Annotated in this window: 234 protein-coding genes, 2 tRNA genes and 5 pseudogenes (2 of these 241 cut by a window edge); 142 read left to right on the top strand and 99 right to left on the bottom strand. The window is 62.2% G+C overall.

Annotated features, from left to right (window positions below; all coding sequences use genetic code 11):
• The 16 genes from J0663_RS10695 to trmB form a co-directional block, all read left to right on the top strand.
• Positions 1-240, top strand: partial view of a VOC family protein gene (locus tag J0663_RS10695; RefSeq protein WP_207244350.1) — the 3' portion only. Its footprint begins 168 nt before the window's first position; 240 of the gene's 408 nt are visible here — the last part of the coding sequence; its start codon lies off the left edge, out of view; the stop codon is at positions 238-240.
• Positions 241-327: 87 nt separating this feature from the next.
• The gene (trpS, locus tag J0663_RS10690; protein WP_207244349.1) at positions 328-1,392 is read left to right on the top strand and encodes a tryptophan--tRNA ligase; all 1,065 of its coding nucleotides are present in this window, start codon (positions 328-330) and stop codon (positions 1,390-1,392) included.
• A 121-nt stretch (positions 1,393-1,513) separates the two neighbouring features.
• Positions 1,514-2,005: a universal stress protein gene (locus J0663_RS10685; RefSeq protein ID WP_207244348.1), complete on the top strand. Its 492-nt coding sequence runs from the start codon at positions 1,514-1,516 to the stop codon at positions 2,003-2,005.
• 109 nt (positions 2,006-2,114) lie between these two features.
• A complete protein-coding gene (locus J0663_RS10680; RefSeq protein WP_207244347.1) occupies positions 2,115-2,681 on the top strand; it encodes a NifU family protein in 567 nt (188 codons plus the stop codon).
• Between the two features lie 89 nt (positions 2,682-2,770).
• On the top strand, positions 2,771-3,433 hold the full coding sequence (gene tsaB / locus J0663_RS10675) for a tRNA (adenosine(37)-N6)-threonylcarbamoyltransferase complex dimerization subunit type 1 TsaB (RefSeq protein ID WP_207244346.1): 663 nt from the start codon (positions 2,771-2,773) through the stop codon (positions 3,431-3,433).
• Positions 3,434-3,435: 2 nt separating this feature from the next.
• A complete protein-coding gene (locus J0663_RS10670) occupies positions 3,436-3,930 on the top strand; it encodes a GNAT family N-acetyltransferase (RefSeq protein ID WP_207244345.1) in 495 nt (164 codons plus the stop codon).
• Positions 3,931-4,012: 82 nt separating this feature from the next.
• The gene (locus J0663_RS10665) at positions 4,013-4,441 is read left to right on the top strand and encodes a Fur family transcriptional regulator (RefSeq protein ID WP_207244344.1); all 429 of its coding nucleotides are present in this window, start codon (positions 4,013-4,015) and stop codon (positions 4,439-4,441) included.
• A gap of 27 nt (positions 4,442-4,468) precedes the next feature.
• Entirely contained in the window at positions 4,469-5,266 is a 798-nt protein-coding gene (olsA, locus tag J0663_RS10660) for a lyso-ornithine lipid O-acyltransferase (RefSeq protein WP_207244343.1), read from the top strand.
• A gap of 48 nt (positions 5,267-5,314) precedes the next feature.
• Positions 5,315-6,724 (top strand): tRNA (N6-isopentenyl adenosine(37)-C2)-methylthiotransferase MiaB, encoded by a 1,410-nt coding sequence (miaB, locus tag J0663_RS10655; RefSeq protein WP_207244342.1) that lies wholly within the window; start codon positions 5,315-5,317, stop codon positions 6,722-6,724.
• 18 nt (positions 6,725-6,742) lie between these two features.
• Complete coding sequence (locus tag J0663_RS10650; protein WP_207244341.1) at positions 6,743-7,795, top strand: PhoH family protein; 1,053 nt, start codon at positions 6,743-6,745, stop codon at positions 7,793-7,795.
• Positions 7,795-8,310 (top strand): rRNA maturation RNase YbeY, encoded by a 516-nt coding sequence (gene ybeY, locus J0663_RS10645; RefSeq protein WP_207244340.1) that lies wholly within the window; start codon positions 7,795-7,797, stop codon positions 8,308-8,310. Before J0663_RS10650 ends, ybeY begins: the two co-directional genes overlap by 1 nt.
• Positions 8,307-9,455: a hemolysin family protein gene (locus tag J0663_RS10640; RefSeq protein WP_207244339.1), complete on the top strand. Its 1,149-nt coding sequence runs from the start codon at positions 8,307-8,309 to the stop codon at positions 9,453-9,455. Before ybeY ends, J0663_RS10640 begins: the two co-directional genes overlap by 4 nt.
• A gap of 96 nt (positions 9,456-9,551) precedes the next feature.
• The gene (gene lnt, locus J0663_RS10635) at positions 9,552-11,144 is read left to right on the top strand and encodes an apolipoprotein N-acyltransferase (protein ID WP_207244338.1); all 1,593 of its coding nucleotides are present in this window, start codon (positions 9,552-9,554) and stop codon (positions 11,142-11,144) included.
• Positions 11,145-11,303: 159 nt separating this feature from the next.
• On the top strand, positions 11,304-11,723 hold the full coding sequence (locus tag J0663_RS10630) for a helix-turn-helix domain-containing protein (RefSeq protein ID WP_207244337.1): 420 nt from the start codon (positions 11,304-11,306) through the stop codon (positions 11,721-11,723).
• A gap of 178 nt (positions 11,724-11,901) precedes the next feature.
• On the top strand, positions 11,902-13,155 hold the full coding sequence (metK, locus tag J0663_RS10625; protein ID WP_207244336.1) for a methionine adenosyltransferase: 1,254 nt from the start codon (positions 11,902-11,904) through the stop codon (positions 13,153-13,155).
• Positions 13,152-13,853 carry a tRNA (guanine(46)-N(7))-methyltransferase TrmB gene (gene trmB / locus J0663_RS10620; RefSeq protein ID WP_207244335.1) on the top strand — a complete coding sequence of 234 codons (702 nt, stop codon included), beginning with the start codon at positions 13,152-13,154 and terminating at the stop codon, positions 13,851-13,853. The genes metK and trmB overlap by 4 nt, the downstream gene beginning before the upstream one ends.
• A 167-nt stretch (positions 13,854-14,020) precedes the next feature.
• On the opposite strand, the gene J0663_RS10615 is transcribed toward trmB, so the two are convergent.
• Together J0663_RS10615 and J0663_RS10610 are read right to left on the bottom strand one after the other, a co-directional pair.
• A complete protein-coding gene (locus tag J0663_RS10615) occupies positions 14,021-14,278 on the bottom strand; it encodes a BQ00720 family protein (protein WP_088684489.1) in 258 nt (85 codons plus the stop codon).
• Between the two features lie 47 nt (positions 14,279-14,325).
• Entirely contained in the window at positions 14,326-14,751 is a 426-nt protein-coding gene (locus J0663_RS10610; protein WP_008524633.1) for an Hsp20 family protein, read from the bottom strand.
• Positions 14,752-15,011: 260 nt separating this feature from the next.
• Between J0663_RS10610 and J0663_RS10605 the strand changes: the two genes are divergently transcribed.
• The gene (locus J0663_RS10605; RefSeq protein WP_207244334.1) at positions 15,012-15,956 is read left to right on the top strand and encodes a nucleoside hydrolase; all 945 of its coding nucleotides are present in this window, start codon (positions 15,012-15,014) and stop codon (positions 15,954-15,956) included.
• Between the two features lie 42 nt (positions 15,957-15,998).
• Here J0663_RS10605 and grpE read toward each other — a convergent pair whose 3' ends face one another.
• Together grpE and hrcA are read right to left on the bottom strand one after the other, a co-directional pair.
• Positions 15,999-16,634 carry a nucleotide exchange factor GrpE gene (gene grpE, locus J0663_RS10600; protein ID WP_207244333.1) on the bottom strand — a complete coding sequence of 212 codons (636 nt, stop codon included), beginning with the start codon at positions 16,632-16,634 and terminating at the stop codon, positions 15,999-16,001.
• Between the two features lie 112 nt (positions 16,635-16,746).
• Positions 16,747-17,835 (bottom strand): heat-inducible transcriptional repressor HrcA, encoded by a 1,089-nt coding sequence (gene hrcA, locus J0663_RS10595; RefSeq protein WP_207244332.1) that lies wholly within the window; start codon positions 17,833-17,835, stop codon positions 16,747-16,749.
• Between the two features lie 126 nt (positions 17,836-17,961).
• Between hrcA and rph the strand changes: the two genes are divergently transcribed.
• The 4 genes from rph to hemW are packed head-to-tail and all read left to right on the top strand — an operon-like array spanning position 17,962 to position 20,960.
• Entirely contained in the window at positions 17,962-18,681 is a 720-nt protein-coding gene (gene rph / locus J0663_RS10590; RefSeq protein WP_207244331.1) for a ribonuclease PH, read from the top strand.
• A complete protein-coding gene (locus tag J0663_RS10585; RefSeq protein WP_207244330.1) occupies positions 18,678-19,103 on the top strand; it encodes a VOC family protein in 426 nt (141 codons plus the stop codon). The genes rph and J0663_RS10585 overlap by 4 nt, the downstream gene beginning before the upstream one ends.
• Entirely contained in the window at positions 19,104-19,748 is a 645-nt protein-coding gene (rdgB, locus tag J0663_RS10580) for an RdgB/HAM1 family non-canonical purine NTP pyrophosphatase (protein ID WP_207244329.1), read from the top strand.
• A gap of 9 nt (positions 19,749-19,757) precedes the next feature.
• The gene (gene hemW / locus J0663_RS10575; protein WP_207244328.1) at positions 19,758-20,960 is read left to right on the top strand and encodes a radical SAM family heme chaperone HemW; all 1,203 of its coding nucleotides are present in this window, start codon (positions 19,758-19,760) and stop codon (positions 20,958-20,960) included.
• Positions 20,961-21,054: 94 nt separating this feature from the next.
• On the opposite strand, the gene J0663_RS10570 is transcribed toward hemW, so the two are convergent.
• The 5 genes from J0663_RS10570 to mutM form a co-directional block, all read right to left on the bottom strand.
• Positions 21,055-22,137 carry a saccharopine dehydrogenase family protein gene (locus J0663_RS10570; RefSeq protein WP_207244327.1) on the bottom strand — a complete coding sequence of 361 codons (1,083 nt, stop codon included), beginning with the start codon at positions 22,135-22,137 and terminating at the stop codon, positions 21,055-21,057.
• Positions 22,138-22,337: 200 nt separating this feature from the next.
• A complete protein-coding gene (gene dnaA / locus J0663_RS10565) occupies positions 22,338-23,888 on the bottom strand; it encodes a chromosomal replication initiator protein DnaA (RefSeq protein WP_207244477.1) in 1,551 nt (516 codons plus the stop codon).
• Positions 23,889-24,728: 840 nt separating this feature from the next.
• A complete protein-coding gene (gene rpsT / locus J0663_RS10560; RefSeq protein WP_037065626.1) occupies positions 24,729-25,007 on the bottom strand; it encodes a 30S ribosomal protein S20 in 279 nt (92 codons plus the stop codon).
• Between the two features lie 191 nt (positions 25,008-25,198).
• Positions 25,199-25,972: an enoyl-CoA hydratase gene (locus tag J0663_RS10555; RefSeq protein WP_207244326.1), complete on the bottom strand. Its 774-nt coding sequence runs from the start codon at positions 25,970-25,972 to the stop codon at positions 25,199-25,201.
• A 23-nt stretch (positions 25,973-25,995) separates the two neighbouring features.
• Positions 25,996-26,886, bottom strand: a complete 891-nt coding sequence (gene mutM / locus J0663_RS10550) for a bifunctional DNA-formamidopyrimidine glycosylase/DNA-(apurinic or apyrimidinic site) lyase (protein ID WP_207244325.1) — start codon at positions 26,884-26,886, stop codon at positions 25,996-25,998.
• Positions 26,887-27,033: 147 nt separating this feature from the next.
• Here mutM and ubiE point away from each other — a divergent pair, with 147 nt between their 5' ends.
• The 10 genes from ubiE to J0663_RS10500 all read left to right on the top strand — a co-directional run bounded on the left by ubiE (position 27,034) and on the right by J0663_RS10500 (position 37,752).
• Positions 27,034-27,810, top strand: a complete 777-nt coding sequence (gene ubiE / locus J0663_RS10545) for a bifunctional demethylmenaquinone methyltransferase/2-methoxy-6-polyprenyl-1,4-benzoquinol methylase UbiE (protein ID WP_207244324.1) — start codon at positions 27,034-27,036, stop codon at positions 27,808-27,810.
• A 71-nt stretch (positions 27,811-27,881) separates the two neighbouring features.
• Positions 27,882-29,456: a 2-polyprenylphenol 6-hydroxylase gene (gene ubiB, locus J0663_RS10540; RefSeq protein WP_207244323.1), complete on the top strand. Its 1,575-nt coding sequence runs from the start codon at positions 27,882-27,884 to the stop codon at positions 29,454-29,456.
• A gap of 89 nt (positions 29,457-29,545) precedes the next feature.
• Positions 29,546-31,123 carry an aromatic amino acid lyase gene (locus J0663_RS10535; RefSeq protein ID WP_207244322.1) on the top strand — a complete coding sequence of 526 codons (1,578 nt, stop codon included), beginning with the start codon at positions 29,546-29,548 and terminating at the stop codon, positions 31,121-31,123.
• A 109-nt stretch (positions 31,124-31,232) separates the two neighbouring features.
• Positions 31,233-32,612, top strand: coding sequence for a dihydroorotase (locus J0663_RS10530; RefSeq protein ID WP_207244321.1), 1,380 nt, complete (start codon positions 31,233-31,235; stop codon positions 32,610-32,612).
• Positions 32,609-33,889, top strand: coding sequence for a Zn-dependent hydrolase (locus J0663_RS10525; protein WP_207244320.1), 1,281 nt, complete (start codon positions 32,609-32,611; stop codon positions 33,887-33,889). Before J0663_RS10530 ends, J0663_RS10525 begins: the two co-directional genes overlap by 4 nt.
• Positions 33,870-34,967 (top strand): thiohydantoin desulfurase, encoded by a 1,098-nt coding sequence (locus J0663_RS10520; RefSeq protein ID WP_207244319.1) that lies wholly within the window; start codon positions 33,870-33,872, stop codon positions 34,965-34,967. Before J0663_RS10525 ends, J0663_RS10520 begins: the two co-directional genes overlap by 20 nt.
• 3 nt (positions 34,968-34,970) lie before the next feature.
• Positions 34,971-35,300: a TfoX/Sxy family protein gene (locus J0663_RS10515; protein WP_207244318.1), complete on the top strand. Its 330-nt coding sequence runs from the start codon at positions 34,971-34,973 to the stop codon at positions 35,298-35,300.
• 105 nt (positions 35,301-35,405) lie between these two features.
• On the top strand, positions 35,406-37,067 hold the full coding sequence (locus J0663_RS10510) for a thiourocanate hydratase (RefSeq protein ID WP_207244317.1): 1,662 nt from the start codon (positions 35,406-35,408) through the stop codon (positions 37,065-37,067).
• Positions 37,068-37,120: 53 nt separating this feature from the next.
• Positions 37,121-37,363, top strand: coding sequence for an antitoxin (locus J0663_RS10505; RefSeq protein ID WP_207244316.1), 243 nt, complete (start codon positions 37,121-37,123; stop codon positions 37,361-37,363).
• Positions 37,360-37,752 carry a type II toxin-antitoxin system VapC family toxin gene (locus J0663_RS10500; protein ID WP_207244315.1) on the top strand — a complete coding sequence of 131 codons (393 nt, stop codon included), beginning with the start codon at positions 37,360-37,362 and terminating at the stop codon, positions 37,750-37,752. The genes J0663_RS10505 and J0663_RS10500 overlap by 4 nt, the downstream gene beginning before the upstream one ends.
• 23 nt (positions 37,753-37,775) lie before the next feature.
• Here J0663_RS10500 and J0663_RS10495 read toward each other — a convergent pair whose 3' ends face one another.
• From J0663_RS10495 to J0663_RS10485, 3 genes are read right to left on the bottom strand one after another with little or no spacing between them, the layout of a single operon-like run.
• Positions 37,776-38,162, bottom strand: a complete 387-nt coding sequence (locus tag J0663_RS10495; protein WP_207244314.1) for a VOC family protein — start codon at positions 38,160-38,162, stop codon at positions 37,776-37,778.
• Entirely contained in the window at positions 38,159-39,403 is a 1,245-nt protein-coding gene (locus tag J0663_RS10490) for an MFS transporter (RefSeq protein WP_207244476.1), read from the bottom strand. Before J0663_RS10490 ends, J0663_RS10495 begins: the two co-directional genes overlap by 4 nt.
• 30 nt (positions 39,404-39,433) lie before the next feature.
• Positions 39,434-40,339, bottom strand: a complete 906-nt coding sequence (locus J0663_RS10485; protein WP_207244313.1) for a LysR family transcriptional regulator — start codon at positions 40,337-40,339, stop codon at positions 39,434-39,436.
• 122 nt (positions 40,340-40,461) lie between these two features.
• Here J0663_RS10485 and J0663_RS10480 point away from each other — a divergent pair, with 122 nt between their 5' ends.
• Positions 40,462-41,226: an SDR family oxidoreductase gene (locus tag J0663_RS10480; protein ID WP_207244312.1), complete on the top strand. Its 765-nt coding sequence runs from the start codon at positions 40,462-40,464 to the stop codon at positions 41,224-41,226.
• A gap of 248 nt (positions 41,227-41,474) precedes the next feature.
• A complete protein-coding gene (coaBC, locus tag J0663_RS10475; protein WP_207244311.1) occupies positions 41,475-42,680 on the top strand; it encodes a bifunctional phosphopantothenoylcysteine decarboxylase/phosphopantothenate--cysteine ligase CoaBC in 1,206 nt (401 codons plus the stop codon).
• Positions 42,681-42,728: 48 nt separating this feature from the next.
• On the opposite strand, the gene J0663_RS10470 is transcribed toward coaBC, so the two are convergent.
• A complete protein-coding gene (locus tag J0663_RS10470; protein WP_207244310.1) occupies positions 42,729-43,541 on the bottom strand; it encodes a class II glutamine amidotransferase in 813 nt (270 codons plus the stop codon).
• A 514-nt stretch (positions 43,542-44,055) separates the two neighbouring features.
• Between J0663_RS10470 and J0663_RS10465 the strand changes: the two genes are divergently transcribed.
• From J0663_RS10465 to J0663_RS10445, 5 genes are all read left to right on the top strand, one after another.
• Positions 44,056-44,733 (top strand): FadR/GntR family transcriptional regulator, encoded by a 678-nt coding sequence (locus J0663_RS10465; RefSeq protein WP_207244309.1) that lies wholly within the window; start codon positions 44,056-44,058, stop codon positions 44,731-44,733.
• Positions 44,730-46,019 carry a CynX/NimT family MFS transporter gene (locus J0663_RS10460; protein ID WP_207244308.1) on the top strand — a complete coding sequence of 430 codons (1,290 nt, stop codon included), beginning with the start codon at positions 44,730-44,732 and terminating at the stop codon, positions 46,017-46,019. The genes J0663_RS10465 and J0663_RS10460 overlap by 4 nt, the downstream gene beginning before the upstream one ends.
• Before the next feature lie 106 nt (positions 46,020-46,125).
• Positions 46,126-47,655, top strand: a complete 1,530-nt coding sequence (locus J0663_RS10455; RefSeq protein ID WP_207244307.1) for a S10 family peptidase — start codon at positions 46,126-46,128, stop codon at positions 47,653-47,655.
• Between the two features lie 10 nt (positions 47,656-47,665).
• Positions 47,666-48,091 carry a GFA family protein gene (locus J0663_RS10450; protein WP_207244306.1) on the top strand — a complete coding sequence of 142 codons (426 nt, stop codon included), beginning with the start codon at positions 47,666-47,668 and terminating at the stop codon, positions 48,089-48,091.
• A 78-nt stretch (positions 48,092-48,169) separates the two neighbouring features.
• Entirely contained in the window at positions 48,170-48,880 is a 711-nt protein-coding gene (locus tag J0663_RS10445; protein ID WP_207244305.1) for an SOS response-associated peptidase, read from the top strand.
• A gap of 289 nt (positions 48,881-49,169) precedes the next feature.
• Here J0663_RS10445 and J0663_RS10440 read toward each other — a convergent pair whose 3' ends face one another.
• From J0663_RS10440 to J0663_RS10425, 4 genes are all read right to left on the bottom strand, one after another.
• Positions 49,170-49,322, bottom strand: a complete 153-nt coding sequence (locus tag J0663_RS10440; protein ID WP_207244304.1) for a hypothetical protein — start codon at positions 49,320-49,322, stop codon at positions 49,170-49,172.
• A gap of 49 nt (positions 49,323-49,371) precedes the next feature.
• Positions 49,372-50,193: a DUF1236 domain-containing protein gene (locus tag J0663_RS10435; protein WP_207244303.1), complete on the bottom strand. Its 822-nt coding sequence runs from the start codon at positions 50,191-50,193 to the stop codon at positions 49,372-49,374.
• A 113-nt stretch (positions 50,194-50,306) separates the two neighbouring features.
• A complete protein-coding gene (locus tag J0663_RS10430) occupies positions 50,307-50,702 on the bottom strand; it encodes a DUF1236 domain-containing protein (protein ID WP_207244302.1) in 396 nt (131 codons plus the stop codon).
• Positions 50,703-50,829: 127 nt separating this feature from the next.
• A complete protein-coding gene (locus J0663_RS10425; protein ID WP_207244301.1) occupies positions 50,830-51,096 on the bottom strand; it encodes a BON domain-containing protein in 267 nt (88 codons plus the stop codon).
• 235 nt (positions 51,097-51,331) lie between these two features.
• On the opposite strand from J0663_RS10425, the gene J0663_RS10420 reads away from it, so the two are divergent.
• The gene (locus tag J0663_RS10420) at positions 51,332-51,613 is read left to right on the top strand and encodes a DUF982 domain-containing protein (RefSeq protein WP_207244475.1); all 282 of its coding nucleotides are present in this window, start codon (positions 51,332-51,334) and stop codon (positions 51,611-51,613) included.
• A gap of 99 nt (positions 51,614-51,712) precedes the next feature.
• Here the strand turns inward: J0663_RS10420 and J0663_RS10415 are convergent, their stop codons facing one another.
• A complete protein-coding gene (locus J0663_RS10415) occupies positions 51,713-52,000 on the bottom strand; it encodes a DUF1236 domain-containing protein (protein ID WP_207244300.1) in 288 nt (95 codons plus the stop codon).
• A gap of 101 nt (positions 52,001-52,101) precedes the next feature.
• Here J0663_RS10415 and J0663_RS10410 point away from each other — a divergent pair.
• Positions 52,102-52,311, top strand: a pseudogene (locus J0663_RS10410) (LysR substrate-binding domain-containing protein); the annotation flags it as partial.
• On the opposite strand, the gene J0663_RS10405 reads toward J0663_RS10410, so the two are convergent.
• Positions 52,312-53,895, bottom strand: coding sequence for a peptide chain release factor 3 (locus tag J0663_RS10405; protein ID WP_207244299.1), 1,584 nt, complete (start codon positions 53,893-53,895; stop codon positions 52,312-52,314).
• A 90-nt stretch (positions 53,896-53,985) separates the two neighbouring features.
• On the opposite strand from J0663_RS10405, the gene dut reads away from it, so the two are divergent.
• Entirely contained in the window at positions 53,986-54,456 is a 471-nt protein-coding gene (gene dut / locus J0663_RS10400) for a dUTP diphosphatase (RefSeq protein ID WP_207244298.1), read from the top strand.
• Positions 54,456-55,355, top strand: a complete 900-nt coding sequence (locus J0663_RS10395; protein ID WP_207244297.1) for a GNAT family N-acetyltransferase — start codon at positions 54,456-54,458, stop codon at positions 55,353-55,355. Before dut ends, J0663_RS10395 begins: the two co-directional genes overlap by 1 nt.
• A gap of 21 nt (positions 55,356-55,376) precedes the next feature.
• On the opposite strand, the gene J0663_RS10390 is transcribed toward J0663_RS10395, so the two are convergent.
• On the bottom strand, positions 55,377-55,841 hold the full coding sequence (locus J0663_RS10390; protein WP_207244296.1) for an Lrp/AsnC family transcriptional regulator: 465 nt from the start codon (positions 55,839-55,841) through the stop codon (positions 55,377-55,379).
• A gap of 111 nt (positions 55,842-55,952) precedes the next feature.
• On the opposite strand from J0663_RS10390, the gene J0663_RS10385 reads away from it, so the two are divergent.
• The 3 genes from J0663_RS10385 (at position 55,953) to cysK (ending at position 58,712) form a co-directional block, all read left to right on the top strand.
• Positions 55,953-56,855 (top strand): DMT family transporter, encoded by a 903-nt coding sequence (locus J0663_RS10385; RefSeq protein WP_207244295.1) that lies wholly within the window; start codon positions 55,953-55,955, stop codon positions 56,853-56,855.
• A gap of 132 nt (positions 56,856-56,987) precedes the next feature.
• Complete coding sequence (locus tag J0663_RS10380) at positions 56,988-57,605, top strand: LysE family translocator (protein ID WP_207244294.1); 618 nt, start codon at positions 56,988-56,990, stop codon at positions 57,603-57,605.
• Positions 57,606-57,749: 144 nt separating this feature from the next.
• Positions 57,750-58,712 (top strand): cysteine synthase A, encoded by a 963-nt coding sequence (cysK, locus tag J0663_RS10375; RefSeq protein ID WP_207244293.1) that lies wholly within the window; start codon positions 57,750-57,752, stop codon positions 58,710-58,712.
• A 122-nt stretch (positions 58,713-58,834) separates the two neighbouring features.
• On the opposite strand, the gene J0663_RS10370 is transcribed toward cysK, so the two are convergent.
• The 5 genes from J0663_RS10370 to rsmI form a co-directional block, all read right to left on the bottom strand.
• Positions 58,835-60,367 carry a YifB family Mg chelatase-like AAA ATPase gene (locus J0663_RS10370; protein ID WP_207244292.1) on the bottom strand — a complete coding sequence of 511 codons (1,533 nt, stop codon included), beginning with the start codon at positions 60,365-60,367 and terminating at the stop codon, positions 58,835-58,837.
• A gap of 154 nt (positions 60,368-60,521) precedes the next feature.
• A complete protein-coding gene (gshB, locus tag J0663_RS10365) occupies positions 60,522-61,469 on the bottom strand; it encodes a glutathione synthase (protein WP_207244291.1) in 948 nt (315 codons plus the stop codon).
• Between the two features lie 88 nt (positions 61,470-61,557).
• Entirely contained in the window at positions 61,558-62,061 is a 504-nt protein-coding gene (locus J0663_RS10360; protein WP_207244290.1) for a cupin domain-containing protein, read from the bottom strand.
• Positions 62,062-62,175: 114 nt separating this feature from the next.
• Entirely contained in the window at positions 62,176-62,544 is a 369-nt protein-coding gene (locus J0663_RS10355; protein ID WP_207244289.1) for a YraN family protein, read from the bottom strand.
• Entirely contained in the window at positions 62,534-63,451 is a 918-nt protein-coding gene (gene rsmI / locus J0663_RS10350; RefSeq protein ID WP_207244288.1) for a 16S rRNA (cytidine(1402)-2'-O)-methyltransferase, read from the bottom strand. Before rsmI ends, J0663_RS10355 begins: the two co-directional genes overlap by 11 nt.
• A gap of 258 nt (positions 63,452-63,709) precedes the next feature.
• On the opposite strand from rsmI, the gene dnaN reads away from it, so the two are divergent.
• From dnaN to J0663_RS10310, 8 genes are all read left to right on the top strand, one after another.
• Entirely contained in the window at positions 63,710-64,828 is a 1,119-nt protein-coding gene (gene dnaN, locus J0663_RS10345; protein WP_207244287.1) for a DNA polymerase III subunit beta, read from the top strand.
• A gap of 56 nt (positions 64,829-64,884) precedes the next feature.
• Positions 64,885-65,793, top strand: a complete 909-nt coding sequence (locus tag J0663_RS10340; RefSeq protein WP_207244286.1) for a DUF72 domain-containing protein — start codon at positions 64,885-64,887, stop codon at positions 65,791-65,793.
• Positions 65,794-65,888: 95 nt separating this feature from the next.
• Entirely contained in the window at positions 65,889-66,488 is a 600-nt protein-coding gene (gene pmtA / locus J0663_RS10335; RefSeq protein ID WP_207244285.1) for a phospholipid N-methyltransferase PmtA, read from the top strand.
• 1 nt (position 66,489) lies between these two features.
• Positions 66,490-67,071 carry a histidine phosphatase family protein gene (locus J0663_RS10330; protein WP_207244284.1) on the top strand — a complete coding sequence of 194 codons (582 nt, stop codon included), beginning with the start codon at positions 66,490-66,492 and terminating at the stop codon, positions 67,069-67,071.
• 6 nt (positions 67,072-67,077) lie between these two features.
• Entirely contained in the window at positions 67,078-67,785 is a 708-nt protein-coding gene (pyrF, locus tag J0663_RS10325) for an orotidine-5'-phosphate decarboxylase (RefSeq protein ID WP_207244283.1), read from the top strand.
• A 25-nt stretch (positions 67,786-67,810) separates the two neighbouring features.
• Entirely contained in the window at positions 67,811-68,098 is a 288-nt protein-coding gene (locus J0663_RS10320; protein WP_207244282.1) for a DUF1330 domain-containing protein, read from the top strand.
• A gap of 111 nt (positions 68,099-68,209) precedes the next feature.
• Positions 68,210-69,190 carry a complex I NDUFA9 subunit family protein gene (locus tag J0663_RS10315; RefSeq protein ID WP_207244281.1) on the top strand — a complete coding sequence of 327 codons (981 nt, stop codon included), beginning with the start codon at positions 68,210-68,212 and terminating at the stop codon, positions 69,188-69,190.
• A 282-nt stretch (positions 69,191-69,472) separates the two neighbouring features.
• A complete protein-coding gene (locus J0663_RS10310) occupies positions 69,473-69,625 on the top strand; it encodes a hypothetical protein (RefSeq protein WP_207244280.1) in 153 nt (50 codons plus the stop codon).
• Positions 69,626-69,821: 196 nt separating this feature from the next.
• Here the strand turns inward: J0663_RS10310 and J0663_RS10305 are convergent, their stop codons facing one another.
• Entirely contained in the window at positions 69,822-70,619 is a 798-nt protein-coding gene (locus J0663_RS10305; protein ID WP_207244279.1) for an undecaprenyl-diphosphate phosphatase, read from the bottom strand.
• Between the two features lie 229 nt (positions 70,620-70,848).
• On the opposite strand from J0663_RS10305, the gene J0663_RS10300 reads away from it, so the two are divergent.
• The 3 genes from J0663_RS10300 to J0663_RS10290 are packed head-to-tail and all read left to right on the top strand — an operon-like array spanning position 70,849 to position 73,574.
• Positions 70,849-71,541 (top strand): glutathione S-transferase family protein, encoded by a 693-nt coding sequence (locus J0663_RS10300; protein ID WP_207244278.1) that lies wholly within the window; start codon positions 70,849-70,851, stop codon positions 71,539-71,541.
• 12 nt (positions 71,542-71,553) lie between these two features.
• Positions 71,554-72,705: a tRNA epoxyqueuosine(34) reductase QueG gene (gene queG, locus J0663_RS10295; RefSeq protein ID WP_207244277.1), complete on the top strand. Its 1,152-nt coding sequence runs from the start codon at positions 71,554-71,556 to the stop codon at positions 72,703-72,705.
• Positions 72,705-73,574: an SDR family oxidoreductase gene (locus J0663_RS10290; protein ID WP_207244276.1), complete on the top strand. Its 870-nt coding sequence runs from the start codon at positions 72,705-72,707 to the stop codon at positions 73,572-73,574. The genes queG and J0663_RS10290 overlap by 1 nt, the downstream gene beginning before the upstream one ends.
• Before the next feature lie 175 nt (positions 73,575-73,749).
• Here J0663_RS10290 and J0663_RS31205 read toward each other — a convergent pair whose 3' ends face one another.
• Entirely contained in the window at positions 73,750-74,118 is a 369-nt protein-coding gene (locus J0663_RS31205) for a hypothetical protein (RefSeq protein WP_246590413.1), read from the bottom strand.
• Here J0663_RS31205 and J0663_RS10285 point away from each other — a divergent pair.
• The 6 genes from J0663_RS10285 (at position 74,030) to J0663_RS10260 (ending at position 81,016) form a co-directional block, all read left to right on the top strand.
• Positions 74,030-74,335, top strand: a complete 306-nt coding sequence (locus J0663_RS10285; RefSeq protein WP_244604868.1) for a septal ring lytic transglycosylase RlpA family protein — start codon at positions 74,030-74,032, stop codon at positions 74,333-74,335. The genes J0663_RS31205 and J0663_RS10285 overlap by 89 nt on opposite strands.
• 148 nt (positions 74,336-74,483) lie before the next feature.
• Positions 74,484-75,773, top strand: coding sequence for an RsmB/NOP family class I SAM-dependent RNA methyltransferase (locus J0663_RS10280; RefSeq protein WP_207244275.1), 1,290 nt, complete (start codon positions 74,484-74,486; stop codon positions 75,771-75,773).
• A 199-nt stretch (positions 75,774-75,972) separates the two neighbouring features.
• Entirely contained in the window at positions 75,973-77,250 is a 1,278-nt protein-coding gene (locus tag J0663_RS10275; protein WP_207244274.1) for an imelysin family protein, read from the top strand.
• A gap of 47 nt (positions 77,251-77,297) precedes the next feature.
• Positions 77,298-78,836, top strand: coding sequence for a di-heme oxidoreductase family protein (locus J0663_RS10270; RefSeq protein WP_207244273.1), 1,539 nt, complete (start codon positions 77,298-77,300; stop codon positions 78,834-78,836).
• Complete coding sequence (locus J0663_RS10265) at positions 78,836-79,936, top strand: imelysin family protein (protein WP_207244272.1); 1,101 nt, start codon at positions 78,836-78,838, stop codon at positions 79,934-79,936. The genes J0663_RS10270 and J0663_RS10265 overlap by 1 nt, the downstream gene beginning before the upstream one ends.
• A gap of 3 nt (positions 79,937-79,939) precedes the next feature.
• Positions 79,940-81,016, top strand: a complete 1,077-nt coding sequence (locus J0663_RS10260) for a DUF1513 domain-containing protein (RefSeq protein ID WP_207244271.1) — start codon at positions 79,940-79,942, stop codon at positions 81,014-81,016.
• 290 nt (positions 81,017-81,306) lie between these two features.
• Here the strand turns inward: J0663_RS10260 and J0663_RS10255 are convergent, their stop codons facing one another.
• Positions 81,307-82,383: a DUF2252 family protein gene (locus J0663_RS10255; protein WP_207244270.1), complete on the bottom strand. Its 1,077-nt coding sequence runs from the start codon at positions 82,381-82,383 to the stop codon at positions 81,307-81,309.
• 242 nt (positions 82,384-82,625) lie between these two features.
• Here J0663_RS10255 and J0663_RS10250 point away from each other — a divergent pair, with 242 nt between their 5' ends.
• From J0663_RS10250 to guaA, 3 genes are all read left to right on the top strand, one after another.
• Positions 82,626-83,075 (top strand): PaaI family thioesterase, encoded by a 450-nt coding sequence (locus tag J0663_RS10250; protein WP_085776653.1) that lies wholly within the window; start codon positions 82,626-82,628, stop codon positions 83,073-83,075.
• Positions 83,072-83,710, top strand: coding sequence for a 5'-methylthioadenosine/S-adenosylhomocysteine nucleosidase (locus J0663_RS10245; RefSeq protein ID WP_207244269.1), 639 nt, complete (start codon positions 83,072-83,074; stop codon positions 83,708-83,710). The genes J0663_RS10250 and J0663_RS10245 overlap by 4 nt, the downstream gene beginning before the upstream one ends.
• 113 nt (positions 83,711-83,823) lie before the next feature.
• On the top strand, positions 83,824-85,386 hold the full coding sequence (gene guaA / locus J0663_RS10240) for a glutamine-hydrolyzing GMP synthase (protein WP_207244268.1): 1,563 nt from the start codon (positions 83,824-83,826) through the stop codon (positions 85,384-85,386).
• 391 nt (positions 85,387-85,777) lie between these two features.
• On the opposite strand, the gene J0663_RS10235 is transcribed toward guaA, so the two are convergent.
• The 5 genes from J0663_RS10235 to J0663_RS10215 all read right to left on the bottom strand — a co-directional run bounded on the left by J0663_RS10235 (position 85,778) and on the right by J0663_RS10215 (position 89,944).
• Entirely contained in the window at positions 85,778-86,341 is a 564-nt protein-coding gene (locus J0663_RS10235; protein WP_207244267.1) for a VOC family protein, read from the bottom strand.
• 96 nt (positions 86,342-86,437) lie between these two features.
• A complete protein-coding gene (locus J0663_RS10230; RefSeq protein ID WP_207244266.1) occupies positions 86,438-87,286 on the bottom strand; it encodes an alpha/beta fold hydrolase in 849 nt (282 codons plus the stop codon).
• 46 nt (positions 87,287-87,332) lie between these two features.
• On the bottom strand, positions 87,333-88,157 hold the full coding sequence (locus J0663_RS10225; protein WP_207244265.1) for an oxidoreductase: 825 nt from the start codon (positions 88,155-88,157) through the stop codon (positions 87,333-87,335).
• The gene (locus J0663_RS10220) at positions 88,157-89,107 is read right to left on the bottom strand and encodes an NAD(P)-dependent oxidoreductase (RefSeq protein ID WP_343075799.1); all 951 of its coding nucleotides are present in this window, start codon (positions 89,105-89,107) and stop codon (positions 88,157-88,159) included. The genes J0663_RS10225 and J0663_RS10220 overlap by 1 nt, the downstream gene beginning before the upstream one ends.
• Positions 89,108-89,236: 129 nt before the next feature.
• On the bottom strand, positions 89,237-89,944 hold the full coding sequence (locus J0663_RS10215; protein ID WP_246590386.1) for an alpha/beta fold hydrolase: 708 nt from the start codon (positions 89,942-89,944) through the stop codon (positions 89,237-89,239).
• 182 nt (positions 89,945-90,126) lie between these two features.
• Here J0663_RS10215 and J0663_RS10210 point away from each other — a divergent pair, with 182 nt between their 5' ends.
• Together J0663_RS10210 and J0663_RS10205 are read left to right on the top strand one after the other, a co-directional pair.
• Positions 90,127-90,987 (top strand): LysR family transcriptional regulator, encoded by an 861-nt coding sequence (locus J0663_RS10210; protein ID WP_207244262.1) that lies wholly within the window; start codon positions 90,127-90,129, stop codon positions 90,985-90,987.
• A 264-nt stretch (positions 90,988-91,251) separates the two neighbouring features.
• Positions 91,252-91,782, top strand: coding sequence for a dihydrofolate reductase family protein (locus tag J0663_RS10205; RefSeq protein ID WP_207244261.1), 531 nt, complete (start codon positions 91,252-91,254; stop codon positions 91,780-91,782).
• Between the two features lie 125 nt (positions 91,783-91,907).
• Here the strand turns inward: J0663_RS10205 and J0663_RS31800 are convergent.
• The 3 genes and pseudogenes from J0663_RS31800 to J0663_RS10195 all read right to left on the bottom strand — a co-directional run.
• A pseudogene (locus J0663_RS31800) lies at positions 91,908-92,109 on the bottom strand (IS481 family transposase); the annotation flags it as partial.
• Between the two features lie 48 nt (positions 92,110-92,157).
• Positions 92,158-93,468 carry an ATP-binding protein gene (locus tag J0663_RS10200; protein ID WP_207244260.1) on the bottom strand — a complete coding sequence of 437 codons (1,311 nt, stop codon included), beginning with the start codon at positions 93,466-93,468 and terminating at the stop codon, positions 92,158-92,160.
• The gene (locus J0663_RS10195) at positions 93,461-94,237 is read right to left on the bottom strand and encodes a response regulator transcription factor (RefSeq protein WP_207244259.1); all 777 of its coding nucleotides are present in this window, start codon (positions 94,235-94,237) and stop codon (positions 93,461-93,463) included. Before J0663_RS10195 ends, J0663_RS10200 begins: the two co-directional genes overlap by 8 nt.
• A 197-nt stretch (positions 94,238-94,434) precedes the next feature.
• Here J0663_RS10195 and J0663_RS10190 point away from each other — a divergent pair, with 197 nt between their 5' ends.
• From J0663_RS10190 to J0663_RS10180, 3 genes are all read left to right on the top strand, one after another.
• Complete coding sequence (locus J0663_RS10190; protein WP_207244258.1) at positions 94,435-95,286, top strand: MipA/OmpV family protein; 852 nt, start codon at positions 94,435-94,437, stop codon at positions 95,284-95,286.
• Between the two features lie 199 nt (positions 95,287-95,485).
• The gene (locus tag J0663_RS10185; RefSeq protein ID WP_207244257.1) at positions 95,486-96,631 is read left to right on the top strand and encodes an efflux RND transporter periplasmic adaptor subunit; all 1,146 of its coding nucleotides are present in this window, start codon (positions 95,486-95,488) and stop codon (positions 96,629-96,631) included.
• A gap of 9 nt (positions 96,632-96,640) precedes the next feature.
• Positions 96,641-99,706, top strand: coding sequence for an efflux RND transporter permease subunit (locus J0663_RS10180; RefSeq protein WP_207244256.1), 3,066 nt, complete (start codon positions 96,641-96,643; stop codon positions 99,704-99,706).
• Between the two features lie 3 nt (positions 99,707-99,709).
• On the opposite strand, the gene J0663_RS10175 is transcribed toward J0663_RS10180, so the two are convergent.
• The gene (locus J0663_RS10175) at positions 99,710-100,255 is read right to left on the bottom strand and encodes a YbhB/YbcL family Raf kinase inhibitor-like protein (RefSeq protein ID WP_207244255.1); all 546 of its coding nucleotides are present in this window, start codon (positions 100,253-100,255) and stop codon (positions 99,710-99,712) included.
• A gap of 39 nt (positions 100,256-100,294) precedes the next feature.
• Positions 100,295-100,619: pseudogene (locus J0663_RS31200) on the bottom strand (helix-turn-helix transcriptional regulator); the annotation flags it as partial.
• 108 nt (positions 100,620-100,727) lie between these two features.
• On the opposite strand from J0663_RS31200, the gene J0663_RS10170 reads away from it, so the two are divergent.
• The gene (locus tag J0663_RS10170) at positions 100,728-101,003 is read left to right on the top strand and encodes an AbrB/MazE/SpoVT family DNA-binding domain-containing protein (RefSeq protein WP_207244254.1); all 276 of its coding nucleotides are present in this window, start codon (positions 100,728-100,730) and stop codon (positions 101,001-101,003) included.
• Positions 100,990-101,379, top strand: a complete 390-nt coding sequence (locus tag J0663_RS10165) for a type II toxin-antitoxin system VapC family toxin (protein WP_207244253.1) — start codon at positions 100,990-100,992, stop codon at positions 101,377-101,379. The genes J0663_RS10170 and J0663_RS10165 overlap by 14 nt, the downstream gene beginning before the upstream one ends.
• Positions 101,380-101,424: 45 nt before the next feature.
• On the opposite strand, the gene J0663_RS10160 is transcribed toward J0663_RS10165, so the two are convergent.
• On the bottom strand, positions 101,425-102,321 hold the full coding sequence (locus J0663_RS10160; protein ID WP_207244474.1) for a LysR family transcriptional regulator: 897 nt from the start codon (positions 102,319-102,321) through the stop codon (positions 101,425-101,427).
• A 42-nt stretch (positions 102,322-102,363) separates the two neighbouring features.
• Between J0663_RS10160 and J0663_RS10155 the strand changes: the two are divergent.
• From J0663_RS10155 to J0663_RS10145, 3 genes and pseudogenes are all read left to right on the top strand, one after another.
• A pseudogene (locus tag J0663_RS10155) lies at positions 102,364-102,791 on the top strand (Atu4866 domain-containing protein).
• 49 nt (positions 102,792-102,840) lie between these two features.
• Positions 102,841-103,692: an oxidoreductase gene (locus tag J0663_RS10150; RefSeq protein WP_375336996.1), complete on the top strand. Its 852-nt coding sequence runs from the start codon at positions 102,841-102,843 to the stop codon at positions 103,690-103,692.
• A gap of 57 nt (positions 103,693-103,749) precedes the next feature.
• A complete protein-coding gene (locus J0663_RS10145; RefSeq protein ID WP_207244251.1) occupies positions 103,750-104,484 on the top strand; it encodes an SDR family oxidoreductase in 735 nt (244 codons plus the stop codon).
• A 30-nt stretch (positions 104,485-104,514) separates the two neighbouring features.
• Here the strand turns inward: J0663_RS10145 and J0663_RS10140 are convergent, their stop codons facing one another.
• Positions 104,515-105,078 (bottom strand): methylated-DNA--[protein]-cysteine S-methyltransferase, encoded by a 564-nt coding sequence (locus J0663_RS10140; RefSeq protein ID WP_207244250.1) that lies wholly within the window; start codon positions 105,076-105,078, stop codon positions 104,515-104,517.
• 291 nt (positions 105,079-105,369) lie between these two features.
• On the opposite strand from J0663_RS10140, the gene J0663_RS10135 reads away from it, so the two are divergent.
• The 3 genes from J0663_RS10135 (at position 105,370) to ybaK (ending at position 107,353) form a co-directional block, all read left to right on the top strand.
• On the top strand, positions 105,370-106,431 hold the full coding sequence (locus J0663_RS10135) for a M14 family metallopeptidase (RefSeq protein WP_207244249.1): 1,062 nt from the start codon (positions 105,370-105,372) through the stop codon (positions 106,429-106,431).
• 90 nt (positions 106,432-106,521) lie between these two features.
• The gene (locus J0663_RS10130) at positions 106,522-106,872 is read left to right on the top strand and encodes an ArsC family reductase (protein ID WP_207244248.1); all 351 of its coding nucleotides are present in this window, start codon (positions 106,522-106,524) and stop codon (positions 106,870-106,872) included.
• Positions 106,873-106,879: 7 nt separating this feature from the next.
• Entirely contained in the window at positions 106,880-107,353 is a 474-nt protein-coding gene (ybaK, locus tag J0663_RS10125) for a Cys-tRNA(Pro) deacylase (protein WP_207244247.1), read from the top strand.
• Here ybaK and J0663_RS10120 read toward each other — a convergent pair whose 3' ends face one another.
• Positions 107,354-107,797, bottom strand: coding sequence for a MarR family winged helix-turn-helix transcriptional regulator (locus tag J0663_RS10120; protein WP_207244246.1), 444 nt, complete (start codon positions 107,795-107,797; stop codon positions 107,354-107,356). It abuts the gene before it with no gap.
• 100 nt (positions 107,798-107,897) lie between these two features.
• Here J0663_RS10120 and J0663_RS10115 point away from each other — a divergent pair, with 100 nt between their 5' ends.
• Both J0663_RS10115 and J0663_RS10110 read left to right on the top strand, forming a co-directional pair.
• Complete coding sequence (locus tag J0663_RS10115) at positions 107,898-108,581, top strand: glutathione S-transferase family protein (protein WP_207244245.1); 684 nt, start codon at positions 107,898-107,900, stop codon at positions 108,579-108,581.
• 231 nt (positions 108,582-108,812) lie between these two features.
• Positions 108,813-110,066 (top strand): aminopeptidase, encoded by a 1,254-nt coding sequence (locus tag J0663_RS10110; RefSeq protein WP_207244244.1) that lies wholly within the window; start codon positions 108,813-108,815, stop codon positions 110,064-110,066.
• Here J0663_RS10110 and J0663_RS10105 read toward each other — a convergent pair.
• Positions 110,014-110,937: an EamA family transporter gene (locus tag J0663_RS10105; RefSeq protein WP_207244243.1), complete on the bottom strand. Its 924-nt coding sequence runs from the start codon at positions 110,935-110,937 to the stop codon at positions 110,014-110,016. The genes J0663_RS10110 and J0663_RS10105 overlap by 53 nt on opposite strands.
• Positions 110,938-111,019: 82 nt before the next feature.
• On the opposite strand from J0663_RS10105, the gene J0663_RS10100 reads away from it, so the two are divergent.
• Positions 111,020-111,517, top strand: a complete 498-nt coding sequence (locus J0663_RS10100; protein WP_207244242.1) for a MarR family winged helix-turn-helix transcriptional regulator — start codon at positions 111,020-111,022, stop codon at positions 111,515-111,517.
• Here the strand turns inward: J0663_RS10100 and J0663_RS10095 are convergent, their stop codons facing one another.
• Together J0663_RS10095 and xseA are read right to left on the bottom strand one after the other, a co-directional pair.
• Entirely contained in the window at positions 111,518-112,108 is a 591-nt protein-coding gene (locus J0663_RS10095; RefSeq protein WP_207244241.1) for an NAD(P)H-dependent oxidoreductase, read from the bottom strand. It abuts the gene before it with no gap.
• A gap of 2 nt (positions 112,109-112,110) precedes the next feature.
• Complete coding sequence (xseA, locus tag J0663_RS10090) at positions 112,111-113,691, bottom strand: exodeoxyribonuclease VII large subunit (RefSeq protein ID WP_207244240.1); 1,581 nt, start codon at positions 113,689-113,691, stop codon at positions 112,111-112,113.
• Positions 113,692-114,029: 338 nt separating this feature from the next.
• On the opposite strand from xseA, the gene J0663_RS10085 reads away from it, so the two are divergent.
• Entirely contained in the window at positions 114,030-114,272 is a 243-nt protein-coding gene (locus J0663_RS10085; RefSeq protein ID WP_207244239.1) for a hypothetical protein, read from the top strand.
• A gap of 27 nt (positions 114,273-114,299) precedes the next feature.
• Here J0663_RS10085 and J0663_RS10080 read toward each other — a convergent pair whose 3' ends face one another.
• Positions 114,300-116,147, bottom strand: a complete 1,848-nt coding sequence (locus J0663_RS10080) for a hypothetical protein (RefSeq protein WP_207244238.1) — start codon at positions 116,145-116,147, stop codon at positions 114,300-114,302.
• A 159-nt stretch (positions 116,148-116,306) separates the two neighbouring features.
• Here J0663_RS10080 and J0663_RS10075 point away from each other — a divergent pair, with 159 nt between their 5' ends.
• Together J0663_RS10075 and J0663_RS10070 are read left to right on the top strand one after the other, a co-directional pair.
• Positions 116,307-117,314 (top strand): glycosyltransferase, encoded by a 1,008-nt coding sequence (locus J0663_RS10075; RefSeq protein WP_207244237.1) that lies wholly within the window; start codon positions 116,307-116,309, stop codon positions 117,312-117,314.
• A complete protein-coding gene (locus J0663_RS10070; RefSeq protein ID WP_207244236.1) occupies positions 117,311-117,688 on the top strand; it encodes a GtrA family protein in 378 nt (125 codons plus the stop codon). The genes J0663_RS10075 and J0663_RS10070 overlap by 4 nt, the downstream gene beginning before the upstream one ends.
• 102 nt (positions 117,689-117,790) lie before the next feature.
• Here J0663_RS10070 and J0663_RS10065 read toward each other — a convergent pair whose 3' ends face one another.
• Entirely contained in the window at positions 117,791-118,777 is a 987-nt protein-coding gene (locus tag J0663_RS10065) for a Gfo/Idh/MocA family protein (protein WP_207244235.1), read from the bottom strand.
• 188 nt (positions 118,778-118,965) lie between these two features.
• Between J0663_RS10065 and J0663_RS10060 the strand changes: the two genes are divergently transcribed.
• On the top strand, positions 118,966-119,913 hold the full coding sequence (locus J0663_RS10060) for an aldo/keto reductase (RefSeq protein WP_207244234.1): 948 nt from the start codon (positions 118,966-118,968) through the stop codon (positions 119,911-119,913).
• Between the two features lie 11 nt (positions 119,914-119,924).
• Entirely contained in the window at positions 119,925-120,368 is a 444-nt protein-coding gene (locus J0663_RS10055) for a GNAT family N-acetyltransferase (RefSeq protein WP_207244233.1), read from the top strand.
• Here the strand turns inward: J0663_RS10055 and J0663_RS10050 are convergent.
• The gene (locus J0663_RS10050; protein WP_207244473.1) at positions 120,358-120,993 is read right to left on the bottom strand and encodes a hypothetical protein; all 636 of its coding nucleotides are present in this window, start codon (positions 120,991-120,993) and stop codon (positions 120,358-120,360) included. The genes J0663_RS10055 and J0663_RS10050 overlap by 11 nt on opposite strands.
• Before the next feature lie 130 nt (positions 120,994-121,123).
• Between J0663_RS10050 and J0663_RS10045 the strand changes: the two genes are divergently transcribed.
• On the top strand, positions 121,124-121,621 hold the full coding sequence (locus J0663_RS10045) for a YciE/YciF ferroxidase family protein (RefSeq protein ID WP_207244232.1): 498 nt from the start codon (positions 121,124-121,126) through the stop codon (positions 121,619-121,621).
• Between the two features lie 56 nt (positions 121,622-121,677).
• Here the strand turns inward: J0663_RS10045 and J0663_RS10040 are convergent, their stop codons facing one another.
• Positions 121,678-122,565, bottom strand: a complete 888-nt coding sequence (locus tag J0663_RS10040; RefSeq protein ID WP_207244231.1) for a LysR family transcriptional regulator — start codon at positions 122,563-122,565, stop codon at positions 121,678-121,680.
• 126 nt (positions 122,566-122,691) lie between these two features.
• Between J0663_RS10040 and J0663_RS10035 the strand changes: the two genes are divergently transcribed.
• Positions 122,692-123,687, top strand: a complete 996-nt coding sequence (locus J0663_RS10035; RefSeq protein WP_207244230.1) for an aldo/keto reductase — start codon at positions 122,692-122,694, stop codon at positions 123,685-123,687.
• Between the two features lie 89 nt (positions 123,688-123,776).
• Positions 123,777-124,136 carry a nuclear transport factor 2 family protein gene (locus J0663_RS10030; protein WP_207244229.1) on the top strand — a complete coding sequence of 120 codons (360 nt, stop codon included), beginning with the start codon at positions 123,777-123,779 and terminating at the stop codon, positions 124,134-124,136.
• A gap of 54 nt (positions 124,137-124,190) precedes the next feature.
• Here J0663_RS10030 and pheT read toward each other — a convergent pair whose 3' ends face one another.
• The 5 genes from pheT to infC form a co-directional block, all read right to left on the bottom strand.
• A complete protein-coding gene (pheT, locus tag J0663_RS10025) occupies positions 124,191-126,614 on the bottom strand; it encodes a phenylalanine--tRNA ligase subunit beta (RefSeq protein WP_207244228.1) in 2,424 nt (807 codons plus the stop codon).
• A gap of 16 nt (positions 126,615-126,630) precedes the next feature.
• Positions 126,631-127,713, bottom strand: a complete 1,083-nt coding sequence (gene pheS, locus J0663_RS10020; protein ID WP_207244227.1) for a phenylalanine--tRNA ligase subunit alpha — start codon at positions 127,711-127,713, stop codon at positions 126,631-126,633.
• A gap of 148 nt (positions 127,714-127,861) precedes the next feature.
• Positions 127,862-128,266, bottom strand: a complete 405-nt coding sequence (gene rplT, locus J0663_RS10015) for a 50S ribosomal protein L20 (protein ID WP_097599537.1) — start codon at positions 128,264-128,266, stop codon at positions 127,862-127,864.
• Positions 128,267-128,305: 39 nt separating this feature from the next.
• Positions 128,306-128,509: a 50S ribosomal protein L35 gene (gene rpmI, locus J0663_RS10010; RefSeq protein ID WP_011423646.1), complete on the bottom strand. Its 204-nt coding sequence runs from the start codon at positions 128,507-128,509 to the stop codon at positions 128,306-128,308.
• Positions 128,510-128,861: 352 nt separating this feature from the next.
• Positions 128,862-129,398, bottom strand: a complete 537-nt coding sequence (infC, locus tag J0663_RS10005; RefSeq protein WP_077991295.1) for a translation initiation factor IF-3 — start codon at positions 129,396-129,398, stop codon at positions 128,862-128,864.
• 176 nt (positions 129,399-129,574) lie between these two features.
• Between infC and J0663_RS10000 the strand changes: the two genes are divergently transcribed.
• Together J0663_RS10000 and J0663_RS09995 are read left to right on the top strand one after the other, a co-directional pair.
• The gene (locus J0663_RS10000; protein ID WP_207244226.1) at positions 129,575-130,399 is read left to right on the top strand and encodes an alpha/beta hydrolase; all 825 of its coding nucleotides are present in this window, start codon (positions 129,575-129,577) and stop codon (positions 130,397-130,399) included.
• A 163-nt stretch (positions 130,400-130,562) separates the two neighbouring features.
• The gene (locus J0663_RS09995; RefSeq protein ID WP_207244225.1) at positions 130,563-131,162 is read left to right on the top strand and encodes a transglutaminase-like cysteine peptidase; all 600 of its coding nucleotides are present in this window, start codon (positions 130,563-130,565) and stop codon (positions 131,160-131,162) included.
• 272 nt (positions 131,163-131,434) lie between these two features.
• On the opposite strand, the gene mbfA is transcribed toward J0663_RS09995, so the two are convergent.
• Positions 131,435-132,418 carry an iron exporter MbfA gene (gene mbfA, locus J0663_RS09990; RefSeq protein ID WP_207244224.1) on the bottom strand — a complete coding sequence of 328 codons (984 nt, stop codon included), beginning with the start codon at positions 132,416-132,418 and terminating at the stop codon, positions 131,435-131,437.
• A 162-nt stretch (positions 132,419-132,580) separates the two neighbouring features.
• Here mbfA and J0663_RS09985 point away from each other — a divergent pair, with 162 nt between their 5' ends.
• Positions 132,581-133,048 carry a group III truncated hemoglobin gene (locus J0663_RS09985; RefSeq protein ID WP_207244223.1) on the top strand — a complete coding sequence of 156 codons (468 nt, stop codon included), beginning with the start codon at positions 132,581-132,583 and terminating at the stop codon, positions 133,046-133,048.
• Here the strand turns inward: J0663_RS09985 and J0663_RS09980 are convergent, their stop codons facing one another.
• From J0663_RS09980 to J0663_RS09970, 3 genes are all read right to left on the bottom strand, one after another.
• Positions 133,049-133,942 carry an EamA family transporter gene (locus J0663_RS09980; RefSeq protein WP_207244222.1) on the bottom strand — a complete coding sequence of 298 codons (894 nt, stop codon included), beginning with the start codon at positions 133,940-133,942 and terminating at the stop codon, positions 133,049-133,051.
• 91 nt (positions 133,943-134,033) lie between these two features.
• Positions 134,034-134,582: a recombination regulator RecX gene (gene recX / locus J0663_RS09975; protein ID WP_207244221.1), complete on the bottom strand. Its 549-nt coding sequence runs from the start codon at positions 134,580-134,582 to the stop codon at positions 134,034-134,036.
• A 9-nt stretch (positions 134,583-134,591) separates the two neighbouring features.
• Positions 134,592-135,617, bottom strand: coding sequence for a histone deacetylase family protein (locus tag J0663_RS09970; protein ID WP_207244220.1), 1,026 nt, complete (start codon positions 135,615-135,617; stop codon positions 134,592-134,594).
• 131 nt (positions 135,618-135,748) lie between these two features.
• On the opposite strand from J0663_RS09970, the gene J0663_RS09965 reads away from it, so the two are divergent.
• Positions 135,749-136,360, top strand: a complete 612-nt coding sequence (locus J0663_RS09965; RefSeq protein WP_207244219.1) for an HAD family hydrolase — start codon at positions 135,749-135,751, stop codon at positions 136,358-136,360.
• Between the two features lie 14 nt (positions 136,361-136,374).
• On the opposite strand, the gene J0663_RS09960 is transcribed toward J0663_RS09965, so the two are convergent.
• Positions 136,375-136,893 (bottom strand): GNAT family N-acetyltransferase, encoded by a 519-nt coding sequence (locus tag J0663_RS09960; RefSeq protein ID WP_207244218.1) that lies wholly within the window; start codon positions 136,891-136,893, stop codon positions 136,375-136,377.
• Between the two features lie 24 nt (positions 136,894-136,917).
• Positions 136,918-137,487, bottom strand: a complete 570-nt coding sequence (locus tag J0663_RS09955; protein ID WP_207244217.1) for a helix-turn-helix domain-containing protein — start codon at positions 137,485-137,487, stop codon at positions 136,918-136,920.
• Positions 137,488-137,624: 137 nt separating this feature from the next.
• Between J0663_RS09955 and tenA the strand changes: the two genes are divergently transcribed.
• The 4 genes from tenA (at position 137,625) to J0663_RS09935 (ending at position 140,820) form a co-directional block, all read left to right on the top strand.
• On the top strand, positions 137,625-138,323 hold the full coding sequence (tenA, locus tag J0663_RS09950; RefSeq protein WP_207244216.1) for a thiaminase II: 699 nt from the start codon (positions 137,625-137,627) through the stop codon (positions 138,321-138,323).
• 77 nt (positions 138,324-138,400) lie between these two features.
• Positions 138,401-140,233 (top strand): translation elongation factor 4, encoded by a 1,833-nt coding sequence (gene lepA / locus J0663_RS09945; protein WP_207244215.1) that lies wholly within the window; start codon positions 138,401-138,403, stop codon positions 140,231-140,233.
• A 57-nt stretch (positions 140,234-140,290) separates the two neighbouring features.
• Positions 140,291-140,521 (top strand): type II toxin-antitoxin system CcdA family antitoxin, encoded by a 231-nt coding sequence (locus tag J0663_RS09940; protein WP_207244214.1) that lies wholly within the window; start codon positions 140,291-140,293, stop codon positions 140,519-140,521.
• 47 nt (positions 140,522-140,568) lie between these two features.
• A complete protein-coding gene (locus J0663_RS09935) occupies positions 140,569-140,820 on the top strand; it encodes a CcdB family protein (protein ID WP_246590400.1) in 252 nt (83 codons plus the stop codon).
• Positions 140,821-140,822: 2 nt separating this feature from the next.
• Here J0663_RS09935 and J0663_RS09930 read toward each other — a convergent pair whose 3' ends face one another.
• Positions 140,823-141,275, bottom strand: coding sequence for a GFA family protein (locus tag J0663_RS09930; protein ID WP_207244213.1), 453 nt, complete (start codon positions 141,273-141,275; stop codon positions 140,823-140,825).
• Positions 141,276-141,367: 92 nt separating this feature from the next.
• Positions 141,368-142,759, bottom strand: a complete 1,392-nt coding sequence (locus J0663_RS09925; protein WP_246590385.1) for an MFS transporter — start codon at positions 142,757-142,759, stop codon at positions 141,368-141,370.
• Between the two features lie 156 nt (positions 142,760-142,915).
• Between J0663_RS09925 and J0663_RS09920 the strand changes: the two genes are divergently transcribed.
• Positions 142,916-143,344 (top strand): winged helix-turn-helix transcriptional regulator, encoded by a 429-nt coding sequence (locus J0663_RS09920; RefSeq protein ID WP_207244211.1) that lies wholly within the window; start codon positions 142,916-142,918, stop codon positions 143,342-143,344.
• Between the two features lie 46 nt (positions 143,345-143,390).
• On the opposite strand, the gene J0663_RS09915 is transcribed toward J0663_RS09920, so the two are convergent.
• Positions 143,391-143,939 (bottom strand): sugar O-acetyltransferase, encoded by a 549-nt coding sequence (locus tag J0663_RS09915; protein WP_207244210.1) that lies wholly within the window; start codon positions 143,937-143,939, stop codon positions 143,391-143,393.
• 10 nt (positions 143,940-143,949) lie between these two features.
• Positions 143,950-144,687 carry a type 1 glutamine amidotransferase gene (locus J0663_RS09910; RefSeq protein ID WP_207244209.1) on the bottom strand — a complete coding sequence of 246 codons (738 nt, stop codon included), beginning with the start codon at positions 144,685-144,687 and terminating at the stop codon, positions 143,950-143,952.
• Between the two features lie 220 nt (positions 144,688-144,907).
• On the opposite strand from J0663_RS09910, the gene J0663_RS09905 reads away from it, so the two are divergent.
• Positions 144,908-145,201: an Rdx family protein gene (locus tag J0663_RS09905; RefSeq protein ID WP_088390766.1), complete on the top strand. Its 294-nt coding sequence runs from the start codon at positions 144,908-144,910 to the stop codon at positions 145,199-145,201.
• A gap of 10 nt (positions 145,202-145,211) precedes the next feature.
• Here the strand turns inward: J0663_RS09905 and J0663_RS09900 are convergent, their stop codons facing one another.
• On the bottom strand, positions 145,212-145,622 hold the full coding sequence (locus J0663_RS09900; RefSeq protein WP_207244208.1) for a BA14K family protein: 411 nt from the start codon (positions 145,620-145,622) through the stop codon (positions 145,212-145,214).
• Between the two features lie 168 nt (positions 145,623-145,790).
• Here J0663_RS09900 and J0663_RS09895 point away from each other — a divergent pair.
• The 3 genes from J0663_RS09895 to J0663_RS09885 all read left to right on the top strand — a co-directional run bounded on the left by J0663_RS09895 (position 145,791) and on the right by J0663_RS09885 (position 147,424).
• Positions 145,791-145,875, top strand: a tRNA-Leu gene (locus J0663_RS09895).
• A 215-nt stretch (positions 145,876-146,090) separates the two neighbouring features.
• A protein-coding gene (locus tag J0663_RS09890) for an IS630 family transposase (RefSeq protein ID WP_207244207.1) occupies positions 146,091-147,033 on the top strand; the annotation gives its coding sequence in 2 pieces (ribosomal slippage) (positions 146,091-146,432 and positions 146,434-147,033; 942 coding nt in all).
• 49 nt (positions 147,034-147,082) lie between these two features.
• Positions 147,083-147,424 (top strand): hypothetical protein, encoded by a 342-nt coding sequence (locus tag J0663_RS09885; protein ID WP_207244206.1) that lies wholly within the window; start codon positions 147,083-147,085, stop codon positions 147,422-147,424.
• Positions 147,425-147,688: 264 nt separating this feature from the next.
• On the opposite strand, the gene J0663_RS09880 is transcribed toward J0663_RS09885, so the two are convergent.
• Positions 147,689-147,985, bottom strand: a complete 297-nt coding sequence (locus J0663_RS09880; RefSeq protein ID WP_207244205.1) for a DUF982 domain-containing protein — start codon at positions 147,983-147,985, stop codon at positions 147,689-147,691.
• A gap of 247 nt (positions 147,986-148,232) precedes the next feature.
• Here J0663_RS09880 and rfbF point away from each other — a divergent pair, with 247 nt between their 5' ends.
• The 8 genes from rfbF (at position 148,233) to J0663_RS09840 (ending at position 155,797) form a co-directional block, all read left to right on the top strand.
• Positions 148,233-149,006 (top strand): glucose-1-phosphate cytidylyltransferase, encoded by a 774-nt coding sequence (gene rfbF / locus J0663_RS09875; RefSeq protein ID WP_207244204.1) that lies wholly within the window; start codon positions 148,233-148,235, stop codon positions 149,004-149,006.
• A complete protein-coding gene (gene rfbG / locus J0663_RS09870) occupies positions 148,997-150,061 on the top strand; it encodes a CDP-glucose 4,6-dehydratase (protein WP_207244472.1) in 1,065 nt (354 codons plus the stop codon). Before rfbF ends, rfbG begins: the two co-directional genes overlap by 10 nt.
• The gene (locus J0663_RS09865) at positions 150,058-151,293 is read left to right on the top strand and encodes a class I SAM-dependent methyltransferase (protein WP_207244203.1); all 1,236 of its coding nucleotides are present in this window, start codon (positions 150,058-150,060) and stop codon (positions 151,291-151,293) included. The genes rfbG and J0663_RS09865 overlap by 4 nt, the downstream gene beginning before the upstream one ends.
• Positions 151,290-151,832 (top strand): dTDP-4-dehydrorhamnose 3,5-epimerase, encoded by a 543-nt coding sequence (gene rfbC, locus J0663_RS09860; RefSeq protein ID WP_207244202.1) that lies wholly within the window; start codon positions 151,290-151,292, stop codon positions 151,830-151,832. Before J0663_RS09865 ends, rfbC begins: the two co-directional genes overlap by 4 nt.
• Positions 151,829-153,067: a glycosyltransferase family 2 protein gene (locus J0663_RS09855; protein WP_207244201.1), complete on the top strand. Its 1,239-nt coding sequence runs from the start codon at positions 151,829-151,831 to the stop codon at positions 153,065-153,067. The genes rfbC and J0663_RS09855 overlap by 4 nt, the downstream gene beginning before the upstream one ends.
• Before the next feature lie 75 nt (positions 153,068-153,142).
• Positions 153,143-154,291: a DegT/DnrJ/EryC1/StrS family aminotransferase gene (locus J0663_RS09850; RefSeq protein WP_207244200.1), complete on the top strand. Its 1,149-nt coding sequence runs from the start codon at positions 153,143-153,145 to the stop codon at positions 154,289-154,291.
• A gap of 29 nt (positions 154,292-154,320) precedes the next feature.
• The gene (locus tag J0663_RS09845) at positions 154,321-155,079 is read left to right on the top strand and encodes a cephalosporin hydroxylase family protein (RefSeq protein ID WP_207244199.1); all 759 of its coding nucleotides are present in this window, start codon (positions 154,321-154,323) and stop codon (positions 155,077-155,079) included.
• Positions 155,080-155,101: 22 nt separating this feature from the next.
• Positions 155,102-155,797 carry a GNAT family N-acetyltransferase gene (locus tag J0663_RS09840; RefSeq protein ID WP_207244471.1) on the top strand — a complete coding sequence of 232 codons (696 nt, stop codon included), beginning with the start codon at positions 155,102-155,104 and terminating at the stop codon, positions 155,795-155,797.
• Here J0663_RS09840 and J0663_RS09835 read toward each other — a convergent pair.
• Positions 155,782-156,114 carry a hypothetical protein gene (locus J0663_RS09835; RefSeq protein ID WP_207244198.1) on the bottom strand — a complete coding sequence of 111 codons (333 nt, stop codon included), beginning with the start codon at positions 156,112-156,114 and terminating at the stop codon, positions 155,782-155,784. The genes J0663_RS09840 and J0663_RS09835 overlap by 16 nt on opposite strands.
• 60 nt (positions 156,115-156,174) lie before the next feature.
• Complete coding sequence (locus J0663_RS09830) at positions 156,175-157,782, bottom strand: GumC family protein (RefSeq protein ID WP_207244197.1); 1,608 nt, start codon at positions 157,780-157,782, stop codon at positions 156,175-156,177.
• A 135-nt stretch (positions 157,783-157,917) separates the two neighbouring features.
• On the opposite strand from J0663_RS09830, the gene J0663_RS09825 reads away from it, so the two are divergent.
• The 12 genes from J0663_RS09825 (at position 157,918) to J0663_RS09770 (ending at position 173,689) form a co-directional block, all read left to right on the top strand.
• Positions 157,918-158,967, top strand: a complete 1,050-nt coding sequence (locus tag J0663_RS09825; RefSeq protein WP_207244196.1) for a glycoside hydrolase family 5 protein — start codon at positions 157,918-157,920, stop codon at positions 158,965-158,967.
• A gap of 2 nt (positions 158,968-158,969) precedes the next feature.
• The gene (locus J0663_RS09820) at positions 158,970-160,250 is read left to right on the top strand and encodes a hypothetical protein (protein ID WP_207244195.1); all 1,281 of its coding nucleotides are present in this window, start codon (positions 158,970-158,972) and stop codon (positions 160,248-160,250) included.
• A gap of 53 nt (positions 160,251-160,303) precedes the next feature.
• Positions 160,304-161,320, top strand: coding sequence for an acyltransferase family protein (locus J0663_RS09815; RefSeq protein ID WP_207244194.1), 1,017 nt, complete (start codon positions 160,304-160,306; stop codon positions 161,318-161,320).
• 311 nt (positions 161,321-161,631) lie between these two features.
• Entirely contained in the window at positions 161,632-162,516 is an 885-nt protein-coding gene (gene purU / locus J0663_RS09810; protein WP_207244193.1) for a formyltetrahydrofolate deformylase, read from the top strand.
• Positions 162,517-162,624: 108 nt separating this feature from the next.
• The gene (locus tag J0663_RS09805) at positions 162,625-165,564 is read left to right on the top strand and encodes an aminotransferase (RefSeq protein WP_207244192.1); all 2,940 of its coding nucleotides are present in this window, start codon (positions 162,625-162,627) and stop codon (positions 165,562-165,564) included.
• Between the two features lie 519 nt (positions 165,565-166,083).
• Complete coding sequence (locus J0663_RS09800; RefSeq protein ID WP_064707634.1) at positions 166,084-166,278, top strand: hypothetical protein; 195 nt, start codon at positions 166,084-166,086, stop codon at positions 166,276-166,278.
• 128 nt (positions 166,279-166,406) lie between these two features.
• A complete protein-coding gene (locus J0663_RS09795; protein WP_207244191.1) occupies positions 166,407-167,402 on the top strand; it encodes a P1 family peptidase in 996 nt (331 codons plus the stop codon).
• 56 nt (positions 167,403-167,458) lie between these two features.
• A complete protein-coding gene (locus J0663_RS09790; RefSeq protein ID WP_207244190.1) occupies positions 167,459-168,379 on the top strand; it encodes a LysR family transcriptional regulator in 921 nt (306 codons plus the stop codon).
• Positions 168,380-168,528: 149 nt separating this feature from the next.
• The gene (locus J0663_RS09785) at positions 168,529-170,055 is read left to right on the top strand and encodes an ABC transporter substrate-binding protein (protein WP_207244189.1); all 1,527 of its coding nucleotides are present in this window, start codon (positions 168,529-168,531) and stop codon (positions 170,053-170,055) included.
• Positions 170,056-170,448: 393 nt separating this feature from the next.
• Positions 170,449-171,396 (top strand): ABC transporter permease, encoded by a 948-nt coding sequence (locus tag J0663_RS09780; protein ID WP_207244188.1) that lies wholly within the window; start codon positions 170,449-170,451, stop codon positions 171,394-171,396.
• Positions 171,397-171,398: 2 nt separating this feature from the next.
• Entirely contained in the window at positions 171,399-172,259 is an 861-nt protein-coding gene (locus tag J0663_RS09775; protein WP_207244187.1) for an ABC transporter permease, read from the top strand.
• Between the two features lie 35 nt (positions 172,260-172,294).
• Positions 172,295-173,689: an amidase gene (locus tag J0663_RS09770; protein WP_207244470.1), complete on the top strand. Its 1,395-nt coding sequence runs from the start codon at positions 172,295-172,297 to the stop codon at positions 173,687-173,689.
• Here J0663_RS09770 and J0663_RS09765 read toward each other — a convergent pair.
• From J0663_RS09765 to J0663_RS09755, 3 genes are all read right to left on the bottom strand, one after another.
• The gene (locus J0663_RS09765; protein ID WP_207244186.1) at positions 173,679-174,536 is read right to left on the bottom strand and encodes a C40 family peptidase; all 858 of its coding nucleotides are present in this window, start codon (positions 174,534-174,536) and stop codon (positions 173,679-173,681) included. The genes J0663_RS09770 and J0663_RS09765 overlap by 11 nt on opposite strands.
• Positions 174,537-174,547: 11 nt before the next feature.
• A complete protein-coding gene (locus tag J0663_RS09760; protein ID WP_207244185.1) occupies positions 174,548-174,898 on the bottom strand; it encodes a MarR family transcriptional regulator in 351 nt (116 codons plus the stop codon).
• 161 nt (positions 174,899-175,059) lie between these two features.
• A complete protein-coding gene (locus J0663_RS09755; protein ID WP_207244184.1) occupies positions 175,060-176,451 on the bottom strand; it encodes a leucyl aminopeptidase family protein in 1,392 nt (463 codons plus the stop codon).
• A gap of 142 nt (positions 176,452-176,593) precedes the next feature.
• Between J0663_RS09755 and J0663_RS09750 the strand changes: the two genes are divergently transcribed.
• Positions 176,594-177,433 carry a tetratricopeptide repeat protein gene (locus tag J0663_RS09750; RefSeq protein WP_207244183.1) on the top strand — a complete coding sequence of 280 codons (840 nt, stop codon included), beginning with the start codon at positions 176,594-176,596 and terminating at the stop codon, positions 177,431-177,433.
• 29 nt (positions 177,434-177,462) lie between these two features.
• Here J0663_RS09750 and J0663_RS09745 read toward each other — a convergent pair whose 3' ends face one another.
• From J0663_RS09745 to J0663_RS09700, 10 genes are all read right to left on the bottom strand, one after another.
• Positions 177,463-178,095: a LysE family translocator gene (locus J0663_RS09745; RefSeq protein WP_207244182.1), complete on the bottom strand. Its 633-nt coding sequence runs from the start codon at positions 178,093-178,095 to the stop codon at positions 177,463-177,465.
• Between the two features lie 66 nt (positions 178,096-178,161).
• Complete coding sequence (locus J0663_RS09740; protein ID WP_207244181.1) at positions 178,162-179,148, bottom strand: type II secretion system F family protein; 987 nt, start codon at positions 179,146-179,148, stop codon at positions 178,162-178,164.
• A 14-nt stretch (positions 179,149-179,162) separates the two neighbouring features.
• A complete protein-coding gene (locus J0663_RS09735) occupies positions 179,163-180,170 on the bottom strand; it encodes a type II secretion system F family protein (protein ID WP_207244180.1) in 1,008 nt (335 codons plus the stop codon).
• A 5-nt stretch (positions 180,171-180,175) separates the two neighbouring features.
• The gene (locus J0663_RS09730; protein ID WP_207244179.1) at positions 180,176-181,654 is read right to left on the bottom strand and encodes a TadA family conjugal transfer-associated ATPase; all 1,479 of its coding nucleotides are present in this window, start codon (positions 181,652-181,654) and stop codon (positions 180,176-180,178) included.
• Between the two features lie 32 nt (positions 181,655-181,686).
• Complete coding sequence (locus J0663_RS09725) at positions 181,687-182,964, bottom strand: CpaE/TadZ family protein (RefSeq protein WP_207244178.1); 1,278 nt, start codon at positions 182,962-182,964, stop codon at positions 181,687-181,689.
• 13 nt (positions 182,965-182,977) lie between these two features.
• Complete coding sequence (locus J0663_RS09720; RefSeq protein WP_207244177.1) at positions 182,978-183,730, bottom strand: CpaD family pilus assembly protein; 753 nt, start codon at positions 183,728-183,730, stop codon at positions 182,978-182,980.
• On the bottom strand, positions 183,727-185,226 hold the full coding sequence (locus J0663_RS09715) for a type II and III secretion system protein family protein (protein WP_207244176.1): 1,500 nt from the start codon (positions 185,224-185,226) through the stop codon (positions 183,727-183,729). Before J0663_RS09715 ends, J0663_RS09720 begins: the two co-directional genes overlap by 4 nt.
• Positions 185,227-185,237: 11 nt before the next feature.
• Positions 185,238-186,053: a Flp pilus assembly protein CpaB gene (gene cpaB, locus J0663_RS09710; RefSeq protein ID WP_207244175.1), complete on the bottom strand. Its 816-nt coding sequence runs from the start codon at positions 186,051-186,053 to the stop codon at positions 185,238-185,240.
• A gap of 111 nt (positions 186,054-186,164) precedes the next feature.
• Entirely contained in the window at positions 186,165-186,677 is a 513-nt protein-coding gene (locus J0663_RS09705) for an A24 family peptidase (RefSeq protein WP_207244174.1), read from the bottom strand.
• Positions 186,678-186,797: 120 nt separating this feature from the next.
• Complete coding sequence (locus tag J0663_RS09700; protein ID WP_207244173.1) at positions 186,798-186,986, bottom strand: Flp family type IVb pilin; 189 nt, start codon at positions 186,984-186,986, stop codon at positions 186,798-186,800.
• A gap of 380 nt (positions 186,987-187,366) precedes the next feature.
• Between J0663_RS09700 and J0663_RS09695 the strand changes: the two genes are divergently transcribed.
• The 7 genes from J0663_RS09695 (at position 187,367) to J0663_RS09665 (ending at position 192,854) form a co-directional block, all read left to right on the top strand.
• Positions 187,367-187,777, top strand: a complete 411-nt coding sequence (locus J0663_RS09695; RefSeq protein WP_207244172.1) for a pilus assembly protein N-terminal domain-containing protein — start codon at positions 187,367-187,369, stop codon at positions 187,775-187,777.
• A gap of 113 nt (positions 187,778-187,890) precedes the next feature.
• A complete protein-coding gene (locus J0663_RS09690) occupies positions 187,891-188,526 on the top strand; it encodes a TadE/TadG family type IV pilus assembly protein (RefSeq protein ID WP_207244171.1) in 636 nt (211 codons plus the stop codon).
• Complete coding sequence (locus J0663_RS09685) at positions 188,526-189,107, top strand: TadE/TadG family type IV pilus assembly protein (RefSeq protein WP_207244170.1); 582 nt, start codon at positions 188,526-188,528, stop codon at positions 189,105-189,107. Before J0663_RS09690 ends, J0663_RS09685 begins: the two co-directional genes overlap by 1 nt.
• Before the next feature lie 105 nt (positions 189,108-189,212).
• Entirely contained in the window at positions 189,213-190,433 is a 1,221-nt protein-coding gene (locus tag J0663_RS09680; RefSeq protein ID WP_207244169.1) for a phosphopentomutase, read from the top strand.
• A complete protein-coding gene (locus J0663_RS09675) occupies positions 190,430-191,398 on the top strand; it encodes an adenosine deaminase (RefSeq protein WP_207244168.1) in 969 nt (322 codons plus the stop codon). Before J0663_RS09680 ends, J0663_RS09675 begins: the two co-directional genes overlap by 4 nt.
• A 130-nt stretch (positions 191,399-191,528) precedes the next feature.
• Positions 191,529-192,158 (top strand): uracil phosphoribosyltransferase, encoded by a 630-nt coding sequence (gene upp / locus J0663_RS09670; protein ID WP_183837421.1) that lies wholly within the window; start codon positions 191,529-191,531, stop codon positions 192,156-192,158.
• Between the two features lie 126 nt (positions 192,159-192,284).
• Positions 192,285-192,854 carry a TIGR02281 family clan AA aspartic protease gene (locus J0663_RS09665; protein ID WP_207244167.1) on the top strand — a complete coding sequence of 190 codons (570 nt, stop codon included), beginning with the start codon at positions 192,285-192,287 and terminating at the stop codon, positions 192,852-192,854.
• Positions 192,855-192,860: 6 nt separating this feature from the next.
• Here the strand turns inward: J0663_RS09665 and deoA are convergent, their stop codons facing one another.
• The 9 genes from deoA to J0663_RS09620 form a co-directional block, all read right to left on the bottom strand.
• Complete coding sequence (gene deoA / locus J0663_RS09660) at positions 192,861-194,168, bottom strand: thymidine phosphorylase (RefSeq protein WP_207244166.1); 1,308 nt, start codon at positions 194,166-194,168, stop codon at positions 192,861-192,863.
• Between the two features lies 1 nt (position 194,169).
• A complete protein-coding gene (gene deoC, locus J0663_RS09655; protein WP_207244165.1) occupies positions 194,170-194,946 on the bottom strand; it encodes a deoxyribose-phosphate aldolase in 777 nt (258 codons plus the stop codon).
• A gap of 112 nt (positions 194,947-195,058) precedes the next feature.
• Positions 195,059-195,859, bottom strand: coding sequence for a purine-nucleoside phosphorylase (locus tag J0663_RS09650; RefSeq protein ID WP_207244164.1), 801 nt, complete (start codon positions 195,857-195,859; stop codon positions 195,059-195,061).
• The gene (locus J0663_RS09645) at positions 195,856-196,245 is read right to left on the bottom strand and encodes a cytidine deaminase (protein ID WP_097612408.1); all 390 of its coding nucleotides are present in this window, start codon (positions 196,243-196,245) and stop codon (positions 195,856-195,858) included. The genes J0663_RS09650 and J0663_RS09645 overlap by 4 nt, the downstream gene beginning before the upstream one ends.
• A gap of 1 nt (position 196,246) precedes the next feature.
• Positions 196,247-197,218 (bottom strand): ABC transporter permease, encoded by a 972-nt coding sequence (locus J0663_RS09640; RefSeq protein ID WP_207244163.1) that lies wholly within the window; start codon positions 197,216-197,218, stop codon positions 196,247-196,249.
• Positions 197,219-197,228: 10 nt separating this feature from the next.
• Positions 197,229-198,332, bottom strand: coding sequence for an ABC transporter permease (locus tag J0663_RS09635; protein ID WP_207244162.1), 1,104 nt, complete (start codon positions 198,330-198,332; stop codon positions 197,229-197,231).
• Positions 198,333-198,339: 7 nt separating this feature from the next.
• Positions 198,340-199,851 carry an ABC transporter ATP-binding protein gene (locus J0663_RS09630; protein ID WP_207244161.1) on the bottom strand — a complete coding sequence of 504 codons (1,512 nt, stop codon included), beginning with the start codon at positions 199,849-199,851 and terminating at the stop codon, positions 198,340-198,342.
• A gap of 83 nt (positions 199,852-199,934) precedes the next feature.
• The gene (locus J0663_RS09625) at positions 199,935-200,927 is read right to left on the bottom strand and encodes a BMP family lipoprotein (RefSeq protein WP_207244160.1); all 993 of its coding nucleotides are present in this window, start codon (positions 200,925-200,927) and stop codon (positions 199,935-199,937) included.
• Positions 200,928-201,244: 317 nt separating this feature from the next.
• Positions 201,245-201,562 (bottom strand): hypothetical protein, encoded by a 318-nt coding sequence (locus J0663_RS09620; protein ID WP_207244159.1) that lies wholly within the window; start codon positions 201,560-201,562, stop codon positions 201,245-201,247.
• 225 nt (positions 201,563-201,787) lie between these two features.
• On the opposite strand from J0663_RS09620, the gene J0663_RS09615 reads away from it, so the two are divergent.
• Positions 201,788-201,877: transfer RNA gene (locus J0663_RS09615), tRNA-Ser, on the top strand.
• A 39-nt stretch (positions 201,878-201,916) separates the two neighbouring features.
• Here the strand turns inward: J0663_RS09615 and J0663_RS09610 are convergent.
• Positions 201,917-202,206 (bottom strand): annotated as a pseudogene (locus tag J0663_RS09610) (type II toxin-antitoxin system RelE/ParE family toxin).
• 2 nt (positions 202,207-202,208) lie between these two features.
• Positions 202,209-202,460 (bottom strand): type II toxin-antitoxin system ParD family antitoxin, encoded by a 252-nt coding sequence (locus tag J0663_RS09605; RefSeq protein ID WP_207244158.1) that lies wholly within the window; start codon positions 202,458-202,460, stop codon positions 202,209-202,211.
• 199 nt (positions 202,461-202,659) lie between these two features.
• Between J0663_RS09605 and J0663_RS09600 the strand changes: the two genes are divergently transcribed.
• Both J0663_RS09600 and J0663_RS09595 read left to right on the top strand, forming a co-directional pair.
• The gene (locus tag J0663_RS09600) at positions 202,660-202,869 is read left to right on the top strand and encodes a KTSC domain-containing protein (protein ID WP_207244157.1); all 210 of its coding nucleotides are present in this window, start codon (positions 202,660-202,662) and stop codon (positions 202,867-202,869) included.
• 362 nt (positions 202,870-203,231) lie between these two features.
• Entirely contained in the window at positions 203,232-203,471 is a 240-nt protein-coding gene (locus J0663_RS09595; protein ID WP_207244469.1) for a CrpP-related protein, read from the top strand.
• On the opposite strand, the gene pncB is transcribed toward J0663_RS09595, so the two are convergent.
• The 7 genes from pncB to J0663_RS09560 form a co-directional block, all read right to left on the bottom strand.
• On the bottom strand, positions 203,453-204,757 hold the full coding sequence (pncB, locus tag J0663_RS09590; RefSeq protein WP_207244156.1) for a nicotinate phosphoribosyltransferase: 1,305 nt from the start codon (positions 204,755-204,757) through the stop codon (positions 203,453-203,455). The two genes, J0663_RS09595 and pncB, sit on opposite strands and share 19 nt — an antisense overlap.
• A gap of 186 nt (positions 204,758-204,943) precedes the next feature.
• On the bottom strand, positions 204,944-205,309 hold the full coding sequence (locus tag J0663_RS09585) for a hypothetical protein (RefSeq protein ID WP_207244155.1): 366 nt from the start codon (positions 205,307-205,309) through the stop codon (positions 204,944-204,946).
• 119 nt (positions 205,310-205,428) lie between these two features.
• Complete coding sequence (locus J0663_RS09580) at positions 205,429-206,388, bottom strand: 2-hydroxyacid dehydrogenase (protein ID WP_207244154.1); 960 nt, start codon at positions 206,386-206,388, stop codon at positions 205,429-205,431.
• A 9-nt stretch (positions 206,389-206,397) separates the two neighbouring features.
• A complete protein-coding gene (locus J0663_RS09575) occupies positions 206,398-208,035 on the bottom strand; it encodes an ABC transporter ATP-binding protein (protein ID WP_207244153.1) in 1,638 nt (545 codons plus the stop codon).
• Complete coding sequence (locus J0663_RS09570; RefSeq protein WP_207244152.1) at positions 208,032-209,180, bottom strand: ABC transporter permease; 1,149 nt, start codon at positions 209,178-209,180, stop codon at positions 208,032-208,034. Before J0663_RS09570 ends, J0663_RS09575 begins: the two co-directional genes overlap by 4 nt.
• Positions 209,180-210,268 (bottom strand): microcin C ABC transporter permease YejB, encoded by a 1,089-nt coding sequence (locus J0663_RS09565; protein ID WP_207244151.1) that lies wholly within the window; start codon positions 210,266-210,268, stop codon positions 209,180-209,182. Before J0663_RS09565 ends, J0663_RS09570 begins: the two co-directional genes overlap by 1 nt.
• A 150-nt stretch (positions 210,269-210,418) precedes the next feature.
• Positions 210,419-212,251 (bottom strand): extracellular solute-binding protein, encoded by a 1,833-nt coding sequence (locus J0663_RS09560; protein WP_207244150.1) that lies wholly within the window; start codon positions 212,249-212,251, stop codon positions 210,419-210,421.
• A 212-nt stretch (positions 212,252-212,463) separates the two neighbouring features.
• Here J0663_RS09560 and mepA point away from each other — a divergent pair, with 212 nt between their 5' ends.
• From mepA to J0663_RS09530, 6 genes are all read left to right on the top strand, one after another.
• The gene (mepA, locus tag J0663_RS09555; RefSeq protein WP_207244149.1) at positions 212,464-213,537 is read left to right on the top strand and encodes a penicillin-insensitive murein endopeptidase; all 1,074 of its coding nucleotides are present in this window, start codon (positions 212,464-212,466) and stop codon (positions 213,535-213,537) included.
• An 85-nt stretch (positions 213,538-213,622) separates the two neighbouring features.
• The gene (locus J0663_RS09550; protein ID WP_064707596.1) at positions 213,623-214,003 is read left to right on the top strand and encodes a methylglyoxal synthase; all 381 of its coding nucleotides are present in this window, start codon (positions 213,623-213,625) and stop codon (positions 214,001-214,003) included.
• 17 nt (positions 214,004-214,020) lie between these two features.
• The gene (locus J0663_RS09545) at positions 214,021-215,046 is read left to right on the top strand and encodes a glucokinase (RefSeq protein ID WP_207244148.1); all 1,026 of its coding nucleotides are present in this window, start codon (positions 214,021-214,023) and stop codon (positions 215,044-215,046) included.
• 121 nt (positions 215,047-215,167) lie between these two features.
• Positions 215,168-216,955 carry an ABC transporter ATP-binding protein gene (locus J0663_RS09540; RefSeq protein WP_207244147.1) on the top strand — a complete coding sequence of 596 codons (1,788 nt, stop codon included), beginning with the start codon at positions 215,168-215,170 and terminating at the stop codon, positions 216,953-216,955.
• Positions 216,956-216,970: 15 nt separating this feature from the next.
• Entirely contained in the window at positions 216,971-217,795 is an 825-nt protein-coding gene (gene dapB, locus J0663_RS09535) for a 4-hydroxy-tetrahydrodipicolinate reductase (protein WP_207244146.1), read from the top strand.
• Between the two features lie 21 nt (positions 217,796-217,816).
• The gene (locus J0663_RS09530) at positions 217,817-218,452 is read left to right on the top strand and encodes a 2,3-bisphosphoglycerate-dependent phosphoglycerate mutase (protein WP_207244145.1); all 636 of its coding nucleotides are present in this window, start codon (positions 217,817-217,819) and stop codon (positions 218,450-218,452) included.
• Between the two features lie 45 nt (positions 218,453-218,497).
• Here J0663_RS09530 and phnF read toward each other — a convergent pair whose 3' ends face one another.
• On the bottom strand, positions 218,498-219,235 hold the full coding sequence (phnF, locus tag J0663_RS09525; RefSeq protein ID WP_207244144.1) for a phosphonate metabolism transcriptional regulator PhnF: 738 nt from the start codon (positions 219,233-219,235) through the stop codon (positions 218,498-218,500).
• 176 nt (positions 219,236-219,411) lie between these two features.
• Here phnF and phnG point away from each other — a divergent pair, with 176 nt between their 5' ends.
• The 3 genes in view from phnG to J0663_RS09510 are tightly spaced (at most 4 nt apart) and all read left to right on the top strand, a layout consistent with a single transcriptional unit that may run on beyond the window.
• Entirely contained in the window at positions 219,412-219,888 is a 477-nt protein-coding gene (gene phnG / locus J0663_RS09520) for a phosphonate C-P lyase system protein PhnG (protein WP_207244143.1), read from the top strand.
• Positions 219,888-220,496 carry a phosphonate C-P lyase system protein PhnH gene (gene phnH / locus J0663_RS09515; RefSeq protein WP_207244142.1) on the top strand — a complete coding sequence of 203 codons (609 nt, stop codon included), beginning with the start codon at positions 219,888-219,890 and terminating at the stop codon, positions 220,494-220,496. Before phnG ends, phnH begins: the two co-directional genes overlap by 1 nt.
• A gap of 4 nt (positions 220,497-220,500) precedes the next feature.
• Positions 220,501-221,208, top strand: the 5' portion of a protein-coding gene (locus tag J0663_RS09510) for a carbon-phosphorus lyase complex subunit (RefSeq protein ID WP_207244141.1). Its footprint extends 399 nt past the window's final position; 708 of the gene's 1,107 nt are visible here — the first part of the coding sequence; the start codon lies at positions 220,501-220,503; the stop codon falls past the right edge of the window.

Raw genomic sequence — 221,208 nt, 5'->3', positions numbered from 1 at the left:
CTGCTGGCGCAGGCGGCAAACCAGGCGCAGCGCGCGGCAATCGGCAACCAGACGGGCGGCCGCGTCGGCTTCTTCCTGAAGACTGACGATTTCGCCCGCGATCATGCCGCCATGCTTGCCGCCGGCGTGCGCTTTCTGGAGCAGCCCAGGCATGAGGTCTACGGCACGGTCGCCGTCTTTGCGGATCCTTACGGCAACACCTTCGACCTGATCCAGCATGCTGCAGCCCCAACCACTTGATTGCGACCGGTCGCCCGTGCATAAGCCGCGGCGTTAGCAACATAGGCGAAAAGCCTTGGGGCCCTCCACCAGCCTATTGAGGACGACATGAGCGAATTCAAGAAACTCGTATTCTCCGGCGTGCAGCCGACCGGCAATCTGCATCTCGGCAACTACCTCGGTGCCATCCGCCGCTTCGTGGCGCTGCAGGAAGGCAATGACTGCATCTATTGCGTCGTCGACATGCATGCGCTCACGGCCCAGCTGGTGCACGAGGACATGCCGAGCCAGACGCGCTCGATCGCCGCCGCCTTTATCGCCGCCGGCATCGATCCGGAAAAGCATATCGTCTTCAACCAGTCGGCTGTGCCGCAGCATGCGGAACTTGCCTGGATCTTCAACTGCGTCGCCCGCATCGGCTGGATGAACCGCATGACGCAGTTCAAGGACAAGGCCGGCAAGGACCGCGAGCAGGCATCGCTCGGTCTCTACGCCTATCCGAGCCTGATGGCCGCCGATATTCTCGTCTATCGCGCCACTCATGTGCCGGTCGGCGAGGACCAGAAGCAGCACCTGGAGCTTGCCCGCGATATCGCGATGAAGTTCAACCTCGATTATGCCGAGCATATTCGCAAGACCGGTTACGGCATCGACATCACCGTCGGCGACGAGCCGGTGCATGCCTATTTTCCGATGGTCGAGCCGCTGATCGGCGGGCCGGCGCCGCGCGTCATGTCGCTGCGCGACGGCACCAAGAAAATGTCGAAATCCGATCCCTCCGACCTTTCGCGCATCAATCTGATGGACGACGAGGAGGCGATCTCGAAGAAGATCCGCAAGGCCAAGACCGATCCGGACGGTTTGCCGAGCGAGGTCGAGGGGCTACAGGGCCGGCCGGAGGCCGACAATCTGGTGGCGATCTATGCCGCGCTCGCCGACAAATCGAAGGCCGAGGTGCTTGCCGAATTCGGCGGCCAGCAATTCTCCTTCTTCAAGCCGGCGCTGGTCGATCTTGCCATCCATGTGCTGGCGCCGATCACCGGCGAGATGCGCCGGCTGATGGACGACACCAGCCATATTGATGCAATCCTGCGCAAGGGCGGAGAACGGGCCAGGGCCCGCGCCGATGTGACGATGAAGCAGGTGCGCGACGTCATCGGCTTCCTGTACTGAGACACCTCTCCTCGTCGCGCCGTCGATGGTGCGGCGGCTGTCTTCCTGAGCGCACGAATCTTGACCGGGTCACAGCAAAACTGGCTTGCAAATTTTCCGCTTCGGGTGTCAGAGTCCGCCCATGGTATCGAAGCGACTCTCACGGCTCGAAGGTCACCGCCGCAAATTCATGGCGGTGATCGACGGGACACCCGAATGCCAGCGCGCCGTTCATTATGCTGGCCGGCGCGCGAAGAATTCCAATGGCGGCCTGGTGCTGCTCTATGTGATTCCCAACGGCGATTTCCAGCAATGGCTCGGCGTCGAGGAGATCATGCGGGCCGAGGCGCGCGAGGAAGCCGAGGCAATCGTCGCCAAGATCGCGCAAATCGTGCGCGAGACGATCGGCATCGAACCGGAGGTCGTCATCCGTGAAGGCAGTGCGGCCGAGCAGATCAATGCCGTGATCGAGGAAGACCGCGACGTGGCAATCCTCGTTCTTGCCGCCGGCTCGGCGAAGGAAGGCCCGGGACCCCTGGTTTCGTCGGTCGCCGGACGCGCGGCGGCGTTTCCAATTCCCGTGACCGTGCTGCCGGATACGCTGACCAATGAGGAAATCGACGCCCTCTGCTGAGCTTATTTCTTGAGTACGAGTCTCTTGATTAGATCAGCCAATGGGCTTATCTTCTTTTGAAGAATTCTAAAGACGGCCGAGACCATGGGCCGGCCGCATGGAGAACCAGATGTTCATTCAGACCGAAGCCACACCGAACCCCGCCACGCAGAAGTTCCTGCCGGGCAAGGTGGTGATGGAAAACGGCACCGCCGAGTTCCGCAGCGCCGAAGAGGCTGAAGCTTCGCCGCTCGCCGCCCGCCTGTTCGAAATACCGGGCGTCACCGGTGTCTATTTCGGCTATGATTTCATTTCCGTCTCCAAAGACGACGCCGAATGGCAGCATCTTAAGCCGGCTATACTGGGCTCCATCATGGAGCACTTCATGTCCGGCAAGCCGGTTATGGGCGATGCCTCCATCCTCTCCGAAGATGTCGATGCCGGCGACGAATTCTTCGATGAAGGTGATGAGTCGATCGTGCTGACCATCAAGGAACTTTTGGAGACCCGCGTGCGCCCGGCCGTTGCCCAGGACGGCGGCGACATCACCTTCCGCGGCTTCAAGGACGGCAAGGTCTATCTGAACATGAAAGGCTCCTGCTCCGGCTGCCCGTCTTCGACGGCGACGCTGAAGCATGGCGTCCAGAACCTGCTGCGCCATTTCGTTCCCGAAGTGCAGGAAGTGATTGCCGCTTGAAAATCTCGAATTCGCCCCCGCCGTTCATCTCAGGTTCGGCCGGACGGGTTTATGGTTAGGCAACAGCAGTTTATTCGGAAACTTATGGCATGATCATTCTGGCGCTCGACACCGCGGGTGTGGATTGCGCTGCCGCCGTTTACGACAGCGGCAGGAATACGGTGCTGGGGGAGGCATCGGACATGATCGGGAAGGGGCATGCTGAACATCTGATCGATATAGTCGACCGTGCGCTGGGTCAGGCCGACATAACGCTGTCTGATATTGACCGGCTTGCCGTTACCATCGGCCCCGGCTCCTTTACCGGTATCCGCGTCGGCGTTGCCGCAGCCCGTGGTTTTGCGCTTTCCCTCAATGTGCCTGTCGTCGGCGTCACTACGCTCGAAGTGATGGCATCAGCCCAGCGTGAGAAGACCCCCGGCCGCGCCGTGCTGGCGGCGATGGACGCCAAGCGCGACGAAATCTATCTCCAGTCCTTCGCGGCCGATGGTTCCCCGCTTGATGCGCCCCGGGCGGCAAGCGTCGCCGAGGCCCAGGCTTTCGCCGCCGGCTTCGACGGCGAGATCACCGGTTCGGCAACGCCGCTCCTCAAGGCCGGCGTCGGTGGCGATAACGCCAATGTCTTCCCGATTTCGGTGGTGGCGCGCCTGGGTGCTGCCGCCTCTGCCGATGCCGGAAAACCCAAGCCCCTTTATCTGCGCGGACCGGATGCCAAGCCGCAGGCCGGATATGCGATTGCACGACGAGTGTGACCATGCTGGAAGCCTATCTGACGCTTAAGCCGGAATTCGAGATCATTGCCATGGAGCGCGAGGATTGCCACGACGTCGCCATGCTGCACGGCGAGCGGTTTGCCCGGCCCTGGGGCGACGGCGAGTTTCACAGCCTGCTGTCGCAGGAGACGGTGTTCGGCTTCGTCGCGCGCCAGACCAATGCCATCCTGAAAAAGCCGCTTCCCGGCTTCATCCTTGCCCGCGAGGTGGCCGGCGAGGCCGAGATCCTGACGATCGCCGTGCAGGCGAAAGTCGCCCGCGCCGGGCTCGGCTGGCGGTTGATGCAGGCGGCGATGCGCGAGGCGCGGGCACGTGGCGGCGAGACCATGTTTCTCGAGGTCGACAACGGCAATACGGCGGCGCTTGGCCTCTACCGCAAGCTCGGCTTTGAAAAGGTCGGCGAGCGCCAGGGCTATTACAAACAGGAAAACGGCGCCCTTTCCACGGCGCTTGTCATGAAGCGCGTTCTTCGATAGTTCCGTGGCAGAGAGATGACCTGCGCACCGGCGCAACGCCGTAGGGGCATTGTCGAAACGCGATTATTTTTGAAGGCGTGCCATGACGGATGTAGCCAAGACCCTTGAGGAGCTTTGCGCCGAACGCGGCATGCGCATGACCGAGCAGCGCCGCGTCATCGCGCGCATCCTCGAAGAGTCCGAAGACCATCCCGACGTCGAAGAGCTTTACCGCCGTTCGGTGAAGGTCGACACGAAAATCTCGATTTCAACAGTCTATCGCACCGTCAAGCTGTTCGAGGATGCCGGCATCATCGCCCGCCACGATTTCCGCGACGGCCGCTCGCGCTACGAAACGGTGCCGGAAGAGCACCACGACCACCTCATCGACCTGAAGACCGGCACCGTCATCGAATTCCGCTCGCCAGAGATCGAGGCGCTGCAGGAGCGCATCGCCCGCGAACACGGATTCCAGCTGGTCGACCACCGCCTGGAGCTCTATGGCATTCCATTGAAGAAGGAAGATCTCTGAAGCGATGGCCGCCCGGGAGTGCCGCATTTGATCGCCTGGCTGCGCATCGCCCTTGCTGCGGTCGTCATCCTTGCCGTCAGCATCGTGCTCATGCCGCTCCAGGTGCTGGCGCTGCGCTTCGACTGGCGGCTGCGCCGTTGGCTTCCGCGTGTCTGGCACCGCATCGTCTGCTATTGCCTCGGCATTCGCGTGCGCGTGACGGGGAGTCTGGAAGGCCGCCGGCCGCTGATGCTCTGCTCCAACCATTCGTCCTGGATGGATATCATGGTGATGTCGTCCGTTGCAGACGTCGCCTTCATCGCCAAGATCGAGGTGCGCGACTGGCCGATCTTCGGCACACTCGCCAAGCTGCAGAAAAGCGTCTTCGTCGTGCGTGAGGAAAAGCGCCGCACCGGCGACCAGGCAAGCGAGATCGCCGGCCGCATGGCCGACGGCGAGATCGTGGTGCTGTTTCCCGAGGGAACGACCTCGGACGGCAATCGTCTGCTGGAAGTCAAGTCTTCTCTCTTCGGCGCAGCCGCGATGGCCGTGCCCTTCTCCCCGACCGGCATGGTCATGGTCCAGCCGGTTTCGATCGCCTATACCAGGGTCCATGGCATCGCCATGGGCCGCTATCACCGGCCGCTCGCCGCCTGGCCGGGCGATATCGAGCTTCTGCCGCATCTGATCGACATCGTGAAATGCGGCGCGATCGACGCCGAGGTCTCGTTCGGAGAGGCGATCGAATATGGCGACAAGACCAACCGCAAGGATGTCAGCGCGACGATCGCCACCCGCATCCGCCGCCTTCTTAACGGAAGCCTGCGCGGCCGCGATGTCGGCTGAGCCGAGAGTCCCTTTTCTCGGACGGCAAAAACCACTAAATAGCGCGCCATGACACAGGACAGCGCCCTTCTTCAAGCCCCGGAGGTTTCCCTCCGCGATGGCTCCAACAGCCGCAAGGTCTTCATCAAGACCTATGGCTGCCAGATGAACGTCTATGATTCCACGCGCATGAGCGATGCGCTCGCCCGCGACGGCTACGAGCCGACGGAGGACATGGAAGAGGCGGACCTCGTTCTTCTCAACACCTGCCATATCAGAGAGAAGGCGGCCGAGAAGGTCTATTCGGCGCTCGGACGGCTGCGCGAGATGAAAAAGAAGAAGGCGGCCGACGGCCGGGAGATGATGATCGGCGTTGCCGGCTGCGTCGCCCAGGCCGAAGGCGAAGAGATTCTGCGCCGGGCGCCGGCCGTCGACGTCGTCATCGGCCCACAGACCTACCATCGCCTGCCGGAGGCGCTGCGCCGGGCCAAGGAGGGCCAGCGCGTCGTCGACACAGAATATGCGATCGAGGACAAGTTCGAGCATCTGCCGATCGCCGAGAGCCGGAAGATCCGCGCCCGCGGCGTCACCGCCTTCCTGACCGTACAGGAGGGCTGCGACAAGTTCTGCACCTTCTGCGTCGTGCCCTATACGCGCGGCTCGGAAGTGTCGCGGCCGGTTGCCCAGATCGTCGAGGAAGCCGAAAAGCTGGTCGAGGGCGGGGTGCGCGAGGTCACCCTGCTCGGGCAGAACGTCAATGCCTGGCACGGCGCAGGGCCAAGCGGCGAGGCATGGAGCCTCGGCGATCTGCTCTACCGCCTCGCCGAAATCCCCGGCCTTGCCCGTCTGCGTTATACCACGAGCCATCCGCGCGACATGGACGACCGGCTGATCAACGCCCATCGCGATCTGAGGGCACTGATGCCCTATCTGCACCTGCCGGTGCAGTCGGGCTCGGACCGCATCCTGAAAGCGATGAACCGGCGCCACACGGCAGCCGAATATCTTGCGCTGATCGAGCGAATTCGCGCGGTGCGGCCCGACATCGCACTGTCGGGCGACTTCATTACCGGCTTTCCGGGGGAGACAGACAAGGATTTTGAGGATACACTGAGGCTTGTGGAGGAGGTGCGTTACGCGCAGGCCTTCTCGTTCAAATACTCGACACGGCCGGGCACACCCGGCGCGGAACTGAAGGACCAGGTGCCGGAAGAGATCAAGGCAGAACGGCTGGAACGCCTGCAAGCGCTTCTTCTGAAGCAGCAGCAGGAATTTGCCGAATCCTGCATCGGCAAAGAGATCGATCTGCTGCTCGAAAAGCCCGGCCGCATGCCGGGACAGCTGATCGGACGTTCTCCCTGGCTTCAATCCGTGAATGTTGATGCAAAAGCATCGCAAATCGGTGACATTATTAAAGTGCGAATCACCGGAACCGGAACGAACAGCCTGTTTGCCGAACGCGCAGAGGCTGCGGTCTAACCCAAGGAGCCCGACCGCTTGAACGGACAAGAATTGGTTTCTTCTTCACCGCGCCACCCCCGCACGCCGAGCGACACCAATCACTTCGTCCTGACGTTCGAGAACAATCGGTTCGCCAGCGAACTCTTCGGCCAGTTCGACCAGAACCTCAAGCTGCTCGAGGAGCGGCTCAACATCGATGCGCGGGCGCGCGGCAACTCCGTCGTCATATCGGGCGATGTCGTGACCACCAACCAGGCACGGCGCACGCTCGATTATCTCTATGAAAAACTTCAGAAAGGCGGCAGCGTGGAACGATCCGACGTCGAGGGCGCAATCCGCATGGCGGTCGCCGCCGACGATCAGCTCAGCCTGCCCACCATGGAGCGCAAGGCCAAGCTGACGATGGCGCAGATCTCCACCCGCAAGAAGACGATCATCGCCCGCACGCCGACGCAGGACGCCTATATCAGGGCGCTGGAACGTGCCGAGCTGGTCTTCGGCGTCGGCCCGGCCGGCACCGGCAAGACCTATCTCGCCGTCGCCCATGCCGCCCAGCTGCTCGAGCGCGGCGCCGTCGAAAAGATCATCCTGTCGCGCCCGGCCGTCGAGGCCGGCGAGCGGCTCGGCTTCCTGCCCGGCGACATGAAGGAAAAGGTCGATCCCTATCTGCGCCCGCTCTATGACGCGCTCTACGACATGATCCCCGCCGACAAGGTCGACCGGGCGATCACCGCCGGCGTCATTGAAATCGCGCCGCTCGCCTTCATGCGCGGCCGCACGCTCGCCAATGCCGCCATCATCCTTGACGAAGCGCAGAACACGACGTCGATGCAGATGAAGATGTTCCTGACGCGTCTTGGCGAAAATGCGCGCATGATCGTCACCGGCGACCCGAGCCAGATCGACCTGCCGCGCGGCGTCAAATCCGGCCTCGTCGAGGCACTGGAGCTTCTGAACGGCGTCGACGGGATCTCGATCGTGCGCTTCAAGGATACCGACGTCGTCCGCCACCCGCTGGTCGGCCGCATCGTCAGAGCCTATGACGCCACCTATTCCGTCGCGACCGAAGAAATCAGCCGGCCGGACTGATGGCCGAACTCGATATCCAGATCAGCATCGAGAACATCGGCTGGCCCGGCGAAGAGACGCTGCTGGTGTTTTGCGAGCGCGTACTCGGGGCGGCTGTGGTCTATCTCCGCGACAGCGAGAAGCAGCCGTTTCCGACGATGCCGCCTGAAGTCTCGCTTGTTTTCACCGACGACGCCTCGATCCAGGACATCAACGCCGAATGGCGCGGCAAAGACAAGGCCACCAACGTGCTCTCCTTCCCCGCCTTTCCCGTTCAGCCCGGCAAGATGCCCGGCCCGATGCTCGGCGACATCATCATCGCGCGGGAGACGGTGGAGCGGGAAGCCCAGGAGCTCGAAAAGAGTTTCGACGATCACCTGACCCATCTCCTGATCCATGGTTTCTTGCATCTTCTCGGCTACGACCATATGAATAATACCGAAGCCGAAATTATGGAGGGGCTGGAGACTCGCATTTTGGCGCAGCTCGGCCTATCTGATCCCTACGAGGGTCAAGACCTTAAAATGGAACCATGAGCGACTTTACGACGAAGCCGGCGGCAGACGCCAAGGACTCCGAGCCATCCTCCTCCTCTTCGGACGAGGCAGGCAGTAGTAGTCGGCCATCCGGCCGATCCCAATCCTTCTGGTCGCGGGCCGCCCGCATCCTTCGCCCGCAGCAGGGCTCGCGGCTGCGCGAGGATCTTGCCGACGCGCTGATGACCGATGCGGCCGGCGATGACGCCTTCTCGCCGGACGAACGGGCGATGCTGCACAATATCCTGCGCTTTCGCGAGGTGCGCGTTGCCGACGTGATGGTGCCGCGCGCCGATATCGAGGCGGTGGACCAGAACATCACCATCGGCGAGCTGATGATCCTGTTCGAGGAATCCGGCCGCTCGCGCATGCCGGTCTATGCCGATACGCTCGACGATCCGCGCGGCATGGTGCATATCCGCGATCTGCTCTCCTATGTCGCCAAGCAGGCGCGCAACAAGCGCCGCGGCCCGGCCAAGCCCGCCATTGCCGTGCCGGCGATCGACGTCGCGCCGGAAAACATCCAGAAGCCACCGCGTTCGACCAAGCCGAATTTCGACCTTGCCCGCGTCGACCTGCAGAAGACGCTGGCCGAGGCCGGCATCATCCGCAAGATCCTGTTCGTGCCCCCGTCGATGCTGGCCTCCGACCTGCTGCGCCGCATGCAGGTGAACCGCACGCAGATGGCGCTCGTCATCGACGAATATGGCGGCACCGACGGGCTCGCCTCGCATGAGGACATCGTCGAAATGGTGGTCGGCGACATCGACGACGAACATGACGACGAAGAGGTCATGTTCAAGCGCGTCGCCGAAGACGTCTTCGTCGCCGACGCCCGCGTTGAGCTGGAAGAGATCGCCGAAGCGATCGGACCGGATTTCGACATCAGCGAACAGGTCGACGAGGTCGACACGCTGGGCGGGCTGATCTTCTCCGCGCTCGGCCGCATCCCGGTCCGCGGCGAAGTCGTCCAGGCCCTGCCGAATTTCGAATTCCACATCCTCGACGCCGATCCGCGCCGCATCAAGCGGCTGCGCATCACCCGCAAGCGTCACGCGATCCGGCGTCGCGCCAAGGAGGCCGGCGACATCACGCCCGGCTCCGAAGCCGGCGACGACCGGCCGGCCGAATCGACCGCTAACTAAAGCGCGTGGCATTCGGGCGACATGCATTTGCACGACAAAGTGCCGCTTTTTTGAAAGACTGCGAATGGGTTGATTCGCGGCTTGACGGGAGTGCGCATGGAGCGGCTGGCGGACAGGGTTATCCTCGTCTGGGGTGTCAAACGGTTGTTGCTGGCCGTCGCCGCCGGGGTGTTGGCCGTGCTGGCGCTGCCGCCTTTCGGGTTTTTCGCGGCGATGTTCGTGTCCTTCACGCTGCTCGTCTGGCTGATCGACGGGGCGGCGGCTTCGCCTGAAAGCGGCCTGATCGGCCGGCTGTGGCCGGCCTTTGCGGTCGGCTGGCTGTTCGGCTTCGGCTATTTCGTCGCCGGCCTGTGGTGGCTCGGCCACGCCTTGCTGGTCGATTCGGAGGAATTCGCCTGGGCACTGCCGCTCGCCATCCTCGGACTGCCAGCCTGTCTTGCGATCTTCTATGGGTTGGCGGCGGCCCTTGCCCGGATCGTCTGGTCCGACGGCATGGGGCGGATCGCCGCACTTGCGGCCGGCTTCGGCCTGATGGAATGGCTCCGAAGCGTGGTTCTTACCGGCTTTCCCTGGAATGCTATCGGCTACGGCATAATGCCGGTTCCTTTGATGATGCAGTCGGCGCATGTGATCGGGACGATCACGGTGACAGCCTTTGCCGTCTTCGTCTTTTCCGCGCCTGCCCTTGCCGGGACCCGGCAGGGCGCGCGGGCGGGCATCGCGCTCGCTGTCCTGCTGTTTGCCACCCATCTAGGTTACGGCGCCTATGCACTTTATCTTGCGCCGCGGCCCGCCCCATTGCCCGAAGACAAGCGGCCGGTGGCGCGGCTGGTGCAGCCCGCCATCGACCAGGCGGCGAAGATGGGCAACGACGCCGATCGCAATGCGATCTTCGAGACCCATCTGAAGCTTTCGGCCGAAGCGCCGAAAACCGGCGGGCGCAAGCCCGACATCATCGTCTGGCCGGAAACCTCGATCCCCTTCATCCTGACCGACAACCAGGATGCGCTGACGCGGATCGCCGATACACTCGACGACAACCAGATCCTGATCGCCGGCGCGGTGCGCGCCGAGGAGATGGGGCCCGGCACGCCGGTGCGCTACTACAATTCGATCTATGTGATCGATGGCCGCGGCCAGATCATCGCCGCCTCCGACAAGGTGCATCTGGTGCCTTTCGGCGAGTATCTGCCCTTCGAGGACATGCTCACCGAACTCGGCATCCAAAACGTCGTCGAGATACCGGGCGGGTTTTCCGCCGCCGCAAGCAGGCACCTGCTGGCGCTGCCCGGCGGCCTCAATCTTTACCCGCTGATCTGCTACGAGATCATTTTTCCCGCTGAAATGACCGGCGACATAAACGACGCGAATGCGCTCCTCAATATTACCAATGATGCATGGTTCGGCATCACGCCCGGCCCCTATCAGCATTTCCAGCAGGCGCGGGTGCGGGCCGTTGAAACCGGCCTGCCGCTGATTCGCGATGCCAACAACGGCATTTCGGCGCTGGTGAACGCGCATGGGGAAATTATCGCCGGCCTTGATCTTGGAGAAACCGGCTTTATTGATGCAACTGTCGATAGCTTCGGCGAAAGGTCCGGAACCACATACCCCCACCAGACATACTTCTGGTTGACCGAGGCACTGCTGATTCTGATTGCGCTGATTTCTCGCGCAGGTTTTATTTGAGGGTCGAATTGACCAAAAACCCCTAAAATTGCATAGTGATGACAATCGGCGTTGTTAACGTGGCATGACGGTGGATTCCCCACTGCTTGCAACGTGGCGTTTTGGGATGGATCAGGGGTATGCCGGTTGGAAACAGAAATTCGTAGCTAGGGCACGACAATGATTGAAAACAAGAAGAAGCCTAATCCGATCGACATCCACGTTGGCAGCCGCATTCGCCTTCGCCGAACGATGTTGGGCATGAGCCAGGAAAAGCTTGGCGAAAGCCTCGGCATCACTTTCCAGCAGATCCAGAAATATGAGAAGGGCACAAACCGCGTCGGCGCAAGCCGTCTGCAGAACATCTCGAGCATCCTCAATGTTCCGGTCTCCTTCTTCTTCGAGGATGCGCCCGGCGAACATTCCGGTGCTGTCGGCGGCATGGCCGAAGCCTCCAGCTCGAATTATGTGGTCGACTTCCTCTCTTCCTCTGAGGGCCTGCAACTCAACCGCGCCTTCGTCAAGATCTCCGACCCCAAGGTTCGTCGCAAGGTCGTGGAACTGGTCAAGGCGCTCGCTGCCGAAGCCGACGCCGACTGATCCGGGTCCCATCACGGAAATGAAAAAGCGGTCGAAGGGCCGCTTTTTTGCATTTTCGGGGCAAAATTTGTCACTTTGCCGCAGATATAAAGATATATTTATGTCCTTCTGCGCTTGTCATCGGCTGCCGAACTGAGTACCTACTAGCGAGCTATTATTCTTTGAGGGGAATCCCGGAATGCGCGCGAATTATCTCTTTACCAGCGAATCTGTTGCCGAAGGTCACCCGGACAAAGTGTGTGACCGCATCTCCGACGAGATCGTCGATCTGGTCTACCGCGAAGCGGCCAAGACCGGCGTCAATCCGTGGGGCGTGCGCATTGCCTGCGAAACGCTGGCGACGACCAACCGCGTCGTGATCGCCGGCGAAGTCCGCCTGCCGCCGAGCCTGATGAAGAAGGACAAGGACGGCAAGGACGTCATCAATCCGTCGAAGTTCAAGGCCGCCGCCCGCCGCGCCATCAAGGATATCGGCTACGAACAGGACGGCTTCCACTGGAAGAAGGCCAAGATCGACGTGCTCCTGCACTCGCAGTCGGCCGACATCGCACAGGGCGTCGACAACGCCGCCGACCAGCAGGGCGACGAGGGCGCCGGCGACCAGGGCATCATGTTCGGTTACGCCTGCAAGGAAACGCCGGACCTCATGCCGGCTCCGATCTATTATTCCCACAAGATCCTGCAGCTGCTCGCAGTCGCCCGCAAGAAGGGCGACGGCGAAGTCGCCAAGCTCGGCCCCGACGCCAAGAGCCAGGTGACCGTGCGCTACGTCGACGGCAAGCCGTCGGAAGCGACCTCGATCGTGCTTTCGACCCAGCATCTCGACGATAGCTGGGACTCGAACAAGGTCCGCGCCGTCGTCGAACCCTATATTCGCGAAGCGCTCGGCGAACTGAAGATCGCCGAGGACTGCAAGTGGTACATCAACCCGACCGGCAAGTTCGTCATCGGCGGACCGGATGGTGATGCGGGCCTCACCGGCCGCAAGATCATCGTCGACACCTACGGCGGTGCCGCTCCGCATGGCGGCGGCGCATTCTCCGGCAAGGACACGACGAAGGTCGACCGTTCGGCCGCCTATGCCGCCCGCTATCTCGCCAAGAACGTCGTGGCCGCCGGTCTTTCCGACCGCTGCACGATCCAGCTCTCCTACGCCATCGGCGTCGCCCAGCCGCTGTCGATCTATGTCGACCTGCACGGCACCGGCAAGGGTGTTTCGGAGGACCAGGTCGAAGCTGCGATCCGCGAGAACATGGACCTGTCGCCGTCGGGCATCCGCCGTCATCTCGACCTCAACAAGCCGATCTATGCCAAGACCTCGGCTTACGGCCATTTCGGCCGCAAGGCCGGCCGCGACGGCTCGTTCTCCTGGGAACGCACCGACCTCGTCAAGGCGCTCAAGGAAGCCGTCAAGACCAAGGCGGCTGCATGACGGATATGGAACGCCGGGGACGGGCGACCGAAGCCTTTTTCGGTCGCCGCAAGGGAAAGGCCTTGCGCGAACAGCAGGCCGAGACACTGAGCAGCCTGCTCCCGGCATTCCTCATCGATCTCTCGGCGGCTCCCCCAGAGCCGCTGACATCCCTCTTCCCGGTTCCCGTCGAGACATTGCGGCTGGAAATCGGATTCGGCGGCGGCGAGCATCTGATCCACCGCGCGCTGGAGAGATCTTCGACCGGTTTCATTGGCGTCGAACCCTTCGTCAACTCCATGCAGAAGCTGCTGTCACGCGTCCGTGAGACGGGCGCGCGCAACATCCGCGTCTATAATGACGACGCGACGCAGCTGCTCGACTGGCTGCCCGACGCTTCGCTCGACCAGATCGATCTGCTCTATCCCGATCCCTGGCCGAAGCGGAAGCACTGGAAGCGGCGCTTTGTCTCGAAGACCAATCTCGACCGCTTTCACCGCGTGCTGAAGCCCGGCGGGCTCTTCTGCTTCGCCTCCGATATCGACACCTACGTCAACTGGACGCTGATCAAATGCCGCGACCATGGCGGCTTCGAGTGGCTGGCCGACAATGCGGCGGATTGGCTGACGCCCTATGAGGGCTGGCCGAGCACCCGCTACGAAGCCAAGGCGCGGCGTGAGGGCCGGTCGTCGGCCTATCTGACCTTCAGGAAGATCTGAGGCCGAGGCAAGCACGGTGGCGCGACAATTGTCGGCCGGCTAATGACGCGCGTGTCTGTAAGTAGGCTGCGCGTGATGTCGCAATATCAGCCGCGACAGCAACGAAACCAAATAAACCATCCGCGCACCGAAAAGGGCGGTGAAACAGAGCAGACGCTATTTGACGGTCAGTGCAGGCTGACCGTCTTCAGTTCATCCTCGGCGGCCTTGAAGAAGGTGCTGGAACGGTTGTCCGTCAGCAGAATCGGCGTGCCGTCGGCGCCGAAGAGCGCCCAGAGATCGACATTCGGATCGATATCCGGCGCCTCGGGAAAGCACTTGGCGACCTCTTCGGTGCGCATCTTCCTGATATAGGCGACCTCGCCGTTGCCGATATGGGCAAGCTCGGATTTGGTCAGACGAGACGTGGCTTCTTTCATCAACATTCCTGTTCCTCCGGCAGAAGGGACCAACGGTTCAACAAACCGTTGTGCTACTGTGAGACCGAAATGTTAATTTTCTTGACCATGCGGGCGGGTTCCGGTCGAATTAGATCGACGGAGAGCAGACCGTTCTTCAGGCCGGCGCCGAGCACCTGCATGCCGTCGGCAAGAACGAAAGTCCGCTGGAACTGGCGGGAAGCAATACCGCGATAGAGATAGTCCCGCTCGCCCTGCTCCGCTTGGCGGCCGCGGATCAGAAGCTGGTTTTCCTCGGTGGAAACGTCGAGTTCTTCCTCGCTGAAACCGGCAACGGCCAGGGTGATGCGCAGACGTTCCGGCGCACCGCTATCGGCGGCGATGCGCTCGATATTGTAGGGCGGATATCCGTCGCTCGCCTTTGAAATGCGCTCCAGCGTCTTTTCCATGGCGTCGAAGCCCAGAAGCAGCGGGCTGGCGAAAGGGGTAATGCGGCTCATATTTTTCAAGTCCTTGACGCAAGCGACCATCCCGGACCTTACACGCAGCATCCGGATGCCGCTAATATGGGGGCATGAGCCCGGCGCTGCAAGGCGCGGCCCGCCCTCCCCGATTTTAAGTTCGCGGCGACCGCCTCCTTGCTTGACAAAGGGCTGGCTGCCTCGCATCAAAACGTGCCCGCGCGGCATGTGCCGATTTGTGACGGGAAATGAAGAGATGGTATTTGCCGGAAACGGCATGGCGAGGAGGGGCGATCGGAATGGCAAGCGTGAGAAAAATCATCATCGACACGGATCCCGGCCAGGACGACGCGGCGGCCATCATGCTTGCCTTCGGCAGTCCTGATGAGCTGGAAGTTCTGGGGATTACCACTGTCGCCGGCAACGTGCCGCTTTCGCTCACCAGCCGCAATGCCCGCATCGTCTGCGAGCTCTGCGGCCGGACGGAGACGAAGGTGTTCGCCGGTGCCGACAAGCCGATCGCCCGCAAGCTGGTGACGGCAGAACATGTGCATGGCAAGACCGGCCTTGACGGCCCCGCGCTCGACGAGCCGACGATGGCGCTGCAGCCAGGCCATGCCGTCGATTTCATCATCGAGACGCTGCGCCGCGAGCCGGAAGGAACGGTGACGCTCTGCACGCTCGGGCCGCTCACCAATATCGGCATGGCCTTCCGCAAGGCGCCCGACATCATCCCCCGCGTGAGTGAGCTGGTGATGATGGGCGGCGGCTTCTTCGAGGGCGGCAACATCACGCCCGCGGCAGAATTCAACATCTATGTCGATCCCGAGGCAGCCGACATCGTCTTCCGCTCGGGCGTACCGATCGTGATGATGCCGCTCGACGTGACGCATCAATTGCTGACCCGCAAGGACCGGGTGAAGCGCATGGCCGAGATCGGCACGGCGCCGGCAAAGGCGATGGTCGAGATGCTGGAATTCTTCGAGCGCTTCGACATCGAGAAATACGGCTCCGACGGCGGGCCACTGCATGACCCGACGGTTGTCGCCTATCTCTTGAAGCCGGAACTTTTCCAGGGCCGGGACTGCAATGTCGAAATCGAAGTCCAGTCCGAACTCACCGTCGGCATGACCGTCATCGATTGGTGGCATGTGACCGACCGCAAGCACAACGCCAAGGTGATGCGCTTCGTCGATGCGGACGGCTTCTTCGATTTGCTGATCGAACGCTTCGCCCGCATCTGATCCTTTGTCGCTCCCTTCTCATCGACGGAGAAGGGAGCGACCTCAGGCGTCCTTCTCGTCGAAGACGGAATTGGTTTCGGCTTCGGCCGGCTTCGGGCCGCCCTTGGCGACGCCGACCATGGCCGGGCGCAGCACGCGCTCGCCGATTGTGAAACCGGCCTGCACGACCTGAACAACTGTGTTATTCGGCACCTCGGCGTTCGGCACCTCGAACATCGCCTGATGGAAGTTCGGATCGAATTTCTGACCGACCGGCTCCAGCTTGCGAACGCCGTGGCGTTCGAGCGCTGACAGCATGGATCGCTCGGTCATCTCGACGCCCTCGATCAGCGAGGTGAGCCCGGCATCGGCTGTCGCCTTGGCCTCCGGAGAGATGGCGTCCAGCGCCCGGCGCAGATTGTCCGAGACGGCGAGCATGTCACGGGCGAAACCGGCGACGGAATAGGATTTCGCATCCTTCACCTCACGCTCGGTGCGGCGGCGCAGATTGTCAATCTCGGCAGCGAGGCGCAGATAGCGATCGCGCAGCTCGGCATTTTCGGCTTTGAGAAGCTCGAGGGGGTCCGGCTGGCTTACCTCCTGCCGCTCGGTTGCTTCAGGCTCGACGTTGACGGCAGCGTCGGCTGCGGCATCAGCCGCAGTTGCGTCAGGTCCGTTTTTCGTCGTTTCATCGGTCATGACGGTCTCCGGTTTGGTATTTTCAGATGCGCCCGATATCGAGGTTTGACCAAAAAAAATCAAGTCTGCGTGACAAAGAAGCGAAAATTCCAGGCCTTCGGCATTTGCGACGTCAAAGGGGATTGCGCGAAAGGCGAGAGACGAGCTGCGCGGTGTAATCCACCATCGGCACAATGCGGGAATAATTGAGCCGCGTCGGGCCGATGACGCCGACGGCGCCGACGATGCGATCGTCATCGTCACGATAGGGCGCGACAATGAGCGACGAGCCGGACAGCGAGAAGAGCTTGTTTTCCGAACCGATAAAGATACGCACGCCCGAGCCGCTCTCGGCGAGATTGAGAATCTCGATCAGGCTGTCCTTCTTCTCGAGATCGTCGAACAGCAGGCGCAGCCGGTCGAGATCCTCGGCGCCGGCGAGGCCTTCGAGCAGATTGGCGCGGCCGCGAATGATCAGCTGGGCGGGCTTTCCCTCATCCGGGCTGCCGGCCCAGACGGCGATGCCGCGCTCGACGAGATCGCGTGACAGGGCATCGAGCTCGTGACGGACGTCGTCCTTCAGCCGGCTCAGCTGCTTGCGCAGCTCCGACAGGGTCTGGCCGGACATATGGGCATTGAGGAAATTCGCCGCCTCCGTCAGCTGCGAGGAGGTGACGCCCGCCGGCAGCTCGATGATGCGGTTTTCCACCTGATCGTGATCGCCGACGAGCACGGCGAGCGCTTTTGTCGGCTCAAGCCGGATGAACTCGACATGTTTGAGCACCGGATCGCTTTTCGAGGTGATGACGAGGCCGGCGCCGCGCGAGATGCCCGACAGCATCCGGCTGGCCTCGTTCATCATCGATTCCACCGGATTGCCGCCGCTTTCGGCGCGCACCTGGCGGTCGATATTGGCCCGGTCTTCGGCGGAGAGATCGCCGACCTGCATGAAGGCATCGACGAAGAAACGCAGGCCGATCTGGGTCGGCAGCCGGCCGGCGCTGACATGCGGGGAATAGATGAGACCGAGCTCTTCGAGATCGCTCATGACGTTGCGCACGGAGGCCGGCGACAGCGACATCGGCAGCAGGCGCGACAGGTTGCGCGAGCCGAGCGGCTCGCCGCTTTCGAGATAACCTTCGACGATGCGGCGAAAAATTTCTCTGGACCGTTCGTCCAGCGCAGCAACGGCATCCGAAACCGACGTCGACCTGATGCCCATAAACCTTTTCAAACCCATCCTGATGATGCTCCCGAAAATATAGTCAAACTCGCACCCGTGGCAAAAGGGAATTTGCAAATGAGCGCCGCCAATCGTAGAAGCGGTCAACAACTCCAGGAGATAAGAATGCGGCCTTCAGGCAGAAAAACCGACCAGATGCGCAAGGTCTCGTTCGAGCGCAATTTTTCCAAGCATGCAGAAGGCTCCTGCCTGGTGAAATTCGGCGACACGCATGTGCTCTGCACGGCAAGTCTCGAGGACAAGACACCGCCGTGGCTGCGCAACACCGGCAAGGGCTGGGTCACGGCCGAATACGGCATGCTGCCGCGGGCGACCGGCGAGCGGATGAAGCGCGAGGCCGCCGCCGGCAAGCAGGGTGGCCGCACCCAGGAAATCCAACGGCTGATCGGCCGCTCGCTGCGCGCCGTCGTCGATCTACAGGCGCTCGGCGAACGGCAGATCACGCTCGATTGCGACGTCATCCAGGCCGATGGCGGCACGCGGACGGCCTCGATCACCGGCGGCTGGATCGCGCTTTACGACTGCCTGAAATGGATGGAAAGCCGCAACATGATCAAGGTCGACCGGGTCCTTAAGGATCATGTCGCCGCCATCTCCTGCGGCGTTTTCGCCAGCCAACCGGTGATCGATCTCGATTATCTCGAGGATTCCTCGGCCGAGACCGATGCGAATTTTGTCATGACCGGCGCCGGCGGCATCGTCGAGATCCAAGGCACGGCCGAAGGCACGCCGTTCAGCGAAGAGGAATTCACCTCGCTGATGCAGCTTGCCAAGAACGGCATCGGCGAACTCGTCGCTCTGCAGAAAGAGGCGATTGCGGGATGAACCCCATGCTGGAAGGCATGTTGGAAACGGCGCTCTATGCGCGGGACCTCGACCAGGCCGAGACGTTCTACGAGGACGTTCTCGGGCTGGAGAAGATCACCCGGGCCGGCAACCGACACGTCTTCTTCCGCTGCGGACCCGGCGTCCTGTTGATCTTCAACCCGGAGGAAACGGTCAAGCCGCCGGCACCGGAGGCGCTGCAGGTGCCTCCGCACGGCACGACCGGCCAGGGTCATGCCTGCTTCCGAGTGTCCGGCAGCCAGATCGATGCGATGGCCGAAAGGCTGATTGCCGCCGGTGTGGCGATCGAATCCGAGGTGCACTGGCCGAATGGCGGCCGCTCGATCTATTTTCGCGATCCGGCCGGCAACAGCCTGGAATGCGCGGAGGCAAAAATCTGGGGCATCGAACAGGATATCTGAATGCGCAAGCTCGAAACCAAAACCATCGTCGTCGCCAGCCACAATGCAGGCAAGATCCGGGAGATCCAGGAACTGATCGGGCCGCTTGGCTTCACCGCTAAATCCGCCGCCGAGCTTAATTTCGTCGAGCCCGACGAGACCGGCACGAGCTTCGAGGAGAATGCGACGATCAAGGCGGTCGCCTCGGCCAATGCCGCCGGCATGCCGGCGCTGTCCGACGATTCCGGGCTGGTGGTCGACGCACTCGGCGGCAATCCCGGCGTCTACACCGCCAATTGGGCGGAGACGTCGGACGGCAGGCGCGATTTCGACATGGCGATGGCCAAGGTGGAAAAGGCGCTGCAGGATGCCGGGGCCACGACGCGCGAACAGCGCGGGGCGCGTTTCGTCAGCGTGCTCTGCCTGGCATGGCCGGACGGCCACACCGAACTCTTTCGAGGCGAGGTCGAAGGCAGCGTCGTCTGGCCGCCGCGCGGCACCCAGGGCTTCGGCTACGATCCGGTCTTCCAGCCCGAGGGTTACGACGTTACCTTCGGGGAAATGAGCGGCGAGGAAAAGCACGGCTGGAACGTTGGCAAGCCGCAGGCGCTGTCGCACCGGGCGCGCGCCTTCAAGCTTTTCGTCGAAACCTGCCTGGAGGCATAGGATCGGTCCGTGGGCAATTTTGACACGCCAAGCCTGTCGCGCGACGCCGCACTTCTGCCCGATACCGGCGAGCCCGGTTTCGGCGTCTATGTGCATTGGCCCTTCTGCGCGGCGAAGTGTCCCTATTGCGACTTCAACAGCCATGTGCGCCATCAGCCGGTCGATCAGGAGCGCTTTGCCGCCGCCTTTCTGAGGGAAACGGCGGCGGTCCGGGCACTCAGCGGGCCGAAGACGGTGTCCAGCATCTTCCTCGGCGGCGGCACGCCGTCGCTGATGAAGCCGGAAACGGTCTCCGCCATTCTCGACGGCATCGCCCGGCACTGGCACGTGCCCGCCGGCATCGAGATCACCATGGAGGCCAATCCGTCGAGCGTCGAGGCCGAACGCTTCCGCGGTTATCGTGTGGCCGGCGTCAACCGTGTTTCGCTCGGGGTGCAGGCGCTTAATGACCGGGATCTGAAATTCCTCGGCCGGCTGCATGACGTCGCCGACGCGCTGAAAGCGATCCGACTGGCGCGCGAGATCTTCCCGCGCATGTCCTTCGACCTCATCTATGCCCGGCCGGACCAGACGGTCGAAGAGTGGGAAAGAGAGCTGAAGCAAGCGATCTCCTATGCGGTCGACCATCTGTCGCTCTATCAGCTGACCATCGAGGAAGGCACGCCCTTCTATGGCCTGCACAAATCAGGCAAGCTGATCGTGCCGGATGGTGAGCAATCGGCGCTGCTCTACGAGGCAACGCAGGAGATCACCGCGCGCGAGGGCATGCCGGCCTATGAGGTCTCCAACCATGCCCGGCCGGGTGCCGAAAGCCGGCATAACCTCACCTACTGGCGTTACGGCGATTATGCCGGCATCGGCCCCGGCGCCCATGGCCGGCTGACGCGCGGGCCTGAAAAGATCGCCACCGCCACCGAGCGCAAGCCGGAGGCCTGGCTCGAGATGGTCGAGCGCGATGGCCACGGCATTCTCGACGAGGAGCGGCTCGGCTACGAGGAGCAGTCGGACGAGCTCTTGCTGATGGGACTGCGGCTGAGAGAAGGCGTCGATCTCGCCCGCTGGCAGCAGCTTTCGGGCCGCGAACTCGACCCGAAACGCGAGGAATTTCTGCTGCAGCACAAATTCGTCGAGCGGATCGGCAATTCGCGGCTGCGCTGCACGCCATCCGGCATGCTGATCCTCGATTCCGTTGTCGCCGACCTTGCTTGCTGACATTCGGGCCTGCTGACATTCGGGGCCGCGGCGTTCGGGAAATCGGCTGATCCCGGCGCGGCGGCGATGCCGCCGTCCACGCCGGAAAGACTTCTCAGCGATGGCCGGTAGCGCCCGATTTGAAAAGGCTGCCTGTCGGCGTCTTCAGGAACATGTCCAGCGGTATATGCTCCTGGTGCAGGAAGCCGGTCGCCGGCAAGAGGCCGTCGCGGACCATTTCGATGACGGCGACGACGGAGGCCGACGTCGTCCAGGCAATCGCCGTACGGCGGGCGCCGGCAATCTCGATCGGATAATAGGCACGCACGAATTCCTTGCGGCGCAGGCTGCCGTTCTCGGTGCCCTCGGCGGCAACATGGACATAGACGACGTCGTCTTCGACAGGCGGCTTGGCATTGGTCAGAATCTCGCCGGCGAGCTCGCGCTTGTCGCGCATCAGCAGCTCATGGAAGAAGAAGTTCATCAGCTCCATATGGCCGGGATAACGCATGGTCTTGTAGTCGAGATTGTCGACCTTGCCGAGCATGGTGTCGCACATGGTGCCGAGACCGCCCGAGGTCGTGAAGGCTTCGAGCTTGACGCCGCCGACATAGGCGGTCTCGTGCCACTCCATCGGCGAGACGAGCTTGCGAACGCCGCCCTCGATGACCTCGCAATCATTCAGATATTCATTGACGACGCCTTCCGGCGACCAGTTGAAGGCATAGCCGAGAAGGCCGGTCGGATGCTGCGGCAGGGCGCCGACGCGCATGCGGATCGACCGGCAGCGATCGAAGCCGTCGGCGAGGCTTGCGCCGACGATGCCGACGAAACCCGGCGCCAGGCCGCATTGCGGCGCCATCAGGCCACGGGCAGTCTTCGACAGCTCGATGATGAAATTGGTCGTAGGCACATCTTCGGTCAGATCGAAATAGTGGATGCCGGCAAGATGGGCGGCGCGGGCCAATTCGATGTTCAGATGATAGGGCAGGCAGGACAGCACCGCCTCGACGCTCGAGAGCAGCTCGCCGATGACCGCGGGATCGGAAATATCGCCGGTGCGGCACTTGAATGGCACCTCGGCCAGCGGCAGCTGCGCATCGACGCCGATCACCTCGAAGCCGCCTTCATGCAAAAGCGTGGCCGCCAGCCGCCCGACCTTGCCGAGACCGAGAACGGCGATCTTTCTAAAACTCATTCATTCCTCCCGCGCGCCTCTTCGACGCTTCTGCTCTTATCGAATCGTATTCCAAGATGCCGCCCATTTGCGGGCGGCACATCTCGGGCCGGAGGTATAGAATAAAAAGCTCATAAAAGAAAACGGCCGGAATCGCTTCCGGCCGTCGAATTCTCGCTGCACAGGGCGTTCTTCGAACGCGCCAGGGACGCTTGCGCGGACTATTCGTTGATCAGTCGCTTCAGAAGCTCGATTTCGTGCGAAAGCTTGGTGTCGCCGGAAATCAGCTCCTCGATCTTGCGCACGGCATGCAGCACGGTCGTGTGATCGCGCCCGCCGAAACGGCGGCCGATCTCCGGAAAGGAGCGCGGCGTCAGCGTCTTCGACAGATACATGGCGATCTGGCGTGGCTTGACGATGACGCGGGTGCGGCGGTTGGAAACCAGTTCCTGGCGCGAGACATTGTAGTGCCTGGCGACGATGCGCTGGATGTCCTCGATGCGCACACGGCGGGGCTCGCCGGAGCCGACGAGATGGGCGAGCAATTCGTCCACACGTTCGATCGACAGGTTCGGCTCGAAGGAGCGGCGGAAGATCAGCTGGTTGAAGGCGCCTTCGAGTTCGCGGCCGCTGGCGGTAATATTGCGGGCGACGTGCTGAAGCAATTCGGCCGGAATTTCGAGCGACGGATCCTCGAGCCGGGCCGCGGCCAGGCGACGCTTGAGGATTTCGAGACGCATTTCGTAATCCGGCGCGTCGAGTTCGATCGCCACGCCGCCCTGCAGGCGCGAACGGACGCGCGGGTCGAGCGACTCCAGTTCCCACGGCGCGCGGTCGGCCGCGACGACGACCTGCTTGGCGCTGTCGAGCAGCATGTTGAGGAGATGGCAGAATTCGTGCTGGATCATCTTGCCCTGCAGGAACTGCATGTCGTCGATGATCAGGAGATCGATGTTGCGCAAGGAATCCTTCAGAGTCAGCGCGTCGTTGTCGCGGATCGCCGTGGCGAAACGCCACATGAAATATTCAGCCGTCAGATAGACGACGCGCAGAGCCCGCGGGTTCTGCACCGCCGCATTGGCGATCGCCTGCAGCAGGTGGGTCTTGCCAAGGCCGACCGTCGAATGGACGAAGAGCGGGTTGAAGCGCACCGCGCCGGAGCCGGCTTCGGCGATCGTCTTGGCAGCCGCAAGCGCGACGCGGTTCGAGCTGCCTTCCACGAAAGTATCGAAGGTGAAACGGCTATCGAGCGGCGAGCCGAAGAGCGGCGTACCGAGGCTTGCCGGCCGTGCGGCCGCAACAGCCGAAACCGCCTGCTGGATGGCCTGGCCGGCTGGCTGGGCGCTTGGCGGACGGCGCATTTGGGCGGGAGCAGCCGGCTCGGGCTGGACCACCTCGTCGACGGCCTTCATGCCGCTGCGCGTTGCCGTGCGCACCAGGATTTCGATCTTCAGGATTTCCGGGTCTTCGGCCTGGAACAGACCGGTGATGAGATCGAGATAACGATTGTTGATCCACGACTTCAGAAAGGTCGTGGGAACCGAGAGCCGAACAACGCTCTTCGATACAGAATGCAGCTTCAGCCTGGCAAACCAGCTGGCATAGACGTCCGGACCGACCTGGGCCTTCAAGCGCGCGCTGACGCGCTCAAACAAAATGCTCTGCTTCATTTCCGCCTTTACTTCCCCCACTTCCAGGCGAATGGAGCCGAACGCCTGCGGTGCCGCATCCCCATTGTCGAGCCCGCCCGCCTTCATCGTATTCATCTGCATAGTGCCGCCTTTCCATTCCACCGGGCGGCCTCCGCTAAATCAGCCGCCCGATTATTCCCCGCTTTGACGGGCCGGCGGCATCCTCATGAAGCCGCTTGCCTGCCGGTTCACTCAAACACGGCGCAGAAATCCGTTGCAGGTACCGCGTTCATGCGGCACCTTCATCCGGCTTTCCGTGCCAGGCTGGCGGTCAATCCTCGTTTCGGCCGACCAGCCCGAACGCAATAATACTATCCCCTATCCGACAGCCTCACGTTAAACGTGTGGTTGCCCTAGGCACAAAACATCCCTGCCCCGTAACAGCCACGTTACAGGCCCAACTCCGTCAAGTGCTTGAAAAAACGGAAGCGCAAGGCTCCGTAACAAATGGCACAAACGTATCGCCCCGCCGACGTGGCAGTTAAGACCGAACTCTGCAGGTGATGTCCGCGCCCTCTGTTGGAAGCCATTTAGGCAGGATCAAATGGCAAGATCAACGATGAATTTTACGCAAAATTAAGAAGCGACCATTGACTCCGCCCGCCCTTTTCGGGCGTCACACCAGCGTCAAAAAAGAATCGCTTTTGAATCAAGGAGATTCCCCGTTCGGGCTATTTTGACACGCATTGAAAGAAAAAAAATAAAAATCTTCTTGACTCGCCCATGGTCCCGGACGCGCGGCCTAGAGTCGCGAGGCCCCAAAGCATCCTTGCGCAAGCCCTTGTTTTTAAATGCTTTTTCCTGTCATGGCACTGACACGAAACAGTCGCGCAATTAACCACGAAGAGGCCAATCGACGGAATCGAAAAAGCCCGGCAAAATTACCGGGCTAATCATAACGAGGAGGTCGTTAATGGACGATTACGCGGTCGCGGCGACCGAAAGAGCCTTCACACGAGCGGCGAGGCGAGAGACCTTGCGCGATGCCGTGTTGGAGTGCAGCACGCCCTTGCTGGCGGCGCGGGCGAGTTCCGGCTGAGCTGCCAGGAAAGCTTCCTTCGCCTTGGCGGCGTCGCCGGATGCGATAGCCTCTTCGACCTGGCGAACGAAAGTACGAACGCGCGAGCGACGAGCCTTATTGACGTCGGTACGGCGGGCGATCTTGCGGGTCGCTTTTTTCGCCGAAGTTGTATTGGCCATGGATGCCTCTCTCAAGAATTCGAACAAACTCCGTCATTACCGCGGGCCCTGCGGCCACCAAATCCAGCAATGCGGGAGCAATCGCGGAAAACCAGACCGGCTTTCCGAACCGTGGGCGGGCATATAACCCTAAAGCCGGCCCACGTCAACGCGGATTTTCAAGCTTTCCAGCCGGAAGCGCCCAAAAGCTTTCAACGGTGCTTAAAGGCTGGTTTGCGCTTCTCGACGAAGGCCGTCATGCCTTCTTTCTGATCATCTGTGGCAAAGAGACTATGAAACAGGCGGCGTTCGAACCGCAAGCCTTCCTCCAGCGTCGTCTCGAATGCGCGGTTGACCGCCTCCTTGGCCATCATGACCGACGGCTGCGAAAGGGACGCGATCTTTTCGGCCGCGGCGAAGGCCTCGTCGAGAAGACGCTCGGGCGCCACCACACGCGAAACGAGTCCCGATCGTTCCGCTTCGGCGGCATCCATCATGCGGCCGGTCAGCACGAGATCCATTGCCTTCGCCTTGCCGACGGCGCGTGTCAGCCGCTGGGAACCGCCCATGCCGGGAATGACGCCGAGGGTGATTTCAGGCTGGCCGAATTTCGCCGTCTCCGAGGCGATGATGAAGTCGCACATCATGGCGAGTTCGCAACCGCCGCCGAGCGCGAAGCCGCTGACGGCGGCGATGACGGGCTTACGGGCCTTGGCGATATCGTCCCAGCCGCTGATGAAGTCACTCTTGTACATGGCGGCGAATTCGAGCGACTGCATCTCCTTGATGTCGGCGCCGGCGGCGAAAGCGCGCTCTGAGCCGGTGATGACGATCGCGCCGATCTCTTCGTCGGCGTGGAAGGCCGCATAGGCCTCCTTCAACTCCTTAAGGACGGTGGAGTTCAGCGCGTTCAGCGCCTGCGGACGGTTCAGCGTGACGAGGCCGACATTGCCTCGGGTTTCGACGATCAGGGTCTCATAGGCCATGCTGCTCTCCCGGTTTCTCACTCTTACTTCTGGCAGGCGGCGCAATAGAAGGTGGAGCGCCCTGCCTGCACGATGCGGGCGACCGTACCGCCGCAACCCGGCGTGCCGCAAGCCTCACTTTCGCGGTCATAAACGGAGAAGGAATGCTGGAAATAGCCGAGCGATCCGTCCGCCTGGATATGGTCGCGCAGCGAGGACCCGCCCGCGGCGATGGCGTCGGCGATGACGTCGCGGATCGAGGCGACGAGCAGGTTCAGCTTCTCCTTCGGCTTGCCGCTTGCCGTCACCAGCGTGCCGGCGGCCCGGATCGGCGAAAGATGCGAGCGCCACAGCGCCTCGCACACATATATATTGCCGAGACCGGCAATATTCTTCTGGTCGAGGAGCGCGCTCTTCAGAGGCTGCGCCTTGTCACGGAAGCGTTCGGCGAGGTAGGCGGCGCTGAGTTCGTTTCCCGTCGGCTCCGGCCCGAGATCGCGGAAGAAGGGATGAGCAGCGAGATCGGCGCGCCTTGCCATATCCATGAACCCGAAACGGCGCGGGTCGTTATAGACCACGCGCCTTGAGCCGCCGGGGCTTTCCAGATGGAAGACGACGTGGTCGTGCTTTTCGTCCTTGGAGCGGGCATGGTGGAATTGCCCCGGCGCATCGGAGGCGGCCCCTTCTTCGACGCGGAAGGAGCCAGACATGCCAAGATGGGAAATCAGCGTGTTGCCGTCGTCGAGATCGACCAGCAGATATTTGGCCCGACGGCCGAGCCCGACAATGGTTCGGCCGGAAACTTTTTCCGAAAAGGCGTCGGGAAAGGGAAAGCGCAAATCCTTGCGGCGCAGCTCCAGCCTTGCGACGCGAGCCCCCTCCATCGTCGGCGCCAGGCCGCGTTTGACCGTTTCGACTTCTGGCAATTCCGGCATCTTAACCCATCTATATCTAACGTGTTTCAACCGAGGACGATGTGCGCTATAGCGCCAGTGTGCCGCGGAGAGCGTGGCCAGTGATAACGTCGCGCGCGGCCTTTCGCTATGGCCGCCGCGCCGATCTGCAAGGAACGGAGCAGCCTGATGTCAGAAAGCCGCACTTCCGCCGATGGCGGCATGGAGACCTCCTACGGCTTCCGCGAGGTCGCCGGCGGCGAGAAGCAGGGCCTGGTCAACCAGGTATTCCACAAGGTCGCCAAGCGCTACGACATCATGAACGATGTCATGTCGGTCGGCATGCACCGGGTCTGGAAAGATGCGATGATCTCGGCGCTCAACCCGCGCAAGGAGCCTGGCTACAAGGTGCTCGACGTGGCCGGCGGCACCGGCGACATTGCCTTCCGCATCGTCGAGGCCTCGGGCCGGCAGGCGCATGCAACCGTGCTCGACATCAACGGCTCGATGCTCGGCGTCGGTGCCGAGCGGGCGGAAAAGAAGAAGCTTTCCGGCAATCTCACCTTCGTCGAGGCGAATGCCGAGGAACTGCCCTTCGAGGCAGCGAGCTTCGACGCCTACACGATCGCTTTCGGCATCCGCAACGTGCCAAGGATCGATGCGGCGCTGTCTGAAGCCTATCGGGTGCTGAAGCGCGGCGGACGGCTGCTGGTGCTCGAATTTTCCGAAGTCGACATGCCGCTTCTCGACAAGATCTATGACGCCTGGTCGTTCAACGCCATTCCGCAATTCGGCAAGGCGATCACCGGCGATGCCGAGCCCTATCAATATCTGGTGGAATCGATCCGCAAATTCCCGAACCAGGAGAATTTCGCGGCAATGATCCGCCAAGCCGGTTTTTCGCGCGTCACCTACACCAATTATACCGGCGGCATCGCCGCACTCCATTCCGGCTGGAAGCTCTGAGGGATGTTGCAGGCCACACGCTTCCTCTCGTTCCTGTGTTCGGCCGCGCCTTTGCAAACAGGCAAGCCTGCATGAGCACATTCGGAGCCTATTTCCGCCTGATCAGGGTCGGCTGGATTCTTGTGCGCGAAGGGGTGATATCGGCGCTGCCGTCGGAAGGCCTGCCGCCGTCGATCAGCCTCGCCAAATCCTTCGTCGGCCTGTTTGCGCGGAGCCGCGCCATGGCGATCAAGCGCAGTGACCGGCTGGCGCAGGCCGTCGAGCGGCTCGGTCCCTCCTATGTGAAGATCGGCCAGTTCCTGGCGACTCGTCCCGATGTCGTCGGCGTCGAATTCGCCAACGACCTGTCGCAGCTGCAGGACCGGATGGCCTTCTTTCCCACGGCTGCCGCCAAGGCCAATATCGAAGGATCGCTCGGCCGGCCGATCGGCGAACTCTATGCGAGCTTCGGCGAGCCGATCGCGGCCGCCTCGATCGCCCAGGTACATCCGGCCGAGGTCGATACACCAGAAGGGCGCAAGAAGGTCGCCGTCAAGATCGTGCGACCCGGCGTGCGCCAGCGTTTTGCCCATGATATCGAGGCGATGTATCTCGTCGCCCATATGCAAGAGCGTTTCATGCCGTCCAGCCGGCGGCTGCGGCCGGTCGAGGTGACGAAGACGCTGGAACAGACGACGAAGGTAGAGATGGATCTTCGCCTGGAGGCGGCGGCGCTTTCGGAGATTTCCGAAAACACCGACAGTGATCCCGGCTTTCGAGTACCGAAGGTCGATTGGGAGCGCACGGGCCGCGATGTCATCACCATGGAATGGATCGACGGCACGCGAATGTCCGATGTCGAGGGGCTGCGGGCGGCCGGCCACGATCTCAACCTGCTCGCCGATACGCTGATCCAGTCCTTCCTGCGCCACACGCTGCGCGACGGTTTCTTCCATGCCGACATGCATCCGGGCAATCTCTTCGTCGATTCGAACGGCATGATCGTCGCCGTCGACATGGGCATTGTCGGGCGGCTCGGCAAGAAGGAACGACGGTTCCTTGCCGAGATCCTCTATGGCTTCATCACCCGCGATTACATCCGCGTCGCCGAGGTGCATTTCGAGGCCGGCTATGTGCCCGGCCACCACAATGTCGAAAGCTTCGCCCAGGCGATCCGGGCGATCGGCGAGCCGATCCACGGGCAGCCGGCCGAGACGATCTCGATGGGCAAGCTGCTGACGCTGCTTTTCGAAGTGACCGAACTCTTCGACATGGCGACACGGCCGGAGCTGGTGATGCTGCAGAAGACCATGGTCGTGGTCGAAGGCGTGTCACGCATGCTCAACCCGCGCTTCAATATGTGGAAGGCCTCCGAGCCTGTCGTCGGCGACTGGATTCGCACCAATCTCGGGCCGAAGCGGATCGTCACCGACCTCAAGGACGGGCTGAAGGCGGCGGTCAAGCTCGCCGAAGCCGCGCCGGACATCGCGGCGAAAACCGAGAAATTTCACCACCAGCTGCTGCATATGAGCGAACACGGCCTGCGTTTCGACGATCAGACGGCCGAGGCGATCGGCAAGGCCGAGGCGCGACACAGCCGCTCGGGCAGGATCGCGCTGTGGGTGATCGCATTGACGCTTCTCTATATTGCCTGGATGCTGAGTTGACGCCTGCCGAAAACATGCGGTGTTCGACATTTGGGATATCCCATGTGAGGGAGGGCTCGCTTAGTCTCGCAGTTTAGGAGATAAGGCACATGCAGCACGAACGCCCCGGCATCGAACTTTCCGGACAACCGCTCGGTTTTGCCGAGATGGTGACGATTGGTGCCGGCAAGGCGAGGATTTCGGCCTCCCCGACCGGCATGGCCCGCATCGCGATTGCCCGCGAGATCGTCGAGGACGCAATTGCCTCGGGCATGCCCGTTTACGGATCGACGACGGGTGTGGGCGCCATGAAGGATGTGGAGTGGTCGCCAGACGAACTCGATACCTTCAATCTCGGCCTGGTGCGCGCCCATCACTTCGGCACCGGAACACCCTTTTCCTGCAATGTCGTGCGCAACGCCATGGCGATCCGCGTCAACACGGCGCTGACCGGCCAGGTCGGCTGCACGTCGGAACTGATCGAGGCCTATATCAGGATGCTCGAGGCCGATCTGATCCCGGTCGTGCGCCGCACCGGCTCGATCGGCTGTGCCGATATCGGCCTGATGGGGCAGATCGGCGCCGTGCTGACCGGCGTCGGCGAAGCCGTCTATCGCGGCAATCGGATGCAGGCGGCCGACGCCTTCCGGGCAGCGGGACTGGAACCGGTACGGATGGCACCGCGCGACAGCCTCGCTTCGCTCAGCATCAATGCGGTGAGCTTCGCAGCGGCGGCGGAAACGACGCGCAATGCGGCGGCCTCGATCCGCATCCTGCTCGCGACCGGGATGATGGCGGCCGGCGCGCTCGGCGCCTCCCGCGATCCCTGGAAGGCGGTCCGCCATGTCGGCACGGCGCGCGAGGCGCTGATCGGCGCCTGGCTCTGCAACGCGTCGGACGAATGGAACTGGCCAGTGGCCACGCATGTGCAGGATCCGCTCAGCCTGCGCATGATCGCCCAGGTGTTCGGGGCCGTCATCGAAAACCTGCTTTCGACCGGTCACAAGATCCTTGCCGCCACCGGACGCTCGGACGACAATCCCGTCGTCGTCGAAGGCCGGGTGATGACATCAGGCGGTTCGCTTCCGCTGGATGTAACGATCCTGCTCGAATCGGCCGCGCTCTGCATGGCGCATGCGGCGCGCAACGCCTTCAACCGCTGCGTCATCCTCGGTAACGGCCAGCGACGCGATCTGCCGGTCAACCTCGTGCCGCCGGGACGGATCGCCACCGGCTTCGGGCCGATCATCAAGCTTGCCGGCGAGATCTTCTCGCGCGTCTTGTCGATGTCCAGCCCCGTTTCGGCGCAGTCGCTGGTCGTCGCGGCCGGCCTGGAGGACGAGGCCGCCTTCCTGCCGCTGGTCATCGAACGCTTCGAGCGGCAGATGCAGGCGCTGAAGCGCCTCGCGGCGCTCGAGGCGCTGTTGTCTGCCCAGGCGATCGACATACTCGGCGATGAACCGAGAGGCGTGGCCGGCATGCTCTACGAGGTCGTGCGCAAACATGCGGCCTTTTATACAGTCGACCGGCCGCTTTCCGCTGAAGTGGAGGCGATCGAGGAAGAGCTTGGATCGGATGACTTTCTCGCCAAACTGACCGAGCAGGTTCCGATCGCTTCGTTCGACGATTTCTTTGCACTCGGCTCGCCAGAGCCCGTCGAAGAACGGCTGACCAGCCGGGCAGGATGATCGCGGGCAAGGCCCAAAATCCGGATCCTGCCCTACATTAATTCGGTCGGGGACATGATGCTGTCCGAGACCCGGCAACGGCCTGACTTCAGTCTAGGGAGCAAGCGGCATGGACTTTGATCTCGTTCTGCAGGGCACGGTGGTGATGCCGAACCGCATTCTCGAAAAAGGCTATGTCGCCGTCAACGCCGGCAGGATCGCCGAAGTCGGCCTTGGCGTCCCGCCGGCGGCGCGCGAACGGCATCTGCTCGGCAAAGCGCTGATCCTTCCCGGCGCCATCGACGCGCAGGTGCATTCGCTCTCTCAGAAGGATCAGGAGGATTTTATCTGGTCGACGCGCTCGGCGGCGGCCGGCGGCGTGACCACGATTGTCGACATGCCCTACGACGAGGGCAATCTCGTCTGTTCGGCGGCGGCGGTGAAGCGGAAGATCGAGCATGCGAACCCACAGGCCCGCGTCGACTTCGCGCTTTACGGCACCGTCGATCCGCAGGAAGGTCCGGCGCGGATTCCCGAAATGGTCGAGGCCGGCGTCGCCGCCTTCAAGTTTTCGACCTTCGGCACCGATCCCAAACGATTTCCGCGCATTCCCCCCGCCCTGCTCGACGCCTGTTTTGCGGCAATCGCGCCGACGGGGCTGACGGCGGGCGTGCACAATGAAGACGACGAGGCGGTGCGCAGCTACATGGAGCAGGTCAAGGCAAGCGGCATCACCGACTGGCGGGCGCATGGCCTGTCGCGGCCTGCGATTACCGAGCTTCTGGCGATGCATACGATCTTCGAGACCGGCGCCAATACCGGCTGCCCCGCCCATGTGGTGCACTGCTCGCTCGGGCGCGGCTACGATATCGCCCGCGCCTACCGCCGCGACGGTCTTGCGGCGACCGTCGAATGCTGCATCCACTACCTGACGCTCGACGAGGAAAACGACGTGAAGCGCCTGGGCGGCAAGGCGAAGATCAATCCGCCCATCCGGCCGCGCGCCGAGGTGGAAAAGCTCTGGCGCAAGGTGGCCGAGGGCGATGTCTGGCTGGTCTCGACCGACCACGTCAGCTGGTCGGAAAACCGCAAGACCAATCCCGACATGCTCGCCAATGCCTCCGGCGTTCCCGGCCTCGAGGTGATGGTGCCGCTTTTCGTCAAAGGGGCGCTCGAACGCGGCATTCCCTTGACCTGGGCGGCGCGGCTGATGGCGGAAAATCCGGCCAGGCATTTCCGGCTCGACCATATCAAGGGAGCGCTGACCCCGGGCAAGGATGCCGATATCACCGTGCTCGAACCGCGAGACAGCGTCTACGACGCGTCGGCGAGCGGCAACAATGTCGTCGGCTGGAGCCCCTATAACGGCATCCGCCTGCCATGGACCGTCTCGGCCACTTATCTCAGCGGCAAAAAAATCGCCGAGGGCGGCAGGATGCTGGCCGCGCCCGGCACCGGCCGGTTCGTCCGACCGCTGCCACGCCAGGTCGTTGCGGGAGCCTCCGCATGAGCCGCAATCTTCCCGTCAATGCCGGCCGCATCGCTGAAGATATCACGGCGCTGGCCGAAATCACCGAGCCGGGACGTCCCTGGACGCGGCGGGCCTTTACGCCGCTCTTTCTCAAAGGCCGGGCCTATATCGAGGCGCGGATGAAGGCGGCGGGACTGGAAACGCGCATCGATCCCGCCGGCAATCTGATCGGCCGGCGCACGGGCCGCAAACCCTGGCTCGGCACGATCATGGTCGGTTCGCATTCCGACACGGTTCCAGATGGCGGCCGCTTCGATGGCATCGCCGGGGTGATCTCGGCGCTGGAAGTGGCGCGCGCACTCAGCGACCAAGCTATCGAGCTCGACCACGATCTCGAAATCGTCGATTTCCTTGCCGAGGAGGTCAGCATCTTCGGCGTCTCCTGCGTCGGCAGCCGCGGCATGACCGGCCAATTGCCGGAGGCCTGGCTTTCGCGCGCCAGCGACGGGCGCGACCTGGCCGAGAGCATCGCTGAGCTTGGCGGCAGACCCGATGTGCTGATGCAGCAGAACCGGCCTTATATAGCAGGCTTTCTCGAGCTCCATATCGAACAAGGCCCGGTGCTCGAAGCCGAAAAGGAGGATATCGGCATCGTTACCGCGATCTCCGGCATCACCCGCTTGGAGATCACCATCGAGGGGCGGGCCGACCATGCTGGCACGACGCCGATGGACCGGCGGGCCGATGCGCTGGTGGCGGCCGCGCAGCTGGTGCTCGACATCCGCAATGCTGCCGCCGAGCTTGCCAAAATGCCGGGCCACTTCGCGGCGACGGTCGGAGAGTTCCGGATCGAGCCGAACGCCGCCAATGTCGTGCCGTCGAAAGTGGTGCTGCTGATCGACGGACGCGCGGAAATCCGCGCCGACATGGAAGCCTTCTGCCGCTGGCTCGACGGGCATGTCGGAAAGCTGGCGGGCGCCTATGGCGTGACGATCAAGGCGCCGAACCGGGTTTCCGACAATCTGCCGACGCCGGGCGATGCGGGGCTGCTTGCGACGCTGGAGGCTGCCTGCACCCGGGTCGGCGCCAAACATCGGCGCATGGCCTCCGGCGCGGGGCACGACACGGCCTGGATCGCCAAGGTGGCGCCGGCGGCGATGATCTTCGTGCCTTGCCGGGAGGGCCGCAGCCATTGCCCCGACGAATGGGCCGAGAATGACGATATCGCACTCGGCGCCGCCGCGCTTTTCGAAGCGGTGCGCGAGATGGACAAGAACTCGAATGAGGAGACGCCGAATGGGACGCATACTGGTTGAAAAGGACGTGGAAGCGGCCGTCAAGGGCGGCTCCGTCTATGCCGCCGGCGGCGGCGGCTGGGCCGATCACGGGCGGATGCTCGGTTATGCCGCCGTCAGCATCGGCAAGCCGGAACTGGTGTCGATCGACGAATTGAAGGATGATGACTGGGTCGCCACGGCAGCCGCGATCGGTGCGCCGGCCTCCACCACACCCTGGGAGATGCAAGGCATCGACTATGTGAAGGCCGTCCAGTTGCTGCAGGAGGCGCTGGGCGAGAAGCTCTCGGGGCTGATCATCGGCCAGAACGGCAAGTCCTCGACGCTGAACGGCTGGCTGCCGTCGGCGATCCTCGGCACCAAGGTGGTCGACGCCGTCGGCGATATCCGCGCCCATCCGACAGGCGACATGGGCTCGATCGGCATGGCCGGGTCGCCCGAGCCGATGATTCAGACCGCGGTCGGCGGCAATCGGGCTGAGGACCGTTACATGGAACTGGTGGTGAAGGGGGCGACGGCGAAGATCTCGCCGGTGCTGCGGGCTGCTGCCGATCAGTCCGGTGGCTTTATTGCCAGCTGTCGCAATCCGCTGAGGGCCTCCTATGTACGCAGCCATGCGGCGCTCGGCGGCATCTCTATGGCGCTTGCACTCGGGGAAGCGATCATCGCCGCGGAAAAGCGCGGCGGATCAGCCGTGATCGATGCGATCTGCAAGACGACGGGCGGGCATATTCTCGCCGAAGGCGTCATCGCTCGGAAGGATGTCGTCTACACCAAGGAGGCCTTCGACATCGGCACGATCACCGTCGGCTCGGGCGAGACATCGGTGACGCTGCATGTGATGAACGAATACATGGCCGTCGACGATGCGGGGGGCGGGCGGCTTGCAACCTTCCCCGCCGTCATCACCACGCTTTCTGAGGAGGGCGAACCGCTCAGCGTCGGCCAGCTTCGCGACGGCATGCAGATCTTCGTCCTGCATGTGCCGATGGATATCATTCCGCTTTCGGCAAGCGTGCTCGATCCGGCGGTCTATCCCGTCGTCGAGCAGGCGATGGGGATCGAGATCGCGCGTTATGCGCTGGCGGCGAAGGCCTGAGCCATGGCGCGCGATCCAGGCCTCGAAGAACTGCTGCGCGAGGAACTCGGCGACCGGCCGGGTCTTGCCGAAAAATCCATGTTCGGCGGCCGGGCCTTCATGCTGAACGGCAACCTTCTCTGCGGCGCGCGCAGCGACGGCATGCTGATCCGGCTCGGCAAGGGCAATGACGACTGGGCGCTGGCACTGCCCGGGGTGATCCAGATGCTGATGGGCGAGCGGGTGATGCATGGCTGGGTGCGGGCCAGTGCCGAGGTTTACGGCGACGATGCGCTGAGACGGCGTTTGCTCGATGCTGCGCTCACCTTTGTGGAATCACTGCCGGGCAAATAAAGAACGATGCAAATCTACCGACCGGGGTCGAGCCACAGGTCTCGACCCATCCTTTGGACCCCCGCTGGGCGAAGGGAAAGTAGAGAACAAAGCGAGGAAACTACGATGCCCAAGGCCAATCCGCGCCATCCGAAATTTCCCATTCCCGGCGGACCGGAGCTGCGTGCCAAGGGCTGGCGGCAGGAGGCTCTGCTGCGGCTCTTGGAAAACGTGCTCTCGGTCGGTGAGGATCCCGACAATCTGATCGTCTATGCCGCTCTCGGCAAGGCGGCGCGCAACTGGGCGGCGCACAAGGGCATCGTCAAGGCGCTGACCGAGATGGACGAGGACCAGACGCTGCTCATCCAGTCCGGCAAGCCGATCGGACTGGTGCGAACCCATGACAAGGCGCCGCTCGTCATCATGGCGAACTGCAACATCGTCGGCCAATGGGCAAAGGCCGAAGTGTTCTACGAGCTGCAGCGCAAGGGGCTGATCTGCTGGGGCGGGCTGACGGCCGGCGCCTGGCAATATATCGGCAGCCAGGGCGTCATCCAGGGAACCTACGAGATCTTCATGCGCATCGCCGAGCGGCGCTTCGGCGGCGATCTCCATGGCAGGTTCGTGCTGACCGCCGGTCTCGGCGGCATGGGCGGGGCCCAGCCGCTCGCCGGCCGCATGGCGGGGGCGGCGATCCTCTGCGTCGACATCGATCCCGAGCGGGCGCGCAAACGCCAGCAGATCGGCTATCTCCAGGAGATCGCCCCCGACCTCGATACCGCCCTTGCAATGATCGATGCGGCGGTGAAGGACAAACGGGCGCTGTCCATCGGGCTGGTCGGCAATGCGGCGGAGGTCTATCCGGAGATCGCGGGCCGCGGCATTGTACCCGACATCGTCACCGATCAGACCTCGGCGCATGATCTCGTCTACGGCTATATGCCGAAGGGTATGAGCCTCGACCAGGTCAAGGGTTTGCGTGATGACGGCCAGGGGCAATTGATGGCGGCAAGCCGCGCCTCGATCGTCGAGCATGTGAGCGCGATGCTGGAGTTCCAGAAAAAGGGTTCTGAAGTCTTCGATAATGGCAACCTTATCCGCACACAGGCCCACGAAGGCGGCGTCGCCAACGCCTTCGACATCCCGATCTTCACCGAAGCCTATCTCAGGCCGCTGTTTGCCCGGGCAATCGGGCCGTTCCGCTGGATGGCGCTCTCGGGCGAGGAGAGCGATATCGCCCGCATCGATGATCTGCTGCTCGAGATGTTTCCCGACAACAAGATCATCACCAACTGGATCCGGCTGGCACGCGAGCACGTGCCCTTCGAGGGGTTGCCGGCGCGCATCGCCTGGCTCGGCCACGGCGAACGCACCGCGCTCGCACGGCGTGTCAACGCTCTCGTGGCAAGCGGCGACATCAAAGGCCCGGTCGCCTTCTCCCGCGACCATCTCGATGCCGGCGCCATGGCGCATCCCAATATCATGACCGAGCGGATGAAGGACGGCTCCGACGCGATCGCCGACTGGCCGCTGATCGATGCGATGATGCTCTGCTCGTCGATGGCCGATCTCGTCGTCGTCCATTCCGGCGGCGGCGGATATGCCGGCTATATGACGAGCTGCGGCGTCACCGTCGTCGCCGACGGCACCGATGCCGCCGATGAACGGCTCGACCATGCGCTGACCAACGATACCGCACTCGGCGTCATGCGGTACGCCGATGCGGGCTACGAGGAGGCGCTGGACGAGGTGGCGAAGAAGGAGGTGCCCTATCTCAGCCTTGGTTGAAATAGATCTAGAATTGCTATATATCATTGTCATATCTCATTGAGGGCTGTGACATGGAAACAGCAAAGATCTTCTGGTCGGGACGTTCCCAGGCCGTCCGACTGCCAAAGGAATTCCGTTTCGAAGGGGACAGCGTCACCATTCGACGGCAGGGGCGCGCGATCATTCTCGAGCCGAGTTCCGATGATTGGGACTGGCTTGCCGACGTGACCGGTCCGGTCGATCCCGACTTTGCGACAGCGACGGAAGAGCAACCTATCGGGCAGGAACGGCCTGAACTCGACTTCTTCAAATGAAATATCTGCTCGATGCGAATGCCGTTATAGCGCTGATGAAGGGCAACGAGCGCCTCCTGGCCGAACTGCGCAAACACAGGCCGCAAGATTTCGCCGTCCCGGCAATCGTCGCGCATAAACTCTTCTACGGCGCCTACAAAAGCCTGCGGAGCGATGAGAATCTGGCGCGGATCGATGCGTTGCAATTCGATATCCTGGAGTTCGACCGAGACGACGCGCGCAAAGCGGCGGAAATCCGCGCAGCGCTGCAGGCATCGGGAACGCCGATCGGACCCTATGACGTGCTGATTGCCGGGCAGGCCGCCGCGCGCGGCCTCACCCTGATCACCCGAAATCTCCGCGAGTTTGAACGCGTGGCGGACCTCCAGACCGAGAATTGGGAAGGCTAGCTTCAGCCCGCCATGGCAGCGCGTCAGGCGATCGGATTGGAGACTTCGAGGAGGTTGCCGTCGGGGTCCCTGAAATAGACCGAGCGCAGCCGTCCAGTCGCACCGGCGCGCTCGACCGGGCCTTCTTCGATCGCAACACCTGAGGCCCGCAGATGGGTGATGACATCGGCGAGTTGTGTCTCGGCGATGAAGCAGAGGTCGCCGGAGCCTGGTGTCGGATGTCGCGCCTTGGGTTCGAATTCACGGCGGACCTGATGCAGGTTGATTTTCTGCCGGCCGAATTTCAGCGCCTTGCGGCCTTCCGCGAAGGTTTCGACCGACATGCCGAGGATACGGGCATAAAAATCGCAGGTGGCAGCAATATCGGCGACGGTCAGCACGAGGTGGTCGAGATGGTCAATGCGAATCATGGTTTTCTCCTCGCAAAGTGCTGGGCGACACAGGCTGACATAAAGGCCAGCGCCAGCATGGCAAGCGTGAAGAAAACGACGGCGGTCCAGCCCTCCACTGCGAAGAACCAGCCGCCGGCCGAACCGATGAGGCTGGAGCCGACGTAATAGGCCAGCATGTAGATGGATGAGGCATGTCCCTTATTGCCAAGGGCAAGCTTGCCGACGAGGCCGCTCGCGATGGAATGGCTCATGAAGAAGCCGGTCGTCAGCACTGTGATACCGAGAATGATCGACGGCAGCGGGGCAAAGAGCGTGAGCGCGCTGCCGGCGGCGGTCAGCGCCAGGCCAAAGAGCAGCACTGGAAAGTGTCCAATCCGGTCTCCCAGCAGGCCGCCGATCGAGGCGGCGCCGATACCGAAGAGATAGACGGTGAAGATCAGGCCGAGCTCCGTCTGGTTGAGGCCGTAGGGAGGCGCCACGAGGCGGAAACCGGCATAATTGTAGATCGTCACGAAGGAGCCCATCGCCAGGAACGCGATGGCGAAAATGAAGGGCAGCGCCGGATTTCGAAGATGGCCGAGCCAGGCCCTCGCGTGAAAACGCGGGTCGAGGCCGGGCCGGCGGAGGAAATTCCTTGACGGCGGCAGCAGGGCGATGAAGCCGATCGCGGCAGCAAGGCCGATGGCGCCAATGAGGAAGAGCGCCGGGCGCCAGCTGAAATATTCGGCGAAGATGCCGGTGAGCACGCGTCCGGACATACCGCCGAACGCCGTGCCGCCGACATAGAGGCCCATGGTGGCGCCGAGGCCGCGCGGATCGACTTCCTCGGCAAGATAGGCCATGGCGACAGCAGGCACGCCGCCGAGAACGAGACCCTGCAGGGCGCGGATCACGAGCAGCAAGTGCCAGTTCGGGGCGAAAGCCGTGGCGATTGTCAGTACAGCCGCACCGACCAGCGATATCGACATCAGACTGCGGCGGCCAAGACCTTCCGAGACGGCGGCGGCGCAGACGATGGCAATCGCCAGGAAACCGGTGGAGAGCGAGAGTGAAAGCGAGCTTTCGGCCGGGCTGACGGAGAATTCCCGCGAGAAGACCGGCAGCAGCGGCTGCACGCAATAAAGCAGCGAGAAGGTGGAAAAGCCGGAGAGGAACAGCGCGAAGCTGGCACGGCGATAAGCGCCGGTGCCGCGTCTGAGGTAGTCCTTCTGCCCCGGGATCGCAGCCTTTGAAGTCTTCACGTCCTGCGCCGGCGGCATCTCTTCATCCTTGCCATCTGAGTTCATGCGTCAACCCGCCGGATCCCAATAGGGCGGATCGCCGAAGCTCTTCTTCAGGTGATCGGCAATGGCACGCAGCTTGGCGGAGGGATTTCGCCCCTCCGGATGGGCCATATAGATGAATTCGGATTCGGGTCTATGACCGACATCGATTTCGGCAAGGCGGCCCTCGCGGACCGCCGGACCGGCGATGAAGGCCGGCAGCAGCGCGATGCCGAGGCCGGCCATCGCGGCGTCGCGGAGCATGTCGCCATTGTTGATGCCGAGCGCGCGCTTCGCACGCACGACGACCGCGCCCTCCGGTGTCTGGAAGCGCCAGTCGGCAACGCCGCGATTGGTGTAAAAGATGCCGCGGTGAAGATTCAGCTCGGCGAGCGACGAGGGCGTTCCCTCCCGTGCGAGATAATCCGGCGAGGCGCAGAGCAGGCGGCGGCTTCGGGTGAGCTTCCAGGCGACCAGCCTGTTATCGGCGATCGGCCCATTGCGGATGATGGCATCATAGCCCTCCGAAGCGGCATCGACCCGCCGATCGTCGATATCGAGCGTCAGTTCGATCTCGGGATGTTCGGCAAGGAACGGATAAAGCGCGGGCCCCAGATGCATGCGGCCAAAGGTGACGGGGGCGGCGATGCGGATCGGCCCGGAGAGCGTTCCGCGCCGCTCGGCCATGTCGGCGGCGGCCTCGTCGACTTCGCGCAGGATGCGCGCGGCGCGTTCGAGAAACGCCGTGCCATCCTCCGTCAGGGTAAGCTTGCGCGTCGTTCGGTGCAGCAAAATGCCGCCCAGCGATTTCTCCAGTTCCGCCAGCCTTTCGCTGACGACGGATTTGGACAGCCGCAACCGGCGTGCCGCCTCGCTGACAGAGCCTGCCTCCACCACGGTGACGAATGCCGCAATGCCTTCGATCCTGATCATCGTTCGGCGTTTCCGAATTACAGTTCCACGATCTGGAGACTAATCCGAACGAAAGGAAAATGCCATCTTCCATTCATCGAAAGGGACGGCAGGGGCCGTCACGCAAATAGAGGAGATGGAACATGAACCGCTTGAACAACAAGGTCGCGATCGTCACCGGAGCAAGCTCCGGCATCGGCCGCGTCACGGCAAAGCTCTTCGCCGCCGAAGGCGCCAAGGTCGTCGTCGGCGCCCGGCGCCAGCGCGAACTCGACGGCCTGGTTGAGGAGATCAGAGCGGAAGGCGGCGACGCCGTCGCCGTTGCCGGCGACGTCCGTTCGGAAGACTTTCAGAAGGCGCTGGTCGCCGCCGCCGTGAACAATTACGGCAAGCTCGACATCGCCTTCAACAATGCCGGCATCATCGGTGAAGCCGGTCCGAGCACCGGTGTCTCGGAAGTAGGCTTCAGCGAGGCGTTGGCCGTCAATCTCACAGCATCCTTTCTCGCTGCCAAGCATCAGATTGGCGCGATGGCGGAAAATGGCGGCGGATCGGTGATCTTCACCTCGACCTTCGTCGGCTACAGCTTCGCCTTTCCCGGCGTTGCCGCCTATGCCGCCAGCAAATCCGGCCTGATCGGCCTGACGCAGGCGCTGGCTGCCGAATTCGGGCAGCAGGGCGTGCGCGTCAATGCCATCCTGCCGGGCGCTGTCGATACCGACATGTACCGCGACGTGAACGATACGCCCGACAAACAGGCTGCCATCACCAACATGCATGCCCTGAAGCGCGTTGCGACGCCGGAAGAAGTCGCCCGCTCGGTTCTCTACCTCGCCTCCGACGATGCGAGCTTCGTCACCGGCACGGCGTCGCTGGTCGACGGCGGCATTTCGATCACTCGTAGCTGAGATAGTGGGGCGATTATTCGCTGCGGGTTGGGGCGAAATGGATAGGTTAAGATGAGAGGGAACGCCGTGTAGCCCCCTCATCCGCCTGCCGGCACCTTCTCCCCGAGGGGAGAAGAGATTTGCGGCAACCTCTCCGTTCCCCCGCGACTCCCACAGGGCCTGTCACCTCGCTCGCCCGCGCGATTGCATGTTCTGCGCCAAAGGCTTAGGGTCAAGATCAATCAGAAAAAGGCGACGGGTAGAAGGCCATGGCTCTCAGCGGCAAACGCATCCTCCTCATCATCTCGGGCGGAATTGCCGCCTACAAGAGCCTGGATCTGATCCGCCGGCTGCGCGAGCGCGGTGCGAGCGTGCGCCCGGTTATGACCAAGGGGGCGCAGGAATTCGTCACGCCGCTGGCCGTCGGCGCGCTGGCGGCGGACCATGTCTTTGTCGATCTGTTTTCGCGGCAGGACGAACAGGATGTCGGCCATATCAGGCTGGCGCGCGACTGCGACCTCGTGCTGATCGCCCCGGCGAGCGCCGACCTGATGGCGAAGATGGCGAACGGGCTTGCCGACGATCTCGCCTCGACGCTGCTGCTGGCGACCGAGAGACCGGTGCTTGCCGCACCGGCGATGAACCCCAGCATGTGGGCGCATCCGGCGACACGGCGCAATGCCGCAACGCTGAAGCGCGACGGCATCAGCTTTGTCGGGCCGATGGCCGGCGAGATGGCGGAGAGCCGGGAGGCGGGGCTCGGGCGGATGGCGGAGCCGCTGGAGATCGTCGCCGCGGCCGAAGCCCTGCTCGACGATGGGGAAAAGCCGCTCAAGGGACGCAAGGCGATCGTCACCTCAGGACCGACGCATGAGCCGATCGATCCGGTGCGTTATATCGCCAACCGCTCCTCCGGTCGCCAGGGACATGCGATCGCCGCCGCTCTTGCCAGGCTCGGGGCGGAGGTGACGCTCGTCTCGGGACCGGTGGCAATCGCCGATCCCGTGGGCGTCAATGTCGTGCATGTCGAGCGGGCGGAGGAGATGCGCGATGCCGTGCTTGCGGCGCTGCCGGCCGACGTCGCGGTGATGGTGGCGGCGGTAGCGGACTGGCGCGTCGCCTCGGCTGCCGACCAGAAGCTGAAGAAACATCCCGGCGAATCCATTCCGACGCTGGCGCTGACCGAAAACCCGGACATATTGAAAACCGTCGGCCATCACACGATGCGGCCGAAGCTGGTGATCGGCTTTGCCGCCGAGACCCAGGACGTGGAAAGCAATGCAAGGGCGAAGCTCGAGCGGAAGGGCGCCGACCTGATCGTCGCCAATGACGTCTCTCCCGCGACCGGCATCATGGGCGGCAGCCGCAACAAGGTCAAACTCGTACGCCACGGCGGCGTCGAGCAATGGCCCGATCTGACGAAGGAAGAGGTCGCCGAACGGCTGGCGGCGCTGATTGCCGAGCGGCTCGGCTGATCGCCAGCGGTTCAGCTGGTCGCGAGCGGCTCGGCTGATCGCGAGCGGTCAGGCAGACATGGCGACCCTCTGCGGCTTGACGGCATCCCGCTTCGCCGGCCGGAAATCGGCAACGTCGATCCCGTCTTTGCCGATGGTGACGGCGCTGCCATCCGGGATCTCGGCCCAGGCATCGACATCATCGTTCAACGGCTCGGACACGAGGCAATAGCCGGCGCCGACAGGAGAGGCATAAAGCGTCGGCGCCTTGCGGTCGGTGGCATAGCGGATGGCATAAAGCGATTTGCCGTCAGAGAAGGCGGCGGTGAAGCGCAGCAAGATAGAGCCGAGAGTGCTTTCGGCCAGCTCCTCGACGGCACCGATCATCTCAGCCATCGCGGCAACCGGCGCCTCGCGCAGACCGAACTGCAGCGCCAGCAGGAACATCAGTTCGGAATCGGTCGTGCCGCCGCGGGCGTTGAACAGATCGTCGTCCAGCATCGCCTCCATCGGCCGGCGCAGACGCTCGAAGCCGGAGATCTGGCCATTGTGCATGAAGGACCAGGTGTCGTGGGTGAAGGGGTGGCAATTGTCGCGACGCGTGCCGCCGCCTGTGGCAGCACGGACATGGGCGAGGAAGAGGGGAGAGCGGATCTGCCGCGCCAGGCTCTTCAGATTGCAATCCGACCAGGCCGGCAGGATGTCGCGGTAACGGCCGGGCTCGGGCCTCTCCCCATACCAGGCGATACCGAAGCCGTCGCCATTGGTCGCCGTCTTGGCGCGGGTGGCGCAATGGGATTGTTCGATCAGCGAATGGGCGGGCGAGGATACCAGCTCCTCGAGATAGAGAGGGTCTCCGCGATAGGCTGCCCAGCGACACATGGTTCTTTGCTCCGGACCCCGCCGCCGCATCGGCGGGAATGCTCTGAATTGTCGAACGGCGCGGCTAACAACAGCTTAACGGCCGCCGGTTTGCAAATCGATCATGACGGATTCGTGACCGGTGGCCGCTTCAAATTCAGCGAAAGCCTGTGTTCTTTTGTGAACACCTGCTTTCGCCAAATGGGTGTATCGCGCGTAATTTCTGCTTGCATCCCGGACGAATCGTCCTACCTTTGCCCTATCAGCAACAGAACGAAAGGAAGGTGATCCAATGTCTAATGAGATTTCGGACCTCGTATCGGGCATGGAAGAGGTGATGAAAGCGAGGCAGCCCTCGCTCTAAGACCCGCCTTCCTGGGGCTGCTTTGACAGTCCAGGCCAGTTCGAGGCCAAACTCATGGAAAGGGTCGCCGAGGCGGCCCTTTTTTATTGCCTGGTTTCTCTCAGATTCCGCGTTGACGAGCGATCCAAGCGGCCTTATTCATAAAGTCATCAGATGACTATATGAATGGCCATGCGCGCAATCAGTAAGACCAATCTCGCCGATGCGGCGATCGAGGCGATCCGCAGCGATATTCTCGGCAAGCGCTGGGGGGTCGGCGAGAAATTGCCGAACGAAGCCTCGCTGTCGGCCATGCTCTGCGTCAGCCGCGGCACGGTGCGCGAAGCGGTGCGCGTTCTCGTCTCCCAGGGTTATCTCGAAACCCGGCAGGGGTCGGGCACCTATGTCCGCTCGACCCGCGATGCCGGCCGGCCGCTGACCATGGCGCGCCGCGCCAGCCTGCGCGACCAGTTCGAGGCGCGCCTGGCGCTCGACGTCGAGGCCGCCCGGCTGACGGCGGTCCGCAGGAAACCGGAGACCGTTGCCGAACTTCGCCGGCTGCTGGCCGAACGCGGCACCTATGACGGCGGCCACAAGGCCGGCTTCATCGAACGCGACCTCGCCTTCCACAAGGCAGTCATCGCCGCTTCGGGCAACCGGGCGATGATCGAGATCTATGATTTCTTCTCGGCCTCGATCGCCGACACGATCGCCGCCACCCTCGGCAAGGATATTCCCGAGCCGGACCTGCAGGCGCATGCCGATATCATCGACGCCATCGAAACCGGCGATCCCGACAGGGCGGATGCGGCGGTGCGCCGCTTCATGGCGCCAGTTCTCGCCGCCCTTGACCGGATGATCCTGTCATGAACACACCCTCCAACGATGCTGCGCTCGCGCTCGACGTCACCGACGAGCTGCTTGTAGACGCTGAGGCCGGCAGCCTGCCGCCGCCATTGGCAACACCGGTGCGGGGCGCTGCCGATCGCTTCCTGCTCGGCGCGAGCCTCGTGCTGATCGCCTTCAACCTGCGGCCGGTCTTTTCGAGCGCCTCGGCGCTCTTGCCGGAAATCCGCTCGGAATTCGGGCTAAGCGCGCTTGGCGCCAGCCTGCTGACGACGCTGCCGGTCGTCTGCCTCGGGGCGTTCTCGCCGCTGGCGCCGCGCCTTGCCCAGCGCATCGGCTCCGAACGCACGCTGCTCGGCGTTGTCCTGCTTTTGGCGCTCGGCACAGCCTTGCGTGGGCTATCCTCGGTGCCGCTACTCTTCCTCGGCACCGCTCTGGCGGGAGCCTGTATCGCGGTCGGCAACGTCCTGCTGCCGGGGCTGGTGAAGCGCGATTTCGCCACGCGCGCCGCTTTGATGACCGGCTTCTACACGATGGCGCTCTGCGCCGGCGCGGCAAGTGCGGCCGGGCTGACGCTGCCGATCGAACAGGCGCTCGGCGGCTCGCTGCAAGGCGCGCTCGCTGCCTGGGCGCTGCCGGCGCTCGTCGTCGGCCTGATCTGGCTGCCGCAGGTTCTTCGCAGCGGCGGCCAGGCCAGGCGAACCCGCCTTCGCGCCGATGGCCTCTGGCGGGACCGGCTCGCATGGCAGGTGACGCTGTTCATGGGGCTGCAATCGGCGCTCGCCTATTGCGTCTTCGGCTGGCTCGTTCCGATCTTACGCGAGCGCGGGATCGACGGCGTTACATCAGGAGCGATCGTTTCGCTGTCGGTGATGGTGCAGGCGGCATCCTGCCTTGTCGTGCCGCATATTGCCGTGCGTGGCCGCGACCAGCGGCTGATCAATGCCAGCCTCTGCGGCGTCGCCGTCACCGCACTGCTCGGCCTGCTGTTTGCGCCGCTTTCGACGGTGTGGCTATGGGCGGTGCTGCAGGGCATCGGCCAAGGCGGGCTGATCGCGGCGGCAATGACGACGATCGTGCTGCGCTCGCGCAATCCCGATGTCGCCGCCCATCTCTCCGGCATGGCGCAATGCATCGGTTATCTCCTTGCCGCCGTCGGCCCACTGATCGTCGGCCTCATCCGCGGCTGGACCGGCAGCTTTTCCTGGTGTGCGCTTCTCTTCGTCGCGCTCGGGCTCGGCGCGGCGCTCAACGGCTGGAAGGCCGGACGGGCACTGGAAGTGAATGTGCGCGCGGTCGAAAAGGTCTGAACCGCCCTCTCACTTCTGAGCTCACTGGTCCATCACCATCTCTTGATGCCGGTCGTCGGACGCGGATGTTACGCTATCTCAGCCTGCATCCGCCGGAGGACAAATCGTGCGCATACGAACCCTGTTTCTGCTCACCGCGCTTATGGCATCGCTCGGACCTGCCCTTTCCCCCGCGCAGGAAGATGGCGAACGCCGGGCGAATGTGGAGCGCAGCGCGCGGGCCGGCATGCTGAAACTGCTGCCAGACGATTCCGTCACCGAGCACGAATTGACGATCGGCGGCCGGAGAATAGCCTATGCAGCGACGGCAGGCACACTCGATCTTTTCGGCCAGGACGGCGCGCAGACCGGAGCGATCTTCTACACCGCCTATGTCGCGAAAAACGATGGACCTGACCGGCCGCTGACCTTTGCCTTCAACGGTGGCCCGGGCGCCGCCTCCGCCTTTCTGCATCTTGGACTGGTCGGGCCGAAAGTCCTCGATTTCGGGCCTCAGGCCCGCGACGGCGCCCATGCGAAACTCGTCGACAACCCGCAAAGCTGGCTCGATTTCACCGACCTCGTGCTGATCGACCCGATCGGCACCGGCTGGAGCCGGACGGCGAAGGCCGACGATGCCTCCAACTATTACAACGTCAACTCGGATGCCCAGAGCATCGCCAAGGCGATCGCGCTCTATGTCGCGCATAACAACCGTTCCAACTCGCCGAAATATCTGCTCGGCGAAAGTTACGGCGGCTTTCGCGCCGCCAAGGTCGCCGGCGCGCTGCAGGAAAACCAGGGCATCGTCATTGCCGGCGCCGTGATGCTTTCGCCGTTGCTGGAAGGCCAGCTGATGTTCAATGCCGATCAGTTCGCGCTCGGCGCGGCGCTCGAGCTGCCGTCGCTGGCTGCGGCCGAACTCGACCGGCACAATGCCTTTGACCAGGAGAAACAGAGGCAAGCGGAACGTTTTGCCCTCGGCGAGTATCTGACGACGCTCGCCGGCGCGCCGCCGACCGGCGCCGAGGCCACGGCCTTCTATGGCAGGATCGCCGAACTGACCGGCATTCCACAGGATATCGTCGCCCGCAACCGCGGATTCCTCGGCAACTCCTTCGTCAAACACGCGGACGGCGGCAGCGGCGAGGTGACAAGCCCCTACGACGCTTCCTTTGCGGCGCCCGATCCCTATCCGGAATCGGATTACGACCGCGGCGGCGACGCCATCCTCGACGGCTTCACCCGCGCCTATGGCGGCGCCTTTGCCGACTATGCCCGCAACGACCTCGGCTTCAAGACCGAGATGACCTATTCGCTGCTCGACGGCGACATCAGCCGGCGCTGGGAATGGGGCGGGCGCGGCGGCGGATCGCGCTTACAGGCGAGCGCTGTCGACGACATCCGCCAGCTGCTCGCCTCGAACTCGACCTTTCATCTGCTGGTCGCGCATGGCTACAGCGATCTGGTGACGCCCTACAGCGTCAGCCGTTATGTGATCGATCATCTGCCGCCCTCGCTCGCCGGCGGCCGCGTCGGGCTGAAACTTTATCGCGGCGGCCATATGTTCTATACCAAAGCCGATCAGCGGGCCGCCTTCACGGCCGATGCCAAGGCCTTCTACGCCATGCGCCCGGCCGGTCCGCCGGCGGACTGAGGGATTGCCGATGCATATCACCGGAGGATGCCATTGCGGGGCGATCCGCTATCAGGCCGAGATCGAGCCCGACCGGGTCTCGATCTGCCATTGCACCGATTGCCAGCGGCTGACGGGCTCGGCCTACCGCGTCACCGCACCGGCGCGGCCTGGAAGCTTCAGCCTCATCGCCGGCGAGCCCAAAGCCTACGCGAAATATGGCGACAGCGGCCGTCTCAGCCGGCAATTCTTCTGCCCGAACTGCGGATCCCCGCTTTATCGCACGGACGCCAGCGGCGGCGCGATCGGCATCCGTCTTGGCGGCATCGACCAGCGGCGGGACCTGACGCCGAAGAAACAGATATGGTGCCGCTCGGCCTTGTCCTGGGTGGAAAATATCGAGCCGCTGGCGAGGTTTGATGGCGAGGCTGAGCGGAAGGGGGACGATAGGAACTGATCAAAGGAGGCGGTAAGCCGCGCATTCGGTTAGAATGCATAGCTTGACTAATTTCCATGAGAACCCAGATGAAACGGCATGTGTCGTCGCATTTATATCAATACATCGCTGGATGAAATGGTAGGAAGTTTCCCCTTCGCCGAACGCGGCGTGATTGGCAGCTTGGGCGACCGGCTTCCTCGATACAATGGCTTTCCTGCCCAAGCTTACCCGATCATTATCCGCGATATCATACGGAGTCCGAATGTAACGGGACCGGTCTTTGCGCCAGCTCGATGGGAGCTCTTGCCGCCGTGGATGAAGCCGGGCCGACGTCAGCCGTTGATCAATGCTCGTTGCGAAGGCATTGCCACAGATGACCTGTTCCAATTGGCTTACCGGTCGCGCCGCTGCCTAATCCCCCTCAATGGTTTTTTCGATTGGCCGGCCGGCAAAAATAGTCAACCCTTTGCCATCTCCATGAAGGATGGATCGCCCTTCGCTTTGGCCGGCGTCTGGGAAATCTGGCATCACCCCGCCGGTCTGGATATTCGTAATTTCGCTATCGTCACCTGCGCAGCGAACAAGATGATGGCTAAGATCCAGGATCGCATGCCGGTCATTCTCCATCGGAAGGACTATCAGCGCTGGCTGTCCCGCGAGCCGAATCCGTCCGACCTGATGAAGCCCTTCGACGCCGAGGCGATGACGATGTGGCCGATTGCCCGCCGCGTAAGCACCGTCAGAAACGTTGGCCCCGAGGTTATTAATCGCGTTGATCTCAGCGCGAAAATGGTTCCGCAAGATTAGCAAGTTAAGGCTAATTGACCACCTCCAGAACCATGTCATTCTTCTACGTGCCGCGTGCCTCCGATTGGCGGCACGGGTAGTACAAAATGCCCCGCGCAGTGCGGGGTATTTTGTTTTTTGACTGCTGGTTCGACATGAACCAAGGTATGCGAGGCAACGCTGACCGCTTACGCATCAAGCATCTTTGGGCAAAGTGAAGGTTACCATTCACAGGTCCTGTGTTTGAGGAGTGCCCACGAATGGTTCTGTTGATCGGCAGAGGCCCTAGCGGAGGGCATATCAAATGAAATTAAGGCTCTGCCGCACTGACAGGAATCCAGACCCGAGCCGATGTGTGGTGGCCTGATGACAGCGCCAGGCAGCCGACAATAGCGACAATGGCGATTAGGATGACGGTGATGGGGAAGGCGACGCCGGATGGCTTATCTTCATGGTAGATCATTGATTGCTCCTGCGGCCCGGCGGCGCAATGCACCGCCGGGAAACGCCTGTTAAGCTTCGATGATGTAGACAATCGTCAGAGCATCGGGATCGACGATGACGATCCGGCCATCCGCAAGGATGAAGAAGCGATAGCCTTCATACTGCGGAACGATCTTGATAATGCGCGGCGGCAGAGGTTCGAGCCGCACCTTCTTCGGGATTTTCACCCCGACGGAGACCGTGAAATTCACCTCCTTCACCGGTTCAACCTGCACCTCCTTCACCACCGTTCGAATTTCCGTCTGCTGCTCGACTGAGATGTTGACGTTGGTTTCGGATGTGCTCTTGCTTGTCGTGGTTGCCTTCTGATCGGCCGGCTGCTTCGAGGCATCGCCGCTCTGCGTGGTGGTGCCGCTTTGCGTGCCCTCGGCCGGCTTGGCATCCTGCGTGCTGCTCTTCGTGCCGGCGGTGGCGCCGCCGCTATCGGTACTGCCGGACTTGGCGGCGGGCTTCTGTTCGGTGGTCGGGCCGCCGCTGGCGTCGGGCGATGCGGATTTTGTTTCCGTCGAAGACTTGCCGGAGGCGCTGCCGCTCGTCGAATTATCGGTCGAAGGCTGCTCGGCGCTCTTCTGCGTCGGCGAACCCTCACCGGATTGCTGCTGCGAGGACTGGCCCTTGCCCTGCGGGCAGGCTCCCGAAGCATCGGGGGTGCAGTCGGCACCGGTCTTGCCGCTGCCGGCCTGGGAACCAGTGTCCGTGCCCGTCTGCGAACCGGACTGCGCCTGGCCTCCGCTCTTGCTGTCCTGCTGTGCTGCGGCCGGCAGGGTTGCAAGCGGCGAGACGCTGAGAGACAGCGCCGCGAGAAGCATGGTGAGGTGGTTGCTCTTCATGATCAATCTCCGAAGTTGGAACAGGCCATGCCGCCCGCATTTTCATGCGGCGCATGCATGCCCTTATGGTTGGGGAAGACGGTTGGAGCCGCCCGTGGGTTATGGCCCGATGGTTATGGGATGACCTGGATGACCGTCCGCGAGGAAGGTTCGACGATGACGCGCTGATCGTTGACGATCGCATAGGCATATTTCGGATCATCGGGAACAGGCGTCACGATGACGGTTTCCGGAAGCGGCTGTCCGACGACGACCTTCTCCTTCACCACGACGCGCTTGGTTGGGGCAGGCGCCTGTTCGACATAGGTCACGACCTTTGGCGGCGGCGGATCGATGACGCTGCCTGCCACGCCGCCAACGATGCCGCCGACGGCAGCACCGACCGGCCCGCCGACAATCGCGCCCGTTGCGGCACCGCCTGCTGCGCCTGTCACCGTGGACGATTGCGCGAAGGCGGACGTCGACGCCAACACCATGCCGGCGGCAATTCCTACTGCTTTGATATTCATCTGTTTTCCTCCTTTTTGGCGGTTTATTCCGCTAGGGGTCAAACCGGAAAACGGAGGATGTGTTCCGGAGTTACGACTTCAGACGGGGGAGTATCGGACCTTGGTCCACCCCCTCGGGCACCGCTTGTTACTGCATAGGAAAGCGGCTCAGCATCCGATCCTGGACGTTTTCCCAGCCGACGATCATCGCTGCGAGCGAGATGACTTTTTCGCGGTCCGCGGCCTTTGTTATGTAGCCTTCAAGGACGACGACAGGGCCGAGCATTCTGATCTCGATGGCGCTGCTGTCGATATCGGGATCGGCAGAAAGGGTTGCCGATATGGTTGCGATGGTCGAGGCCGAGCTATGGCCTTCCGAGCAGCGCTCTTCATGATTGTTGGGGCCGAACTTCATATCCTCCTCCTGATCCGCCCCTCCGCGAACCTTCACGTTACCTCAAGTGGTATATGAGCAGTGAGGCCATCGCCGCCAATGCGACTTAGGTCCCTCTTTCCACCGACATCACCTGCGTTAGTTGCTCCATATCCCTCTCGAAGGGACATCAGGGAGGTTTTAGTTGTTAGCCTGAACTCCAGTCAGAACCTCCCTGGTGACACCAAGTTGTCGATCCCTGGTGAGAACAATGGCAATGCCGTCAACCGGTTTAGTGGATTGGCACAGAAGCGAAGACTTCGCTCCCCTGATGCTTGTGATGAGCGGACCAGAAAAACACAGGTTGGTTCGATCACTGGGTGAGGTTGCCGATGCGTTAATCAACGCCTGGCCGACCGATGATGGCAAGGAATACGTTGCGGCGATAAAAACGTGCCTGGACGCCATCCAGGGCCACATTCCGGTCAAGGTGGCGCGTGCGGCCCTCATTCGTGCTGCGGACGAGGCGCGGATTCGAGTGATTGCCGTCGTCGACTAGCAGAACGCGCTTGCGTAAGCCAACGTAATCTCGAATCGAAAGGCTGACTACGTCAAGTAGAATCGCGGGCCTTGGAAGCGGGCCCGCGATCCTTTGAAGTTATTCGATAACCTCGATCACCGCGCGGGTCTTCGGATTGACGAGCACGCGCTTTTTGTTGACGACCACATAGCCGTAATCAGGTTGATCGGGGATTGTGTGGATCTCGACGGTGTCAGGAAGCGCCGTGCCAACTGCAACCTCACCTTCAAACGTGACGGACGGCGTTTCCTGTTTCATGACATAGGTTTTGACCTCGCCAGGAACGACGACCGTCGTGGTCTGCGCGACCGCAACTCCCCCGAATGACAGAACCAGCGATACGGCAGAGATGACCAGTATTTTCATGTTATCCTCCCAGGATCTTGATGTCCTGGCAAAACTCTACCGATAGGATAAAGTTCCTCCGCTACACGAAATGCCTGCGGAACGGCACCATGATGGCCGCGATGGAAACGGCCGTTTCCGGGCTCGGCATCACCTTCCTGCCGATATCCGTCTGTGAAACGGCGCTGGCGACTGGGCGGTTGGTACGGCTGCTGCCGGAATGGACGGCCGGCGGCATCGAAACGACGATCCTGATGCCGCATCGGCGCGGCCAACTGCCGGCGGTGCGCGCCGTCGTCGATTTTCTGGCGGAACGACTTGCCGAGGGATGATCACGCCGCCTTGGCGGCGTGATATTCCTTGATGGCGACCATCTTGATCGTCGGATAACGCTCCGCCTCGTAGCGCAGCGAGAACGCGTCCTGGGCGAGGAAGACGGGATCGCCATCGAGATCGCGGGCGATATCGCCGCGTTTGACGGTGAGGAATTTTTCCAGATCGGCCGGCTGATCGGCGGAGATCCAGCGACAGACGGAGAAACGCGACATTTCGAAGGAGACCGGCAGGCCGTATTCGGCCATCAGCCGCTCCTTCAAGACGTCGAGCTGAAGGGCGCCGACGACGCCGACGATCGCCGGCGAGCCGTCTTCCGGCGAGAACAGCTGGACGACGCCTTCTTCGGCCATCTGCTGCAGCGCTTCCTTGAGCTTCTTCGCCTTCATCGCGTCTTCCAGCCGCACGCGGCGCAGAATTTCCGGCGAGAAGTTGGGAACGCCCTGGAAGACCAGGGCTTCGCCTTCGGTCAGCGTATCGCCGATCCGGAGCGTGCCGTGGTTTGGAATGCCGACGACGTCGCCGGCATAGGCGGTGTCGGCGAGCTGGCGCTGCGAGGCGAAGAAGAATTGCGGCGCCGTCAGGCCGAGCTGCTTGCCGGTGCGGGCGAGCCTTGCCTTCATGCCGCGCTCGAGCTTGCCCGAGCAGATGCGGGCAAAGGCGATGCGGTCGCGGTGGTTCGGGTCCATGTTCGCCTGGATCTTGAAGACGAAGGCCGTCATCTTGTCGTCGGTGGCATGCACGGTCCTGGTGTCGGCGACCTGGTCGCGCGGCGGCGGCGCGAATTCGCCGAGCGCGTTGATAAGGTCGCGAACGCCGTAATTGCGCAGCGCCGAGCCGAAGAAGACAGGCGTCATATGGCCTTCGAGGAAGGAACCGCGGTCGAAGGGGCGGCAGGCCTCGATCGCCAGCTCGGTCTCGTCGATGAAGGCCTGACGTTCGTTTTCCGGCAGTCTGTCGGCGACGGCCCGCGGCCCGTTGACGGGCGTGGTCTCGACCTCGGTGTCGGATCCGCGGGCGGTGCTGTTGGCCAGATGATAGGAGCCGCAGAAGGTCTTCGAGCGGCCGATCGGCCAGGTGATCGGCGCCGTATCGAGCGCCAGCTTCTCCTCGACCTCGTCGAGGATCTCGAAGGGATCGCGGCTTTCCCTGTCCATCTTGTTGATGAACGTGATGATCGGGATATCGCGCATGCGGCAGACTTCGAAGAGCTTCAGCGTGCGCGGCTCGATGCCCTTGGCGGCATCGATGACCATGACGGCGGCATCGACGGCGGTCAGCGTGCGATAGGTGTCGTCGGCGAAATCCTCGTGGCCCGGCGTGTCGAGGATGTTGAAGACATTGTCGTTATATTCGAAGGTCATCACCGAGGTGACCACCGAGATGCCGCGCTCGCGTTCGATCTTCATCCAGTCGGAGCGCGTCTGCATGCGGTCCTTCTTCGCCTTGACTTCGCCGGCCAACTGAATGGCGCCGCCGAACAGTAGCAGCTTTTCGGTAAGCGTCGTCTTGCCCGCGTCCGGGTGGGCGATAATAGCGAATGTGCGGCGGCGGGAGACCGCCTCGGCGAGACTTTCGGCCATAATGTGAATCCTGTGGAATTGCGGCGTATCTAACGATTAAAGCCCGGTAATGCAATTGACCTCGTCCGCTGAGGCGCAAAGTAATGGGCCATGACCATTCATCACGATCTCAGCCCGACGCTGAACCTCATCCGCCTGGCCAATGGCGAAGGCCTCGATCTGCCCGCGTATGAAAGCAAGGGCGCGGCTGGCATGGACCTGCGCGCCGCCGTTGCCGACGGCGAACCGCTGACGCTCTCGCCCGGCAAGCGGGCGCTGGTGCCGACCGGTTTCATCTTCGAAATCCCCGAAGGTTTCGAGGGCCAGGTGCGGCCGCGCTCCGGCCTTGCCTTCAAGCACGGCATCACCTGTCTCAACTCACCGGGCACCGTCGACAGCGACTATCGCGGCGAGGTGAAGGTGCTGCTCGCCAATCTCGGCGACGAAGCCTTTGTCATCGAACGCGGCATGCGCATCGCCCAGATGGTGATCGCGCCGGTAACCCAGGCGCGGATTGCCGAGATCACCGAGGCAAGCGAAACGGCGCGCGGCGCAGGCGGCTTCGGCTCCACTGGCGTGTGATGGCAAAGCGCCTCGACAGCGCTGGCCTGACCTTCCGGCAGGATTACTTCGGCGATCCCGCCGGCTGGGCGGCGCTGGTCTGCCTGCTTCAGGATATTTTCGGCATCGACATTGGACCGTTGCAGCAGCTCGGCGGACCCGACCCCGCCAGCATGCCCTTCGGCTGGTTCGATGCCGGGGGCGAGCTTGCGGCCAATATCTCGGCCTTTGCGCTGCCCTTCGTCATCAATGGCAGGGTTGTGCATGCGGCTGGCCTGCAGTCCGGCGCGGTGCGGCCACAGTGGCGCGGTCGCGGGCTATATCGCGATCTGACGGCAAAGGCACTTGACTGGTGCGACCAGCAAGGCTTCGAAGCCGTCATCCTCTATACCGATAAGCCGTCGCTTTACGAAGCATACGGTTTTCGCTCGATACCGCTGCATCGATATGAGGGAGCGGCGCCCGCCCCTTCCACACCAGCCGCACCTGCCCGGTGGCTTCTGCCGACGGCTTCAGGTGATCTTGCCCTGCTGCAATCGCTGCTGAAAAATCGAACCCCGGTTTCGGCTTCACTTGGTGTGACGGCCAATGCGGCGATGTTTCTGATCAACACGCAGCTCGATGCCGATGTCCGCATCAGTTTCCTGGAGGACCAGCAGGCTGCAGTCGCCTGGAAGATCGACGACGCGGGCCGCTTCAGCCTTATCGATGTCGTGGCGGCGGAGATCCCGACGCTTGCCGCGATCCTTGGCGGACTGGAGGTGGCACCGGCCTCCGCCGAGGTGTTCTTCCGTCCGGACAAACTCTGCTGGCCGAGTGTGCCGCGACCATTGGAGAGCGGGACGAGGCTGATGCTACGGGGGCTTGGCGATATCGCCCTAACCTCTCCGGCGATGCTGTCGCCGATGGCGGATTTTTAGAGGATACCGCCCAGCCGATCGCTATCTTTTCCGCGAAAGCGGCGGCAGACGGCGTTTGACCGGTGACGACTTGATCATCGAGGTGTTGGTCTCCGCCCGTTCGGCGACCTTGTCGAGAATACCGTCCAGCTCCGCCATCGAGCGGATGACCAGGCGGGCGATGAAGCAATCGTCGCCCGTCACCTTGTCGCATTCGACGATTTCGGGAATGTCCTGGATGATGCGCTCGACGATGTGCAACTGTCCCGGCAGCGGGCGCACCCGCACGATCGCCTGCAGGGGATAACCGACTGCGGCGGGGTCGAGATCGATGGTGAAGGCCTTGATGACGCCGCGCTCCTCCAGCCGGCGCAGGCGCTCGGCGGCACTCGGCGAAGACAGCCCGACCTCCTGCGCCAGCTCCTTCAGCGAGATCCGCGCATTGCCGGCGAGCGCCTCCATAATGGCCTGATCGATTTCGTCGAGCGGCTGCATCTCATTAGCCATATCAGTCACATTCCCTTTTATTATTAGGCACGACAGCCAATCACCCTTCCAATTCTTATATAAAATGGCGGGACCGCGCAATATCCTGATGCCACCATAAAGGAGGCGATCATGAGCGGCGATATCAAAAGAGGTTCGGTGGAAATGACGGCAGCGATGCTGATCTCGGGGACGATCGGCTGGTTCGTCGTCATGTCGGGCCAGCCGGTCAGCGGCGTGGTGTTCTGGCGCTGCCTGTTCGGTGCGCTCACCTTGCTTGTCATTTGCGGCGCTCTTAAGCTGCTCAGGCCCGGCATTATCACGCTCCGCGCCTTCGCGATCGCCGTCCTCGGCGGTATCGCCATCGTCTCGAACTGGCTGCTGCTCTTTGCCGCCTATTCGCATGCGACAATCTCGATCGCGACGACAGTCTACAATACCCAGCCTTTCATGCTGCTGGTGCTCGGCGCTCTCTTCTTCGGCGAGAAGATCACCGCCGCCAAGCTGTTCTGGCTGGCGCTCGCCTTCTCCGGCATGGCCGCAATCGTCGAGGCGAAACCGGGATCAGGCGCAGCGACCACCGATGGCTACGGCCTCGGCATCCTGATGGCGCTCGGTGCCGCCTTCTTCTACGCGCTCGCCGCCCTTGCCGCCAAATGGCTGAAAGGCACGCCGCCGCATCTGATCGCGCTCATCCAGGTCGCGACCGGCATGCTGATGCTGGCGCCGATGACGGACTTTTCGCAGCTGCCTGTTGACACCGGCGGCTGGACGATCCTGGTGACCATCGGCGTCGTCCACACCGGGCTGATGTATGTGCTGCTCTATGGCGCGATCCAGAGGCTGCCGACCCACCTCACGGGCGCCCTCTCCTTCCTCTATCCGATTGCGGCGATCCTCGTCGACCGACTGGCCTTCGGCCACGCGCTGCAGCCGCTGCAGATCGCAGGTGCGGCGACCATCCTGCTTGCCGCCGCCGGCATGAACCTCGGCTGGACGCCGCGCTGGCTGCGGCCGCGGGCGCTCCAGGGCTGAGCCAAAGCGCGTGCCATCAAAGCCGGTTCCGCCGACTCATTCCTGATGCTCATGGACCGATCAGCGCCACGGCATTGATGCAGCCGTAGCGCCTGCCTATAGCGAGGTTGGACACTCCAGTGGATATCAGAGATGAGCCTGACCGCCCTGTTCGCCTATGCCGTCGCATTGTTCATCGCCGCGGCCATTCCCGGACCCGGGATCACCGCGGTCGTCGCCCGCGCGCTCGGCTCGACTTTCCGCGAGACGTCCTTCATGGGCCTCGGCCTGGTGCTCGGCGACATGATCTATCTCACGGCCGTCATTCTCGGCCTTGCCTTTGTGGCGCAGACCTTCACCGAGGTATTCATCGTCATCAAGATCGCCGGCGCCCTCTATCTCGCCTATATCGCCTGGAAGCTCTGGACGGCGGGGCTGTTGCCGCAGGATATTGCGGCGAAGAAATCCGGCAATATCGGCCTGTCCTTCCTCTCCGGCCTGCTGGTCACGCTCGGCAATCCGAAGACGATGCTCTTCTACGTCGCGCTGGCGCCGACGCTGATCGATATCGGCAATATCGGTCTCGGCGACTATGCGGCGCTGCTCGCCGTCACCTTCGTCGTGCTGATCGTCGTGCTCGTGCCCTATATGCTGCTTGCCGCGCGCGCCCGCACGATGCTGAAAAAGCCGCGCGCCCTGCAGGCGCTGAACCGGGTTGCATCAGCCATCCTCGCCGGCACCGCCGCCTTCATCGCCACCCGTGCGGCCTGAAATAAATATCCGGCAAGAAACGGTTTCCAAAGGTTTTTTTCTCCGCTGCCCGCTCCCCCGGGATGAAGGCGGGCTAGCCTCTTCAAGCCTTTGATCCTATTCTCCTCCCGATTTCAGGAGCAGGATTTCAAAGGGAGAGCACCCATGTCGCACAAACCCGGCCGCGGCCGCATCTATTCCTCGATCACCGAGACCATCGGCGATACGCCGCTCGTGCGTTTCGACAAGCTGGCGCGGGAAAAGGGCGTGGTGGCAAACCTGATCGGCAAGCTGGAATTCTTCAATCCGATCGCCTCCGTCAAGGACCGCATCGGCGTCGCAATGGTGGAAAGCCTCGAGGCCCAGGGCAAGATCACATCAGGCAAGACGGTGCTGATCGAGCCGACTTCCGGCAATACCGGCATTGCGCTCGCCTTTGCCGCCGCCGCCAAGGGTTACCGGCTGATCCTCACCATGCCGGAAACCATGTCGGTCGAGCGCCGCAAGATGCTGGCGCTGCTCGGCGCCGAGCTGGTGCTGACCGAGGGGTCGAAGGGCATGAAGGGCGCCATCGCCAAGGCCGAAGAGCTGGCGGCCTCCCTTCCCGACGCTATCATCCCGCAGCAGTTCGAAAACCCGGCCAATCCCGAGATCCACCGCAAGACGACAGCCGAGGAAATCTGGAACGATACCGAGGGCACGGTCGATATCGTCGTCTCCGGCATCGGCACCGGCGGCACGATCACCGGCGTCGGCCAGGTGCTGAAGAGCCACAAGCCGGAAATCCAGATCATCGCCGTCGAACCGGCCGATTCGCCGGTGCTGTCAGGCGGCAATCCCGGCCCGCACAAGATCCAGGGCATCGGCGCCGGTTTCGCGCCGAAGATCCTCGACACCGGTATTTATGACGAGGTCGTCACCGTGACCAACGACGAGGCCTTCGAACAGGCCCGCCTCATCGCCCGGCTCGAAGGCGTGCCGGTCGGCATTTCCTCGGGTGCGGCGCTGACGGCGGCGATCAAGGTTGGCAGCCGGCCGGAGAATGCGGGGAAGAACATCGTCGTGATCATTCCGTCCTTTGCGGAGCGGTATTTGTCGACGGCGCTGTTTGAGGGGTTGGGGAGCTGAATAGCGAATAGCGAATGGCGAATGGCGAATGGCGAATGGCATGTGGGACGGATTGGCGTCAGGCGAGCCATTTAGCTAACTATTCGCTATTCGCTATTCGCGACTCCCTATTCGCTTCTACCTCACGCCGCAGCCGTCAGCCTCTCCCCAGCGATGCGATACGAGATCGCTTCGGCGAGATGCATTCGGCCGACCGTCGGTTTCTCGTCGAGATCGGCGAGCGTGCGGGCGACTTTGAGGACGCGGTGGTAGCCGCGGGCGGAGAATTTCATTTTTTCGGCGGCGTCGCGCAGCAGCTGCAGGCCGCTAGCATCCGGTTCGGCGAGTTTCTCGATCATCGCGGTGGAGCAGCGGGCATTGGTGCCGATGCCCTTGGCGCCGGCGGCCTCGAAGCGCTGCTGCTGGAGCTCGCGAGCGCGCGCAACGCGGCGGGCGACGTCGGCGCTCGCCTCAGCGGCCATCGGCCGGATGAGGTCGGCGGCGGAGACGGCCGGCACGTCGATGCGGATGTCAATGCGGTCCATCAGCGGGCCGGAGATGCGGGCCTGGTAATCGCTCATGCAGCGCGGGCCGCGGGCGCAGCTATGGCCCGGCTCACCCGCCATGCCGCAGCGGCAGGGGTTCATCGCCGCGATCAGCTGGAATTTCGCCGGGTAGGAGACGCGGTGATTGGCCCGGGCAATGACGCATTCGCCGCCTTCGAGCGGCTGGCGCAGCGCGTCCAGCGCCTGCGGCGTGAATTCGGGAAATTCATCGAGGAAGAGCACGCCGTGATGGGCAAGCGAGGCTTCGCCGGGACGGGCGCGCAGCCCGCCGCCGACAAGGGCGGCCATGGTGGCGGAGTGGTGCGGGGTGCGGAAGGGCCGGCGATCGGACAGCTTGCCGCCAGTGAGCTGGCCGGCGATCGAATGAACCATCGACACTTCAAGCAGTTCGGCGGGAGAAAGCGGCGGCAGGATCGACGGCAGCCGCGACGCCAGCATCGATTTGCCGGAGCCTGGAGGTCCGACCATCAGCAGGTTGTGGCCGCCGGCGGCCGCGACCTCGAGCGCGCGTTTGGCGCTTTCCTGGCCCTTGATCTCGGCAAGGTCAGGCAGGTTGGCGGCATTGGCGCGGATCGACGGCTCGGGCCGGGAGAGCACCTGCGTGCCGCGGAAATGATTGGCAAGAGCAATCAGGCTGCGCGGGGCGAGAATATCGACGTCGGCACCCGCCCAGGCGGCCTCGGCGCCGCTTTCGGCCGGGCAGATCAGCCCCTTGCCGAGCGCATTGGCGCCGATGGCGGCCGGCAGCGCGCCCGCAATGGCGGCGATCGTGCCATCGAGATTGAGTTCGCCGACGACGACAAAGTCCGACAGCGCATCGGCGGGAATGGCGCCGAGGGCCGCCATCAGTGCGAGCGCGATCGGCAGATCGAAATGCGAGCCCTCTTTCGGCAGATCGGCGGGCGCCAGATTGACGGTCACCCGTTTGCCCGGCAGCGCCAGGCCGGAGGCATGAAGCGCGGCCTGCACGCGTTCGCGGCTTTCGGCCACTGCCTTGTCAGGCAGACCGACGATCTGCATGCCGACCTTGCCGGGCGCGATCATGACCTGAACCTCGACCGGCACGCCTTCGATGCCCTGAAATGCTACCGTACTGACACGCGCGACCATATGCCCACCCTCGTCCCGCAAACTCTTAGAGACCGCCCCTGTGGCCGTGAAAGCCAGCGGTTGCAATCTGGCACGGAAGCAGGACTAAAACAAGAACAATAAAAGAACGCAGGCAGATAATCAGTGGTGGATGCGGTTGTACCCGATCGCAGCCTCAGCCGCGCTTGCGCTCGATCGCATCCCAGAGCAGGCTTGCAATATCGGCGCCGCCGAACTTCCTGACCTCGCGGATGCCTGTCGGCGACGTGACGTTGATCTCGGTCATGTAATCGCCGATCACGTCGATGCCGACGAGCAGGAAGCCGCGTTCCCTCAGCGCCGGGCCGATCCGCTCGCAGATCTCTTTCTCGCGCGGCGTCAGTTCGGTCGCCTCGGCGCGGCCGCCGACATGCATGTTGGAGCGGCTGTCATGTTCGGCCGGCACGCGGTTGATCGCGCCGGCGAATTTGCCGTCGACCAGGATGATGCGTTTGTCGCCCTTGCGCACGTCGGGCAGATATTGCTGGGCGATGAAGGGCTCGCGGAAGAGCTGGCCGAACATCTCCAGCAGCGAGGAGAGGTTGCGGTCGTCACGGGTCGAATGGAAGACGCCGGCGCCGCCATTGCCATAGAGCGGCTTCAGGATGATGTCGCCCATTTCGTCGCGAAAGCGGCGGATCTCGGCCGGGTCCTTGGTGATCAGCGTCTTCGGCATCAGATCGGCAAATTCGGTGACGAAGATCTTCTCCGGCGAATTGCGCACCCAGGCCGGATCGTTGACGACGAGCGTCTTCGGGTGGATGCGCTCGAGCAGGTGCGTCGAGGTGATATAGGCCATGTCGAAGGGCGGATCCTGGCGCAGCAGCACGACATCCATGGTCGAGAGATCGACGCGCTCGGACGCGCCGAGCTCGAAGTGATCACCCTTGACGTCGCGCAGCAGCATCGGCTCGACGCTGGCAAAGAGCTTGCCGTCGCGGAAGCTCAGGCGGTCGGGCGTATAGTGGAAAAGCCTGTAGCCGCGCGCCTGCGCTTCCAGGCTCATGGCGAAGGTGGAGTCACCTGCGATATTGATGCCGGCGACATGATCCATCTGGACCGCTACATTGGTGATCTTGGTCATTTCCGTCCCTCGCTGAATGCCGGACAGATGTAGGTCGGCCCGGCATCAAACGCAACGGCCAATCAGGGGCGGCAGAGGTCAGCGATCGTCAGGCCGCGATCCCCTGATTGCCGCCATTGCGCAGCATGTTGCGCAGACGATAGGCGATTGCCAGCGGCCTGGGGAAAGGCTTGCGCAGGAAGGCGACCTTGCGGACGTAATTGTCGACCCGCCAGCGTGCCCAGGTCCCACCGGCGAAGAAGGCGACATCGCCGGGGCGCAAGGTCCGTTCGGTGCCGTCCTCCGCGGTGATATGGACCTCGCCTTCGAGGATCATCACCGTCTCGTCCCAGCCGAAGTACCAGCGGAATGCGCCTGCCGTGCAGTCCCAGATCGCCGTCAGCGACGCCTCGTCGTGGCCGCGCGAATGTTCTGCCGTGCGCGCCTCAGGATTGCCGCTGATAATCCAGTCCGGGTTGATCGGCGTCGATTTCAGCGGCAGCAGGTCGCTCGCATGTGCGACAAAGGATTTGCCGGCCGGCGTTGCCGCGGCATAAGGCACCGAGCGCGCGGCCATGGCGACCGCACTTGCAAGCATCAGCTTCCAGGCCATGAAACAACCCCAATCATTACCCCTACGCAGATTGCGATAGCAGAGAGTCGTAAGAAGCTGGTTCAAGCCGAAGCTAAAATTTTAACGATCCCGAGACCACTCCACCGGGAGCTGCTAAAACGCATCCGGAAAGTGGCGCGGCAGCCGGCCGGGCATGACCGCGACGATATCGTAGCGCTGGGAAAGGCGGGCCTGATCGGCCTGACGGGCGAGCCAGAGATCGCTGGCCGCCCGTATCCGCTTCTGGGCGGCGACGGAAACGGCGTCGATCGCCGCTGCCTCGCCATGGCGGGCCTTGACCTCGACGAAGACGGCGAGATCGCCTTTGCGGGCGACGATGTCGATCTCGCCGAGCCGGGTGCGGTGGCGCAGCGCCAGAATGCGGTAGCCCTTCAGCATCAGGAAGGCGGCGGCGACATATTCCGACATGCGGCCCCGGCGCAGCGCCTTCCTTTTGAGGGCGGTCAGGTCATTATCGCCCATCTGCGCCCTTCATCTCCAGCAGGCGCTGGTAGAGCACCTTGCGCGGCAGGCCGGTCAGGCGGGCGGCCTCGGTTGCGGCCTTTGCCGTCGGCATTGATTTCGATAGATCGGCAAGCACGGCTTCGACATCGGCCTCATCCGCCTCGGCCGGTAGCGGCGGACCGACGACGAGGACGATCTCGCCCTTGACGTTTTCCACCTGCTGGTAGTGCGCGGCGAGCTCGGCCAGCGTGCCGCGGCGGAATTCCTCATAGGTCTTGGTCAGCTCACGGCAGACGGAAGCGGGCCGCGCCGCCCCCAACACGTCAGCGGCAGCGAGAAGGGTGGCGCCGATGCGATGGGGCGATTCAAAAAATATCAGTGTCGCGGGAGCCGCGGCAAATTCACCGAGACGATCGCGGCGGGCCTTGTCCTTGGCCGGCAGAAAGCCGGCGAAGAGGAAGGCGTCGTTCGGCAGGCCAGAGCCGACAAGGGCTGCGAGCGGCGCCGAGGCGCCTGGAATGGGGATGACGCGATAACCCGCCGCAATCGCCTGCTGGGCCAGCCGATAGCCGGGATCGGACACCAGCGGCGTCCCGGCATCCGACACCAGCGCCACCGAGCGGCCGGCCTCCAGCGCCTGGATGAGCCGCGGGCCGGCTTCATCGGCATTGTGCTCATGGTAAGCGAAGGGGCGGTTCTGGATGCCGTAGCGGTCGAGCAGAACGCGGGTGACGCGCGTATCCTCGCAGGCCAGCACGTCGGCGCCGGCCAGCGTTTCCAATGCGCGCAGCGTGATGTCGCCAAGATTGCCGATCGGGGTGGCGACGAGATAAAGCGCCGGCTCCAGCGGCCGCGCCGGCACCGCCATGTTGTGCAGGCGGAAGCTTCGCCTGGTGGCGTCCTCGCCTGTGGTTTGCTCGTTCATGCCCTTTGCCTTCGTGCCGCCGGCGCCTTGCCGGTTCATCGGCCTTTATGGGCGAGCGCTGCGGCTTCGGCAAGGGTTCGGATTTCTGTGAGGATTGCTCCGGAAAACCTCAAATGCGGGCGTCCAGCTGTCCATGCCTCTTGCAAACCGATGCTGAAGTCTGCCATTTTGCCCGTCCACTCCCCCGGTCTCGGGTCGGGAAAGCATTCTTCCGGCGCTCGACGCCCGGACTGTCACGGTCGAAAGCGGTAGCATCCCATGCGTATTACTATTGAGCGGTCAAACCTGTTGAAATCGCTGAACCACGTCCACCGCGTGGTCGAACGTCGCAACACGATCCCGATCCTGTCCAACGTACTGCTCAAGGCCGATGGCCAGAACCTCGACATGAAGGCGACCGACCTCGATCTCGAGATCACCGAGGCGACGCCGGCAAGCGTCGAACAGTCCGGCGCCACCACCGTTCCCGCCCATCTTCTCTACGATATCGTGCGCAAGCTTCCCGACGGATCGGAAGTGCTGCTTGCCACCAGCGCCGACGGCGGCTCGATGAGCGTGCAGTCGGGCCGTTCGAAATTCTCGCTGCAGTGCCTGCCGGAATCCGACTTCCCGGATCTGACCGCCGGCACCTTCACGCATAGCTTCAAGCTGAAGGCGACCGATCTGAAGATGCTGATCGACCGCACGCAGTTCGCTATCTCGACCGAAGAGACGCGTTATTATCTGAACGGCATCTTCTTCCACACGATCGAGAGCAACGGCGAACTGAAGCTCAGGGCGGTGGCAACCGACGGCCACCGGCTGGCCCGCGCCGATGTCGACGCGCCCGCCGGCTCGGAAGGCATGCCCGGCATCATCATTCCGCGCAAGACGGTCGGCGAACTGCAGAAGCTGGTCGACAATCCCGAAGCGATCGTGACGGTCGAGGTTTCCGACGCCAAGATCCGCATGACGATCGGCTCAATCGTCCTGACGTCGAAACTGATCGACGGCACCTTCCCGGATTACCAGCGCGTCATCCCCACCGGCAACGACAAGGAAATGCGCGTCGACTGCACGAGCTTCGCCCAGGCCGTCGACCGCGTCTCGACAATCTCCTCCGAGCGCGGCCGCGCCGTGAAGCTCGCGCTGTCCGACGGGCAATTGATGCTGACCGTCAACAATCCGGATTCCGGCAGCGCTACCGAAGAAGTCGCCGTCGGCTACGACACCGACGCGATGGAAATCGGCTTCAATGCCAAATACCTGCTCGACATCACCGCGCAGCTTTCCGGCGAGGAAGCGATCTTCCTGCTGGCCGATGCCGGCTCACCGACGCTGATCCGTGACACGGCCGGTGACGATGCGCTCTACGTGCTGATGCCGATGCGCGTCTGACCGGAACGAAGGCGCCCGTTTTCGGTTTTCCTCCTGTCAAACCGGAGGAGAGCAGAATGAAAAAGACGGGAGCGGTGCGTATCGGCATTTCAGGCTGGACCTATGCGCCCTGGCGCGGGCAATTCTATCCGAAGGAATTGCCGCAGAAGCACGAGCTTTCCTACGCCGCCCGCCACTTCCCCTCGATCGAGATCAACGGCACCTTCTACGGATTGCAGCGGCCCGAAAGCTTCGGCCGCTGGCGCGATGAAACGCCCGACGACTTCGTCTTCGCGGTCAAGGGATCACGCTTCATCACCCATATGCTGCGGCTGCAGGACATTAGGACGCCGCTCGCCAATTTCTTTGCTTCCGGCCTGCTCAGGCTCGGCCCCAAGCTCGGGCCGATCCTCTGGCAATTTCCGCCGAACATGGCCTTCGAACCGGCACGCTTTGAAAATTTCCTGTCGCTGCTGCCGCATGACCGCGATGGGGCGATCGCGCTTGCGAAGCAGCATGACGGCCGCCTCAAAGGGAGGGCCTGGCTCACAAGCGACGGGCGTCAGCCGATCCGCCATGCGCTCGAAATCCGCCATGACAGCTTCCGCTCGGCTGATTTCATCGAGATGCTCCGGCGTCACAAGGTGGCGCTCGTCTGCGCCGACACGGTGCAATGGCCGCTGCTGATGGATATCACCGCCGATTTCGTCTATTGCCGGCTGCATGGCTCCGAACAGCTCTATGTCAGCGGCTACGAGGATGAGGCGCTCGACCTCTGGGCCGAACGCGTCCGCGCCTGGGTTACGGGAGCGGAGCCCGAAAATGCGACGCGCGTGCTTGCGCCGCTGCCGGCGCGCGCCAAGGGCCGCGACGTCTATCTTTATTTCGACAATACCGATAAGAAATTGCGCGCCCCTGTCGACGCTGGCCATTTGAGCGAAAGACTTGCCGATCTCATGCCCCGTACCGGCCGAAAGGCCGCCTGAGCTGTTGATGCCGGTATCCTTGTTGCGAAAATCCTTGTCCCAACAGCGACAAGCGGCATATTAAGACAGTCGATCAACGTGCAGATGGGTGGAGAATGCGCTTACGGGTCAAGGTGAAGGAACACCTCGGGAAGAGATTCGATGAGGAAATCCGTTTCTTCAGGGGCATGATGCAGGGGCCGAAGACGGTGGGCTCGATCGTGCCGACCTCCTCGATCACCGCAAAACGCATGGCAAGCGTCATCGACATGCATTCCGGACTGCCGGTGCTGGAACTCGGCCCGGGCACGGGCGCCATCACCAAGGCCATTCTCGGCCGCGGCGTGAAGCCGGACAATCTCGTCGCGATCGAATATTCGACGGATTTCCACCAGCATCTGCTGCGAACCTATCCCGGCGTCCACTTCATCAACGGCGATGCCTTCGACCTGCAGACCACGCTCGGCGATTACAGCGATCGGACATTCGATTGTGTCATCTCCTGCATTCCGCTTCTGAACTTCCCGATGGCGATGCGCGTCTCGCTGCTCGAAAGCCTGCTCGACCGCCTGCCGGCCGGCCGGCCGGTGGTGCAGATTTCCTACGGCGCGATCTCGCCGATTGCCGCCAATCCGGACCGCTACCACATTCAGCATTTCGACTTCGTCGTCCGCAACATTCCGCCGGCGCAGCTTTGGATCTACCGGCGCGGCTGAGATGTTCGGGCTCTACATCACCCATCCGCAGGTCAGGATCGACGCCAACGTGCCCGTGCCGAAATGGGGGCTTTCCGATATCGGCGCGGCGCGCGCCCGCAAGGCGGCCGAGAGCGGCTGGGCCAGGCAGTTGCGGCGCATTGTCTGCAGCGACGAGACGAAGGCGATCGAGACGGCCGAAATTCTGGCCGAAGCGTCCGGCATCAGGATCGAGATCGTCCACGGCATGCGCGAAAACGACCGCTCGGCCACCGGCTTCCTGCCGCCGCCGCAATTCGAAGAGGCGGCCAACTGGTTCTTTGCCCATCCCGAAGAGAGCTTCAAAGGCTGGGAACGGGCCATCGATGCGCAGGCCCGCATCGTAGGGGCGGTCAACGCCGTTCTGGCCACGCATGAGGCAGCGGAGCCGATCGCCTTTGTCGGCCATGGCGGCGTCGGCACGCTGCTCAAATGCCATCTGGCCGGCCGGCCGATCGCTCGCGACGGCGACCAGCCGGGCGGCGGCGGCAATCTCTATGCTTTCAGCCTTGCGGATCGCCGCCTAACATGCGACTGGACACCCATCGAACACTGGCGGGGGTGACTTCACATGGACGCACGCGAGCGGCTGATCGTCGGCCTGGATGTTCCAACGATCGGCGAGGCGGAAAGACTGGTTTCCACGCTCGGCGACGACATTCTCTTCTATAAGATCGGCTATCAGCTGGTCTTTGCCGGCGGCCTCGAATTCGCCCGCGACCTTGCTGCCAGCGGCAAGAAGATCTTTCTCGACATGAAGCTGCTCGACATCGACAACACGGTTGCGTCCGGCGTCGAGAACATCGCCAAGATGGGCATGTCGATGCTGACGCTGCACGCCTATCCCAAAGCCATGAAGGCGGCGGTCGAAGCGGCGGCCGGCTCCGGCCTCTGCCTGCTCGGCGTGACCGTGCTCACCTCGATGGATGCCGACGATCTTATCGATGCCGGCTATAGCCAGGATCCGCACAGCCTGGTGCTGCGCCGCGCCGGCCAGGCGCGCGCCGCCGGCATGGGCGGCATCGTCTGTTCGGCGGCCGAAGCGGCGGAGGTGCGTGATGTCCTTGGACCCGACATGGCGATCGTCACCCCGGGCATCCGCCCGACCGGCAGTGAGAAGGGCGACCAGAAGCGGGTGATGACGCCTTTCGACGCGCTGAAGGCCGGCGCCACCCATCTCGTCGTTGCCCGGCCGATCGTCAAGGCGCCAGATCCGAGAGAGGCTGCCCGCGCCGTGCTCAACGAGATGGTGAGCGCGCTCTGGCCGGCAAACCGCTGAATTCAAAAACAAAGAGGAGGAGACCATGGCCAAGGGATACTGGATCGCTCGCGTCGACGTCCGCGACGCCGAACGATACAAGGATTATGTGACGGCCGCGAAGCCGGCCTTCGAGAAATATGGGGCGAATTTCCTGGCGCGCGGCGGCGCGATCACCGAGCTCGAGGGCAAGGCGCGCGCTCGCAATGTCGTGATCGAATTTCCCTCGATGCAGCATGCGGTGGACTGCTATAATTCGCCGGAATACCAGATCGCCGCCAAAATCCGCCAGGAGGTGGCAGATGCCGAAATGGTCGTCGTCGAAGGCGTCTGAGCGCGGTCGCATCGCCGGAATCTGACGGCGCGATGGGCCTTCCCGTCGCGTCGGGATTGGGCTAAGACGGGAGCCGATAACGCATCTCCCAAGCCTTTCGAGGAACCTGCCATGACCCTTGCCAACCTGCCGCCGCTCGTCACCGTGTTCGGAGGGTCCGGCTTCGTGGGCAGGCACGTAGTGCGGGCGCTCGCCAAGCGCGGCTATCGCATCCGCGTCGCGGTGCGCCGTCCCGATCTCGCCGGCTTCCTGCAGCCGCTCGGCAATGTCGGCCAGATTTCCCTCGTGCAGGCAAACCTGCGCTACCGCAACTCGATCGACCGCGCTGTCGAGGGCGCGAGCCACGTCGTCAACTGCGTCGGCATCCTGCACGAGACCGGCCGCAACACCTTCGACGCCGTTCAGGAATTCGGCGCCCGCGCGGTTGCCGAAGCGGCGCGCGCGGCAGGCGCGACGCTTGTCCATATTTCGGCCATCGGCGCCAACGCCAACTCCGATTCGGACTATGGCCGCACCAAGGGTCGCGCCGAAACCGCCATCCTCTCCATCAAGCCGGATGCGGTGATCTTCCGCCCGTCGATCGTCTTCGGGCCGGAGGACAGCTTCTTCAACAAGTTCGCCGACATGGCGCGTATGTCGCCGGTCCTGCCGCTGGTCGGCGGCGGCAAGACGAAATTCCAGCCGGTCTATGTCGAGGATGTCGCCGAGGCGGTCGCCCGCGCGGTCGACGGCAAGGTCGAAGGCGGCAAGATTTATGAACTCGGCGGGCCCGAAGTGCTGACCTTCCGCGAATGTCTCGAGACGATGCTGAAGGTGACGAGCCGCAAGAACCCGCTCGTCTCGCTACCCTTCGGCGTCGCTTCGCTGATCGGCAGCATCGCCTCGCTCATCCCTTTCATCACGCCGCCGATCACGCCGGACCAAGTGCGCCTGCTCAAGCGCGACAATGTCGTTTCCGCAGAAGCCGAGGCGGAGGGCCGCACGCTGACGGGGCTCGGCATCACGCCCACCATGCCGGCATCGGTGCTCGAATCGTATCTCGTTCAGTATCGTCCGCACGGCCAGTATACCGGCACCGGCAAGGCTGCCTGAACAATTTTGAGCATTTGAAATCATGCCGTTCGCCGCGCAGGCGGACGGCATTTTTCGTTGCCGTTGGAGCCAACGCCATGGCCGATCTCAGATGCCTGTTTACCGGCCGGATTTAAGCGCCGTTGCAGAAAAGACGCATCGGAAAAATTGTGGAATTAACGCCAAATTTAGCAGGAACATTTATTGCTATTTGCCATTCCACTGACTACCAAACCCCGCGCGTCTCCAACGGACTCGACGCCTGCGAAAGCGTGCGGCAATCACTGTGAAAGGCATTTCTCGATGGGCAAGTCAATCGCGCTCCTTTTTGCGTGTGCGGCACTGGTTATCATGGCAGGCTCCTTCGTTGCGCCCGGTTCGGTCGCGGCGGTCAAGGGCGACTGCTCGCCGGCCTACGGCGTCGATCCTTGCTCGACGGCTTCGATCAGCCACTGACGAAAAGCCGGCCCTTCGCGCCGGCCTCCGATCCAAACACACACCGCAAAGCGGATGCCGGACACCGGGCCTTTCAACCAGTCGCTCGACCTTGCCCGCGTCCAAGGATTGCAGCGCGCCTTGCGCCTCTTCGCAGAGACGCGCAGCACATCGCATTCACGCCGGGAGTTGCGTGAATTCGATGCGATAGAGTGCCTCAGCTGATCATGCCTGTCATCGCCATGCCGAGCAGCAGCACGCCAAGAATGATGCGGTAGATGGCAAACAGCGTAAACCGGTTGCTCCTGATATAGGCGAGCAGCCATTTCACGGCGATGAACGCGACGATGGTGGAGACTATGAAGGCGATGGCGAGCGCCGTCCAGTCTTCGCCGGCTGCGCCGCCATCCTTGAAGGTCTTCAGCAACTCATAGCCGCTTGCGGCATACATCGTGGGAATGCCGACGAGAAAGGCAAATTCCGTCGCAGCGGCGCGATTGCCGGTGCCGGCCAACAGGGCGACGAAAATGGTGGCGCCGGAGCGTGACGTGCCGGGGAAGACGCCGGCAACGATCTGGGCGATGCCGACCAGGATGGCGACGAACCAGGTGATCTGCTTATTTGGCGGCCGGCGGGCGGCGGCCCATTCCGCAAAGATCATCCAGATGCCGCCGATGATCAGCGCCCAGGCGATCGGCGTCGCCGTTTCCGGCAATTGGAAACCGAGTCTCTTGACGACGAGGCCGAGGATGGCGGTGATGAGAAAGGCGACGATCAGCTTGGCGGCATAATCGCGATTCTCAGGCTCGCGCCAGCCGAGCACCAGATCCACGAGACGGCGCCAGTAGATGATGGTGACGGCGAGGATGGCGCCCGCCTGAATGACGATATTGAACATGTCCGAGCGGTGTCCGAGCCATTGCTCGGCAATGATCAGGTGTCCGGTGCTCGAGATCGGCAGAAATTCGGTGATCCCCTCTATGACACCGAGAATTGCGGCATTGATATAATCCATACATTGTCTCCGGTTTAAAGTTCGGTCGACCTGAGCGCTTGGGTCGATCAGGCTGCCGTTTCCATTCGTTCGTTAGACCGTGTTTTGCCATCGTCAGATGGGGTAAAATCCGATTCGCTTGTATTGGCGGGGCCAAGCTCCTATAGCTTCAACCAATGAGTCACGACTAAGGCGCTATAAACGAGCTGCCACACAGTCCTGTAACAGCAATCACAAAGCCCGAGTATCGATGCCCACGCTTTATCATCATCCCATGTCATCCGCATCCCGCTTCGTCCGGCTGATCCTGGCGGAATACGGCTATCAGGCGGATCTGATCGAGGAGCAGACATGGGAGAAGCGCCGGGATTTCCTGGCGCTCAATCCGGCCGGAACGCTGCCGGTCTATGTCGACGACAGCATGCGGGCGCTCTGCGGCGCCACCGTCATTTCCGAATATCTGGACGAGACACACGGGGTGTTGAAACGCGACCGGCGACTGCTCGCCGAAGACCCTTTCCAGCGGGCGGAAATCCGCCGGCTGAGTGAATGGTTCATGCAGAAGATGGAAAACGACGTGACGAAGCCGCTCGCGCGTGAGCGTGTCTTCAAGTTGCAGATGACCGCAGATCAGGGGGGCGGAGCGCCGGATTCGAAGATTCTGCGCACGGCCCGCGCGAATATCCGCCAGCATATGCGTTATCTCACCTGGCTCGCCGGCTCGCGCCAATGGCTGGCGGGAGAGCGGATGAGCTATGCCGATCTCGCCGCCGCCGCCTCGGTGTCGATCCTCGATTATCTCGGCGAGATCGAGTGGGCCGACGCCCCTGTCGTCAAGGAGTGGTATCAGCGGCTGAAGTCGCGCCCCTCCTTTCGGCCGATGCTGACCGAGCGCGTGCGCGGCCTGACCCCCGTTTCACACTATGCCGACCTGGATTTCTGACGAGGGCTCGTTATGCCCGACAATGATGACAGAGAGCGCCGCCGCCGCGACAATTTGACCGAGTTCGTGCGGGCAGAATCTGCCGCCAAAGGCTTCGATCTCTGCCGCATCACGCGTCCGGACGCGATCCCCGACGCCAAGCAGCGCCTCGGCGAGTTCATCGATGCCGGGCGGCACGGGACGATGGAGTGGATGGCCGAGACGCGCGAGCGGCGCGGCGATCCCCGGACCCTCTGGAGCGACGTGCGGTCCGTCGTCGTCTTCGGCCTCAACTACGCCCCGGAAGAAGATCCGCGTGGCATTCTCGGCAAGCCTGATAAAGCGGCGATCTCCGTCTATGCCCGCAATCGCGATTATCACGACATCATCAAGGGCCGGCTGAAGGAGATCGCCACGCGCTTTGCGGCGCGGGCAGGCGCCGACGTCAAGGTATTTGTCGATACGGCACCGGTCATGGAAAAGCCCTTAGCGGCGGCAGCGGGCTTGGGCTGGCAGGGCAAACACACCAACCTCGTCAGCCGCACCCATGGTTCGTGGCTGTTCCTCGGCTCGATGTTCACCACCGCCGATCTTGCCGTCGACGCGCCGGAGATTGATCATTGCGGCTCGTGCCGCGCCTGCCTCGACGCCTGCCCGACGGCCGCCTTCCCGGCGCCCTACCAGATCGACGCGCGGCGCTGCATCTCCTATCTCACCATCGAACACAAGGGGCCGATCGCCCCCGAGATGCGGGTGCTGATCGGCAACCGCATCTATGGCTGCGACGACTGTCTTGCCGCCTGTCCCTGGAACAAGTTCGCAAGCTCCGCCTCCGAAATGAAGCTCAAGGCACGAGAAGAGCTGAAGGAGCCGTCGATCGCTTTTCTGCTGACGCTTGACGATGCCGCCTTCCGCACCTTTTTCAGCGGCTCCCCGGTGAAGCGGATCGGCCGCGACCGCTTCGTCCGCAACGTGCTGATCGCCGCCGGTAATTCCGGCGATAAGGCGCTGATTGCGCAATGTCGCATGCTCTCCGACGATGCCTCGCCTGTGGTGCGGGGGATGGCGGTCTGGGCGCTTTCAAGGCTGATGGAAGCTGACGAATTCGCGGCCTTTTCCGCACAAAGGGCTGATGAGAGCGACGACGACGTCTTGAACGAATGGCAATTGGCGGGAGTGGGCTGATGCATGTGATGATCTTTGGCTGCGGTTATTCCGGCACGGCGATTGCGAAGGCCTTCGCCGGCGACGGCGTGCGTGTTTCCGGCACCACGCGTTCCGCCGAGAAGATGGACGGGCTGCGAGCCAACGGCATTGAAGCATTCCTCTTCAACGGCGAGGCCATAGAAGAGGAACTGCGTCAGGCGTTGGGGGGCGTCACCCACCTCGTGCAGTCGATCGCGCCTGGACAGGCCGACCCGCTGCTGCGGCTGCTCAGCAAGGATGGCGCCAGCCTGCTGCCGAAACTTGAATGGATCGGTTATCTCTCCACCGTCGGCGTCTATGGCGACCACGGAGGCGCCTGGGTGAACGAGGACACGCCCTGCCTGCCGGTCTCCGGACGGTCGAAAGAACGGCTCGAGGCCGAAGAAGGCTGGCTGGCAATGGGCCGGCAGCGCGGTCTGCCGGCGGCGGTGCTGCGGCTTTCCGGCATCTACGGGCCGGGACGCAACGCTTTCTGCAATCTTGAAAAGGGGACTGCGCGGCGGCTGATCAAAAAGGACCAGGTGTTCAACCGCATCCGCGTCGAGGACATCGGCGCGGCGACACGTTTCCTCTCCGAGCACGGCCTCGGCGGCATCTATAATGTCACCGACGACCGGCCCGGGCCGCCGCAGGATGTGATCGTCGAGGCAGCTCGCCTGATGGGCGTTGAACCACCCCCTGAACAGGCGTTTGAAACCGCCGAGCTGACACCGATGGCGCGTTCCTTTTACGGCGAAAACAAGCGGGTTTCGAATGCGAAACTGAAGGCTGCCGGCTTCGAATTTTCCTTCCCGACCTACCCGATGTCGCTTGCGCAATTGTGGCAAGATGGACGCTGGCGCGGTTAGTGTTTGCAAACAGCTTTGCTCACCCAAAAGGAGTAGGAAATTCCTACTTTCCGATCTTCGCGGGATAATTTTCGCCGCTTATTATGGTTAACGGCCTCTGAATTTGCCCAAATGTGGCAACAAATATGGCAAAATCAGAAAAAAATTTTTGCGGTTTTTGTGAACGCCGGGATGTTTACCGCTTCTTCGGAAAATTCATTCGGATTTTAACTGATTTCATTATGTTTTTTTCCAGATTCGACGGCCGTCGCCTCTTTATGAAATTTTCCTCCGCACTCACAATTGTTACGAACTGTAATACTCCGTGAATGCCCGCGGCACTTTTTCGCCACTTTTTAACAGATTTAAGCCCCGCCGCCTGCAAGGGCGTGAGTTCAATAGTTGAGGGATACTCTGTTTTGAAGAAAATACGTCGTTCTATTATCGCCGCGGCAACTATTGCAGCCTGTTCTTCCATGCTTCCGGCGGAAGGTTTTGCTGGCAATGGATGCGGCGGTGCTTCATGGTACGCGCTTCGCTCCAAAACTGCTTCCGGAGAACGCATGAACCCTGCCATCCTGACTGCCGCACATCGTTCGCTCGCGTTCGGCACCAAGGTGAAGGTCACCAACCGCAACAACGGCCGCACCGTCGTCGTTCGCATCAACGATCGCGGCCCGTTCATCCGCGGCCGGGTGCTCGATCTGTCGCGCGCCGCCGCGCAGAATATCGGCATGGTGAGCTCCGGCACTGCGAAGGTCTGCTACCAGGTCATCAGCTGAGACCGCACACAACCGGCTGCGCCGTGAGCGGCGCTTGCTCTTGCCGTCAATCGCGGTTACCACGCGGTTGAGACTTGTGGAACACGCCGCCCGCGACCGTCGCGTCTGTGCGGGTCGTTCACAGGCCACGGCAACAGGAGAGATGTGAATGCGTCTGGGCGGCCGCCTCGAAGGGGCGATTTCTGTGCTTGCGGATATCGACGCCCGCAAGCGGCCCGTCGCCGACGCGCTGAAGGACTGGGGCCTTGCGCACCGTTTCGCCGGCTCCGGCGATCGCGCCGCGATCGGCAACATCGTCTACGACGCCTTGCGCATGCGGCTTTCCCATGCCTGGCTGATGGATGACGACAGTGCCGCAGCCATTGCCCACGCCGTCATGTTCCGCCAATGGGGCTTCACCCCCGACAGCCTTGCCGCCGAACTGGCGCACGACAAATTTGCGCCGGCACCGCTTCCGACCGAGACCCTCGCCGCCTTTGCCAGCCGTTCGCTCGACGATGCGCCGCCGCATATACGCGGCGATATTCCCGAATGGGCCCAACCCTCCTTCGAACAGGCCTTCGGCGCCGACTGGCTTGCCGAGGCACAGGCGCTCGCCACCCGCCCGACGCTCGACCTGCGCGCCAACGTCCTCAAGGCCTCCCGCGACAAGGCGGTCAAGGCGCTCGAAAGGGCCGGCGCTCACGCCGCGAGGATCGCCCGCTACGGCATCCGGATTGCCGCCGGCGAAGGCGCCTCGCGTCTTCCCAACGTGACAGCCGAGCTTTCGTTCCAGAAAGGCTGGTTCGAAGTTCAGGACGAGGGATCGCAGATCGTCGCCGATCTGGTGCTCGCCGGGGACGGCGAGCAGATCCTCGACTATTGCGCCGGCGGCGGCGGCAAGACGCTCGCCATGGCGGCGTCCATGCAGAACAAGGGCCAGGTGCATGCCTATGATGCCGATCGCAAACGGCTTGCGCCGATCATCGAGCGGCTGAAGCGGGCGGGCACGCGCAATGTCCAGGTGCATGACGATGCCAAAGGGCTTTCGGGCCTTGTCGGACGCTGCGACAAGGTGTTGGTCGACGCGCCCTGCACCGGCACCGGCACATGGCGCCGCCGTCCCGACACGAAATGGCGCCTGACGGCCAAGAACCTCGACGAACGCACCGCCCAGCAGCAGGACGCGCTGGCGCAGGCCAGCGGCTTCGTCAAACCGGGCGGCGAATTGATCTATGTCACCTGCTCGGTGCTGCCTCAGGAAAATGAAAACCAGGTGCGCCGCTTTACCGCGGAGCATCCCGATTTTCAGATCGTCAGCGCCCTGCCCGTCTGGGACGCGCTGTTCGGAAAGGACACGCCGCGTCCGCGTTCTTCCGATGGCCTGACGGTGACGCTGACGCCGGCCTCCACCGACACGGACGGCTTCTTCTTCTGCCGCATGCAGCGCGCGGGCTGATCCCCGCGGCACCCGCCGAGAGAAGCTCGCCGCTCGGCGGCCGAGAACGCTGATCTTTCAGGCAAATGCACCTGAAACGCGGCGGTTTGCCGCCCTTCTCCTTCTTAAAATCATTCCAAACTAGAGCGTTTGACACCAGTTTACTTTTGCGCGAAGACACGGAGCCGATTAGACGGAAGATCCGTCACAGGAGAGGATTATGAAGCTCAACAGCAAATTCCGCGCAGCCGTGCTGGCGATCGCCCCCGCAGCCCTGCTCGCCGTTCCCGCGCAGGCCGAGACCAGTGCTGGCGCCGTGGTGAAACATTATGCCGCGGTGGCGCACGCCAAATACGAAGACTCGCTGACGACGGCCAAGGCGCTCGACGCTGCGATCGACGCCTTCCTGAAGGCACCGACCGACGCGACGCTGAAGGCCGCCAGGAATGCCTGGATCAAGGCGCGCGTTCCCTATCAGCAGACGGAAGTCTATCGCTTCGGCAATCCGCTCGTCGACGACTGGGAAGGCAAGGTCAACGCATGGCCTCTTGATGAAGGCTTGATCGACTATGTCGACACCGCCTACGGCACCGAGAGCGACGAGAACGCTCTCTATGTGGCGAATGTCATTGCCAACAAGACGATCAAGATCGACGGCAAGGATGTCGACGCCTCGAAGCTGACGCCGGAATTCCTCTCCGGCACGCTGCAGGAAGCCGGCGGCATCGAAGCCAATGTCGCGACCGGCTACCACGCCATCGAATTCCTGCTCTGGGGCCAGGATCTGAACGGTACCGGTCCCGGCGCCGGCAACCGCCCGGCAACCGATTACGACCTCAAGAACTGCACGCACGGCAATTGCGACCGGCGCGCCGAATATCTGAAGTCCGCTTCCACGCTGCTCGTTTCCGACCTCCAGGAAATGGTGGACAACTGGAAGCCGGACGGTGCGGCGACGAAGAACGTCGAGGCCGATCCGAAAGCCGGCCTCGTCGCAATCCTGACCGGCATGGGCTCGCTCTCCTATGGCGAGCTTGCCGGAGAGCGCATGAAGCTCGGCCTGCTGCTGCACGATCCGGAAGAAGAGCATGATTGCTTCTCCGACAATACCTACAACTCGCATCTCAACGACGCGATCGGCATCGCCGCCGCCTATACCGGCAACTACACCCGCGTCGACGGCACCAAGCTCAGCGGCCCCTCGCTGCACGATCTCGTGGCCGCCAAGGACAAGGCGCTTGATGCGGAGTTGGAAGGCAAGCTCAACAAGACGCTCGACGCCATGAATGCCATGGCCAAGCGCGGCGATACGGTCGAGAAGTACGACCAGATGATTGCCGAGGGCAACAAGGAAGGCAATGCCGTCGTCCAGGCCGCCATCGACGGCCTGATCGACCAGACGAAATCGATCCAGCGCGTTATTGCCGCACTCGATCTCGGCACGGTTCAGCTTGAAGGTTCCGACAGCTTGGATAATCCTAACGCCGTCTTCAAATAAGCAAAAGGCGGGCCGCTTCGAAAGCCGGAGCGGCCCGGGCTCTTGAAATGTCGCATGCCCCGGCCCGCCGATTGATCGCCAGCGCTGCGCTCTGCGCCATGTTTGCCGGATTTTCCGCAGGCATCGCCAGCGGTTTCGACCTGCCAACCAAACGCACCGACCTCTCCGAGACCGATCTCAAACGCGTCGCCGACATCACGCGGCCGACGGCGGATTTTTCCAAGGCTGAACAATACGAAGCGATGCAGGCGGGGGCTACGACCTCGATCGATCCCGTCACCGAAGACAGTTTCTCGCATGTTTCGGCTAACATCCCCTTCGAGGAAGAGCAGAATTTCAAGCTCGGCAATGCGCTCTTCCGCAAGCTCTGGGTTTCCTCACCCTCTTCGACGCAGGCCTCCGACGGCCTCGGGCCGCTGTTCAATGCCCGCTCCTGCATGAGCTGCCATGTCAATGACGGCCGCGGCAGACCGCCGGAGGGCGGCCCGAGCGCCACCTCGATGCTCCTGCGGCTGGCGCGAGAAGCCAAAACGCCGGAGGAAAAAAAGGCGATTGCTGAGGCCGACGTCGTCAACTTTCCCGATCCGATCTATGGCCATCAGCTGCAGGATCTCGCCGTCCCCGGCCTTGCCGCAGAAGGAAAGATGGCGATCAGCTACCGCGAAGAGACGGTGACGCTCGGCGACGGCGAGACCGTGTCGTTGCGCCGGCCGCGTTACTCGCTGGTCGACCCTGCCTACGGGCCACTCGATCCCGCGACGACGATTTCGCCGCGTGTCGCCTCGGCGATGATCGGCCTCGGGCTGATCGAAGCCATTCCCACGGCCGACATCCTTGCCCATGCCGATCCGGACGATGCCGACGGCGACGGGATTTCCGGCAAGCCTGCGGTCGTGCGCGACCACCGCAGCGGCGGGATTGCGCTCGGACGGTTCGGCTGGAAGGCACAGAATGCTTCCGTGCGCGATCAGAGCGCCGATGCCTTTGCCAACGATATCGGCATCTCGACGCCGGATCGGCCGGATGCGCATGGCGACTGCACGGTGGCGGAGGAGAAATGCCTCGATATGCCCACCGGCGTGCAGAAACGGCTGGGCGAGGAAGAGGCGCCGGACCCCATTCTCGACCTCGTAACCTTCTATTCGGAAAACCTGGCCGTTCCGGCGCGGCGCAAGGCGAGCTTCCCGCAGACGCTGCGGGGCAAGCGGATTTTCTACGAAACCGGCTGCATTTCCTGCCACGTGCCGAAATTCGTCACCCGCCGGGATACTGCCGACAAGGCGCAGTCCTTCCAGCTGATCTGGCCCTATTCCGACTTTCTCCTGCACGATATGGGCGAGGGCCTTGCCGACGGGCAGCAGGTCGGCCTTGCAAGCGGACGTGAATGGCGCACGCCGCCGCTATGGGGTATAGGACTGACCCGGACTGTCAGCGGACACAGCTTTTTCCTGCATGACGGCCGTGCGCGTGATCTCACCGAGGCGATCCTCTGGCACGGCGGCGAAGCTGAAAAGGCCCGCAACGCTTTCTCCTCCCTGCCGAAAGACGACAGGGCGGCCCTGATTACATTCCTGGAGTCACTTTGATGCGCCTTTGGCACCCCCTGCTCTGCCTCACTCTGATCGGCCTTGCCACAGCGGCGGCCGCCCAGACCGCTGCCCCTTCGGCAGGGCTGAACGAGGATGCCGTTCCTGCCGTGATGCAGCGCGCTGTCGATGAGGTGATCCGCCCGGGCTATCGCAACATGCAGCAATCGGCGGCCCGGTTGACGACGGCGATGAAGGATCTCTGCGACGGCGGCACGCAGCAGACGCTCGACAAGGCGAAATCCGCTTTCGACGACACGATCCGCTACTGGTCGATAATCGAGATAGTCCAGACCGGACCCGTCATCCAGGACAATCTCTTCGAGCACATCCTGTTCTATCCCGACCGCAAGGGCGTCGGCCTGAAGCAGGTGCAGGCGCTGATCGCCAAGGCCGATCCGAAGGATGCGACCGTCGATGCGATCGCCGGCAAGAGTGTGGCGCTGCAGGGCCTGACGGCGTTGGAATACGTGCTTTACGGCAACGGTTCCGAGGACCTCATCAAGCAGAAGGGCGGCTTCCGCTGCCTTTACGGCCAGGCGGTCGCAGGCAATATCCAGCGCGAGGCCGGCGAAGTCGTCGCCGCCTGGGAAAAACCCGACGGGGTGCAGGCGAGCTGGAAACATCCGGGTCCGCAGAGCAATGATTTCATGGACAACAAGGAAGCCGTGACCGCGCTGCTCGGCATTCTTGTCCACGGTGCCGAAAATGTCCGCGACCAGCGGCTGGAACAGTTCTACAAGGGCAAGGATACGGCGCCGCGCCCGCGTATGGCGATCTACTGGCGTTCGAAGAACACCTGGAAGTCCATGGCCGCCAATCTGGAGGGCCTGCGCACGCTCTGGCAGAAGGCCGGCATGGCCGAGCTTCTGCCGCCGGACAAACGGTCGATCGCCGCGTCGATCGACGAGGATTTCAAATCGCTGCTCGACAGCGTGCCGAAGCTCAATCCCGACATCGACGTCGCCACCAGCGATGCCGAGAAGGCCAAGCTCGACGCGTTGCTTGTCGAAAGCCGCGAGCTGATCACCAGGATCAGCGACGACTATGGCGCGGCCATTGGCCTTTCGGCCGGCTTTTCCTTTTCGGACGGAGACTAACCCATGCGAAGCACCACGATCGACCGACGCAGTTTCGTCAAGGCAGCAGGGATCGGCTTCCTGGCGAGCCTGGCGCCAAGGTCGCTGATGGCCCTGGAGCGGAGCGACGCGATCTATGCCTCCGGCATTCGGACGGGCGATGGTTCCTTTGCCGTCGCGACCGTGACCGAGCGCGGCGAAATTGTCGATCAGGTGGCGCTTCCCGCCCGGGCGCACGGCATGGCCTTCAGTGCGGCCACCGGCAAGGCCGCCGCCTTCGCCCGGCGCCCCGGCACCTATGCAATGATCTTCGATCCGAGGAACAAGGGCGAGCCGGTCGTCATCAACTCCCGGGAAGGCCGGCACTTTTACGGCCATGGCGCCTTTTCTCCCGATGGCCGCATCCTCTACGCCAGCGAGAACGATTTCGACGGCAATCGCGGCATGATCGGCCTCTATGACGCAACCGACCGCTTCACCCGCATTGGCGAATTCGAGACCTGCGGCATCGGCCCGCACGACATGACGGTCTCCGAAGACGGACGCCTGCTCATCGTCGCCAATGGCGGCATCGAGACACATCCGGATTTCGGCCGCATCAAGCTCAATCTCGGAGAGATGCAGCCGTCGCTGGCCCTGATCGACGCGGCAAGCGGCGCGCTCGTCGAAAAACATCTGCTGCCGGCGGAATGGTCGGCGCTCTCCACCCGTCACGTCGACCTCGACGGCGACGGCCGCATCTGGTTCGCCTGCCAGTACGAAGGCCACCGCAAGGACCTGCCGCCGCTTGTGGGCCATTTCGCCAAGGGCGAGGATCTCACCTTCATCGACCTGCCGGAGGAGACGACACGCAGGCTTGCCAATTACGTCGGCGCGATCGCCGTCAACCGCAGCGCGGGCCTCGTCGGCGTGACGTCGCCGAAGGGCGGCGCCTCGGTGACCATCGACGCCAGGACGGGCAAGGTGCTGTCCGAGACGATCATTGCCGATGCGGCGGGAATCGCGCCGGCCAAGGGCGGCTTTGCCGTCTCCTCCTATGATGGCGATTTCCTGTCGACCCGCAGCGACGTCGCCTGGGATCAGCACATCGTGCGGATCTAGAGCCTTTCCTGGTCAGATTGAATCATTCTGTTGGCTCAAACGGAGTCGGATGGTCGACCGGCCGGCGCGCGTCGTAGCCGAGCTCTACGGCCAAGCCGGCCGGTCGATCAGCCGGCCCGTTTCAGCCAACCCGAAGGGCCGGGCATCTTTCCGCCAGGATCAAAGGCGATCGGCTCGGACGTACCTTGGGGTATGCCCGTCGCCAATCGCCTTTGCCCTGACGAAAACCTGCTCCGGCAGAATGCTTCAATCTGACTAGGAAAGGCTCTAGTCCAAAGCGGCGGCATCACTTACCGGGAACGGCAATAGGCTTTCTGCTCGGCACTGATGCCCGATGCCGCCATCATTGCCGCCTCCTGCAGCCATTCGGGGTCGCGCGCCTGCAAATCCCGCAGGATTGCCGTGGCTGCCGCCGCATCGTCGGAATGGCAGTTGGCGATCTCGAAGCCCATCAGCTCGAGCATCGTCGGCAAAAGCAGGGTTTCCGGATGCTTGTCGATCTCGATCTTGCGGCTGTTCGGCGAGAGCCGGCGCACGAGGATGCGGTCGGAAACCCGGTAATGCGGATCGGCCGCGCGCGCCCGCCCGCTGGCGATCTCACCCGCGTGGATCGACACGTCCTGGGGCCTGTGGCATAGCGACCATGCGGACTGCACCAACGCCTTCGCCTCGCGCAGCACCGGTCCGCCCTGCCATTCGGCATAGGCAACGAAACGCGGCCGGCCGAGGCTGCCTGTACCGGCGCTGCGCGGCATCGGCGCGCGGGATGCAGCCCCCGGCGGCAATGCGTCGGCAAGCGCCGTGACATAGGCTGACGGCACCGGTTTTCGGCCGGGAGGCAGCATGTCATACTTCTCCCAAAATTGCCGCCGTTCGGAATTCGGCAGCATCAGCACCTTGCGCAGCCATTTGTGATCGCGCTCCAGAATGAGCGGCAAGGGATTTTCAAGGCCCCTGCGATAACCGCCGAGGATCAGCTCACCGATCTTGCGCACCGAGGGGCCGTCGCCTTTGCGCGCCAGGACGGCGCTGGCGGCAAGGCGCACGAGATCCAGCGCATAGGGCATCACTGCCGCTTCATCGAAATCATTGACGCCCCAGACCAGCCGGCCCTCGGCATCGCGCCAGGTGCCGAAATTCTCCAGATGCGTATCGCCGATGGCCAGCACCGCGGGCGCGCCGCCGAGATCCGGGCAGATGTCGAGGATGATCTCGCACCAGCGCCAATAGGTGGCGCGCAGGAAGACGAAACCGCCGCTGCGCATCCTTTCGTGCTTCTCGCTCAGATCCTTCTTGACGATATCGTCGCCTAGTTCCCCGGCCAGCCAGTTCTCGAAATTTCGAACCGATTGCGATATCGTCGTCATGCCGGCGGTGCTCCATCATATCGAGATTTGGTGCGAGAATACCCGCCCTGCGCGAAGCCGCAATCGCGTTGCAAGAGGCCGGCAGGTCTAGCAAAGCAGGCAGGCGTCACGATGACACGGCAAAGGGTTGCCCCGGCGACACGGCTTGCGCTTTCCAGCGCCGTCCCGACCGCATTTCGGCAATGTCCGGCTTGTCGAAACCGGCCCGCCATGCCACTTTCCCGGCTTCGAGAGGGGTAGCCATGAGCGAGACTGACAGGGGCGATTTCCGCGCGCGAATCCGCCGCAACTTTGCGCGCCAGGCGGCGATGCAGACGATCGGCGCAGAGCTGACGCGCGTCGAGCACGGCGTCGTCGAGATCGAGCTTCCCTTCGACGTCAAGCTGACACAGCAGCACGGCATCCTGCATGCGGGCATCATATCCGCGGCGCTGGATTCGGCCTGTGGCTTTGCGGCCTACAGCGTCATCGACCCGGAGGCTTCGATCCTGACGATCGAGTTCAAGGTCAATCTCATGTCGCCGGGGCGTGGCGAGCGTTTCCTGTTTCGCGGGGAAATCACGAAACCCGGTTCCACCATCATCGTCGCCGATGGGCGAGGCTATGCGATCAGCGACGGGCCGGCGAAGCTCATCGCCTCCATGACCGGAACGATGATGGTCATCCGCGGGAGAGAAGGAATTACGGGATGAAGTTCGAGCTGAAGTCGGTCGCTGGCAAATCCATGCTGTTCGTCATGGCGGCGGAGGCCGAATATGGCCCCTTCCTGCGGTCGCGCATCGAACCTTTAATGACAGGCGTCGGCCCGGTCGAGGCGGCGGTCGCGCTGACCAAGGCGTTGGCGCGGCTCGATGCGGCCGACGACCTGCCGGATCTCGTGGTTTCGCTCGGCTCGGCCGGTTCGGCAAAACTGGAGCAGACCGAGGTCTACCAGGTGAGCTCGGTGTCCTACCGCGACATGGACGCCTCACCGCTCGGTTTCGAAAAGGGCAGGACGCCGTTTCTCGACCTGCCGGCGGCGCTTGAACTGCCGCTGCGCATTCCCGGCATTCCCGAAGCCAGCCTTTCCACCGGCGGTAATGTGATTTCGGGTGCAGCCTATGGCGGCATCGACGCCGACATGGTTGACATGGAAACCTACGCGGTGCTGCGCGCCTGCCAGGGCTACAAGCTGCCGCTGATCGGCCTTCGCGGCATTTCCGACGGCGCAGTCGAGCTGCAGCATATTTCCGGGTGGACCGAATATCTGCACATCGTCGACCGCAAGCTCTCCTACGGCGTCGACAGCCTGTGCACGGCCCTGGAGGACGGCGTTTTCTGGTTCTAGGCTGCACACCGCGCCCCTTGTCAGACGGGCGGGGGGACAATCGGAACAATAAAAACCCGACGCCGAAGATTTCCCGGATTGCAAGGAGAAGCGCTTTTCATTAAAGCCTCGCCATGACCCAGACAGCACATCCCGACTCCGTTCTCATCGTCGATTTCGGCAGCCAGGTGACCCAGCTCATCGCACGGCGCGTGCGCGAGGCCGGCGTCTATTGCGAGATCGTCCCCTTTCAATCGGCCGAAGAGGGCTTCAAGCGCCTGCAGCCGAAGGCCGTGATCCTCTCCGGCAGCCCGGCGTCCACAGTGGACGAGGGATCGCCGCGGGCACCCCAGATCATCTTCGACAGCGGCCTGCCGGTCTTCGGCATCTGCTACGGCCAGCAGACGATGTGCATGCAGCTCGGCGGCAAGGTCGAAAGCGGCCATCACCGCGAATTCGGCCGCGCCTTCCTCGACGTCGACAAGGACTGCCAGCTGTTCGAGGGCCTCTGGTCCTCCGGCTCGCGCCATCAGGTGTGGATGAGCCATGGCGACCGGGTGACCGCGTTGCCAGAGGGTTTCGAGGTGGTCGCCACCTCTTCCAATGCCCCCTTCGCCTTCATCGCCGACGAGAAGCGGAAATATTACGGCGTTCAGTTCCACCCCGAGGTCGTGCATACGCCCGACGGCGCCAAGCTGATCGGGAATTTCATCCATAATGTCGCCGGCATCAAGGGCGACTGGTCAATGTCGGCATACCGACAGAAGGCGGTCGAGGAAATCCGCCAGCAGGTCGGCGACAAGCGCGTCATCTGCGCACTTTCGGGCGGCGTCGACAGTTCCGTCGCAGCGCTGCTGATCCACGAGGCGGTCGGCGACCAGCTGACCTGCATCCTCGTCGACCACGGCCTGATGCGCAAGGACGAGGCGGCCAATGTCGTCGCCATGTTCCGCGAACACTACAATCTGCATCTCCTGCATGTCGATGCGTCGGACCGTTTCATCGGCGAGCTCGAAGGCGTCAGCGACCCGGAGACCAAGCGCAAGATCATCGGCCGGCTGTTCATCGAAACCTTCGAGGAAGAAGCAAAGAAACTCGGCGGTGCCGATTTCCTCGGTCAGGGCACGCTCTATCCCGACGTGATCGAGAGTGTTTCTTTCACCGGCGGCCCGTCGGTGACGATCAAGTCGCACCACAATGTCGGCGGCCTGCCGGAGCGCATGAAGATGCAGCTGGTCGAGCCGTTGCGAGAACTCTTCAAGGATGAGGTGCGCGTGCTCGGCCGCGAACTCGGCCTGCCCGACAGTTTCATCGGCCGCCACCCCTTCCCGGGTCCCGGCCTCGCCATCCGCTGCCCCGGCGGCATCACCCGCGAGAAACTCGAGATCCTGCGCGAAGCCGATGCGATCTATCTCGACGAAATCCGCAAGGCTGGCCTCTACGACGCCATCTGGCAGGCCTTCGCCGTGCTGCTTCCCGTCCAGACCGTCGGCGTTATGGGCGACGGGCGCACCTATGAGTTCGTCTGCGCGTTGCGCGCCGTCACTTCCGTCGACGGCATGACGGCGGATTTCTACCACTACGACATGGAATTCCTCGGCCGCGCCGCCACCCGCATCATAAACGAGGTGCGCGGCATCAACCGGGTGGTCTACGACGTCACGTCGAAGCCGCCCGGCACGATCGAGTGGGAGTAGGGGGATTCATAGTTAGCTGTATCGAGCGGCTACATTGATTAATTGCTGGTCGAGTTGATTCAAGAAGCTAACAATTTAGAGTGCAGCACTTTCTTCAACGCGAAGATCGTTCAGTGTTCAGATTTCCAACGGCATTGTGCGCACCGATAGAAGCGGATCAGATAATTGGCGGCTTCCGGCGTCATCGTTCTCGCTGTCCGTCGCGATACTCTCGACGGTTCACGCGCACCTCGCACCTGAAGTCGTACGAACTTCGCCGCTCGCAGCGCATAGCGGCATGAGACCCGCGCTGACGAAGGTCAGGCTCACCCGGATGGGCGGACCGCCGTCGCGACAGCCGTCGCGGCTGCGCACTCGTCGAACCGCCCGACAGCGTCAGCATCGCGGCGACTTAACTGATGCGGGTTCCTTCTTCGCTCCCTACTCGGTCGTCGTCCTGCCACCTGCGCAGATCCGTCTGGTCGTGATAGCCCATGCGATCCGGCGTGGTGATGAACTCAATCGTCGTGCCCCATGGCATGCGGCAGTAGCAGACCTTGTTTCCGGGACCTTTCTCAGTGGCGTAGGGAATAGCGCGGGGCGCGGTAAGAGACGTGCCTCCGGCTTTTTCGAAGCGCTCTACCGATGCGTCGATGTCGTCGGTATAGACACCGAAGTGCGTAATGCCGAAGTCGCTTGACCGCGCTGGCCGGGCTTGTTCGGGACCGTGCATTTCGAAGAGTTCGATGTCAGGTCCGGTTCCGATTTTGACCATCGCCTGTGCACGCACGACCGTTCCGGGGAAAGCGCCGGTGGCCCGCTCGAATTCGGGCCCCTGCCGCGGCGGGTCCTGCGGTCCGAAGGACTGATAGATCACCTGGCCGCCGAAAGCTTCCACCAGGAACGATTTTGCTGATTCGATGTCGGGCACCGTGATGCCGATGTGATTGACGCCGCGAATGACAGGTGCGGTCATTGTCGTTTCCTTTCTTGTTTATCCAATTGAGCGCGATCGGGCGCAACTCGCCCTCAGTATCGCGATCCGCCCAGCTCAAGACGGGCGGCCGCAATCTCAGTTTGCCTTGAGGAAATCGATCAAAGCTGCCGCTACCTCGTCCGGCCGCTCGTCAGCGACATAGTGGCTGCACCGCTCAATCGAGCCGCCCGTCACATTGCTGGCGAACTCCTTAAGCATCGGGACCATATGCGCACCAAAGCGCTGATCCCCGCCGAGAGCTAGCACCGGTATCTCAAGCGGTTGCTTCTTATATTCGAGCGCGGCCGCATGGTCAGCGGCCAGCGTACGATACCATTCCATGCCACCGCGCGTGCGGCCGGGAAGGGCCATCGCTGTCGCGTAGATCTCGATGTTCGCCGGATTGAAGGTGCTGTGATCGTAGAACCGCTCCGCCATGAAGGCCGAAACATAATCATATTCACGGCCATGGATCAGGCGCTCGGGTAGATCCCGGTTCATATGGAAGCTGAAGTGCCAGATCCTTGCGGTCGTCGCTTCCCATTCGGACCAGCCGGGAAGCGGAACATCGAGAACGGCTAGGTGGGTAAGAGCCTCCCGGTAGATGGCAGCCTGCGGCAACGCCACCATTCCTCCAATGTCATGGCCGCAAACGGCGTAGCGTTCGTGGCCCAGGGCAACCATGACTTCGTGCGCGTCGCGCGCCATCGTCGCCTTGTCATAGCCGTCAAGCGGGCAATCGGAAAAACCCGCGCCGCGCAGATCCATGGCCACCACGCTAAATTGCTCGGCGAGCCGCGGCATCACGTGGTGCCATTCCCACCATGTCTCCGGCCAGCCGTGCAGCAGAAGGATCGGCGGACCGGAGCCCCCGGTGATGGCGTTGATCTTGATGCCATTCACCGGCACCAGTTGCTGGGTAAACCCCTTCAGAGTTGCGATCATGATTGCTTTCCAGTCGATCCATACAAACAAAGCTTACGGCCAGCGCTCAGGGCTGGTTGAAATCGGTGGCGATGGTGATATCGCGCCAGGCGTCGATATCGCTACGAAAAGAAGCTAGCTTTCGCTCGGCGATCGAATGCGCGATCGGGCCGAGCGGCAGATGAAGCGGGGCGTCATCGGCGTCGACCGCCTGCAGGATCACCGCGATCGCCTTGTCGGGATCGCCCGCCTGATTGCCGTTGTTGGTTTCGCGATAGTGCCTGCGCGAGCTCGCGGCGTATTCCGGCATCTCGTTGGCTGCCATCGTGATCGAGCGTCCAAGGAACTCGGTGCGAAACGGCCCCGGCTCGACGATCAGCACGCGGATGCCGAATGGCTTCAGCTCCCCGGCGAGCGCCTCGGAAATCCCTTCCACGGCGAATTTGGCGGCGTGATAATACCCTCCTCCGCCGCTGCCCGCGATGCCTGCGCCGGACGACATGTTAACGATCGTACCGCCCGAACGCCGCAGGACGGGCAGAGCCGCTCTGGTGGCTTCGATCAGACCGAAGACGTTTACCTCGAACATCGGTCGATATTCTTCAGGCGTGCCTTCTTCGATCGACCCGAACAGCCCGTAACCGGCATTGTTCACGAGCACGTCAAAGCCGCCGAATATCTCGACCGCCTTTGCGACCGCGGCCTTGGCTGCCGCCGCATCCGTCACGTCGAGCGGTAAGGTGATCATGCGGCCGCCAAAAGGCTCGGCCATTACCTCGATCGTCTTGATGTTGCGGGCCGTCGCGATGACCTGATCGCCGCGCTGCGCTGCAGCGACCGCCAGCCGCTGTCCGAAACCGCTCGAGCAGCCTGTGATGAGCCAAGTTTTCATTAGTTTGTCTCCGCGTTGTTTTCAGACGACGCCAAGCTGCCGCCGCCACGAACCGTCATATCGGCCATGATCGACCAGTCTTTGTCGCCGAGGCCCGCCAAGACGGCTTTACTGAGCCCCTCACGGACAGCTTCAAGCATCGGGAGCGTGCGTCCGATCTCCTTGCTGGCCTCGGTCGCCAGGCGCATGTCCTTGAGTGCGAGCTTGGCTTTGAAACCGGGCTCAAAGGACCGTTCCGTGATCTGCACGCTGTAGCTCTCATAGGCGCGGCCCGAGAAAAGCGTGCCCAGGATGAGTTCAAAGAAATCCGCACGGTCGAGGCCGACGCTCTCGGTCAGCACGACGCTCTCAGCCATCGCCTCGATGGCCATGGCGATCATCATGTTGCAGGCGAGCTTTGCCGTGTTTGCCCGAGCGGGGTTCTCCCCCAACCTCCAGACCCTTTTGCTGAGGGGAGCGAGCAGCGGCTCGATTGCGGCAACTGCATCGGCCTTCCCGGCCGCTAGAATGTTAAGCTGGCCACTCGCTGCCACGTTCGGCCGCCCGAGAACTGGTGCGGACACATAACCGAGGCCTGCCTCTTCGTGCAGCTGCTCCAGTTCTCGCGCGAAAGCGACCGAGATCGTCGATGTGACAACATGGGTCAGCCCTGGCTGTGCGCTTGCGAGCAGGCCGGCATCGAGGATCACCTCCCGAATGGCAGGGTCGTCGGATAGCATCGTGAAGGCGACGTCAGCCTGGAATGCATCCCCCGCGAGTTCGACAAGCGTCACCCCGCGAACGCTATCCTGGGCGACCTTGCTACGGTTCCAGGCTCGAACATCATGGCCTGCCTTCACTAGGTTCAGGGCCATTGCCGAGCCCATACTGCCGAGACCGATAAATCCGATCTGCATATTGTATCTCCTTTTGTTGGCATGAGAGCTGGGCGCAGGGCCGGACCCGGCCACCGGGCGATCGTCAGACCGAGACCCGCGCCGATGAGTTGGCTGGTCGCGATGCCGAGGCCACAGGGGTGGCTTCGGCGCATAGGTCACGAAACTTCCACAACCCTGAGCCTGACCATCAGGGCATCGGCTTCATTTGCTGGTCGCTTCGGCGATGACGTCGGCGACTTCGCGCGGATGCGAGATATAAACCGCATGGCTGGCACCGGGCACCTCGGTGACCTTCGCACTTGCCCGCTTGTACATAGACCGCTCCGCATTGGCGCTGACAGCCATGTCCAGCCCGGCCACGATGCCGTAGCTCGGCTTGGTCTTCCAGGCTGCGTGCTGCGTCTTGGTTCCGAGGATCTTCGCCGAAACCGGCACCTGCGAGTTAGTCATAAAATCCGTCTCGGCCTTGGACAGGTCAGCGGCGAATCCCGTCCGGAACTTCGCTGGATCGAACAGCAGGAAGCCGTCAGAAGTCGGCTTGAACGCGTCCGCGGTCGGACTCGGCCACTTCTTAAACAGATCGCCTACGCTCTCGCCAACATCCGGGACGATGGCCGCGACATAGACAAGTGCCGAAACCTTCGGTTCGACGCCGGCTTCGGTTATGATCTGACCACCATAGCTGTGGCCGACCAGGACGACCGGCCCATTTTGCTGCTCGATAGCGCGGTGAACCGCCTGAACGTCATCCGCCAGCGAAATATTCGGTTCCTGAACGATCGTGACTTTCAAGCCCTTGGCGATCAGGCGCTCATAAACGCCCCTCCAGCCGCTGCCATCGACCAACGCGCCATGGACCAAGATCACATTTTGGGCCGGTTGCGCGAAAGCGGAGGGCGCGCCGAACATCACTGCAAGAGCCGCAGCACCGAGATAGAGAGACTTGAGAGACATTTGCCGATCCTTCCGAATGACATGAGGTGATACACGAGAGACGGTCGATGGACCGATGGTGGGAATCTAGGTACTTAGATTTGTTCTTTAACTGACATAAATGTATTCTCGGCGTTCAGTTTTGTGCGGGTGTTGCGATGGAATGGAGTGACGTCAGAATTTTTCTTGCTGTTGCGCGATTCGGCACGCTCGGCGGCGCCGCGCGTTCTCTTCAGACAAGCCATCCGACCGTCGGCAGGCGTCTGCGCGCACTGGAGCAGGCGATCGGTCACACGCTCTTTCAGCGGACCGCGGACGGTCTTGTCCTGACCGAAGAGGGCCACGGGATCATCGCGCTGGCGGAGCAGATGGAAGAGGGCGCGCTGGCCATGGAGCGCCGGCTTGCGGGGCAGGAGCAGAACCTCAAAGGCAGTCTGCGCATTTCATCAGCGGACTGGTTCGGGGCCTACGTACTGCCTCCCATCCTGGCGGATTTTTCCAACGCCTATCCCAATGTCGACGTCGAGATCCTGACCGGCACTCGCCTCTTCAACCTCGCCCAGCGCGAGGCCGACGTCGCTTTTCGTATCGTTCCGTTCAACACCGCCGATGTCGTTCAGCGGCGGCTTTTCAGGCTCGAATACGGCGTCTACATCGCCGAGGAGTCGCCCGATCCCAAATATGGCGACGGGACTGGTTTCCGGCTGATCACTCACGATACGTCGACCGGGCAGTTTCCCGATATCGCTTGGCTCATCGAGAGTTTCCCCAAAGCGAAACCCGTTCTGCGATCGAACAACCGCAACGTCCAGGGGCGCATGTGTAGGCAAGGCGTCGGGATCGCCGTCCTGCCCCGCGTGGTCGGCGATCAGATCGCGGGTATCCGCAGACTGGAACTGCCGATGCCGCCGCCGGCGCGAGACATCTGGATGGGATATCACCGGGACCTACGACGCCTTCAGCGTCTTCGTGCGTTCATCTCGACCCTATCGGACCATCTCGTGAACGCGACCGCATGATGAGCGGCCCGGGGATGATTCAAGGTTCCCGGAGAAACACCAAGATCGCTGTGGTCGTCTCGGTGGGTCGCTCCTCGGCGATCCAGCGTCGCCGCGCAGCGTCCCCTAGGTATTGCGCCTGCCTTATCGCCTGCCACGATCAGTTCGGATCGGCGTTCGAGCTCAGGCATTAACCAATTGCAAAGTAAAATCAGTTGATCTAACTTGCTTCCTGTCGCTGCGCGCCGAACCGCACGCGGTGCGCGCCAAAAAGGGGAAGCTGGCATGGCTAAGCTCGTATTCGGGATGAACCAGTCGCTGGACGGTTACGTCGATCACACGGCCTTCGGGCCAAGTCCCATCCTCTTCCGCCACTTCGTCGAGCAGGCTCAGAGGCAGACGGGCAGCGTCTACGGCCGCCAGATGTATGAGGTCATGCGTTATTGGGATGAGGATCATCCCGAGTGGAATGCAGAGGAACAGGCCTTCGCAGCGGCATGGCGGAAGCAGCCGAAATGGGTGGTCTCGCGGTCGTTGACGTCGGTCGGCCCCAACGCCAGCCTTGTCGGGGATGATCTCGAGGGCGCGATGCGCGCACTAAAGGCCGCGCGTGACGGAGAGATCGAAGTTGCCGGGCCGGCCTTGGCGCAAAGCCTTACCGGACTCGGCCTGATCGATGAATATCACATCTACCTGCATCCCGTCGTGCTTGGCCACGGCAAACCCTATTTCGCCGGACCCCGGCCGCCGCTTCGTCTTGTGAGCCATGATCTGATCGACGAGAATGTGATCAAGCTGACCTATGTTCCTGCCTGATCTCATGAGCGGCAGAGAGCACACTCTGCGGAGGGCCCGCCGTTGTTCTGCGAACTCACCGCGCCAAGGCTCCCCAAGCTGGTGAGCTCGAAAACCTTTCCGAGGGGCGCGCTGGCGCGGGTCGAGATGTAGAGCCTCTGCAGGTTGTTCTGGGTAGCGAGACTGGTGATCCATAGTTTGAGTTTAACTTCCGTGAGGCCTGTGCCAATCCTGGCAGTTCGGCGGCGCGCATGTCCGAGTTGGGGTAGGCGACGACGTAGGCCCGCTCCTAAGGGCGGTCTGGATGAAGCGCTTGGCCCATGGCGCGGCAGTCGCTGGCCGCGACCGGGAGCAATTCTGAGCCGCCGCCCCGATCTCATTCGTCCAAATGTGCGCTTATTTGGGTATTGTCAGAACGACGCTGAGACCGCGTGGCGTGCGTTGCCGCAGTTCCAGGGTGCCTTGGTGGGAATGTATGATGTCTGCGACAATCGACAAACCAAGTCCGAAGCCTCCTTCGGCGCGAGACTGGTCCGACTTAAAAAAGGGTTCGAGCACTCGCTCTCGAAGCTCCCGGGGAATGCCAGGCCCGTCATCTTCAACGACGATCATCACGGCTTCCGGCCGCTCGACCATGGTCACCTCCGCCTTGCCTGAAAATTTAACGGCATTATCGCAAAGATTGGAAACCGCGCGCGTGATGGAGAGCGGCCGGCATCTGGCAAGAAGCCTGTTCGACCCGGTGTACCGGACGGCGTGGCCGATATCGGCGAATTCGCTGCAGACCGTTTGCAGAATGCTTGCGACGTCGACGAGCTCGATCATCTCGGTCGCATAGTCGTTTCGAAGATAGTTCAGGCTCTCAACGAGAAGGCTCTCGATACGATCGATATCGGAGAGCAGGGCGTCCTTCCGTGCGCTTTCCTCCATCCGCTCCACACGCAGCTTCAGCCGCGTTAGCGGCGTGCGCAGGTCATGGCCAATGCCGCGCAGCATGCGGGTTCGGGCTTCGATCATGAGACCGATCCGCCGACGCATGCCATTCAACGCCCGGGCCAATGCGACGATCTCAATTGTTCCTTGCTCTGGGAAGACGGGAGAACCGGTGGTGATATCGGAAACCCCTGCCGCATGCGCAATGCGCCGTATGGGTTCCGTGATCGCCCTGATTGCGAATATGAAGAAAAAGCCGATCAATACGAAAAAGGCGACAAAGTAATAGGGGCCGCGCCCCAGGAACGCGCTGCTCAGCATAGAATCCGGAAAGCCCGAGGTGATGACGATCGTGGAGTCGTCGACCCGAGCGGCGATCACGCGCCGGTCATCGAGAAAGGTCTGCCAGCCACCGATTGGCGGTTCGTTGTCAGGCGGAAACAACCGGGCAGCAGCAATGTCCAGAAAGCTCTGGCGGCTCGAAGCTCCTACAAACCGGCTCACGGTCGCCGCCGGCGCGAGTTCGATATCCCACTTGGCTCGACGTGCATTGGTGAGAATGATCTGCCGTTCTTCGGGTGAAGCGGGTCCGAGAAGCTCGGCGATGGCGTTCAGCTTTTCGGCAATGTTTTCGAGATCCGGTGCGGCAAGATCTTTCCTGGCCCAGCGCTCCACCGCGTCGCCCATGGTTACGATCGTCACCAGCGCCACCAGAATGATGATGGTGATCTGGCCGCGGATCGTCATCGTGACACGACGCAGCCGCCTAAACATCGGCCTCTTCCACCTGTCCGGTAAAAACGTACCCGCCGAGCCGCACGGTTTTGATAAGGAGTGGATCGCGTGGGTCCTTCTCGATTTTCTGCCTGAGGCGGCTGATGTGGACATCGATGCTGCGCTCGATCGGGCCGGCAAGGCCGGCATGCGTTACCGCAAGCAGCTGCTCGCGGGTCAGAACCCGCCCGGCGTTGCGGCAAAATGCCAGGAGCAGATCGAACTCGTGAGTCGTCATGGCAATCCTGGCCTGGGCCGGATCGTGAACTTGACGCCGAGCCGGATCGATCCGCCAGCCGTCGAAACGCAAAAGCCTATGTGCGAGCCTTACCCCTCGCTGCGCGGACAAGCCCGACCGACGCAGGAGGCCTTTGATCCGAGCCATGAGCTCCCGCAGGACGAAAGGTTTGGTGACGTAGTCGTCCGCGCCGATTTCCAGCCCGACGATCCGGTCAATGTCGGTGCTCAAAGATGTCAGCATCAGGATCGGGATGCCGCCGCCCGCGCGCAGGCGCCGGCAGAGACTAAGACCATCTTCACCGGGCAGCATCACATCAAGGACAACGAGATCAAAGGGCATTGCACGCATTTTCGCGTCCATCGCTGCGCCATCGCCTGCGAGCTCCGCATCCATGCCTTGCTCAACAAGGCTGTCCCGCAGCATTTCGGCGATTTGCCGATCGTCCTCGACGATCAGTATCCTCGGCCGTTCGACGGCCGCTCGCGCGCGTTCATCAATCAATCCGCCACCTCCGTTGATCCACCTCATCCTTATCATGCCAGGCGAGGCCGTCCTCGCCCGCGATTATGAAGAAATGTTTCTAAGGGCGCAGAACGGCCGCCGAAGCAGAAACAACTCTTAACAACATCCAACACGCGGTGCCGGCCGCGCATGGCACTTCTGAGGCGTGGCGTGCTTCCAGGTCGGTCTCGGGGGATGCGCGCAAACTCAACCTCGGAGCATTCATGTCTGCCTCTCTAAAACTGACCGCCGATCAGTCCCGGCTGTTGTCCATCGCCGTGGCGTCGCTATTCTTATCGACCTTTGCCGCGCAAGCCGCCGACTTCGGAAGCGGCGAACAGGCCGCCCCGGCCGCTCCGGACCCGGAGCGTTTCGGGCCGGTTCGCCAAGCGCTGCACGATTGGCACGTCGTCATCGGTGCTGGTGCCGTCTTGACACCGAAATACGAGGGGAGCGACGAGTTTGAAGTCTCCCCGTTCCCTTTCGTGTCCGCCGAATTCTTCGACCGGATCACCATCGATCCGACCGGCATCGAGATAAAGGCGATCGAGAAGGACGCGTTCCGGTTCGACGTCAATGTCGGCTACGACTCAGGCCGTGACGAAGACGATGCCGACATGCTGCGAGGGATGGGCGACATCGATTTTGGCGTGACCGTCGGCGGCAAAGCCACCTACACGTTCGGGCCTGCCAATGTCTTCGTCTCGGTCGACAAGACGATCGGCGGAAGCGAGGGCCTGCTGGCCACCGCCGGCGCGTCAATCTCGCAGCCTCTGTCGGAGCATCTCATCCTTGGCGCCGAAGCCTCCGCCACCTTTGCCGACGACAACTACATGGAAGCTTATTTCGGCGTCAACTCCACCCAATCGAGCCGTTCCGGTCATGCGCAATACAAGGCTGGAGCTGGCATCAAGAGCGTCGATCTCTCTGCCTCGGCCACTTACCTGATCAACGAGAACTGGGTGGTGAAGGGCGAGCAGGGCGTCAGCTTCCTGGTCGGAGACGCTGCAGACAGCCCGATCGTCAAGGAAAAGGTCCAGGCAAAAACCCTGCTGATGCTGGGCTACCGTTTCTGATCCAGGGCGACCAAACCATCTTCGCCGTTCAAATCCAAAGGGCCGCCGCCGCGGCGGCTCTGTACATCCCGCAATTAAAGAAGAATCGCGCAAGGAATGAAATCAGATGACCTCCTTTACGCCGCTGTCTCGTACGCTCCGCCTGCGGCAGGCCGACCGCCCGTCGCCAAGCCCAAGGAAGCGCCGTCTTGCTTGGATCTTGCTGCTGGCCGCGACCGCGCTCCCAATCCGCGCTCTCGCCGCTGACATCGAAGGACCGAAAGTGTCGGTTATCGCTGCGACAGCCCAGGTTCTCGAACAAAGCGTTTTGGTCGTGGGTACGATCGTTGCGCGGGAAACGACACTGGTCAACACCGATCTCTCCGGAGCCCGGATAGTCTCGATCGCCGCCGAAGAAGGCGATCTTGTCAGCCGTGGGCAGGTCCTCGCGACGCTGGATACGTCGAGGATCGATGTCGAGCTTCAACAGAACGACGCGCAGGCCGCGAGCGCGGCAGCACAGCTCGGACAGGCATCGAGCGCGCTCGACAATGCCATGATTTCGCAGGAAGAAGCCGAGGCGGATCTTATACGAGCCCAAAAGCTCGTCCCCAAAGGACTGATGTCTCAAGAAGCACTCGAGCAAAGGCAAAAGGCGCTTGCACGAGCGGAGGTGAGCGTGCGGGCCAGCAGACAGGCGGTCCGATCCGCGGAAGCTGCCATCAAGACCGTCGCGGCGGCGCGCAAAGATATCGAATTGCGACTGAGCTATACCAGGATTGTCGCACCGTCGGCAGGCCGGATCATCCACCGGTCCGCCAAGGTCGGCGCGACCGCCTCCTCATCCAGCGAGCAACTCTTCATCATCGCAAACGACGACCAGTTCGAACTGGAAGCAGAGATCCCGCAGGCTCAGTTCGACGTCGTGCCGGTCGGCGCCGTCGCTCATGTTCGTCTCGATGACAACCGTGAGGGTTTAACAAGCGCCGTTCGCTTCGTCGCCCCGGCGCTTGCCGATCGGACACGTCTTGGACGCGCTCGCATCGCCCTACCCCCAGGGTTGACAGCACCGATTGGCGCACTTGCCTCGGCGCGCATCCAAATCGGAAGCAGCAAGGGCATATTCCTGCCCGCGTCGGCAATTGCCGGCACCGGTGAGGAGCCATCGATCAAGATTCTCAGGGATAATCGCATCGAACGCAAACCGGTTCTGCTCGGCTGGCGCCAAGCCGGTTTCATTCAGATCCGCTCCGGCGTCAACGAAGGTGACTTGGTGGTGGCGAAGGCCGGGGGCTTCTTGGAGGCTGGTGAGCAGGCGATCCCGATCGTGGTGCAAGCCGACGCAAGCCTTTCGCAGGGTAACTGAGGTGATCCGATGAACATTTCCGCATGGGCGATCCGCACGCCGCTGCCCGTCATTCTCCTGTTCGTCATCCTCACCGCCCTTGGGCTGAAAAGCTACGCAACTCTGCCGATCACGTATTTTCCAGCCATCAACGTTCCGGCTGTCGGTGTAACCGTCGAAGAACCCGCCGCCGCACCCGGTCAGATCGAGACCGAGATTACCAGGCTCATCGAAAACAGTGTCGCGGGCCTTTCCGACATCAAAGAGATCAGCTCGATTATTTCGGAAGGTCGATCGGAGACTGCGGTCGAGTTCGAAATCGGGGTGCCGATCGACCGTGCAGTCTCCGACGTCAGGGACGCGGTCACGAAAATCCGTGATCGACTGCCAGCGGCGATCGATGAACCTATTATTGAGAGGATAGATTCCGAAAACCAGCCGGTCGCCACCTATTCGGCCCATAATAGCTCGATGTCGGCCGAAGAACTGTCCTTTTTCATCGATGACGTCGTCGTAAGGAAGCTCCAGGGACTGGACGGTATAGGCCGTGTCGAACTCGTCGGCACCGTCAATCGGGAAATCCACGTTCTCCTGAAAGCGGAAAGGCTCGCCCCTCTCGGCTTAACGGCGTCCTCCGTCAGCGACCAAGTCGCCGCAAGCCAATTCAATCTGCCGTCGGGGCGGGGGAATGTCGACGCGCAGAACATGACCGTTGCGACGAAGGCAGCAGTCTCAACCCTCGATCAACTCGCGACCATCCGTCTTTCCTTGCCGCAGGGAAAGAGTGTTTCCCTCTCCGACGTCGCCGTAGTCGCCGACACCACGGAGAAGCGGCAGGATTTTGCGCGCCTCGACGGCGAACCGGCGGTCGGATTTACCGTCTACAAAGCCTTGGGCGCTGGAGACGTCGATGTCGCTGAAAAGCTCGCCAGAGCCCTTGAGGAGATTGCCGGAACAAGCCCCGGAACAGAGTTCAAGATCGTCGACGACAGCGTGACGCTCACTCTCGCAAACTTCCTGTCGGCCCGCAGCACGTTGATCGAGGGGGCAATCCTTGCCGTAGTCGTTGTCTTCCTCTTCCTGCGCGATTGGCGCGCGACTCTCATTGCCGCCGTGAGCCTGCCCCTTTCGGTGATCCCGACTTTCTGGGTGATGGAACTGGCCGGTTTCTCGCTCAACATGCTGAGCCTGCTCGCGATCACGCTGGTCGCTGGAATTCTCGTCGACGATTCCATCGTCGAGATCGAAAACATTGTCCGTCACAAGAACCTTGGCAAAAGCGCCTTCAAAGCTGCAATCGACGCGTCCGACGAGATCGGCCTTGCCGTCATTGCAATCTCGGCCGCAATTATTGCGGTGTTCGCCCCTGTCGGAATGATGGCCGGAGAAATAGGGCAATATTTCCGCCAGTTCGGCTTGACGGTTGCAATCGCCGTCTTTTTCTCGCTTCTCGTCGCTCGCCTGGTGACTCCGTTGATCGCCGCCTACTTCCTGACCTCGCCGAGCAAGGTGCTCGTGGAAGGGCGCTTGGTCGCGGGTTATCGCGGCCTCGTCGATCTCGCCATCAGATGGAGATGGATCACAGCCGGACTGGCGGCCGGTCTCTTCGCCCTGACGATTGTTCTTGCCGGTTTTCTGCCGAGCGCGTTTCTGCCGGCGCAGGATACCGGCCGGATGACGGTTTCGATTGAGCTGCCGCCAGGCTCGACGCTTGCCGACAATGAAGAGGTGAGCGATCTGATCGCCCGTCGCCTCAAGACGATTGAAGATATCAAGACCGTGTTCGTACGCGCCGGATCGGGATCTGATGGCGTGCGTGATATCCGCAAGGCGGTCATTGTGATGACCATTGCGGACAGAGATCAACGCAAACTTCCGCTTTCCCAAATCCGGGAAAGAGCCGAGGCTCTATTGAGGGCCATTCCTGACCTTCGCTTCGAATTCGTCAACGATCGCGGAGGGCGGGATGTGTCTTTCGCAATCCTGAGCGCCAATGGTGAACAGGCGTCGACAGCCGCCCGGGCGATCCTAACCGAAATGCGCTCCAACCCGATGTTCGTCAATCCGGCTTCGTCAGAAGCGACGCGCCAGCCGGAACTCAGCGTGGTCGTGTCACCGGAACGGGCTGCCGATCTTGGCGTCAGCGCGAGAGAAGTCGCAACAGCAATCCGGGTCGCCACCTTGGGAGATGCCGATTCCAGGCTGCCGTCGTTCAAGGATAGCGGCAGACTGATCCCGATCCGAACGCTCGCTGAAGAAGCCGGGATAGATCGCTTGGAGAAGCTGCGACAGCTACGGATCATGACATCGTCGGGGGCCCTCCTGCCCCTTGAGGCGGTCGCACGCCTCGAGCAAGGCGAAAGCGTTTCTGTTATCAATCGCATGGAACGTCAGCGCCGGGTCGAGATCGGAGCGGACCTTGCCGTAGGAATCACGCAGGGCGAAGGTATTGCAGCGCTCCGGAACCTGCCCTCCGTCAGGGCACTTCCACCGGAGGTCGAATTGCTCGCAACCGGAGATTCCGATTCCAAGGACAGCGTTTTTTCAAGTTTTGCCTTTGCTATGATCGCGGGCTTGAGCCTTGTGGTGATCGTGCTCATCCTGCTGTTCGGCAACCCGCTCACACCATTGACGATCGTCACTCCTCTTCCGCTTGCGCTTTCAGGCGTCGTTGCCTCCCTCATCCTCACCGGCCATCCCGTGTCGCTGCCAGTCGTCATCGGCATCCTTATGCTAATGGGCATCGTCGTGAAGAATTCGATCATGCTGGTCGATTTTGCAGTTGAGCTAGAGCGGTCCGGCCTGCGGCGACGCGAAGCCACCATCGAAGCCTGTGCCGAGCGGCTTCGCCCAATCGTCATGACGACGCTGGCGATGGTAGCCGGCATGGTGCCGGCGGCTCTCGGCCACGAGATCGGTGGCGAGTTCAGGGCACCCATGGCTGTCGCGGTTATCGGTGGACTGATAGTTTCGACGGTCCTTTCGCTGGTTGTCGTTCCAGCGTGCCATGTCCTGATCGCCGACCTTAGCGATGTGATGAAACGCCTGGCGCGAATGAACGGATGTGGCGGCAAACCTGGTCGGTCTGAGGCTTAGGGCTCAGCGGCCATAAGTGACCTCGATCGAGGCCTTGTCGAGCGTGTTTGCCCTGACATAGAAGCCGACCATGGCGCCGGGCGCGGTATCGGGAAGCGGGAGCTTATCGACCTTGAGCGCATAGACGGTGAACTGGTAGCGGTGCGGCTTGTCGCCGACCGGCGGGCAGGCGCCGCCATATCCGGAGGTGCCAAAATCGGTACGGCCTTCCACGGCGCCTGCGGGAAGCTTCTTGTCACCGCTTGCGCCGGCGGCAATCTGCGAGATGTCCGCCGGAATGTTGAACACCGACCAATGCCACCAGCCGGAGCCGGTCGGGGCATCCGGATCGTAAGCCATGACGGCGAAGCTCTTGGTGCCCTCCGGAGCGCCCGACCAGACCAATTCCGGGGAAATGTTCTTGCCCGTGCAGCCAAAGCCGTTGAAGACCTGCGCGTAGGCCATGGGCTTGCCGGCGGCAAGATCCTTCGAAACGAGCTTCATTTCGGCCTGTGCGGCCGTCGCACCGAAGACGGAAGCGGTCATAAGTGCTGCTGAGATAAAACGCATGCTTGTTTTCCTGCGGTTGATGATGCCGGCAAACTATCGTCAGCGCGCAAACGCATCTGCCCCGCTCTGCTCAACTTCTGCCCCGCTCCGCTCAAACGCCCGGTGGCGCCGCGCACATGGCGTGCGCTGACGCCAAAGCGTTCCTTGAAGCGGGCTGCAAACTGCGACGGCGAGTCGTAGCCGACCTCCAGCGCAACCTGGCCATCGGCAATGTCCTCGTCTGGATAATAGCCAGGGCGCGGTTCATCCGGGTGTCGCCCAAGATTTCGCTGAAGCCGGTATGCTCGGCGGAGAGTTTACGCCTCAGCGTCGCTTCGCTCAAGCTGAACGCACGCGCCGCATGCGCCAGCGTCCAGCTGAAAGCAAGCCGCGCCAGATTGCGTCGGAGCGCATTCCGGATCGGGATAATCATCTTGAACAGAAGGGCTGGCGCGTTTATCTTACTTTTGTCTTACCAAAGGAGCCATGATCGATGGCGCGCGCTGAAAGCAGCATTACCACCATCTCCACTAAGGGCCAGGTTATTCTTCCCAAGGCCGTGCGCCAGCGGCGGGAGTGGGAGGCCGGAACCCGCCTGATCGTTGAGGAAACCCCGGAAGGAGTGCTGTTGAAGCAAGCGCCTGCCTTTGCGCCGACGGACCCGAGCGATGTCTTCGGCATGCTTCCCTTCAGCGGCAAGCCCAAAACCCTGGAAGACATGGAAGCGGGCATTTGGGCCGAGGCCCACCGGCGTCATGATCGCAATTGATACCAATCTTGTCGTCCGATATCTGACCGGCGATCATCCGGAACAATCTGCCCGCGCCCGTGAAATCATTGACGGGCAGGCCATTTTTGTCGCCGTTACAGTGGTGCTGGAAGCCGAATGGGTGTTGCGTAGCGTCTATGGCTATAGCAGCTCAGAAGTTGCTCAGGCACTTCGCGCTTTTGGCGGCCTGTCGACGGTAACGATCGAGGATTCTGCAACCATTGCTGTTGCTTTCGATCTCGTCGCAAAAGGAATGGATTTTGCCGACGCGCTGCACCTTACCAAAGGGGCCCATTGCGCAGCGTTGGTCAGCTTTGACCGCAAATTTCTGAAAGCAGCCCAAGCCGCAGGCTTTGAGACCGTGCGACAGGCCTGAAATCGCCGTCCGGGCGTGGCAGCCGCGGGCTCAAGCCACATCGCATTACCGCCTGCGGGACCTGCCGATATGATCGACCAGCGCGCGCAGCTTCAGCGGCTGTCTCTGGCGCCTGGGATAGTAGAGATGGAAGCCTGGGAAGGGCGGACAGAAATCCTCCAGCAGCGGCATGAGGTCCCCGCGCTCGATATAGGGCTGAAAGGTCTCCACCATGCCGAACGTGATGCCGGCGCCGGCGCAGGCCATGCGGATCATCATCCCCATGTCGTTGGTGGTGACGGCGGGATCGACGGCGACGTCGAAGTCGCGGCCGTTTTCGGTGAATTCCCAGCGATAGGGCGCAGTATCCGGACGGGGTCGCCAGCCGATGCAAGCATGGTTCTGCAGATCGCGCGGGTGGCGGGGACGACCGCGCCGGGCGAGATAACCCGGGGATGCGGCGGCGCACTGTCGCTGCGGCTTCGAGACCGGGATGGCGATCATATCCTGCTCGATCACCTCGCCCAGCCTTACGCCGGCATCGAAGCCGGCCTCGACGATGTCGAATTCGTCGTCGGTGATGGTGATATCGAGTTTGACGTCAGGGCAAGCCTCCATGAAACCGGCCAGCAGCGTGCCGGACAGAAAGCTCTCGGCGATCGAGGAAACGGTGAGCCGCAGCAGGCCGCTCGGGCGTGCCTGCATTTCCCTCACCATCTGCATCGCATCCTTGACCTGCCGGATTGAAGGGCGAACCGCATCGAAGAATGCCTCGCCGGCTTCAGTCAGGCTGACGCTGCGCGTCGTGCGCTGGATCAAGGCGACGCCGAGGCGATCCTCCAGACGCTGCAGGGCCTGGCTGACGGCGGAGCGGGTGACGCCGAGCCGCTCGCCGGCGAGCCGGAAATTCCGCGCCTCCGCCACAGCCAGAAAAACTGAAATACCTTCGAGATCGTCGGTTATTGGTTAACATTTCTAACCAACGCATCTCGGATTGGCAACTTAATGATCAGGACTGGACCCGCTATCTTTCCTTTGAAGTCAACGCAAGGACAGCGCGATGAGAAAGGGTTCAGATATCCGGTTCTGCAATTTTGCACGGCAATCGCCTGGCTGGCGCGGCGACGAGCTGGTCGGCCGCCGATCCCGTGAGCGTCCAAAAGCTTCAACAGCTCCAAACAAGCGAGAACAGAATGCAACACCATCCCTATGTCGGCATGTGGGTCACCGACGACGGCCGCGTGCGCCATGAACTCCTCCCCGACAATCGCTACGACGAGGCTCGCGGAAAGCGGGAGAGCGCCTATCGCGGACGCTACGAAATCACTGAAACGCATATCGAATACTGGGACGACACGGGCTTCACCGCCGACGGCGATTTCGTCGACGACAATACGCTCCATCATGCCGGCATGGTGCTTCGCCGCAAATGATCCGTCCGCAGTGAAACCGCAGAGAAGGTCGCATCGACGGCCGGAAAGGATGGCGACCATGTCTTCCACCACACCCATCTGGTTCATCACCGGCGCATCATCCGGCCTCGGCCGGGCACTCGCCGAAGCCGTCCTGGCCCGCGGCTGGCGGGCTGCCATTACCGCACGCAGACCCGATAGGCTTAGCGATCTCACAGCAGCGCACGCGGAGCGGGCGCTGGCCCTCACCCTCGACGTGACGGATGGCCGCTCCATCGCCGCTGCGGTCCACGACGCCGAGACGCATTTCGGCGCCATCGATGTCCTCGTCAACAATGCCGGCTACGGCTATCTCTCGGCGATCGAAGAGGGTGAGGATGCGGAAATACGCGCCCAGTTCGAGACCAATGTCTTCGGGTTGATCGCCGTTACCAAAGAGGTCCTGCCCGGCATGCGTTCACGCCGGAAGGGGCATATCTTCAACGTCTCTTCGCTCGGCGGTCTCGTGGCATTCGCCGCGACCGGTTATTACCACGCCAGCAAATTCGCGGTCGAAGCCCTGTCGGAATCGTTGTCCCATGAGGTCAAGCCGCTTGGCATCGACGTAACGATCCTGGAGCCCGGCGCCTTCCGCACGGATTGGGCGGGCCGGTCGATGGTCGAATCCAACACCGTCATCGAAGATTACGCCGAGACATCGGGCAAGCGCCGGCAGGCTACGCGCTCGATCTCCGGCAAGCAGCCGGGAGATCCCGTGCGGGCGGCGGCCGCTATCATATCGGCGTTCGAGGCGGATGAGCCGCCGCTGCGCCTGCTGCTCGGCGCACCTGCCCTGAAGATCGCCCGCGAACGGCTCGATGCGCTGCGCGCCAATTTCGACGCCTGGGCCGAAACGACGCTCAGTGCCGATTTTCCGGCCTGAGCCAACAAATCTCAGCCTGCCGCATCGGCGTCAGGCAATCATGCAAAGGAGCTTGAAATGGTGGATATCCGAGGGAAAGTCATCGCCATCACCGGGGCCAGCAGCGGCATCGGAGAGGCGGCGGCAAAAGTGCTGGCGGCCGCGGGCGCGCATGTCGTAATCGGCGCGCGGCGCACCGATCGCCTGGAGACGCTCTCCGGCGAAATCGCCGCACACGGCGGCAGCGTGCGTATGCGAAAGCTTGACGTAACCGACCGTTCCGAAATGGAGGCCTTTGCAGGCTTCGCCAAGTCCGAATTTGGCCGCCTTGACGTCATCGTCAACAATGCCGGCGTGATGCCGCTCTCACCACTCGACGCGCTCAAGGTCGACGAGTGGGATCGGATGGTCGACGTCAACATTAAGGGTGTTCTCTACGGCATCGCGGCAGCCCTTCCGATCATGAAGGCGCAGGGGTCCGGTCAGGTCATCAACCTGTCTTCGATCGGCGGCCACAGCGTCTCGCCGACGGCGGCCGTCTATTGCGCGACGAAATTTGCCGTCCGCGCAATCTCGGACGGGCTGCGGCAGGAAACCGACCGCATCCGGGTGACTGTCATTTCGCCCGGCACGACGACATCGGAACTGGCCGACACGATCACCGATCCGACAGCACGGGAAGCCATGAAAGCATTCAGAGCGATCACGATCAGCCCCGAAGCCGTCGCCAATTCAATCCTTTATGCCATCAGCCAGCCTGACGACGTCGATGTCAGCGAGATCATCATCCGGCCGACGGCCAGCCCGCATTGAACGGCCATTTCCCATCGAGACCGTCCCCGCTCAAAAGCCCAGCGACTGCTGGGCCGGCGGTGGCGGGCCGAGGTTGACGCCCTCGAGTTCCAGCATGCGGGCTTTCGATGACGACCCGCCGGGCGCCGAAAAGCCACCGATCTTGCCGCCTGCGGCGAGCACCCGGTGGCAGGGGATGATCAGGGCGATCGGGTTCTTCGCCATCGCCTGGCCAACGTCGCGGGCCGCTTCCGGCCCGGCGCCGAGTTCCTTTGCCAGCGCGCCATAGGTTGTCGTGCGGCCCCAGCCGACGCGCCTTGCTGCGGCGTAAATACCCCGGAAGAAGGCATCCTGGCCGGCGAGATCGAGTTCGACGTCGGAAAAGTCCGTTTCCTCACCCTGGAAGTAGCGTTTCACCGCCGCGACGGTCTCGAGCACCTGAGGCGTCGGCGCGCCCGGCTCGGCATCGCGCAAACGGCGCAGAAGCAGCCGCTCGGTAGCCTCCGCAGTTTTCGTCGGCAGCTGGAAACGGACAATGCCGGCGTGGCTCCAGGCAATACCGCAGAAACCGCCGGCGGTTTCGAAGATGAGATAGTGGTGCCTTGTCTCGACCATGACATCGCCTCCGTGTTTCGATGTCCCAGAGAATCATACGAGGCAGCCCCTGTTTCAACCCGTTTCTTGCGCATCATCGTTCTTTTTTTGTTCTTGCCCTTTCTCCTTCGCCCAATATCCTGGCGACTGGTCAACAGAGAGGCAGGCGATGATGCCTTGGAAGCGCGACGAATCAGACGATGGCCGTTGCACGGTTGAGGCCGGAATGCGGTCCGTGAGGCTTGCGCTCGCCAGATTTCCGCGCATAAAGCTGAAGGGGCCGTCAGGATGGCAAACGCGGAGCAAGGCAGGATGGACGTTTCGGAGATCATCATCCCAGGCGATACGCCGGGAACGGCGTGGCGGCTGCCGGTGCTGCGGTTTGCGGGCCGCGATCCGAAGGCGCCGAAGATCTATGTCCAGGCTGGGCTTCATGCCGACGAGTTGCCGGGAACGGCGCTTCTGCATTTCCTCGCAGAGCGGCTGCGGCAGGCGGAAAGCGAAGGCGCGATCGCAGGCGACATCACCATCGTGCCGCAGGCCAACCCGATCGGGGCCGCGCAATCGCATTTCGGCGAATTGCAGGGTCGTTTCGACCTCGGCTCCCGCACCAACTTCAACCGGGATTTTCCGCTGGTCTCCATTGTCGATCGGGCGGCGCTGATCGAAGACCTCGATGATTATCCGGCTACCGACAGTCTGAAGCGACAGCTCTTGCATATGGCGCTCGGCGCCGATCTTGTCCTCGATCTGCATTGCGACGACGAATCCCTGCAATATGCCTATCTCGATGAGGCTTTCTGGCCGGAGGCGGCCGATCTCGCCGCCGCGCTCGACATGCAGGCGGTGCTGCTTTCGGATGGCGAAAGCTCGGCCTTCGAGGAGGCCGTCGGATTTGCATGGAAATATGAAATTCCCGGCGAACGACAGTCCCGGCTGCCGGGCAGACTTTCGGTCACCGTCGAGCTGCGCGGCCAGCGCGACGTCGATCCGATGCTGGCGAAGCGGGATACGGACGGGCTCTGGCGTTTCCTTGCCCTCCGCGGCATCGTTCGCGACGAAAAGATTGCACCGGCTGAGTTTGCCGGTCCCGCCGTGCCGCTCGACAATGTCGAGATCATCCGCGCTCCCGAAGGCGGCGCCGTGCTCTTCCATCACACGATCGGCGACAGGGTTGCGGCGGGCGCGCTCCTGGCGACGATCGTTACCCGGCCGGGTCAGCCTGATGGCAGCATCGATTTGCAGGCGCCGCAGGATGGGCTGATCCTGACCCGAACCTCCGATCGGCTGGTGCGCCGGCGCGGCGATCTGATGAAGATCGTCTGCGCCAAGCCCAGCAAGGCCGCACGCAAGGCTGGCACGCTGGAGAATTGAGCAGGCGCGGCTTGGGATAAATGCCGCGCAGCGTTTGCGCCGGCGCTCGCGCATGCTATCCCGCTGCCATCACAGGGAGACTGATCGGGCATGGACGTCACCATCTATGGCATCAAGAATTGCGACACGATGAAGAAAGCCCGCAGCTGGCTGGAAGAACACGACGTCGCCTATGAGTTTCACGATTACAAGGCACTTGGTATCGACCGCGCCCATCTCGAAGCCTGGATCGACCGCGCCGGCCTCGACACGGTGCTCAACCGCGCCGGCACCACATTTCGCAAACTGCCCGAGGCCGAGCGCGAGGGCCTGAGCAGGGAGAAGGCGATTGCGCTGATGCTCGAACAGCCGTCGATGATCAAGCGGCCGGTGCTGGAGGCGGAAGGCAAGCTTTTGATCGGCTTCAAGCCGGAGATTTATGCCGGCACATTCGGCGACTGACAGGCAGATGTCCAAGACCACACGCGCAACACAGGTTCTTTCTCAGGCCGGCATCGCCTTTTCAGTGCACGCTTATGATTACGACCCGAATGCCGAGCGCGTCGGGCTGCAGGCGGCCGAAGCCTTGGGCGAAGCGCCGCATCGGGTGCTGAAGACGCTGATGGCGGAGGTGGATGGTAAGCCGGTCTGCGTCGTGGTGCCGTCGGATCGTGAAGTCAGCATGAAGAAACTCGCCAGCGCCTTCCGAGGCAAATCAGCCAATATGATGAAGCCGGCCGATGCCGAGCGGCTGACGGGCTATCACGTCGGCGGCATCAGTCCCTTCGGCCAAAAGAAGGTCGTTCCGACGGCGATCGAGGAGGCCACCCTTGGCGAACCGCTGGTCTATATCAATGGCGGTCAACGCGGGCTGCAGCTGCGGCTCGATCCGAAGGATGCACTGAAGGCGCTGAAAGCGGTCGGCGCGTCATTGATCGCCTGATCAGAGGAAACGAGCGAGCAGCGCCGTTATGTTTTTCGCCTCGCCTTCAGTAAGCTTGCTGCCGACATGGGACTCGATCGCTGCGGCATAGACAGCCCACATCCGTGCGCGAAGTGTTCGGCCGGCATCGGTAATTGCGACCCAGCGGCCGCGGCCATCGTCGGCGAAGACTTCGCGCCGGACAAGGCCCTCCCTTTCCAGCCGATCGATCAGCCGGGAAAGATTGTACTGCGCCAGCACTGTCCGCTCCTCGATCTCGTAGGGCCGCAGCCTGCCGTCTTGTGAGCGGACCAATTCCCAGAGCACGTCATACCAGGCAAGCGGCGGCATGCCGGCCGCTTTCAATTCGGCTTCGATCGCGCCGAGCAAGCGCTCCCGGGCGCGTATGATACACGTCCAGGCTGAAACGGCGGATTCGCTTGGTTTCGACCTAGTCTCAGACATAAATGCAATTACATCTATCTTGAATTCCGCTGCAAGCGGTATTAGATGCATTTGCATAGATCTCACTGCCGTCCTTTGCAAACCGCCAGGAGAATTGTTCATGCGCAAGCTTACCCTCATCAGCCATCACCTCTGCCCCTACGTGCAGCGCGCCGCGATCGCGCTTCATGAAAAAGGCGTGTCGTTCGAGCGCATCAATATCGATCTCGCCGACAAGCCGGACTGGTTCTTAAAAATTTCGCCGCTCGGCAAGGTGCCGCTGCTCCGGATTCAGGAGGACGATGGCCGCGAAGAGGCATTATTCGAAAGCAGCGTCATCTGCGAATATCTGGAGGAAACGCAGCCGGGTGCTGGGCTGCATCCCGCCGACCCGCTGACGCGTGCCCGCCATCGCGGATGGATGGAATTCGGCTCGTCCGTGCTTTCCGATCTCTGGGGCTATGAAACGGCCAGTGATAAGGAACAACTGGACGCCAAGCGCGAGGCGCTCGTCGCCAAATTCGCGACGCTTGAAAGGGCGCTCGCCGACGGCCCATATTTTTCCGGCAAAAATTTCAGCCTCGTCGACGCCGTCTTCGCGCCGGTCTTTCGGTATTTCGATGTTTTCGACAGGCTGGGAAACAGCGGCATCTTCGACGGGCTGGAGCGGGTGACGCGCTGGCGGAAAGCCTTGTCCGAGCGCGGGAGTGTGCAGGATGCCGTCGGCGAGGATTATCCGCAGCGGCTGATGCAGTTTCTGGAGAAGCATAATTCGGTCCTGCTCAAGCAGTCCGTGGCCGCTTGAGTCTGCGCTGAAAGCGGCCGGAATCGCCTCCGGCCGCTTTCAAATCGTGAGCCCTGCCCTTCATTTTCGCCGCAAACGGGTCTAAGTCTTCGGGCCTCTTAGAGCGGTTCAGCTTTTCACGGAAGCGCAGAACCGCTCTAATCTTTTGAATTTGCGCAATTCCGGACGGAAAACCGCTTCGCACTTTTCCTGGAATTGCTCTAGCGTCGATGACAGAAGGCAGGTTGAACCATGACTTTCATGCCCCAGAGCCAGAACACCGTTGATCCCGTCAAGCTGGAGAAGCTCGCGGAAGTCGCCGTCAAGGTCGGGCTGCAGCTGCGGAAGGGCCAGGATCTGGTGATCACTGCGCCTGTTGTGGCGCTGCCGCTCGTTCGCCTCATCACCAAACACGCCTATCAGGCGGGCGCCGGGCTGGTGAGCGCTTTTTACTCCGACGAGGAAACGACGCTGGCGCGCTACCAGTACGGCAGCGACGAAAGCTTCGACCGCGCCTCCGACTGGCTCTACGAGGGCATGGCCAAGGCCTATGCCAACGGGGCGGCCCGCCTCGCGGTCGCCGGCGACAATCCGATGCTGCTATCCGAGCAGGATGCCGGCAAGGTCGGCCGCGCCAATCGCGCCACCTCCACCGCCTATAAGCCGGCCTTGGAAAAGATCTCGAATTTCGACATCAACTGGAACATCGTCTCCTATCCCAACCCGTCCTGGGCCAAGGTGGTTTTTCCCGATGATCCGGAACCAATCGCAATCGCCAAGCTCGCCAAGGCGATCTTTGCCGCCTCGCGCGTCGATCTCGACGACCCGGTCGCTGCCTGGGCCGAACACAATGCCAACCTTGCCAAGCGCTCCGCTTGGCTGAACGGCGAACGCTTCGCCTCGCTGCATTTCAAGGGACCGGGCACCGATCTGACGGTCGGCCTTGCCGACGGGCATGAATGGCACGGCGGCGCTTCCACCGCCAAGAACGGCATTACCTGCAATCCGAACATCCCCACCGAGGAAGTCTTCACCACGCCGCATGCGCTGCGCGTCGAAGGCCATGTCTCGAGCACGAAGCCGCTGTCGCACCAGGGCACGCTGATCGACAATATCCAGGTGCGTTTCGAGGGCGGGCGCATCGTCGAGGCCAAGGCCTCTCGCGGCGAGGAGGTGTTGAACAAGGTGCTCGATACCGACGAGGGCGCGCGCCGGCTCGGCGAAGTGGCGCTGGTGCCGCACTCCTCGCCGATTTCGGCGAGCGGCATCCTGTTCTACAACACGCTGTTCGATGAAAACGCCTCGTGCCACATCGCACTCGGCCAGTGCTATTCCAAGTGCTTCCTCGACGGCGTTTCACTGAGCCAGGAGCAGATCAAGGCACAGGGCGGCAATTCCAGCCTGATCCATATCGACTGGATGATCGGCTCGGACAAGGTCGACATCGACGGCGTCAAGCCTGACGGATCGCGGGTTGCGGTGATGCGGCAGGGCGAGTGGGCCTGACACCGTCCGTCTTCGGCATCATTGTGCGCTGACTGAGCCAGACGCTGGCAAGGACCATGACGAAGCCGGCAAGCTGTGCCGGCGTCAGGCTCTGGCCGAGCGCCAGCCAGCCGAGAAGGGTCGCAACGACGGGGCTCAGGAAGCCGAGCGATGCCGCGGCCGAGGGCTCGATGCGCGACAGGCCGCGAAACCACAGCAGATAGGTAAAGGCCGCGCCGATGAGGCCAAGCCAGGCGATGCCGAGAATATTGGCGGGCGTCGGCACCGGCAGCGCCGGTTCCAGCAGTAAGGCGACGGGCACGAGCAGGATGCCGCCCGCGGTCAATTGCCATGATGTGAAAGTAAGGCTGGAAACGGGCGGCTGCCAGTGACGGGTCAGCACCGTGCCGAAGGCCATCGAGACGGCACCCGCGAGACCGGCGACGACGCCGATGGGGTCAAGCGCCGCAGTCGGCGTCAGCACCAGCAGCGCGACGCCTCCCATGCCGATCAGGCCGGCGACAACGGCGAGGAAGCGGACCGGCTTGCCGAGGAAGAGGCGCGACAAGGCGATGACGATCAGCGGCTGCACAGCGCCGACGGTCGCCGCGACGCCACCCGGAAGGCGATAGGCCGAAACGAAAAGCATCGCCCAGAAGAACGAGAAGTTTAGCGCGCCGAGAATGAAGGCGCGGCCCCACCAGACCCCGGTCGGCAACTTCCGGACAATGAGCAGGATAAGCAGACCCGCCGGCAGAGCACGCAGCATGGCGACGGACAGCGGATAACCCTGCGGCAGGAAGGACGTCGTGACGAAATAGGTGCTGCCCCAGATAGCGGGAGCGAGAGCGGTCGCCATCACATCAGCGAAATAGCGCGAATTTGTCTTCATCTCAAGAATCTCTATATCAAGATAAATCCAACATAAACGTATTTTATCTTGACGTCAAGATATCCACTGCTATCGATGGGACATGGTTGAAGATAAGCAAGATCACGTCGACAGGATCCTGGCACAATGGCGGCGCGAGCGGCCGGATCTCGACGTCGAGCCGATGGGGATCCTCGGGCGCCTGAAGCGCCTCGGCACCCATCTCGGCCGCGAAGTCGAAGCCGTGCTATCGAAGCACGGGCTGTCCACCCCGGCCTTCGACGTGCTGGCCACACTTCGTCGTTCAGGCGCCCCATATCGGCTTTCGCCGGGCGAGCTCCTGGAGATGACGATGGTGAGCTCCGGCACGATGACGAACCGGATTGACCAGTTGGAGAAAGCCGGCTTCGTCGAGCGCATCATCAATCCGCAGGACAGGCGCAGCGTGCTGATCACGCTGACGGATAAGGGGCTTGCGACCGTCGAAGAGGCGGTCGGCGCCCATGTCGCCAATCAGCAGCGGCTGACGCGCAATCTGACGGCCGAAGACAAGGCAGCGTTCGACCGGCTGCTCAAGAAATTCCTGTCTGATTTCGAATAGTCAGACAGCGGCCAATGCCTTGCGGACGCGCTCCAGATGCGCCGCGCGCCTGGCTTCCGTCGCGCGGTCCATGTCGTGCAGGCTCAGCATGCGGAAGACGAGCTTCTTCGAACAGAATGCGGCAATGCCGCGCTTCAGCAGTCGGCGGACGGGATCGCCCATATAGAGATGCACCAGCCACCACGGTGAACCCGTCGTCGTCAGCGCATAGAGCAGCCGGATATTGGTGAGCTCGGGAACGATACGGCCGCCCGCGGCATCATGGGTGAAGGCGACGCCGGGCGCGAAGATGCGATCGAAGAATCCTTTCAGCACCGCCGGGAAATTGAACCACCACTGCGGAAAGACGAGGACGAGACCTTCGGCCGCCTTCAGCCGGGCAACGATGTCGGCAACGGCCGAGGTATCGTAGGGCATATCGAAGTAACCGCGGCGCTCGGCTTCGGAGAGGCGCGGATCGAAGTCCTCAGCGTAGAGATCGATGAGATCGACGACATGCCCGGAGGCTTCCAGTGCCTCGCGAGCCGTGCGCGCCACCGAGGCGGCAAAACTTTCCGGCAGCGGATGGGCGAGTACCAGCAGAATCCGCATTGTTAGAACAGACTTCCCTGCTTGGGCGGCTCTGGCGGTTTTGCGTTGCGCTTCTTGGCGCTGGCAGGCGCCGAGCCGCCTTCGGTCGTCATAGCGCCGACGCGGCCGTCGGCAAATTCGATGGCGATGCCCATGCCGGCGGAGAGGGCCGACGCCTGCGAGACCGGCCTGTTGTCCTCATCGCGGATGACGGCGTAGCCGCGCTTCAGCACGTTCTTATAAGAGAGCGACTGCAGCACGCGGTCCTGCGCGGAAAGTTCGGCGCGGGCACGCGTCAGCTGATGGCGGATCGCCGTATCGGCGTGGCGCGATAGGTTGCCGATCCGCTCACGACTGCGGTCGGTGTGGGTCTTCAGCCGCGCCGGTAGCGAGGCGAGCATGGCTTCGGCGCGGTCGATGCGGGATTTCGAGCGATCGAGCAGGCGCTCGACGGTGCGCTCGGCGCGCGCCATACGCTCACTCAGAAGCTGGCGGCGTTCAGCGATGCGGTTGGAGAGCACGTCCGGGCGCAGATGCGAGGCGATACGCTCGAAGCCGCGGCGCTTGTTGATGGTGTTGAGCTCCAACCCGCGGCCAAGACCGGCCGCCGCTTCATCAAAACGCCGGCGCGGCAGAGCAAGAAGCTGATCCAGCGACGGCAATGCCCGCATCAGACCGCGGACGGATTGGCGGCGCTGATCCATCTGCCGGTTCATGCAGCCCTGCAGGCGCGCGGCAAGCGCGGCGGCCTGGGCCTCGAGTTCCGCCTTGACGGGCACGGCGATTTCCGCCGCACCGGTCGGCGTTGGGGCGCGGACATCGGCGGCGTAATCGATCAGCGTCCAGTCGGTCTCGTGACCGACGGCCGAGATCAACGGGATCCGGCTTTCGGCAGCGGCGCGCACGACGATCTCGTCGTTGAAACTCCAGAGATCTTCCAGGCTGCCGCCGCCGCGCGCCACGATCAGCACGTCAGGCCGCGGGATGGCGCCGGCCGGCTCCAGCGCATTGAAGCCACGGATGGCGTTTGCCACCTCCTCGCCGGACCCGTCTCCCTGAACCTTCACCGGCCAGACGATGACATGCACGGGAAAGCGATCGGAGATGCGGTGCAGGATGTCGCGGATCACGGCGCCTGTCGGCGAAGTGACGACGCCAATCACATGCGGCATGAAGGGCAGCCGCTTCTTCCGGGCGGCGTCGAACAGGCCCTCGGCGCCGAGCTTGCGCTTGCGCTCCTCGATCAGCGCCATCAGCGCGCCGGCGCCTGCCGGTTCCAGCGTTTCGATGACGATCTGATATTTCGAGGAGCCGGGAAAGGTGGTGACCTTGCCGGTGGCGATCACCTCCATGCCCTCCTCGGGGCGGAACTTCAGCCGCGAGAAAGTGCCCTTCCAGATAACGGCGTCGATGCGGGCGCGATCGTCCTTCAGCGCGAAATAGGCATGGCCCGAGGAGTGCGGCCCGCGATAGCCGGAGATCTCACCGCGCACGCGAACCTGGTCGAATGCGGTTTCGACGGTACGCTTGATCGAACCGGAAAGCTCCGAAACCGAATATTCGGCAAGGTTTGTCGGCGAATCGCTGTCGAAGAGGTTGCTCATCCTTTCCTTCTATTTCCATTGGCGGAAAACGGGAAGGTCGTGGCGCCGCCGGAACCTGTTTTCCCAGCTGCCGAAATCTTGACGCGGCAGAACCTGTCTCAGTCATTCCAAGCGTCGACCTCTTCGCGTCGTACGCAGGCGATCGTTGCAGGCGACAGAATGACAAGAAAAACGGGAAAATGTGCCTTAGTACGGAACGCTTAGATAAACAGTGCGTTTCCTACGAAAGGGATTGCTAACCACCGCAATACAAAGGATTTTCCGCAAATATCACCGGTAAATCTTTGTTAGTTGGCGCTTCCTATGCTTCCCCTCGTTCTCTCTGGGAAGGTGCTGAAATGATTATTCTCACAGCTGCAGCATTAGGCATCAGCGCCGGGCTCATGCGCTCGGCCGGCGTGATCGCGTTGGTGGCCGCGCTGATAGGAATAACCTTCGCGGTAGCGGCGATAACCTCGCCCGGGCCGGTCTCGCTTCTGGCGCTTGTTTATGCCGTTCTTGGCTATAATGGCGGCCTTATCCTCTTCGTGCTCGGGCTTTTTGCCAGCGCCCGCCTGCGTGCGGTCCGCACATCGCACTGATATCAGCCCAGGCAAAGGCTGGCGGCGTCAATTCGCCGTCGGCCGGTAACGAAAGAACTGGGCGCCGATATCCGATCCCTTCGCAAGCGGCTCCAGATAGGGCGGGATTTTTCCCTTGCCGAGCTCGGCATAGAGCCCGTCCGGCTTCAGCTTCGCGAGTTCTCGCGTCTGCAAGTCCTTCGGGCAGAAGGCAAGGGCCGTCACACCAGCCCCCTTGAGAAAGGCTTCCGCCTCCTGCGGCTTTGCCAGGCCAATATGCATTTCCGTCAGCATACCGCCCTGATCGCGGTGATAGGGGGCGGAGAGAACACGGTTCTGCGTAAAGCGCAGGATCGGCACCCCCATTTCCGAGGGGGCGGAGACAAGTCCGGCCGGAAGTTCGGCAAGCGGTGCCAGCGCCTCTTTCGATGTGCAGGAAAGCGTCTTGGTCGGCTCCGCCGCCTTCTTCTGCGTCGCGTTTTCCATCTGCAGCGAGACAAGCCCGCCGCCGACGGCCCAGACGGCGGGAACGCTTGCAAGTACAATCATGACATAGACAAAAGCGGCGGCGACATTCTCGCTGTCGCTATTGGAGATGCGCCTGACATCGATGATCAACAGGGCGAGCGGCAGGATGGAGATGAGGTTTGAGAACGCAGCGCCGCGCACCTGGACCAGCGCGATCACCCAGCTCGTGGCGAGCAGGAAGAGCAGCACCAGGTGGATCTGCACGCGGTCGCGCTGGACGATGCGAAAGATGCAGACGGCGATGCCGAGGAGGCCTGCCGCATAGAAGCCGCCGATCGGGAAGGGATCGGTGCGCGCCAGCGCCAAAACCGACTGCGCTTCCGATATGTGTCGCAGCCAGAGTTCGACCAGCATCGGATCAAGGCCCCCCAACGGATCGCTCAGGCATTGCGGCGCGATGACCATCGCCGAACCGAAGACGCCGACGCCGACAAAGGCGAGCGCGGCAAAGCGCCAGGGCCGACGCAGGCCGCTCGCAAAAACCGCCGAACACAGCAGGAGGCCGCTGCCGATCGCCGCCAGACTGTAGTAGCCGAGCGAGAGATTGTCGCAGGTGACCATCGAATAGAGCCGGGGCGGCACCGTTGCGAAGAACAGGATGTTGATCGCAATCGTCAGCGACAGCCCGAAGGCCCGGGCGGCGACGGCGAAATTCTCGCCTTCCCATGCCCAGAGCAGGGCGACCGTGACGCAGACAGCGGCGACGAAAGGCGTTGTCTCGGCGCCGATGGCGATGGCGACGGCCGCCGCAATGCCTGCGACCGCGTAGCTCCAACCGCGCCGCGCCGGATCCATGAGCATCGCCACCATCGTTGCGACCAGCACCAGCTGCACGTTGTGATGGTCGATCGCACCCGGAGCGAAGCGGTTTCCGGTGTAAATCGCCGGAGCGGTCAGACCGAGAGCGATGTGCATGCCGGCAACCCCGCCGATGCGACGGCCGGCGACCGCCATGGCCAGCATGGCAGGAAAGATGAGCGAAATGGGCCAGACGGCGAGCGCCAGCGCCTCGGCGGTCTCGCGCGGCGCGAACAGGCCGAAAAACCGGATCAGTGAGGCGATTGGCAGATCGATCAACCTCGACCAGTGCATCAGCGTGCCGCCGGCAAGGCCGAGACGATATTGCATCAGATCGAACCAGCCCTGGCCGGCAAGAAAATCGCGAACTTCGACGAGACGCATGCCGTCGTCATTGTCGGTGCCGACATAATCGGTGGCGCCGGACAGCTTGGTAACGAGGATGACGGCGGCGAGAATGAGACTATAGGCAATGACTGCCGGCCAGAGACGCGTCAGCAGGCCCGCGAGCCGGCTCCTGCGGGCGGCGGTCACGGACGATGCGTTGGCGATGGGCTGCACGGCATTCATCGTGGTTAGCGTTTCGTTTCCAGATGGCCGAAGCTTACCGGGCGCCGATCAAGAAAGTGTAAAGCCGTCTGTACGCAGCCCGATTTGCCGCGGTCATAGGGTCTTATTAACGCTGCATGATTAGGCTGGGTGGCGGCTTTCAGTGTAGCGAGTAGAGTCATGGCCCGAACGCGTCCCCATCACCCGGATATTGCCGTCCTGCTTCCCTGTTATAATGAAGCCGCGACGATCGGCGCTGTGGTGCGGGGCTTCCGGGCAGCACTGCCGGATGCCGCGATCTACGTCTACGATAATAATTCCACCGACGGCACCGCGCTGCAGGCGATGCTTGCCGGCGCCCATGTCGTGCGCGAGCGGCGGCAAGGCAAGGGTCACGTCGTGCGCCGCATGTTCGCCGACGTCGAGGCCGACATCTATATCATCGCCGATGGCGACGGAACTTATGCGCCTGGCGATGCCGAGGAGTTGGTGCGCACGCTTTTGACCGAACGCGCCGACATGGTTGTCGGCACACGGCGCGGCGTGCATGCCGATGCCGGCCGCCAGGGCCATGCGCTTGGCAACCGGCTTTTCAACCTGCTCTACCGGACGATCTTCGGCCCCGACTTCACCGATATTTTTTCCGGCTACCGCGCTTTCTCGCGCCGCTTCGTCAAGAGCTTCCCGGCGGTATCGGGCGGTTTCGAGATCGAAACCGAGATGTCGGTGCATGCCTCCCGGCTGAAGCTTCCGGTCAGCGAACTGGAACTCGACTATGGCCGCCGCCCGGAAGGCTCGCACTCCAAGCTTTCGACGTTCCGCGACGGCGGCAAGATCCTCTGGATGTTCGCGATGCTGATGAAGGAAACCCGGCCTTTCGCCTTCTTCAGCGCGATCAGCGCCGCCTTCATGCTGGTGAGCCTCGGTTTCATGACGCCGGTGCTGGTGGAGTATTTCGATACGGGCCTCGTCAGCCGCATGCCGACCTGGGTGCTGTCGATGGCGCTGATGATGATCTCCTTCATGCTTTTTACCGCCGGCGTCATCCTGGATTCGGTGGCCCGCGCGCGCGCCGAGCAGCTGCGCATCCACTATATGAGCCTGGAGACGCCGAGTGCCGCCAAACTGCCGGATAGCGAGGCTGCACCTGCGTCGCGCCCGAGCCGCGGCAAGGCTGATGCGGCATGAAGAAGCTCATCCGTTTCGCGATCGCCGGCGGCATTGGCTTTATCGTCGACGCAGGCGCGCTGTCGGCACTGCTGGCGTTGACGCCGCTCGGGCCCTTTCTGGCGCGGATAATCGCGATTGCCCTCGCAATGGCGGCGACCTGGGCTTTCAACCGCAACTTCACCTTCGATCGCTCCGGCCGTTCGCTCACCGCCGAGGGCTTCCGCTACGGCTCGGTCGGCGTCACGGCGGCGCTCGTCAATTACGGGCTTTATTCCGCCCTTCTGCTTTCGCTGCCCGCACTTCAGCCGCTTGCGGCGTTGGTGCTTGCCAGCATCGCTGCGATGGTCTTCAGCTTCTTCGGCTACTCGCGTTTCGTCTTCCGCCCGGAATAATTAGAGCGCCGCGCGTCCAAAGGATGCGCTAAGGACGCTCTAACACTTTGAACTGGCGCATAATCCTTTCCGAAAATCGATTCCGATTTTTGGGGTTATGCGCTAGACCGCTTCCCAGCCGTCCTTCTCGCTGGCGCGATAGATCGCATCGATCACCTTCTGGTTCAGCTTCGAGTTTTCGAGCGTGACGATCTCTTCCCTGCCGTTCGTTACCGCCCGGGCGAAGGCCTCGGCTTCGCGCTTGTACTGGCGGCTGTCCTGAAAGCGGAAGATGCGCGATTCATTGTGGCTGCGATCGGCGAGTTCGATCTCTTCCGGTCCCCAGCGATTGGCGTTGAAGGGCGACTTGACCTCGATGTAACCTTCGGTGCCATGGAAGACCATGACCTGGCGGTTGGCCATCTGCGTCGAGATGTAGAAGCTCAGCTCGAAATCGCCGAAATCGGCCTTGACGCTGGAATAGATATCCGTGCCGAAATCCGGGTCGCGCTCGGTGATCGCCTGGATCCAGAGCGGCTCCTTGCCGGTGGAAAACCGCGTGCTCATGACGGGATAGACGCCGATATCGGGAAGGCCGCCGCCGCCGAGTTCGGGAACGTTGCGCATGTTGCCGGGATCACGGTTGAAATAGGTGAAAGCGCCCTGCACATGCCGGAGCGAACCGATCGCACCCTCGCCGATCAGGGAACGCACCTTCTGCCAGACCGGGGAATAGGTGATCATATAGGCTTCGGTCACAACCACGCCGTTGCGGTCGCGTGCAGCGATCACCGCGTCGATATCGCCGGCCTTCAGCGCCAAAGGCTTTTCGCAGAGTACGTGCTTGCCGGCATCGGCTGCTTTGATCGACCATTCGATATGCTGCGACGTCAGCAGCGGGATGTAGACGGCGTCGATGACGTCTGAAGCGAGCATCTCCTCATAGGAGCCGAAGGCATGCGGCACGGAGAAGCGATCGGCCATCTCCCTGGCGCGCGTCAGTTCCCGGCTGGCAATCGCCGTGACGACGCAATTTTCCGCGTCCTGGATGGCGGGAACGACATTGTCGCGGCCGATCTTGGCCGTTGAAAGGATACCGAAACGCAGCATGTCCAAGCCTCCCGAATAATTCCGGCAAACCATATTCAGGCCTTCGCTGCGGCGCAATGGCACGATCCGAAATCACGGAAGTTTGCCTTCCCTGGCGCGCCGATCGCGCTAGCTTAGCTGGACGGCGTTCTGCCGTATCCCCAGTTTCAACAACAGCAGCCTTGTCCCTCAGCCTTTTGGAGAGCGTCATGGAAATGCGCCGGCTCGGAAAAACAGGTCTTTCGGTCGCGCCGATCGTCATCGGCGGCAATGTCTTCGGCTGGACGGCCGACGAGAAAACATCCTTTGCCATTCTCGACGCCTTCTTCGATGCGGGGCTCAACACGATCGATACGGCGGATGTCTATTCCGCATGGGCTCCCGGCAACAAGGGTGGCGATTCCGAAGAGATTATCGGGCGCTGGCTGAAACAGTCGAGGAACTCCCGCAACAGGGCGGTCATCGTCACCAAGGTCGGCTCGGATATGGGAGAGGGAAAGACGCTCAAGGCGAGTTATATTCTGAAGGCGGTCGAGGCCTCGCTGCGCCGGCTGCAGACTGATTATATCGACCTCTACCTCTCACATTGGCCGGATGCCGATACGCCGCACGAGGAAACGCTTGGTGCCTTCGCCAAGCTGAAGCAGCAGGGCAAGATCCGCGCCATCGGCTGCTCCAACTATGACGCCGATCTGCTCCGGGCCTCGTTCGACGCTGCCGAAAAAGCCGGCCTGCCGCGTTACGATGTGCTGCAGCCCGAATATAATCTCTACGCACGCGCCAGCTTCGAGGGGCCGCTTGCCGAGTTCTGCGTCAGTCACGATATCGGCGTCATCACCTATTTCAGCCTCGCCGCCGGCTTCCTCACCGGCAAATACCGCAGCCACGCCGACACGAAAGGCCGCGCCCGCGAAGGCCGGGTTTCGCAATATCTAAACGACAAGGGCCTGCGCATCCTGGCGGCGCTCGACACCATTTCGGCCGAGACCGGCGCCAAGCCGGCGGAAATTTCGCTCGCCTGGCTCTTGCGCAAGCGGTGCGTGACGGCGCCGATCGCCAGTGCTACCAGCCTTTCGCAGCTTGAAAGCCTGGTGAAATCGGCGACACTCGCGCTTTCCGACGAGGCGATGGCGCTGCTCGACCGAGCTGGCGTCTGAAAGGAACACCCATGACCGTGACAATCCGCGAAGCCAGCCCCGAAGACGAGAAGCGCTGGCGCGAGCTCTGGACCGCCTACCTCGCCTTCTACGAGGTCACGGTCGATGCCGATATCACCGATGCCACATGGCGCCGAGCCTTCGATCCAGCCTCGGCAATCGCCATGCGCGTTGCTGAAATCGATGGCAGGGTGATGGGCTTTGCGCTCTATCTCACGCATGAGGGCACGTGGATCCGTACCAACGACTGTTATCTCGAAGACCTCTTCGTCGATCCGGCTGCGCGTGGCCAGGGCGTCGGAAGAGCGCTGATGGACGATCTCATCGCACTCTGCAAGACAAAGGGCTGGGCGCGGCTCTACTGGCATACGAGCGAGCGGAACAAAACGGCCCGCGCGCTCTACGACAGCTATGTCGAAAGCGACGGTCACATCCGCTACCGCATCAGCTTCTGAAAACCGGAAAGCCGTCGTACCATTCGGAATGATCGCCGTCCCAATTGGCCATGCCTGGCTTGGTCAGGATGCCTCGCGGCCTGACATAGCTCTGGATCACCCGCTTCGGCCGTTCGTGCCACTGGATGTTGAAAGCCCAGAGCTTCGGGAAGAAGCAGAGCGAGGCGTAGGGCAGATGGTCATGGATCCACCAGGCAAGCCGCTGCCAGTCGCCTTCATCGCTATAGTGGTCGATCATCCATGGGACGGCGATGCAGACTGCCGCGCCCATGCAGCCGTCGAAATCCCTGATATCCCAGATGTGGTGCGCTGATGTGGCGGCATTGGTCGAACAGTTGAGGTCATTTTCGTTGCCGAATCGGTTGACCTCAGGCGAGCGGTAGCCGGAACGGATATGCAGACGCCCGAACGTCGCTTCCAGCGGCTCCAGCAGTTCCTCGCAAAGCCGCCTGCCCGCCTCGATCGCGAGATCAGGATCCTCAGGAATGTTGGGGATACGATAGAAATCGGCGATTTCGGAATGCAGGAAATCGCGAAAGAAGAAGTTTTGCGACAACCGCACGCGACCGAGATCCTCGAGACCTTTCATCGATCCTGGCTTTCGCACGATCTTTTCTTCCTCCATGTCGGCGGCAGGATGATTGCCCGGACCGGTTTTCCCGTCCACCCGAAATCGATCGGGAACAAATAGCGCGATCTGTGCTTCTTAATGTGTCGCCGCATTCGCGGTCTTTCCCAAAACAAGGATGGAGACAATGGCCAAGGAAAAGACGTTGGAAGATCTCTTCTACGATACGCTCAAGGACATCTATTTTGCCGAGCGGCAGATATTGCGTGCCCTGCCGAAGATGGCGCGCGCCGCTCAGTCCTCCGAACTGAAGGCGGGTTTCCAGAAACACCTCGAGGAAACCGAAGCCCAGGTCGAGCGCCTGCAGCAGGTTTTCGAGAAGATCGGCAAGCGCGCTCAGGGCAAGACCTGCGAGGCGATCCAGGGCGTCATTGCCGAGGGCGAAGACATCATGGAAGAATTCAAAGGCACGCCGGCGCTGGATGCCGGATTGATTTCCGCCGCCCAGGCCGTCGAGCACTATGAAATCGCCCGCTACGGCACATTGAAGACCTGGGCAGCGACGCTCGGCCTCAAGGACGTCGTCGCCCTGCTCGACCAGACGCTGCAGGAGGAAACTGCCACCGACAAGACCCTCTCACAGCTCGCCACGACGGCGGCAAACCAGAAGGCTAGGGCTGCCTGACCCATTATGACGACGGGCGGCCTGAGGCTCCATACCTAGCGGCCGCCCGTATTCCTTTAGACATATCTGAAAAAATCGATGAAGGCCCGCAGTGCCGGACGTATCTGCCGCCGGCTCGGATAGTAGACGAACGGGCCGGGATAAGGCGCACACCAATCCTCCAGCACCCGCACCAGCCTGCCTGCCGCAAGTTCGGTATGCACCCGCATGTCGAAGAGATAGGCAAGGCCGGCGCCGTTCAGCGCCGCAAGCAGGGCCAGCCGGTCCTCGCTGACAACAAGCGGCCCGTCGACAGCAACGATGAGCTCCTGCCCGTCCTTCTCGAACTCCCAGCGATAGATCGAACCGTTGGTGAAACGCCGCTTGATGCAGCGGTGGCCCACGAGATCGCGCGGATGCTCCGGCTTCGGATAACGCTCGAAATATTCGGGTGACGCGGCGATCACCGTCGTCAGCTTGGGTGAGATCCTGACCGCGATCATATCGGCTTCCAGGCTTTCCTCCAGCCTGATGCCGGCATCGAACCCCTCCTTGACGATATCGGTGAAGCCGTCCTCATTGGCGATCTCCAGGGTGATATCCGGATAGAGGTTGAGGAAGTCACCGAGGCGCGGGGCGAGCAGAATATCGGAGGCGAAGCGCGGCGCTGATATGCGCAGATTTCCGGCGGGCTTGCTGCGCGTATCGCGGACGGCCTCCAAGGCAACGCCAATCTCCTCGAGCGCCGGCCGCAGTCTTTCGAGCAGCAGGCGGCCCTCCTCCGTCGGGGCGACGCTGCGGGTGGTGCGGGCCAGAAGCCTGACACCCAGGCTTTCCTCGAGACTGGAAATCGCATGGCTGACGGCCGACGGCGCGACGAGGAGTTCCTTCGCCGCGGCCCGGAAGCTGCGATGCTCCGAGACCGCGGCAAGAACGGCGAGTTGGGAGAGCTGAGTCCTGTTCATTGATCGAAATGATAGAACAGCTTGTTTGAAACCGCATGTATTTTCTGATCGATATCGTGGCGATATGGTTGCCGGTACCGTGACAATTCATTCCAGCGGTTCATCAGCTCAGAAAAGGAGCGCATCATGAAAACCCGGAAACTCGGAAACGAACTGACCGTCTCGGCCGTCGGGCTCGGCTGCATGGGCATGAGCTTTGCCTATGGCGCCAGTGACGAACAAGAATCGATCAGGACGCTCAATCGCGCCGTCGATCTCGGCGTCACCTTGTTCGACACTGCCGAAGTCTATGGTCCCTTCACCAACGAGCTTCTTCTCGGAAAGGCGCTGAAGCCGTTCCGCGACCGCGTGGTGATCGCCACCAAATTCGGCTTCAAGATCGATACCGCTCAGGCCGGCGCTGCCGCCATCGCCGGCGTCGACAGCCGACCGAGCCATGTGCGGGAGGTGGCCGAGGCTTCGCTGAAACGCCTCGGCATCGAGACCATCGATCTGCTCTATCAGCACCGGGTCGACCCCAACGTGCCGATCGAGGAGACGGTCGGCGTCATGGCCGAACTGGTTAGGGAAGGGAAGGTTCGCGCCCTCGGCCTGTCGGAAGCCGGCAGCGCCACCATCCGCCGCGCCCATGCAGTCCATCCGATCGCAGCCCTGCAGAGCGAATATTCGCTGTGGACGCGTGATCCCGAGGAAGATGTGCTGGCCACCTGCCGCGAACTTGGCATCGGCTTCGTGCCCTACAGCCCGCTCGGGCGCGGTTTCCTGACGGGTGCGATCCGCAAAGCCGACGATCTTGCCGCCGACGATTTCCGCCGGCAGGTGCCGCGTTTCCAGGCAGAGAACTTCGACGCCAATGCCGCTCTCGTCGCAGCGCTCGAGCAGCTTGCGGCCGTCAAAGGCGTAACGGCGGCACAGCTGGCGCTGGCCTGGGTCCTCAGCCGGGGCGACGACATCGTGCCGATCCCCGGCGCCCGCAAGCTCCATCATCTCGAACAGAACGTTGCGGCCGCCGACATTGAGCTCAGCGCGGAGGAACTCGAGCAATTGGACAATGCCATCCCAGCCTGGCGGGTGGCCGGCAAGCGCTATTCGGACGCCTCGCTTGCAATGACGAATTTGTAATCGAAAGAAGCGCGGCTGCGACAGTGGCCGGGCTTGCCTTCGCGGCCGGCTCAACTATCTAACGGCATCTCGGAGAACGGGATGAAAACATGTCGGACAGGCAGGCAGTCGAGCAGACGGTTCATCTCTATGTCGAAGGCATGGCCTTCGCCAATGCGGCAGCCTTGAAGAAAGCCTTTCACCCGAAAAGCTCGATCATCGGCTATTACCAGGATGCCGTCGAATGGTTGACGCGGGACGAATTCATCGCCGCGATCCTGGCGGAGGAGCCCGCCCCGCCCGGCACCCAGCCCTTCATGGATATCCAGAGCGTCGATGTCGAAGGCGACGCGGCGAGCGTCAAGGTCACCGACGACTTCGCCGGAATGCGCTTCACCGACTATCTCTCGCTCTTGAAGATCGAAGGACGATGGGTGATCGTCAGCAAACTCTATCATCTGCACACATGAAAGGACCGGCCGCTTGCGCGACCGGTCCGTTCTATTTGCAGGGACGGATCAAGCTCAGCTTCTGAGAACGCCGCCGGTGAATTTCGTGACGCTCGCCACGATCTTCTGCGTCAGCGCCTCGAAATCCTCGTCCGTCAGCGTGCGATCGACCGGCTGGATCTGAACCTCGATCGCCACCGACTTCTTGCCCTCGCCGACCGATGCGCCTTCGAAGATGTCGAAGACATTGACGCCGGTGACCAGCTTGCGGTCGGCGCCGGTCGCAGCCTTGACGATCGCGCCGGCTTCCACCGTCTTGTCGACGACGAAGGCGAAGTCGCGCTTGACGGCCTGGAACGGCGAGAGATCGAGCGCCGGCTTGGTGCGGGTCGCTTTCTTCTTCGGCTCGGCCATGGCGTCGAGATAGACTTCGAAGCCGCAGACGGCTCCGCCGACATCGAGCGCTTCCAGCGTCAGCGGATGGAATTCGCCGAAATAGCCGAGCACCACCTTCGGCCCCATCTTGATCGTGCCGGAGCGGCCGGGATGATACCATTCCGGGCCGCCCTGCTCGATCTGGATATTGCCCATAGGCAGGCCACAGGCTTCGATGACGGCGAGTGCATCGGCCTTGGCGTCGAAGACATCGACCGGCTTGCCGCCGCCCTTGGCGGCATTCGACCACATGCGGCCGGCGCCGGCGAGCGATGCGGTGCCGCGGCGGATGCCGCCGGCGACCCGCCGCTGACCTTCCGGCCGGTCGTTTTCATAGGTGCCGGAGACCTCGAAGATAGCGACGTCGGCATAACCCTTGTCGGCATTGCGCTGCGCCGCGGTCAGCAGACCCGGCAGCAAAGACGGGCGCATGTCCGACATTTCGGCGGCAATCGGATTGGCAAGTTTGAGGGCTGGCGAACCGCCGCCGAACAGCTTGGCGTGATCCTCCGGAATGAAGGACCAGCTGACCGCCTCGAGCATGCCGCGTGCGGCGAGCGCTCGCTTGGCGACGCGGGTGCGAATCTGCAGCGTCGTCAGGATCCTGCCGTTGACGGCCGCATGGCTTTCGAGCGGCGCCGGCTTGATATTGTCGACGCCGTGGATGCGCATGACCTCCTCGACGAGATCAGCCTTGCCATCGACATCGGGGCGCCACGAGGGAACGGCAACGGAGACGCGCTCACCGGAGCCGGAGACCGCAAAGCCGAGACGCGTCAGGATCGTGTTGCTTTCCTCCGTCGAGATTTCAAGGCCGGTCAGGCGCTTGACCTCGGAATAGGGGAAATCGACGACCTTCGGCTGGTAACCCTTATAGCCGACGATCTCGGCCCCGGCGGCTCTGCCGCCGCAGAGTTCCAGCACCAACTCCGTCGTGCGTTCGAGGCCGGGAACCATATATTCCGGATCGACGCCGCGTTCGAAGCGGTAGCGGGCATCGGTGATGATGCCGAGGCTGCGGCCCGACTTGGCGATATTCATCGGATCCCAAAGAGCGGATTCGATCAGCACGTCGACGGTGTTCTCATCGCAGCCGGAGTGTTCGCCGCCCATGATGCCGCCGATCGATTCGATGCCCTCTTCATCTGATATGACGACATTGTTCGGGCCGAGCTTGTATTCGCGTTGGTCGAGCGCCAGCACGGTCTCACCTTCCCTTGCGCGGCGCACCGTCAGGTTGCCCTTGATCTTGGCGGCATCGAAGACGTGGATCGGGCGGCCCTGATCGAAGGTCATGTAATTGGTGATATCGACAAGCGCATTGATCGGACGCAGGCCGATGGCAGTGAGCCGCTGCTGCATCCAGCGCGGGCTCGGGCCGTTCTTGACGCCGCGCACAAGCCGTAACGCGAAACCGGGGCAGAGCCTGGCATCATCGAGATCGATCGTCAGCTTGACCGGCGTCTCGCCTTCAACGGCGAAGGACGGCGCGGGGCGCGTCTTCAGCGTGCCGAGACCGGAGGCGGCAAGATCGCGGGCGATGCCGTGGATCGAGGTGCAGTCCGGCCGGTTCGGCGTCAGGTTGATCTCGATGACGGGGTCGTCGAGACGGGCGTAGCTGGCATAGCTCTGACCGACCGGCGCATCCTCCGGCAGATCGATGATGCCGTCATGATTGTCGGAGATCTGCAGCTCCTTTTCGGAGCACATCATGCCGCGGCTTTCGACGCCACGGATATTGCCGACGGCAAGCGTCACCTCGATGCCGGGAACGTAGGTTCCAGGAGCGGCGAAGGCGCCGACGAGGCCGGCGCGCGCATTCGGAGCGCCGCAGACGACCTGAACCGGCGCGCCGGATCCGGTATCGACCATCAGCACTTTCAGGCGATCGGCCTGCGGATGTTTTTCCGCCGTAAGAACCTTGGCGATGACGAAGGGCTTGAACGCCGCCTTGTCGTCGACATCCTCGACTTCCAACCCGATCTCGGTGAGACGGGCGCAGATTTCATCCAGCGTGGCATCCGTTTCGAGATGCTCTTTCAGCCAGGAGAGCGTGAATTTCATCGTCCCAATTCTCCGTTCAAGCGCTCAAGCCGCCGAACAGCGTCGGCATGTCGAGCGGGCGGAAGCCGTAATGCGTCATCCAGCGGACGTCGGCATTGAAGAAGTCGCGCAGGTCGGGCATGCCGTATTTCAGCATGGCGATGCGATCGAGGCCCATGCCCCAGGCAAAACCCTGATATTCATCCGGATCGAGCCCGCCATAGCGCAGCACGTTCGGGTGGACCATGCCGCAGCCGAGGATCTCCATCCAGTCGGTGCCTTCGCCGAACTTGACGATTGGGCCGGAGCGGTCGCACTGGATATCGACCTCGAACGAGGGCTCCGTGAAGGGGAAGAAGGACGGGCGGAAACGCATCGTCACGCTATCGACCTCGAAGAAGGTCTTGCAGAATTCTTCCAGCACCCAACGGATGCTGGCGACATTGGCCTTCTTATCGATGACGAGGCCTTCGACCTGATGGAACATCGGCGAATGCGTGGCATCAGAGTCCTGGCGGTAGGTCTTGCCGGGGATGATGATGCGGATCGGCGGCTTCTGTGTCTCCATCGTCCGCACCTGCACCGGCGAGGTGTGCGTGCGCAGCACTTTGCGCTCACCATTCTCATCCGGATTGAAGAAGAAGGTGTCGTGCATCTCGCGGGCCGGATGGCCTTCCGGGAAATTCAGTGCCGTGAAATTGTAGTAGTCGGTCTCGATATCGGGACCTTCGGCGATCGAGAAGCCCATGTCGGCGAAGATCGCGGTGATCTCGTCGACGATCTGGCTGATTGGATGGATGCGGCCGCGCTCGGCGGGCGAGGAGCGCACCGGCAGGCTGACATCGACCGTCTCGGCCTTAAGACGGGCATTGACCGCCGCCATCTTCAGCACCGATTTGCGCTCGGTGATGGCGTCCGTCACCTCGTTCTTCAAGGCGTTGATCGCCGCGCCCCGGGTCTGGCGTTCCTCCGGCGTCATGGCGCCGAGCGTCTTCAAGAGCTCGGAGACCGAGCCCTTCTTGCCGAGGGCGGACACGCGCACGGCCTCGAGCGCGGGCTCATCACCAGCGGCGGAAATTTCGGCAAGCAAGGAAGATTTAAGCTGGTCGATATCTGACATTGTCTTCTTTCCGTCCAGATCAGGCGGCGTTCGAAAGGCAGGCTGGAGAGGCCGGCGCAAGGAGTACAGAGAAAGAAAAACCCGCGCCAGCCCAAACCAGCGCGGGTTTCCCAAAATTCAAAAAAGCGTCAAGCTTGGGAAGCGCTGGTTACCGAACCGCGCCTTCAAACTCGTTCGCCGTGCCGGTGTCCTTGAGATATTCAAGGGCCTTCTTGGCGGCAGCAACCAGCGCGCCGAATGCTTCCGGCTCGTGGATTGCCATATCGGAGAGAACCTTGCGGTCGACCTCGATGCCGGCCTTGTTCAGGCCGTCGATGAAGCGGCCGTAGGTCAGGCCGAATTCGCGGACAGCGGCGTTGATGCGCTGGATCCAGAGGGCGCGGAAGTTGCGCTTGTTGACCTTGCGGTCGCGGTAAGCGTACTGCTTGGCGCGATCGACGGCAGCCTTTGCGGTACGGATGGTGTTCTTGCGGCGGCCGTAGAAGCCCTTGGCCTGCTTCAGAACCTTCTTGTGCTTGGCGTGGGCAGCGACGCCTCTTTTTACACGTGCCATTTCATGATCTCCTTAATCTAACGCGTTACCGGAATAGTCTCAGAGACCGTTCGGCAGATAGTTCTTCACGACCTTGCGGCCATCGGGTTCTGCGAGAACCATCGTGCCGCGGGCATCGCGAATGAACTTGTTCGTGCGCTTGATCATGCCATGGCGCTTGCCAGCGGCAGCCGCCTTGACCTTGCCTGACGCGGTGATCTTGAACCGCTTCTTGGCAGCGGACTTCGTCTTCATCTTGGGCATTTTGCTACTCCTTCTGTCCTCCCTGCGCGCTTCATCAAAAAGCCCTCCTTGCGAAGTCCGGTTCTCCGGTCGTCGCAACAAGGTGCGGGAGCGTTTGTTGTTGATCTGCGGGATCGGCGACGAACCGTCCCGCAAGCATTCGAAACTGCCACGGCATGCCCTGCCGGTCAGTTCGGACGCGCGCTTATAACCGCAGCGTCATGAAAGTGCAACGGGGCTGCGGAGGAATCTTCGGCCATGCATGTCGACCGGCCGTGCGCAGCGGTTCCGGGACCGCAGACATGCATAAAACAAAGCCGAAAGCACAAAAGCCGCCCTTGCGGACGGCCTTGGGCGAAAAAGTGTCTGGCGCTTACTTCGGCGCCAGCACCATCATCATCTGACGGCCTTCGAGCTTGGGCTCGGCCTCCACCTTGGCGATTTCGGTCGTATCGGCCTTGACCTGCTGCAGAAGCTTCATGCCGAGTTCCTGGTGAGCCATTTCGCGGCCGCGGAACTTCAGGGTCACCTTGACCTTGTCACCCTCGTCGAAGAAGCGGCCCATCGCCTTCATCTTCACCTCATAATCATGAGTGTCGATGTTCGGGCGCATCTTGATTTCTTTGACTTCGACAATCTTCTGCTTCTTGCGCGCCTCGGCAGCCTTCTTCTGGTTGGCGTATTTCAGCTTGCCCAGATCGAGGATCTTGCACACCGGCGGTTCGGCATTAGGGGAAATTTCGACAAGATCGAGGCCGGCTTCTTCTGCCATTCTCAAGGCCTGGTCGGTGGGCACGATGCCCATATTCTGTCCGTCAGCCGCGATCAGCTGAACTTTGGGAATGCGGATTTCACGATTCGAGCGCGGTCCGTCCTTCACGGGCGCATCGGTCTTAAAAGGTCTGCGAATGGTCGTATTCTCCTCGCGTTGTTTCGGAACGTTGCAGCCGCGCGCTCCCGGTCAGGGTGCGCAAACTTATCTCGTCATCGCTGCAACGGAGTCAATATCATCCTTTAGCGGAAAAATCACCTGCTGTCAGCCTGCCAAGAATCTGTTTTATAGGCCAAAACAACAGGAGTTGACCGATGTCCGATCAGATGCTCAATCCCGCGCCGCAATTCCTGACGGTCGGCGAGGGCGAAGCGGCGCGCGAGGTCGCCCTCATCGTCCGCCCGGCGCAGCCCGGCAACGACGCACCGGCGCTCGTCTGGTTATCCGGCTACCGTTCCGACATGAGCGGCACAAAAGCAGTGGAGCTTGACGGTTTGGCGGCCGAACTCGGCGTCGCCTGTATCCGCTTCGACTATTCCGGCCATGGGCTTTCCGGCGGCAGCTTCCACGACGGAACCATCTCGCGCTGGCTGGAGGAGGCCCTTGCCGTCATCCGCCATGTCGCGCCCGAGCGTATCATTCTCGTCGGCTCCTCGATGGGGGGCTGGATTGCGCTCCGCCTGGCGCAGGAACTTGCGCGACAGGGCGGCCCGAAGCTCGCCGGCATGGTCCTGATCGCCCCGGCGCCCGATTTCACCTCCGAACTGATCGAACCCAATCTCAAGGCCAAGGAACGCAAGTCGCTGGCCGAACGCGGCTACTTCGAAGAGCGCTCGCAATACAGCCCGGAACCGAACGTCTATACACAGGCACTGATCGAGGACGGGCGCAAAAACCGGGTGCTCGACGGCATGATCGAGACGGGCTGCCCAGTGCATATCCTCCAGGGCATGAAAGATCCCGACGTGCCGCATGCGCACGCGATGAAGCTTCTGGAGCACCTTCCCGCCGACGACGTGGTGCTGACCTTCATCCGCGATGGCGACCACCGCCTTTCCCGCCCGGGCGATATCGCCCTTCTCCTCAGCGCCGTCAAAGGCATCATTCGTTCATCAACAAATATGCAGATGCCCATTTGAACAGCACCGACCGAGAAAATCCCCTAACGCAAGCCGCCAACCCGTTGCATTTTAACCATGTTGGCGCGTCGCAAGGCTCTCCCAAGAAGTAACGATTGACTCTTCTCGGCCGTCTCCATTAACAATTTGTTAATAATTAGGGGCGATCGAGGAAAGAGCGGGCGTGCGGATCAAAGGTATCTTTGTGGCCATGATGGCCGTGTTTGTGATGGCGACTGCCGCCATCCCAGCTCCAAGCAGAAATGCTTCCATGGTAACAGGCAACGCCACCTCCCAACCGATCGGTCATTACGATTTCTGTCAGATCCACAGCAGTGAATGCGGCGCAAACCGCAATGCTGGACCGGCCGAGATGACCCCGGCCAAATGGTCGCTCGTCCGTTCGCTCAATGCCACGGTCAATCGCACGATTACGCCGATGACCGATAAGGAAATCTACGGCAAGGACGAGGTCTGGGCCTATCCGACCACCGCCGGCGACTGCGAGGATTTCGCGCTCTTGAAGCGCCGCATGCTGATCCAGCGCGGCTTTTCGGCCGCCGACCTGCTGATGACCGTCGTGCGCAAGCCTGACGGTGAAGGCCATGCCGTCTTGACGCTGCGCACCGCCGAGGGCGATTTTGTGCTCGACAATCTCGCCGCCGACGTCAAGCCGTGGTTTGCGACGCCATATTCCTTCGTCAAGCGCCAGTCGAGCTACAATGCCGGCCGCTGGGTCACCATCGAGAACGGCCGCGACGTCCTGGTTGGCGCGTTGCGTTAAGGACTTCAAGGGGGATGATGCGGGGGGAAAGGCCGGCGATTTTGCCGGCCTTTTGCTTTTGGGAAGATGGCTGCCGCCGTTAGCTTACGCTCGATACGTTCGCGCTTTGGGCGTGAGTTAAGGGCAAGGCCCGCGCGACGAGGAGGGCTGCTCGCTGTGCCGTGTGTAATCCGTTGTATGCCGCACCGTCTCCCGGCCCTTCGCTTTGGCTCAGGGCGTTCGTCGCTGCAATCGATTCACTGGATCGATTGCTCGGATTCGCCGACCGCTCCTCACCCATTCCCGATCAGGATGCCGGCGCCGAGGACCAGGCCGCCGCCGAGCACCACCTGGAAGGCGGCGCGCAGGAAGGGGGTTTCCATGTAGCGGTTCTGGATGAAGGCGATTGCCCAGAGTTCGAAGAAGACGATGATGGCGGCGGTGATCGTCGCCGTCCAGAAATGAGGGATCAGATAGGGCAGCGCATGGCCAAGGCCGCCGAGCGCCGTCATGATGCCGCAGGCAAGGCCACGTTTGATCGGCGAGCCCCGGCCGGAGATCTTGCCGTCGTCATGGGCGGCCTCGGTGAAGCCCATCGAGATGCCGGCGCCGACGGAGGCGGAAAGACCGACGAGGAAGGTCTGCCATGTATCCTGGGTTGCGAAGGCGGCGGCAAAGATCGGCGCCAGCGTCGAGACAGAGCCGTCCATCAAGCCGGCAAGGCCCGGCTGCACATAGGTCAGCACGAATTGCCGGTGCGCGGTCTCGTCCTCGTCGTGCCTGATATCCTCAGGCGTATGTTTGTCGCCAAGCATGCGGGCGATGTCTTCGTGCCCTTGTTCGGCGAGTGCGAGGTCGCCGAGAAGCTCACGCGTCGAGGCGTCGGTGGTGCGCTTTGCCGCCTCGACATAAAAACGATAGGCCTGCTCCTCCATCGCCTCAGTCTCCTGCCGCATCGCATCGAGTGACAGGTTGGCTCTCAGCCAGTCCGGCTTGCGCTCGTAAAAGCCCTGCACATGCTCGCGCCGGATCAGCGGGATACGCTCGCCGAAACGCTGGCGGTGGATTTCGAACAGCGATTTGCGGTGCGTGTCCTCGACCTCGGCCATATCCTCGAAGACCTTGGCCGAAGCCGGAAACTCAGGGCGCAGCCTATCGGCATAGGCCAGATAGATGCGGGCGTCGTCTTCCTCGGAGGCAATCGCAAGGGCGAGAATCTCCTGCTCGGAGAGTGACTCAAAAGATCGTTTCGGCGACCTGAAAAACCGCGCCAGCATGAACTTCTCCAATAATTTAGAATTATTCTAAATCTAGAGAGCGCGGCGATGGTGGTCAAGTGGCCGGGCGCTAACCGTTGACAGATTGCCGCAAGCGGCTTTGGTTCGCGGCCGTAAAGGCCTATATGGGGGCTGCCGCATCCTGCGGCGCCGGGGTTTATGATGGACAATGACATTCAGGGTCGCCCTGCCCATGTCGCGGCGATCCGCGAAAGGGCGGAGGCAGAGATGCGGGCGATGGGCGTCGACGAGGCCTTCATAGACAGGCTGGTGGAGACTTTCTACGGGCGCGTGCTTCAGCACCCCGATCTCGGCCCCGTCTTCGACGCCAAGCTCTCCGGCCGCTGGCCGGAGCATATGCAGAAGATGAAGAGCTTCTGGTCGGCCGTCGCCTTCCGCAGCGGCGCCTATGGCGGCAAGCCGGTGCAGGCGCATACCGGTGTGGCAAACCTGACGTCGGATCTCTTTCCAAAGTGGCTGTTGCTGTTTGCCGCAACGCTCGACGATGTCGCCCCGTCGCCGGAGGCCAAGGCCTGGTTCATGGCGACCGCCGAACGCATCGCCAAAAGCCTGACGCTGTCGCTGTTCTATAATCCAGCTCTCGACGACCCGGCGAAAAAAGCCGGCTGATCACTGCCTTGCGGAAAAGGTCGCACCCGCGCTTGCGGCAACGACCAGGGCAGTTCCAGCCATCTGCAGCAATGTCATCGGCTGGACCAGAATGACAAAACCTGCGATGGCCGCGATGGCCGGTTCGAGGCTCATGAGAATGCCGAAGGAGGCTGTCGGCATGCGCCGCAAGGCAATCAGCTCAAGCGTGTAGGGCAACAGCGGCACGAGAACGGCAAGACCCGCCATTTCAATCAGGCCGTAGGCATCGAGCTTCGGCACGGCGCCGACGAAGCCGAAGGGTGTCGCGACAAGAGCGGCGACCACCAGCGACATGGACAGCCCTTCCAGCCCCTTGAAACTCGCACCGATCTTTTTGGTCAGCACGATATAGATCGCCCAGCCGGTTCCCGCGCCGAGCGCAAAGAGAATACCCGCGACATCGCCGACCCAGCCGTCACCGTCATGAGCGAGGGCCAGAACACCAAGTGCCGCAATGAGGGGCCAGACAAGACGCCGGCTGAGACCGTAGCCGATGGTCGCAACGGAAAGCGGACCGAGAAAATCGATCGCCACGGCAAGACCGAGCGGAATGCGCTCGATCGCCGCAAAGAAGCTCATGGTCATCAGCGCCGTCGTCGCGCCGAGAACCAGAGCACTCGTCCATTGCGCCCTGTTATAGCTGACGATGCGCGGCCGCACGACAACGGCGAGAATGATGGCCGCAAAAGCGAGGCGTAGCCAGCTGGCGCCGGCCGGTCCATATGTGGTGATAGCGGAAGATGAGAGTGCCGCGCCGAACTGGATCGACGACATGGACAGGAGGCACAACAGCCCGCCGGCCGCCACGCCTCCGAATGCTGTCGACGCCTCTGCGGTCAGCGTGCCCGCTCCGGCATTTGCCTTTTCTTCCATACCCGCCCCCCAATTGTGCGCTCTTCTTACGAAGACGGCTCAGGAGCGACAAATTCAAACTTCTGATCGCGGCAGCAAAAGGCCTTATGCATCAGCGGCCAGCGAGGATGACTTCTTCGGCGTCCTCAAAACTCATTTCAAAGACCTTCCTGCCGATCTCGAAGCTGAAGCCGTTGCGGGCGAAGGCCGAGAGCTCCTTGGCCTTTCGCTTTTCGTCAAGCTCGACGCGGCGGAAGGGACCGAAGGCGCGTTTGCGGGCAAATATCGCGGCGGCATAGAGATCGTCAGCCTCCTCAAGGGCGGCTTCGACCTTGTCGCTGGAGACGCCCTTCACCGCAAGCTTCTGTGCGATGGCCCGCTTCGATTTGCCGCCGCGCACGGCAGAACGTGTGCTGATCTCCGCATAGGCGCTGTCGTCGAGTAGCCTGTTGTCATAGGCAAATTTCACGGCGAAATCGGCAACGGCCTTGATTTGCGCCGCGCTGATATCCTCGAACTTCTCCTTCGCCTTGCGGGTGATGGCGTCGGTGAGCTGTTTTTCCGTCATCATCCGCCGCTCGAGCCGATAGATGGCGGAGTTGCGCACCCAGCTCAGCATGCGTGACGTCGGGATATCGGATGCAACGGTCTCGTCGGTCATCGGCAGAAATCAGGCTTCCAGACCTTTGAGGACATTGGCGACGTTGAGCCCAATTTCCGGCACGCCGTAACCGCCCTCCATGCACGTGACGACGGGCAGGCCTGCGGCGGAGATCACCTCCCCCATGCGGATGAAGTCCTCCGATTTCAGCTGGAAAAACGAGATTGGGTCGCGCTCGAACGTATCGACGCCGAGCGCCAAGACGATCGCTTCCGCGCCGAAAGCCTTGATGCGAACAAGAGCATCGGCAAGGGCTGAAGACCAGACCTCCCAAGGCGTATGAGGCGGCATCGGGTAGTTGCGGTTGGCGCCAGTGCCCTCCCCTTCGCCCTCTTCGTCGGCATGGCCGAGGAAATAGGGAAAGGCAAACATGGGATCGCCATGCAGCGAGGCGGTGAAGACATCACCTCTGTGATAGAAGAGATCCTGCGTGCCGTTACCATGATGGAAATCGACATCGAGCACGGCGACCTTCTTTGCACCATGATCAATGAGACGCTGGGCCGCCACACCCGCATTGTTGATGAAGCAATAGCCGCCGAAGAGGTCGATGCCGGCATGGTGACCGGGCGGGCGGCAAAGCGCGAAGGCGAAACGATTGCCGGCATTCAGCCAATCGGCGCCCGTAATGGCGCAGCGCATCGAGGCGATCGCAGCCTCGTAGGAACCCTTGGTGATCGAGGTATCGGCGGCATTGGCGTAATGGCCGATCGCGCCGACGATGTTGTCAGGCACACGCTGGCTGGTGCGGCGGACCGGGAAGGAATTTGCGATCGCCTCACCCTCGAAGCCGGCGGCGACCCAGCGATCCCAGACGGTGGCGAGAAAATCGAGATAGACGGGATCATGCACCTTTAGCGCCGTTTCCAGCCCGTCTGCATCAGGTGCAACGACATCGGCGAAACCCGCCTCCTTGACCGCCGCCAGGATCCATTCGGCCCGGAACGGCGCCTCGAAGGGCGTCACCAGCTGGCCGGCGTAAAGCTCGGTTCTGGCATCGCGCAGCCTGTGGTCCTCGGAGTAGATGACGCGCATTGGATTCGTCCTTGATTGAAAGTTCAGACTTACATGGGTCGGACGCGACAAAAAAGCCGGCGCGGCGCCCTTGATCGTCAAGGCGGATGACTTCACCTTCGCAACGTTTTGAGACCGAAGGAAAATTTCGCATGAAAGTGCTGATGGTCGATGTCGACGGCGTGCTCATTCACGGTCGGCCGACCGACGGGCTGCCCCACTTCACGTATCTCGAGCGCGATCTTGGTCTGCGACCCGAGCTGCTGCAGCAGGCATTCTTCCAGACCCATTGGGGCGACATCATCATCGGCCGGGAGGCGCTGGAGCCAAGGCTTGCCAGCGTACTAACGGATATCGCGCCCCATCTCAACGCCACAGCACTGATCGACTATTGGTTCGAAAACGATTCCCGGCTCGATCGCAACCTGCTGGAAGAGCTCGGCGCTCTCAGGCAAAGCGGAGTCACGCTCTTCTTGGCGACCAATCAGGAGCATCGGCGGGCGCGCTACCTGATGGAGCGGGCTGGCCTTGGCGCGCATTTCGACGATATCATCTATTCCGCAGCACTCGGGCACAGCAAACCCTCACCTGACTTTTTCCGGCTGGCGACCGAACGCGCCGGGGTCCAGCCCGAGGAGATCGCCTTCATCGACGATATGGCGGCGAATGTCGAAGCGGCAGGGCAGTTCGGCTGGCACGCGGTGCAATGGACGGCGGGCGCGACACTGGCCCGTGCGCTTCCCATATTCACAAAATGGGCATAGGCGGTGAGGCGCATTCAGGCGAGCCGCTTGTAGAACAGGGTGGTGTCGCAGAAGCCGCCTTCCGGCCACAGCGCATAATCGGGGATGACGCCGACGCGCTGCCAGCCGAGGCGCGGATAGATCGCCTCGGCATCGCTGCCGGTTGCCGTGTCGAGCACGAGCAGCGTCTTGCCGCACTTCGCCGCCTCGCGCTCGGCGGCCTCCATCAGCAGCCGGGCAAGGCCGCGCCCGCGGGCGGAACGATGCACCAAGAGCTTCTTCAGATCGCCGCGATGCGGCTGGTTCGGCATCTGCGCCGCCCCTACCTGCACCGTGCCGACGATCCGGCCATCGAGCTCGGCGACCAGCAGCAGGCTGATCCCGCCAGCCACCGCATCGGCAACATCGCGCCAGTAAGGCGCGGCATCCTCAGGCCCATAGGGCTGCATGAAACCGACAGATGCGCCGCCGGTGACGCAATCGGCCAGTACCTGCGAAAGATCGGGAATGGCGGCACGGGCCTCCTCGGCGGAAAGGGTGCGAATGTCAGGCATGTTCTTCTCCTGAAATGAATGTTGTTATCGGCCGCCGCGATCGAGCACGACGCAATAGCGCGCCGGCGCGTTGCCGGGATTATGAAAGGAATGGCCTTCGCCGACTGGCATGAAGAGGCAATCACCCGGACGCAGCCGATAGACCGCGTCACCGGCCGTCATCTCCAGCTCGCCGTCGAACAGCCAGACATGCTGCATCATGCCATGGGAAGCGGCATGCGGCGGGAAACTGACGCGCGCGCCGGCTGGAAATTCGACTTCGACGATATCGACCGCCGAGGCGGCGCCGGGCGCCGATACCGCGCGCCTGAGATAGCCGGTTTCCGGATCGCGCCAGACCTGCTGGTCCTGTCGGCGCGCCAGCGGTGAGGCCTGCCGCCCCTCTTGCGCGAAGAAAGCCGACAAGGACAGGCCGAGCGCGGCGCAGATCCTTGCCAGCAGCGAGGCGGTCGGGCTCGCTTCCGCCCGCTCGATGCGCGAGATCATTGCCCGGCTGACGCCGGAAGCCGCGGCAAGCTCATCCAGCGTCAGGCCCTTTTCCTGTCGCAGCGTGCGAATGCGGATGCCGATTGCCTGTTCGAGTTGCTGTTCCATTATCGATCCATTATTCCACCATAAGAGAAATACATGATCTGATGATGGAATCAAGCGCTTGGGCAGCGAGACAATCAGCCTTGTTTTTGCCGCCGCAGCGTCGATATATGGCAGCGCAATCGCCGAAGGAGAGCACGATGGACGCCAGCACGCAGAGCACCGAACTGACGCGAAGCTTCACGGCCGCCGCCTGGGACAGTATCGCCCCCATCATGGCTGAAATCGAAGCCTTGCCGTTGCTGCGGCGGCTTTCCGACGGGACGCTGCCGCCCGAAGTGTTCCGGCACTATATCCTGCAGGACGCAATTTATCTGAAGCACTATGCGCGATGCCTCGCCATCGTCGCAGCCAAGGCGCCCGACAATGCGCAGGTGCTGCGCTTCCTCGGCTCAGCGCAGAAGGCGATTGTCGTCGAGCAGGGCCTGCATGCCGGCTTCCTCACCCAGTTCGGCATCACGTCCGAGGAGGTCACGGCTGCCGAGCCCTCGCCCGCCTGCTTTGCCTATACGAATTTCCTGCTCGCCACAGCCTATCACCGATCCTATGCGGTGGCACTTTCGGCCATCCTTCCCTGCTTCTGGATCTACTGGCATGTCGGCGAAGCGATCAAAAACCGGCCGGCCATCCCCGGCAATGCCTTCCAGGCCTGGATCAACACCTATGGCGATCCGCAGTTTGCCGCCGGCGCCCGCGAGGTGATTGCGCTCACCGACATCGCCGCACGCGCCGCGTCGCCGGCTGAGCGCGCCGAGATGAGCGATGTCTTCGTGCGCGCCTCGCAATATGAGTGGATGTTCTGGGATTCAGCCTGGCGGCTGGAAACGTGGCCGGTCTGACACCCCCGCCTCGGACCGGCAAAATAGCGTAATTTCCGGGATAATTACCGCTTTGCGGCAGGGGGCGGCGCTGCTATATGGCGCGCATGAGCACCAATTCGACCACTCCGCTGTCCCATATCCGCAACTTTTCGATCGTGGCCCATATCGACCACGGCAAATCGACGCTGGCCGACCGGCTGATCCAGACGACTGGCGGCCTTGCCGAGCGCGAAATGTCCGAGCAGGTGCTCGACAATATGGAAATCGAGCGCGAACGTGGGATCACCATCAAGGCCCAGACCGTGCGCCTGCACTACCAGGCAAATAACGGCGAGAAATATGTTCTCAACCTGATCGACACGCCCGGACACGTCGACTTCGCCTATGAAGTTTCGCGGTCGCTGTCGGCCTGCGAAGGTTCGCTGCTGGTCGTTGACGCCTCCCAGGGCGTGGAAGCGCAGACGCTCGCCAACGTCTACCAGGCGATCGACAACGACCACGAGCTCGTCACCGTGCTCAACAAGATCGACCTGCCGGCGGCCGAACCCGACCGTATCAAGGAACAGATCGAGGAAGTGATCGGCATCGACGCTTCCGAGGCCGTGCTGATCTCGGCCAAAACCGGCCTCGGCATTCCCGACGTGCTGGAAGCGATCGTCCACAAGCTGCCGGCGCCGAAGAGCCCCGGCGGTGAAAAGGCGCCGCTGAAGGCGCTGCTCGTCGACAGCTGGTACGACACCTATCTCGGCGTCATGGTTCTCGTGCGCATCATCGACGGCGTGCTGACCAAGGGCCAGACGATCCGCATGATGGGCACCGACGCCAGATACCAGGTGGAGCGCGTCGGCGTGCTGACGCCGAAGATGGTCAATGTCGACAGCCTCGGCCCCGGCGAGATCGGCTTCATCACCGCCTCGATCAAGGAAGTGGCCGATACGCGCGTCGGCGATACGATCACCGAGGACAAGCGCCCGACCGCGCAAGCCCTGCCGGGCTTCAAGCCGGCGCAACCGGTCGTCTTCTGCGGCCTGTTTCCAGTCGATGCCGCCGATTTCGAAGATCTGCGCGCCGCCATGGGCAAGCTTCGCCTCAACGACGCCTCCTTCTCCTTCGAAATGGAATCCTCTGCCGCGCTCGGCTTCGGCTTCCGCTGCGGCTTCCTCGGTCTCTTGCATCTCGAAATCATCCAGGAGCGCCTCGAGCGCGAGTTCGATCTCGACCTCATCGCCACCGCCCCCTCCGTCGTCTATCAGCTGACGATGACCGACGGCAGCGAGCGCGAGCTGCACAACCCGGCCGACATGCCCGATGTCGTCAAGATTGCCGAAATCCGCGAACCGTGGATCAAGGCGACGATCATGACGCCGGACGACTATCTCGGCGGCATCCTGAAGCTCTGCCAGGACCGCCGCGGTATCCAGACCGAACTGACCTATGTCGGCACCCGCGCGATGGTGACCTATGAACTGCCGCTCAACGAAGTCGTTTTCGACTTCTACGACCGGCTGAAATCGATCTCGAAGGGCTATGCATCCTTCGACTATCACATGGAAGGCTATCGCGAAGGCAACCTCGTGAAGATGTCGATCCTCGTCAACGGCGAGCCGGTCGATGCCCTCTCGATGCTCGTGCATCGCACCGCAGCCGAAAAGCGCGGCCGCGACATGTGCGAGCGGCTGAAGGAGCTGATTCCGAAGCACATGTTCAAGATCCCGATCCAGGCGGCGATCGGCGGCAACGTGATTGCCCGCGAAACCATCTCGGCGCTGCGCAAGGACGTGACGGCCAAGTGCTACGGCGGCGACGCCACCCGCAAGCGCAAACTTCTGGACAAGCAGAAGGAAGGCAAGAAGCGCATGCGCCAGTTCGGCAAGGTGGAGATCCCGCAGGAAGCCTTCATCGCCGCGCTCAAGATGGGCGACGAATAACGCTTTCCAACAACATCTCATGCGCATCTGATCTGCGCATGAGATCAAGGAGATCGTATGGCTCAGCGCGTAAGGAAAGCAGCAAACCTCTCTCTGGACGAAGGTCTCGTCTCCCAGGCGCGCGAACTCCAGATCAACATATCGCGGGCGGCGGAGGATGGTATCGCCAAAGCGATAAAGGCGGAGCGCGAGCGGCTGTGGCGTATCGAAAACGCCGAGGCTATCCGGCTGGAAAATGAAAACGTCGAAAAGCACGGTTTGCCGTTTGCCAAGTACCGTCAGTTTTGATGACGCGCTTTCACGTCTAGCGCCTTAAGAGCGGGGATGTCCCGGCCATCGACGTTCAAGCCAATCTGCTTGACGATCTGCCTTCGCGAGTCATGGTTCCATTGCATTCAGTGCAGGAACTGGGCTGGTCGATCTCGCGATTGAACCCACGCTTTTCCATTGAGGGCGAAGTCTATGTCATGGCCACTCAGCGCATGGCATCCATCCCGACCACCGAAATAGGAAAAGTCGTCGCCGATCTATCTGATAAACGCGATACCATCATCGCGGCCCTGGACTTTCTCTTCCAGGGCTTCTGAGATCAGTGCCCCGCCATATACTCTTTCACTAGGCCTTCATAGGCACTCATCTCGGGCAGCGCTTCGTAACTGTACACCGCACCGGTCTCGGCAAATGCCAGCTTCTCACGCGTCCATGTCTCGATGAAGGGCGTAAACCAGCTGGGGTCGTCGAGCATGGTGACGCGCAGATTGACAAACCAGTCCATGCCCTCCGGCCGGGTGAACATCCAGCTCATGCAATGCGGGCAGAAGTAATGCCTGGTGACGCCATGCAGGCCGCCAATGACGGGCTCGCCTTTGGTGACTTCGAAGCCCTCGCTGGGAATGGCGGCGCTCAGCGAATAGGCGCTCGCGGTCATCTTCTGGCAACCCGTGCAATGGCAGGCCATGGTGAGCAGCGGCGGAGCGCTGATCTTCAACCGCACCCGGCCGCAACGGCAGCCGCCCTCCATGGGTAGTGTTCGCTCGCTCATGTTTGTCCTCCCGTTTCGCCTTCTCATCTAGCGGAGCTTTCGCCGCTGTCGAGATGGCAACGCCATGAGTGAGATGGCCTTGCCAGGTTCTGTCAGGCAACGGCCTGGCGGCGGGAGCCGTCACGGTCGCGCAGGCCCGTCGCCATGACGAGCGCGCCAAGCGCAGCGGCGGCGAGCGGCACCAGAAGCGCCACGCGCAGAGATTCCAGCCGGGCTTCGGGAGAGATCGCGTCACCCAGCATATAGGCGCCGATGGCGCTGACGCCGGAAAGGCCAAGTGCCGCTCCGAACTGGATCGCGGTGTTGACCAGCCCGCTGGCGAGCCCGTGCTCGTCTTCGGCGATACCGTCAGTCGCAATGATGGTCAGCGGGCCGTAGCCGAGCGCGAAGGCAAGGCCGAGCAGCAGCATCGACGGGAACATCGCGGCATAGGTCCAGTCGAAGCCCATGCGCGAAAACAGCCCATAGCAGGCGAGCGCCAGCAGGAAGCCGACGAGGATGACGCGAACATTGCCGAAACGGGCGACCAGCCGTGGTGTCAGGATCGGCGCAACCACGGCATCGATGCCGATTGCCATCAGCGCCAGGCTCGTCTGCATCGGCGTCCAGCCAAGCAATTCCTGCAAATAAAGCGAGGCGATGAACTGGAAGCCGAAAAACGAGCCGGCAAACAGCAAGGCGCCAAGATTGGCGCGGATCAACGCGCCTGAGCGCAGGATGCCGAGACGCACGAGCGGGGCGGACGAAGCGCGCTCGATGAGGAGAAACGCAAGCCAGAGCACCGCGCTTGCTGCGAAGACGATGATCGTCCATTCCGTGCTCTCGCCCGGATGTTCGAGCCGGGTGATTCCATAGGCGGCCAGCAGCATGGCGCCGGTCAGCGCGATTGCGCCTGGAATATCGAATTTGCCGCGGACCTTTCCCGTGTCCCTGTCTGTAATGAGCCGCGGGCCGACCGCAAGCAGGATCGCCGCGAGCACCACCGGCGCGAAGAACACCCAGCGCCAGTCGATTGCGGCAAGCAGGCCTCCGGCGACGAGGCCGAGCGAGAAGCCGGCCGATGCCGTTGACGCGTAGATCATCACCGCCCTGTTGCGCTGCGGTCCCTCGGGGAAATTGGTCGTGATGAGTGCCAGTCCGGCCGGTGTCATGAAGGCGGAAGCCGCACCGGTAACGAAGCGGGCGACAAGCAGCATCCAGCCCTCGCTCGCAAAGCCGCCGAGACCGGAGAAGGCGAGGAAGACTGCAAGCGCTGTCAGGAATACGCGTTTCTTGCCGAAAATATCGGCGGCGCGACCGCCGAGCAGCATGAAGCCGGCATAACCCAGCACATAGGCGCTGACGACGGCGCTGAGCGTCGTTGTCGACAGGCCGAGATCGGCGCGGATCGCCGGCAGCGCGATGTTGAGCATGGCGACATCGATGCCTTCGAGGAAGATTGCGCCGCAGAGCACGATCAGTGCCCCGGCTGCGCGGGCGCTCATGCGCCCTTCAGCTGTTTTGGTTGGAGAAGATAGGGTGGACATGGAATCCGTTCCTTCGGTTGACGCGCTGAACCATCGGGGCTGAGGCACGAAGTTACTTTTCATGCCTCAGTTCCCTCTTGTAACCGAAGCTTAGTTAGGACATGATCCGACGCCATGAAAGAAGGCACTTCAAACTCACCGAGTGACATCTGCAGCACCGACAGGGACTATGACGTCCTGCAATGGGATGCGCGCGAGGAGTGCGAGGTTCGGCAGATCCTCGACCGGATCGCCGACAAATGGTCGCTGCTCGTCATTGCGCTGCTCGAAAAGCGCACGCTTCGCTTCACCGAACTGAAGAGGAATATCGACGGCATCAGCCAGCGCATGTTGACGACGACGCTCAGGCACCTGGAGCGTGACGGCATCATCGAGCGCACCGTTTATCCCGTCGTGCCGCCGAAGGTCGATTATGCATTGACGCCGCTTGGCTGCACCCTGCACGAGACGATCCGTTCGCTGGTGCTGTGGACCGAACAGAACCAGGCGGACATCATCGCCGCGCGGCAACGCTACGATATGCGGGCTGTCGACGGTATGTAGCCAGCAAACGATATCTGTCCCGGTCGTGTACCGCGATGGATGGGCGTCACCTGATACGGGCCGGATTGCCGACGGCGGTAGCGCCTGCCGGCACGTTCTTCGTCACGACAGCGCCGGCGCCGACGATCGCTCCATCGCCGATCGTCACCCCGCCAAGGATGATGGCGCTGCCGCCGATCCAGACGTCACAGCCGATGACAACAGGCCGGGCGATTTCGATGCCCGTGCTGCGAAGCGCGGGATCCTTGTGATGCTCGGCGCAATAGATCTGCACGCCGGGGCCGAACATGCAGCGGTCGCCGATCGTCACGCGGCCGGAATCGAGGATGGTGCAGCCGGCGTTGAAATAGACACGCTCGCCGACGACGATGTTGATGCCGTAGGAGCAGTGAAACGGCGCCTCGATGAAGATATCGGCCGCGGCCTTGGCAAAGAGCGCCTTCAGGGCAGGTGCTGCGGCGCCGCGTTCCTCCGGCGGCATTGTATTGTGGGCATGGACGGCCAGACGCGCCTGCCGGCGCAACAGATCGAGCTCGTCGTCGAGGCAGCAGTACCACTCACCCGCCGCCATCTTTTCGCGTTCGCTTGCCGGCATCGCTTGGCCCTCACGCAGAGGCCGGCGACAGCAGCCCGGCCTCCTGCCGCTCGATCAGCCCCACCCAGGCCCGCGCGATGGCGAGCCCAGCGCTATCGGCGGCGGCGCCGTGTCTTGCCGCGAGTTCGGCGTGGCTCTCGAGCCAGCCCGGGGCGACGCGCGCGATCGTATCGGGGAAATCGGTTTTCCACTCCTCGACGACGCGCATGTCGGCTTCGAAATGGAACTGGGTGCCATAGACGGCGCGGCCGATACGGAAGGCCTGGTTTTCGGCGATGGGGCTGGCGGCGAGACGGACAGCGCCCTCGGGCAGCGAAAACGTATCGGCATGCCATTCAAAGATGGTGAAATCGTTGCCAAGGGCCGAGAGCAGCGGATCTGTCCTCCCTTCGGGGGTAACGCCGATCCTGTGCCACCCGAATTCGCGGGCGGTACCGAGATGGTTGTCGGCGCCATAGGCGCGGGCAAGGATCTGGCAGCCGAGACAGATGCCGAGCACCGCCTTGCCGGCATCGCCGAAGCGGCGGGCGAGCCGGGCGAGCTTCGGCAGGTAGGGGTGCGTCTCGTCATCCAGCGCGCTCTGTTCGCCGCCGAGAACGACGAGCGCGTCATGGGCGGATATGTCTGGCGGCAGGATACCGTCCCGCCAGACGCGGAACCATTCGATATCCGCTCCCGCCTCGTCGAGCGCCGTGGCAAGCGCGCCGAGGCCGGTATTGCGCATATTTTCGACGACTGCGACTCGCATAGGTTTTTTCCGATGGCCGACGACAGGAAGAGACCATGCCGGAGAACCGCGCGCAAGATGCTTGCGCAAGCGCGATTGCGTCGGCGCGCTATGCGTCCTTTTGGACGCACAAAGGACGCTCTGACACTTTGAATCGATCCATCGCGCTTTCCGAAAATCGATTCCGATTTTCGGACCGATGCTGTAGGGCTTAAATCACCGCGAGAGAAAGGAGATCCCCATGACCGAAAAGGCCCGCATCTCGATCCTTTACTGCACCCAATGCAACTGGCTACTGCGCGCCGCCTGGATGGCGCAGGAGCTGCTGAGCACCTTTTCCGACAGTCTCGGCGAAGTGGCGCTGATCCCCGGCACCGGCGGAAATTTCGAGATCCGCGTCAATGGCGACCTTATCTGGGAGCGCAAGCGCGACGGCGGCTTTCCCGGGCCGAAGGAACTGAAGCAGCGGGTCCGCGATATCATCGAGCCTGGCCGCGATCTCGGCCATGTCGACCGCGTCTCGCACGAAAGCTGATCACGGCAACTCAGCGAAACGGCGAGCGGCAGACCCTATAAACGCCTTCATAGGTAAGGAAATGATCCGTCCTCGGATTGTAGGAGCGGTATTCATTGGTGCACCAGGCGATATGCTTGTTGGGATCGCGCGCCTTCGGCCGCAGCTCGCGCACCGGCGGCGGGTCATAAGTCAGCTGCGGCGGCCCGGCGGCACCCGGCCGGTAATAGGTCGGCCCCGCGCCGCGCGGACGGTAATTCGGCTGGACGTAGGCGGGACGATGCCATTGCTGCGGCCCGAAACCGAAGCAGCCGCGAAAATCGCAGAGCGTCGAGCCCGTGTGGAGCGGCCCGAGACCCGGCTTCGACGAATCGGCGCTGGCCATAGCAGGCACGAAAACGGCAAAAAGGCCGGCGAGCAGAAGCGTGCGGACGGCAGGCATGAGGCATTCCTTTCGATACTCCCCTATATAGGGCGCCCCCGAGCGAGGCGCCATGCCTGCCGTTCGGCCGCTCCCTCGCATGTGATCGCCTGTTTTTTACCGACTGTCAGGAAAACTTCAAAAACCCAGTTGACAGTCACGAGCCACCCCCTTACATCGCTCTCCGTCGCCCAGATGGCGGAATTGGTAGACGCGCAGGTTTCAGGTACCTGTGCCGCGAGGCGTGGAGGTTCGAGTCCTCTTCTGGGCACCATTTCCAGTTTCAGGCCGCCGTCCTAGGTGGTTCGGAACAATGTGAAAAACCGACTTTCGCGGTTTTTGTTGCCAAGACATCCCGACATTTGTTGATGGCATCGTTGATGCTTGGCGGACGGCCCTTAGAGCACGCTTCGATTTCTCAGATTCGGAGATTCGCAAATCAGCTGAAATATGATTCTCTGTCCTACCGGAAAAGGACGGCCGGCAAGGATGACGCACCCATATTCTGAAGATCTTCGCGAACGGGCGATGGCGCGCCTGAATGCCGGAGAAACGATACGATCGATCGCAGCAGCACTTGCGATTGCTCCCTCCTGTGTTTCGAAGTGGAAGAAGCGCCTTGCGGAGACCGGCGCTCTGACGCCGGGCCGCGTCGGTGGGCGCAAGCAGCAGACTTTGTCCGGCGAACGGGCCGACTGGCTGCGCCAACGCTGTCGATCCGGCCCGTTCACGACGCGGGGCCTAGTAGCGGAACTGGCCGAACGCGGCATCAAGACCGAGCGACGCGCCGTTTGGGTGTTCGTCCGGGCCGAGGGCCTGAGTTTCAAAAATAACGGTTCTGCCGGCCGAGCAGACGCGGGTGGATATCGCCAGGAAACGGTTGCGTTGGAAGACCCATCAACGGCGGATCGAAGCGCAGCGGCTGGTCTTTGTCGATGAGACCTGGATCAAGACCAACATGGCGCCCCTCAGGGGGTGGGCACCGCGTGGTCAACGCCTATGTGCCGCGGTTCCGCATGGGTACTGGAAAACCCTGACATTCATTGCCGCCTTGCGCTGCGACCGCATCGATGCCCCTTGGGTCATCGATGGGCCGATCAACGGCGAACTCTTTACCCTCTATATCCAGAGGATCCTCGTGCCCACGCTCGCCAAGGGCGACATCGTCATCATCGACAATCTCGGCAGCCATAAGGGCCAAGCCGTCCGTCGTGCCGTCCGGGCCGCAGGCGCGCACCTCTTCTTCCTGCCGCCTTACAGCCCGGACCTCAATCCCATCGAGCAAGTCTTTGCCAAGCTCAAGCACCTAATCAGGAGAGAACAGCCTCGCACAGTCGAAGCGACATGGCGCAAGGCTGGTGAAATGCTCGACTGCTTCTCGCCAGCAGAATGCGCAAACTACCTTACAAACTCAGGATATGCTTCCGTATGAAAGCAGCAGGCTCTAGTTCCGCGAAATGCACCAGAAACTGGGGCACGCGATGCTTTTTCTCAATTATACAGAAGAACCTGTGGTGCGTGAGGAGAAGCTATTTCCCGGTCGCGACGTACGGTATACGGTTTTTGCGGGCGGATTTTCCGAATATCCGACAGATGCGCTTCCGGACATTGCGTCGCGCATACCTGCTGTTCAATCCGTGCCGGTCATGTGCCTGATGATCGCTATGTATATGGGATTTTCGGAGATATACCTCCTCGGTACAGACCACGACCAGTTTACTTGGTCGGTCGGGCACTATGAGCATGACGCTTTCGACGTGCCTTACATCACCACCCTATTTGACCTTCAGCACAGGCTGCAGCCCTTTTTTCCCGAAGTCTGATCTGCGCCGAGAAATGATCGAGAAGGGTCATCTCCGTGCGCGCAAATGGACCGCCAGCGATCATGTTCGACAGATATTTTCCATGCTTGACGAATTCGAAATGGTTCGTCGATGCTGGCGCTAAAATGGAATAGGGTTCTGTCTGCCTGATCGGGGTTGAAACGAACATCAATGGACGTAAGTACGAGATCGCCGAAACAGACGCCCGCCAGCTGGCGTGATCCACGTGAGCGGCGGTATTGATCAGCCCATGACTGGTGGTCTTCATGCGGCCATACGCGGTATCGCCTTCCTGCTGTCGGGAATAACGGCCAGAACCCCGAGGCCGGCTTCTCTGGCGGCTCTGAGAATCAGTTCCCTGAGTTCGTCCGTTCCGGACTGCCCCGTGATGGCATCGGCGCAAGCCTTGACGGCCATGACGTATTCCTCGCCATCTTCAGATGGCCAGTCCGTCATCAGAACCTCGGCTGCGTCTCGCAGCGTCCTGACGATCTTGCGCTCGTGCCGGCGACCGACAAAGAGAACAAGAGGTGGAAAATCCGCCGATGTGTTCCATTGCATGGCACTATCTCCCTACGCATTAGAATATTAGCAACGATGCAATACGCGTGCCACGCCAGGCTGGATGTCCGGCACGAAGCGGTGCACCTTCCAAAAGCCTGACCGCCTCTTCTGATGCCCTCCGCAAGCCTCGCACAAGAACGAAATCGGATACCGGGTGAGGGATGAACATACGGCCGTTCCGCCTGCAGAGAGCCGGGGGCTCACAAGGGGGAAGCTCGGCTAGACACTCTGGAGTTCGCTTGGGATGAAAGTCGTAATTCTCGCCGGTGGCCTTGGCTCGCGGCTTGCCGAGGAAACCAGCGTTCGCCCCAAGCCCCTGGTCGAAATCGGCGGCATGCCGATCCTCTGGCACATCATGAACATCTATGCCCATCATGGCCTGAATGATTTCATCATCTGCGCCGGCTACAAGGGCTATATGATCAAGGAATACTTCGTAAACCTTGTTCTGCACCACAGCGACATCACCGTCGACCTCGCCGCCAACAGCATCGATTATCACGGCGGCAAACGCCCGAATTGGCGCGTGACCGTGGTCGATACCGGCATGCATTCGATGACTGGCGGCCGTCTCGGGCGCATTCGCGACCATCTGACACCAGGCGAACCCTTCTGCATGACTTATGGCGACGGCGTCGGCGACATCGACATTGCCGCCGAAGTCGCCTTCCATCGCGATCACGGCCTGAAGGCGACCATGTGCGCGGTCACCCCGCCCGGACGTTACGGCGCCACGAATATCGAAGGCCAGTTCATCACCTCCTTCGTGGAGAAGCCGAGAGGCGACGGCCAGCGCATCAACGGCGGCTTCTTCGTGCTCGACCCTTCCGTGGTCGACCTCATCCCAAGCGACGACACGATCTGGGAAGCCGGGCCGCTGGAGTGGCTTGCCGCCAACAACCAGCTTGCCGCCTTCAAGCATGACGGCTTCTGGCAGCCGATGGATACATTGCGCGAGCGCACCCATCTGGAAGAACTCTGGAATTCCGGAAAGGCGCCGTGGAAGCTATGGGCCTGACGGACTTCTGGAATGGCAGGCGGGTATTCCTGACGGGACACACGGGGTTCAAAGGATCCTGGCTTTCGCTCTGGCTGGAAAAACTCGGCGCAGAGGTGACCGCCGTCTCGCTGGAGCCGGAAACCAATCCCTCGCTCTATGCCCGGCTTTCCCCCTGGAACGGGCAGGGCCATCACATCGCCGACATCCGCGATGCGGCGGCATTCATGCAGCATGTCATCGACTTCGAGCCTGAAATCGTCATCCATATGGCGGCTCAGGCGCTGGTGCGGCGTTCCTATGAAAACCCGGCAGAAACCTTCGCGACCAATGTGATGGGAACAGCCAACATGCTTGACGCGGTGCGGGAAACGCCATCGGTCAAGACGGTTCTCGTCGTCACCTCCGACAAGGTCTATGCCAACAACGGCAGCGGCGTTCCCTTTATCGAAAGCGATACGCTCGGCGGCAAGGACCCCTATTCCAATTCCAAGGCCTGCACCGAGCTAGTCGTCCAGAGTTACCGCGACAGCTTCTTCAAAGCGCGCGACATCAAGGTCGCGACGGCACGTGCCGGCAATGTCATCGGCGGCGGCGACTGGTCGAAAGATCGGCTGATCCCCGACTTCATCCGTGCCTTCGAAAGCAACCAACCGATCCAACTGCGCTATCCCGAAGCCATCCGTCCCTGGCAGCATGTGCTGGAGCCGCTTGGCGGTTATCTCGCCTTCGCCCAGGCGTTAACGCTTGCCGGCGAAGGAGCACTGCCCGAGGCTCTCAATTTTGGTCCCGATCCGCAGAGCTTCGCGATGGTTTATGAACTGGCGGAAGCACTCGGCGTTGCCCATGGCATGAATGACGTTTGGAAACAGGCGCCGGGAAAGCATCTGCCGGAAGCGCCTGCCCTTACCTTGAGTTCGGCGCTTGCACTCGACACCATCGGCTGGCGCCCGCGCCTGACTCTACAGCAGACAATCGACTGGACTGCCGCCTGGTACCAGGCCAACCGTGAGGGAGCCGACATGCGCGCCTTCTCACTCGGCCAGATCGCGGCCTACGAGGAAGCAATATCATGACAGCGCATAATTGCCGGTTCTGCGGCGCTCCCTTGAAACATCGCTTCGTCGATCTGGGCTCGACGCCGCTTGCCAACGCCTATCTCACGGAAGAGCAGCTGAAGCAGCCGGAGCCTTCCTACCCGCTACGCGCCTTCGTCTGCTCCGAGTGCTGGCTGGTGCAGGCCGATGCCTTCGTGCCGCCGGAAGACATCTTCAGCCACTACGCCTACTTCTCCTCCTACAGTGATAGCTGGGTAGAGCATGCCCGCCAATTCACCGTCATGGCGCGCAAGCGCTTCGGTCTCGGCGAGGAATCGCAGGTGATCGAGGTAGCGAGCAACGACGGCTACCTTCTCAAGCATTTCGTCCAGGCCGGCGTGCCGGTGCTCGGCATCGAACCGGCCGAAAACGTCGCCGATGTGGCGCGGCAGATCGGCGTTCCCACGGAAGCGCGGTTCTTCGGCGAGGAAACGGCTGCCAATCTCGTCTCCCGGGGCCTTGCCGCCGATATCGTCATCGGCAACAACGTGCTGGCGCACGTGCCTGACATCAACGACTTCGTCGGTGGGCTCTATGGCGTTCTGAAACCGGATGGTGTCGTCAGCGTCGAATTTCCGCATCTGTTGCGGCTGATGGAAAATATTCAGTTCGACACCGTCTATCACGAGCATTTTTATTATCTGTCGCTGCTGGCCGTCGAGAAGGTCTTCGCCGCGCACGGCCTCACGGTATTCGACGTTGAAGAATTGCCGACCCATGGCGGGAGTCTGCGCGTGTTCGCCTGCCGCACAACAACGGCCGCTCATCCGACCGGCGCCGGCGTCGCCAAAGTGCGCGCCGACGAAGCGGCGGCCGGCTTCGACCAGATCGAAACCTACGAGGCCTTCCAGAGCCGCGTGGCGCCGATCAAGGATGGATTGCTCGCCTTCCTCAAGGAAGCCAAACGCGACGGCAAGACGGTCGCGGCCTATGGCGCTGCCGCTAAGGGCAACACGCTCCTGAATTTCTGCGGCGTCGGCACCGACCTCATCGATTACGTCGTCGACCGCAATCCGCACAAGCAGGGACATTACCTGCCGGGCAGCAAGCTGCCGATCTACGCGCCGGAAAAAATGGACGAGACGAAGCCGGACTACGTTCTCATCCTGCCGTGGAATATCAAGAACGAAGTCGTGGCGGCCAATAAGAGGATCGGTGCGTGGGGCGGACGCTTCGCCGTGGCCGTGCCGGAACTGACGGTAATCGGATGAAATTCGTTCCGACCGCGGTTTCGGGTGCTTTTGTCGTGGAAATCGACCCGCGCTCCGACGAACGCGGACTGTTCGCGCGGACTTTCGATGCCAGGAGCTTTGCCGACCGCGGCCTCGTGCCTGTCTACCCGCAGTGCAACATCTCGCAGAACCACAAGCGCGGGACATTGCGCGGCATGCATTACCAGGCCGACCCCCGGCCGGAGATCAAGCTGGTGCGCGCCACGCGCGGGAGGGTCTTCGATGTGGCGCTCGATCTGAGGCGGGGTTCCCCGACCTATCTCCAATGGGCCTCTGTCGAGCTCGATGCGTCCCGACACAATGCCTTTTACATTCCCGCCGGCTGCGCACACGGCTTCCTGACGCTCGAAGACGATTGCGAACTCTTCTATCAGATGTCGGAAGTTTATGTGCCGGAGCTTGCCCGCGGCGTCCGCTGGGACGATCCCGCCTTCTCCATCGCCTGGCCGTTCAGGCCGAGCGTCATCAGCGAGCGCGACGCCGCGCTTGAAAGCTACAACCAGGAGATGGGCCTTTGAGCGGCATCAAACTCAGCATCTGCATCCCGACATACAATCGCGAAGCCTATCTCAGAAACGCGCTTACCTATTGCCGCAATGACTATAAGTTCGACTTTCCCTTCGAGATCGTCATCTGCGACAACGCCTCCACCGACGGTACCCAGCAGGTTGTCGAGGAGTTCATCGGCCACGGATTGCCGATCCGCTATTGCAAGCGTGAGGTCAATGCGGGTGCCAGCGCTAATGTCACGAGTGCTCTGCGTCTCGGCAGGGGTGAATATCTCATCTATCTCGCCGACGACGACATGCTGATTGCGGATGCGGTCACCGATACCGTCAAATATCTCGATCAGAACCGTGAGGTAACCTGCGCCCATGCGCCATGGTTCCTCTATGACGAAGTCACCAAAAACGACATCACGAAATTCTACAATGTCGACGAGAACCGGAAGTTTGCGCATGGCAGCTTCACCGACGTCTTCCAGTATATTTGCGAACGCAACATCTTTCCGGAAATCGCCATCTATCGCGCGTCGGCCCTGCGGTCGGCCTGGATCCCGCGGGACATCTGCTTCTATCCGTTCCCGTACCTCGCGCATTTCCTCGATCAGGGCGCGGTCACCTTCCTGCAGCGGCCATTCTATCGCTCCATCGCCAATTCGGCGATCGTTCGCGATCGGCCGCAGGAAGGCACCAATGACGTCATGACGAGCTGGGACCGGTATCGCGGCGGGCTTGAATATTTCCTCTATACCGGGGTCAGGCGCGGGGCAGTGAACCTGACGCCCGAAACACGTTTCAAGTATGAGGAGATGTGCAGGATCTTCACACTCAACCGCATGGCGGTCGCCTCCCGCTTCTGGGCAGAGCGCAAGAACTTCATCAAGGCCTACGAGCTCTTTACCCGCGTCATGTGGGGCGGGATGCTCGATCACCCGGAAATCCGCCCCTTCCGCGAAAGGCTGCCGCTGATGGTCGCCATTCAGACGCTGATCAGCGAGGTGAATTCGGCGATCGGTATCAACACGCTGCTTCTCGCCGGTTTCCCGGAGATCGCAGCTCTTGAAAATCTGATGCGGGAGCTCGGGCTGAGCGAAAAGGTGAAGGTAACAAAGGAACTCAGCGACAGCCCGCCGGAAAGCACCGCCGTCTTCGTCAGCGTCGAACGCGATCGGGAATATTTCGTCGCCCTTGGCTACCTGCCCGGTCTCGTGTTCCACGAGCACGATCTCGCCCGGCACATCATCATGTGAGCCTCGCACCAGTTTGAGAAACTAGGGTCGCGTCGGGCGCCTGCGTCTTGTTTCGGTTCAACAGAAATTTGCGGCATGACAAATAGGATCTTTTACACCAAGCCTTCCATCACCCAGCTTGAAACCGATTATGCCGCGGATGCGGCAGCGACCGGCTGGGGCGCACGCTGTTACGACTACATCAACCGCTTCGAACGCGACTTCAAGACTTATCTCGGCAGCGACTTCGCCATCGCGACATCGAGCTGCACCGGCGCCATGCACATGGGCCTGGCCGCGCTCGGCATCGGCGAAGGCGACGAAGTGATCCTCGCCGACACCAACTGGGTCGCTACCGTCTCGCCGATCGTCCACCTCGGCGCCAAGCCTGTTTTCGTCGACGTGCTGCCGGATTCCTGGTGCATCGATCCGGGTGAGGTCGAGCGGCACATCACACCGAAAACCAAGGCGATTATAGCGACCCATATCTACGGCAATCTTTGCGACATGGACGCGCTGCTCGAGATCGGCAAGCGCACCGGCATTCCTGTCATCGAGGATGCGGCGGAAGCGATCGGTTCCGTCTGGAATGGCCGCCGCGCCGGTTCAATGGGCACCTTCGGCACCTTCTCCTTCCACGGCACGAAGACGCTGACGACGGGTGAGGGCGGCATGTTTGTCACCAGCGACGCTGCGCTTTACGAACGGGTGCTAACGCTCAGCAACCACGGCCGCGCACGCGGCCAGACCAAGCAGTTCTGGCCCGACGAGATCGGCTTCAAGTACAAGATGTCCAACATACAGGCAGCCATCGGCTGCGCCCAGATCGAGCGCATCGAAGAGCTCGTCGCCCGCAAGCGGGAAATCCTCGCCGCCTACATGGTCCGGCTTTCCGCCTTGCCCGGCATCTCGATGAATCCGGAATACAGCGGCACGATCAACGGCGCCTGGATGCCGACCGCGGTATTCCATCCGTCGACGGGCATTACCCGCGAGATGATGCAGAAGGCCTTCGAGGCCGCCAATATCGACGCGCGCGTCTTCTTCTATCCCCTGTCCAGCCTCTCCATGTTCGAAGACCGGCCGGAGAACGTGAATGCCTGGAGCATTCCGGGGCGGGCGATCAATCTGCCGAGTTATCACGACATGAGTGAAGCCGATATCGACCGCGTGGCGGCGACGCTGCTCGATGTGACGGCCGGGCGGATCCACCACAACAGCGCGGCATTACAGCAGTCGGCCTAAGACAGCCATAGCGAAGGACAAGAACAGTCATGACCACCAAGGACGACCGCCTCGAATTCGAAGCCCACAAGCGGGAAATGTCGCTTGCGCTCGGTAAAGACGAAGCAAGCTTCCAGCAATCGTTGAATACGCTGATCGGACTCGACAAGTTCGACTATTTCTATCTTTGGTCCTGGATGGGCGTGCCGATCATCCAGCTTCCGGCCGATATTCTTGCGACCCAGGAAGTCATCTGGGCGACGAAGCCCGATGTCATCATCGAAACCGGTGTGGCGCGCGGCGGCTCGCTGATCTTCATGGCCTCGATCCTCGCCGCCACTGGCAACGACAAGGCCAAGGTTGTTGGCGTCGATATCGACATCCGCGCTCATAATCGCGAATCGATCGAATCTCATCCGATGTCGAACCGGATCAAGATGATTCAGGGCGGCTCCGTCGACGACGACGTGCTTGCCGCTGTCAAGGCCGAGATTCCGCCCGGCGCCCGTGTGATGGTGGTGCTCGACAGTGACCATTCCTATGAGCATGTCCTTGCCGAATGCCGCGCCTACGGCCCGCTGGTAAGCGAAGGCTGCTACCTTGTCGTAGCCGACACTCTCATCGGCCACCTGACCGAGGAGCAGGCATTCACCAAGCGTTCCAAGGTCTGGCTGCGTGGCAATGAGCCGCTACAGGCGGTTACGGACTATCTGGCGGAAACTGACCGTTTCGAAGTCGATCCCGTCCTCAACGGCAAGCTCGTTCTGTCTTCCTCGCCAGGCGGCTATTGCGTCTGCCGCAAGGCCTGAGCGGACAATAGATGTGATCGCCATGGCGCGGGTCGATATCGTCAGCCTGAAGGAAAATGCAGACCCGAGCAAACGGCTCCGTCTGCCAATCAGAAGCGATAGCGGCCGGATCGTGGGCGAACTGCAATGCATCGACAGGTCGATGCTCGACGAGCCCGGCCTGATCAGTGACCTGACGGCATGGCGAAACCAGTCGATGCCGTTTTTCCTCACGCAATTCACCGCTACCGAGGAACGCACACGTAGCTGGCTCGAAAGCATTTCGCTACCCGCTGCCGACCGGATCCTGTTCGTCATTTGCGATCCCGATGGCAACCGGCTCGGCAATTTCGGCGTCTGCAACATCCGGCCCGGCGCGGCCGAATTCGACAACGTCATCCGCGGCCGAATCAGCGATATCCGCAACCTGATGTTCCATTGTGGCATCGCATTGCTGGAGTGGATGTTTTCCGGGCTTGGGGTCGAAACCGCCGAGTTGCATGTCTTTTCCCACAATGAAAAAGCGATCGGGCTTTACAAGCGGTTGGGCTTTGCTGCGGCCGAAAGCCTGCCGCTGCGGCACACCCAGGAAGAGGGCATGGTCAAATATTCGATCGTCGATCGATCGCAAGCAAATGCCAGCTTCGACTATCTCAAAATGGAGCTTCCGAGCGAGCGTTTCCGGCAGGCGCAACCAGTGGCTTTGCCAACCACCCGAGCGCCTTACCGCACCGGCTGATAATGGCCGCGCAGCGGCACCTTGCGGCCCGTGGTGACGAAGCCGTCGCGTTCGCAGACATACATCAGCGTCGGCATGCCGCCGGAGCGGAAGATCTCGTCATAGCGGCGACGGACCTGGACGGTTTCCGTCCGGCAATTGAAGGATTCCTCTTCCTTCTTGTCCGGCTGCGCCTTGACGCCGGGAAGGCCCTTATAGGGATAGAGAGGTTGCACGCCGGAATCGATGGGTTTCGTCCAGTCGACGGCGAAGGCGGATGCGGGCGCAAGACCGGGCACGGCAACGAGCGATATCAGAAGCACCATCATCAGCCGCATGGGAATTCTCCTGCCGGCGACATGCCGCTTTCTCCGATGTAGGAAAGCCGAAGACCGTCATCAAGCCGCCGCGACGGGCGATTTCCTGAAATAACCTCTGATTACGGGATGGCCGAAGAGACCGGCGAGGATGGCAAGGGCGGCACCCAGGAAGAAGCCGGCGAGGAAGCCGCCAATGATCCCGGCGACCATCAGGATCTTCTTGCCCGGGCCATCGGCCTTGACAGGCGGTTCGGCCGGCGAGATGACGCGGATATTGCTTTGACTGAGGCTCTGCTCCTCGCTCGTCTGGCTGGAGCGCTTCAGCACCGTCTCGTAAATATCGCGCGCCGCCGTCGCCTTGCGCTGCAATTCGTTCAGTTCCACCTGCTTGTCCGAACTCGTCGCCTGCAGCGCCTTCTGAACGGCAAGTTCCTTGGCGATGCTGTCTTCGGCTGATTTGGCCTGCTCATATTCGCCCCGTGCCGAGGTGGCGAGGCGTTGCAACTCGCCCTTGATCTCGCCCGATATGCTCTGCAGCGAGGAGCGGGCCGCCTGCAGGCGCGGATGGCGCGTGCCCATCTGGCTTTCGAGGCTGCCGACGGCGGCGGCCTGGGTGGCATATTGCTGACGCAGGCTGACGAGCGGCGAAGTAGCGCCGCCCTCCGTCTGGTTGCCGGCGACGATGTCCTCGACGCGGAGATTGGCGACGGCATCGGCGCGGGCCTTGGCCTGAATGGTCTTTTCCTGCGCGGTCACCAGCAGCGTGTTCAGGGATGCGAGCCGCTGATCGGAAATCAGGTTGCCCTCGGTCGCGGCCATGTCGTTGTCGGCGCGGAAGGTTTCGACCGCCTGCTCGGCCTCCAGCACCTTCTGGCGCAGATCATCGAGACGTCCGTCGAGCGTCGAGGAGGTGTTTTCGTAGAGGCCGTTCGAAGCACTGTTTTCCTCCTCGGTGAAGGAGGTGACGACCTGGTTGGCAAGCCTTGCGGACTTTTCCGGATCATTCGTGGTGGCGGCCAGCGAAACGACATAGGTGCTCGCCTCACGGGTGACGACAAGCGCCTTCTGCAGCGCGCCGATCACGGCCGCACCGTCCGTCCTGCCGCCGGTGAATTCCGGATCCTGGTCGAGCTTCATGGCATCAACAACGCGGCGTAGTACATTGCCCGAGGTCAGGATCTGCACCTGACTGTCGATCAGCGCCGAAATCATTTCGGGAGACGGACCCGAAGATTGCGCGCCCGCATCGGCAAGGCCGATCTGGCGCGGGTCGAAATAAAGACTGCTCACGGCGGTGAATTTCTGGCCGATGAACGGCGCCAAAGCGCCGCCCGCGACGGCGCCGAGAAGGGCCAGCGCAAGCACCACCAGCCGGCGGCTCCAGATCGCCGCGATGGCGGAGCGAAGGTCGAGAAGCGAGGCGGCGGGCGCGCCTGCGCTCTGCAGCGGCATATCGACGGCAGGCTGTTCGGCGGCAGCCGGCGATGGCTGCTCGTAACGGCGGCTTTGGGCAACGTTCGCCGGCGGCACGAAGGGCGGAGGAGCCGGTTCGGGCGGGGGACGGGCGAAATCATCCGGACGAACGACGGGACTGCGCAGGCGCGCGCCTTCCGGCGCAGTCTGAGGCGGCTCATAACTGCGCCAGCCGGGCAGCCGGCCTACTCTGTTCCTGTCATACTGGCTCATACGCGCACTCGTGTCCCGCCCAGCGTGAAAGACTGAAGCCGAGGTGCCGAGACTTTAGAAATTCTTAGCTAACGGACCGTTAAGATAGGCGCTGCAACGTCGATGTTGCGATTTGCCGTGATTGCGAGGATAGCCATGAGGACGACACGACATCTGGTGGCGCTGCTGCTTGCGGCCGCCCTCATCCCGTCGCCCGCCCTTGCGGCCGGCGCGCCCTGTTATCGCGGCGTCAATCTTTCCGGCGGCGAATATGGCGAGCGCGGCGCGACCTACGGCACGAATTACATCTATCCTACCGAAGAGACGATCGGCTATTTCGCCAAAAAGGGCATGACGATCATCCGCCTTCCTTTTCGCTGGGAGCGGCTGCAGCCCGCGCTCCGCGGACGGCTCGACGACGACGAGCTCCAGCGGATCAAAGATACCATCGGCCTGATCCGTAAGCACGGCATGGCCGTTTTGCTCGATCCGCATAATTTCGGCTATTACGACAAGGTGCAGGTCGGCACGGCGCCGGCGACGGATGCCGCCTTCGCCGATTTCTGGGCGAGACTCGCCGTCGAATTCGCCAATCAGGACGGCATTCTTTTCGGCCTGATGAACGAGCCGCACGACATCAAGGCGACGGAATGGCTCGATGCCGCCAATGCGGCCATCCGAAGCATCCGCGCGGCAGGCGCGAGAAACCTCATCCTCGTACCCGGCACCTCCTGGAGCGGCGCTCACAGCTGGGAGAAGGATGTGATCGGCGGAGCCAACGGCACGGTGATGCTCGGCGTGCGCGATCCGCTCGACTTCTACGCCTACGAGGTCCACCAATATCTCGACGTCGATTCGTCGGGAACCCATCCCACCTGCGAAGGTGCGGACGCCGCGGTCGAGGCAATCGCTGGCGTCACCGCCTGGCTCAAGCGAAACCATAAGCGCGGCTTTCTCGGCGAATTCGGCGCTTCCGCCGACAAGGACTGCATGAGCGGCCTGACCAAGATCTACGCCACCATGTCCGGCAACAGCGATGTGTGGCTCGGCTGGTCCTACTGGGCGGCGGGCGAATGGTGGCCGGCGGACGAACCTTTCAACGTTCAGCCGGGCAAGGGCCCCGAGCGACCGCAGATGCGGCTTCTCGCCGCCTCGGCGAAAGCCGATGCCGGCGGCTGCGCCGCCGTCAAGCCCGCGGTGAACTGACCGTGGCAGCCGTCGATCAGAAGACAGCGACTTTTACTGTGGCAGGCAACCGGCTCGATCTGGCCGGCAGGACATCGCGCGTCGACCATGCGGTGCTTTGGCTCGGCCTGCTCTCGGTGCTCTACAACGGCATACTCGCCTTCATCAACCACAACATCATGCCGCTTTCGATGACGCATGTCGCCGCCAGCGAAGGGCTGATTCTGGCAAGCGCCATCATCTACATCCTGCACAAGGGGATCTACGAGACGGATCTGCCGGCCTTCCTGTTCCTGCTGTTCACGCTCGTCGTCACCATCTATGTGAGCGTGCTCAACCGTGTGCCGTTCGTCGATCATTTCCGCAACGTGCTGATCATTTTCTGCTTTACCGGCCTTGGAGGCTGGAGCAACGAGAAAACGATGAAGCTCGCCTTTCGCTGGGCAAGCCTCGGCGTGCTGATCTTCCTGGTCTTCGAGATCATCAGCGTGCCCTTCTACGTCAGCATCGTGCATCCGTCCGATTATTTCGCCAATACGCGCGGGCTGCTGCCGCTTAGCTACAACAAGACAGGCCTTTTTCAAAATGCGCTTGGCTTTCCCGAGCGCTTCTCCTTCGGCATCATCGACCACCGCTCGTCCTCGATCTTCCTCGAGCAGGTGTCGCTCGCCAATTTCTGCGGCGTGATCGCGATCTACCTGATTTCCATGTGGGAGAGGCTTGGCCGCTGGGACCGGCTGCTGATGATCGGCACGGCGGTGTTGATCCTGGTGACAAACGACACGCGCACAATGCTGATCTTCTGCTTCTGCTGCATCGTCGGCTATTTCGTCTTTCCGAAGATCCCGCGGAATTTCAATCTGGCGCTGATGCCGCTGATCGTCGCCACGGGCTTCCTCGTCTACACCCTGAAACCCAATGCGACGGGGGACAATTTCACCGGCCGCATCAACCTGACGATGAAGAAGATCATGGAGCTCGATCCTCTCGCCGTTCTCGGGCTTTCGGTCGACAGGGTCGCCGAATTCGCCGACAGCGGCTACGTCTACCTGATCTACGCGGCGACGATCTTCGGCGTCATCGCCTTTTGGCTGTTCGTCTGCCTGTTCCCCGCCGGTCGTACAGCAGCGCAGAAGCGTTGCGCCCATTCACTTTCTCTTTTCATTTTTCTGAATATGATGATCGGGGGCACCGCTGTTTTCTCGATGAAAATTGCCGGCCTCTTGTGGTTCGTCGTCGGATATATGCGCTTCCACGACAGCCCGCGCATCCGGCAGGATCGTGCGGCAGATGTACTGAGTTGACCGCAGCGGCGGGTGGAAACCAGCGCCCGCGAGCCCGAGGAGCAAGACATCAGATGCTTGTCCAGCTTCAATATCTGCGCGCCGTTGCGGCGCTGATGGTCGTTTATTTCCATGCGATATTGCAGCTTGCCAAGGTCAATCCAGCCGTCGACGCCACGGCTTTTCTTTATGGTGAAACCGGCGTTGATATCTTCTTCGTCCTCAGCGGTTTTGTGATGTGGCTGACGACGAGCGGACGCGCGATGAGCCCCATCGATTTCGCCCGCCGCCGCATTCGAAGGATCGTCCCGCTCTATTGGCTGGCGACTCTGTTTTCGGCCGTCGTGGCGCTGGTCGCGCCGTCATTGCTGAAATCGACCGTATTCGACCTTCCGCATCTCATCGCCTCACTCCTCTTTCTGCCTTGGGCCAATGCCGCCGACCCCACCACGATCACTCCCGTCGTCGTGCCGGGCTGGACGCTGAATTACGAGATGTTCTTCTATTTCGTGTTTGCGCTGCTGCTGCCGCTCTCGGAAACCCGCCGGATTCCCGCGATGTTTGCCGTTTTTGCGGTGATCCTGATTGCCTGCCGGCTGTTGCCGGAAACAACGGCCACCCGGTTCTACGGCGAGCCGATCATGCTGGAGTTTCTCGCCGGCGTCGTGCTCGGCTGGGTGTACGGGCAGAAGGTGCTTCTGCCGAACCGTTGGGCCTGGGCGGCACTGGCCACGGGTTTTGTGTTCCTCTTCGTCAACGAAGCGCTGATGCCGCCGGAGAGCCGGTTCTACGCCTGGGGAATCCCGGCGATCTTCATCGTCTACGGTGCTATTTCCATCGATTTTTCCCGGCTTCCCGTCATCGGCTGGCTGAACTATCTCGGCGACTGCTCCTACAGCATCTATATCACCCACGCCTTCACGCTCGCCTTCCTGAGGGTCGCCTCGGACCGCCTGCCGATCGGCGTGCTGCAGCAGCCGCTGCTCTTCGTGATCCTGTCGCTCGTGCTTTCGTCGATCGGCGGCGCAATCATCCATGAAATCACCACGCCGCGCCGGAAGGTGGCGGTGGCGAGCCGCCCACCAGTCTAAAGCACGTCGCGATTCGATCGCTTGCCGTGCTTCATATCCCTGGTTTCCCGCATCTCCATGGCGCAAATTGCGCAACAGTTTTGCGCGGCATATTTCAATTTTCAGCCAGCTAAGGCGGGAATACACATCCCGGCGGCGCTGGCGGCATAGTTTTTCCCGCGACTTCTCCTAAGCTTATGGCCGGCGGTGAGAGAACTTACAGAAGCATGATGGTTTATCTTGCAATTTGTCGCATGAATGAAAGCGTGCCGGCCTATGCGCGGCCGGGGCTTTGATCTAAGCACGGCGGCGGTCTTGAAGAGGGAAGAGACATGACAAGCTATGTATTGACGGTATCCTGCAAGTCGACGCGCGGGATCGTCGCGGCGATTTCGAGCTATCTGGCGGAGAAGGGCTGCAACATCATCGATTCCAGCCAGTTCGACGATCTCGATACCGGCAGGTTCTTCATGCGCGTCAGCTTCATTTCTGAGGAGGGTCTGTCCGGCTCGGCGATCAGCGCTGATTTCGCTGCCGTCGCCGCGCCCTTCGAAATGGAATATGACTTCCACGACAGCGAGAAGCGCATGAAGGTGCTGCTGATGGTGTCGCGCTTCGGCCATTGTCTCAACGACCTGCTCTACCGCTGGAAGATCGGCGCCCTGCCGATCGACATCGTCGGCGTCGTCTCCAACCATTTCGATTACCAGAAGGTGGTCGTCAATCATGACATCCCCTTCCACCACATCAAGGTGACCAAGGAGAACAAGCCGCAGGCCGAGGCCCAGCTCGTCGACCTCGTCGAGCAGACCGGCACCGAGCTCATCGTGCTCGCCCGCTACATGCAGGTCCTCTCCGACCAGCTCTGCAAGCAGATGTCGGGCAGGATCATCAACATCCATCACTCCTTCCTGCCGAGCTTCAAGGGCGCCAATCCCTACAAGCAGGCCTACAGCCGAGGCGTCAAGCTGATCGGCGCGACCGCCCATTACGTGACCGCCGACCTCGACGAAGGCCCGATCATCGAGCAGGACACCGCGCGCATCACCCATGCGCAGTCACCCGACGACTATGTCTCGATCGGCCGCGACGTCGAAAGCCAGGTGCTGGCGCGCGCCATCCACGCCCATATCCATCACCGCACCTTCATCAACGGCAACCGTACCGTCGTCTTCCCGGCAAGCCCCGGAAGCTACGCCTCCGAACGCATGGGCTGAGCGGCGCAGCTCTTTTGCTGGCAAACGACAATCTCCCGTTGCCTGCCAGCGGCAAGTATTTGATTATCTCGCTCAAAGGTAATCGAATCATGCTGCGGGAGGGGTGTCATGACCGACGAGGCGCTTGTTGATCGCATGGCGCTGCCGCGTCCCGACGTCACCGTCGCGGACGCGGAAGAAATCCTTCTTGCCCATTACGGCCTATCCGGCACGCTCGCCGAACTCGGCAGCCAGCAGGATCGGAACTACCGCGTCGACAGCGATCGCGGTCGATACGTCCTGAAGATCTGCCATGCCGTCTATGGGACTCCCGAGATCGAAGCGCAGAATGCGGCGCTTCGCCACCTCAAGAACCGGCAGGATGCGCCACGCGTTCCGAACGTGATCGCCACGAATGACGGGCGGGAGATCGTCGTCCTTACCGTTCGCGGGCGGGGCTACCAGGTCCGGCTGCTGGATTTTCTGGAAGGCCAGGGGCTGGCGGAGAAAAAATATCTGGCGCCGGCTTCCATCGCTGCGCTTGGCGCGCTCTGCGCGAGGCTGGCACAGGCGCTTGCCGATTTCGACCATCCGGGCCTCGACCGCAGCCTGCAATGGGATTTGAGACGCGCCGGTCCTGTCGCCGTGCAGCTGCTTTCCGCCATCACCGACAGCGCTGCCCGCGACCGGATCGCCAAAACCATGGTGATGGCCGTTCGCCGCATCCAGCCCTTGGCGCCGTCGCTCCGGCTCCAGGCCGTACATCACGACGTCACCGGCGACAATGTCGTCGGCCATCGCGACGCCCGTGGCCACACGATCCCCGACGGGGTGATCGATTTCGGCGACATCATCCGCGGCTGGCTGGTCGGAGACCTTGCCGTCACATGCGCTTCGCTGCTGCATCAAGCGAATGGCGATCCCTTTCATATCCTGCCTGCCGTCACCGCCTATCAAGCAATCTATCCGTTGAGCGGCGACGAGCTGAGGGCGCTCTGGCCGTTGATCGTCGCCCGCGCAGTCATCCTCGTCGCAAGCAGCGAGCAGCAGATTTCAATCGATCCGGACAACGAATATGTCCGCGGCAATCTCGCTCACGAGCGGCGAATCTTCGATACGGCGATGTCGGTTCCGTTCGAACTCATGGAAGCCGCGATCCTCAAGGCGGCCGGCGCAGATGTCGCCGCCCCGCCGGCATCCGGATGGCTGCCCTTGCTGCCCGACATCGATCCCGCCGCGATCGCCTATGTCGACCTTGGCGTGCGAAGCCCACATTTTTCCGCCGGCAACTGGCTCACTGCCGATATGGACTGGCGGCTGCTTGCCCGAGCGGCAACCGAAACCGGCACGGCGGCGACGCGCTATGGTGAATATCGGCTTTCCCGCGCGGCGCTCGGAAATAGCGCGGGACAGGCGACCTTCGCCCTGCATGTCGACATATGCCTTGCCGCAGGAAGCGCAATCGCCGCGCCCTTTGCGGGGCGCATCGGCTGGAAGGACCAGCATCTGACCCTCAGCGACGACAGCATGACGCTGCATCTCGACGGGCTCGACCCTTTGATCGAGGGCGGGGTCGAGGATGGCGCCGTGCTTGCCGCCGGCGATCGGCTCGGTTCGGTTTTCGGCGAGGCGTCGTCGCTTGGCGGGCTGCGCCTCCAGCTCTGCAGCGTCGCCGGCCTCGAACCACCGCTGTTTGCAACGCCGCGCGAGGCGGCGGCCTGGTCGGTGCTCTGCCCTTCGCCTTCGCCCCTTCTCGGCCCAGGAGCGGATGCGCCGCGACCGGACACAGCCGAGCTCTTCGTCAGGCGGCAGACCCATCTCGCAGGTGCGCAAAAGAACTATTATGCCACGCCGCCGCAGATCGAGCGCGGCTGGAGGGAGCATCTGTTCGATGTCGAGGGCCGAGCCTATCTCGACATGGTCAACAATGTCACGCTTCTTGGCCACGGCCATCCTAGGCTGGCGGCGGCGATCAGCGCCCAATGGCTGCGGCTCAATACGAATTCACGATTCCACTATGCGGCGATCGCGGAATATTCCGAACGTCTCGCGGCGCTCGCGCCGGACGGACTTGACGCCGTCTTCCTCGTCAACAGCGGCTCAGAGGCCAACGATCTGGCGATTCGGCTGGCGCAAGCCCATAGCGGCGCGCGCCACATCCTCTGCCTGCTCGAAGCCTATCATGGCTGGACGGCGGCGAGCGACGCCGTCTCCACGTCCATCGCCGACAATCCGCTGGCGCCGACCACCCGACCGGATTGGGTGCATGCGGTCGTTTCACCGAATACCTATCGCGGCGCGTTTCGCGGGACCGACACGGCGGCGCATTATCTCAGCGCCGTCACGCCGATGCTGGAAACGATCGACGCCAGCGGCGAAGGCCTGGCCGGCTTCATCGGCGAATCGGTCTACGGCAATGCCGGCGGCATTCCGTTGCCGGAAGGTTACCTCAAGGAGATCTATGCCGAGGTGCGCGCCCGCGGCGGGCTCTGCATCGCCGACGAGGTGCAGGTCGGCTATGCCAGACTCGGCCATTATTTCTGGGGCTTCGAACAGCAAGGGGTCGTGCCCGATATCATCACCATCGCCAAGGGCATCGGTAACGGCCACCCGCTCGGCGCGGTCATCACCAGACGGGAGATTGCGCAGTCGCTGGAGAAGGAGGGGCCCTTCTTCTCTTCCACCGGCGGCAGCCCGGTCAGCTGCGTCGCCGGCTTGACGGTGCTCGATATCATGGCCGAGGAGAAGCTGCAGGAAAATGCCCGGACGGTCGGCGACCATCTGAAGGCGCGGCTTGCCGCACTGATCGACCGGCACCCGATCGCCGGCGCCGTACACGGCATGGGTCTCTATCTCGGCCTGGAATTCGTCCGCGACAGAACGACGCTGAAGCCGGCGACGGAAGAGACGGCGGCGATCTGCGACCGGCTTCTCGATCTCGGTATCATCATGCAGCCGACCGGTGATCACCAAAATGTGCTGAAGATCAAGCCGCCGCTTTGCCTCAGCATCGAAAGCGCGGATTTCTTTGCGGACATGCTGGAAAAGGTGCTGGACGAAGGCTGGTAAGCCAAGACTTTCCTGCATTAACCAAATCGGTCATTTCGAGGCATTCCGATTTTTACCGCCGGCGGCCATTGCCGGAGACAGCGAGGCTTCCTATCTCTGCTGCGGCGATCGACGAGGTTCGAATCTGTCATGCGAATTTTAAGAAGAGCTGATATGTTTCTTTCTGTAAGTTCGGACAGAGATGGAATGAATTTTTTCGGATCGTCGATATTTTGACACGTTTCGGAATATGTTTCCGACAGGCTATCGGATAATCTCTACTAAGTTAGTAGATATTGAAGGCAGCCATCACCGGCCCCGGTTCTTCCGGGACCCTCAAGCACAACGCCAACGAAAGGAACGAGACATGACAGACATCGATATTCTCGCCACTCTCCTTGGGCGATCTGTGCTTGGCAATGACCGTCCGGGCGCCCTCTCCCGCCCGAACTGTCGAATGTGACGTTCGTCCTCCTTTTAACGGTACCAGACAAGTCAATTCGCCATGGCTGCGCATGCCGCGCGGCAGGAGTTCTATCTATGAAGAAACAAGTTATCGAATATGCAGGCGTTCCCGTCGGCATCGTCATCCCCGACGAAGACCGGCTGAAGTTCATCGCCGTCAAATTCCACGTCCACGACCTCGACGAGCAGCGTTTCGGCTCGCCGGATGAGGTCCGGCTGGCCATCCACGACCTGATGACCCGCCGTCATCCGAAGCCGATCCATGCCTGACGGCATGAGCTCGCCGCGTGTTTTCGCGGCTTTCCCGATGTCCGACCGGTCCCGTCCCATGGGGCCGGTCTTGTTTTTTGAGGGCAATTGCAGTCCTATCGGCCGCCTTTTCGTATAAGGACGCGCCCTTGCCCGATCTTCTCAACCTCATCACCGACATCGAAGGTGCTTCCGTCGGCCATGCGACCGATCTCGTGCTCGGCTCCGGCGTCACCGTCATCGTCTTCGACGAACCGGCCGTCGCCTCCGGCACGGTGCTCGGCGGCGCGCCGGGCGGGCGCGACACCAGCCTGCTCGACCCGTCGATGACCGTCAGCACCGTCGACGCCTTCGTGCTCTCCGGCGGCTCGGCCTTCGGGCTCGATGCCGCCGGCGGCGTGCAGGCGGGGCTGCGTGAGATCGGCCGTGGCTTTGCCGTCGGGCCGGTGCGCATCCCGATCGTCCCACAGGCGATCCTGATGGACCTGCTGAATGGTGGCGACAAGGATTGGGGGCTGCACGCGCCCTATCGCGACATGGGCTATCAGGCGTTGAAAGCAGCCGCCAAGGGCACATTCGCGCTCGGCACCGCAGGCGCCGGTACCGGGGCGACGACGGCCACTTTCAAGGGTGGGCTCGGCTCGGCCAGCGCCGTCAGCAGCGCCGGGCATCGCGTCGCAGCCATTGTCGCGGTCAATGCGCTGGGCTCGGCAACGATCGGCGACGGGCCGCATTTCTGGGCGGCACCTTTCGAGCAAGACGGCGAATTCGGCGGGCTCGGCATGCCTGCGGTGGCCGATCACAGGATGCGGCTCAAGGGCATGAACACGCCGGCGACGACGATAGGCGCCGTCGTCACCGACGCGCAGCTGACGAAGGCCGAGGCACACCGGCTTTCGCTGGCCGGCCATGACGGCTTTGCCCGGGCGCTGCTGCCGGCGCATCTGCCGCTCGACGGCGATACCGTCTTTGCCGCGTCGACGGCCAAGCATGCCAGGGACGACATGGCCAGCCTGATGGAGCTTTGCCACCTCGCCGCGATCGTCATGGCGCGGGCGATCGCCCGTGGTGTCCACGCGGCAACCGCTTTGCCGGTCGAGGGCGCGCAAAAGGCCTGGCGCGACCGCTACCCGAACGCCGATTGATTGGATAGGGTCAAAAGCCGGACAGGTCGAATAGGCCGAATGGCGGAGAGACGTGAATGCAGATCCGGGCGCTGATGTATTTCGACGAGCTGGTCAGGACCAATTCCATGCGCCAGGCGGCCGAGAACCTCAATGTCGCGCCGACGGCGATCAGCCGGCAGATCGAGAACCTCGAATATCATTTCGGCGCGCCGCTGGTCGAACGCAGCGCCCGCGGCGTCAAGCTGACGGCGGCCGGCGAGCTTCTCGCTGCGCGCGCCGGCCGGACGCTGCGCGAACTCGATCACGTGCAGCAGCTGATCGAAGACCTGAAGGGACTGCAGCGCGGCCGTGTCAGCATCTATGCCAATGGCGCCACCGTCGCCAATCTCCTGGCGCCGGCGCTTGCCGAATTCAGCCTGAAATATCCGCAGCTGCGTTTCACCGTGACGATCACCAGCGCGCGCCAAGCGGTCGATGCCGTCAACAGCGCCGAAGCCGATATTGCGGTGACGCTGTTTGCGCCCGTCATATCGGGCACCAAGGTGCGGCTGCGCTCCGAGATCGCCTATGATTTCATTGTCACACCGCAGCATCCGGCGGCGGCCCTTGCCGAAATCCCCATCCGGGAACTCGCCGATTACCCATTGGCGCTGCCGGATCAATCCTTCGGTTTCCGCCAGGCCTTCGATGCGCTGTTCGAGAAGGTGGGGCTCAGCCTCGATCCCGTCTTCGTCACCAGTTCGCTCGAAATGCTGAAGGAACTGGTGCTCAGCGGGACTGCGGCGACGCTGCTGCCGGCGCTGACCGTCCGCCGCGAAATCGAAGCGGGCCAGCTCCTGGCCATTCCGATTGCCGGCAAGACCGGCATCCGCACCCATGTCGATCTCTGCGTCGCGCCGGACCGGCAGCTGTCCTTTGCGGCGACGAAACTGCTCGACTTCATCGAGAGGTTCATGCGCGAGCGCACGAACGGCCGAGCCGGGACCAAAGACTGACGCTTCAAGCTTGCATTGCCCGCAAATTTCAGGTGTAGCTTTTTCGGCTACACCGAGCACACAAAATCGTCATTGTGTGTGCACTGCTATGGTGCAATCTATTCGCAAAGGCCTTCGTCATCGACGCACGGCCAGATAAGGGAACCATGATGAACAAGCTTTCGTTTGCGCCTTCGCGTTTCATCAGGCGGCTTTCCCTCGCTGCCGTGCTTGCGGCCGGTCTGGTGATGACGATCATGACGCCGGCGGAAGCGGCCAAGACCACCCTCACCCTCGGCATGAGCGTCGAGCCGGCCGGCCTCGACCCCACGATCGCGGCACCGGTCGCGATCGGCCAGGTGACCTGGCAGAATGTGTTCGAGGGGCTGGTGACGATCGACCAGGCCGGCAAGGTCCAGCCGCAACTGGCGAAAAGCTGGGAGATCTCTCCCGATGGCCTGACCTATACGTTCAAGCTGCAGACCGGCGTCAAATTCCACGACGGCGAGGCCTTCGATGCCGCGAGCGCCAAGTTTTCGCTCGACCGCGCCCGCGGCGCGGATTCGGTCAATCCGCAGAAGCGCTTCTTCGCCTCGATCGCCTCGATCGATACGCCCGATGCCGAAACCCTGGTGCTGCATCTCTCGGCGCCGACCGGCAGCCTGATCTACTGGCTAGGGTGGCCGGCCTCGGTGATGGTCGGGCCGAAGACGGCCGCCGACGACAAGGTGACGCCAATTGGCACCGGCCCCTTCAAATTCGCCAGCTGGGCGAAGGGCGACAGGGTCGAACTCGCCAGGAATGACGACTACTGGGACAAGGATGCGGCCGCCAAGCTCGACAAGGTGACCTTCCGCTTCATCGCCGATCCGCAGGCGCAGGCGGCGGCGCTGAAATCCGGCGACCTCGATGCCTTTCCGGAATTTGCCGCACCCGAGCTGATGAGTTCCTTCGACGGTGACACCAGGCTTATCACCAGGGTTGGCAATACCGAGCTCAAGGTCGTCGCCGGCATGAACAATGCCAGGAAGCCCTTCGACGACAAACGCGTCCGCCAGGCGCTGATGATGGCGATCGACCGCAAGACCGTGATCGAAGGCGCATGGTCCGGTCTCGGTACGCCGATCGGCAGCCATTATACGCCGAACGATCCAGGCTATCAGGATATGACCGGCGTGCTGCCCTACGACGTCGAGAAGGCGAAGGCACTGCTTACCGAGGCCGGTTACCCCAACGGCTTCACCTTCACGATCAAATCGCCGCAGATGGCTTATGCGCCGCGCAGTGCCCAGGTGATGCAGGCGATGTTTGCCGAGGTCGGCGTGACGATGAACATCGAGCCGACGGAGTTTCCGGCGAAATGGGTGCAGGACGTCATGAAGGATCGCAACTTCGACATGACGATCGTCGCCCATGCCGAACCGCTCGACATCGACATCTATGCGCGCGATCCCTACTATTTCAATTATAAGAACCCGGCCTTCGACGCGCTGATGAAGAAGGTCCAGGAGACGGCCGATCCTGTGGCGCAGAATGCGATCTATGGCGAGGCACAAAAGATCCTCGCCGTAGACGTGCCGGCGCTCTACCTTTTCGTCATGCCGAAACTCGGCGTCTGGGACAAAGGGCTGAAGGGGCTGTGGGAGAACGAGCCGATTCCTTCCAACGTGCTCTCGGGCGTTTACTGGGAGGAATGAGCGGTAGGCTCGGTAGGGATGCGATGAGGTGATGGCCTTGGAGAGATCCGACATGTATTTGGCCGATATGGCACGCAGCCCTCTCCCTCCCTCACCAGGCGAGGTCAATCCCAGCCGGCATTGTCTGGTTTCGCTGGCGGATGGTATTTCTGACATGGGCATCTGCGCCCTGATTGCCTCCTCCCGCCAACCCCACACTCCGTCATGCTCGGGCTTGACCCGAGCATCCAGACCACATCCATCAACATCCGTGGCATGGATCCCAGGCTCAAGGCCTGGGATGACGGAGAGTGGGGTTGTCGTTCTCGCCAAACTCGCCGCCGGCGCGTCGGGTGCTCCGTGTGAGGGCAAAGGGGGCGTTCCGCGTTCGGTTGCCGCCGTGTTCGACCCAATATGATCACCCTCCTCGCCCGCCACTTCATCGGCCTGCTCCTCACACTTTTCATCGTCTCGCTGCTGATCTTCGCGGTCATGGATCTCCTGCCGGGCGATCCCGCTTCGATCATGCTCGGCACCTCGGCAAGCCCGGAAACGCTGGCGGCGCTTCGGCATGAGCTCGGCCTCGACCAGCCGCTCATCCTGCGTTACGGGCGATGGCTGGCTGGCGTCCTGTCGGGGAATCTCGGCCAATCCTACACCTATGGCGTTCCGGTTGCCGGACTGATCGTGGAGCGGCTGGCGGTGACGCTGCCGCTGGCGCTGATGGCGATCGCGCTTTCGGTGGCGATCGCCTTGCCGCTCGGCGTGCTGGCCGCTTCCCGCCGCGGCGGCATCTTCGACGTCATCGCAACGTTGTTTTCGCAGATCAGCATCGCCGTGCCGGCCTTCTGGGTGGCCCTGCTCCTCATCATCCTGTTTTCGACGATGCTCGGGCTGATGCCGGCCGGCGGCTTCCCGGGCTGGAGCGCCGGTATTCTACAAGCATTACAGGCGCTTGTTATGCCGGCCGTCGCGCTGGCAATGCCGCAGGCGGGTGTGTTGACGCGTGTCGCACGTTCGGCGGTGCTCGACACGATGCATGAGGATTTTGCCCGCACGGCGGTAGCCAAGGGGCTGTCTCGTCATGCGGTGCTGTGGCGGCATATCGTGCCGAATGCGCTGATCCCGATCCTGACGATGATCGGGCTGCAGTTCACCTTTCTCGTCGCCGGCGCGGTGCTGGTGGAAAACGTCTTCAACCTGCCCGGTCTCGGGCGGCTCGCCGTTCAAGCGCTCTCCCAGCGCGATATTATCGTGATGCAGGATGTCGTGCTGTTCTTCGCAGCCCTCGTCATCGTGATCAATTTCATTGTCGATCTTTCCTATCTCGCGATCGATCCCAGGATGAGAAGGACGACTTGACGATGGCCTCGTTCTCATCCACCGCCATCGCCGGCCATCGGCGGTTTAAACTTAGTCGGCGAATAAATCTTGTTTCCGGAGCTGCGATCATCGGCCTGCTCGTTGCCATCGCACTGCTGTCGCTCATCTGGACGCCGCTGCCGCCGGCAAAAATGCAGATCGTGCATAAGCTCCAGCCGCCTCTCGCCTTCGGTCTGCTCGGCACCGATCAGTTCGGCCGTGACGTGCTTTCGATGCTGATGGCAGGCTGCTGGAACTCGCTGTCGATCGCCATCACGTCGGTCGTGATCGGCGGATCGCTCGGTTCGATCGCCGGCATTTCGGCGGCGGCGATCCGCGGTCCCTTCGAAACGCTGCTGATGCGCATCTGCGACGTCGTCTTCGCCCTGCCGCCGATCCTGTCGGCGATGATGCTCGGCGCCTTTCTCGGGCCCGGCCGACTGACCGCGATTGCCGCGATTGCCGTCTTCATGATTCCGGTCTTTGCCCGGGTGACGCTGGCAACGGCGCTGCAGGCCTGGAGCCGCGACTATGTGACGGCGGCGCGGGCGATCGGCAATACGCGCCTGACCATTTCACTGCGCCATGTGCTGCCGAATATCATCAGCCAGATCATTGTACACGGGGCGATCCAGCTGGGGCTGGCGATCCTGACCGAAGCGGGCCTCAGCTTTCTCGGGCTCGGCATGGCGCCGCCGGCGCCGACTTGGGGAAGGATGCTTGCCGATGCGCAGACCTATCTGGCGCTCGCCCCCTGGCTGGCGATCCTCCCCGGCCTTGCCATCGCGCTGACCGTCCTCGGCTTCAACATGCTGGGCGACGGGTTGCGCGATCTTCTCGACCCGCGCGAGGCGAGCCGCTGATGTCCTCCCGAAACCAACCGCCGAAGATCCGTGCCATGGCCGAAACCGACCTTACCATCCGCGAGCTCAGACGGCGCTTTGCCGATAAAAGTCTCTCCCCGCTCGAATACTGGCTCTCCCTCGAAGACCATATCGCCGCCTGGGAGCCGTCGATTTCCGCACTCTACCTCTACGATCCGGAAGCGGCGCGCGCGCAGGCGAAAGCTTCGACGGAGCGCTGGGCGAAGGGGCAAACGCTCGGTGCGCTCGACGGCATCCCGGTCACGCTGAAAGAGCTGATCGCAACGAAAGGCCAGCCAGTGCCGCTCGGTACCAGGGCGGTGGAGCTCAAAGCCGCCGAGGCCGACGCGCCGGCGGCCGCGCGGCTGCGGGAGGACGGCGCGGTGATCTTCGCCAAGACCACCTGCCCGGATTACGGCATGCTTTCCTCCGGGCTGTCGAGCTTTCATCCTCTCAGTCGCAATCCCTGGGACAGGACGCAGAATCCCGGCGGATCGAGCGCCGGCGCTGCCGCAGCGGCAGCGGCCGGCTATGGACCGCTGCATATCGGCACCGACATCGGCGGCTCGGTGCGGCTTCCGGCCGGCTGGACCGGCATCTTCGGCTTCAAGCCGAGCCACGGGCGCGTTCCCGCCGATCCCTATTATGTCGGGCGCTGCGTCGGCCCGATGACGCGCACGGTCGAGGATGCGGCCTTTTCGATGGCGACCCTGTCAAGGCCCGACTGGCGCGACGGCACCAGCCTGCCGCCGAACGATCTCGATTGGATGGATCTCAATATCGACATGTCGGGCATGAGGATCGGATTGATGCTTGATGCCGGCTGCGGCCTTGCGGTGGATGACGAGATCAGCGTTGCAGTGGAAGCAGCGGCAAAGCAGTTCGAACAGGCCGGGGCGGCCATTGTTTCGGCCGAACCGGTACTGACGCGCGCCATGCTTGATGGCCTGGACAAATTCTGGCGGTCCCGCCTCTGGGCCGACCTCGCAGAACTCGACGACAACAGGCGCGATAGCATCCTGCCCTATATAGGGGATTGGGCGAAGGGCGGCGCGGCCGTCAGCGGCGCCGACGCGGTCAGGGGGTTCAACCAGACGATCGAGATGAGGAAGAGCTGCGGCCGCCTCTTTACCGGGATCGACGCCCTGCTTTCGCCGACCAATCCGATTATCTCCTATCCGGCCGAATGGGCATCGCCGACCAACGATCCGACCCTGCCCTTCGAGCATATCGCTTTCACGGTGCCATGGAACATGTCGGAGCAGCCGGCCGCCTCGATCAATTGCGGCTTCTCCCGGTCGGGCATGCCGATCGGCCTGCAGATCGTCGGACCGCGTTTCGACGATCTCAGGGTGCTGAGGCTGTCGAAAGCCTTCGAGGCTCGGACCGGCGGCGTCAGATCCTGGCCGCGACCGCCGGTCACAGCATAACGCGGCGATAGCCGGTCGGCTGCTCATAGAGCCGCCCGATGCGGTCGACGGCAGCCTCGAAATTCTCGCGCGCCACCGTCATGCTGTGACCGTTGGCATGGAGGATTGTTTCCCCATCCTCGAACACGGCGACGTGCCCCTTCCAGAAGGCGAGGTCGCCGCGGCGGATTTCGGAGCGCTCAATCGGCTGGCCGAGACCGGTAGCCTGCATGTCGGTATCGCGCGGCGCTTGCCTGCCGACCATCAGCATCGCCAGCTGGACGAGGCCGGAGCAATCGATGCCGAGGCCGGAACGCCCGCCCCAGAGATAAGGCGTCTCCAGGAAACGGGCGGCAATATCGACGTAATCGCCGCCGTCGAGCGCGCCGATCGGCTGGACGTGGCGGGCAAAGATCGCCGTTCCGTCCTCAAGCACGAGATAATGATTGCCGCGCGTTTCCGCCTCGCCGGCGACATGGATGCGGCTTCCCATCGACAGGATGGCGCGGTGGGGTTTGCGCAGTTCCGGTTCCGGATAGAGGAAGGTGCGCGGCACGGTGACGATATGGGTCGGCGCAGGCCTGCCTTCAGAAAGCGCCTCGGCGGGAAGATAACCAACATAACCGTCCGAAGCCGCTTTCACCCAGCACCAGCCGTCGGCGCGATCGAAAACCGTCACTGCCTCGCCGAGGAGCAGTTCGGTATCGATTCCGCGGGCAAGCTCGGGCGCAGGGCGCAGGGCGACGACCGGTACGGAAACCCGCGCCGGGACACCTTCCACAAAGCGCGACGCCTCCACCTTGCCTTCGAGCTCCGCTTCCGCGAGATCCGGCCTATAGGCGTGCAGGCGGCGGTCGAGCATCGTCATTTGCGCTCCTTTCAGATCGGCAGCCGGCGGCCCTGGTCCCGGACGAGATCGCCGAGCTTTTCCAGATAAAGCGCGCCGCCGACGGTCCGCTTGATGACCACATTGCGCCGGTCGGCATCGTCGCGCACGCGGTCGACTAGGCCCATCTCCCCCATCGTATCCAAGGCGCGGGTGATGACCGGTTTGGTGACGTTGAGGGTGGCGGCAAGCCCGCGCACGGTATGGGGCGGCGGCACCAGATAAATATGCAGCAGGATCGCCATCTGGCGCAATGTCAAATCGCGGTCGTCATGGCGGACCTGATCGAGCGCCACGCCATGCCAGAGCCCCAGCGCCTGCGAAGCGGTCAGTTCGATCGGCACGGCCCCTCCGGAAAATCGTTACGCTAGCGTTTCATTTTCCGGCAGTTGCCGTGGACATGCAAGAGGTGGCGGGAACTGCCGGCCGGCAGGGTGAATAAAATTTTAACGATCGACAGTGAAGCGCCACCCGTGAACCGGCGGCGAGCCCTCGCTGGCATCGGTCAGCGCAGGCTGCCGCGGATATGATGATAAAGCGCGCGGATCGCCTGTGCTTCGCCGCCGCCCGGCGAATGCGGCCGTTCGGACTGGGCCCAACCGTAAATGTCGAAATGCACCCAGCTCTTGGCCTTGCCGACGAAACGCTTGAGGAAAAGTGCGGCGGTGATCGATCCCGCCATGCCGCCGGCCGGCGCATTGGTCAGGTCGGCGAATTTCGTGCGGATGTCTTTTTCATAGCCGGCGTAGAGCGGCAGACGCCAGATCGGATCGTCCGTTTCCAGGCTGGCTTCGGTCAGATCATGTGCAAGATTGGCATCGTCGGTGAAGAAGGGCGGGAGATCCGGACCCAGGGCAACGCGGGCTGCACCCGTCAGCGTCGCCATGTCGATCAGGAGTTCGGGCTCCTCCTCGTCGGCATAGGCAAGCGCATCAGCCAGGATCAGCCGACCTTCGGCGTCGGTATTGTCGATCTGGACGGTCAAGCCTTTGCGGCTGCGGTAGATGTCGCCGGGGCGGAAGGCATTGGAGGAGATGGCGTTTTCGACGACGGGCACGATGACGCGCAGATCGACCTTCAGCTTGGCGTCCATGATCATCAGGGCCAGCCCCATGACATTCGCCGCGCCGCCCATGTCCTTCTTCATCAAGAGCATCGAGGCGGCAGGCTTGATGTCGAGACCGCCGGTATCGAAGCAGACGCCCTTGCCAACGAGCGTCACCTTGCGCTGGCCTTTCTTGCCCCAGCGCAGTTCAAGAAGGCGCGGCGCATCGGCGCTGGCGCGGCCGACGGTGTGGACGAGCGGGAAGTTCTGCTGGAGCAGCTCGTCGCCCTTCACGACCGATACCTCCGCCTTGTAATGGGCGGCAAGGCCGCGGAAGGCGGCCTCGAGCTGGTCCGGCCCCATATCGTTCGTCGGCGTATTGATGAGATCGCGGGCAAGAAAGACGCCTGCGAGCTGGCGCTTGATATCGGCGCCGTCGGCGTCGCGCGGAATGAGCATCGTCGCCGCCGGCGATTTTTCCGATTTGTAGCGGTCGAAACGATAGCTGCCGAGCCCGAAGCCGAGGGCCAGGCGATTTGCCGTCAACGGCGCGGTCTCGATGTGCCAATCGCCGGCCGGCAGCGCGCGGGCGAGCTTGCCGGTGATGTAAGGCTGTTCGGACGGATTGGTGCCGAGGCCGAACAGCGCGCCCCCTAGATGGCCGTCGGCCGTGGGGATCAACAGCAGTGACCCGCTTTCGGCCTTGAAGCCCGCTTTTTTCGCCCAATCGAGTGCGATCGGTTCGATCGTGCCCGTCTCGATATGGGCAGGCGTGACGGCGAAGATCGGCAGTGTCGAACCGCCCTTCGTGTTGAAAGGGGTCGGTCTCTCGATGAACTGATAGGGGGCCATGATTGTCCTTCGGCGCTCGTCAGGAATCGTTCCTTAACGGTCTGTTAGGGTTAACAGACTATTGCTGGAGCGAAGATTGCGTCAAAACCTTTCCCTGTTCCGCTTCGAGGTCAGGCGCCGATTTCGAATCCAGGAACGCGTCATGCCTGCCTCGCTCACCACCCTATCCACGAATCGTATTCTGCAGGGCGCTGCAGCATCGCTGATCGTCCTTGCGCTAGCCGGCTGTTCGACGACGACCAAGGACCGAATGACGACAGGCTCGGTGCCGAAACTGACCAAGCCGGTCGAAGAGATGAACGCCACAGAGCTGCGCTCGGCAACGGACCGACTCGGCCAGGCCTATGAAAAGAATCCGCGCGATCCCGTCACCGGCGTCAGCTATGCCAACCTGCTGCGCATGAACGGGCGCGACGCGCAGGCGCTCGCCGTCATGCAGCAGGTGGCGATCGCCAATCCCGCCGACCGGAACGTGCTGGCGGCCTATGGCAAGGCGCAGGCGGCGGCCGGCCAGTTCCAGCAGGCGCTCGACACGATCGGCCGCGCCCAGACACCGGATCGTCCTGACTGGAAGCTGATCTCGGCCGAAGGCGCGATCCTCGACCAGATGGGCAAGGCAAGCGAGGCAAGGCAGCGCTACCGCGACGCGCTCGACATTCAACCGAACGAGCCGTCCATCCTTTCCAACCTCGGCATGTCCTACGTGCTGACCGGCGACCTGCGCACCGCCGAAACCTATTTGCGCTCCGCCGCCAGCCAGCCGACCGCAGACAGCCGCGTGCGGCAGAATCTCGCCCTCGTCGTCGGCTTGCAGGGGCGCTTCCCGGAAGCCGAACAAATCGCGCGGCGCGAACTTTCGCCGCAACAGGCCGATGCCAATGTCGCCTATCTCAGAGGCATGCTCTCGCAGCAGAATTCCTGGCAGAAGCTCGCCGCCAAGGACAACACGCCGGCCACGGCGGACGGCAGCAATACCAACTGAACGAATGATCCAGGCTGATGTTGTCCGCTTCAGCGGGTGCTGAGCCCCGACAGAATGAGGCGAAGGCCAAGGCCGCCCATGACGGCGCCGGCGGTGCGGTCGATCCAAGTCTTGGCATGGAGATAGAGCCGCCGCGGGTGGCGCGCCGAAAAGGCAAGCGCCACGATCGAATACCACCCCGCCTCCACGGCAAAGACACCGAAGGGCAGCGCGATGATCAGATCAAGAGGTACAGTTCTCGGCAAAAGCGCGGCAAAGAGGCTGGCATAGACGATGATGGTCTTGGGATTGCTGAGTTGAGTGAGCAAGGCGGTCATGAAGCTGCGCATCGGCGCGCGACGGTCATTGACCTCATCGGAAACCTCGAGCGGCTCAGCAGCGCCCCTCCAGATATTGACGGCGATGTAAAATAGATAGGCACCGCCTGCGATCTTCAGCAGGACATAGAGCCATTGGAACTGCGATAGCAGCGCCGTCAGGCCGGCCAGCGCCAGCACGGCAAAAATGACGCCGCCGGCGCCCATGCCGAGCGCGGCGGCAAAACCGTCCAGCCGGGAACGTGAAATGGCGATCCTGGAGACGACGACGAAGCTCGGGCCGGGGCTCATCGCGCCGACGACCAGAGCTGCCATGATGCTGATGAAAATGCCCGTAGACGACATCGCAACCTTCCTTCGGGATTGAACCTTCCCTTTAGCAGCAATGCCGGCCCCGGTCACGCGCAGCCGTCAGAACTTGTCCGCCACCTGGATGCCGGCCGGGCCGAGGATGACGGCGATCAGCACTGGCAGGAAAAAGAGGATCATCGGCACCGTCAGTTTCGGCGGCAGCGCGGCGGCCTTCTTTTCCGCTTCGTTCATGCGCTCGTCGCGTCCTTCCTGGGCGAGGACGCGCAGCGCCTGCGCAACCGGCGTGCCGTAACGATCGGCCTGGATCAGCGCCTGGGTCACCGAGCGGACCAGTTCGATCTGCGTGCGCGTCGCAAGATTTTCGAGCGCCACGCGGCGATCCGGCAGGAAAGAGAGCTCGGCCGTGGTCAGCACCATTTCCTCGGCGAGCGGCGGCGACTGCTCGCCGAGCTCTTCGGAGACGCGGCGCATCGCCGCCTCGATCGAGATGCCGGATTCGACGCAGATCAGCATCAGGTCCAGCGCATCCGGCCAGGCGCGTTTGATCGAGTGCTGACGCTTGCTCATGCGGTTCGAGATATAGATGTTCGGCGCGTAAAAACCGAGATAACCGATGCCGATGACGGCAAAGAGGCGGATGGGCATGCCCCTTTCGGCAAGGTTGCCGAGGACGAAGACCCAGAAAGCGGCCAGCGCCAGGAAAAGAAAGGGCAGCAGGAAGCGCGCGACGAGGAAGGTATTCAGCGCGTTCTCCGAGCGAAAACCGGCAGCACGCAGCTTGTTGACCGTATTTTCGTCGACGAGCGCCTGGCGCAGGTTGAAGCGCTCGACGATCTGGCGGACCGAGCGGTTGTTCTGGTTGCGGAGTGACGCCTTGCCGGCGCCGGGTTCCGTATTCATGCGGGCGCGTTCGCGGGCGCGGATCTGCTCCCGCTCGGTCGAGACGGCCTTCATTCGCTTGTTGAGATCGCCGCGCTCGAAGAAGGGGATGGCGATCGTGTAAAATGTGGCGAAGACGGCGATCGCGACGAAGACGGCGATCAGCATGCTCGGGTTGGTCAGCGTTGCGGCGAGGTCCTGCGACATGGTGCTTCCTTCCGCTAGATGTCAAAATTGACCATGTTGCGCATGACAAAGATGCCGATCGACATCCAGATCGCCGAGACACCCATGATGAAATGGCCGCGCGGATCGGTAAAAAGGATCATCATGTAGTTCGGTGACGTCAGGTAGACGAGGGTCGCGACAATAAAGGGCAGCGCGCCGATGATGACGGCCGACGCCTTGGCTTCCATCGACAGCGCCGAAACCTTGGCCTTCATCTTCCGGCGCTCGCGCAGAACCTTGGAGAGGTTGCCGATCGCTTCCGACAGATTGCCACCGGCCTGCGACTGGATGGCGATGACAATCGCGAAGAAATTGACTTCCTGGAGCGGCATGTGGAGTGTCATGCGGGCGCAGGCGTCGGGAATGCTGAGGCCCACCTGCTGTGCCTCGATCACCCGGCGGAACTCGCTCTTGACCGGCTCGGTGCCTTCGGTTGCGATCAGGCGGATCGCATCGTTGAGCGGCAGACCCGATTTGATCGAGCGGGTGATGACGTCGAGCGCATTGGGGAGCTCGTTGAGGAATTTGGTCTGGCGGCGCTTGATGAGGAAGCCGACGATCCAGCGCGGCAGTCCGAGACCGGCAACGACGGCAACACCGATCATCACCATCCACGATGCGCCGAGGACGAAGGCCACGAGCAGCAGCACCGAGGCGAAGATGATACTGAAGAGATAGAATCTTCCCAAGCTTATCGGCAGGCCGGCCTGCACCAGCCGGGATTTCATCGACAGGGTCTTCCGGGTCTTTTCGTGCTGGCGCTTTTCCAGATCCTTCAGATTGTCCTGCACCGACTTGCGTCGCTTTGACAGTTCCTGCACCCGGTCGCGGGCAGCCTTGACCTTGGCGCGGTCGACCTCGGCCGATTTGACACGGTTGATGCGGCTTGCCGATTTCTTGTCGGCCTCGATCCGGGAAAACATCAGGGCATAGGCGACCGCCGCCGCGGAGACCGCAGCGAGGACGACGATTGCCAGGACTACCGGATCGAACCCGAACATCACTCCTATTCCTTCGTTTTCGCTTCCATCGCGTCGAGGGCGGCGGCCAGGCGCTTTTCCTCGTTGAAGTAACGAGCCCGATCCCAGAAATGCGGCTTGCCGACGCCGGTCGACATGTGCCGGCCGATCAGGCGGCCGCCTGCATCCTCGCCTTCGATCTCGTAGCGCATCAGGTCCTGGGTGATGATGACGTCGCCTTCCATGCCGATCACCTCGGTGATCTGGGTGATGCGGCGCGAGCCGTCGCGCAGGCGTGCCGCCTGGATGATGACGTCGACCGAGGTGGAGATGATCTCGCGCACCGTCTTTGCCGGCAGCGAGAAGCCGCCCATGGCGATCATCGATTCGATACGGCTCAGGCATTCGCGCGGCGTGTTGGCGTGGATCGTGCCCATCGAGCCGTCGTGACCGGTGTTCATCGCCTGTAAGAGGTCGAAGACTTCAGGTCCGCGCACTTCGCCGACGATGATGCGTTCGGGGCGCATACGCAGGCAGTTCTTGACGAGATCGCGCATGGTGATCTCGCCCTCGCCCTCGATATTCGGCGGGCGTGTTTCCAAACGCACGACATGAGGCTGCTGCAGTTGCAGTTCGGCAGTGTCCTCGCAGGTGATGACGCGCTCGTCGCGGTCGATATAGTTGGTGAGGCAGTTCAGGAGGGTCGTTTTGCCCGAGCCCGTGCCGCCGGAGATGATGACGTTGCAGCGTACGCGCCCGATGATCTGCAGCACGGTTGCGCCTTCCGGCGTGATCGCGCCGAAACGGACGAGCTGATCGAGCGTCAGCTTGTCCTTCTTGAACTTGCGGATGGTCAGCGCCGGCCCGTCTATCGACAACGGCGGCGCGATGACGTTGACGCGCGAACCGTCGGGCAGGCGCGCGTCGCAGATCGGGCTCGATTCGTCGACGCGGCGGCCGACCTGGCTGACAATGCGCTGACAGATGGAGAGAAGCTGTGCATTGTCGCGAAACCGGATTTCCGATTCGATCGTCTTGCCACCGACTTCGATGAAGGTCTGGCCGGCACCGTTGACCATGATGTCGGCGATATCGTCGCGCGCCAGCAGCGGCTCCAGCGGGCCGTAGCCAAGGACGTCGTTGCAGATATCTTCGAGCAGCTCTTCCTGCTCGGAGATCGACATCGCGAAATTCTTGATGGTGATGATGTCGTTGACGATGTCGCGGATTTCCTCGCGCGCGCTTTCGCCGTCGAGCTTGGAAAGCTGCGAGAGATCGATCGTATCGATCAGTGCGGAAAACACCTGCTGTTTGGTGTCATAATATTCGTCGGTGCGAACCGGCCGCTTGCGCGGCGGAGCCTGCATCGGCGGCGGCGTCACCTGCTGGCGCTGTGGCTCGCGCGAAGGTTCGACCAAAATGGAGGGCGAGGAGGCCACGGGCGCGGCGGCGGCCGGAGCCGGCGGCGGTGGCGCGATCGCGCCCCCAGCCTTTCCGAAACCTTCGTTTCCGCGTTTTCCAAACATGCCGCTTAATCCAATCTCTTCGTTCTGGTCGTCTACTTGCGCTTCAGGAGGCCCAGAAGGCCGCCCTTCTTGGCCTTCCTGATCGCGGCACGGCCGGTGACGATGTGCGATATTTGCGAAAAGGTTTCGGCCGTCGGCGACTTCGGATCGACTTCCGAGATCATGCGGCCGCTGTTGGCGGCATTGCCGAAGAGATTGATGTCGAAGGGGATGATCGCGATCGGATCGATCTCCAGCGGCTCACAGAAATCCGACGGCGAGATCTCCGGACGTTTCGGCATGCCGACCTGATTGAGGATCAGATGCGGCGGCTTGTCGTTCGGCCGCATCTTGCGCAGCGCATCCAGCATGTTTTTGGTATTGCGCAGGTTGGCGAGATCGGGAACCGCCGCGATCACCACCTCGTCGACACTCCCCAGCACCGAGCGCGTCCATTCCGACCATGCATGCGGAACGTCGAGCACGGAGACGGGGGCGCTGCGCTGCAGGACGTCGAGCACCGGCTGGAAAGCTTGGCCGTCGAAATCATAGGCGCGGTCGAGCAGCGAGGGTGCGGCGAGCAGTGACAGATGCTCGGAACATTTCGTCAGCAGGCGGTCGAGGAAAACCTCATCGAGCCGATCGGGCGCGAAGACCGCTTCGGCGATGCCCTGGGCCGGATCCTGGTCGAAGTCGATATTCGCCGTGCCATAGGGCAGGTCGAGATCCGCGAGGATCGTCTCGGTGGAGAAGAGATTGGAAATGCCAAAGGCGCAATTATGCGCGATGGTCGAGGCGCCGGTGCCGCCTTTCGAGCCGATGAAAGCGATGCTGCGGCCGAGCGGTTCGGCTTCCGGATCAACGAAGATCGAGGCCATCGCCGTCAGGACATCGGGCATGGCGACGGGTTGGACCATGTATTCGGAAATGCCGTTGCGGATGAGTTCGCGATAGAGCCCGATATCGTTGTAGTAGCCGACGATCACGACCTTGGTGCTCGGGTCGCAGACGGCGGCGAGCGGTGCAAGTTCGCCGAGCAGGCTTCCGGAATTGGCTTTGGTCTCGAGGATGATCAGGTTCGGCGTCGGGGCGGCGGCGAACATATTCGCGGCAGCGGCTATGCCGCCGCTGGTGATGCGCATGCTCACCTTCGCCATGCGCCGATCATTGGCGCAGCGCTCCATAACATGCTGCAAGGCCTCGCTTTCACAAAAGGCGTGAACGGAGATGCGCGGCAGCGGCCGCATATTTTCCAGATCCGCCATGCGCACCGCCTCTTCGGCGTGGCGAAGTTCGCTGGGGTTCCTGATTTCGTATTCGAGTGCGCTCATCGTTCGTTCCGCCTCAGAATCCGCTGTCGCCGGCATCTTCGATCGTCGTCGACGTCGTCCGGTATTCCTGGATGGCATTGTTGCGGCGCTGCGCGTCGATCGGGGTCATGCCGCGGGGCGCCACGAGATCCTCCGGATTGGCGATCTGGGCGGCGAGATTGTTCTGAGAGGCGCAGCCGAAATTATAGTAGTTCTGGTTGGCGAAATCGTTGGAGATATCCTTCGGCCATTGGCCGCATTGTGTCGTGATCGCGGTCGTGCCGGTAAAGCTCAATCGGATCGGCGCCGCATCGCCGGCGCCGGCGGCGGCGTAGGACGTATTGATGATCTTCGAGCTTGCGATCCCTCTTGTCGTCAGCTCGGCGCGCACCTGATTGCGCAGCTGAAAGGCGGCCGCAGAGTTCGGCGAACCTTGCGGCGACAGGACGTAAACCGGGCCTGAGGCGCGTGAAATGTAGTTTGCGGCAAAGCCGCGAATGAGATCGCGCTGGGCAATGGTCAGTCGGCGGTCGGTTGAGGCGACGGGTATATCCACCGTCTGCTCGGCCTCCGTGACGATGATCGGATGGCGGGCGCGGTAGTCGTCGGGAATCCCGCCTGTCGTCAGCTGGTCGTGCGGACCGGCGCACCCGGAAAGCATCGCCACCGACAGGACGGCGGCGGCCGAAAGCGCCCTGGAGTAACCGAGGCGGTGTGTCGTCGCATTCATATGGGCCATCGCCTGATCTCTGTTCTGTGCCATTGCTGCCGACCGTGCCCCGCTCATTTGTAGATGAACCCTATCGAGCCGTGGAACTGCGCGTCGGCCACGGGCGCCTCGCGCCGGCCATAGACCTTGTTCACACGGTTGAGGAAGAAGGTTGCACCGTCATTTTCAGGGCTGAAATTGTCATCTGGCCGGTTGAGCTGGTTACGCGCCACCGGGCGCACCAGATAGGGTGTCGCGATGATGACAAGTTCGGTTTCCTGGCGTTCGAAACCCTTCTGGCGGAAGAGCGTGCCGAGCAACGGGATCTTGGAGACGCCGGGTGTGCCGCCCATCGTCTGGGAAACATTGTCGCGGATGAGGCCGGCGAGCGCGATCGAGCCGCCCGAGGGCAGTTCCACCGACGTCTCAGCCGAACGGCGCTGGTAGGTGGCGTTGCCGCTGCCGGCCACCGGTTCGGAGACGTTCGTCTTGATCTCCAGGCTGATGCGTCCCGACGACAGCACGACCGGCTTGAAGGCAAGGTTGATACCGTAGTTGAAGGGAACAACCGTAACGTTGCCGTCATTGTCCGTCGTCGAATAGAGCTGCTGGCCGCCGGAATTGAAGGTCGCCGCCTGGCCCGATATCGCCGTCAATGTCGGCTCGGCCAGGGTCCTGACCACCTTGGCCTGCTCCAATGCGTTGAGATAGGTGGAGATATCGTATTTGCCGATCGAGCTTTTGAAGAGCGCCGCAAGTCCGCCGCCAACCGTCGCCGTCGCGCTGTCGGCGCTCGGAGTGCCGAGCTGGGCGACCGTCATGCCGGAGGAATTGGAAACCAGATTGTCGAAGCCGAGCTGCTTCAGCACCTCGCGGCGGACCTCGGCGATCGTCACCTTGAGGGTCACCTGGTCCTCGCCCTGGATCTGCAGGAGGTTGACGACCTGGGAGGTCTGGCGGCCTTCGGCAAAGAGCGCCACCGAGCTGTCGCCGCCTGTGCCGGACGCCGTCTCGGTTCTAGTCGTCGCTTCGCCGCCCTTCAGGAAGACCTGAGCCAGATCTGCGGCCTGCGTGGCGTCCTGCGGCGTGCGTACGGTGCCGGTCAGCACGATGTTGTCGGAGACGATTTCGACGTTGATGTTGGAATCGGGAATGAAGCGGCGGAGATTGACCTCGAGACCGGAGACATCGCGTTCGATCTCGATATCGAGATTGATAATCTCCTGCCCACCGGCACCGAAGACGAATATATTCGTCTGACCGACCTTCTTGCCGAACAGATAGATGCGCCGCGAGGTGCGGGTCACGGCATCGGCCATGGTCGGATCGGATACGAGAATATCGTGCGCATCCTCCGGCAAATCGACGACGACGGCCTTGTTCAGCCCAAGCTTCAGCCGACGATGGGCGTCGGGGCCGGTCCGCGAAATGCGGATAAGACTTTCAGAATCGGCACGCGCCTCGTCTAAAGCAAGAAGCGGCCCGAAAGAGACTGGTGCCATGCCGGTGACGCCGATCGCAAGTGAAAGGCAGCCTGTCAGGAGAAGCTTGGCGCGCCGCGTTGAATTGCCCATTTGCACGTCCTTTACTCCGGCTTCGGCGCTTCGCCGGTATCGGTCACAATGGAGCCCGACTTGATGACCTGAACGATCGCACTGCCGTTGTCGCCGCTCAGCAGATAGTCGGCGGCACTGGTATCCTGCTCCTGCGCATCGGCAACCGAGCGTAGCGCGAGCGACAGCCGATCGGCCATCTGCTGGGCGACGGCGAGAACCTTCGTCTGATCGGGCGTGAGCTCGAGCGTTGCGGTCGTGCCGACCACCGCCTTCGAGCCATCGTCCTTTTCCTGAATCTGCTGGTCGATGGCGAGGACGCGGACATTGCTCAGCACGGTTTCGGTGATGAGCTTGTTGGCCTCGGTGCCCTTGCGGACCATGATGACATCGACGCGGTCGTTCGGCAGGATGAAACCGCCGGCGCCCGTTGCCACGGATATCTCGGTCGCAACGGCGCGTTTGCCGGCCGGCAGCAGCGAGGACAGGATGCGACTGCTGGAATCGGCGACCTTTTCAGAGCGGATCGGCTCGCCTTCGAAGATCGGCAGCCGCACGACGGCGCCCTGCAGGTCCTTGATCGCGTCCGGCTTGTCGGCTTCGGTGATGAAGCCCTGGACGACGCCGTCCTTCGGCCAGGCCATCCAATGCACCGAGTCGTCGCCCAGCCTTGCGCCGACCGGAAGATTGGTGCTTGAGACGAGGATGTTGACGGTGGGTTCTTTCTCGATGATCGACTGCACCTGGGTGACGACGCCACCACTGCCGGCCATGCGCATTGCCAGGAGCCCGGCGAGGCCGGCTGCCACCACGGCGACAGCTAGAATTATAAGGCGGGCCGGTTTCATCAAATCATTCCTCAAGGCGCGATATGTTCGCCCTGCAGAATGCTCAGCAATTGGTATAATTATGGTTAATGGAATGCTTACATTTTAAGTTAACAGGCATTTAAAACGCCGTTATTTCAGGCTTTCCAGCGCGGCGACGAAGATCGGCGAGGACGGGAAGGCCATGAAGCCGCCGATCGCAATCGCAATCCCGTAGGGAATCTTCTTCGCAATAAGGACGGAGTTCGGCAACGGCAAGCCGATGGCAAGAATGATGTTCGACTGAGTTCTCACCAGCAGGATGAGCAAGGTGAGGAAGCCGCCGACGATGGCGACATCGGTCATCAGGATAAGCAGAGACTGGTTCAAGCCGAACCAGAGCGCGGTGGCGGTCAACAGCTTGGCGTCTCCGCCGCCCATCACATTGAAGACAAAAAGCCCAAAGCAGACGGTGAGAACGATAGCGGCGGCGGCAAGATGCATACCGATTGCCTGCAAGCCGAGGCCCGAGAACGGCGCCAGTGCGAGAAAAGAGACGATAAGGATCACGGAAACGCGGTTCGGGATCGTCATGGTGAACAGATCCGAGAAGGCCGCCATGGCGAGGCAGAGTGGTAATATCACAAAGACTGCGGCTGCGATCATGCGTTTACCGATCCTGGCAAGATGCGAAAAGGCTCACGGCCGTTCAGCCTGTGAGCCCGCTCGATGTGTCGGCCAATCAAATGGCCGGCATTATGCGGAAGCCGTTCGACGGCAGCCGTCTTAGCCGCCGCTCGCGGTCTGAGCGCTGTCCATCTTGGTGCTCAAGCCGTTGAACGTGTTGCCGATCTTGCCGCCGAGGCTCGTTGCGCCGGTGATGAGCGCCACGGAAATGAGGGCAGCGATCAGGCCGTATTCGATTGCGGTCGCGCCGGATTCGTCCTTCAGAAAACGGCTAAAAAGCTTGGTCATGGGTACTCCTAACTCCAGTTGATGTTCAGCACGTCCGCCAACTGTTGCCGTTGATCGGATGACCGCAATCTAATGAATGGGCGTTTCCATCGACTTAAGAAAAAGAGTTAACAAGACCTGAAACCAGGAACAGGCTCCCGCAGGATAAGTATTACCTTATTCATTTCGCTCAATTTTTAATGAAATTCCGAGGTTAACGCCGGAAATCATCTGGAATTAGCACAAGCATCGTATCCAACCGGAACGTGTCCTACCCTGATCCCGTACCAAATCAGATCATGCTGCGTCACCTCGAAACAGTGTGTTGGGCTTAAGGCTTCATTCACCATTTTTTTCCATTCTATACGCCTATTTGCGCTGCGATCGTGAAAGAGGACCAAATGTCATCGAGCGGCAAAACCATTTTCTTTGCCGGCATGATCGCCGCTTTCGGCGTTTCGGGAATTTCCGCAGCCGCAGACGAGGACATGCTGCGCGTCTATATGGATCACGCGCGTGTCTTGAAGCTCGACCGGCCCGTCAGCAAGGTCATCGTCGGCAACGCCAAGGTCGCCGACGCGACCGTGGCCGATGCCAAGACGATCGTGCTGACAGGACGCAGCTTCGGCACCACCAATCTCGTTCTTCTCGACGCCGACGGCAACGCAATCCTGGACGAGCGCATCCTTGTGTCGATAGACGAGGGCAACACGGTGCGCGTCTACCGGCAGACAGAGCGCTCCGTGCTGTCCTGCACGCCGAACTGCGAGCAGCATGCGCAGCAAGCGGCCAGCGGCACCACCTCACCCTGATCGGCCTGGCTCGGATCTTCGGCCATTCGTTAAAATCGTCGTATCGGGTTGAAACGGAAAATCAACGAACGGACCCTAGTGTGGCAGGCAGAGATGTCGCTCGGGTCCAGGCAATGACGGTAGTTGATCAGAAGACGGATAAGGAGCGCGCCTTCGCGCCGTTCCGTTCCTCCAGGCTTCGCGCTGTCGCCCGCTCGCGCGATGGCGCAGCGGCGATCGAATTCGCCCTGCTCGCCATCCCCTATTTTATCGTAATCTTCGCGATTCTGGAGACCTTCATCGCCTTCGCCGCCGAAGAACTCGTCTCCAACGCCGTCGATACGATGAGCCGACGGATGCGGACCGGACAGATCACCTACAATCTTGGCCGCACGACCGACATGAGCCAGACGCAGTTCCGCCAGGCGTTCTGCAACGAGATCTCGATCCTGATCAGCTGCTCGACGAGCGAAGTCGCGACACCAAGCAAGCTTTACCTGGATGTTCAGACGTTCAGCAGCTTCTCGGCCATTCCGACGACGATCCCCAAGGTTTCGACCGACCGATATGCCGACATCAACACCGCTGCCTTCAAATATGCGCCCGGCGGCGCCGGCACGATCAACATGCTGCGCGCCTACTATCGCTGGGAAATCATCACGGACCTCGTCCGGCCCTATATCACGACGATCCGTCCGTCCGACGGTTCGATGCCGACGCAATATCTGATTATCGCAACCTCGGCCTTCCAGAACGAGCAGTATCCATAATGGCGTTGCGCAACCCGTTCACCCGACTGGCATTGACGGCACGCCGACTGGCGCGCGAGCGCAAGGGCGCCGGGGCGATCGAATTCGCGATCCTCTTTCCCGTGCTCATCATGCTCTATATCGGCGCTTTCGAGATCACGATCGGCCTCAGCGTCTCCAAGCGCGCGACCCGCGCCGCCGGTTCGATCGCCGATCTCGTCACCCAGCAGCAATCGGTCACGAAGAGCGCGCTCGCACAGATGCAGTCGGTCGCCACATCGATCTTCGTACCCTACAACTCGAGTTCGCTGACGCTGAAGATCACCGGGATTACCATCGACGCCAGTGCCAACGCGAAGGTACTCTGGTCCTGGGCGCAGGACGGGACTGTGCCTTATGCCAAGAACGCCGCAGTCAGCGACGTGCCGGCGGACATGAAGACGGTCAACAGCTTCCTGGTCCGCACCGAACTCAGCATTCCCTATAGGATGTTTCTGTTCGCGCCGAACTTCATGCCGGACGGGATGCGCACGATTACCATCCGTCGCAGCTATTTCTACCGCCAGCGGCAAGGCGACTCGATCCCCTGCGGCGACTGCTGACAGCTCTTCCCCAACTCGAATTTGCCAAGCCAGGCGCGGCATTATATGCCTGGGCCTCAGCCTCCGACGTCCCGGAGGCCGGCGATCAGTCCTTTCGGGGGTAAAATGGCGCGCGCCTTTCTTTTCGTTCTCGATTCCTTCGGCGTCGGCGGAGCGCCGGATGCGGCGGCCTACGGCGACGAGGGCGCCGACACGCTCGGCCATATCGCCGAATTCTGTGCGGCCGGAGCCGGCGATCGCGCTGGTCTGCGCAGCGGGCCGCTTTCCTTGCCGAATATGTCCGAGCTCGGGCTGATGCAGATCGCACGGGCCGCGTCCGGCCAGTTTCCGGCCGGCATGCCTCTGCCGGAGAAAGTCTACGGCGTTTACGGGGCCGCCAGCGAAATCTCCCGCGGCAAGGATACGCCGTCGGGGCATTGGGAGATCGCGGGAACGCCTGTCAATTTCGATTGGGGGTATTTTCCGACGGAAGGCGAGGCCTTTCCGCCGGAGCTGATCGAGGCATTATGCCGGGAGGGTGGCATACCGGGCATTCTCGGCAACTGCCATGCCTCGGGAACGGAGATCATCGCCCGGCTTGGCGAGGAACATATCCGCACCGGCAAGCCGATCTGTTACACCTCTTCGGATTCGGTCTTCCAGGTCGCGGCGCATGAGGCGCATTTCGGCCTCGATCGACTGCTCGCCTTCTGCCACACAGCCCGCGGGCTGCTCGACCCCTACAATATCGGCCGCGTCATCGCCCGGCCCTTCATCGGCCAGTCGGCCTCCACCTTCCAGCGCACCGGAAACCGACGCGATTTTTCCGTGCTGCCGCCGGAGCCGACGCTGCTCGACCGGCTGGTTGAGCACAACAGGCATGTGCATGCCGTCGGAAAAATCGGCGATATCTTCGCGCATCAGGGTGTCTCGCGGGTCATCAAGGCGAACGGCAACGAGGCGCTGATGGATGCGTCGCTGTCGGCAATCGATGAGGCCGAGGACGGCGATCTCGTGTTCACCAATTTCGTCGATTTCGACATGAATTACGGCCATCGCCGCGACGTGCCGGGTTATGCCGCAGCGCTCGAAGCCTTCGATACGCGGTTGCCGGAAGTGCACAAGAAGCTGAAGCCCGGCGATCTCGTCGTGCTCACTGCCGACCATGGCTGCGATCCGACCTGGCGCGGCACAGATCATACGCGTGAACGCGTGCCGGTCATCGCCTATGGCCCCGGCATCCGCTCGCGCTCGATCGGCGTGCGCCGCACCTATGCCGATATTGGTGAAAGCATTGCGCGCCATCTCGGCATCCCTGCCGGAGCGCATGGAAGGAGTTTTCTGTGACATCGCATTTGAAGAAGGTCGAGCTGCACTGCCATTTGGAGGGTGCCGCCCCGCCAGCTCTCACCGAAGCGCAGGCGCGGAAATACGGCATCGACATCGGCGATCGGCTTCGTGACGGCGCCTATGTCTGGCACGATTTCGCAAGCTTTCTCGAATGCTACGACAAGGTTTCCGAGGTCTACAAGACCGAGGAGGACTATGCGCTTCTGACCGAAACCTATCTCGACGAACTCGCCGGCATCCATACGATCTACAGCGAACTGATCGTTTCACCCGACCACGGCAAGCGCATCGGGCTCGGCGCCGACGCCTATATATCGGGTGTCTGCGAAGGAATCCGCCGCGCCAAGGCAAAGAGCGGCATCGAGGCCCGGCTGATCGTCACCGGCGAGCGGCATTTCGGTCCGGAGAGCGTGATCGGAGCGGCCCAATATGCGGCAAAGGCCGGCAACCCTCTGATAACCGGCTTCAATCTTGCCGGCGAGGAGCGCATGGGCCGTGTCGCCGATTATATCAGAGCCTTCGATATCGCCCGCGATGCCGGTCTCGGGATCACCATCCATGCGGGCGAGGTCTGCGGCGCCTTCAGCGTTGCAGACGCGCTCGATGCCGTGCGCCCCGCGCGCATCGGCCACGGCGTGCGGGCCATCGAGGATATCGATCTGGTGCAGCGGCTTGCGGATCTCGGCACCGTGCTCGAAGTCTGCCCCGGCTCCAATATCGCACTCAGGGTTTTTCCCGATTTCGCGTCCCATCCGCTGCGTCGGCTGAAGGAAGCCGGCGTGCGAGTGACGATCAGCTCGGACGATCCGCCTTTCTTCCATACCTCGCTCAAGCGGGAGTACGAGCTCGCCGCTGAAGCCTTCGGATTCGACGATGCGGAGATCGACGCCATGACGCGCACGGCGATCGAAGCGGCCTTTGTCGACGATGAGACCCGGAAGGCCCTGTTTGCCCGCCTTTGAGAGTGAGAGCCTTTCCTGACCGGGAGGGGCTCCGGAGTTGGGGAAGATCGACGCAATTTCGGCTCCACTCTTGCGGTCGGGACGATTTCCGTGAAAGAAACATTCGATAGAAAGAATGAAAGGCTTCCCCATGGACGGCGTCACGGTCATCGATCATCCGCTTGTGCAACACAAGCTCACCATCATGCGGCGCAAGGAGACATCGACGGGAAGTTTCCGACGCCTGTTGCGCGAAATTTCCACGCTGCTCTGCTACGAGGTAACCCGCGATCTCGAATTGACGATGGCAACGATCGAGACGCCGCTGCAGACGATGGAGTCGCCGATCCTGGAGGGCAAGAAGCTGGTCTTCGCCTCGATCCTGCGCGCCGGCAATGGGCTGCTCGAAGGCATGCTCGATCTCGTGCCTTCCGCCCGCGTCTCGCATATCGGCGTCTACCGCGATCACGAGACGCTGCAGCCGGTCGAATATTACTTCAAGGCGCCGGAGGACGTCGCCGAGCGCCTGATCATCGTCGTCGATCCGATGCTGGCGACCGGCAACTCCTCGATTGCGGCGATCGACAAACTCAAGGAACGCGGCGCTCACAATATCCGCTTCCTCTGCCTGCTTGCCGCTCCGGAAGGCATCCGCAACTTCCGCGCGGCGCATCCCGATGTTCCCGTCTTCACCGCAGCGATCGACAGCCATCTCAATGAGAAGGGTTACATCATGCCCGGCCTCGGCGATGCCGGCGACCGCATGTACGGCACGAAATAATTTCAGCTTTCCTTTACCAAATCGAAAGACATTAAGGCCCGGCAGTTCGCTCCGGGCCTTTTTCCTGGCGATATTAGCAACTTGTCAGGACTTGAGGCTTAGCTGTCTTGAAGCATGAGGCCCCGCATGAAGCTGGGTTTATACAGGAAGGATTTCTGTTTCATGCTCGTGCGTACCGTCATATTCGCCAGCATCGCCGCGGCGCTCGCCACACAGGTGCCTTCCTTCTTCGCAGGTACCGGCCAGCAGACTGCCGACCTTCTTTCCGCCAATTACGTGTCGACCGAAGATGGCAAGCCCGCAGTGCCGGCGCCGGCCTACGGCGGCAATAAGATCCGCCTTCAGGCAGATGCGCAGGGTCACTATACCGGCAGCTTCAAGATCAACGGCAAGCCGGTGCAAGGCCTGATCGATACCGGCGCCACCTATGTCGCACTCAACGAAACGCTCGCCCGCCGGCTCGGCTACACGGCCAACCAGCTCGATTTCCGCTATGGAGTCAACACGGCGAACGGCCAGACGAAGGCTGCGCATGTGATGCTCGACCGAGTCGAAATCGGCGGCATTCGTGTCCGCGATGTCGAAGCCTTCGTGCTCAGGGACGATGCGTTGACGACGACACTGGTCGGCATGAGCTTCCTGCAGAAGCTCGCCTCCTATTCCGTCGCCGACGGTTCGCTCAGCCTCAAGCAGTAGTCCCTATCAGATAAGGCCGGCAATGACCGGTGTCAGTTCGGGCTCTTCTTCGCCGATGCGGTAATGCACGGCAAGCGCGGCGGCGGCCCCTTCCGCCGCTGCGTCGTCGGCGGCATGGACGAGCGCGATCGGTTCGCCTGCCGTCACGCGGGTGCCGAGGGGCAGCAGTGCCGAGAAACCGACGCGATGGTCGATCTGATCGGCGGGATGGCGTCTGCCGCCGCCGAGATCGATAACGCTGACTCCGATGCCACGGGCGTCGCAGGCAGCAAGCCAGCCGGAGCGTGAAGCCCGGACAGGTTTTTCCACCGGCGCCCGGGCGAGATACTTCTCGGGATTTTCGACAAGATCCGCCGGGCCGCCGAGCATGGACACCATGCGGGCAAAAACCTCGGCCGCCCTTCCCGACGACAACGCCTGGCGCGCCATGCTCTCGCCTTCATCGGACGAAACGGCAATGCCCGATTTCACCAGCATTTCGGCGGCGAAGGCCAAAACGACCGTTTCGAGCCGCGTGCCCGTCTTTCTGCCGGCCAGAAAATTCAGACAGTTGCGCATTTCGACGGCATTGCCGGCGCAATCCGCGAGCGGCTCATTCATGTCGGTGATCAGCGCCGAAGTCTTCACGCCTGCGCCATTGGCCACCTCGACCAGCGAATGCGCCAGGATCTCCGCCTGGACGCGGTCGGCCATGAAGGCACCGTTGCCGACCTTGACGTCGAGCACCAACGTCTGAAGCCCGGCCGCAAGTTTCTTCGACAGGATGGAGGCGGTGATCAAGGGAATGGAATCGACCGTTGCGGTCACATCGCGCACGGCATAGAGCCTGCCGTCGGCCGGAGCCAGGGCGCCGGTCTGGCCGATGATGGCGCATCCTGCCTCCTTCACGACCCTGCGGAACAGATCAGCATCCGGCGTGATCGTATAGCCGGGAATGGATTCTAGCTTATCCAGCGTGCCACCGGTATGGCCGAGGCCGCGCCCTGAAATCATCGGAACGGCGAGGCCGCAAGCGGCTGCAATCGGCGCCAGCATCAGCGAGACATTGTCGCCGACGCCTCCGGTCGAATGTTTGTCGGCAATCGGGCGGTCGATATCAACCCATTGCAGCCTGTCGCCGGAATCAGCCATTGCCAGTGTCAGCGCGACGATTTCCGCTCGCGACATGCCCTTGAACCAGACAGCCATGGCGAACGCGCCGATCTGGCCTTCCGACAGCTGACCCGCGGCGAGCGCGCCGATAAACGACTTTATATCGGCGGCGCCGAGTTCCTCGCCGTTACGCTTGCGCCGGATGATCTCCTGCGGGATCATTTCAATAGCTCGACGCCGCAACGGAGGCCGGTTGCGCTCCACTCAGAACCGCCAGGATGTCGTCGAGCAGACCAGAGGCGCCGAAACGGAAGGTCGACGGCATCGGCCAGTCCGGCGTCATGATGGTCTCGGCAAGGCTAAGATAAAGGGCCGCATCGGCGACCGAGCCGATACCGCCGGCCGGCTTGAAACCGACCTTGCGCCCACTTTCGCGAATGGACCGGATCATGATATCGGCCGCTTCGAGCGTGGCGTTGACGGCAACCTTGCCGGTGGAGGTCTTGATGAAATCCGCGCCGGCTTCGATGGCCAGCTCGGAAGCGCGGCGGATCAAAGCCGCATCCTTCAACTCACCGGTCTCGATGATGACCTTGAGGAGAACCGGTCCGGTGCACTCGGCGCGAATGGCCCTGACCATGTCGGTCACCGCCTTTTCATCGCCGGTGATGAACTTGCGGTATGGAATGACCAGATCGATCTCATCGGCGCCGTCGGCGATCGCCTCGCGCGTTTCGGCGGCGACATCTGCCACTTCCATCTCGCCGGAAGGGAAGTTGACGACCGTCGCGATCCGCACGACATGGCCGGTGCCGAGAATATTGCGGGCATAAGCGACGAAGTGCGGCCAGATGCAGATCGCGGCGCTGTTGCCGAAGGGAGTCTGCGCGCGGGCGCAGAGTGCGTCGATCTGCGCTTCGGTGCAATCGTCCTTCAGATTGGTGAGATCGAGAAGGGAAAGGGCGACAGCCGCCGTTTCCCGGATGGAATGGCTATTCATTTTCGCTTCCTCTGGAGCATGATGCCGAAAAGTGTGAGCGGTTTCGGACGACATCATGCTCTAATTATGTGATGGAGAACAGAATTCAGATTTTAGGCGACCCGGCCTAAAATCATCCTGTTCCGGCCGCAATCATCTCTTTCAGTATGGCGGCTAGACGGGCGCCGCCGACGGGCGCCATGTCCTTGGTTTCCTCATGGCTGAGCTCATTGCCGGTCATGCCAGCCCCATAGTTGGTGATAACGGAGGCGGCGGCAACCCTCAGACCCAGCATTCTTGCGATGATGACTTCGGGCACCGTCGACATGCCGACGGCATCGGCGCCAAGAATGCGCGCCATGCGGATTTCGGCCGGCGTTTCAAAGCTCGGACCGGAGAACCACATATAGACGCCCTGCGCCAGCTCGATCTTGAGCTTTGCTGCAGCCTTGCGCATCGCCGCGGCAAGACCTGCATCATAGGCATTGGTCATGCCGACGAAGCGGTGGTCGCTCTCCTCGCCGATCAGCGGGTTCATGCCGGAATAATTGATGTGATCGGTAATCTGCATCACCGAGCCGGGCGGCATGTCGTCGCGTAACGATCCGGCCGAATTGGTCAGGATCAGCGCTTCGATGCCGAGCGCCTTCAAGACCTCGATTGGCAGGCGCATGGCGTTGGCATCGCCCTTCTCATAATAATGCACGCGGCCGGAAAGCATGATGACCGGCTTGCCGCCGAGGCGGCCGGCGACGACTTCGCCCGCATGGCCGGAGACGGCGCTGACGGGAAAGCCCGGCAGGTCGCGATAGGGAATACGCACCGCGCCTTCCAGCTGGCCGACGAGGGAACCGAGGCCGGAGCCGAGCACGATGCCGTGGCGCGGCTTGATTGCACCGAGCAATGCGGCGAGCAGATCGACCGTCGTCCTCATCCGAGTTCCGTCTCAAAACTGAAGGGAAGAAGCTCTTCCATCGTCATGGTCTTCTTCACGCCCGCCTCGTCGCAGAGGTAGATCTTCGTGTCCTTGGAGGCGAATTCGGAGATCTTCTGGCGGCAACCGCCGCAGGGCGGGCAGAGCGGGAGTTTCTCGGCAATGACGGCCATTTCGACGATCTTCCTGGCCCCGCCCATGATCATGGCGCTGATTGCCGTCGGTTCGGCGCACCATCCTTGCGGAAAGGAGAGGTTTTCGATGTTGGCGCCGGTATAGACCTTGCCGTCCTCGGCACGGATCGCCGCACCGACCGGGAATTTCGAATAGGGCGCATGGGCAAAGGCCATGGCGCCGCGGGCGGCTTCGAACAGGTCGTGGGACATGTCAACGCTCCTTCGTATAGGGCACACCGCCGGCCTTCGGCGGGATTGCGACGCCGATGAAGCCGGCAAGCAGCACGCAGGTCAGGATATAAGGCAGCGCCTGGAAGACCTGGACCGGAACCTGGCCGATCAGCGGCACCTGCTTGCCCTGCATGAAGTTCGCCAGCGCGTCGAGGAAGCCGAAGAGCAGGCAGGCGAACATGACCGGCACCGGCTTCCACTTGGCGAAGACCAGCGCCGCGAGCGCGATATAACCCTTGCCGGCCGACATGTCCTTGATGAAGGCGGCGGACTGGGCGATCGCCAGATAGGTGCCGGAGAAGCCGCAGAGAATGCCGGCGCACATGACGGCGCGGTAGCGCAGCCAGGCGACCGAAATGCCCGCCGTATCAACCGCGCCGGGATTTTCGCCGACGGCGCGTAGCCGGAGGCCGAAACGCGTGCGGTAGAGAACCCACCAGGAGAAGGGCACGGCGAGGAAGGCGAGATAGGTAAGGATATTGTTGCCTGAGATGACGTTGGCGTAGAGCGGGCCGATGATCGGTATGTCGCGGATGGCATCGGCGCCCGGCAGGATGATCGGCGCGAAGCGGGCATCCGGCGGCAGCTGCGGCGTCCGACCCCCTTGGCCGAACCAGGCCTGGCCGAGCACGATGGTGATACCGGCGATGAAGAAGTTGATGGCCACACCCGAGATGATCTGGTTGCCGCGATTGGTGATCGAGGCAAAGCCATGCACCAGGCTGAGCGCCACCGAGCAGACGACCCCGGCGCCGAGCCCGATCCACGCCGAACCGGTGAGATAGGCGACACAGGCAGCGGCAAAGGCCGAACCCAGCATCTTGCCCTCAAGACCGATGTCGAAAACGCCGGCGCGCTCGGAAAACAGCCCGGCGAGCGCCGTAAAGATCAGCGGGATCGAGAGCCTAACCGTTGAGCTCAGGACGTTGATGAAGATGTCGTAGTAATCCATCGTCCGTTCCTCAGGCTCGCTGGAACTGTTGATAGAGGTGCACCATCGCCGGCCGGAACATATACTCCAAAGCACCGGCAAACAGGATCACCAGACCCTGGATAACGAGGATCATTTCCCGGGTGATGTTCGGCATTTCGAAGGAGATCCAGTCTCCGCCCTGATAGAGAGTGCCGAAAAGGATTGCGGCGAAGATGATGCCGAGCGGATGATTCCGGCCCATCAGCGAGACGGCAATGCCGACGAAACCGGCGCCGCCAACGAACTCCACCTGCAGACGGGCCGACGAGCCCATGACCGGATTGAGCGCCATCATGCCGGCGAGTGCGCCAGAGAGCAGCATGGCGATGATTATGGTACGCGCATGGGGCGTGCCGGCATAATCGGCGGCTGTAGGGCTCATGCCCAGCGTGCGCATGTCGAAGCCGAGCTTGCTGCGCCAGACCAATACCCAGACGAACCAGGCGGCGAACAGGGCGATGATGAAGGAGACGTTGAAGGGGGCCGCACCGAGCTTGGAACCGAACATGGTCATGATCCAACCGAGCTTCGGAAGCTGTCCGCCTTCGAGGAAGGTGCGTGTTTCGGGCGCCATCTTTCCCGGCACGATCAGCACATGCACCAGCAAATAGACCATGAGGGCGGCCGCGATATAGTTGAACATAATCGTCGTGATGACGATATGGCTGCCGCGCTTGGCCTGCAGAAAGGCGGGAATGAAGGCCCAGGCGGCGCCGAAGAGGCCGGCGCCGATAACGGCGATCGGCATCGTCACATACCAAGGCACATAATTGTCAAGCGCGAGTGCCACCAGCGCACAGCCAAGCCCACCAATATAGGCCTGACCTTCCGAGCCGATGTTGAAGAGACCGGCATGGATGGCGATGGCGACCGAAAGGCCGGTGAAGATGAAACTTGTGGCATAATAGAGCGTGAAGCCAATGCCTTCACCGCTGCCGAAGGCACCTTCGATGAGCAGCGATAGAGCGGCCAGCGGGCTTTCGCCGATCAGCCAGACGACAAAGCCCGATATCAGGAAAGCGACGATCAGGTTCAAAAGCGGGATGAGACCGTAATTGATCCAGTTTGGTAGCGGAACGGAAGCAGTGCTCATTAAGGCCTCACGCGGCAATGCCGGCCATCATCAGGCCGAGGGTCTGTTCACCGGCATCGGGCGTCTTCTCGCCGACCACGTGGCCGGCGAACATGACAAGGATACGGTCTGAAAGTGAACGGATTTCATCGAGTTCGACGGAGACGAGCAGGATCGCCTTGCCTGCGTCGCGCATTTCGATGATCCGGCGGTGGATGAATTCGATGGCGCCGATATCGACGCCGCGGGTCGGCTGGCCGATGATCAGCATCTTCGGATCGCGTTCTATCTCGCGGGCGACGACGATCTTCTGCTGGTTGCCGCCAGAGAAATTCGCCGTCTTCAGCCGCGGGTTCGGCGGGCGGATGTCGTATTTTTCGATCTTCTCCATCGCATCCTTGCGGATCGCTTCGAGATCGAGCAACGGCCCTCTGCTGTAGCCCGGGCGGCGGTGATAGCCGAGCACGGAATTTTCGTATTCCTCGAATTTCAACACCAGGCCCATGTGGTGGCGGTCCTCGGGAATATGGGCGAGGCCGAGTTCGCGCAGGCGGGCGGGGTCGGCCTTGTCGATCGTCTGGCCGTCGAGAAGGATTTCGCCGGAGGCCGGCTTGCGGATGCCGGCGATCGCCTCCAGCAGTTCGGACTGGCCGTTGCCGGCGACACCGGCAACGCCGACGATCTCTCCGGCGCGCACGTCGAAGGAGACATTGTCGACCATGGTGACGCCGCGATTGTCCTTGACCGTCAGGTTGCGGACGGAGAGTACGGCGGCGCCGGGATTTGCCTCGCCCTTCTGCACGCGCAGCAGCACGCGGCGGCCGACCATCAGCTCGGCAAGCTCCTCCACCGTCGTTTCCGCCGTCTTGCGGGTCGCGACCATCTCGCCGCGGCGCATGACAGAGACCGTATCGGTGATCGCCATGATCTCGCGCAGCTTATGGGTGATGAGAATGATCGTCTTGCCCTGGTCACGCAGCACCTTGAGAATGCGGAAGAGGTGATCTGCTTCGGCCGGCGTCAACACGCCTGTCGGCTCGTCGAGGATCAGGATCTCGGCGCCACGATACATGGCTTTCAAGATTTCGACGCGCTGCTGCAGGCCGACCGGAAGCTCTTCGATCAGCGCGTCCGGATCGACCTCGAGGCCGTATTCCGTTTCCAGCCGCTTGAGCTCGGCGCGGGCCGAGGTGACACCTCGGGCCAGCAGCGAGCCGCCTTCGGCGCCGAGCATGACGTTCTCGAGCACGGTGAAATTATCCACCAGCATGAAGTGCTGGTGCACCATACCGATGCCGGTGGCGATCGCTGCCTGGCTGTCACGGATGGTGACCGGATTGCCGTTGACGCGGATTTCGCCGCTGTCGGCATGGTAAAAGCCGTAGATGATCGACATCAGTGTCGATTTGCCGGCGCCGTTTTCGCCGATGATGCCGTGGATCGTCCCCTTGGCAACGGTAAGGTTGATGTCCTTGTTGGCATGGACGGCACCGAATTTCTTATCGATGCCGACAAGCTCGATAGCGGGCTTATCTGTCACTGCAGGCTCCAAATAAGAAAAGGGCGTATGGCGAAAATCCCCTCCGCCATACGCCCGATCTCGATGTTACATCAGGGCGCTGATCACTTCGGGCAAGCGTTGTCCGAGGTATAATCGTGAACCTTGATGGTTCCGGCGATGATATCGGCTTTGGCCTTGTCGACGGCGGCCTGCATTTCCGGGGTGATCAGCGACTTGTTATTATCGTCGATCGCGGCGCCGACACCGTCTTCCTTGACGCCGAGGGCCTGAACGCCTGCGGTGAACTTGTCGTTCTTGGTGTCGGTATAGGCGTTGTAAACGGCGAGGTCGACGCGCTTGACCATCGAGGTCAGGACCGAGCCCGGATGCAGATGGTTCTGGTTGGAGTCGACACCGATCGACAGCTTCTTGTTGTCGGCTGCGGTCTGAAGAACGCCGAGGCCGGTGGCGCCGGCTGCCGCGTAAATGACATCGGCGCCCTGATCGATCTGGTTCTTGGTGAGCTCACCGCCGCGAACCGGGTCATTCCAGGCCGCACCCGTAGTGCCGGTCATGTTCTGGAACACCTGGATGTCGGCCTTGGCGGCGCGGGCGCCCTGCTCGTAGCCGCATTCGAACTTGCGGATCAGCGGAATGTCCATGCCGCCGACGAAGCCGACCTTGCCGGTCTTGGACGCCATCCCGGCGAGGATACCGACGAGATAGGATCCTTCCTCTTCCTTATAGACGACCGAGCGAACGTTCGGCTTGTCAACGACGGAATCAACGATGACGAACTTGGTGTCGGGGAATTCGGCTGCGACCTTCTCAATGGCCGAGGTCCAGGCGAAGGAGACGGCAACAACTGGGTTGAAACCGCGGCTCGCGAAGTTGCGGATGGCCTGTTCGCCCTGGGTGTCGCCGGTCGGCTCGAAATCGCGATAGGCGATGCCGGTCTCGGCCTTGAACTTCTCGGCGCCGTTATAGGCCGCTTCGTTGAAAGACTTATCGAACTTCCCGCCGGTGCCGTAAACCAGCGCCGGCTTGACATCGGCGGCAAGCGCCGTCGTCGACATGGCAGCCACGGCAAGGAGAGTGAGAAGGGATTTTTTCATTGTGCAGCCCTGTTGTTGCTATTCGTTAGGGGTCCTCCCGCAAGCCCTTTGCGGGCATGTCTGCGGAACCACCGACCTCCCCCCGGAGGCCTGGCTGCGCGCATCCTTGCATGGCTCACGGAAAAATTCACCAGAAATTTTTCAGCTGGTAAAGATTTGCAGCGATTGCCGAAAATCAGTTCGTCGCGACTGATTTTTGGACGCCGAGCTCCTCAGAATGCGGATTTTCTAGCCAATCCGTCAAGCGATGGCGGGCAAGGCCGGCGGTGGAAATCCGCTGAAACTTCTCGTCGCATCGTGCTTGCGAAATCGCTTTGCTAGGCGGTGAAGCGACCGGCGACCGGCGGCTTCTTGTAGCCGACCATCCAGAGAAGCAGGGCGATCACCAGGAAAACCGCGAAGGCCGGCTGGAGCATCAGCCACTGGAAGATGAAGGCGTAAAAACGCGGGTGGACATAATAGGAGAGAGAGGATTGCAGTGACATGAGCGTGGCCGGGCTCACATCCTGCCAGGCGTCGGCCATTGGCGTCATCACCACGGTGGAGGCAGCAACAGACTGAATCGAATCGATGGTCCCGGCAATAACGGCCGCCGCGAGCGCGACAAGACTGGCCAGACGCAACAGGAAACGCATCAATTCCTCCGACGCTTCGATTGCCGGACAATTCCGGCCAACCCGCGCCATTCTCCACCTTGAGAATTACATAGTCATCGATGAGGTGAAGCACAATGGACGGGCCTTAGGTAGTTTTATCGGAAGAAGTCAAAAAACTGTTAGATTTGGGTTGATCGGCAAAAATTCATCGGTATATATCGCGCCGTTCCGACGATTTGCTCCTATCCGGGCGCGAACGCCAAAGGACAGGTGGCCGAGTGGTTTAAGGCGCACGCCTGGAACGCGTGTGTACGTGAAAGCGTACCGAGGGTTCGAATCCCTCCCTGTCCGCCATTTCACATTTTGCATCCAAAACTCGTTATAGTTCGAATTTCAAGCCTCGCCGGCCCAATCCTCGTGTCCATGGCGAACACGGACAATGAGGACGCCCTCGCCCTCTTCAATCGTATAGACGACAATATGGGCTTCAAACGGATGTATGCGCATCGGGCGAGAAATCTCATGCCGTTCACGCGCCATACGCGGGTTGGCCGCAATCAAAGCGAAATGGCATAGAGTTCATTGTGATAGCGCCGGGCCTGTATTGAGCCGAACAGATGAATACCCGATTCGGCAATGCCGATTATGTCTTCTTCTGCTTCCTTCGTGAGGCGAAAACCCATTGTCAATTGTGGTGAGGGGCTTCCACGCGCGCCCGCGCCGCCTCAAATAGATCGTCCTTTGATCGCGACCCTGTACCGCTCTCCAAACCTTCATCGATAAAGCGCTGCATGGCGGCAATCTTGTCGTTCCGCTCCTGATCCTTGCGGATCAGGTCGCGGACATAGTCGCTTGCGTTGGCGTAGCGACCCGTTTTGGTTTGCGCCTCCACCCACTCTTTCATGGGATCTGGTAGCGACACGTTCATCGTTGCCATGTCGATCTCCTTACAGCCATCGTGGCATATTTTGGCAAACTTTGTCATTTATCGAGACTTCACAACCTCCTCCGCAGACGGGCGAAGACCGAATTCCTCAGGGTACCTAGAAAATTCCTGAATTTTTACCATGCCGCTTCACCGCCTCTTTGCACGTTTGGGTTTAGGGTCCGCCAAACTAAAAACAGAGGTAAAACAGGTGGAAGAACTTTCGGTACAGTCGAAGATCATCAAATCCGTCTATTTCAGCCAGGAAGACGGGCGGCTCAGGATCTGCTTCAAGAACGGCGAGGAACGTCTGTTCGAAGGCGTGCCCTCTTCGGAAGCCCATGCGATGACGGCGGCCCCGTCTCCCGGGCATTATTATCTCGACCGGATCAGGACGCGGTTTCGCAGACTGGCTGCCTGACCGAGAGATTGCCTTGAATTGAGACGGGGCCGGTGGATATTCACCTCCGGTTAACTCTCGCCTCCATCACAGTTGGATCGGCGCGAGCGGAAAGGGGCAGTCTGTCGATGCTGCCGGCATTCAGAAGATTCGGACAGCCGGGAGGCTCGGTGGCGGACCCCAGCCAGGAAGCCGAGCCTCCCCGTCACCCTCTACCAGTCAATCGCGACCGGCCGGCCCAAGCCAGTGTCTACCCGGCTTCCTCCTTGGAGTAGCGAATTGGGGCTAATCCTGTGAAAAACCGGAATGCGCACATCCGGACTCGACAATGCTTAATTAGCATGATTGCATAAACCGTGGATCGGGAGGGCCCCGGGATGACGATGTTCGAGAATCTTCTTGAGATGCAGGAGCGCGGCGTGCGCGACCGGGCGCTTGGCCGCAGCCTGGCGGACAACCCGATGTCGAAGCCGGATGTCCTGCCGATCACCGATCTCCAGGAATGGTATTCGATGTTCGACGCCTGGCGCTTCGGCTGGTCGATCGAGGATGCGATGGCTGGGCATGCCGATGCGCCGCGGCATGGCCGTGCCTCACCCCGTGCCTATACCAGAACAGTCTGATCGACCCGATCCTCGGCACCGAAGAATTTCAGGTAGCGTTCGACCTCAGCCGGGTCGCCGGTCGCCTTCTGCGGGTTGTCGGAGAGTTTCACCGCGGGGCGGCCGTTGGCGTCGCTGACCTTGCAGACGACGGAGATCGGATTGAGGCCGGAGATTTCCGTCGGCGCGCAGCCGGCGAAATCGTTCGTCAGGTTGGTGCCCCAGCCGAAGCTCATGCGCACGCGGCCTTCGAAGTGCCGGTAGGTGTCGATGATGGCGTCGACATCGAGGCCGTCTGAGAAGATCAAGAGCTTCTGGCGCGGATCGCGGCCCATCTTCTTCCACCAGTCGATGATCTTTTCCCCGCCTTCGATCGGCGGAGCGCTGTCCGGACGGAAGCCGGTCCAGTCGGCAACCCACTCAGGGGCGTCGCGCAGGAAGGCTGCGGTGCCGAAGGCATCCGGCAGGACGATCAGCAGGTTGCCGCCATAGAGCTTGTTCCAGTCCCGCAGGATCTTGTAGGGGGCGTTGCGGAGCTGCTCGTCGGTCTGCGCCAGCGCCGCAGCCACCATCGGCAACTCGTGGGCATTGGTGCCGACGGCCTCGAGGTCGGAATCCATCGCCAGCAATACGTTGCTGGTGCCGGTGAAGGCCGGACCGATGCCTTCCTTCAACGCCTCGACGCACCAGCGCTGCCAGAGGAAGCTGTGACGGCGGCGGGTACCGAAATCGGAGATGCGCAGGCCCGGCAGTTCCCTCAGCCGCTCAACCTTCGACCACATCTTCGCCTTGGCGCGGGCATAGAGCACATCAAGCGTAAAGGGGCCGAGCGCCTTCATCGCCGAGCGCGAACGCAGCTCGTTGACGATGGCGAGCGCCGGGATTTCCCACATCGTGGTTTCTTTCCAGGATCCATGGAAATCCAGGACATATTGCCCGTCCTTCTTCGACAGCTCATATTCGGGCAGCTGGAAGTTGGAAAGCCAGGCTAGGAATTCCGGCTCGAAAATCTGCGCGCGGCCGTAAAAACTGTTACCCGCCAGCCAGATCATCTCCTTCTTGGAGAGCCGCAGCGTGCGGGCATGATCGAGCTGTTCACGCAATTCGCCTTCGTCGATCTCCTCGGCGAGACGAACGCGCTTGGTCCGGTTGATCAGGGTGAAAGAGGCGTTCACATCTGGATAGAGCTTCCAGATCATCTGCAGCATCAGCAGCTTGTAGAAGTCGGTATCGATCAGGCTGCGGATGATCGGGTCGAGTTTCCAGGCGTGATTGTAGACGCGTCTCGCAATATCGGTCTTGGCCATGAATTCCTGCCCCTGTCCAATCCGGTCAGGTGCTGCCAAGTTCCCGAATGCTGCCAAGTGCGGGGCCGGCGCACGAAACCGGCTCGTGCGCCTTCTTATCGAAAAATCGGCAGAGAAAGTCCAGACAAAACAATAAGCATCCCGCTGCGGCACGGCGGCGGGATGCGCGAGGTGATCGGCCGAACGCTATTGCGCTGGTGCCGCCGGCTGGGCCGGTGTCGCAGGCGCGACATTCGGAGCGGGCTGCGTCGTGTTCGGCGTCTCGGTCGGAACGGCATTGCCGTTCTGCTGCGTCGGCGCGGGTGCTCCGTCTGACTGCTGCTGCTGGAGCTGCTGGCCTGGCTGCTGAGGCGCCACTTCGTTCGCCTCGCGATTGCCCCAGATCTCGACCGGGATCCAGACCACGAAAGCAAGGATCAGCGCCACGAGCAGCACGGTCAGGATACGATACCCCATGCGCCCCTGTCGCGCCTTGACCGGCGGGATTTGCTCCTCCTTGTGAAGTTTGCCGTCCGATTTTTCCCAGCGTGTTTCCGTCTGATGCGCCATCATCGTCTCCTTCCGCTGTCTTGACCGGCATATCCGGCCCGCGAAGAATCTCAGCAAAGGAAACGGGTGGCTGTCTGGAAGGTTCCGGAAGGGTGATCAGCGGTGATTTGGGTGCGACACGCTTAATAGCCGGCGGCGCGGTCGACCACGAATTGCAGCGGTTCACCGCGCTCGAAACGGGCGATCTGCTTCTCGACATGGCGAAACAGCGCGTTTTCTTCGGAGACGGCCGCGTCGTGCGGCGTGATGAAGACATTCTCCAGGTCCCATAAGGGGTTATCTGATGCAAGCGGCTCTACTTCGAAGACATCGAGGGAGGCGCCGCCAAGAGTGCCCTCCCGGACGGCTGACACGATATCGGTCTCAACCTGGCTCCTGCCTCGGCCGGCATTGATGAAGACCGGCTGTCCGAGCGCTCCGCCACGACGAAGCTTTTTGAATAGCCCGATATCATAAAAACCCGTTGTCTCCGGTGTCAGCGGCAAAAGCCCCACCAGGATGTCGGTTCTAGCGAGGAAGCTGTCCAGCTCGCTTGCATCGAAGGTTTCGACACCGCCGATCTCTTTGCGGGTGCGCGACCAGCCAATGACATTAAACCCCATCACCTTCAGCTTGGCGACCGCGTCCTGTCCGAGAATACCGAGTCCCATGACGCCGACCGTCACCTCCGCCGCCTCCGGCGCGATGAATTTTGCCCATTCCCGACCGCGTTGGTGGGTGTCATGGGCGTATTGCCCGCGCAGATGCATCAGGCATTGCATGACGACCCATTCGCTCATGCGCGTCGTCAGGCTGCGATCGACGAAGCGGACAATCGGGATCTCGGGCAGGCCGCCCATCCCGATGATATGGTCGACGCCGGCGCCGCCGGAAAAGATCACCTTGAGGTTCGGCGCCCGCTGGAAAAGGTCGGCATCCGGCTTCCAGAGAAGCGCGTATTCGACATCGCCGAGATCGCGATCGCGATTGGCGGGATCGGCGAGATTGATGCTGCCGCGGTCGGCAAAGGCCGTCTTCAGCACGCGGGCGACCCCTTCGGGATTAAACTTGATGTCGACGAGAACGGGAGGGCGAGCTGACATGATCTTCTTTTACTGCTGTACGGCGGGAGTCGGCACCGCCTCGATGTTGAATGCGGCGGCCATCAGCGCCTTGGTGTAATCGTCCTTTGGGGCGCGGAAGATCTCCGAGGAAGGCCCCTGCTCCACCACCTTGCCGAAACGCATGACGATGACGTCGTTGGCGAGCGCCTTCACCACCTTCAGGTCGTGACTGATGAAGAGGTAGGCGAGATCGTGCTTCTTCTGCAGGTCGCGCAGCAGGTCGACCACCTGGGCCTGCACGCTCATATCGAGCGCGGAGGTCGGCTCGTCGAGCATGACGAAGCGCGGCTTCAGCACCATGGCGCGGGCAATGGCGATGCGCTGGCGCTGGCCGCCGGAGAACTCGTGCGGATAGCGCCAGCGGGTCAGGGGATCGAGGCCCACCTCCTCCAGCGCCCAGCAGACACGCTGGTCGCGCTCTTCGGCGCTCAAGGCCCGCTCATGCACCTTCAGCCCTTCGGCGATAATATCGCCGACCGACATGCGCGGACTGAGCGAGCCGTAAGGATCCTGGAAGACGATCTGCAGCTGATTGCGCAGCGGCCGCATTTCACTGAACGAATAGCCGGCTATATCCTTGCCGACAAAGGCGATCCGTCCCTGCGAGGAAATCAGCCGGGTGAGCGCCAGGCCGAGCGTCGTCTTGCCGGAACCGGATTCGCCGACGACGCCGAGCGTCTGGCCGGCGCGCAGCGAAAGATCGATGCCGTCGACGGCCTTCACATGATCGACGACGCGGCGCATCAGCCCCGCCTTGATCGGGAACCAGACGCGAATGTCGGAACCTTCCATCACCACCGGCTTCGACGGATCGGCAAGCGGCGGCTCGCCGCGCGGTTCGGAGGCGAGAAGGTGACGGGTATAGTCGTGCTTGGGATTGGCGAAGACCTCCTCGACCGTTCCGGTTTCGACGATCCTGCCCTTGGTCATGACGCAGACGCGATCGGCGAATTTGCGCACGATGCCGAGATCATGGGTGATGAAGAGCAGCGACATGCCGTGCGCCGTCTTCAACTGCCTGAGAAGCTCGAGGATCTGCGCCTGCACGGTGACGTCGAGCGCGGTGGTCGGCTCATCGGCGATCAGCAGCTCCGGCCGGTTGGCGAGCGCCATGGCGATCATGACGCGCTGGCGCTGACCCCCTGACAGCTCATGCGGATAGGCTTTCAGCCGCTTCTCGGGCTCGCGGATGCCGACCTGGTTCAGCAATTCCAGCACGCGCTCACGCGCCGGCTGGCCAGTGAGACCCTGGTGCAGCGCCAGTATCTCGGCGATCTGCTTTTCGATCGTATGAAGCGGATTGAGCGAGGTCATCGGCTCCTGGAAGATCATGGTGATGTCGTTGCCACGTACCTCGCGCAACGCCCGCTCCGATGCCTTCAGAAGATCCTTGCCCTTGAACAGGATTTCGCCGGAGGGATGGCTTGCCGAGGGATAGGGCAGAAGCTGCAGGATCGAGTTGGCCGAGACCGACTTGCCTGAGCCGGATTCGCCGACGAGCGCGACGACCTCGCCCTTGGCGATATCGAAGGAAATGCGATCGACAGCGAGCGAGGTTTCGCCGCCCTGGTGAAAGGCAACCGAGAGATCGCGGACGGAAAGCAGCGGTTCTGTCATGTCACTCATTGAAACGTCTTCCTCGGATCGAAGGCGTCGCGCACCGCTTCGCCGATGAAGATCAGCAAGGACAGCATGATCGACATGGTGAAGAAGGCCGTCAGCCCCAGCCAGGGCGCCTGCAGATTGGTCTTGCCCTGGGCGATCATCTCGCCGAGGGAAGGGGAACCCGGCGGCATGCCGAAGCCGAGGAAATCGAGCGACGTCAGCGTGGTGATCGAGCCGGAGAGAATGAAGGGCAGGAAGGTGAGCGTCGCGACCATGGCGTTCGGCAGCAGGTGGCGCCACATGATGGTGCGGTTGTTGACCCCGAGCGCGCGGGCGGCGCGGACATATTCGAAATTGCGGGCGCGCAGGAATTCGGCGCGCACGACGCCGACGAAGCCGACCCAGGAAAACAGCAGCATGATGCCGAGCAGCACGAAGAAGCCAGGCGGCAGGATGGCGGCGATGATCAACAGGATGTAAAGCACCGGCATCGACGACCAGATCTCGATGAAACGCTGCAATAAGAGATCGGTCCAGCCGCCGAAATAGCCCTGCACCGCGCCTGCCGTCACGCCGATGATCGCCGAGCAGATGGTCAGCGCCAGGCCGAAGAGCACCGATATGCGGAAACCGTATATGACGCGCGCCAGCACGTCGCGGGCCTGGTCGTCGGTGCCGAGCCAGTTGAGATTGCCGAGTGTGCAGCCGGGATCGTTCACCCCTTGCGGATAACCGGAACAGCGCTCCTCCTTCGTCATCAGCCAGAAGGGGGCGGTCGGCGCCGAATGCGGAATGTTCGAATTGACCGAACGATAGGAATAACGGATCGGCGGCCAGATCATCCAGCCATTGGCGTTGATCTCGTCTGCGATAACCGAGGAGCGGTAGTCGGTTTCCGCCAGGAAGCCGCCGAACTTCTCCTCGGGATAATCGATCAGGACGGGAAACAGGATCTCGCCCTTGTAGGAGGCAACGATCGGCCGGTCGTTGGCGAGGAACTCGGCAAACAGGCTGAGCCCGAAGAGTAACAGGAACAGCCACAGGGACCAGTAACCGCGGCCGTTCGCCCGGAAGTTTTTCCAGCGGCGAATATTGGTCGGCGACAGCAGGCCCTTGCGCGGCGGCTTGACGGGGGTTGTGGTGGCGGGATTTGCGGCGGCGTCCATCAGACGTCCCTCCGCTCGAAATCGATGCGCGGATCGATCCAGGTATAGATCAGGTCGGAAATCAAGCTGACAAACAGACCGAGCAGCGAGAAAATGTAGAGCGTCGCGAAAACGATCGGGTAATCCCGGTTGACGACCGAGAGATAGCCGAGACGGCCGAGACCATCCAGCGAGAAGATGTTCTCGATCAGCAGCGAGCCGGTGAAGAAGGCGGAGATGAAGGCACCGGGAAAACCGGCGATGATGATCAGCATGGCGTTGCGGAAGACATGACCGTATAGCACCTGCCGCTCATTCAGGCCCTTAGCGCGGGCGGTGACGACATATTGCTTCTTGATCTCCTCGATGAAGGAATTCTTGGTGAGCAGCGTCGTGGTGGCGAAGGCGGCAAGCGAAAGCGAAATTAGCGGCAGGGTGAGGTGCCAGAAGTAGTCGAGCGGCTTCTGCCACCAGGCGAGCTGGTCGAAATTGTCGGAGACCAGGCCGCGCAGCGGAAACCAGTCGTAGAAGGAGCCGCCGGCGAAAAGCACGATCAGCAGGATGCCGAAGAGGAAGCTAGGCACGGCGTAACCGATAACGATGACGCCCGAGGTCCAGACGTCGAAGGTCGATCCGTCCTTGACCGCCTTGCGGATGCCGAGCGGGATGGAGATCGCATAGGAGAAAATCAGGATCCAGACGCCGAGCGAGATCGACACCGGCAGCTTCTCCTTGATGAGATCGAGCACGGAGGTGTTGCGGAAGAAGCTTTCGCCGAAATCGAAGCGGATATAGTTCCACATCATCTCGCCGAAGCGCGTCAGCGGCGGCTTGTCGAAGCCGAACTGTTTTTCGAGCTTGGCGATCAGTTCCGGATCGAGCCCCTGGGCGCCCCGATATCTGGAGCCTTCGTCCCCTCCTCCGTCACCCATCAGGTCGCCGCCGCCCGACAGGCGCTGATCGGCGCCATCGGCCTGACCGGTCAATTGAGCAATGACCTGCTCGACCGGACCGCCGGGGGCGAATTGAACGACGATAAAGGAGATCGCCATGATGCCGATGATGGTCGGGATCATCAAAAGCAGGCGGCGAATGACATAGGCGCCCATCAGCCTTCAGCCTCCGGAAGTCTTCTTATTGTCTGCCTGCCGTCCAGTCTAATGCCGCTCAATCCGCCAGCCTTCCCTTGCCGGCCCTGCCGGCTTGTCGTGATTCGCTCGTGCCATTTGGAGCCCAGAGCCCCAGCATTGCAAGCCCGCTCATTTTGCCGAGGCTGACCACCAGGCATCGGGGAAGCCAAGGCTGTAAGCCGGGAATTCGGCCGGATGGGTGATCGTGTTCCAATAGACGATGTTCTGGGTACCGCGGTAGAACAGCGGGATGACGTAGTGGTTTGCAAGCAGGACCCTGTCCATCGCCTTGATCGCCGCGACCTGTTCATCGCGGTTCGGCGCGAAGATGATCATGCGGATGAGTTCGTCGATCGCCGGATTGGCGATGCCGGCATAATTCTGGGTGCCTTGCTGGTTCACCGAGCCGGATCCCCAATAGTCGGCCTGCTCGTTGCCGGGATTCATCGACTGCGCCCAGACATTCCAGATCATATCATAGTCGAAGCTGCGTTCGCGGTTGACAGCTTGCGATGCATCAACTGTCCGCACGCGCGCATCTATGCCGATTTTCTTGAGATTGTTGGCATAAGGCACCGCCCAGCGCTCCAACATGGGGCTCGACAACAGTATCTCAAAGCTCATCGGCTGGCCGGTCTTGCTATTGACCATGCGATTGCTCTTGATCTCCCAGCCAGCGTCTTTCAGCAGTGCAATCGCCTTGCGAAGGTTGTCGCGGCTTTTCTGCGGGTCACCGCCGACGGGATTGGTGTAGGGTGCCGTGAAGACTTTGGGCGGAACCTTGTCCTTCATGCCCTGCAGTATTTCCAGTTCACGTCCCTGCGGCAGGCCCGAAGAGGCAAGCTCGGTGTTCCAAAAATAGCTATCGATGCGCTTGTAGCTGTTGAAGGCAACCGTGCGGTTCAGCTCCTCGAAATCGAAACCGTAGTTCAGCGCTTCGCGGACCCGCTCGTCCTTAAACAGATCACGCCGCATATTGGGCACGAGCGCCTGCATGATTCCGGTGGAGCGCAGCGGGTTTGCAACCTCTTCCTTCTTGACGCGTCCTTCCTTCACTGCAGGGAAATCATATCCCGTCGCCCAGCGGGCAGCTGTGGTTTCCTGCCAAAAGTCGCTATTGCCGGCGCGGAAGGCTTCGAATTCAACGTCCCGATCCCCGATATAGGTGTAGACGACGTTGCGGAAATTGTTCTGGCCGACATTCACATTGAGGTCCTTGCCCCAATAGTCGTCACGCAGTTCATAACGGATCGTCGCTCCGGGCGAGAAGGATGCAATTTTATAAGCCCCGGACCCCATCACCGGCTCGAGCGTCGTCTTTGAAATATCGCGGGGCTTGCCGTCCGGTCCCTGCCCCTCCCACCAATGTTTCGGTACGACCACCAACTGGCCGAGAATATTCGGAAGCTCGCGGTTGTTCTTCTCGTCGAAAGTGAAGGTGATGTCGCGATCGCCGGTTTTTTCGGCCTTTACCACGTGCCGATAGTAGTTCGCGGTGACCGGATTGAGCTCCTTTGTCTTATCCAGGCTGAAGATGACATCCTCGGGCGTAACCGGCCGCCCGTCCGCCCATTTCGCTTCTTTGCGCAGGCGAAAGGTCGCACTCGAAACATCGGCGGGGAAGGACAGTCCTTCGGCAAGCAAGCCATAGGACACAAGCAGCTCGTCATCGGCGGGCTTCATCAACGTGTCGAATACGAGCGTCAGGCCTACCGCCGTCTGGCCTTTGGCAAGTAGCGGATTAAAGGTGTCGAAGGCGCCGCTCGCGGAAAGGCGCAGATCTCCGCCCTTTGGGGCATTTGGATTGACGTAGTCGAAATGAGCAAAGCCCGGCTTGTATTTCATTTCGCTGATGACCGAGCTTCCGATCTGAAATGGCTGCTCTTCAGCCATTGCCGTCAAAGGCGTCAAAGCACCCGCAAGTGCCAGAAACAAACCGATCTTCGACAAGAAAGCCGCCATGCCCACTTCCCCTGAATATTGATGGATTCGACAATACGAGAAATAGGGGCGAAAAACAGGAGAGAGTTTGGTTTTTGCCGGGCTCGCGGAATTTTGAGCCAGCTTCTGTCAGCGGCCTCCTGCGCACCTTCGCCAAATCATCGATTCACCAAAATTGCTTTTCACAGTAGATTCGAGCGCAAATCACTTCGACATCGACTTAAGGGAACAGCATGGCTTTCGGCTTCGCGCAGGCTTTCAGGACACTCGGCAGACTGACGCTTGCCGGCGCAATCGGCGCGAGCCTTGCCGCCGGCGACGTCGGCGCGGAGCAGAGGCCCCCGAGCCCGGGCAGTGCCAAGGCGCGCTTCGCCGGCGTCAGCCTGCCGACGCAGGGGCCGGCGCAGCCGATCGGCTTCTACGCGAAGGGCTGCATGACCGGGGCAGTGGCGCTGCCGACCGACGGGCCGAGCTGGCAGGCGATGCGGCTTTCGCGCAATCGCCGCTGGGGCAACCCGGCGATGATCGCGCTCCTGGAACGGTTTTCGCAGGACGCGGTCAAATATGCCGGCTGGCCGGGCATCCTCGTCGGCGATATCGCCCAGCCGCGCGGCGGGCCGATGCTCAACGGCCATTCCTCGCACCAGATCGGCCTTGATGCCGATATCTGGTTCACTCCAATGCCGACACGCCGCATGACGCCTCAGGAGCGCGAGGACCTGCCCTTCACCAGCATGCTGCAGAAGGACAAGTTCCTCACCGTCAACCCGAAGGTATGGACGGAATCGCGCGCGCGGCTTCTGATGCTGGCCGCGAGCTATCCCGAAGTCGAGCGCATTTTCGTCAATCCCGCGATCAAGAAGAAGATGTGCGACACCTGGACCGGCGACCGCACCAATCTTGGTAAGCTCCGGCCGATATACGGCCATGATTCGCATTTCCACATCCGCATCAAATGCCCGCCCGGCGCTGCCGGATGCACGCCGCAAGCTCCTGTCGCCTCAGGAGACGGCTGCGACAAGTCGCTTGCCTATTGGTTCACGCCGGCGCCTTGGGCGCCCCCGAAGCCGCCCAAGCCCGGCGCCAAGCCGCCTAAGCCGCCGCGTGAGATGATGGTCTCCGACCTGCCCAAGGCCTGCGCCGCCGTGCTCGATGCCGCTTCCGTCGCTTCGATGCAGGCCGCCACCTATGGCGGACCCTCCGCCGCAAGCGCGTTCGTCGCCGCGCCAGCAGCCACGCCGGCCGACGACGACGAGGCGTTGCCGGATGTCGGCCCAGTCCCGAGCGACAAGCCTGCGATCCAGTGAGGGCTCGGCGCACTGTCTTTCAAATCGCAAATACTTGGTATAAAGCGATCAAATCGATTGAATTGTTGGGGCGGAGATTCACTTCATGGCCGGCAGCAAATGCCTTGCGCTGATCGCGCATGACCAGAAGAAGGACGACATGGCGGCTTTCGCCCGCGCGAACCAGGACCTTCTCTCGCGCTGGAAGATCGTCGCCACCGGCACCACCGGCGGTCGCGTGCTCGATGCCGCTCCCGATCTCGACGTCACCAGGTTGAAAAGCGGGCCGCTCGGCGGCGACCAGCAAATCGGCGCGCTTATCTCGACCGGCGAGGTCGACGCTCTGATTTTCTTCGTCGACCCGCTGACGCCAATGCCGCATGATGTCGACGTGAAGGCCCTGATGCGGCTGGCGATCGTCTACGACATTCCGATGGCGCTGAACCACGCGACCGCTATAAAGCTCCTTCCTACACTCGAAGCCTGATCAGCACGGAACCGGCCATGCCCAAATCCAATCACAGCACCGCTCCGCTTCCCTTCCCGATTCTGATCGGCGATATCGGCGGCACCAATGCCCGATTCTCCATCCTGACGGATGCCTATGCCGAACCGAAGCAGTTTCCGAACGTGCGCACGGCGGATTTCGCCACGATCGACGAAGCGATCCAAAAGGGCGTGCTCGACAAGACCGCGGTGCAGCCGCGTTCGGCGATCCTCGCCGTCGCCGGCCCGATCAACGACGACGAGATCCCGCTGACCAATTGCGACTGGGTGGTGCGGCCCAAGACGATGATCGAGGGCCTCGGCATCGAGGACGTGCTTGTCGTCAATGATTTCGAGGCGCAGGCGCTGGCGATTGCCGCCCTTTCGGATGAAAACCGCGAACGCATCGGCAACGCCAGCGGCGACATGATCGCCTCGCGCGTCGTGCTCGGACCCGGCACCGGCCTCGGCGTCGGCGGGCTCGTGCACACCCAGCACAGCTGGATTCCGGTTCCCGGCGAAGGCGGCCATGTCGATCTCGGGCCGCGCAGCAAGCGCGATTATGAGATCTTTCCGCATATCGAGACGATCGAAGGCCGCGTTTCGGCCGAACAGATTCTCTGCGGGCGCGGCCTCGTCAACCTCTACAACGCCATCTGCGTGGTCGACGGCCTCAAGCCGACGATGACGGATCCGGCCGACATCACCTCGCATGCGCTTGATGGCAGCGATAAGGCCGCCGTCGAGACTGTTTCGCTGTTTGCCACCTATCTCGGCCGCGTGGCGGGCGATATGGCGATGATATTCATGGCCCGCGGCGGTGTTTATCTCTCCGGCGGCATCTCGCAAAAGATCCTCCCGGCGCTGAAGAAACCGGAATTCCGGCAAGCCTTCGAGGACAAGGCGCCGCATAGCGCGCTGCTTCGCACCATCCCGACCTATGTGGTGACGCATCCGCTGGCGGCGCTCGCCGGGCTTTCCGCCTATGCGCGCATGCCGGCCAATTTCGGCGTCTCGACGGACGGCCGCCGCTGGCGGCGCTGAGCCCAGCGCGTCCCACCCGGATGCGCGCGCTCTAGTCAAACCAGTCCCAACTCTTTATAGAGCCGGCCAAAGTGCGCGCCACGTTCGTGACGCGCTCAGTCTCGGACAGGAAGCTTGATATTTGGAAGCCGTGGAAAGCAGAAAGCAGAGCGTCAGCAGCGATACCGTAACCGGCATCCTGAAGCGCATCATCGCTGAAAACGGCCGCGATCATCTCTGGGGCTATGTCTTCGCGATCGCCTGCCTCGTGGTGGTGGCGCTCTCGACGGCATTCACTGCCTGGATCATGCGGGCGATCATTGATGAAGCCTTCGCCAACCGACGCGCCGACGTCGTCTGGATCATCTGTCTTTCGATCTTCGTTGCCTTCGTGCTGCGCGGCTTTGCAAGCTACGGCCAGGCCGTGGCGCTTTCCAAGGTCGGCAACAATATCGTCGCCCGATATCAGCGCCGCCTCTATGCGCATCTGATGACGCTTTCTGTCGGTTTTTTCAGCGAGGCACGGTCGGCTCATATCGCCGCGCAGGTGAGCCAGAACGTCAGCGGCATCCGCGACGTGCTCAACCTGACGATCACCTCGACGGTGCGCGACCTCTTGACCTTCGTTTCGCTGATCGGCGTCATGGTCCTCCAGGACCCGCTGCTCAGCCTCGCCGTCTTCATCATGGCGCCGCCGCTGCTCTATGCGCTGCGTTATGTTTCCAAGCGGCTGCGCTCGGCAACCCGCGAGGCCGTGCATCTGAACAGCCACGTGCTGGGCGCCATGCAGGAAACGATCCAGGGCATCGCCATCGTGAAGGGCTTCACGATGGAAGAGGAATTGGAGAACAAGGTCAACAAGCTCATCACGGCCGCCGAGAACCGGGCGAACCGGATTGCCCGGCTTTCCGAGCGCACCTCGCCGCTGACGGAGAGCTTCGCGGGCTTCGCCGTTGCCAGCGTGCTTGCCTACGCCGCCTATCGCTCGATCTATTACAATGTCGCCCCGGGCGCCTTCTTCTCCTTCGTGACGGCGCTGCTGCTTGCCTATGATCCGGCGCGCCGCCTTGCCCGCCTGCAGGTGCAGATGGAGCGCGCCGTCGTCAATGCGCGGATGATCTACGAATTGCTCGACATGGAGCCGCGCCAGCGCGACCTGCCGGATGCCCGGCCGCTGACGGTGACGCAGGCGCGGATCGAATTCCGCAACGTTTCCTTCGGCTATGGCAATGAAAGCGTGCTGAACGGTGTCAGCTTCGTCGCCGAGGGCGGGGCGACAACGGCGCTCGTCGGCCCCTCTGGCGCGGGCAAATCCACCGTCATCAGCCTCATTCCTCGGTTCTACGATCCGCGCGAAGGTCAAATCCTGATCGACGGACAGGATATCGCCCATATCACGAAGAAGTCGCTGCGCCAGCAACTCGCTTATGTCTCGCAGCAGCCCTATCTGTTCGAAGGCACGATCCGCGACAATATCCGGTATGGCCGGCCGGAAGCGACCGATGCCGAGGTGGAGGAGGCCGCCCGGCTTGCCTATGCGCATGACTTCATCTCGGCCCAGCCGCAGGGTTACGACACGCCGGTCGGCGAAAACGGCGTGACGCTTTCGGGCGGCCAGCGCCAGCGGCTGTCTATCGCCCGCGCCTTGGTGCGCAACGCGCCGATCCTGCTGCTCGACGAGGCGACCTCCGCCCTCGATACCGAATCCGAAGCCGCCGTGCAGAAGGCGCTCGACGAGGCGATGACCGGACGCACCGTCGTCGTTATCGCCCATCGGCTTTCGACCGTGGTGCGTGCCGACAAGATCGTCGTGATGCAGCAGGGCCGGGTCGTCGAGGAAGGCAATCACGAGACGCTTGCGAAGGTCAGCGACGGTCTTTACGCTCGCCTCAACAATCTGCAGAGGCCCTCGGCCTCCGATTCAAACTGACTTGGTGAGACTGACATGAGCGATGCTGCGATGAAACTGGTGGTGGTTGGCGCGGCAGGGCGCATGGGGCAGACGCTGATCCGGCTCATTCACTCGATCGAGGGCGTAAAACTGCATGCCGCGGTCGAGCGCACCGGATCGCCCTTCGTCGGCAAGGATGCAGGCGAAATCGCCGGCCTCGGCCCGACCGACGTCATCATCGGCGATGATCCGCTCCAGGCCTTCCTGCATGCCGACGGCGTGCTCGACTTCACCTCGCCTGCCGCAACCGTGGAATTCTCCGGCCTCGCGGCGCAGGCTCGCATCGTCCATGTCATCGGCACGACCGGTTGCTCGGCAGACGACGACGCCAGGATCGCTGCGGCGGCCCGTCATGCCCGCATCGTCAAGTCGGGCAATATGAGCCTCGGCGTCAATCTGCTGAGCGTGCTGACCCGGCAGGCCGCGCGGGCGCTCGAGCCCTCCGACTGGGATATCGAGATCCTGGAAATGCACCACAAGCACAAGGTAGACGCGCCCTCTGGCACCGCCCTCCTCCTCGGCGAGGCCGCGGCCAAGGGGCGCAACATCGACCTCGCCTCGAAATCGGTCAGAGTGCGCGACGGCCATACCGGCGCCCGCGAGGCGGGCACGATCGGCTTCGCGACACTGCGCGGCGGCTCCGTCATCGGCGAACATTCCGTGCTTTTCGCCGGCGAAGGCGAAATCGTCACGCTGTCGCATAGTGCTGCCGACCGCTCGATCTTCGCGCGCGGCGCCATCAAGGCGGCACTCTGGGCCCGCGACAAGAAGCCGGGGCTCTATTCCATGCTCGACGTGCTCGGGCTTTCTTCCCAATAAGGATACTACGGAGGCATATTCATGAGCGGTACCCTCGTCCTCGTTCGCCACGGCCAGAGCGACTGGAACCTGAAGAATCTCTTCACCGGCTGGAAGGATCCCGACCTGACCGAGCTCGGCATTCAGGAAGCCAAGGCCGGGGGCGCCGCACTTGCCGAATACGGGATCAAATTCGACGTCGCCTATACCTCGGCTCTGGTGCGGGCGCAGCACACGCTGAAGCTTATCCTCGACAAGGTTGGCCAGCCTGATCTCGAGACCATCCGCGACCAGGCGCTGAACGAGCGCGACTACGGCGATCTCTCCGGCCTCAACAAGGATGATGCGCGCGCCAAATGGGGCGAGGAACAGGTGCATATCTGGCGCCGTTCCTACGACGTGCCGCCGCCCGGCGGCGAGAGCCTGCGCGACACCGGCGCCCGCGTCTGGCCTTACTACCTCACGGAAATCCTGCCGCGCGTGCTCCGCGGCGAAAAGGTGCTGGTTGCCGCACACGGCAATTCGCTGCGGTCGCTCGTCATGGTGCTCGACAAGCTGAGCAAGGAAGGCGTGCTTGCCCTCAACCTGGCGACCGGCGTCCCGATGGTCTACAAGCTGAAGGCGGATTCCACCGTCGGTTCCAAGGAGGTGCTGGGCGATATGTCCGGCGCGCACTGAAGCGGTTGCCTGTGCCGGCCGGAAGCGGCTGGCACTCATCATCTTTCAATTCTCAATGATGAACTGCACCCGGTCGGCCGCAAAGCGGCTGATCGAGTATTGCACCGGCACGCCGACGAGATCGGTGTTCATCGCCTTGGCGATCAGCAGGATCGCGCCGGGGGTGAGCTCCAGGTCGGCAAGGTCGGCTGTAGCAGCATGCGCTGCCGTTACCTCGGTCGTCGCCCGGACATAATCCGCCAGCCCGAGCTCGGCGAAAGCCTTGGTGATCGATTCGTGCTTGCGGTAGGCTTCGCCGATGCCGGCGAAACGTTCGGCGGGAAACCAGCTCGTCGCCTTTGACACCGGCCGCTTGTCGGCCTCGCGCAGCGTTTCCAGGCGGATCACCTGCGCTCCCGGCTTTAGGCCCAGCCAGCGGGCGATCTCGGCGCTCGCCTCCTCCTTTGCCTCCTCAAGCAGAAGACCGCGCATCTCGCGCGCCTGATCGCCGATGCCGGCCGTAAAACGGGTGCGCCGGGTGATCGGGAAGTTCAGTCGTTCCTTGCGCTCGATCAGCGTGCCGCGACCCTGCACCGCACGGACGATGCCTTCCTGTGCCAGCGCCGCCAGCGCACTGCGCACGGTATGCCGGTTGACGCCGAACTGCAGCGCCAGCCCGGTTTCCGGCGGCACCATGCCTGTTTCATCATAGGCACCGGCACTGATCGCCTCGCGTATCCGGTCGGCAATCTGACGCCAGAGCGCCACGCCGGTCTGCCTCTGCACCTGCTTCAATCCAGCCATTCCGCCCCTGCCACTTCCATGCCTATTGCCTTACAGCGCCCCTCGCGCCGCGAAAAGACGCGCCGCGAAAAGACGCGCCGCGCTGCAGGATGTCACACCCTTGTCACGACATCGATTTAAGTCTAGATGTATCTTGTATGGTTGTCTATATCAATAGACATTTGGGGAGAGCGGCGATGATATCAGCGGAGAAGAAAGACGCTGCCTCGCAGTCGGTATCGGGGCGCAAACGCGCCGCCGACCTGCTGGCGCGCGCGGAGCGGAGCGAACTCGAGGCCGTCTGGGATGCGCTGTCGGAAAAGCCTGCGGTACATCCGGTGCGCGGACCGGAGACTGGTTTGGTGATGGTGCGCGGCCGCATCGGCGGCGGCGGCACTCCCTTCAATCTCGGTGAGGTGACAATGACGCGGGCGACGGTCCGGCTCGGCTCGGGCGCTATCGGCCACGCGCAAGCGCTCGGCACCGATCGTGAGAAGGCCCGGCTTGCGGCGATCTTCGACGCGCTCTGGCAGAACGAAGCGACCAAGGATTTCGTCGAACAGGCGCTGCTTGCACCTATTGCCGCGCGAATCGCCGCTGCCGAGCGCCGCAAAGCGGACGAGACGGCAGCGACGCGGGTCGACTTCTTCACCATGGTACGGGGAGACAACTGATGGGCCTCACGACAGAAGCCTTGACCGGTGGCTTTGCCGACCCGGTTTTCCATGCCCAGAGCGTCTTCAAGATGCTGATGGACGGCATGGCGCGTCCCGGCACGATCCAGGCCGTTGAGCCCGATATCGCTCCGCCGGCGCCGTTCGGCATTGCCGCCGGAACCATCGCGCTGACGCTTTGTGACCATGACACGCCAGTCTGGCTTTCCCAGGGATTGGCGAAATCCGCCGTGCCGGAATGGCTCGGCTTCCACACCGGCGCGCCGCTGACCAGCGAAAAGGCCGAAGCGCAGTTCGCCTTCACGGAAACCGGCACCGCGCTTTCCTCCTTCGGCCTGTTTGCATCAGGCACGCAGGAATATCCCGACCGCTCGACGACCATTGTCATCGAGCTCGCAGAACTCGAAGGCGGGCGCAAACTGGCGCTGATCGGCCCCGGCATCCAGAGCGTGACGGAGATCGCGCCCGTGGGGCTGCCGGAAACCTTCCTGCGGCTCTGGACCGAGAACCGCGCGCTCTTTCCGCGCGGCATCGACATCGTGCTGACCTCGGGCAGAAGCTTCCTCTGCCTGCCGCGCACCACCAAGATCACAGCAACGGAGATCTGAGCTCATGTATGTTGCCGTGAAAGGTGGCGAGGCCGCCATTGCCAATGCTCACCGCTTGCTTGCCGATCGCCGCCGCGGAGACCGTTCGCTGCCGGCGATCGGCATCGACCAGATCGTGGCGCAGCTGGCGCTCGCTGTCGACCGGGTCATGGCCGAGGCCTCGCTTTTCGACCGCACGCTCGCCGCGCTCGCCGTCCGCCAATCGCGCGGCGACATGATCGAGGCGATCTTCCTGCTGCGCGCCTACCGCACGACGCTGCCGCGTTTCGGTCATTCCAGGCCGCTCGACACGGCTGCTATGATGATCGAACGCCGCGTCTCGGCGACCTACAAGGATCTGCCGGGCGGCCAGCTTCTCGGGCCGACCTTCGACTATACCCACCGCCTGCTCGATCCCTCGCTGCTTTCCGACGAGGAAATCGAGGAGCCCGCGCTGCGCCCAGCCGCAACCGGCCGCGTCATGCGCGTCTCCGAAATCCTCGGCGAGGAGGGCCTGATCGAGGCCGACGGCGACATGCCGGAAGATCACGAGATTGGCGACCTGACCCGCGAGCCGATGGAATTCCCGATGACACGCGACCTGCGTCTGCAGGCGCTTGCCCGCGGCGACGAAGGCTTCCTGCTGGCGCTCGGCTATTCCACCCAGCGCGGCTACGGCCGCAACCACCCGTTCACCGGTGAAATCCGCATCGGCGAGGTCGAGGTCGAATTC

This window comes from Rhizobium lentis, assembly GCF_017352135.1.
Lineage (GTDB): Bacteria > Pseudomonadota > Alphaproteobacteria > Rhizobiales > Rhizobiaceae > Rhizobium > Rhizobium lentis.
This window is presented reverse-complemented; position numbering and strand designations above follow the sequence as displayed.

Bases quoted from the DNA above. Each gene is read 5' to 3' on its own strand.
- trpS (WP_207244349.1), top strand. From the start codon at position 328: ATGAGCGAATTCAAGAAACTCGTATTCTCCGGCGTGCAGCCGACCGGC.
- J0663_RS10685 (WP_207244348.1), top strand. From the start codon at position 1,514: ATGGTATCGAAGCGACTCTCACGGCTCGAAGGTCACCGCCGCAAATTC.
- J0663_RS10680 (WP_207244347.1), top strand. From the start codon at position 2,115: ATGTTCATTCAGACCGAAGCCACACCGAACCCCGCCACGCAGAAGTTC.
- tsaB (WP_207244346.1), top strand. From the start codon at position 2,771: ATGATCATTCTGGCGCTCGACACCGCGGGTGTGGATTGCGCTGCCGCC.
- J0663_RS10670 (WP_207244345.1), top strand. From the start codon at position 3,436: ATGCTGGAAGCCTATCTGACGCTTAAGCCGGAATTCGAGATCATTGCC.
- J0663_RS10665 (WP_207244344.1), top strand. From the start codon at position 4,013: ATGACGGATGTAGCCAAGACCCTTGAGGAGCTTTGCGCCGAACGCGGC.
- miaB (WP_207244342.1), top strand. From the start codon at position 5,315: ATGACACAGGACAGCGCCCTTCTTCAAGCCCCGGAGGTTTCCCTCCGC.
- ybeY (WP_207244340.1), top strand. From the start codon at position 7,795: ATGGCCGAACTCGATATCCAGATCAGCATCGAGAACATCGGCTGGCCC.
- J0663_RS10640 (WP_207244339.1), top strand. From the start codon at position 8,307: ATGAGCGACTTTACGACGAAGCCGGCGGCAGACGCCAAGGACTCCGAG.
- lnt (WP_207244338.1), top strand. From the start codon at position 9,552: ATGGAGCGGCTGGCGGACAGGGTTATCCTCGTCTGGGGTGTCAAACGG.
- J0663_RS10630 (WP_207244337.1), top strand. From the start codon at position 11,304: ATGATTGAAAACAAGAAGAAGCCTAATCCGATCGACATCCACGTTGGC.
- metK (WP_207244336.1), top strand. From the start codon at position 11,902: ATGCGCGCGAATTATCTCTTTACCAGCGAATCTGTTGCCGAAGGTCAC.
- trmB (WP_207244335.1), top strand. From the start codon at position 13,152: ATGACGGATATGGAACGCCGGGGACGGGCGACCGAAGCCTTTTTCGGT.
- J0663_RS10615 (WP_088684489.1), bottom strand. From the start codon at position 14,278: ATGTTGATGAAAGAAGCCACGTCTCGTCTGACCAAATCCGAGCTTGCC.
- J0663_RS10610 (WP_008524633.1), bottom strand. From the start codon at position 14,751: ATGAGCCGCATTACCCCTTTCGCCAGCCCGCTGCTTCTGGGCTTCGAC.
- J0663_RS10605 (WP_207244334.1), top strand. From the start codon at position 15,012: ATGGCAAGCGTGAGAAAAATCATCATCGACACGGATCCCGGCCAGGAC.
- grpE (WP_207244333.1), bottom strand. From the start codon at position 16,634: ATGACCGATGAAACGACGAAAAACGGACCTGACGCAACTGCGGCTGAT.
- hrcA (WP_207244332.1), bottom strand. From the start codon at position 17,835: ATGGGCATCAGGTCGACGTCGGTTTCGGATGCCGTTGCTGCGCTGGAC.
- rph (WP_207244331.1), top strand. From the start codon at position 17,962: ATGCGGCCTTCAGGCAGAAAAACCGACCAGATGCGCAAGGTCTCGTTC.
- J0663_RS10585 (WP_207244330.1), top strand. From the start codon at position 18,678: ATGAACCCCATGCTGGAAGGCATGTTGGAAACGGCGCTCTATGCGCGG.
- rdgB (WP_207244329.1), top strand. From the start codon at position 19,104: ATGCGCAAGCTCGAAACCAAAACCATCGTCGTCGCCAGCCACAATGCA.
- J0663_RS10570 (WP_207244327.1), bottom strand. From the start codon at position 22,137: ATGAGTTTTAGAAAGATCGCCGTTCTCGGTCTCGGCAAGGTCGGGCGG.
- dnaA (WP_207244477.1), bottom strand. From the start codon at position 23,888: ATGCAGATGAATACGATGAAGGCGGGCGGGCTCGACAATGGGGATGCG.
- rpsT (WP_037065626.1), bottom strand. From the start codon at position 25,007: ATGGCCAATACAACTTCGGCGAAAAAAGCGACCCGCAAGATCGCCCGC.
- J0663_RS10555 (WP_207244326.1), bottom strand. From the start codon at position 25,972: ATGGCCTATGAGACCCTGATCGTCGAAACCCGAGGCAATGTCGGCCTC.
- mutM (WP_207244325.1), bottom strand. From the start codon at position 26,886: ATGCCGGAATTGCCAGAAGTCGAAACGGTCAAACGCGGCCTGGCGCCG.
- ubiE (WP_207244324.1), top strand. From the start codon at position 27,034: ATGTCAGAAAGCCGCACTTCCGCCGATGGCGGCATGGAGACCTCCTAC.
- ubiB (WP_207244323.1), top strand. From the start codon at position 27,882: ATGAGCACATTCGGAGCCTATTTCCGCCTGATCAGGGTCGGCTGGATT.
- J0663_RS10535 (WP_207244322.1), top strand. From the start codon at position 29,546: ATGCAGCACGAACGCCCCGGCATCGAACTTTCCGGACAACCGCTCGGT.
- J0663_RS10530 (WP_207244321.1), top strand. From the start codon at position 31,233: ATGGACTTTGATCTCGTTCTGCAGGGCACGGTGGTGATGCCGAACCGC.
- J0663_RS10525 (WP_207244320.1), top strand. From the start codon at position 32,609: ATGAGCCGCAATCTTCCCGTCAATGCCGGCCGCATCGCTGAAGATATC.
- J0663_RS10520 (WP_207244319.1), top strand. From the start codon at position 33,870: ATGGGACGCATACTGGTTGAAAAGGACGTGGAAGCGGCCGTCAAGGGC.
- J0663_RS10515 (WP_207244318.1), top strand. From the start codon at position 34,971: ATGGCGCGCGATCCAGGCCTCGAAGAACTGCTGCGCGAGGAACTCGGC.
- J0663_RS10510 (WP_207244317.1), top strand. From the start codon at position 35,406: ATGCCCAAGGCCAATCCGCGCCATCCGAAATTTCCCATTCCCGGCGGA.
- J0663_RS10505 (WP_207244316.1), top strand. From the start codon at position 37,121: ATGGAAACAGCAAAGATCTTCTGGTCGGGACGTTCCCAGGCCGTCCGA.
- J0663_RS10500 (WP_207244315.1), top strand. From the start codon at position 37,360: ATGAAATATCTGCTCGATGCGAATGCCGTTATAGCGCTGATGAAGGGC.
- J0663_RS10495 (WP_207244314.1), bottom strand. From the start codon at position 38,162: ATGATTCGCATTGACCATCTCGACCACCTCGTGCTGACCGTCGCCGAT.
- J0663_RS10490 (WP_207244476.1), bottom strand. From the start codon at position 39,403: ATGCCGCCGGCGCAGGACGTGAAGACTTCAAAGGCTGCGATCCCGGGG.
- J0663_RS10485 (WP_207244313.1), bottom strand. From the start codon at position 40,339: ATGATCAGGATCGAAGGCATTGCGGCATTCGTCACCGTGGTGGAGGCA.
- J0663_RS10480 (WP_207244312.1), top strand. From the start codon at position 40,462: ATGAACCGCTTGAACAACAAGGTCGCGATCGTCACCGGAGCAAGCTCC.
- coaBC (WP_207244311.1), top strand. From the start codon at position 41,475: ATGGCTCTCAGCGGCAAACGCATCCTCCTCATCATCTCGGGCGGAATT.
- J0663_RS10470 (WP_207244310.1), bottom strand. From the start codon at position 43,541: ATGTGTCGCTGGGCAGCCTATCGCGGAGACCCTCTCTATCTCGAGGAG.
- J0663_RS10465 (WP_207244309.1), top strand. From the start codon at position 44,056: ATGCGCGCAATCAGTAAGACCAATCTCGCCGATGCGGCGATCGAGGCG.
- J0663_RS10460 (WP_207244308.1), top strand. From the start codon at position 44,730: ATGAACACACCCTCCAACGATGCTGCGCTCGCGCTCGACGTCACCGAC.
- J0663_RS10450 (WP_207244306.1), top strand. From the start codon at position 47,666: ATGCATATCACCGGAGGATGCCATTGCGGGGCGATCCGCTATCAGGCC.
- J0663_RS10445 (WP_207244305.1), top strand. From the start codon at position 48,170: ATGTGTCGTCGCATTTATATCAATACATCGCTGGATGAAATGGTAGGA.
- J0663_RS10440 (WP_207244304.1), bottom strand. From the start codon at position 49,322: ATGATCTACCATGAAGATAAGCCATCCGGCGTCGCCTTCCCCATCACC.
- J0663_RS10435 (WP_207244303.1), bottom strand. From the start codon at position 50,193: ATGAAGAGCAACCACCTCACCATGCTTCTCGCGGCGCTGTCTCTCAGC.
- J0663_RS10430 (WP_207244302.1), bottom strand. From the start codon at position 50,702: ATGAATATCAAAGCAGTAGGAATTGCCGCCGGCATGGTGTTGGCGTCG.
- J0663_RS10425 (WP_207244301.1), bottom strand. From the start codon at position 51,096: ATGAAGTTCGGCCCCAACAATCATGAAGAGCGCTGCTCGGAAGGCCAT.
- J0663_RS10420 (WP_207244475.1), top strand. From the start codon at position 51,332: ATGCCGTCAACCGGTTTAGTGGATTGGCACAGAAGCGAAGACTTCGCT.
- J0663_RS10415 (WP_207244300.1), bottom strand. From the start codon at position 52,000: ATGAAAATACTGGTCATCTCTGCCGTATCGCTGGTTCTGTCATTCGGG.
- J0663_RS10405 (WP_207244299.1), bottom strand. From the start codon at position 53,895: ATGGCCGAAAGTCTCGCCGAGGCGGTCTCCCGCCGCCGCACATTCGCT.
- dut (WP_207244298.1), top strand. From the start codon at position 53,986: ATGACCATTCATCACGATCTCAGCCCGACGCTGAACCTCATCCGCCTG.
- J0663_RS10395 (WP_207244297.1), top strand. From the start codon at position 54,456: ATGGCAAAGCGCCTCGACAGCGCTGGCCTGACCTTCCGGCAGGATTAC.
- J0663_RS10390 (WP_207244296.1), bottom strand. From the start codon at position 55,841: ATGGCTAATGAGATGCAGCCGCTCGACGAAATCGATCAGGCCATTATG.
- J0663_RS10385 (WP_207244295.1), top strand. From the start codon at position 55,953: ATGAGCGGCGATATCAAAAGAGGTTCGGTGGAAATGACGGCAGCGATG.
- J0663_RS10380 (WP_207244294.1), top strand. From the start codon at position 56,988: ATGAGCCTGACCGCCCTGTTCGCCTATGCCGTCGCATTGTTCATCGCC.
- cysK (WP_207244293.1), top strand. From the start codon at position 57,750: ATGTCGCACAAACCCGGCCGCGGCCGCATCTATTCCTCGATCACCGAG.
- J0663_RS10370 (WP_207244292.1), bottom strand. From the start codon at position 60,367: ATGGTCGCGCGTGTCAGTACGGTAGCATTTCAGGGCATCGAAGGCGTG.
- gshB (WP_207244291.1), bottom strand. From the start codon at position 61,469: ATGACCAAGATCACCAATGTAGCGGTCCAGATGGATCATGTCGCCGGC.
- J0663_RS10360 (WP_207244290.1), bottom strand. From the start codon at position 62,061: ATGGCCTGGAAGCTGATGCTTGCAAGTGCGGTCGCCATGGCCGCGCGC.
- J0663_RS10355 (WP_207244289.1), bottom strand. From the start codon at position 62,544: ATGGGCGATAATGACCTGACCGCCCTCAAAAGGAAGGCGCTGCGCCGG.
- rsmI (WP_207244288.1), bottom strand. From the start codon at position 63,451: ATGAACGAGCAAACCACAGGCGAGGACGCCACCAGGCGAAGCTTCCGC.
- dnaN (WP_207244287.1), top strand. From the start codon at position 63,710: ATGCGTATTACTATTGAGCGGTCAAACCTGTTGAAATCGCTGAACCAC.
- J0663_RS10340 (WP_207244286.1), top strand. From the start codon at position 64,885: ATGAAAAAGACGGGAGCGGTGCGTATCGGCATTTCAGGCTGGACCTAT.
- pmtA (WP_207244285.1), top strand. From the start codon at position 65,889: ATGCGCTTACGGGTCAAGGTGAAGGAACACCTCGGGAAGAGATTCGAT.
- J0663_RS10330 (WP_207244284.1), top strand. From the start codon at position 66,490: ATGTTCGGGCTCTACATCACCCATCCGCAGGTCAGGATCGACGCCAAC.
- pyrF (WP_207244283.1), top strand. From the start codon at position 67,078: ATGGACGCACGCGAGCGGCTGATCGTCGGCCTGGATGTTCCAACGATC.
- J0663_RS10320 (WP_207244282.1), top strand. From the start codon at position 67,811: ATGGCCAAGGGATACTGGATCGCTCGCGTCGACGTCCGCGACGCCGAA.
- J0663_RS10315 (WP_207244281.1), top strand. From the start codon at position 68,210: ATGACCCTTGCCAACCTGCCGCCGCTCGTCACCGTGTTCGGAGGGTCC.
- J0663_RS10310 (WP_207244280.1), top strand. From the start codon at position 69,473: ATGGGCAAGTCAATCGCGCTCCTTTTTGCGTGTGCGGCACTGGTTATC.
- J0663_RS10305 (WP_207244279.1), bottom strand. From the start codon at position 70,619: ATGGATTATATCAATGCCGCAATTCTCGGTGTCATAGAGGGGATCACC.
- J0663_RS10300 (WP_207244278.1), top strand. From the start codon at position 70,849: ATGCCCACGCTTTATCATCATCCCATGTCATCCGCATCCCGCTTCGTC.
- queG (WP_207244277.1), top strand. From the start codon at position 71,554: ATGCCCGACAATGATGACAGAGAGCGCCGCCGCCGCGACAATTTGACC.
- J0663_RS10290 (WP_207244276.1), top strand. From the start codon at position 72,705: ATGCATGTGATGATCTTTGGCTGCGGTTATTCCGGCACGGCGATTGCG.
- J0663_RS10285 (WP_244604868.1), top strand. From the start codon at position 74,030: ATGCTTCCGGCGGAAGGTTTTGCTGGCAATGGATGCGGCGGTGCTTCA.
- J0663_RS31205 (WP_246590413.1), bottom strand. From the start codon at position 74,118: ATGCGTTCTCCGGAAGCAGTTTTGGAGCGAAGCGCGTACCATGAAGCA.
- J0663_RS10280 (WP_207244275.1), top strand. From the start codon at position 74,484: ATGCGTCTGGGCGGCCGCCTCGAAGGGGCGATTTCTGTGCTTGCGGAT.
- J0663_RS10275 (WP_207244274.1), top strand. From the start codon at position 75,973: ATGAAGCTCAACAGCAAATTCCGCGCAGCCGTGCTGGCGATCGCCCCC.
- J0663_RS10270 (WP_207244273.1), top strand. From the start codon at position 77,298: ATGTCGCATGCCCCGGCCCGCCGATTGATCGCCAGCGCTGCGCTCTGC.
- J0663_RS10265 (WP_207244272.1), top strand. From the start codon at position 78,836: ATGCGCCTTTGGCACCCCCTGCTCTGCCTCACTCTGATCGGCCTTGCC.
- J0663_RS10260 (WP_207244271.1), top strand. From the start codon at position 79,940: ATGCGAAGCACCACGATCGACCGACGCAGTTTCGTCAAGGCAGCAGGG.
- J0663_RS10255 (WP_207244270.1), bottom strand. From the start codon at position 82,383: ATGACGACGATATCGCAATCGGTTCGAAATTTCGAGAACTGGCTGGCC.
- J0663_RS10250 (WP_085776653.1), top strand. From the start codon at position 82,626: ATGAGCGAGACTGACAGGGGCGATTTCCGCGCGCGAATCCGCCGCAAC.
- J0663_RS10245 (WP_207244269.1), top strand. From the start codon at position 83,072: ATGAAGTTCGAGCTGAAGTCGGTCGCTGGCAAATCCATGCTGTTCGTC.
- guaA (WP_207244268.1), top strand. From the start codon at position 83,824: ATGACCCAGACAGCACATCCCGACTCCGTTCTCATCGTCGATTTCGGC.
- J0663_RS10235 (WP_207244267.1), bottom strand. From the start codon at position 86,341: ATGACCGCACCTGTCATTCGCGGCGTCAATCACATCGGCATCACGGTG.
- J0663_RS10230 (WP_207244266.1), bottom strand. From the start codon at position 87,286: ATGATCGCAACTCTGAAGGGGTTTACCCAGCAACTGGTGCCGGTGAAT.
- J0663_RS10225 (WP_207244265.1), bottom strand. From the start codon at position 88,157: ATGAAAACTTGGCTCATCACAGGCTGCTCGAGCGGTTTCGGACAGCGG.
- J0663_RS10215 (WP_246590386.1), bottom strand. From the start codon at position 89,944: ATGTTCGGCGCGCCCTCCGCTTTCGCGCAACCGGCCCAAAATGTGATC.
- J0663_RS10210 (WP_207244262.1), top strand. From the start codon at position 90,127: ATGGAATGGAGTGACGTCAGAATTTTTCTTGCTGTTGCGCGATTCGGC.
- J0663_RS10205 (WP_207244261.1), top strand. From the start codon at position 91,252: ATGGCTAAGCTCGTATTCGGGATGAACCAGTCGCTGGACGGTTACGTC.
- J0663_RS10200 (WP_207244260.1), bottom strand. From the start codon at position 93,468: ATGTTTAGGCGGCTGCGTCGTGTCACGATGACGATCCGCGGCCAGATC.
- J0663_RS10195 (WP_207244259.1), bottom strand. From the start codon at position 94,237: ATGAGGTGGATCAACGGAGGTGGCGGATTGATTGATGAACGCGCGCGA.
- J0663_RS10190 (WP_207244258.1), top strand. From the start codon at position 94,435: ATGTCTGCCTCTCTAAAACTGACCGCCGATCAGTCCCGGCTGTTGTCC.
- J0663_RS10180 (WP_207244256.1), top strand. From the start codon at position 96,641: ATGAACATTTCCGCATGGGCGATCCGCACGCCGCTGCCCGTCATTCTC.
- J0663_RS10175 (WP_207244255.1), bottom strand. From the start codon at position 100,255: ATGCGTTTTATCTCAGCAGCACTTATGACCGCTTCCGTCTTCGGTGCG.
- J0663_RS10170 (WP_207244254.1), top strand. From the start codon at position 100,728: ATGGCGCGCGCTGAAAGCAGCATTACCACCATCTCCACTAAGGGCCAG.
- J0663_RS10165 (WP_207244253.1), top strand. From the start codon at position 100,990: ATGATCGCAATTGATACCAATCTTGTCGTCCGATATCTGACCGGCGAT.
- J0663_RS10150 (WP_375336996.1), top strand. From the start codon at position 102,841: ATGGCGACCATGTCTTCCACCACACCCATCTGGTTCATCACCGGCGCA.
- J0663_RS10145 (WP_207244251.1), top strand. From the start codon at position 103,750: ATGGTGGATATCCGAGGGAAAGTCATCGCCATCACCGGGGCCAGCAGC.
- J0663_RS10140 (WP_207244250.1), bottom strand. From the start codon at position 105,078: ATGGTCGAGACAAGGCACCACTATCTCATCTTCGAAACCGCCGGCGGT.
- J0663_RS10135 (WP_207244249.1), top strand. From the start codon at position 105,370: ATGGACGTTTCGGAGATCATCATCCCAGGCGATACGCCGGGAACGGCG.
- J0663_RS10130 (WP_207244248.1), top strand. From the start codon at position 106,522: ATGGACGTCACCATCTATGGCATCAAGAATTGCGACACGATGAAGAAA.
- ybaK (WP_207244247.1), top strand. From the start codon at position 106,880: ATGTCCAAGACCACACGCGCAACACAGGTTCTTTCTCAGGCCGGCATC.
- J0663_RS10120 (WP_207244246.1), bottom strand. From the start codon at position 107,797: ATGTCTGAGACTAGGTCGAAACCAAGCGAATCCGCCGTTTCAGCCTGG.
- J0663_RS10115 (WP_207244245.1), top strand. From the start codon at position 107,898: ATGCGCAAGCTTACCCTCATCAGCCATCACCTCTGCCCCTACGTGCAG.
- J0663_RS10110 (WP_207244244.1), top strand. From the start codon at position 108,813: ATGACTTTCATGCCCCAGAGCCAGAACACCGTTGATCCCGTCAAGCTG.
- J0663_RS10105 (WP_207244243.1), bottom strand. From the start codon at position 110,937: ATGAAGACAAATTCGCGCTATTTCGCTGATGTGATGGCGACCGCTCTC.
- J0663_RS10100 (WP_207244242.1), top strand. From the start codon at position 111,020: ATGGTTGAAGATAAGCAAGATCACGTCGACAGGATCCTGGCACAATGG.
- J0663_RS10095 (WP_207244241.1), bottom strand. From the start codon at position 112,108: ATGCGGATTCTGCTGGTACTCGCCCATCCGCTGCCGGAAAGTTTTGCC.
- xseA (WP_207244240.1), bottom strand. From the start codon at position 113,691: ATGAGCAACCTCTTCGACAGCGATTCGCCGACAAACCTTGCCGAATAT.
- J0663_RS10085 (WP_207244239.1), top strand. From the start codon at position 114,030: ATGATTATTCTCACAGCTGCAGCATTAGGCATCAGCGCCGGGCTCATG.
- J0663_RS10080 (WP_207244238.1), bottom strand. From the start codon at position 116,147: ATGAATGCCGTGCAGCCCATCGCCAACGCATCGTCCGTGACCGCCGCC.
- J0663_RS10075 (WP_207244237.1), top strand. From the start codon at position 116,307: ATGGCCCGAACGCGTCCCCATCACCCGGATATTGCCGTCCTGCTTCCC.
- J0663_RS10070 (WP_207244236.1), top strand. From the start codon at position 117,311: ATGAAGAAGCTCATCCGTTTCGCGATCGCCGGCGGCATTGGCTTTATC.
- J0663_RS10065 (WP_207244235.1), bottom strand. From the start codon at position 118,777: ATGCTGCGTTTCGGTATCCTTTCAACGGCCAAGATCGGCCGCGACAAT.
- J0663_RS10060 (WP_207244234.1), top strand. From the start codon at position 118,966: ATGGAAATGCGCCGGCTCGGAAAAACAGGTCTTTCGGTCGCGCCGATC.
- J0663_RS10055 (WP_207244233.1), top strand. From the start codon at position 119,925: ATGACCGTGACAATCCGCGAAGCCAGCCCCGAAGACGAGAAGCGCTGG.
- J0663_RS10050 (WP_207244473.1), bottom strand. From the start codon at position 120,993: ATGGAGGAAGAAAAGATCGTGCGAAAGCCAGGATCGATGAAAGGTCTC.
- J0663_RS10045 (WP_207244232.1), top strand. From the start codon at position 121,124: ATGGCCAAGGAAAAGACGTTGGAAGATCTCTTCTACGATACGCTCAAG.
- J0663_RS10040 (WP_207244231.1), bottom strand. From the start codon at position 122,565: ATGAACAGGACTCAGCTCTCCCAACTCGCCGTTCTTGCCGCGGTCTCG.
- J0663_RS10035 (WP_207244230.1), top strand. From the start codon at position 122,692: ATGAAAACCCGGAAACTCGGAAACGAACTGACCGTCTCGGCCGTCGGG.
- J0663_RS10030 (WP_207244229.1), top strand. From the start codon at position 123,777: ATGTCGGACAGGCAGGCAGTCGAGCAGACGGTTCATCTCTATGTCGAA.
- pheT (WP_207244228.1), bottom strand. From the start codon at position 126,614: ATGAAATTCACGCTCTCCTGGCTGAAAGAGCATCTCGAAACGGATGCC.
- pheS (WP_207244227.1), bottom strand. From the start codon at position 127,713: ATGTCAGATATCGACCAGCTTAAATCTTCCTTGCTTGCCGAAATTTCC.
- rplT (WP_097599537.1), bottom strand. From the start codon at position 128,266: ATGGCACGTGTAAAAAGAGGCGTCGCTGCCCACGCCAAGCACAAGAAG.
- rpmI (WP_011423646.1), bottom strand. From the start codon at position 128,509: ATGCCCAAGATGAAGACGAAGTCCGCTGCCAAGAAGCGGTTCAAGATC.
- J0663_RS10000 (WP_207244226.1), top strand. From the start codon at position 129,575: ATGTCCGATCAGATGCTCAATCCCGCGCCGCAATTCCTGACGGTCGGC.
- mbfA (WP_207244224.1), bottom strand. From the start codon at position 132,418: ATGCTGGCGCGGTTTTTCAGGTCGCCGAAACGATCTTTTGAGTCACTC.
- J0663_RS09985 (WP_207244223.1), top strand. From the start codon at position 132,581: ATGGACAATGACATTCAGGGTCGCCCTGCCCATGTCGCGGCGATCCGC.
- J0663_RS09980 (WP_207244222.1), bottom strand. From the start codon at position 133,942: ATGGAAGAAAAGGCAAATGCCGGAGCGGGCACGCTGACCGCAGAGGCG.
- recX (WP_207244221.1), bottom strand. From the start codon at position 134,582: ATGACCGACGAGACCGTTGCATCCGATATCCCGACGTCACGCATGCTG.
- J0663_RS09970 (WP_207244220.1), bottom strand. From the start codon at position 135,617: ATGCGCGTCATCTACTCCGAGGACCACAGGCTGCGCGATGCCAGAACC.
- J0663_RS09965 (WP_207244219.1), top strand. From the start codon at position 135,749: ATGAAAGTGCTGATGGTCGATGTCGACGGCGTGCTCATTCACGGTCGG.
- J0663_RS09960 (WP_207244218.1), bottom strand. From the start codon at position 136,893: ATGCCTGACATTCGCACCCTTTCCGCCGAGGAGGCCCGTGCCGCCATT.
- J0663_RS09955 (WP_207244217.1), bottom strand. From the start codon at position 137,487: ATGGAACAGCAACTCGAACAGGCAATCGGCATCCGCATTCGCACGCTG.
- tenA (WP_207244216.1), top strand. From the start codon at position 137,625: ATGGACGCCAGCACGCAGAGCACCGAACTGACGCGAAGCTTCACGGCC.
- lepA (WP_207244215.1), top strand. From the start codon at position 138,401: ATGGCGCGCATGAGCACCAATTCGACCACTCCGCTGTCCCATATCCGC.
- J0663_RS09940 (WP_207244214.1), top strand. From the start codon at position 140,291: ATGGCTCAGCGCGTAAGGAAAGCAGCAAACCTCTCTCTGGACGAAGGT.
- J0663_RS09930 (WP_207244213.1), bottom strand. From the start codon at position 141,275: ATGAGCGAGCGAACACTACCCATGGAGGGCGGCTGCCGTTGCGGCCGG.
- J0663_RS09925 (WP_246590385.1), bottom strand. From the start codon at position 142,759: ATGAGCGCCCGCGCAGCCGGGGCACTGATCGTGCTCTGCGGCGCAATC.
- J0663_RS09920 (WP_207244211.1), top strand. From the start codon at position 142,916: ATGAAAGAAGGCACTTCAAACTCACCGAGTGACATCTGCAGCACCGAC.
- J0663_RS09915 (WP_207244210.1), bottom strand. From the start codon at position 143,939: ATGCCGGCAAGCGAACGCGAAAAGATGGCGGCGGGTGAGTGGTACTGC.
- J0663_RS09910 (WP_207244209.1), bottom strand. From the start codon at position 144,687: ATGCGAGTCGCAGTCGTCGAAAATATGCGCAATACCGGCCTCGGCGCG.
- J0663_RS09905 (WP_088390766.1), top strand. From the start codon at position 144,908: ATGACCGAAAAGGCCCGCATCTCGATCCTTTACTGCACCCAATGCAAC.
- J0663_RS09900 (WP_207244208.1), bottom strand. From the start codon at position 145,622: ATGCCTGCCGTCCGCACGCTTCTGCTCGCCGGCCTTTTTGCCGTTTTC.
- J0663_RS09885 (WP_207244206.1), top strand. From the start codon at position 147,083: ATGCTTTTTCTCAATTATACAGAAGAACCTGTGGTGCGTGAGGAGAAG.
- J0663_RS09880 (WP_207244205.1), bottom strand. From the start codon at position 147,985: ATGCAATGGAACACATCGGCGGATTTTCCACCTCTTGTTCTCTTTGTC.
- rfbF (WP_207244204.1), top strand. From the start codon at position 148,233: ATGAAAGTCGTAATTCTCGCCGGTGGCCTTGGCTCGCGGCTTGCCGAG.
- rfbG (WP_207244472.1), top strand. From the start codon at position 148,997: ATGGGCCTGACGGACTTCTGGAATGGCAGGCGGGTATTCCTGACGGGA.
- J0663_RS09865 (WP_207244203.1), top strand. From the start codon at position 150,058: ATGACAGCGCATAATTGCCGGTTCTGCGGCGCTCCCTTGAAACATCGC.
- rfbC (WP_207244202.1), top strand. From the start codon at position 151,290: ATGAAATTCGTTCCGACCGCGGTTTCGGGTGCTTTTGTCGTGGAAATC.
- J0663_RS09850 (WP_207244200.1), top strand. From the start codon at position 153,143: ATGACAAATAGGATCTTTTACACCAAGCCTTCCATCACCCAGCTTGAA.
- J0663_RS09845 (WP_207244199.1), top strand. From the start codon at position 154,321: ATGACCACCAAGGACGACCGCCTCGAATTCGAAGCCCACAAGCGGGAA.
- J0663_RS09840 (WP_207244471.1), top strand. From the start codon at position 155,102: ATGGCGCGGGTCGATATCGTCAGCCTGAAGGAAAATGCAGACCCGAGC.
- J0663_RS09835 (WP_207244198.1), bottom strand. From the start codon at position 156,114: ATGCGGCTGATGATGGTGCTTCTGATATCGCTCGTTGCCGTGCCCGGT.
- J0663_RS09830 (WP_207244197.1), bottom strand. From the start codon at position 157,782: ATGAGCCAGTATGACAGGAACAGAGTAGGCCGGCTGCCCGGCTGGCGC.
- J0663_RS09825 (WP_207244196.1), top strand. From the start codon at position 157,918: ATGAGGACGACACGACATCTGGTGGCGCTGCTGCTTGCGGCCGCCCTC.
- J0663_RS09815 (WP_207244194.1), top strand. From the start codon at position 160,304: ATGCTTGTCCAGCTTCAATATCTGCGCGCCGTTGCGGCGCTGATGGTC.
- purU (WP_207244193.1), top strand. From the start codon at position 161,632: ATGACAAGCTATGTATTGACGGTATCCTGCAAGTCGACGCGCGGGATC.
- J0663_RS09805 (WP_207244192.1), top strand. From the start codon at position 162,625: ATGACCGACGAGGCGCTTGTTGATCGCATGGCGCTGCCGCGTCCCGAC.
- J0663_RS09800 (WP_064707634.1), top strand. From the start codon at position 166,084: ATGAAGAAACAAGTTATCGAATATGCAGGCGTTCCCGTCGGCATCGTC.
- J0663_RS09790 (WP_207244190.1), top strand. From the start codon at position 167,459: ATGCAGATCCGGGCGCTGATGTATTTCGACGAGCTGGTCAGGACCAAT.
- J0663_RS09785 (WP_207244189.1), top strand. From the start codon at position 168,529: ATGAACAAGCTTTCGTTTGCGCCTTCGCGTTTCATCAGGCGGCTTTCC.
- J0663_RS09780 (WP_207244188.1), top strand. From the start codon at position 170,449: ATGATCACCCTCCTCGCCCGCCACTTCATCGGCCTGCTCCTCACACTT.
- J0663_RS09775 (WP_207244187.1), top strand. From the start codon at position 171,399: ATGGCCTCGTTCTCATCCACCGCCATCGCCGGCCATCGGCGGTTTAAA.
- J0663_RS09770 (WP_207244470.1), top strand. From the start codon at position 172,295: ATGGCCGAAACCGACCTTACCATCCGCGAGCTCAGACGGCGCTTTGCC.
- J0663_RS09765 (WP_207244186.1), bottom strand. From the start codon at position 174,536: ATGACGATGCTCGACCGCCGCCTGCACGCCTATAGGCCGGATCTCGCG.
- J0663_RS09755 (WP_207244184.1), bottom strand. From the start codon at position 176,451: ATGGCCCCCTATCAGTTCATCGAGAGACCGACCCCTTTCAACACGAAG.
- J0663_RS09750 (WP_207244183.1), top strand. From the start codon at position 176,594: ATGCCTGCCTCGCTCACCACCCTATCCACGAATCGTATTCTGCAGGGC.
- J0663_RS09745 (WP_207244182.1), bottom strand. From the start codon at position 178,095: ATGTCGTCTACGGGCATTTTCATCAGCATCATGGCAGCTCTGGTCGTC.
- J0663_RS09740 (WP_207244181.1), bottom strand. From the start codon at position 179,148: ATGTCGCAGGACCTCGCCGCAACGCTGACCAACCCGAGCATGCTGATC.
- J0663_RS09735 (WP_207244180.1), bottom strand. From the start codon at position 180,170: ATGTTCGGGTTCGATCCGGTAGTCCTGGCAATCGTCGTCCTCGCTGCG.
- J0663_RS09730 (WP_207244179.1), bottom strand. From the start codon at position 181,654: ATGTTTGGAAAACGCGGAAACGAAGGTTTCGGAAAGGCTGGGGGCGCG.
- J0663_RS09725 (WP_207244178.1), bottom strand. From the start codon at position 182,964: ATGAGCGCACTCGAATACGAAATCAGGAACCCCAGCGAACTTCGCCAC.
- J0663_RS09720 (WP_207244177.1), bottom strand. From the start codon at position 183,730: ATGAGCGGGGCACGGTCGGCAGCAATGGCACAGAACAGAGATCAGGCG.
- J0663_RS09715 (WP_207244176.1), bottom strand. From the start codon at position 185,226: ATGGGCAATTCAACGCGGCGCGCCAAGCTTCTCCTGACAGGCTGCCTT.
- cpaB (WP_207244175.1), bottom strand. From the start codon at position 186,053: ATGAAACCGGCCCGCCTTATAATTCTAGCTGTCGCCGTGGTGGCAGCC.
- J0663_RS09705 (WP_207244174.1), bottom strand. From the start codon at position 186,677: ATGATCGCAGCCGCAGTCTTTGTGATATTACCACTCTGCCTCGCCATG.
- J0663_RS09700 (WP_207244173.1), bottom strand. From the start codon at position 186,986: ATGACCAAGCTTTTTAGCCGTTTTCTGAAGGACGAATCCGGCGCGACC.
- J0663_RS09695 (WP_207244172.1), top strand. From the start codon at position 187,367: ATGTCATCGAGCGGCAAAACCATTTTCTTTGCCGGCATGATCGCCGCT.
- J0663_RS09690 (WP_207244171.1), top strand. From the start codon at position 187,891: ATGACGGTAGTTGATCAGAAGACGGATAAGGAGCGCGCCTTCGCGCCG.
- J0663_RS09685 (WP_207244170.1), top strand. From the start codon at position 188,526: ATGGCGTTGCGCAACCCGTTCACCCGACTGGCATTGACGGCACGCCGA.
- J0663_RS09680 (WP_207244169.1), top strand. From the start codon at position 189,213: ATGGCGCGCGCCTTTCTTTTCGTTCTCGATTCCTTCGGCGTCGGCGGA.
- upp (WP_183837421.1), top strand. From the start codon at position 191,529: ATGGACGGCGTCACGGTCATCGATCATCCGCTTGTGCAACACAAGCTC.
- J0663_RS09665 (WP_207244167.1), top strand. From the start codon at position 192,285: ATGAAGCTGGGTTTATACAGGAAGGATTTCTGTTTCATGCTCGTGCGT.
- deoA (WP_207244166.1), bottom strand. From the start codon at position 194,168: ATGATCCCGCAGGAGATCATCCGGCGCAAGCGTAACGGCGAGGAACTC.
- deoC (WP_207244165.1), bottom strand. From the start codon at position 194,946: ATGAATAGCCATTCCATCCGGGAAACGGCGGCTGTCGCCCTTTCCCTT.
- J0663_RS09650 (WP_207244164.1), bottom strand. From the start codon at position 195,859: ATGAGGACGACGGTCGATCTGCTCGCCGCATTGCTCGGTGCAATCAAG.
- J0663_RS09645 (WP_097612408.1), bottom strand. From the start codon at position 196,245: ATGTCCCACGACCTGTTCGAAGCCGCCCGCGGCGCCATGGCCTTTGCC.
- J0663_RS09640 (WP_207244163.1), bottom strand. From the start codon at position 197,218: ATGGATTACTACGACATCTTCATCAACGTCCTGAGCTCAACGGTTAGG.
- J0663_RS09635 (WP_207244162.1), bottom strand. From the start codon at position 198,332: ATGAGCACTGCTTCCGTTCCGCTACCAAACTGGATCAATTACGGTCTC.
- J0663_RS09625 (WP_207244160.1), bottom strand. From the start codon at position 200,927: ATGAAAAAATCCCTTCTCACTCTCCTTGCCGTGGCTGCCATGTCGACG.
- J0663_RS09620 (WP_207244159.1), bottom strand. From the start codon at position 201,562: ATGCGTTTCCTGTTGCGTCTGGCCAGTCTTGTCGCGCTCGCGGCGGCC.
- J0663_RS09605 (WP_207244158.1), bottom strand. From the start codon at position 202,460: ATGGCAACGATGAACGTGTCGCTACCAGATCCCATGAAAGAGTGGGTG.
- J0663_RS09595 (WP_207244469.1), top strand. From the start codon at position 203,232: ATGTTCGAGAATCTTCTTGAGATGCAGGAGCGCGGCGTGCGCGACCGG.
- pncB (WP_207244156.1), bottom strand. From the start codon at position 204,757: ATGGCCAAGACCGATATTGCGAGACGCGTCTACAATCACGCCTGGAAA.
- J0663_RS09585 (WP_207244155.1), bottom strand. From the start codon at position 205,309: ATGATGGCGCATCAGACGGAAACACGCTGGGAAAAATCGGACGGCAAA.
- J0663_RS09580 (WP_207244154.1), bottom strand. From the start codon at position 206,388: ATGTCAGCTCGCCCTCCCGTTCTCGTCGACATCAAGTTTAATCCCGAA.
- J0663_RS09575 (WP_207244153.1), bottom strand. From the start codon at position 208,035: ATGAGTGACATGACAGAACCGCTGCTTTCCGTCCGCGATCTCTCGGTT.
- J0663_RS09570 (WP_207244152.1), bottom strand. From the start codon at position 209,180: ATGGACGCCGCCGCAAATCCCGCCACCACAACCCCCGTCAAGCCGCCG.
- J0663_RS09565 (WP_207244151.1), bottom strand. From the start codon at position 210,268: ATGGGCGCCTATGTCATTCGCCGCCTGCTTTTGATGATCCCGACCATC.
- J0663_RS09560 (WP_207244150.1), bottom strand. From the start codon at position 212,251: ATGGCGGCTTTCTTGTCGAAGATCGGTTTGTTTCTGGCACTTGCGGGT.
- mepA (WP_207244149.1), top strand. From the start codon at position 212,464: ATGGCTTTCGGCTTCGCGCAGGCTTTCAGGACACTCGGCAGACTGACG.
- J0663_RS09550 (WP_064707596.1), top strand. From the start codon at position 213,623: ATGGCCGGCAGCAAATGCCTTGCGCTGATCGCGCATGACCAGAAGAAG.
- J0663_RS09545 (WP_207244148.1), top strand. From the start codon at position 214,021: ATGCCCAAATCCAATCACAGCACCGCTCCGCTTCCCTTCCCGATTCTG.
- dapB (WP_207244146.1), top strand. From the start codon at position 216,971: ATGAGCGATGCTGCGATGAAACTGGTGGTGGTTGGCGCGGCAGGGCGC.
- J0663_RS09530 (WP_207244145.1), top strand. From the start codon at position 217,817: ATGAGCGGTACCCTCGTCCTCGTTCGCCACGGCCAGAGCGACTGGAAC.
- phnF (WP_207244144.1), bottom strand. From the start codon at position 219,235: ATGGCTGGATTGAAGCAGGTGCAGAGGCAGACCGGCGTGGCGCTCTGG.
- phnG (WP_207244143.1), top strand. From the start codon at position 219,412: ATGATATCAGCGGAGAAGAAAGACGCTGCCTCGCAGTCGGTATCGGGG.
- phnH (WP_207244142.1), top strand. From the start codon at position 219,888: ATGGGCCTCACGACAGAAGCCTTGACCGGTGGCTTTGCCGACCCGGTT.